We start from the raw sequence: 230,686 nt of genomic DNA on the forward strand, positions 1-230,686 counted from the left end.
CGTTGCCGATGGGGAATGGGATGAGGACGGTGTAGGTTTGGCGGGTGGGCATGGGTGGAAATCTCCGGGGGAAAAATGCAAAAAGCCCCTGCGGGGAGGGGCTTTGGGAAGGCGAAAAAAAACCGCTTTCGCGGTGGGGTTACTTATCTTCTGGCAAGGGGAAGCGCGCCTTGATTTCGGCTACTTTGGCTCGCCATTCTTTTTCCTTTTCTGCCGTACCGTCGAATTGCCATTCGAGATACATCGGGTCAGCTTCGCTGACGTAGGCAGAGCGGCGGGCAGCAATAGTGCTAGCGAGCGCGGCTGCGGACGTGGCGTTCTCGATCAGCGTCTGGGCAGCCTCATCGCTAAAGCCCAGACCTTTGAGGGTCTGCGCACTGGCAGGTACGTTGATCAACGAGTCACCAGCAGGGGTTACCAACTTTTCGATAAACAAAGTCATTTGATCAGTCCTTAAACCTTGGCGGTATAGCGAGCGTCGTTATCGTGGGAATAGGCTAGGCGTTTCTCTTCAAAGGCTTTGCCGAGCACAGCATCAGCCTGCGTCAAGCTATAAGGTTTCACCGCCCAACGAACTTCCCAATCGGCGTTAACGTCATCTTTCATAACCACTTCAGTATCTAACTTGCTGTAATTAACAGGATAATCAAACGTCTTAGTGATGGTATAGCTCAGCCCACCCCTCAGGTACAGCCCGGAAAACTGTGGAGCGTTCGTTTGTTGTCCAGCGACCAAACCTAAGTACATGGGTTTGAGCCCAGTAATGGCACGTGCTGTACAAATCATACCAAACGAAACACCTCTCACCGTTTCACGGTAAGTTTGGGATATCCGCTTAATCGCTAGAAAGTTAGCATCACCATTCCATATATATCCGACACCCTCAAGTTGCAAGTTCAAGCCAGCAATGTGATAAATCCCTTGACCAAAGGGAGCTTTTTCCTGGTCTCGATAATATACCCGCGAGACGGTAATTTCTGTTTCACCCGCCTCGTTACCAGGCATGGTCCACCAAACAGGATAAAATACCTCCGTAGACAAGCCAGTGAGGTCAATGTCCTGCTTGTAAAGCGCACGACCATTAATATCTTTAGCCTGCACACTATTACGCCAAGCAGTAAACTGACTCGAAGCGGCCTCTACCCGCGCATCAATCTTCCCAATTTGGTTGGTAACCGTCTCCGTAAGCTTATTACATGCATCCACAACTTTCGTGATAGTCGTTTCAAGTCCCATCATCAACTCCCTGTCAGTTAATCTTTCCAGCACTTTTGTCAGTGCTACTACTTCGCTTCGAGATGCATAACCCGAAACATCAAATCAACGTGGCGGGACATATTGCCAACCGAAGCCGCGGCCATAATCGCGATCTCCTCCGCCAACAACAGATTCAAGTTCTCACTCCCCACCACAATCGTCACGCTATCCGCCGGCAACGGCGAAACATCCAGCGTAAACTTCTGCAGCACCCTTGCCGCCGCCGCCTTATACGTCAGCAACTTCCCCGCCACGGAATACACCGCCAGCAAAGTCCCGCTGGCGAGGTAAAACCCGAACTCGCCAATCTCATACTCGCCGTCGCCGTCAAACAGCGCGGCCATCCTGAGTTGGCGTTCGCCCAAGTCTTCGTAATCGACGATGGCCACCCGTTGGCGCTCATCACGCAAGGCCACTTCGCTGCCGTCGGGGTTGTAGCGGCCGGTGCCGGCGCCGATGTGGGTGATTTCGCCTTTGAGGCCCTGGTTCTTTGCCTGCAGCACTTCATCCAAACCTTTGGAGGTGAAGCGCACCAGGCGCGTGGTTTCATCTGTCATGGCTGCGCCCTGAGGTCGTAATCGTTAATGGTGTAGTGCTGGGCAACCCCGGCACTGTTTAGCCGGGCAACCAGCGCCAAGTCCGGCAACGCGCCGTTCAGGTAGAACTCGCCGTCGCTTAAAGGCGCGTCGAGCACTTGCGTGAGGGCGAGCTGGCCTTCGGTTTCATGCACGATGGTAATCGTCGCCTGGTCGCGTTCACTCTTCGCTGCGTTGATACGCCGGATCAGCCGGTTGTGGTCGCCGCTGGACCAACTGCGCCCGATGATCGCCTGCACGTCGAAGGTGTAAGGCACGCCCAGCGGACGTTGCTGGTACCAGGCGCTGATATTGGGCGTGAAGCCCAACGACTCCACCGCATGGCTCAGCGCCTTGGGTGTGCCGGCCTGGCGTTGGATCTGCCAGGACAAGGCCACGGTCAGGCGTTTTTCCGCCTCGCTGGCCTCGGCATCCCATTCGCTGACGCCACGGTCGGCGGCCAGGTAAGGCAGGAATTCGCTGGGGGTGTGCAGGGGGTTCATCAGCGCCGGAAACGGCGGAGTGACGCGCTCAAGCAATGTGCCGAAGCCCAGGTCCAGCGCCTTTTCCAGCGGTGAGCTGTTGGCGGGCAGCAAACTCGCTTTGGGTTCGCTCATAGTGTGCGCACCTCCACCTCGACGCCCGTGCAATACGGGGCCTGGAACGCGGTGCTGATAATCGGCGCCAACGGTTCCAGGATATGCAGTTGCGCGGCGCCGGCACTGTGGATGGCGTAGTCGATCCAGCTGGGGTCCACCCGCCCTTCCAGGCGGTGGCAGGACTCGGCGTAGTCTTGCAGCAGTTTCTGCGCGGCCACTTGGGTCAGCCCCGAGTCCGGGCCGGCGTTGATCTTGGCCACCACGCGAATTTTGTAGGGTTGAATCTGCGCGCCCTGGACGCTGACCAAGTCGGTTTCGGGCCGTACATCCGGCCGTGCGAAATGTCGACGTACACCGTCAAGCAAGTCGGCAGATGGCGTGCCGTCACCCTCCCTGGAAAGCACGGTGACCATGACTTCCCCCGGTGCGGTGCGTCGGGCGTTGCCGTCCTTGATCTGGGCCGCATAGCCGTCCGGGTCGAAGGTGTAGGTGACCGTCACCACACCCGGCGTCGCGCTCTGTACTTTCACCGCCGGGCGCTCGCCGAGGGTGAACACTTCGCGGCGATACTGCATCCGCGAGCCTGCTGCTGGAGCGTGGGGTGCCAGGTAGTAACGCAGGCGAGCGTCGTCATCGCTTTCCAAAGTAGGTGGCACCGGCGGGAACGCGGCCGGGTCGCCAGGGTCGAGCACTTGGCGTTCCAGGCCCATATCGGCCAGGCGTGCATCCAGGTTGCTACCGGTGGCCCACCACGCCAGCACCTGCTTGATGCGGGCATTGTATTTGCGCTCATGGGTTTGCAGGCGCACGCAAAAGGCTTCCAGGGCCAGGGTCAGCAGTTCACTTTCGTTGTCGAGGCTGACCTGGAGTTTGGCTGCGCTTTGCGGCGCGCGGGTGGCGACGTAGTCAATGACGAACGCCTTGAACTCGGCCAGCAACGGCTCGAACTCATCCACCTTGATGATGGTCGGTTCCGCCAGTTGGTTCTGGCCGGGGATCAACATGCTCATGTCACGACCTCGAAGGATTGTTGGCGGTTTTTCCAGGTGCCGGCAAACCGCAGCAGCAGGCCGGCGCCTTGGCGGGTGGCGACAATGACTTGGGGATCAAAATCGCCGATGCCGTTGTGGGTGTTGTAGAAGGCTTGCGCGGCGTGGCTCTGGGCGAGGATCAAGAGGTCGTCACCGAGGTTCTGGCCGAGCAACTGCGGGATCAGCGAGCCGTACAATGGGCGTTTTTGCCGAGTACCCACGGGGGTGGTCAGCGCTCGGGTGGCGCGCTGCACAAATTGCAGCCAGTCGTCGACGGCTGCCCCGGTGCTCCTATCGATTCCGATCATGGGGTGTCCTTATCGGGGGCTGATGACGCGTCCTTGATGGTCCACTACCGGGCCGCTGAAGTGCGCGCCGCCGGCATCCAGCAACAGGCTGGTACCGCCGATTTGCAGAATGATGCCCTGGGCGCTGAGGGTCAGGCTGGCGGCGCCGACTTTGACGTCAACTTGTTCGCGCGAACCGCTGAAGGTGGTCGGGCCATTGACCCAGTTGAAGGTGTGGCTGGCGTCGTCGTAGTCGCTTTGGGTGCCGTCTTGATGGCGACGCCGGGTGAGCGTTGCCACGCTGGAGACCGGCGGGAAGCGATCACTATTGAGGCCGAACAGCGCCACGGATTGCACACCGCCCTCCCCCCCGCCGTAGTTGAGCAACAGGCATTGCTCACCCACAGTAGGGATGCGGGTTTCAGTCTGCGCACCGGCACTGGGGTTGAAAAAGCGGATCGCCGGGGTGAGCAAGTCACCGTGGCTGACCTTGCAGGTGTTGCTGGCCGCATCGACCTGCTGGCAAATCCCGATCCGGCAGAAGCTCTCGGCGCGTCGGTAGAGGTCCTCGAGCTGGGACTCCATCTCGGCCAAGCGTTCAACGATCGGTCCTAATTGCATGCGTAACAGCGCGTCGAACATGGGCTACCCCGCCATTGGCTGGTATTGGGTTGGGTCGTCGATGTTGGAGACGTCCCAGGTGCAGGCAAATAGCGGTTGGCCTGTGGGATCGTCGAATAACGCCGGCCCGAGATAGAGGGTTTGCGTGAAGGAAACCGTCCAGGAGTCGTAGTCGGTTTCCATGGAAGTGCGCACAGCGGGAGCAGCGACGATATTCGCCGGCAAATCGCACTGTGACTGAGGCAGGTTCCAACGGTTATCCAGCACCAGGTCCATCAGTTGGCTGGCCAGGTCGCAGGCATCGAACGGCAATGCACCGGGAGCCACCATGGCCCTGAGTGAAATGGCCAGGACGTGGGCCTTGCGCCCTTCGCGAGAGCGAATGCCCGGGCCATTGCCTTCGACCGTGACCTGCACACCGGTTTTTTCAGCATCGCCCTGGAAGTCCTGGTGACTGCCGACCTTGATGTCCGGGAAGGCCGCATGCAGCACCGCGCCGATGGCCTGGGGCAGTTGGGATGGCTTTTCGATAAGCGTCATTTTAAGTAGCGTCCTTGCAACAATTACTGCGGGTCCTGGCGGGAGCCTTGGTTGATCCCGATGCGCTTGGCCGCCCATCGTTCATAAAGGCCGATGGCTACATCGGCACCGGCCATGGCAGTCAGGCAACCAATGGCACCGGCAGTCCATATCGACATGCCGGCGGCGTAGCACAGCATCAAGGCCGAAACCCCGCAGACCATGCACGCCCCGGAACGCAGGGCCAGACGGCGGATCAGCGACCAACCGCGGGCGCCCTCTTTGTCGGCGCGCCACATTTCTCCAGACACCCCGCCGATCACGGCCAATACGATGACCAGCCAGATAGGCATTTCCGCTAACGCTTGCTGTTCATTTGTCATGTCACGCCTCCTGGCTGAGCAATTAATAATCCATATTTCATTTACAGATGCTTCGATAGGTAGGCATTCCAAAAAGCCCGGTCGCCCGGGCTTTTCAGTAATGCTGTCCTCGGACTTTCGGCGCTACTGGCGCGGTACGGTCCTTTCCTCGATGTTTTTCCGACCACGATCCCTGTCTGCCGGATAACTGCTTCTGGTGCTTTACGCTGCACACCCGGGTCAGTTGCCAACCCTCTGAACCGTCAAGGCCGGTTCATCGCTGCCTGTTGTTGAAGCGTTGAAACTAAAGAGCGTCGGCATCCTTGCCGGTGTTGCCAGGCATCCCTGCCATCGCTTCGATGGCGTCCTTGCCGATGTTGCGTGCCTTCCTTGTCTTCCTTGGCAGCATCCTTGCCGCCTCCACCAAGCCTTATTGGCTGGCTTGAGGTGAAGAATATGCATGTATGCATATACAGTCAATGCACAAATGCATTTATTTTTACGCCGAGTATGCGCGTATGCATTCCGAGCCTTGCGGGCTTGGGGTTTGGCGGTTTTCTGCGGGCGAAAAAAAACCCGCTCATGGGCGGGTTTCGTCTTACGCGGGGACGTTAACGGGCGTACATGCCCCACCAGAAAACATGGCCGAGGATGCTGATCTGCTCGTCCTGAATATCCTGGAAGCTGTAGTCCTCATCCGGATGCTCATCACGGTTGAAACTGCGCAGGCGAATCCCGGAAGGCAGGCGGTAGAGCTGTTTAACTCGCAGCTGGCCGTTGTGATTGATGGCATACAGATCACCATCGACGATATCGCCAATGCCGCTTTTACCGGCGTTCACCCCAACCGTGGCGCCGTCGCGCAGTACCGGCAACATGCTGTTGCCGCGTACCGTCACGCACTTGGCCTGGTCGAACTGCACGCCGTTATGCCGCAGGCTGCGCTTGCCGAACCGCAGGCTGGCCTTCTCGCTTTCCTCGATGACGAATCTTCCTGATCCAGCAGCCAATTCAACCTCGCGCAGAAAGGGGATCGACACCTCGTCATCATTAACGGGGGTGTCGTCGTCCCACAGGCTTATGTCCTTGAGTTCCGAATGCATCGGGTCGCGCCCGTCATCGCGCAAGCCCGCCACCGCAACGCGCCCGCGCAGCTGGTCGGTGCTCACGCGAAAATATTCGGCGATACGGGAGATGTGTTTATCCGACGGATCAACGATCTTGCCGCTGAGGATCCGGGACAGTGTGGATTGAGGCACGCCGGTGCGTCGGTGAAGCTCCGTGGGGGAGATCCGGTCGCGATCCAGCAGTTCTCTTAAGACGATAGAAACGTTGCGTTTTTGCATAACGCGGATAGTGACGGGAGTTTTTGAGGTTGGCAAATGCTAATTTGCATATTTATGCATTAAACATTCAATCTCAATCAACCCGAAACAAAATACTGTATATACGAACAGTTATTTGCCCTCTATTATTCTCCCTTCTTCATATTGCCGCAGGGTGCCCCTTGCTTATCGACAACTCTGGGCCTATGTATAAAACTCTGTAGCAACCTAACCAGCAACGACGGAGGTGCTCATGGCTTATTCAGCGCTAGCTGTCGCTAACGCCTTCATTGAGCGCGCGAAGGAAGGCAAGCTTTCGGGCCTGACGCCCATGAAGCTGCAAAAACTGCTGTTTTATACGCAGTCCTGGCATTTGCGCGAAAGGGATCAACCCCTGATGGATGATCACTTCGCCCGCTGGCAATACGGCCCGGTCATCCCGTCGCTGTACCACGAGTTGAAGTCCTACGGTAATCGCCCGGTGACGTCGCTGCTCAGCAACCTGAAGCCCGACGCCGAAGACATTGTCTTCGTTACTCCGAGGGTGCCTGAGAGCGATACCTACACCCATCGCTTGATTGACCGGATCATTAACAAATACGGCAAATGGTCCGGCACCCAACTGTCCAACCTTTCCCACGAGGACGGCACAGCCTGGGCCCTCAAGGGCGCCGACGGCTCCGCCATAGACTGGGAAGACATGGCAGCACTTATTCACCCAAAGAGCCGCATCCGTGAGTGAAGAACTCGACAACCTGGAACTCACCCTGCCACCCGTGGCAGGGCCTGACCAGGACTCCCAGGCCGGTGGCGAGCAAGCCATAGGCACCGACGATGAAAGAAGCCAAAACCTCAAAGACCAGAAAGCCGAGCGGCAACTGCGCAAGAAGTATGCGGGGCGTGCATTTTGGTTTGCTGCCTGCGGCGTGATCTTCTGGGCGGTTCTGCTGGTGTGGAATGGGTGGTCGACGTATTACTCGGGTAAAGCGCCGTTCTCGGACAATGTATTGATTGCCATCACTACGGCCACTTCAATCAATTTGTTTGCGGCGTTTCTGGGGGTGATCAGAGGGTTGTTTCCGGCCAGTGGGCGTAGATCCAAGTAGCCTGTTCCTACTCACGCCCTGCGGGTCTATCCATCTGGTATTGATTCGCGGGCAACCGATAACTTGCTTGCGTTGGACTGCATAGCAATCCCAATTTTTATAACAATTAAATATGCTGCGCAAAGTCGGATCCTAACCTTCCCTGTATTGATCGGATTGTTACTCTTACTCACAGGCTATCCGTCGCCAGCCGAATTCACACAGTGGCGGCGCACTTCGACAACAATCAATAGCGTTAAGGCAGCAATGGCGGGATGTGGCGACCCAGGAGGCGGTTCATTGACTCGCTTCCTCATAAACGAAGAAGTGATCTATTTTCAATGTATGCTGCGCCTTGGTTTTACCCGAAAGATGATTTCAAATTCCGTGAAGTCATGAAGAACGTTCCGGCCTGTGTCGAAGGAAGAAAAGGTTGTCCGCTTAGCCTCTTCACGTTATGCACCACGACCGGCTGCTCACTGTGAACGATGCATAGGTATGGCTAGCAGAGGCACTTATACCCGCATGTCGACTGACGGCTTGATTTATGCCTACACCCTCTTAGAGTTTTTTACTTAGCAAGTCATCGCAAAAAATTATAGAAATTAAACTTCAACAATCAAATTTGCTGCGCTAGCATAAAACAACTAACAGAAATTGTAGCGCCCATCCCGCAAAGGAATGCAACTATGACTTTAGTCTGTGAGTAATTATTTTCTTTGTAGGCTAAATAACCTCTAGCTAGCGTAGCCGTTTCCGAGCTAGTGGTTCGCAGCCTATGAAAATTTAAAAATATTAATAACCGCCAGCCATCGACAGTTTTCTCATGGCAGAGCTTTTTGCGCCTATTGTTTTACCGGAGGGAAATCGAATGTATAAGCCTTGTCCTCTATAGCCTGATTGTTGTCGCTCGGTGCTTTTCACTTCATGCGCGAGGGTTGTTTCATTTTTTAGTTACGAAACCAATACAAATTTTATCTTCAGGAATAGGGAGAAGAAAATGTGTAATGTGTTGTCACAATTCATCCAACAAGCCACCGGCTTCCCAGATAACGTTGCCGTCATTCATGGTGATGCCAGGATGACTTATCAACATTTGAATCAGGAAAGCGACAGGTTGTGCGGAGTATTGCAACAAGCAGGCGTCAATTCCAGTCACACAGTTCCCTTGATAGCACGGCGTACGCCGGAGCTCATCATTGGTATCTTGGCAATAGCCAAAACCGGTGCTGCTTATATCCCGGTTGATATCCATTATCCGGAAAGGCGCATTGCACAAATCACCAGACAAAGTAATTCTCCCATCATTCTAATAAGCCATCGGGCATTTTCTGCAATCGCCGGAACATCGGCGCAGCAGGTGATCGCCATTGACCAATCTTGTGAAGGCATCAAGGTGCCCGCCACACTTCACTTACCGTACCCGGGTGATACAGCCTATGTGATTTTCACATCAGGGACGACAGGGACCCCCAAAGGAGTCATGATTTCGCACGCCGCCTTGAGTAACTTGGTTAACTGGCATAACACGCATTTTGATATGGACCAACGTAGTCGCAGTACGCTGATGGCAGGCATAGGGTTTGATGTCGCGCAATGGGAAATCTGGTCACCCCTAATATGTGGCGCCACACTTATTTTGCCAGATAACGAAGAAGCCCGATTACAGACAGACTCTCTACTGCGCTTTCTTGCTGTCCATAAAATAACGCATGCCTTTGTCCCAACCGTGCTCGTTCCCGAAATTGTAAATCAGCCCCAGCCGGACAATCTCGCGCTACGTTATCTATTCACCGCGGGCGAAAAACTGAACCCTGTCAATCTCACCCGGGCAAACTTCCAGTTGATAGATTATTACGGTCCAACAGAAGCTACTATTTTCACCACATGCAATACAGTAGTTTGTGCCACACAAAATCCGCTAGCGAGTATTGGTTTCCCGATCGCCGGTGCAGAGGTTTTTATTCTCGATGAGCAATTAAATCCTGTGGCGAACGAACAACCCGGAGAGTTATTCATCGGTGGGCCGGGCTTGGCTACTGGCTACCTTAATAACCCCGGTTTGACGAAAGAAAAATTTCTGACGCTGCCGTTTGCGCCCGAAAAAAACCTTTACCGCAGCGGCGATCGCGCCCGCTGGTTGCCGGACGGACGTATACAATATCTTGGCCGTCTCGACGATCAGGTGAAAATTCGCGGTAACCGTGTGGAGCTCGGCGAAATCGAGAGCATCCTTCTGCAGGTGGAAGGGGTGAAGGGCGCTGTTGTTCTGGTTACACAAGAGGAGTCTGCCAGCGAGAAGCGGATACTCGCTTTCGTCGCCGCTGAACGTGGTAATAGCGTAATACTAAAGGAAACCTTGCGCGCCCACCTGACTGACTCGCTGCCTGCTTACTTTTTGCCTGCCGGGATTCAGATTCTGCCGCGCCTACCGTTGACGGCTAATGGAAAAACGGATAAGCAGGCCCTGCTGGCCGGCTACTTTCCGGACCTCCCAACAGCATCGCCAGCCCCCTTACACGGAACAGGAGCCATTCTGACAGAGGTCTGGAAGACATTATTAACTGGTGTTACTCCCGGCCCTGATGACAACTTTTTCGCACTCGGAGGGCATTCCTTACTAGCCGCTAGGATGGCATCGGCCATTACAGAACAAACTGGCATCCGAGCTTATGTACGCGACATCTACGACTACCCGACGATACGTTCGTTGGCTCACGCGCTGGAGTTGCGCAACCTGTCCGCACCATCGACTGCCGACAGCGAACCCTTGCGTATTCTACAGGACGACATTTTTCTGCCTGATGACGTTCATATCAATCCGCATTTTGACGAGCGGCAAATCAGTACGCCGCGGTATATCTTGCTGACTGGAGCAACTGGATTTGTAGGCTCCCACCTGTTGGCAGACTTGCTACAAAGCACTCAGGCACACATTTATTGTCTGATCCGTAGTAAAAATACAGAAACGGCTCGACAAAAACTCACCGACACGCTGCATCGGTATCTAATTCCGCTGACGGATGAGCACCGTGCCCGCATTCACCCCCTGGCTGGCGATCTGGCAGAGCCTCACTTCGGTCTAAAGCAGGAGGAATATCATCGTATAAGCCAGGAAACCGACATCATTTATCATTCCGCCAGTGCGGTAAATTTCATTCAACCTTATTCATACATGAAGCGAGATAACGTGCAGGGGTTGCGAGAGGTCATTCGTTTCGCTGCCGTCGAACGCACCAAGCCTCTTATGTTGCTCTCCACCATCTCTGTGTATAGCTGGGGACATCTACATACAGGGAAACGGATAATGCGCGAGGATGACGATATCGACCAGAACCTACCCGCCGTGATCACGGACATCGGGTATGTGCGCAGCAAATGGGTGATGGAGAAGATCGCAGATCTAGCTGCTGCGCGTGGCTTACCGCTGATGACTTTCCGCCTTGGTTATGCGACCAGCCACAGCATTACCGGCGTCAGCGCTGGTTATCAGTGGTGGGGGCGGCTGGTCAAAACTTGTCTAGATACTGGCACCGTTCCCGCATTGCAAGATTTGCGCGAGGGACTCACCACAGTGGACTACATGACCCGCGCCATCGCATATATCACTCGCAACCCCAAGGCATTGGACCACAAATTCAACCTGATTCACGAACAACAAAACAACCTAACGCTGAACGCCTTTTTCAACCTGCTCGAACAATATTTCGATTTCCGCTTCAGCCCGCTGCCTTTCACCGACTGGTTGGCGCAGTGGGAACAGGATGCGAATGCCCCCCTCTACCCGTTGCTCAGCCTGTTTAAGGACAACATGACAGGCGGCCAGTCCACGGTGCAGCTCTATCAGGACACCTATCTGTGGGATTGCAGTAACGTGAAACACTTTCTGCAAGGCAGCGACGTCCGCGAGCCGGTGTTTACTCGTGATCTGCTGGAGCGTTACTTGTACCGCTCCATCGGTTGTGAAGGGATGTCACTCTAACCTCCGCTGCTGAAAAAAGGCCCTGGGCCTCATTGCCTCTGTACTGAAACCCCGAAAAGCGGGGCAGTGGTATGACAGCATTTTCCTTACATTGTGAGTCGAGGCACGACAAGTAGTAGCTGGTGGTATGCCCTGTCAAATCGCGAAGATGCTCAACATACTGAATCGCAAACGCCGAAAGGAAAAACAACCGCCAAGATGAGATAGACCTGAAGACAGCTATCCGCCAGTTCATCGAAACCCATAATGAATTCTCAGCTAAGCCGTTCAAGTGGAACAAAACAGCTGGAGCCGTTATCAATTCGGTACACAAGGCGAAGCTGAGCGCGATAAGAAATAAATTAATGAATTAACCGCTCAGGCCACTAGGCTGAGAGGCCTCGCGCTCATCCACCGCCCGGTCAGCCGGACGTTGGGAATCCCCCAAAAGGGGGGTCACCCTCCTCCACGTCGCCAAGCTACTCGCAGAAGATGCGGCGATGACAAAGGAGACGGACCGTTACGCTTGGGCTTCGCATTACTTGCAGGAAATGGTCAAGGCGGTGGTTGATGATGTGGTGAAGGTGTTGGATTCGCTGGTTAATACTCAGTAAGCCGCGAAAATAGAAAAGGCGGGCAGCCGCTAACCTGTGGCGGCGCCGCTCCTTTAGTGGTGGATATCGGGGCGGCACCGCTTTTGCTTTTTACCTATCCGTTTGCGACCTGCGCCCCCCCGACCTCGCGTGTTAACCTTGCCGCCATCGCAAAAAATGCTGGGCCAAGCGCGCCCTTTGCCCCATCACTTTCAACGAATTTGCCTACTACCCAATGAGTAAAAACACTTCAGACCTGTCCTCCCACACCCCGATGATGCAGCAGTACTGGCGCCTGAAAAACCAGCACCCTGATCAGTTGATGTTCTATCGCATGGGCGACTTCTACGAGATCTTCTATGAAGACGCGAAGAAGGCCGCCAAGCTGCTGGACATTACTCTGACAGCGCGCGGGCAGTCGGCGGGGCAGTCGATTCCGATGTGTGGCATTCCTTATCACTCGTTGGAAGGCTACCTGGTCAAGCTGGTCAAGCTGGGCGAATCGGTGGTGATCTGTGAGCAGATCGGCGACCCGGCCACCAGCAAAGGGCCGGTGGAACGTCAGGTGGTGCGCATTATTACGCCGGGCACGGTGAGTGATGAGGCACTGCTGGATGAGCGTCGCGATAACCTGATCGCTGCGGTGTTGGGCGATGAGCGTCTGTTCGGCCTTTCGGTGCTGGATATCACCAGTGGCAATTTCAGTGTGCTGGAGATCAAGGGCTGGGAGAACCTGCTGGCGGAGCTTGAGCGTATCAATCCGGTGGAGTTGTTGATTCCGGATGATTGGCCCAAGGACTTGCCGGCGGAGAAACGTCGTGGGACCAAGCGTCGTGCTCCGTGGGATTTCGAGCGCGATTCGGCGCTGAAAAGTCTGTGCCAGCAGTTTTCGGTGCAGGACCTTAAAGGCTTCGGTTGCGAAACCCTGACCCTGGCTATCGGTGCGGCAGGCTGTTTGCTCAGCTACGCGAAGGAAACCCAGCGCACTGCCCTGCCGCACTTGCGCAGCCTGCGTCATGAACGGCTGGACGATACCGTGGTGCTCGATGGCGCCAGCCGTCGAAACCTGGAATTGGATACCAACCTGGCCGGCGGGCGCGATAACACCCTGCAATCGGTGGTCGACCGTTGCCAGACTGCAATGGGCAGCCGCTTACTGACCCGTTGGCTGAACCGGCCGCTGCGGGACTTGACCGTGCTGCAAGCGCGTCAAACCTCTATTACCTGCCTGCTCGACGGCTACCGCTTTGAAAAGCTGCAGCCGCAACTGAAAGAAATCGGTGATATCGAGCGTATCCTCGCGCGAATCGGCCTGCGCAATGCGCGGCCCCGCGACCTGGCGCGCCTGCGTGATGCCTTGAGCGCCCTGCCGCAGTTGCAACTGGCAATGACGGAGTTGGATACGCCGCACCTGCAACAGCTGGCGGTGACTGCCGGCACGTACCCGGACCTCGCGGCGCTGCTGGAAAAAGCCATCATCGACAACCCACCCGCGATCATCCGTGACGGCGGCGTGTTGAAAACCGGCTACGACAGCGAGCTGGATGAGCTGCAGTCCCTGAGCGAAAACGCCGGCCAGTTCCTGATCGACCTGGAGGCTCGCGAAAAAGCCCGTACGGGCCTGGCGAACCTGAAGGTCGGCTACAACCGAGTTCACGGCTACTTTATTGAGCTGCCGAGCAAGCAGGCCGAGTCGGCCCCCATCGACTATCAACGTCGCCAGACCCTCAAAGGTGCCGAGCGATTTATCACCCCAGAACTGAAAGAGTTCGAAGACAAGGCCCTGTCGGCCAAAAGCCGCGCCCTGGCGCGGGAAAAGATGCTCTACGAAGCCTTGCTCGAGGACTTGATCAGCCGCCTGGCGCCGTTGCAAGACACCGCCGCCGCCCTGGCGGAGCTGGATGTGTTGAGCAACCTCGCCGAACGTGCGCTGAACCTGGACCTCAATTGCCCACGGTTTGTCAGCGAACCGTGCATGCGCATCGTGCAAGGCCGCCACCCGGTGGTGGAGCAGGTGCTGACCACGCCGTTCGTCGCCAACGACCTGTCGCTGGACGACGATACCCGCATGTTGGTGATCACCGGTCCGAACATGGGTGGTAAATCCACCTACATGCGCCAGACCGCGTTGATCGTGTTGTTGGCGCATATCGGCAGCTTCGTACCGGCAGCCAGTTGCGAATTGTCCCTGGTTGACCGCATTTTCACGCGGATCGGCTCCAGCGATGACCTGGCCGGTGGCCGTTCGACCTTTATGGTGGAAATGAGCGAAACCGCCAACATTCTGCACAACGCCACCGAACGCAGCCTGGTGCTGATGGACGAAGTGGGCCGCGGCACCAGCACCTTCGACGGCCTGTCCCTGGCCTGGGCGGCGGCTGAACGCTTGGCGCATTTGCGTGCGTACACGTTGTTCGCCACGCACTACTTCGAGCTGACGGTGTTGCCGGAAAGCGAGCCGCTGGTGGCCAACGTGCATCTCAATGCCACCGAGCACAACGAGCGCATCGTGTTCCTGCACCATGTGCTGCCAGGGCCGGCAAGCCAGAGCTACGGCCTGGCCGTGGCGCAGTTGGCCGGTGTGCCGAACGAGGTGATCACCCGTGCTCGCGAACACCTCAGCCGCCTGGAAACCACGGCGCTGCCCCATGAAACTGTGGTCACCAGCCCTGCCAAGGTCAGCAAGAAACCTGCCGCGCCGCACCAGAGCGATATGTTCGCCAGCTTGCCCCATCCGGTGCTGGATGAGTTGGCAAAACTTGACCTGGATGACTTGACGCCGCGTAAAGCGCTCGAAATGTTATATGCACTGAAGACTCGGATATAACGCAGACGCTTGCAAGCTGATAGAATCTCGCGCGGTTTGGGATGCTGCGGGCTTTTAGCCTGGTCCGCAGACTATCGCTCTCAAACCTCGCGAACCCCACCACAAGGGGTTTCGCTGCCGCCGCCTGAGGAGAAAATTAGAAATGACCTTCGTCGTCACCGACAACTGCATCAAGTGCAAGTACACCGACTGCGTAGAAGTCTGTCCGGTGGACTGCTTCTACGAAGGCCCGAATTTCCTGGTTATCCACCCGGATGAGTGCATCGACTGCGCCCTGTGTGAACCAGAATGCCCGGCCGTCGCGATTTTTTCCGAGGACGAAGTGCCTGCGGAGATGCAGGAGTTTATTCAGCTGAACGTCGAGTTGGCGGAAATCTGGCCGAATATCACCGAGCGCAAAGACCCGATGCCCGATGCAGCGGAGTGGGATGGCAAGAAAGGTAAGATTGCAGACCTCGAACGCTGATAGCGTCGTCGCCCCCAAAAGGCCCCTTGCGGGCCTTTTTGCGTTTCTGAAGGGAGCGTTTTACTTTTCTACAGGCGAAAAAAGGGGCGGTATGACCCGCCCACATTTTTTCCCTAGTCCCTGTATTCCTTTTCATCATCCTGATGAATCGCATCCTGCGACGTTCCTTCAAACCATCGTTCCTTGATAGCTGTGCCAATCCGTGGACACAGGGCTGATGTTAGAGCGTTCCGAGGGAAGTTCAACGCGATCCCCACGGCGGGCTGACAAACTTTGCCGCTCGCCAGTATGAAAATAATCGTTATTTTTCAAAAAGATAGATAATAGCTTCGTCGATTCAAGACGTACGCAACCGCTAAAAAAACCAAACACTTACGAAAAAGTAAGCGAATGCTTACACGCGCATTGCGTAAAGTAGCAACAAGCCCTATTGGCGCCCCACCTGTAGGAGCGAGCTTGCTCGCGAAAAACCCGAGAGCCACACTGGGCGTCAGGCTTTTCGCGTAACCGTTAAAGCCTAATCAATCGTCGCTCACGGTAATGGTCGGCATCGCCGGCGCCGTCGCTTCCTGCAAAACAATCCGCGCACCGACATGACGGGCCAATTCCTGATAGATCATCGCGATCTGCCCATCAGCCTCTGCCGCGACGGTAGGTTTGCCACCATCGGCCTGCTCGCGAATCTCCATCGCCAATGGCAACGATGCCAGCAGTTCAACGCAATACTGGGTAGCGAGCTTCTCGCCCCCGCCCTCACCGAATAGATGCTCGGCATGCCCGCAGTTGGAACAGATGTGCACCGCCATGTTTTCCACCACGCCCAGCACCGGGATGTTGACCTTGCGGAACATCTCCACACCTTTCCTGGCGTCGAGCAGCGCCAGGTCCTGGGGCGTGGTGACGATCACCGCACCGGCCACCGGGACTTTCTGCGCCAGGGTCAACTGGATATCGCCGGTGCCTGGCGGCATGTCGATCACCAGGTAGTCGAGGTCGCCCCAAGCTGTTTGTGTGACCAATTGCAGCAACGCACCGGAGACCATCGGCCCGCGCCAGACCATCGGCGTGTTGTCATCGGTGAGAAACGCCATGGACATCACTTCCACACCCAGCGACTCGATCGGTACAAACCATTTCTGATCCTTGACCTTCGGTCGTGTGCCTTCGGCTATGCCGAACATCACGCCCTGGCTCGGCCCGTAGATATCGGCATCGAGAATGCCCACGCGCGCCCCTTCCCGGGCCAGGGCCAGGGCCAGGTTGGCCGCCGTGGTGGATTTACCCACGCCGCCCTTGCCGGACGCCACCGCCACCACATTCTTGACGTTGGCCAGGCCCGGGATCTGCGCCTGGGCCTTGTGCGGCGCGATCACGCATTGGATATCGACCTTGGCCGAACCCACACCGTCGAGGCCCTCGATAGCCATTTGCAGCATCTGCGCCCAACCGCTTTTGAACAAACCCGCGGCATAACCCAGTTGCAACTGCACCGACACCTGGTCGCCCTGGACCTCGATGGCACGCACACAGCCGGCACTGACCGGGTCCTGGTTCAAATAAGGGTCGGTGTACTGGCGAAGAACGGCTTCCACCGCTGCGCGATTGACGGCGCTCATGGGCTACTCCCGAAAAAAGACTGACTGAAACAGGCGGCTATCCTAACCGTTCCAGCCGCCGAACGGCATGCTTTCGAAGGTGCGCAAGATACTGAAACAGCGTCACGGGGTGAAATAAATTTCCCGGCGCTTTATAGTGGCCGACCTCCGTTTCATCAAGTAGCCGAGCCCCATGTCCGAGCCACGCAAGATCCTCGTCACCAGCGCCCTGCCCTATGCCAATGGTTCGATCCATCTTGGCCATATGCTTGAGTACATCCAGACCGATATGTGGGTGCGCTTCCAGAAGCATCGCGGCAATCAATGCATTTATGTCTGCGCGGACGACGCCCACGGTTCGGCCATCATGTTGCGCGCCGAAAAGGAAGGCATCACCCCGGAACAACTGATCGCCAATGTGCAGGCTGAACACAGCGCCGACTTTGCCGAGTTCCTGGTGGACTTCGACAATTTCCACTCGACCCACTCCGAAGAAAACCGCGAGCTGTCGAGCCAGATCTACCTGCGGTTGAAGGAAGCCGGGCACATCGACCAACGTTCGGTGACCCAGTATTTCGACCCGGAAAAGAAAATGTTCCTGGCCGACCGTTTCATCAAGGGCACCTGCCCGAAATGCGGCACCGAAGACCAGTACGGCGACAACTGCGAAAAATGCGGCGCGACCTACGCACCGACCGACTTGAAGGATCCCAAGTCAGCGATCTCCGGCGCCACTCCGGTGCTCAAGGACTCGCAGCACTTCTTCTTCAAGCTCCCGGATTTCCAGCAAATGCTGCAAACCTGGACGCGTAGCGGCACCTTGCAGGACGCTGTGGCCAACAAACTCTCCGAATGGCTCGACAGTGGCCTGCAGCAGTGGGACATCTCCCGCGACGCGCCGTACTTCGGCTTCGAGATTCCGGGCGAGCCGGGTAAGTATTTTTATGTATGGCTGGACGCGCCGATCGGCTACATGGCCAGCTTCAAGAACCTGTGCGATCGCACCCCGGAGTTGGACTTCGACGCGTTCTGGGGCAAGGACTCCACCGCCGAGCTGTACCACTTCATCGGCAAGGACATCGTCAACTTCCACGCGCTGTTCTGGCCGGCAATGCTTGAAGGCTCGGGCTACCGCAAGCCGACCGGCATCGCCGTGCACGGCTACCTGACGGTCAACGGCCAGAAAATGTCCAAGTCCCGTGGCACCTTTATCAAGGCGCGCACCTACCTGGACCACCTGTCGCCGGAATACCTGCGCTATTACTACGCGTCCAAGCTGGGCCGTGGTGTGGACGACTTGGACCTGAACCTGGAAGACTTCGTACAGAAGGTCAACTCGGATCTGGTGGGCAAAGTCGTCAACATCGCCAGCCGTTGCGCCGGGTTTATCCACAAGGGCAACGCCGGTGTACTGGTAGCCGAGAACGCCGCACCGGAGTTGACCGACGCCTTCCTGGCCGCCGCGCCAAGCATCGCCGACGCCTATGAGGCCCGCGACTTTGCCCGTGCCATGCGCGAGATCATGGGGCTGGCCGACCGTGCCAACGCCTGGATCGCCGACAAGGCACCCTGGTCGCTGAACAAGCAGGAAGGCAAGGAAGCTGAAGTCCAGGCGATCTGCGCCACCGGGGTCAACCTGTTCCGCCAGTTGGTGATCTTCCTCAAGCCGGTGCTGCCATTGCTGGCCGCCGATGCCGAGGCGTTCCTCAACGTGGCGCCGTTGAGCTGGAACGATCACACCACCTTGCTCGGTAATCATCAGTTGAACGCGTTCAAGCCCTTGATGACCCGGATTGACCCGGTAAAAGTCCAGGCCATGACCGACGCTTCGAAAGAAGACCTGGTGGCCAGCCAGACCGATACCGGCCAATCCGCGCCGGCGGGCAATGGCGAGCTGGCGAAGGACCCGATTTCCCCGGAAATCGATTTCGACGCCTTTGCCGCCGTGGACCTGCGTGTGGCACTGATCATCAAAGCCGAAGCTGTGGAAGGTGCCGACAAGCTGCTGCGCCTGACGCTGGATATCGGCGACGAACGGCGCAACGTGTTTTCCGGCATCAAGAGCGCTTACCCGGACCCATCCAAGCTCGATGGTCGCCTGACCATGATGATCGCCAACCTCAAGCCGCGGAAAATGAAGTTTGGCATTTCCGAAGGCATGGTGATGGCGGCTGGCCCTGGCGGCGAAGAAATCTACCTGCTGAGCCCGGACAGCGGCGCCAAGCCGGGCCAACGCATCAAGTAACCTCTGCAAAATGCCCCGCTGTTGCTACGGCGGGGCTTCTCAGCTTGCCCTCCTCCCTGGGCCGGGCGTCAACGCTATGATTACAGCATGAACCTCATTCAACGTATCGATGCGCTGCTGCCGCAGACTCAATGCGGCAAGTGCGGGCACCCGGGTTGCAAACCTTACGCAGAAGGCATCGCTAAAGGCGAAGCCATCAACAAGTGCCCGCCCGGCGGGCAGGAAACCATCGTCGGGCTTGCACAACTGCTGCGCCTGCCGGTACTGGACCTGGACACCAGCCGTGGAGATGCGCCTGCGCAAGTCGCCTATATCCGCGAGGCCGAATGCATCGGTTGTACCAAATGCATCCAGGCCTGCCCGGTGGATGCCATTGTGGGTGCCGCCAAGCTGATGCACACCGTGATTGTCGACGAGTGCACCGGTTGTGACCTGTGTGTTGCGCCCTGCCCTGTCGACTGTATCGAGATGCGTCCGCTTGCTGACGTTCTGCCTATCGTCGGTGACTTGGCCAGCAACGATGATGAACGGCGTGCACGCGACTTCAAACGCAACCGGGCGCGGCGGCGCTTCGAACAACGTAACGCCCGCCTGCAACATGAAGAAACTTGCAAGCTCGCCGAACGCCTGGCACGAGCCAAGCGCACAGCGCCGATGGAGGTGGCACCGGTCGATCACCCTCAGGCTGCTCAGGACGCCGCGATCAAGCAGGCCAAAAGCAGCGTCGCCATGAGTCGCGCTCAGTTGCACAAATCCTTGAAAGCGTTTGGGCATCCGCCGACCTTTGAGCAACAGTCGCAATTGATTATGCTGCAGCGACAGTTCGAGGCATCCGAGCAGGCGCTTGCCGCACTGGAGGCCAACAGCTCACCGCAGCCACCAAAGACGGCCACTAAAAGCGCCGAGTTCAAGCGCGCAAAAATCCAGCTGGCCATGCGCCGTGCAGCGTTGAAAAAGGCTCAGGATCACCATGCTGACGAGCATCAATTGGCAACCTTGAAAGCCGCATTGAATGCCGCCGAGCAAACGCTGCAAGATGCCGAGGCCAACGGCTGACCCACTGCGCTGTGTATTGCTAACATCACGCCGACCGCCTGCAAGGAAACGTCTGTCCCTATGAATGCCGCAAAACGCCTGGAAATCTTCCGCAGGTTTCACGAAGACAATCCGGAACCGAAAACCGAACTGGCCTACTCCTCATCGTTCGAATTACTGATTGCGGTGATCCTTTCGGCTCAATCCACGGACGTTGGCGTTAACAAGGCCACGGCGAAGTTGTACCCCGTGGCCAATACACCTGCCGCGATTTACGCCCTGGGTGTGGAAGGCCTGTCCGAATACATCAAGACAATCGGCTTATATAACAGCAAGGCCAAGAACGTGATCGAGACATGCCGCCTGCTGTTGGAGCTGCATGGAGGCGAGGTACCACAAACCCGCGAAGCCCTCGAAGCCTTGCCAGGCGTGGGCCGCAAAACCGCGAACGTGGTGCTCAATACGGCGTTTCGGCAGTTGACCATGGCGGTGGACACGCACATTTTCCGCGTCAGCAACCGAACCGGCATTGCACGGGGCAAGAATGTGGTTGAGGTGGAAAAGCAGTTGATGAAGTTCGTGCCCAAGCCCTATTTGCTCGACTCCCACCATTGGCTGATCCTGCACGGACGCTACGTTTGCCAGGCCCGCAAGCCGCGCTGCGGCAGCTGCCGTATCGAAGACTTGTGCGAATACAAGGACAAGACCTCCGACGATTGAGCGATCATTGGTTTTTGTGATCAGGCGATTGAAAAAATCTTTTTTACCCGTTCGCGGATTATCGCTATAAGGAGCCCCAACGGCAGTCTTAGCCTGGAGTTGACCTTATGAGCGCTGGCAACGAACAACTGGAAGTGGAAGACGACCTCGTTGAGTCGGATGACGATGTGGTAGAGGCACCTGTGGCAGAGGTGGCCAAGACCAATTTAAGCAAACGCCGCACTATCGACAATCTTCTGGAAGAGCGACGCTTGCAAAAACAGCTGGCCGATTACGACTTCGATCTCTGATCGAGCCGTTGACGGCCGGAAGCCTCCCTGACGGAGGCTTTTTTCTGCCGGTTACACGGGTATTCAAGGGGGGCAATATCCTCCTAGACCAGGCCGTTGCGCTGGGCCAGTTCGATCAGGTCCACGAGGGACCTGGCATTGAGCTTGAGCAGCAAGCGCGTCTTGTAGGTACTGACGGTTTTGTTGCTGAGGAACATGCCATCGGCAATCTCCTTGTTGGTTTTGCCACGGGCCAGTTGCTGCAGCACCATCATCTCCCGCCCCGATAAGCGTTCGACCATGTCAGCTTCACTGGCATTGCCCATGGTTGACCGCACTGAGTTGAGCGCCTGGTTCGGGAAATAGCTATAGCCGGAAAGCACCGCCTTGATAGCACTGAGCAACTCTGTCAGATCCTGCTGCTTGCACACATAGCCGGCGGCACCCGCCTGCATGCAGCGCATGGAAAAATGGCCGGGAGCCTGGGACGTCAGCACCAGCACCTTGAACGAGACGGCTTGCTTGGTCGAAGCCAGCCGACAAATAACTTCCAAGCCGTCAAGCTTGGGAATTCCGATATCCAGTATCACAATATCCGGCATGTGTTCCCGTGCAAGTTGCAACGCATCGACACCGTTATCAGTCTCGGCAACGACCTCATAACCATGACGCTCCATTAGCATGCGCACAGCAAGACGAATGACGGGATGATCATCCACGATCAGCACTTTATTCATGAGAAAGTCCAATTTCGCTGTTCGAATTATTTAGAGCAAACACAATAGCCTAGTCGATTACTAGTTGGCATAGCATTCCACCCCGAGCAAGAGCAGGCAGAGACCCAACCCACAAGAAGATAGGAATTAACCTACAAAAATTCGCCAACTTAGATGCATGTAGCTTTATGGTTGCTTTCAGACCTTTCTCGGCGCGCACATATTTTGAGTGAAATGTCTGGGGCATGCGCCCCTGATGGTAAACGTGCCGCACAAGACTTTCAGGAAATGCCCCTTGCTTGTCGCAATGACGCCCGCAAACCGAGCAGGAAAAACCGTCCGCATTAGTTCCATTTAACATATTTAAACACTTCCATAATTCCTACAGAAAATTCAACAACTAACATCTCCATTGCAACTACATGAGTGAATTTTCTGTCAGACATAGTTCCTCCTCAGATGTAAAAAATCATTCAACCTTAAAAACAAAAAGATAAAACCGGAAAATAATTGCGCAAGTTACGAAAAAACCTTAAACGCACGCTAAACGCTAATAAACAGCGCGGCATCTAAAATCCAGGCAAAAAAAATGGCCCCTTGCATAAGGGGCCATTTTTCACGACAGGCGCACGGTTCAGAACAACGAGCGGCCCTTGTTGGCAGCAATGCGCATGCGCAGTGCGTTCAACTTGATGAAGCCTGCCGCGTCCGCCTGATTGTAGGCCCCGCCGTCTTCCTCGAAGGTGGCGATGTTGGAGTCAAACAGCGACTCATCGGATTTGCGGCCGGTGACGATCACGTTGCCCTTGTAAAGCTTCAGGCGCACAACACCGTTCACATAAGCCTGGGAGGCGTCGATCATCTGTTGCAGCATCAGACGCTCAGGGCTCCACCAGTAACCGGTGTAGATCAGGCTGGCGTACTTGGGCATCAGCTCGTCTTTAAGGTGAGCGACTTCGCGGTCCAGGGTGATGGATTCGATGGCGCGGTGAGCGCGCAGCATGATGGTGCCACCTGGGGTTTCGTAGCAGCCACGGGACTTCATGCCCACGTAACGGTTCTCGACGATGTCGAGACGGCCGATACCATGCTGGCCACCGATCCGGTTCAGGGTCGCCAATACGGTGGCCGGGGTCATTTCAACGCCGTCCAGCGCAACGATGTCGCCGTTGCGGTAAGTCAGTTCCAGGTATTGCGCCTTGTCTGGAGCGTTCTCCGGGGAGACCGTCCATTTCCACATATCTTCTTCGTGCTCGGTCCAGGTGTCTTCCAGCACGCCGCCTTCATAGGAGATGTGCAGCAGGTTGGCGTCCATCGAGTACGGCGATTTCTTCTTGCCATGGCGCTCGATCGGGATGGCGTGCTTTTCAGCGTAATCCATCAGCTTTTCACGGGACAACAGGTCCCATTCACGCCACGGCGCAATGACTTTCACCCCTGGCTTGAGTGCGTAGGCACCCAGTTCGAAACGGACCTGGTCGTTGCCCTTGCCGGTGGCGCCATGGGAAATGGCGTCGGCGCCGGTTTCGTTGGCGATCTCGATCAGGCGCTTGGCGATCAGTGGACGTGCGATGGAGGTACCCAGCAGGTACTCACCTTCGTAGACAGTGTTGGCGCGAAACATCGGGAAGACGAAATCGCGGACGAACTCTTCGCGCAGGTCGTCAATGTAGATCTCTTTCACGCCCATGGCTTGCGCCTTGGCACGTGCAGGTTCGACCTCTTCACCCTGACCCAGGTCAGCGGTGAAGGTCACCACTTCACAGTTATAAGTATCCTGCAGCCACTTGAGGATCACCGAAGTGTCCAGGCCGCCGGAATACGCGAGAACGACCTTGTTTACGTCGGCCATGCCATCACTCCACGGGGTTGTACGGAAAGGCGACGATTCTACCGATCAAAACCGTGAAATTACAGGGGCGCGACAGCAAATGAAGATAAAGCGACAGATTATGTCGAGTGGGCGACCGATGGTCGCCCTTATGAGGTAGCCGCCGGGTTGCTCGGCGTAGTGGCCTGGGGCGCAGGTTTCTCAGGGGCAGCCACGCGCTCAAGCTGAATATTCACACGGCGATTACGCGCGCGGTTGGCGGCATTGGTGTTGGGCGCCAAGGGGTAGCTTTCGCCATGGAAGCGCATCGTGATCTGCGATTCCTGGATGCCGTTGGCCTTGAAGTAGTCCATCACCGCCAGGGCGCGGCGGCGTGAAACGTCGCGGTTGGTCAGGCGGTTGCCACTGTTGTCCGAATGGCCGTTCAACTCGACATGGTTGACCGTAGGATCGGCCTTCATGAACGCCAGGATCACGGACAACTTCTTCTTGGCCGCCGCGTCCAGCTCAATGCCGCCGCCGGGAAAGCCCACTTCGGTCTGTTTGACCTGGTCGTAATTCATGGGCAGCAGCTTGGTGGTGCACAGCTGATAATCGCTGTAGGCCTTGTTGAACTTCACGGGCAGCAGGCGAATTTCCGAGTAACCGCCTTCACGCCCGTAATGCCGCACGGTGGGGCTGCGCCCTTCAAGCAAGCCCGTGAACAGGCGACCGGCCTGGGCCTGGGAGCTATTGAACAAAACGTCGCCGCTGCCGACACGCACGGCCCCAAGGTTGATATCACCTCGGCCCGGCTGCCACGGTGCGGCAGCGGCCAACAGGGTTGCCGAGCCAGCGCCGAGGCTGCTGCCATAGGTTTTCAGACGAAACGTCGCCTGCTCGCCGGCCCGGCGTACGAATTCACCGGAACCGAAATCGGTGATCGGCTGGGTCAGGCGGCACTCGAACTGGTCGCCCTCTACCTTCCACTCAATATTCTCCAGGCGTGTCTGGAACGTGAGGGCCGCCGCAGGCAGGCTGGCGAACACACTGAGCAGGGCTAGATAATGCTGGCGCACGGGAGGCTCCACTGGTTTCTACAACACTTCACAGCGTCATACATCGTTAAGGCATACCCCCCTGCTATCGGTCGCATCCTGCAAAACTTGATAGCGAGTGCCTGCAAGTGTCTTTTCCGGTAGCATCCCCACCAGATTGACCCGCCTGGAATCCCCAATGTCCGACCGCCTGACCCTGCTGCGTCCCGACGACTGGCATATTCATCTTCGCGATGGTGCTGCGTTACCTCAAACCGTGGCCGATGTCGCGCGCACGTTTGGCCGCGCCATCATCATGCCTAACCTCGTACCTCCGGTGCGCAATGCCGCAGAAGCCGACGCCTACCGCCAGCGCATCCTCGCTGCGCGACCGGCCGGCAGCCGCTTCGAACCGTTGATGGTGCTCTACCTGACCGACCGCACCCAGCCTGAAGAAATCCGTGAAGCCAAGGCCAGCGGTTATGTGCACGCCGCCAAGCTGTACCCGGCAGGCGCGACCACCAACTCCGATTCCGGTGTAACCAGTATCGATAAGATCCTGCCGGCGATCGAAGCCATGGCGGAGGTCGGCATGCCATTGCTGATCCACGGGGAAGTCACCCGTGGCGATGTGGACGTGTTCGATCGCGAAAAAATCTTCATCGATGAACACATGCGTCGTGTGGTCGAGCTGTTCCCCACGCTCAAGGTGGTGTTTGAACACATCACCACTGCCGATGCGGTGCAGTTCGTCAGCGAGGCGTCGGCCAACGTTGGCGCGACCATCACGGCCCATCACCTGCTCTACAACCGCAACCACATGCTGGTGGGCGGGATTCGGCCGCACTTCTACTGCCTGCCGATCCTCAAGCGCAACACCCATCAGGTAGCCCTGCTGGATGCCGCCACCAGCGGCAGCCCGAAGTTCTTCCTCGGCACCGACTCGGCGCCCCACGCCCAGCACGCCAAGGAAGCCGCATGCGGCTGCGCCGGCTGCTACACCGCGTTTGCCGCCATCGAGTTGTACGCCGAAGCGTTTGATCAGCGTAACGCGCTGGACAAGCTCGAAGGTTTCGCCAGCCTCAACGGCCCGCGTTTCTACGGCCTGCCGGCGAATACCGACCGCATTACCCTGGTTCGTGAAGACTGGACCGCCCCTGCCAGCCTGCCGTTTGGCGAGCTGACCGTTATCCCGCTGCGCGCCGGTGAAACACTGCGCTGGCGCCTGCTGGAGGAAAGCAAGTGAGTGAAGACCATTACGACGACGAACAAGAGCACGGCGGTGGCGGCTCGCGCCATCCGATGGCCGAGCGTTTTCGCGGCTATCTGCCGGTCGTCATCGACGTAGAAACCGGTGGTTTCAACTGCGCCACCGATGCCTTGCTGGAAATTGCCGCAACCACGATCGGCATGGACGAACAGGGATTTGTGTACCCGGAACACACCCATTTCTTCCGCGTCGAGCCGTTTGAAGGCGCCAATATCGAAGCCGCTGCCCTGGAATTCACCGGGATCAAGCTCGACCACCCACTGCGCATGGCGGTAAGTGAAGAAGCGGCGCTGACCGATATCTTCCGTGGTGTGCGCAAGGCGTTGAAGGCCAATGGCTGCAAACGTGCGATCCTGGTCGGTCACAACAGCAGTTTCGACCTGGGCTTCCTGAACGCCGCCGTGGCGCGGTTGGACATGAAGCGCAACCCGTTTCATCCGTTCTCCAGTTTCGACACCGCAACGCTTGCCGGCCTGGCCTACGGTCAGACCGTTCTGGCCAAAGCCTGCCAGGCAGCCGGTATCGACTTTGACGGGCGTGAAGCCCACTCGGCCCGCTACGACACCGAGAAGACCGCCGAGCTGTTCTGCGGCATCGTCAATCGCTGGAAACAGATGGGCGGGTGGGAAGACTTCAACGACTGAAATCAAATCCCGCGCATAAAAAAACCGGCCTTTTCAGGCCGGTTTTTTTGTACCGTGACGTTGGCTTACAGCTTGCCAGCGTTCTCGGTGAGGTAAGCCGCAACGCCTTCTGGCGAGGCGTTCATGCCTTTGTCGCCTTTTTTCCAGTTGGCAGGGCAGACTTCGCCGTGCTCTTCGTGGAATTGCAGCGCGTCGACCAGGCGGATGAGCTCTTCCATGTTACGGCCCAGCGGCAGGTCGTTGATGATCTGCGAGCGCACAACGCCCTTGTCATCGATCAGGAATGCGCCACGGAACGCCACGCCGCCTTCGGACTCAACGTCGTAGGCCTTGGCGATGTCGTGCTTCATGTCGGCAGCCATGGTGTATTTGACTTTACCGATGCCGCCGTCATTGATGGCGGTGTTGCGCCAGGCGTTGTGGGTGAAATGGGAGTCGATGGAAACCGCGACCACTTCAACGTTGCGCGCCTTGAAATCGTCCATGCGGTGGTCCAGGGCGATCAGCTCCGAAGGGCAGACGAAGGTGAAATCCAGCGGGTAGAAGAACACCAGGCCGTATTTGCCTTTGATGGCTTCAGACAGTTTGAAGCTGTCAACGATTTCGCCATTGCCGAGCACGGCTGGTACGTCGAAATCCGGGGCTTGTTTACCGACGAGTACGCTCATTGGATATCTCCTGATGTGGGGGTGACGATTGAAGTAAAAGGACAGGTCGAGTCTGCCGGGGAAAATCGACAGAAACATGACGCAATCGCGCTTCGTAAAGACCGACCATCATACACCGAAAAAACCGTTCGTCAGCGCATGGGCAATGTGCGCGGGATCGGGGATGAAACTATTTTGACAATCATTCTCGTTAACATTAAGATCCATCGCACTTAAGCCTTAAACCCGCGACGGTTCTCACTTATGTATGTCTGCCTCTGCACTGGCGTCACCGACGGACAAATCCGCGAAGCAATCTACGAAGGTTGCTGCAGCTATAAGGAAGTACGTGAAACCACCGGCGTTGCCAGCCAGTGTGGCAAATGTGCCTGCCTGGCCAAGCAAGTGGTACGGGAAACCCTGACGCAACTGCAGACAGCCCAGGCCGCGCTCCCCTACCCAGCAGAATTTAAACACGCCTGAATAGGCATGTTTTGAAGAACCGGACCTAGTGTTCGGTTTTTTTATGCCATTAATTCAAATAGTTAGCGCCAAGACGCGGAACACAAACATTCTTATTCCGATTAATTTTCATTTATTATTCAATAACTTAGGTTTGACACTAAGATTTTCACCGCTCAGACTCCGCCCTATACACAGCTATTACAGGGCAGGACCCCAGTCATGAAAGGCGACATCTCAGTCATCCAGCAACTCAACAAAATCCTTGCCAATGAACTGGTCGCGATCAATCAGTACTTTCTGCATGCGCGCATGTACGACGATTGGGGCCTGGAAAAGCTCGGCAAGCGTGAATACAAGGAGTCGATCAAGGCCATGAAGGACGCCGACGCGCTGATCAAGCGCATCCTGTTCCTGGAAGGCCTGCCGAACGTGCAGGACCTGGGCAAGCTGAACATCGGCGAGCACACCCAGGAAATGATCAGCAGCGACCTGGGCTTTGAGCGCAAGAGCCACAGTGACCTGAAGGCCGCTATCGCTCACTGCGAAACCAAGGGCGATTTCGGCAGCCGTGAACTGCTGGAAGATATCCTGGAAGATCAGGAAGAGCATATCGACTGGCTGGAAACCCAACTGGGCCTGATCGACAAGGTCAGCCTGGAGAACTACCTGCAATCGCAGATGGGCGAATAACTGCGCTTGCTATCACTGTAGGAGCGAGCTTGCTCGCGAAGGACTCCCAGGCAACGCGTTAAACCAGGCGCGCTGCGTTATCGTTGACGCTCTTCGCGAGCAAGCTCGCTCCTACAGAAAAGCTCAAAAAAAGCCCCGCTCTCTTGTGAGAAGCGGGGCTTTTTTATTGCTCGCCAATTAGGCGTCAGTCTTGGCCGCTGCTTTTTCCGCTGCGTCCTTGATCAGCGCTTGCAGGGAACCATCCGCTGCCATCTCGGTGATGATGTCGCTACCGCCAACCAGCTCACCGGCTACCCACAACTGCGGGAAAGTCGGCCAGTTGGCGTACTTTGGCAGGTTGGCGCGAATTTCAGGGTTTTGCAGGATATCCACGTAAGCGAACTTCTCGCCACATGCCATCACGGCCTGGGACGCTTTCGCGGAGAAACCGCACTGAGGCGCGTTTGGAGCGCCTTTCATGTAAAGCAGAATGGTGTTGTTGGCAATCTGCTCTTTGATCGTTTCGATGATATCCATGGAACACCTCTGCAGGAACTTTGCGACTCACGGGTCGGCACGGTGGCGCATTGTAACGCAAAAATCCAGCAGGATCCTCAGGCCGCCGCCACCTTCACCGGTACGCCGTTGAGCGCCGCATTACCCGACAACTCATCCAATTGCCGCTCGTCGGTCAAGTCATTGGCACTGGCCCCCGGCTGGCTGCTCGCGATGCTCATCTGCACGCCCGGGCGACCGTGGCCCCAGCCGTGAGGCAGGCTGACCACACCCGGCATCATGTCTGCACTGGCCACTACTTCCACTTCGATCATGCCGGTGCGCGAACTCACTCGCACCCGTTGGCCATCGCTCAACTGCCGTCTGGCCAGATCGTCGGGGTGCATCAACAGTTGATGGCGTGGCTTACCCTTCACCAGCCGGTGATAATTATGCATCCAGGAATTATTGCTACGCACATGCCGTCGCCCAATCAGCAGCAGTTCGTCGGCCACCGGCACCGGCTGCGCGGCGAAACGCGCCAGGTCTGCCAGGATCACGGCCGCTGCCGCTTGCACCTTGCCATCCGCCGTTTTCAAACGCGCCACGAGGTTGGGCTTGAGCGGTCCCAGGTCCACGCCATGGGGATGATCTGCCAGCATCGCCACCGATAGCTTATGACTGGATGCGTCACCGTAGGCACCCGCGCGCAGCCCGAAATCGATCATCTGCGCCGGCGGCAGGGTGGGTTTGAGCACCGCGCCAGTGTGCGCCGCAAATGCCTTGGCCAAGCCGACAAAGATCTCCCAGTCATGCAGCGCACCTTCCGGCTTGGGCAGGATGGCACGATTGAAGCGCGTGACATTGCGCACCGCAAACAGATTGAAGGTGGTGTCGTAATGATCGTTTTCCAGCGCCGAAGTGGAGGGCAAGATCAGGTCGGCATAACGCGTGGTCTCGTTGATATACAGGTCGATGCTGACCATGAATTCCAAGCCGTCCAGTGCTTGCTCCAATTGACGACCGTTCGGCGTGGACAGCACCGGGTTGCCGGCCACCGTCACCAAGGCGCGGATCTGCCCTTCACCCTCGGTCAGCATTTCTTCGGCCAGCGCCGACACCGGCAGTTCTCCACCGTACTCCGGGCGCCCAGACACGCGGCTCTGCCAGCGGTTGAAATGGCCGCCGCTGGTGGAGGCCACCAGGTCCACTGCCGGGCTGGTGCAGAGCGCGCCGCCGACGCGGTCCAGATTGCCGGTTACCAGGTTGATCAGTTGCACCAGCCAATGGCACAACGTGCCAAACGCTTGGGTCGAGACACCCATGCGGCCATAACAAACGGCCTTGTCAGCGCCGGCGAAGTCCCTGGCCAGCTGGCGAATCTGCTCGGCAGGCACCGCACACTGGCGGCTCATGGCCTCGGCATCGAAGCCGGCAATCGCCTTGCGTACATCATCCAGGCCTTCCACCGGCAAATGGCTGTCGCGTGTCAGCCCTTCTGTGAACAACGTGTTGAGCACCCCAAACAACAACGCCGCATCGCCGCCGGGGCGCACAAACACGTGCTGGTCTGCGATGGCTGCTGTCTCGCTGCGCCGAGGATCGACCACCACCACTTTTCCGCCCCGCGCCTGGATGGCCTTGAGGCGTTTTTCCACATCAGGCACGGTCATGATGCTGCCATTGGAGGCCAGCGGGTTGCCGCCGAGGATCAACATGAAGTCGGTCTGGTCGATGTCGGGAATGGGCAACAACAGGCCGTGGCCGTACATAAGGTGGCTGGTGAGGTGATGAGGCAGCTGGTCTACCGAGGTCGCGGAAAACCGATTGCGCGTCTTCAACAGCCCTAGAAAGTAGTTGCTGTGGGTCATCAACCCATAGTTATGCACACTGGGGTTGCCCTGATACACCGCCACCGCGTTCTGGCCGTGCCTCGCCTGAATACCAGCCAGCTGCTCGGCCACCAGGGCAAAGGCTTCATCCCAGGCAATCGGCTGCCATTCGCTGCCCACCCGCCGCATGGGTTGGTGCAGGCGGTCTGGGTCATTCTGGATATCCTGCAGGGCCACGGCCTTGGGGCAGATATGGCCGCGACTGAAACTGTCCAGAGGGTCGCCCTTGATCGAGGTGATCGCCAGGCTACCGTCTTCGGCTTGGGTGGTTTCCAGGGTGAGGCCGCAGATGGCTTCGCACAGGTGGCAGGCACGGTGATGGAGAGTCTTGGTCATGGCCAGTCTCTTTTATAGGGGCTTTGGCTCAACTATGGGCCGCGACCACCTGGGGCGCCAGCAACCTTCGCGCTGTGAATCGACGGGCATAGGCCAGGGCATGGCTAAGCATGAGCAAATGTTTCAGAAACCTTGCCCACAGGCGCTGAAACCGACGCGACCTGGCCCAAGCCCGCCCCCGCGCATTGCAAAAGGCCTGGACGCCAGTGTACAAATGGCTCGCTGCTGTCAGGAAATCGTCTTCAAACGCGCGTCAGCGCCCTGCTTGAACACCCCTAAAACCGTAGCCCCTATTGGTAAAACGCGACATTTAATGTCAATATCGCGTCTTCCCCTATTTCGTCGCCCCGTGCGGCTTTCGCCGCAGGTCTCGCCCGTTGTCGCAATAAACAAGGCTTTGAGTATCTGCGGTCTGTTGCAAAAGGTAGTTAATGATGAGCGCAAGGCACTTTCTCTCCCTGATGGATTGCACGCCCGAAGAGCTGGTCAGCGTGATCCGTCGAGGCATTGAGCTTAAAGACCTGCGTAACCGCGGTGTACTGTTTGAGCCGTTGAAAAACCGTGTGCTCGGGATGATTTTCGAAAAGTCCTCGACCCGCACGCGCCTGTCGTTCGAAGCCGGCATGATCCAACTGGGTGGCCAGGCGATCTTCCTGTCACCGCGAGACACCCAGTTGGGCCGTGGTGAGCCGATCAGCGATTGCGCCATCGTGATGTCGCGCATGCTCGATGCCGTGATGATCCGTACCTTCGCCCACAGCACCTTGACCGAATTTGCCGCCAACTCCCGTGTGCCCGTGATCAACGGCCTGTCCGATGACCTGCATCCCTGCCAGTTGCTGGCCGACATGCAAACCTTCCTCGAACACCGTGGCTCGATCCAAGGCAAGACCGTGGCCTGGATCGGCGACGGCAACAATATGTGCAACAGCTATATAGAAGCAGCGATCCAGTTCGACTTCCACCTGCGTATCGCCTGCCCTGAAGGCTACGAGCCCAGCGCCGAGTTCATGGCCAAGGCCGACGGTCGTGTGCAACTGCTGCGCGATCCAAAAGATGCAGTGGTCGGCGCTCACTTGGTCAGCACCGACGTCTGGACCTCCATGGGCCAGGAAGACGAAACCGCCAAGCGCCTGGCCCAATTCGCGCCGTTCCAAGTGACTCGCGCGTTGCTCGACCTGGCCGCGCCGGACGTGCTGTTCATGCACTGCCTACCCGCCCACCGGGGCGAAGAAATCAGCCAGGACCTGCTCGACGATCCGCGCTCAGTCGCGTGGGATCAGGCCGAGAACCGCCTGCATGCGCAAAAAGCCTTGCTCGAATTCCTCGTACCACCGTCGTACCACCACGCATGAGCCAGCCATTACTGCTGAACCTGCGCAATCTGGCATGCGGCTATCAAGACCAACGTGTGGTGCAGAACCTCAACCTGCACCTTAACGCCGGCGATATCGGTTGCCTGCTCGGCTCTTCGGGCTGCGGCAAGACCACTACCCTGCGCGCGATTGCAGGCTTTGAGCCGGTGCATGAAGGCGAAATCAGCCTGGCGGGCGACGTCATCTCCCGTGCCGGTTTCACCCTTGCGCCGGAGAAGCGTCGCATCGGCATGGTGTTCCAGGACTACGCATTGTTCCCGCACCTGAGCGTGGCTGACAACATCGCCTTTGGCATTCGCAAACACCCGCAAAAAGAGCGCGTGGTCGCCGAGTTGCTGGAACTGGTCAACTTGAAGAACCTGGGCAAGCGCTTCCCCCATGAGCTTTCCGGTGGTCAGCAACAACGCGTCGCCCTCGCCCGCGCGCTGGCGCCGGAACCGCAACTGCTGTTGCTGGATGAACCCTTTTCCAACCTCGATGGAGAACTGCGCCGCAAGCTCAGCCATGAAGTGCGCGACATCCTCAAGGCACGCGGCACCAGCGCGATCCTGGTGACCCATGATCAGGAAGAGGCCTTCGCCGTCAGCGATCACGTCGGGGTCTTCAAGGAAGGCCGGCTAGAGCAGTGGGACACGCCCTACAACCTCTATCACGAACCGCAGACGCCTTACGTCGCCAGTTTCATCGGCCAGGGTTATTTCATCCGTGGTCGGCTGAGCTCGCCGGAATCGGTCAGCACTGAACTGGGCGACCTGCGCGGCAACCGTGCCTACACCTTGCCAACCGGTGCTGCGGTGGATGTACTGCTGCGCCCGGATGACATCGTTTACGCACCGGACAGCGCGTTGAAAGCCCGGATCGTCGGCAAGACCTTCCTCGGCGCCTCAACGCTGTACCGGTTACAGCTGCCGACCGGCGCGCAATTGGAGTCGATTTTCCCCAGCCATGCCGATCACCAAGTGGGCGCAGAGGTGGGGATCCGTGTGGCGGCTGAACATTTGGTGGTGTTCCAGGCATCCGGCAGCACAGCGGCGCAGATTCCTGCTGTTGAGTCAGGCGTGCGCCGCCACAGCGTCGCTCACTGACAAAACCGGGTCAAACTGTGGGAGCTGGCTTGCCTGCGATGCAGACAACTCGGGTTATCTGGTACACCGCGTTGATGCTATCGCAGGCAAGCCAGCTCCCACATTTGATCCTCATAGACTTCAAAAAATGATTATCAGGCCCGACCGATCGGTGCGAATTTGGCCTGGGTATGTTCAGCCAACACCGCCGCTGGCAATTCAACTTCCAAGCCCCTTCTGCCCGCACTGACAAAAATCGTTGCAAAGGGTTGCGCCGTTTCATCGATAAACGTGCGCAAGCGCTTTTTCTGCCCCAACGGACTGATGCCACCCAACAGATAACCCGTGGTGCGCTGCGCCGCTGCCGGATCAGCCATTTCGACTTTCTTCACACCCGCAGCGTGAGCCAGGGCTTTCAAGTCAAGACTTCCGACGACCGGCACCACCGCCACCAACAATTCACCCTTCTCGCTGCTCGCCAACAGCGTCTTGAACACCTGGGCCGGGTCCAGGCTCAGTTTCTCCGCGGCCTCCAGCCCATACGAGGCGGCCTTGGGATCATGTTCATAACTATGCACACGATGTTCGGCGCGAACTTTTTTCAACAGGTCCAATGCAGGGGTCATAGCGGCTCCGGGCGGGCAAACTGATGGCCAATTCTAGGCCAAGCCTACCTAAAACGCTCTAGCACAGACCTATCACCGCTAAAGCAATGCGCCTTGGCCATGATCATTCACCACACCAATAGTTCGGAAATGACCAATGGTTCACTTTCGACCTTTGACAGCGGTCATTCTTGTCTATATTTTTTCGTTTCCGAATACCATAGGAATTATCCTCTGGTACTCCGCAGTAAGCCGCGATCCAGGATGGGGATCCTTCTCGCGGTGAATATCGCGCAGCTGCCCGTTGAGGCCGTGCGCAAGACAAGAACAACAATTGAGGTTTTCCATGACAACTGCTCTTCAACAGCCTTCACTTTCGAGCCAATGCATGGCCGAATTCCTGGGCACCGCGCTGCTGATTTTTTTCGGTACAGGATGCGTCGCCGCGCTCAAGGTCGCGGGTGCGAGCTTTGGCTTGTGGGAAATCAGTATCATCTGGGGGGTCGGCGTGAGCATGGCGATCTACCTGAGTGCCGGTATTTCCGGGGCTCACCTCAACCCGGCGGTCAGTATCGCCCTGTGCATCTTTGCCGATTTTGAAAAGCGCAAACTGCCTTTCTATATTCTTGCCCAGGTCGCCGGAGCCTTTTGCTCCGCCGCCCTGGTGTACACGCTCTACAGCAATCTGTTTTTCGATTACGAACAAACCCACCACATGGTCCGCGGCTCCCAAGCCAGCCTGGAATTGGCCTCGGTGTTCTCCACCTATCCTCATGCACTACTGAGCACGGCTCAGGCGTTCCTGGTGGAAATGGTCATCACCGCGATCCTGATGGGTGTGATCATGGCGCTCACCGATGATAACAATGGCCTGCCACGCGGCCCGCTGGCGCCCCTGCTGATCGGCTTGCTGATCGCCGTGATCGGTAGCGCCATGGGCCCGCTGACCGGCTTTGCGATGAACCCCGCACGGGATTTCGGCCCCAAGCTGATGACCTTTTTCGCCGGTTGGGGTGAAATGGCCTTTACTGGCGGTCGCGATATTCCTTACTTCCTGGTGCCGATTTTCGCCCCGATCGTCGGCGCATGCCTCGGTGCCGCGGCCTATCGCGGGCTGATTGCCCGCCACCTGCCGAGCGCCGCACCGTTTTTAGCTGAAGAAACACCTGACACGGCTGTCAACGGCAAGACTCGTATTTCCTGAAAGCGCCAGCCTGGTCCCCTGCCCTTCGCGGCCCAGGCTGATTTCTGACTTCCTTATTTCGTCCAAGGCAATTGACATGACCGACCTTCAGAATAAGAACTACATCATTGCCCTTGATCAGGGCACCACCAGTTCCCGGGCGATCATCTTTGATCGTGACGCCAACGTGGTGTGTGCCGCCCAGCGTGAATTCGTCCAGCATTACCCGCAGGCCGGCTGGGTTGAACATGACCCGATGGAAATCTTCGCCACCCAGAGCGCGGTGATGGTCGAGGCGCTGGCCCAGGCCGGCCTGCACCATGACCAGGTGGCCGCCATCGGTATCACCAACCAACGCGAAACCACCGTGGTCTGGGACAAGGTCACCGGCCGCCCGATCTACAACGCCATTGTCTGGCAGTGCCGCCGCAGCACCGAGATCTGCCAGCAGCTCAAGCGCGACGGCCATGAGCAATACATCAGCGACACCACTGGCCTGGTGACCGACCCGTACTTTTCCGGCACCAAACTCAAGTGGATCCTCGACAACGTCGAAGGCAGCCGCGAACGTGCCCGCAATGGCGAACTGCTGTTCGGCACTGTCGACAGCTGGCTGATCTGGAAATTTACCGGCGGCAAGACCCACGTCACCGACTACACCAACGCTTCGCGCACCATGCTCTTCAACATCCACACCCTGGAATGGGATGCGAAGATGCTGGAGATTCTCGACATTCCGCGGGAAATGCTCCCTGAAGTGAAGTCGTCATCGGAAATCTACGGTCGCACCAAGAGCGGCATCGCTATCGGCGGCATTGCCGGTGACCAGCAAGCGGCCCTGTTTGGCCAGATGTGCGTGGAAGCGGGCCAGGCCAAGAACACCTACGGCACCGGCTGCTTCCTGCTGATGAACACCGGCGACAAGGCGGTGAAATCCAAGCACGGCATGCTCACCACCATCGCCTGCGGCCCGCGCGGTGAGGTGGCCTATGCCCTGGAAGGCGCTGTCTTCAACGGCGGCTCCACCGTGCAATGGCTGCGTGACGAGCTGAAGATCATCAACGATGCCCACGACACCGAATACTTTGCCGGCAAGGTCAAAGACAGCAACGGCGTGTACTTGGTACCCGCCTTCACCGGCCTCGGCGCGCCCTACTGGGACCCGTATGCCCGTGGCGCACTGTTCGGCCTGACCCGTGGCGTACGCGTGGACCACATTATTCGTGCAGCCCTGGAGTCGATTGCCTACCAGACCCGCGACGTCCTCGACGCCATGCAGCAGGACTCGGGCGAACGCCTCAAGGCCCTGCGCGTGGACGGCGGCGCGGTTGCCAACAACTTCCTGATGCAATTCCAGGCCGACATCCTCGGCACCCAGGTCGAACGCCCGCAAATGCGTGAAACCACTGCCCTCGGCGCGGCCTACCTGGCGGGCCTGGCGTGTGGCTTCTGGGGCAGCCTGGACGAGTTGCGCGGCAAGGCAGTGATCGAGCGCGAGTTCGAACCACAGCTGGATGAGGCGGCCAAAGAGAAACTCTACGCCGGCTGGCAAAAAGCCGTGAGCCGCACCCGTGACTGGGAACCGCACGAGGGCGCTGAATAAGGTTGTAACTGGCAGGGAGCGGATTCCTGCGTCATCATGGGCCACTTTTGTATGGCAGCCCAAAGGACGCCCCATGAATCTGCCTCCCCGCCAACAACAAATCCTCGAACTGGTCCGCGAACGCGGCTACGTCAGTATCGAGGAAATGGCGCAGCTATTCGTTGTCACCCCGCAAACCATCCGCCGCGATATCAACCAGCTGGCGGACGCCAACCTGTTGCGCCGCTACCACGGCGGCGCAGCCTATGACTCCAGTGTCGAAAACACCGCGTACGCCATGCGTGCCGACCAGATGCGCGACGAGAAGCAACGCATCGGTGAAGCCATCGCCGCGCAGATTCCCGATCATGCCTCGCTGTTCATCAACATCGGCACCACCACCGAATCCATCGCCCGTGCGCTGCTCAATCACAGCCACCTGAAAATCATCACCAACAACCTCAACGTCGCCACCATGCTCAGTGCCAAGGACGACTTCGATGTGTTGCTCACCGGCGGCAATGTGCGCCGTGACGGTGGCGTGGTGGGCCAGGCCAGTGTCGACTTCATCAACCAGTTCAAGGTCGACTTTGCCCTGGTGGGCATCAGCGGGATCGACGAGGACGGCAGCCTGCTGGACTTCGATTACCAGGAAGTGCGAGTCTCCCAGGCAATCATCGCCAATGCGCGGCAAGTGATTCTGGCGGCAGACTCCAGCAAATTCGGGCGCAATGCCATGATTCGCCTGGGGCCGATCAGCCTGGTGGACTGCCTGGTGACTGACCAGCAGCCAGTGCCGGCGTTAGTGCAAGTGCTGAATGAGCACAAGGTGCGGCTGGAAGTCGTTTAGCGCCTGTTCAGGCGTCATCGCGGGCAAGCCCGACTCCCACAGTTTGAAATGCGATCAAATGTGGGAGCCGGGCTTGCCCGCGATGACGGCCTCACTCACACCAATACATTCACCTTTGTTCATAATTCTTCCTTTCCCCACCCTTCGATGAGTTTTTTCAATCGAAGTCGGGTGGCTGTGCCCGCAATTATCAGCTACCATTTTCGCAAATGAACATTAATGTTCGAATTCCAAGACGAAAAGATCGCGAGGCCAGCCGATGAACCCTTCCACCTTGCCTGCTCCACCGCTTGCCGAAGTCTATGACGTTGCCGTAATTGGTGGCGGGATCAATGGCGTCGGGATTGCGGCAGACGCAGCCGGTCGCGGTTTGTCGGTATTCCTTTGCGAAAAGGATGACTTGGCCAGCCACACCTCCTCGGCCAGCAGCAAGCTGATCCACGGTGGCCTGCGTTACCTGGAACACTACGAATTCCGCCTGGTGCGCGAAGCCCTGGCCGAACGTGAGGTACTGCTGGGCAAAGCCCCACACATCGTCAAGCAAATGCGCTTCGTACTGCCGCACCGCCCGCACCTGCGCCCGGCGTGGATGATTCGCGCTGGCTTGTTCCTCTATGACCACTTGGGCAAGCGCGAGAAGCTGGCAGGCTCCAAAAGCCTCAAGTTCGGTGCAGACAGCCCGCTGAAAAGTGAAATCACCCAAGGCTTCGAATACTCCGACTGCTGGGTCGATGACGCCCGCTTGGTCGTGCTCAATGCCATGGCGGCCCGCGAGAAAGGCGCGCATATCCATACGCAAACCCGTTGCGTCAGCGCCCATCGCAGCAACGGCCTGTGGGAAATGAACATGGAGCGTGCCGACGGCAGCCTGTTCTCGATCCGCGCCCGCGCCCTGGTGAATGCTGCCGGCCCTTGGGTGGCCAAATTCATCAAGGACGACCTGAAGCTGGATTCGCCCTACGGCATCCGCTTGATCCAGGGCAGCCACCTGATCGTGCCGCGCCTGTACGAAGGCGCCCACGCGCATATCCTGCAGAACGAAGACCAGCGCATCGTCTTCACCATTCCGTACCTGAACCACTTGACCATCATCGGCACTACCGACCGCGAATACACCGGCGACCCGGCTGCAGTGGCGATCACCGAAGGTGAAACCGACTACATGCTCAAAGTGGTCAACGCGCACTTCAAGAAACAACTGAGCCGTGACGATATCGTCCACACCTACTCCGGCGTGCGCCCGCTGTGCAACGACGAGTCGGACAACCCATCGGCCATCACGCGTGACTACACCCTGGCCTTGTCCGGGGGCACCGGCGAAGCGCCGATCCTGTCGGTATTCGGTGGCAAGCTGACCACCTATCGCAAACTGGCTGAGTCGGCCATGGCCCAACTGGCGCCGTACTTCACCCAGATGCGCCCTAGCTGGACCGCCACGGCCAGCCTGCCCGGCGGCGAACATATGACTACCCCAGAAGCCCTGGCCGATGCCATCCGCGCCAAGTTCGACTGGGTACCGAGCGAGATCGCCCGTCGCTGGTCCACCACTTACGGCAGCCGCACCTGGCGGCTGCTGGAGGGCGTGCAATCGCTCGCCGATCTGGGTGACCACCTGGGTGGTGGCCTCTATACCCGCGAAGTCGACTACCTGTGCGCCGAAGAGTGGGTGACGCAACCGCAGGACGTGCTGTGGCGTCGTACCAAGCTTGGCCTGTTCACCACACCGCAGGAGCAGGAAAACCTGCAGCGCTACCTGTCCAAGGTCGAGCAGAACCGCAGCAAGATCGAAGCCGCCTGACCGCCCCATCGTAGGAGCGAGCTTGCTCGCGAAAAACCTGAGAGCGCCGCGTTTATTCAGCATAAACGCGGCGTTTTTGCGTTTTTCGCGAGCAAGCTCGCTCCTACGGACTATTCGGTTTTCCGAACACGCCCCTCTACCCTATTCGGTTTGCCGGACTATCAACCGAAAATATTGCCGAAACAAAAACTTAATTTTCATATAAATCATGTAGTTATCCTTTTGTTTTCGGTATGGCACGACTCATGCTCTACACTCTTCAACGATTGCCTGAGGCGCCTTAGGAGCCGTCACGGGCAGTCGCTGTACAAGAGAGCCGTTCAGCTGGCTTCATAAAAAAAACAAATGTCGAGGAAGTATTGATGCGCATCGTTCCCCATATCCTGGGCGCAGCTATCGCTGCTGCTCTGATCAGCACTCCAGTTTTTGCCGCCGAACTCACCGGCACACTGAAGAAAATCAACGACTCCGGCACCATCACTCTCGCTCACCGCGACAGCTCCATTCCGTTTTCCTACATCGCGGATGGTTCGGGCAAACCCGTGGGCTACTCCCACGACATCCAGTTGGCCGTTGTCGAGCAACTGAAAAAAGACCTGAACAAACCCGACCTCAAAGCCAAGTACAACCTGGTGACCTCGCAAACCCGTATCCCGTTGATCCAGAACGGCACCGCGGATCTGGAGTGCGGCTCCACCACCAACAACACCGAACGCGCCCAGCAAGTTGATTTCACCGTCAACATCTTCGAAATCGGCACCCGCCTGCTGGTCAAGAAAGACAAGGAAGGCAAGCCGTCCTACGCTGACTTTGCCGACCTGAAAGGCAAAAACGTCGTGACCACCGCCGGCACCACGTCCGAGCGCATCATCAAGGCGATGAACGCCGACAAGCAGATGGGCATGAACGTTATCTCCGCCAAAGACCACGGCGAATCCTTCCAGATGCTCGAAAGCGGCCGCGCCGTTGCATTCATGATGGACGACGCCCTGCTGGCCGGTGAAGAAGCCAAGGCCAAGAAGCCCGATGACTGGGTTATCACCGGCACTCCGCAGTCCTTCGAAGCCTATGCATGCATGGTTCGCAAAGGCGACCCGGACTTCAAGAAAGCCGTGGATGACGCCATTGTTGCCCTGTACAAGTCCGGCGAGATCAACAAGATCTACGCCAAATGGTTCGAAAGCCCGATCCCACCGAAAGGCCTGAACCTGAACTTCCCGATGAGCGACAAGGTCAAGGAGCTGATCGCTAACCCAAGCGACAAACCAGCGCCAGAAGTAAAAATCTGATACCTGACTAAGCTTATGTCCTGAGGGAGCCAACCCTCCCTCAGGCGTCTGTAATTACCTGCTGGTTTTAACTTGGAACACTCGACCTGGCGGTTTTCGAGCCGATCGTGTGTGCCTGGCGTTCAACGTCAGGCGGGAACGGATCTTCCCCAAGCGGGTGCTTGTACATCGATCGATCTCGAGGGGAGACCCTAATGAATTACAACTGGGACTGGGGCGTGTTCTTCAAGTCCACCGGCGTGGGCAGCGAGACTTATCTCGACTGGTACCTCTCTGGGCTGGGCTGGACCATCGCCATCGCTATCGTGGCATGGATTATCGCCTTGCTGCTGGGCTCCATTCTGGGGGTCATGCGCACTGTGCCAAACCGCCTCGTATCGGGCATCGCGACCTGCTACGTGGAACTGTTTCGTAACGTGCCGCTGCTGGTTCAGCTGTTCATCTGGTACTTCCTGGTACCGGACATGCTGCCGCAGAACCTGCAGGACTGGTACAAACAAGATCTGAACCCGACCACCTCGGCCTATCTGAGTGTCGTAGTGTGCCTGGGCCTGTTCACCGCCGCCCGTGTGTGTGAGCAAGTGCGTACCGGTATCCAGGCGCTGCCACGCGGCCAGGAAGCCGCGGCGCGCGCCATGGGCTTCAAGCTGCCGCAGATCTACTGGAACGTGCTGCTGCCCCAGGCTTACCGCATCATCATTCCGCCGCTTACCTCGGAATTCCTCAACGTGTTCAAGAACTCCTCCGTGGCGTCCTTGATCGGCTTGATGGAACTGCTGGCGCAAACCAAACAGACCGCCGAGTTCTCGGCCAACCTGTTTGAAGCCTTCACCCTGGCCACGCTGATCTACTTCACCCTGAACATGAGCCTGATGCTGCTGATGCGCGTGGTCGAGAAGAAAGTCGCAGTGCCCGGCCTGATCTCCGTGGGGGGCAAATAATGGACTTCGATTTCAGCGGCATCATCCCCGCCATTCCAGGCCTGTGGAACGGCATGGTCATGACCTTGAAGCTGATGGTCATGGGCGTGGTCGGCGGCATTATCATCGGGACCCTCCTGGCCCTGATGCGCTTGTCGTCCAACAAACTGCTGTCCCGCGTGGCCGGCGCCTACGTGAACTACTTCCGCTCGATCCCGTTGCTGCTGGTGATCACCTGGTTCTACCTGGCAGTGCCGTTCGTGCTGCGCTGGATCACCGGCGAAGACACCCCGATCGGCGCGTTCACCTCCTGCGTCGTGGCGTTCATGATGTTCGAGGCCGCGTACTTCTGCGAAATCGTACGAGCCGGCGTGCAGTCGATTCCCAAGGGCCAGATGGCGGCAGCACAGGCCATGGGCATGACCTACGGCCAGACCATGCGCCTGATCATCCTGCCCCAGGCGTTCCGCAAGATGACGCCGTTGCTGCTGCAACAGTCGATCATCCTGTTCCAGGACACCTCCCTGGTCTACACCGTGGGCCTGGTGGACTTCCTCAACTCCGCCCGCTCCAACGGCGACATCATCGGCCGCTCCAATGAGTTCCTGATCTTTGCCGGTGTCGTCTACTTCATCATCAGCTTTTCCGCCTCGCTGCTGGTCAAGCGTCTGCAAAAAAGGTTTGCCGTATGATCTCTATCAAGAACATCAACAAGTGGTATGGCGACTTCCAGGTGCTGACCGATTGCAGCACCGAGGTTAAAAAAGGCGAAGTGATCGTGGTGTGCGGGCCGTCCGGCTCGGGCAAGTCCACCTTGATCAAGTGCGTGAACGCGCTGGAACCGTTCCAGAAAGGCGACATCGTCGTCGATGGCACCTCCATCGCGGACCCGAAGACCAACCTGCCAAAACTGCGTTCGCGCGTAGGCATGGTGTTCCAGCACTTCGAGCTGTTCCCGCACCTGACCATCACCGAAAACCTGACCATCGCGCAGATCAAGGTATTGGGCCGCAGCAAAGAAGAAGCCACCAAGAAGGGCCTGCAACTGCTCGAACGCGTGGGCTTGTCGGCACACGCTCACAAGCACCCTGGCCAGCTCTCCGGCGGCCAGCAACAACGTGTGGCGATTGCCCGCGCCCTGGCCATGGACCCGATCGTCATGCTGTTCGACGAACCGACCTCGGCGCTGGACCCGGAAATGGTCAACGAAGTGCTCGACGTGATGGTGCAACTGGCCCACGAAGGCATGACCATGATGTGTGTGACCCACGAAATGGGCTTTGCGCGCAAAGTGGCCGACCGCGTGATCTTCATGGACGCCGGCAAGATCATCGAAGACTGCCCGAAAGAAGAGTTCTTCGGCGACATCAGCGCACGCTCCGAACGTGCGCAGCACTTCCTCGAGAAAATCCTGCAGCACTAAAAGCAACACATAGCTTGCCCTGTAAAAACTGGACCAATGTGGGAGCGGGCTTGCTCGCGAATGCGGCATGTCAGTCACTGATGCATCAACTGGCAGACTGCATTCGCGAGCAAGCCCGCTCCCACACTGAACCGCGCAGGTTGCACGCTCTGGTTGACCCAAGGCATCTGTGATGAAATGCGACCCCAATCAATATCGCGCCGCGCCGCCATCACTTGCCGTGAAGCCTCGTCTGATACGCCAACTGTTCCTGCCGCCTCTGATCATCGCCCTGATGGTCGGCCTGGGTTATATCGGCTTCTGGGTCAGTGACTACTACGGCATCCGCACCCTCAGCGACAATGGCGAACGCCAGTTGGAGCTGCACGCCCGCACCGTCGAAAGCGAACTGAGCAAGTACACCTACCTGCCCAGCCTGCTGGAACTGGAGTCCAGTGTTTCCCAACTGCTCGCCGACCCGACCCAGGAAACCCGCAAGACGGTCAACGACTACCTCGAAGGCCTGAACCGCCGCAGTCGCAGCCGCGCCATCTATGTGATGGACACCACCGGCCGCGTGCTGGCCACCAGTAACTGGCGCGATGCCGACAGTTACCAGGGTGAGGACCTGTCTTTTCGCGCCTATTTCCAGAACGCCGTACGCGGCCAACCCGGCCGCTTTTACGGCATCGGCAGCACCAACGGCGAACCCGGCTATTACCTGGCTCATGGCCTGGAAGAGCACGGCAAGATCATCGGCGTCGCCGTGGTCAAGGTGCGCCTCGAAGCCCTGGAAGAACGCTGGCAGCGCGCCCGTCTCGAGGCGTTCGTGAGCGACGAAAACGGCATCATCATTCTGTCCAGTGACCCGGCGCGTCGCCTCAAGGCTGTACGCCCGCTGAGCGATGACACCAAGGATCGCCTGGCCCACAGCCTGCAATATTACTGGGCAACGCTCAATGAACTGCAACCCCTGGCCCGCGAGCGTCTGAACGAAGGCACGGAGAAACTGACCTTCCCGGCCAACTCGGAAGTGGTCAATGACCAGCACGCCGTCAGCTACCTGGCGCAAACCCGACCGCTCAACGACACACCGTGGAATTTCACCCTGCTCACCCCGCTCAATGACCTGCGCCGTGCCGCGATAAACCAGGGCATTCTGGTGGCCGTCGCCTTTGGCCTGGTCGCCTTCCTGCTGATCGCCTGGAACGAACGGCGCAAGGTCATCGCCACCCGTCTCGCCGCACGGGAAGCCTTGCAGGAAGCCAACAGCCAGCTTGAGCGTCGGATTGCGGAACGCACCGCCGACCTGCGCGCCAGCAACGAACGGCTCAAGGGCCAGATTCGCGAACGACGCCAGGCCGAAGAAACCCTGCGCCACGCCCAGGACGAATTGGTGCAGGCCGGCAAACTCGCAGCCATTGGCCAGATGTCCACCAGCATCGCCCACGAACTGAACCAGCCGCTGGCGGCCTTGCGCACGCTGTCGGGCAACACCGTACGCTTCCTTGAGCGCGGCGCCCTAGACACCGCCAGCACCAACCTCAAGACCATCAACGAACTGATCGACCGCATGGGCCGCATCACCGCCAGCCTGCGTTCCTTTGCCCGGCGCGGCGACGACCAGGGCGAAGCCAGCCTCGGCAAAGCCGTGGACGCCGCGTTCCAAGTACTCGGCGCGCGCCTGGACAGCCTGCCGTTGACCGTGCACCGTGACTTTACCAACGCCCAATTGCAGATCGACCAGACCCGCCTGGAGCAGATCCTGGTCAACCTGATCGGTAACGCCCTCGATGCGATGCAGGCCCAAGCGGCGCCGCAACTGTGGTTGGAAGGCCAGAGCGGCGATGGCAAATACCGCCTGTTGGTGCGTGATAATGGCCACGGCATCGACCCCGAGGCGCGCAAGCATTTGTTCGAACCCTTTTTTACCACCAAGCCCGGCGAACAAGGCCTGGGCCTGGGCCTGACCCTTTCCGCGAGCCTCGCGGCCGCCACCGGCGGTAGCCTTGCCGTGGAACATCCGGCCAATGGTGGTACCGCCTTTGTCCTGAACCTGCCATTGGTGGGCGCTCAACGAGCTGAGTCGACATGAATACTGAAGCCCAAGACCTCACCGTCCTGATCGTCGAAGACGACCCCCATGTACTGCTCGGTTGCCAGCAAGCTTTGGCGCTCGAAGACATCACCAGCGTCGGCGTGGGCAGTGCCGAAGAAGCGCTCAAGCGCATCGGCGAGAACTTCGCAGGCATTGTCATCAGTGATATTCGCCTGCCGGGCATCGATGGCCTGGAACTGCTGACCCGCCTCAAGGCCCTGGATAAAAGCCTGCCGGTGGTGTTGATCACCGGGCATGGCGATATCTCCATGGCGGTTGGGGCCATGCGTAACGGTGCCTACGACTTCATGGAAAAACCCTTCTCGCCCGAACGTCTGGTGGACGTGGCACGCCGCGCCCTGGAACAACGCGGCCTGGCGCGGGAAGTCTGGTCGCTGCGCCGGCAACTGGCCGAGCGCGACTCGCTGGAAGGCCGCATCATCGGCCGCTCGCCGGCGATGCAAAACCTGCGTGAACTGATCGCCAACGTCGCCGACACTTCGGCCAACGTGCTAATCGAAGGCGAAACCGGCACCGGCAAGGAACTGGTCGCACGCTGCCTGCATGATTTCAGCCGGCGCCATACCCACCAGTTCGTCGCGCTCAACTGCGGTGGCCTGCCGGAGAACCTGTTCGAAAGCGAGATTTTCGGCCACGAGGCCAACGCCTTCACCGGCGCCGGCAAACGTCGCATCGGCAAGATCGAGCATGCCCATCAAGGCACGCTGTTCCTCGATGAAGTAGAGAGTATGCCGATCAACCTGCAGATCAAATTGCTGCGGGTGCTGCAAGAACGCACGTTGGAACGCCTGGGTTCGAACCAGAGCGTGGCGGTGGATTGCCGGGTAATCGCTGCCACCAAGTCCGACCTCGACGAGTTGAGCCGCGCCAGCCAGTTTCGCAGCGACCTGTACTACCGCCTCAATGTCGTCACCCTGGAACTGCCGCCCCTGCGCGAGCGGCGTGAAGACATCCTGCAACTGTTCGAACACTTCCTGCAGCAATCGTCGCTACGCTTCGACCGGGCGGTGCCGGAGCTGGATAACCAGACCCTGTCCAGCCTGATGAGCCACGACTGGCCAGGCAACGTGCGTGAGCTGCGCAACGTCGCCGAACGTTTCGCCCTCGGCCTGCCCGCCTTCAAGAAAAGCGGCGCCGGCAGCGGCAACCAAGGGGTTGCCTTTACCGAGGCGGTGGAGGCCTTTGAGCGCAACCTGCTCAACGATGCCCTGCAACGCAGCGGTGGCAACCTGACACAGGCCAGCCAGGAACTGGGGATGGCCAAGACCACCCTGTTCGACAAGGTCAAGAAATACGGGTTGAGTCACTGATGGATCTGTTCTTGAAGGCTGCACTTGGCGCCGCAGTGGTGCTGATCCTGGCGGCGCTGGCCAAGACCAAAAACTATTACATCGCAGGCTTGGTGCCGCTGTTTCCCACTTTTGCGCTGATCGCCCATTACATCGTCGGCAAAGGCCGAACGGTTGCGGACTTGAAGACCACGATCCTGTTCGGGATGTGGTCGATCATCCCGTACTTTGTGTATTTGGCGACGCTGTATGTGATGGTCGATCGGCTGCGGTTGGAGGCATCGCTGGCAGTCGCCGCCGTGGCCTGGTTGATGGCCGCGACGGTGTTGGTCAGCGTGTGGGTACGCCTGCACACCTGATGCAACGCGGTTAAACAGGTGGGAGCTGGCTTGCCTGCGATAGCGGTGTGTCAGGCAAACATCCGGCACAGGCAGACCGCAATCGCAGGCAAGCCAGCTCCCACACTCAGATCAGCGCACGATCTTATCGACCTGAATCCCCAGCTTCTTCAGGCGATACCAGAAGCTCCTCTCGGAAATCCCGATCCGCTGCGCCGCCGCAGCCTGCACCCCATTGCTCTCCTGCAACGCCGCAAGAATATAGGCTTTCTCCACTTCGGCCAGCGCCGCATCCAGATCCCGCGGCACGCCTGGGCCGTCGCTGAGGATCGTGGTCACATCGCCCTCGCTCGGTTTGGAAGCAAACAGATACCCCGGCAAATCAATATCCTCGATCACCGATGAAGCCGCCACGATGGTTGCGCGTTCCACGCAGTTTTGCAGCTCGCGGATGTTGCCCGGCCAGTGGTACGCCGCCATGGCCTGCAACGCCTCGGGGCTGAAACCGGTGATGCGTTTGCCGGTGGTCGCGCTCAGGGTGTGGGCGAAGTGGCGCGCCAGGGGCGCGATGTCTTCCACGCGTTCGCGCAAGGACGGCAACGGAATCGGGAAGACATTGAGGCGGTAATACAGGTCTTCGCGAAACTCTTTGGCCGCCACCGCATCCAGCAGGTTCTTGTTGGTGGCGGCAATTACCCGTACATCCACCTTGCGCTCGCGGGGGTCGCCTACCGGTTCGATAACCCGCTCCTGCAAGGCGCGCAGAATCTTGGCCTGCAACGCCAAGGGCATATCACCGACTTCATCCAGAAACAGCGTGCCCTTGTCGGCCTGCATGAAGCGCCCTACCCGGTCAGCCACGGCGCCGGTGAACGCGCCTTTGCGATGGCCGAACATTTCGCTTTCCAGCAAGCCTTCAGGGATGGCCGCGCAATTGACCGCCACGAAGGGTTGGTCGGCACGGCTGCCATGCTTGTGGATGGCACGGGCGACCATTTCCTTGCCAGTGCCGCTTTCGCCGGTCAGCAGGATGGTGGCGTTGCTGTCACGCACCGAATCCACCGCCTGGAGCACCTGGCGAAACGCCGGGCTGTCGCCCACCAGGCTGTCGAACTGCGCATGCTCGTCCAACTCGGCGCGCATGCGCGCGTTGTCACGCATGATGTCGCGAAATTGCAGGGCCTTGGCCACGGTGATGTCCAGCTCGTCGATGTCGAACGGCTTGGCAATGTAGTCATAGGCACCGTTACGCATCGACTGCACGGCGTTTTTCACCGTGCTATAGGCCGTCATCACGATTACCGGCAAGGTCGGATAACGTACCTTGATTTCGGCCAGCAACGCCGGCCCGTCCATGCCCGGCATGCGCCAGTCGCTGATGACCAGGTCGATGTCCTCCTCCCCCAGCACCTTGAGCGCATGCAGGCCGTTGCCCGCGCTGAACACTTGGATGCCGTTCTGGCTCAAGGCCTGGGTCAGCAAATCACAGAGCTTGGGCTCGTCGTCGACCACCAATACGTTATGCGTCATGCCCGTCCTCATCTTCACCGTCGTCTTCACCGTCAGCCGGAATGTACAGGCTGAAGGTCGCGCCGGCATCTTTCTCACTGGCGCATTCGATGCTGCCGTCGTGACTTTCCATGATCGAATAGACTTTGGCCAGGCCCAGGCCTGTGCCCGAGGCCTTGGTGGTGACGAATGGCGTAAAGATACGCTCCACCATATCCGCGGGGATGCCCTCGCCGGTATCGGCGATGCTGATCACGGTGTTGTCGCCCACGCTACGAATGCCCAGGGTCAGGCGCCCGCCGTCGGGCATCGCGTCGATGGCGTTGAGAATCAGGTTGAGACAGGCCTGCTTGAGCTGCTTGGCATCGGCGTAGATCGTCGCGCCAGGCGCCTGGTCGTCGATCTGCGCGTCAATGCGATGGCTACTCAGCTCCGGGCCGCAGAAACCGAGGATTTCTTCCACCAGGGCGCGTGCCGGTTGCTGCACGCGTATCGGCGGGTTGGGCTTGGCGAAATCGAGGAACTCGGTAATCAGCTCGTTGATGCGGCTGACTTCGCTGATGACATATTCCAGGTGACGCTTGTCGGTTTCTGCCAGGTCGGCGCGCCGATGCAGCAGTTGAGTGGCAGTCTTGATAATGCCCAATGGGTTGCGAATTTCGTGAGCCAGGCCCATGGCGACTTCACCCAGAGCATGCAAGCGGTCACGCCGGCGCAGTTGGGCTTCCAGATGATGCAACTCGCCCAGGCGTTCGGTCATGTGGTTGAAGGTGCTGCTCAATTGCGCCAGTTCGTCACCGCCACTGACCACCACACGGTGCGCATAACTGCCCGAGATCACCGCATCCACGCCCTGGGACAAATCGCGCAGGGGCTTGGTCAGGCGCCGCGACACCAACAACCCGGCCGCCAGTGACAGCGCCGAGCTGACCAGGAAGATCAGCACGAACAGGTTGCTCTGGTTCACCAACCCCACCAGGCTGGTGTGCCGTAGCAGGCCGCTGAAGATCACGCCTTGCAACTCGCCGGCGTCATTGAAAATCGGCCAGTACAAACCGCTGTATTGGTTAGTGAACTGTTCGCTGGGCTGCTTGGTGCTGCGCAGGTAGGCCTCGACATTCTTGGGGATGCGCGAGGGGTGATTGGCGAAGCGCTGGGTGGAAAATATTTCGGAAAACCCTGCAGGGTTGGCCAGGTACAAACGCAGGTCCAGGGAATGCACATCGGCCACGCTGGTGAGGAAACTGCTGTCCAGGTAAGTGGCGACCAGCAACAGGTAATCAACACCGTCACGGCTGGTTTCGAAGGTGGACACCACCAGGCCCGTGCTCACGCCGGCGACTTGCACGGTTTGCAGCACCGCGTTGCTGGTGAGGTTGATCTGCCTGACGATGTCATCGGCGGCCGTGCTGAACATCACTTTACGGTCGCTGGTGCGAATCAGCGCGACCACGTCGATATCGGTGGCATCGGCAATGTCGGCGGTGAGCCGGTCATGCTTCTCGGCATTTTTGGACGACGGCGGGCTGGTATAGCGCAGGAACAGCTTGGCCATGCGCGCGTTGTCGTGAAGGATGTCGCCGATTTCGTCCTTGACGATCTTGGTCGACTCTTGCAGCCAGATGCGCACGTTGCTGTCGAAAATCTGCGACAGCGTGGTGGCGGCCAGTTCAGCCGCGATCATGGTGGGAATCACGCTGACCAGCCAGAACGCCAGCACCAGCTTGCGCTGGACGCTCCAACGCGAGATGGCAAAGGGGCGGGCTTTCTGGCGGGTCTTGGTAATCATCAGGTTTCGCTTATCGCAGCAGCCATGGCAGGGTCGGAACGATCCGGTCGAATAAACAGTTTTACAAGCTTGAGCAGGCCGTTGACCAGCCGGTTACGGTGGCGGAAGAACAGGCTGTTGCCCTCGAACTCGCACCCCAGGCGCAGTTTACTGGCATACCCGGCCTGGCCGCACTCGTACACCGGAATACGGTGTTCAATACAGTAGTCGACATTGGTCAACCAGCTACGGAAGTACAGGTTGTACTCGCGGCTGAACTCAAGGTCATGACCAAAGAACTTGTCCACCAGCCGATGCTCATCCAGCAGGATCAGGTTGAACGCCACCAGGCGCTCATCCACCCAGTACAGAACACAGACCGCCCGCTCGTGAAGGTGTTCGAGCACGCCCGTGAAGTAACCGGCGGGCAGGCGCTCGAACTGCAAGTCTGCGCGCGCGAGCGTGGCCTCATACAGGCGCATGACCTCGGGCAGCACGTCATCGATATTGCGCCGCCACTCGACCCGCGGCCCTGGTGCGCGCAGTTTGCGGCGCAGGTCCTTGCGCGTGGATTTGCCCAGCGAACCCAGGTAGGCATCCACCGAGCCATAAGGCAGCGGCAACACCCCCGTGGGCAAGCTGGGCATGCTTTGAAAACCTGCAGCAAGGCAGCTCTGGGCCCAATGCGGGTCGTTGGTGGGCGCATCCTTGACCGCCAGCAAGCCGATACCGAGCGCATCGGCGTCGCTACGCCCCGCCGCCAATAACTGCTGCAACAGCAACGGGCGCCGGGATTCGGACACATGGCTGGCGACACCGGCATCACAACGCTCAGCCACCGGCGACCCGATGGCGTACAACGCCAGTTGCAAAGCCCCCGGCCACAACCGATCCAGGCGCTCGGTCAAGCGCTTGCCGACCCCCGACACCGTGGTGTCGAGGCGATAATGGGTGATGAACGCGGCGGCTACGGCCACCAGCGTGTCATCCTCAAAGACCGCCAGGTAACGCCACTGAAAGTCATCGATCGCGGCGTTTTCCACGGCCAGGTAATAGTCCCAATCCTCCAGGGCACCGGGAAAACAGTCGTTCCAGGCATCGCGCTGGATAGCCCGGATGGTCGGGTAGGCTTGGGTGGTTATCACAGATTGCCCTTATTTCTATGGCGAACGCCGGTCCAATGTGGGAGCTGGCTTGTCGGATCGCCGCACCGCTGCGATGCAGGCGCCTCGGTACGTCAGGCAGACCGCAGTGATGCCATCGCAGGCGAGCCCGCTCCCACATTGATCCGCGTTGACTTGAAGACTGTGTGCTGCTCGACAAACCTGGCACTCAACTCGATCACCCGCCGGTACTGCAAATCGACCGTGATCATGTGGTAGCAGTTGTCCAACAGGATCTTGGTCACCGGCCCGCCGAGGTGGCGCTCCACGTAATCGGCGTTCCAACGGCTGGTGATATCGTCCTCGATGGAGTGCAGCACCAGCGCCGGCACCTTGATCTGGGGCATGCGCTTCCTGACCACGGCGTTCATGCGGTGCAGCTCGCGCACGGTGATGCCTTCCATGGTCAGCAACCCCGCCTCGCTGCTCTCGCCTTCCTTCATCTGCCGCTCGACGATGGCCCGCAGGCGCTCGTTCTTGATGCCGTAGGGCGGCTTCTCTTCGAAGCTGCAAATGTGCACGCCGAACGGGATCTTCATCAGCAAGGGCGTAAGAAATGCCAGCTTGTTGATGCTCCAGCCGTCGTACTTCAAGGTGGTGGAATACATCAGCAACCCGGCGACTTGCCCCGGGTGTTCGGACGCCACATACATCGACATCACCGCGCCCATGGACAAGCCACCGACAAATACCTGCCCATGGCGTTGCTTGACCTGTACGAAGGTCTTGCGCACGCCTTCGTACCAGTCCTGCCAGCCAGTGGCCTGCAAGTCGCTGTTGTCGCCGCAGTGCCCGGCCAGCGTGGGCACATACACCGTGCAGTTACCCGCCTTGGCCAGGCCCTTGGCGACCTGGCGCAACTCGGTCGGTGTGCCGGTCAGGCCGTGGATCAACAGGATCCCGACCGGACCATCACCGAGAACGAAACCGGCAGTGCCTTCACCGAGGTCGATCCCTTGAGCATTCACCGCGTGGTCGCTCGCACCAGCAGTTGCTCCAGCAACTTCAGGCCCAGGTCGATTTCCGGGTAGCTGATTTCCAGGGACGGCGCCAGGGTGATCACGTTCTTGTAGTAACCGCCCACGTCGAGGATCAGCCCCAGTTTCTGGCCGTCTACCACCATATCGCCTTTCATGCCTTCTTCGACCATATAGTCCAGGGTCGCCTTGTCCGGGGTGAAGCCATCCGGGCCGCAGATTTCGCAGCGCAGCGCCAGGCCCAGGCCGTCCACATCGCCGATAATGGGGAAGCGTTTTTGCAAGTCTTGCAGGCCTTCCAGGAAGTATTTGCCCTTGGCCATGACCATGGCGCCGTAGTCGACTTCGCTGGTCATCTTGAACATTTCCAGGCCCACCGCGGTACCCAACGGGTTGGAGGCGAAGGTGGAGTGAGTCGAACCTGGCGGGAACACCTTCGGGTTGATCAACTCTTCACGGGCCCAGATACCGCCCAATGGGTTGAGGCCATTGGTCAGCGCCTTGCCGAACACGATCACGTCCGGTTGTACGTCGAAGTGCTCGATTGACCAGAGTTTGCCGGTGCGATAGAAGCCCATCTGGATTTCGTCGGACACCATCAGGATGCCGTGCTGGTCCAGGACGTGCTTGAGCTCGCGGTAGAAATTCATCGGCGGGATCACGTAGCCACCGGTGCCCTGGATCGGCTCGACATAGAAAGCTGCGTATTCGCACTGGTTGGTTTTAGGGTCCCAGACACCGTTGTATTCGGTCTCGAACAAGCGGGCGAACTGCTGCACGCAATGGCTGCCGTACTCTTCCTTGGTCATGCCCTTCGGGCCACGGAAGTGGTAAGGGAATGGGATGAAATTGGCGCGTTCGCCAAAGTGGCCGTAGCGACGACGATAGCGGAAGCTGGAGGTGATCGACGAGGCGCCGAGGGTGCGCCCGTGGTAGCCGCCTTCGAAGGCGAACATCAGGCTTTTACCGTTGCTGGCGTTGCGCACCACCTTCAGGGAATCTTCGATGGACTGCGAACCGCCAACGTTGAAGTGCACACGACCGTCGAGGCCGAACTTGTTCTTGGCATCGACCGCGATCATTTCCGACAGCTCGATCTTGCCTTTGTGCAGGTACTGGCTGGCGATTTGCGGCAGGGTGTCGATCTGCTTTTTCAGCGCGTTGTTCAGGCGCGGGTTGGCATAGCCGAAGTTGACGGCCGAGTACCACATCTGCAGGTCGAGGTAGGCCTGGTCTTCGGTGTCCCACACATAGGAGCCTTCGCAGCGACTGAAAATACGCGGCGGCTCGATGTAGTGAACGGTGTCGCCGTAGGAGCAATACTTGGCTTCTTTATCCAGAAGCACCTGGTCTTCGGCGGTAGCGATACGGATATCAGACATGATGGAAGAGTTCCTGTTTGTCAGAAGAGGTGTTGAAGGTGGTGGCGTTGGCGGCGAGGCCTTGTGGCAACTTGGCCAGCAACGCCGGCACTTGCGCAAAGGTGTCGAAGCGCGCATGAGGGATCTGGTGGGCGACGCAGTACTCGGCGAGGCTGCCCTTGGCGAACACGAAGTCGGCAGTGGAGGCCACGCACATGTCGGACTTGCCGTCGCCAATCACCAGCACGCGCTTGTTGCGCGGCGTGGATTTGCACTTGCAGTTGCCGGAAGCGGCGCGGCAGGCATCGCTGGCATACGGGAAGTCGATGCGCCAGCTGTCCTGGTCGACCTGGCGCAGGCGGTTGGCGAGGATCGGCAACAGGGTCACGTAGTTGCGCGAAAGGATGCGGGCAATGCCCTGCTCGATGCCGTCGCTGACCACTTCAATGGAGGCACCCAGGCCCATGACGTGATCGACGAAATCCGGGAAGTCCGGGTCGATCTCGACGCTGTCGAAATACGCCAACAGTTCAGCGGGGGTGGCCTTGATCAGCGCCAGTTGGCGGCTCAGGCATTCGCGTGAACCGATATGCCCATCCAGCCATTCCTGCTCAATGGTTTCCCACTCGGGGCCGGCGAAGCGTTGGAGGACGTTGTCGATGACATCGGTGGGGGTAATGGTCCCGTCGAAGTCACACACGATATGCCAGTTGATCATCTGCCTTTCCTTTAGGTAAAGGGCCTTGGAGGAGCGCGCTGTATGCGCTTGCCAAGGGATAGAGCAGGGACTGTGCCAACTGGTCGAAACCCCGCAGGGCTGGGGGCCTGGGGCGAAATGCGCAGCGATAGGTGTCTCAGGAGCTACAATTTTTGTAGCTTGCTACAAACAACATGAGTGCTTGCGCAGGCGCGCCGGTTTGCGCGTTCATGCGCGCCTGCCCACCTTCAGGAAACGTCCCCATGTCCAAGCTCGCTGCTGTTGTATTCACCGGTTTACTTGGAGGGTGGGGCCTTTGCAGTGCCGCGTGGGCAGCGGGCATCACGGGCGACGTGGGCGCTGGCCTCAGCTATCAGCCCCACGACCCCAGCGGCAGCCGCTACGAAACCCGGCCTGTGCCGTACCTGGACCTGGATTGGGGTGACGTCAGTCTGAGCACCGATGACGGCCTCACCTGGAGCGCCCTGGATACCCACGGCCTTACCGCTGGCCCCTATATCAACTACCTCTCGGGGCGCACCTCCAACGGCGAGTTGCAAGGCCTGCGTAACGTGTCGGACATGGCAGAGGTGGGCGGTTTCGTCCAATACGCCCCGGCCGATTTCTGGCGGGTCTACGCGCAATTGGGCCAGGCCGTGGGCGGCGGGCATTCCCAGAGCGGCGCCTTGGGTAAAATCGGCGGCGAGCTGGGTTACCCCGTGGGCGGCGGGATTATCGGCAGCAATGGCCTGGTTGCGCGTTTTGCCGATGCACGCCAGGCCAATACCTTCTTCGGCGTGGACAACAACGAAGCCGTCGCTTCAGGCTTGCGGCCCTACAACGCGAGCGGGGGTTTCCAGAATGTGACGCTGAGCCAAAGCTTCGCCTTTCCCCTGGCGCCCCATTGGTCGCTGCTGACCAGCGCCAGCTGGGTACGCCTGGTGGGGTCAGCGGCCAAGAGCAGCATCGTCAAGGAGGCTGGCCATGTGAATCAGGGCCAGGTGCAGACGGCGATCAGCTATACCTTCGACTGAATTACACGGCAGCAAAATTGTGGGAGCGGGCTTGCTCGCGAATGCGGTGGGTCAGTTAAATATCGGGTGACTGACACACTGCTTTCGCGAGCAAACCCGCTCCCACATTGAGCCTGTGTTTCATAGCACTATTTTCAGTGTTCTTCGCCTTCAGCCAATAGGGCAATACCCCCGATAATTACCACCACGCCCACCCAATGCAACACGCTGATGTGCTCCCCCAGCCCCAGCCAAGAGCCCAGCAGTACCGCCACAAACACCAGCGAACTCAGCGGAAACGCCAGGGACAAACTGCTACGCCGCAGAATCAGCATCCATACAAAAAACGCTCCCAGATAGCTGGCAATCGCCGCCAGAATTCCCGGGTTGCGCGCCACGTCAGCCAGCCATTGCCAACTGAAGTCCATCGGCCCCAATTGATCGCCGGCCACCTTGGTGAACAACTGCCCGGCGCTTTCGGTGGCAATCAGCAGTGCCCATAGCACCAGGGTGCCAAGACGCCCATGCAGCCAGCCAGTATTGATTGTTTGCGTTGTCATGCCTGGTTCCCCGCTATCGCTACCAACATCACGCCCAAAGTGATCACCAACGTGCCCAGCCAACGACGCCGGCTGACGGTTTCCTTGAGCACCACCCTGCCCGCCAGTACCACCAGGCAATAGGCCAACGCCGCCAGCGGAAACAGCAGACTCAAGGGCGCACGGGACAGCGCTTCGAGCCAGACAAAAAACTCAATCACATAGGCGCCGACGCCGGCCCACAACAGCGGCGCATTGAACACCTGGCCCCAGAACGCACGCAGGCGAAAACCGCCATCGAGTTGCGGCAAACGGTCCACGCCCAATTTGAAACACAGCTGGCCAATCACATCGAGGACGATGGAAAACGCCAGTAACAACACCACGGTCAGGGTCACGGGAACAGCTCCTCAAACAGGTCGATCAAGGCTTCATTGGTTGCAGCATTACGCTGCAAGTCTTGCGGGCTCCAGCGCTCGGGTGGCGGCTGATCAGACTTGGCTTCCCAGCGCTTGAACGCGTTGCTGAACGCCGGCGTGGCGAACTCACCGCAGACGTCGATGCCAATGATGCGTTTACCCGCCGCCAACGCCCGCAGGGCCTGGAGCAAATGGGTCAGGCGCATGCCGCCCTGGTCCCAGTTGGTGGCGGCGTCTTCACTGGCCAGCACATCTTTGTCGATGGTGATCCAGATCGCTTCGGTGGGCAGGCTGGCAGTCATCTGGTCGAGGAAAGCCGCCCAATCCAGGTCCGCCAGGTTGCGCCAATGCAGGTGGTTTTCCTGTTGCTGGTGGCCGGCGCCGTCCCCCACCCGGCCCCAGACCTTGGACGGCGGATGCTGCCAGGGAAACAACTGCAAACGCCCGCGCTTGAGGGCGCCAAGGTTGCCGCCGCGCAGTTGCGGGTTATGCAGGTCATCGCTGCACGGGCCGAGGGTGACGATGCGTTGGATCGCCGGCATCTTCAGCGCCCGGTTGACCCACGAACCGCAGTGCCGCTTGGGCGCAAAGCGCACCCAGTCGGGGTGGTTGTCAAAGTGGATCAGGCTGATGGGCTCTTTGAGGTCGGCCAAAAAGGCCGGCGTAAGGTGGTGATAATCGCCGGAGCCGACAAACAGAATTTCCGGGCGCGCGTCACGGGGCCGTGGCCGTTGGGCCAGGCGCTCGACGAAACGCTTCCAGGTTTTTTCGGTGGACCACAAACGCAATTTCGGGCCCAGGTCCAGCAGGTCCAGGCGCGTGGCCCGACCGCTGGCCAACCGCCGGGCAATCGGTGCCTGGCCGGTGAGGCTGTGGTCAAGGTCAAGAATGTTCAAGGTAAGTTTCACCCCTAATGGCAGCGCCCAACCGCAGGCCGGTTGGGCTTTAGGGGGGTAATGCAAGGGATGGGCCAGCGCTTGGATGAGCGCCATTTTTGCAAACAATGAGTATCAAGTGTGGGAGCTGGCTTGCCTGCGATATCGGTGTGTCAGCCAGCCCATTTGCAACTGACAGTCCGCTATCGCAGGCAAGCCAGCTCCCACATTGAAGCGGCGTCAGGATCGCGCCTCGGCAATGATCTGGCGAATCGCGCCGACGAAGGCTTCAGCCGGTTGCCCACCGCTCACCGCATATTGGTCATTGAAGACAATGGTCGGCACCGAACTCACCCCTCGGGAAACCCACAGCTGTTCCTGCTCACGGACTTCGGCGGCGTATTCATCGCTGGCAAGAATCTCGGCGGCGCGCGCAATGTCCAGCCCTACGCTCTCGGCGATGATCGCCAGGGTCGCGTGATCGGAAGGGTCCTGGCCATCGCTGAAATACGCCTTGAACAGCGCTTCCTTGAGGTTGTACTGCAGACCCTCCAGCCCAGCCCAATGCAATAGGCGGTGCGCGTCGAAGGTGTTGTAGATACGGCTTTGGCCGTCGGTGCGGAACGCAAAGCCCAATGCGGCGCCCATGTCGCGGATGCGTGCACGATTAGCCTGGGACTCTTGCACCGTGGAACCGTACTTTTCAGTGATGTGCTCGACGATGTTCTGCCCCTCGGCGGGCATGTTCGGGTTCAGTTCGAACGGCTGGAAATGGATCTCGGCCTGCACTTCGCTACCGAGCTGGTCGAGGGCTTCGGTCAGGCCACGCAGGCCGATGATGCACCAGGGGCAGGATACGTCGCTGACGAAATCGATTTTCAGGGGAGTACTCATGATGGGCAACCTCGCGGGCATTGATGCGCAGAAAGCTTGCACGATACACCACCTTCACAGCACCTTCGAAGGCTCGCTCAAATCGATCTGCGCCCAGTGCGCGGCATCCTGGCGATGGGCTTGCAGGTAGGGCAGCACCGCCGCCAACAAGGGTGCCTTGAACGCTTCCTGAAAACGGTGGGCCAGGCCGGGAATCAATTTCAACTGGCTGCCCTGGATATGCGCGGCGAGGTGCACGCCGTGCATCACCGGCAGCAACGGGTCGGCGGTGCCATGTACCACCAGGGCAGGCACGCGCAGTTGGTTGAGCAAAGGCACACGGCTTGGCTCGGCCAGGATCGCCATGATCTGGCGCTTCACGCCTTCGGGGTTGAAGGCGCGGTCATAGGACAGCGCCGCCTGGTGCAGCAACGCCTGGCGATCATCCTTGATATCCGGGCTGCCCAACGCCGCGAGCAAATCCGCCTGTTGCTCCAGCGCCACCTCACGGTTGGGTGCGCTGCGCCGCGACAGCAATTGCACCAGCGCTGCGTTCGGTGCGGGCAGGCCCTCGGCGCCGGAGCTGGTCATGATCAGGGTCAGGCTTTCCACGCGCTGTGGCGCCATGGCCGCCAGGTGTTGAGCGATCATGCCGCCCATGCTCGCGCCGAGTACGTGAAATTGCTGCACCTGCAGCGCATCCATCAACCCAAGGGCGTCGTCGGCCATATCAGTCAAGGTATAAGGCGCGGCCACCGGCAGGCCGAGTTTGTAGCGCAGCACTTCGAAAGTCAGGTTGGCGCTCGCCGGCGCCTGCCGCCAAGTGGACAGGCCCACATCGCGGTTGTCGTAGCGAATCACCCGGAAACCTTGTTCGCACAGGGCCACCACCACTTCATCCGGCCAGTGAATCAACTGCCCGCCCAGGCCCATCACCAACAGCAACGCAGGGTCGGACGCACGGCCGATACTTTGATAGGCGATGCTCACCTGAGCCAGGTCGACTGTTTGGGTCGGGACATTGACTTCACATCGAGAAGCCGCAAAAGACGGCAGGCCGAACATTAGAGCGGCCACTAAAAACAACGCACGCATGAAAAACACCAAAACGCAGAACCCCAGTAGAGCGCGAGTCTGATGAAGTTTGTTCAAGCGCGCTGCCACAGTTCGATGACAGTTTGATGAAGAGTGCCCAGTGGTCATGGTCGACACGCCCCACAACATGAGACAAAATCACGCAATCCGTTTTTGTCGCAAATTTTCTTCATGGAGCGCCTGTGCTCGAAATCCGTCACTTGAAAACCCTGCACGCCTTGCGCGAAGCCGACAGCCTGGTGGAAGCCGCCGAACGCCTGCACTTGACCCAGTCCGCCCTCTCCCATCAGTTCAAAGAGCTGGAAGAGCGCCTGGGCATGCCGCTGTTCGTGCGCAAGACCAAACCGGTGCGCTTCACCAGCGCTGGCCTGCGCCTGCTGCAATTGGCCGACGCCACCCTGCCGTTGTTGCGCGGTGCCGAGCGCGATATTGCGCGGCTGGCCGGGGGCACCGCCGGGCGCTTGCACATGGCGATCGAATGCCACAGTTGTTTCCAGTGGCTGATGCCGACCATCGACCAATTCCGCGATGCCTGGCCGGAAGTCGAGTTGGACCTGGCCTCGGGCTTTGCCTTCGCGCCGCTGCCGGCCCTGGCCCGCGGCGACCTGGACCTGGTGGTGACCTCCGACCCGCTGGAACTGCCGGGCATCACCTACGTGCCGCTGTTCACCTACGAAGCCATGCTAGCGGTGGCCAACCAGCACGCGCTGGCGAACAAGTCCTACATCGTGCCGGAAGACCTGCTGACAGAAACCCTGATCACCTACCCGGTGGAACGTGACCGCCTGGACATCTTCACCCGCTTCCTGGAACCGGCCGACGTTGAACCGGCCCAGGTGCGGACCTCGGAGCTGACCGTGATGATGATGCAACTGGTGGCCAGTGGTCGTGGTGTGTGCGGCATGCCCCACTGGGCGCTGCATGAATACAGCTCGCGCGGGTATGTGAAGGCCAAGCGTTTGGGTGAGAAGGGTTTGTTCGCCACGTTGTATGCGGGCATTCGTGCCGACATGCTCGATGCGCCTTACATGCGCGACTTCTTGCTGACGGCCAAGGACACCTCGTTTTCCACCTTGGATGGCGTCAGCGCGGTGCGTTGAGCGGGCACTAGGCGTGCGGGCCAGCGTGGGAGCTGGGCTTGCCCGCGATGCTTGCACCGCGGTGTTTCAGTTACACCGTGGTGATGCTATCGCAGGCAAGCCAGCTCCCACAGTCCACATGCAGTTCGCGCCACATGTGGATCTTGTCGAAGTATTCCACGCCTACCCGCACCGCCAATGGCTCCAGGCCGTACTGAATGAAACCGCAGCGCTGGTAAAGCGCAAAGGCGGCGTCGTTGCCAGCGGTGACGGTCAACTGGATCAGTTTGAGGCGCGGGTGGCGGCGGGCTTCTTCCAGTGCAGCTTGCACCAATTGCCGCCCAAGCCCCTGCTGTTGATAAGCCTCGGTCACGTACATGCCGAACAAGGTCACTTTGTGCCGGGCCTTTTCCCGTGGCTCGAACGCAAGGCCGACAATACCCGCCAACTGATCGCCGTCGAAGGCGCCAAACAGCCGGTCCAGCGGGCTGCCGAGGCGCTTTTCCCACCAGCTCAAGGGCATCAAGGCACGTTCGGCCACGCTGGAGGTGAACGCCTGGGGATAAGCGCCATACGCCTGTAGCATCAACGCCCGGTAAGCAGGCGCGTCGGGAGCGTCCAGCGGGCGAATGATCATGCGTCGATCAGCGACGCGCGGTAGAGCGGCAGGATCGTATCGCGGGTCAGCGGCGCCAATTGCAGGCCGCCATCGCCCGTGGGGTCGATCCAGCGGATTTCTTCAATTTCCGCCGCTGGCATCACCGCAACGTCGATCTGCACCTGGAACAGCTCGGCCTGCACGGTGAAGCCCGGTTCGTTGGCGGCAGGCGCCGAGAATTGGCCGAGGTACGTGGCGTCCTCTACCTTGATGTGCAGGTTCAGCTCTTCATACAGCTCACGGGCCAGCGCCTGGACGGGTTGTTCGCCCGCGTCGATCTTGCCACCAGGTTGCATGAACGCCTGGGTGCCGCGCTTGCGCACCAGCAGGGTCTGGCCGGCTTGGTCAATGAGGATGGCAGCGGCGATGCGGATGGTTGAATCATTCATGAAAGAATCGAGGTCTCTTCGGGCTGTTTGATAAATACGCTGTACTTGGCGCCTTCCATCGCTTCGAACGCGATCAATTTGTCCACCAGCGGCAAGTTAAGCACCTTGCCGGCATTGAGCAGCAGCATGCCGTTATCGGCATTGAGGTTACGGGCCAACACCATGCCGGCCTCAAGCTCACGGGTGGTGAGGACTTTGACCGTGGGGTCGCCCAGGGTCACGTCGCTGAGGAAGGTGGCGCAGGCCTGCACAAAATCTTCCACCAACGCCGGGTCATACAGGCGCCCGGCGTACTTGCGGATATACAACAGCGCTTCGTCGCTGTTGAGGTGTCGCTCCAGGATCAAGCCTTTCTGCAATTCGATAAAGTCCACCGCCAGCTTCAGCAGCCGTGAACCGGGCGGGATGGTATCGCCCTTGAGGTGGTCGGGAAACCCCGTGCCGTCCCAACGTTCCTGGTGATGACGAATGATCCGCGCCGCATCCTTCATCGGCTCCAGGGTCATCAGCAACGACTCGCTCTGCCCCGGATACTCACGGTACAAGCCGCGGTCGGTGCTATGCAGTTTGTCTGACGGTGCAACCATCATGCTGTCGGTCCAGCTCAACTTGCCGATGTTGTACAACGCGGCGGCCATGGTCAGGTCACGGGTGCTGGATTCGTCCATAAACTGGGCGGCGCAATACACGCGGATCAACTCGATCAACGCACGGTTGGTCTGTTTGTCCTTGGGCAAGCGCAGGTTGGCCAGCAGCGAGAATACTTCGGTGCCGGTCACGTAGCTGCGCTTGAGCTCGTCGTAGGCCAGGTCGAGCATGTCGGCGGTTTGTTGCAACTCGGCGGTACGCGCCGCCACGCGTTTTTCCAGGGTGGCGTTGAGCAGCTTGAGCTGTTCGGTCTGGTCTCGGGCCAGGCGTTCAAGCCGTTGATGCTCGAGGGTTTGCTGCAACACCAGTTGCAACTCCTCGTCGTTCCAGGGTTTGCTGATGTAGCGGTGGATCTGCCCGTCGTTGATCGCCTTGATGATGGTGGTCAGGTCGGCGTAGCCGGTGAGCAGGATGCGGCCGGTGGCGGGATACAGGCGGTGGACCTCGGCCAGCAGCGTGGCGCCGTCCATGCCGGGCATGCGCGCATCGCTCATCACCAGATCGATAGGCCGGGTCGCCATGATCTCCAGCGCCTGGGCGCCGCTGGTGGCCAATACCACGTCATAGGGCTGGCCGCGCAACAGTCGGCGCAGGCTGTTAAGGATCGACTCTTCATCGTCGACCAGCAAAACAGCGGACTTCGTAGCGAGTTGTTCATCCATGGCGACTCTGCCTTCAAATTAAACGAAGTTAAGCTAAATTGAATCCGCACAATACAAAGCGCGATTGATTTGACGCCAACTGGCCGTCGATATCAAGGGAACTCAACTATGCTGCACTGCATGCTCGCGCCCCGTTCAGTTGTAGAACCAGGGAAGGAATTATCATGCCATCAAGCCTTTTGCACGTGCCGAGTGCGCCATGAGGACGGAATCGGGCCGGGCCAACCGGCGCATCCTGATCGTGGATGACACGGCTTCGATCCACCAGGATTTTCGCAAGATCCTCTGTGCCGACGAGCATGGCGAGCCCTCCCTCGATACCCTGGAGTCCGCCCTGTTCGGCACCACCGCACCGGTGCGCCAGGCGTTTGACCTGGACTCCGCCTACCAGGGCCAGGAAGCCTTGGCACTGGTCAAGAAAGCCCTCGACGCCCACTCGCCCTACGCCATGGTGTTTATCGACATGCGCATGCCCCCTGGCTGGGACGGCCTGCACACCATCGAACAGTTGTGGGAGGCGGACCCCAACCTGCAAATCGCGCTTTGCACGGCCTATTCCGACTATTCCTTCGAGGCCATCGAAGCGCGCCTGAAATACAACGATCAACTGCTGATCCTGAAAAAGCCCTTCGACCACCTGGAAATCCGCCAGATGGCCAGCGCCCTGACCTGGAAATGGCAACTGGCCCAGGACGCGGCCCTGAAGGTGATCAGCCTGGAGCGCACCATCGAGGAACGCGTGCAGGAGCTGCTCAAGGTCTCGCACTTATTGCAATACGACGCCCTGACGGAGTTGCCCAACAGCACGTTGCTGGGCGACCGCCTGACCCAGGCGATCGCCTTGGGCCGCAGGCACGACACGCAACTGGCGGTGATGTTTCTGGGGCTCGACCGCTTCAAGCGCATCAACAACGCCCTGGGCTATCCGGCAGGCGACGATGTGCTTGCGCAGGTCAGCCTGAGCCTGGTGGCGGCGGTACGGGCGTCGGATTCGGTGTTTCGTTACGGCTCCGACGAGTTCGTGGTGCTGCTCAACGATATCCAGCATCCCCAGCAAACCCAGCACATTGCGCAAAAGGTACTCAATGCCGTCAGCGCGACTCGCCATGTCGCGGGGCATGACCTGAGTGTGAGCGCCAGCCTGGGCATCAGTATTTACCCCGATGACAGCGACAATGCCGTGGGCTTGCTCAAGCATGCTGAAACCGCGATGCGTACCAGCAAAGAGCGCGGCTCGGGGGATTTCAGCTTTTACACCGAAGACATGAACCTGCGCGCCCAGCACCAGCAAAACCTGGAAAGCGCGATCCGCCAGGCGCTGGACCGCGATGAATTTGTGCTGCATTACCAGCCCAAGCTGGCGCTGGAGTCCGGGCGCATTGTCGGTGCGGAAGCGCTGACACGCTGGTTTCGACCGCAGTCGGGTTGGGTCAGCCCGGCGGAGTTCATTCCGGTCGCCGAAGACAGCGGCCTGATCGTACGCCTGACTCAGTGGGTACTGCGCCAAGCCTGCGCACAAGCCCAAGCCTGGCGCGAGATGGGCCTGGCACCCCTGCGCATGTCGGTGAACATTTCGGCGATCGACTTTCGCCAACGGGACTTCGTCGACAACCTGGCCGCCATCCTCAAAGAAACCGGCCTGCCGCCCGCCCAACTGGAACTGGAAATCACCGAAAGCGTGCTGATGCAGAACGTCGACGAAACCGTGGAGACCCTGCAAAAGATCAAGGCCATGGGCATCCGCCTGGCCCTGGACGATTTCGGCACTGGCTACTCCAGCCTCAGCTACCTGCGGCGATTTCCCATCGACGTGCTGAAGATCGACCAATCCTTCGTGCGCGGCCTGCGCATCAATAGCCAGGACGAACAGCTGATCAGCGCTATCATCGGCATGGGCAAAAGCCTGGAACTGAACATCATCGCCGAAGGTGTGGAAACCCTCGACCAACTGAATTTCCTCAAAGCCCAGCAGTGTGAGGAGGGCCAGGGCTTTCTATTCAGCAAGGCGCTGCCTTCGAAAGATTTTGTGCAGTTGCTGCAAACGGATAGCGCGACACTGATGCCGGATCAATAAAATAAATAGCCCTAGGCCTGCAAGGAGTGCTCGCTTGAGCAACGTCGTAAACCACCGTTCTGGCCTGATGTTCGCGTTATGCCTGGGCACCGCATCGCTGTCAGCCGCGCCGCTGGACGAAGCACTCAAGCCCATGCCGGCGGTTCCAGTACTGGACCCGGCCAAGGTTGAGTTGGGTCGCCAACTGTTCAACGAGCCGCGTTTGTCGGTCAACAACACCTTGTCCTGCGCGAGCTGTCACCAACTGACCAGCGGCGGCGCCGACAACAAGCCGTTCTCCATTGGCTTTGACGGCAAACCGGTGCAGATCAATACCCCTTCCGTATTCAATGCCAGCCTGAACTTCAAACAGTTCTGGAACGGTCGGGTGGACACGCTGGAGGCCCAGGTCGAGCAGGTGGTGATCAGCCCGGTGGAAATGGGCAGCGACTGGAACACCGTGGTGCACAACCTGTCCGCCCTGCCCGCCTACCAGAACGCGTTCAAACAGGCCTACCCCGATGGCGTCACCGCATCCAATGTGCAAAACGCCCTGGCCACCTACGAACGCACGCTGCTGACACCCAACTCGCGGTTTGACCAGTACTTGCTGGGCGACACCGATATCCTGACCCGCCAGGAAAAATACGGCTACCAACGCTTCAAGGATTACGGCTGCATCGCCTGCCACCAGGGCGTGAACATCGGCGGCAATATGTTCCAGAAGTTCGGCGTGATGGGCGACTACTTCAAGGCCCGCGGCAACCCGCTGGAATCGGACCTGGGGCGCTACCTGCTGACCCTGGACGAAGAGGACCGCCATGTGTTCAAGGTACCCAGCCTGCGCAATGTGGCCGTCACGGCGCCGTACTTCCACGACGCCTCGGCCAAGACCCTTGAAGAGGCGGTTGACGTGATGTTCAAGTACCAGTTGGGGCGCAACCCTTCCCAGGAAGACAAGGACCTGATTATCCAGTTTCTCAAGACCCTGACCGGCGAATGGGCGGGCAAGCCGTTATGAGACCCCTGTCACGCCGACGCACCAGCCAAATCCTGCTAGGCCTCATCACCCTGCTCCTGGCCTCCACCCTGGTGTTTTTGTACCTCAAGTCTTCACGCGATCAGACGGCCACTTATACCCAGTCGCGCGACTTGATCCGCCAACTCCAGCAGCTCAATGCCCAGTGGGACAGCGAAGTACTCAAGGCCAGGATCGCGATCACCCACAACTACGACCCACTGGTCACACCGCTGACCGAAATGACCCGCATCGGGGCTGAACTGGAGAGCCGCGACACCTACCACAGCGCAGCCGACCTGCCCGGTTGGCAAGCCAGCCATACGGCGTATCTGAGGGCCATCGAGGAAAAAGCCCGGTTGGTCGACCAGTTCAAATCCCACAACGCAGTGCTGCGTAACTCATTGGCTTTTTTGCCGACGGCCGAAGATGACATCCAGGCCCAATTCAACAGCATGACCGACGAAGGCCGGCTGCAACTGCAAAGCGTGGCCACCGACACTTACGACCTGCTGCTCAGCAGCCTGGAGTTTGCCCAGGTCACCAGCGATGAACGTGCCGCCGATATCCTGGTGGGCCTGGGCAAACTGGCCATCAACCAACAGAGCCTGCCCAGTGAGTTCCAGGCACCGGTGGAGATCCTCAGCAATCATATTTCGCTGATCCTGCGCGAACAGCCACTGGTCAACAGCCTGCTCGAGCGGATTGCCGCCGTGCCGGTGGCCGAACACCTCGATGACTTGACCACCCACCTCAATCAGGACCAGCAAGCCACAGACCTCATCGACCATCAATACCATCGCTACCTGCTGATCTTCTCGACCTTGCTTGTGGTGCTGCTGCTCTACCTGGCGGTGCGCCTGTTGCGCAGCTTCGCCGAGATAAACCGCGTCAACCGCGCGTTGCAGGCCGCCAATGAAACCCTGGAGCATCGGGTGGAACGGCGCACGCAACAGCTCAAGGATGCCCAGAGCGAGCTGATGGACAGCGCCCGCCAGGCCGGCATGGCCGAGATCGCCACCAACGTGCTGCACAACGTCGGTAACGTGCTCAACAGTGTGAATATCTCCGCCGATCTGGTCAGCCGCAAGCTGCGCGCCAGCAAGGCGCTCGGCTTGGGCAAGGCCATGCAGTTGATTAACGCCCATCAGGGCGACCTGGGCACCTTCCTTACCGAGGATGAAAAGGGCAAGTTGCTGCCGGGCTATCTGAACCAGTTGGTCGAAGCGATTGCCGTCGAACAGCAAGGCATGAGCGATGAGCTGGCGCAGTTGAGCAAAAGTGTGGACCACATCAAGGACATCGTCTCGACCCAGCAATCCTATGCGGGTGCGTCTACCTTGCTGGAGCCGGTCAATATCAGCGCCTTGATGGACGACGCCCTGCGCATGAACGCCGGCGCGCTGAGCCGTCACCATGTCACTGTTGTGAAGGCGTACGCCCCGGTGCCGGAAATTTTGGCGGACAAGCACCGGTTACTGCTGATCATGGTCAACCTGATCAGCAACGCCAAATACGCCATGGACAAACTGTCTGAGCGGCCACGGCAAATCACCCTGGCGCTGGAATCGGTAGGCGACGAGACCCTGAAGATCAGTGTGAAGGACGATGGCGAAGGCATACCGCCCGAGAACATGGCACGCATCTTCACCCACGGTTTTACCACCCGCAAGGAAGGCCACGGCTTCGGCCTGCACAGCTGCGCCCTGGCCGCCGTAGAAATGAACGGCCAGCTCAGCGCCCACAGCGACGGGCCGGGCCTTGGCGCCGTCTTCACCTTGACCATCCCCATGACCCTTGCCGGAAGCCACTCATGAACCAACCTCCCAACCGGCGCATCCTGCTGATCGATGACACACCGTCCATTCATGAGGATTTTCGCAAGATCCTGATGCCCGACGAAGCCTCAACCGAAGCGCTGGATGAGATGGAGTCGGCACTGTTTGGCGACGCGGCCAAACCTCAAGCCCAGGCATTCGAGCTGCACTGCGCGTATGGCGGCGAGGAAGGCCTGGGCTTGCTGACCAGCGCCATGGCGCAAGAACGCCCCTACGCCTTGGCCTTCGTTGACATGCGTATGCCCCAGGGTTGGGACGGCGCCAAGACCATTGAAGAACTGTGGAAAGTCGCCCCCGACTTGCAAGTGGTGGTGTGTACCGCCTACTCGGACTATTCCTGGGATGACCTGTTGTTTCGCCTGCGCGCCCACGACCGCCTGCTGATCCTGAAAAAGCCGTTCGACAACATTGAAGTCCAGCAAATGGCAAACACCCTGGCCAACAAGTGGGACATGGCCCGCCGCGCCTCCCTGCAAACCTCGCAGCTGGAGCGGTTGGTGGAAGAACGCACCCAAGCGCTGCAACTGGAAATTGAAGAGCGCAAGCATCTGGAAAGCCAACTGGTGCAGTCGGAAAAGCTCGCCTCACTGGGGCAACTCGCGGCCGGCGTCGCCCATGAGATCAACAACCCGGTGGGTTTTATTTCCTCCAACCTCAGCACCCTCGACAGCTACTTCAAGCAGCTGCAGCAGATGCTCGATGCCTACCAGCGCAGCGAAGCGCACATCGGGGCGCCAGAACATCGCGAACCGCTCACGGCATTGCGCAACGAGCTGGACCTGGATTTTCTCAAGGACGACATTCCGATTCTGATCCGCGAGTCCAAGGACGGCATCGGCCGTGTGGTGCAGATCGTCAAGGACCTGAAGAACTTTTCACGGGTGGATAACGACCAGACCTGGCAATTCGCCAACCTGCAGCAAGGCATCGATTCGACGCTGAACATCGTCGCCAGCGAACTCAAGTACAAGGCCGATGTGGTCAAGCACTACGCGCCGCTGCCGGAAATCGAATGCCTGGCCTCCCAACTCAATCAGGTGGTGATGAACCTGGTGATCAACGCCGCACAAGCCATGGGCCCTGAGCGCGGCACCATTACCATCAGCAACGGAGTGGAAGGCGAAAACGTGTGGCTGGAAGTCGCAGACAACGGCTGTGGGATTGCCCCCGACACCGTGCAGAAGATTTTCGACCCGTTCTTCACCACCAAGCCGGTGGGCGAAGGTACCGGGCTGGGTTTGTCGTTGTCCTACGGGATCGTCAAGAAACACCGTGGCAATATCAGCGTCAGCAGCGAGCCGGGCAAGGGTACGAAGTTTCGGGTGGTACTGCCGATTCGGCAGACGGCGGCGTAGGACACGCCGCCGGATCATGCTCATGCGTCAGCTTTTTTCGGGCTCGACCCAAACGATGCAAAACGCTTATTGAACCCGGCAATCCGGCCTTCGGCCTGGGTCTTGCGCTGCTGGCCAGTGTAGACCGGGTGCGAGGCGCTGGAGACGTCCAGCGGGATGTAGGGATAGGTGTTGCCGTCGCTGTGTGTATGGGTGCGATCACTGTCGGCGGTGGAGCCGATGAGGAAGAACACGTCGGCGGCAGTGTCGTGGAACAGCACGGTGCGGTAGTCGGGGTGGATACCAGCTTTCATGAGGCCTCCGGGGCGTTTGGGTGCGGTTGATTTGTTATACAGTAACACAAAGAAAAGCATCCAAACGAGAACCTTTTGCAATAAGGTTAGGCTTAATGGGTCTCGTAAGCCGGTGCCGAGAGCAGCTCGAAACTATCAACTCTGCCAAGGGCTGAACCGAATCAAGCGCCGACAGGTGTCTATTCCAGGCCAGTCTGTCCCACCCGCGTTGCCAAACTGAATATTCCCACAGGTTGTCTATGGTTTCCTGACAGGCGCAGAATGGCGGATCGACCTGAAGAGTCCGAACCCAAGGAAACCGTATGAGCCTGTCCTTGTTAAGCCGCTACGCCTTCTTTGCTGTGTGCGTCATTTTCACCCTCGCCAGCCTCCCCTTTATCGAACATGAATGGCTGTGGCCTATCACGATAGTCACCGGTGTACTCAGCCTGATCGGCATTGTCGACCTGCTGCAAAGCCCCCATGCGGTGCGCCGCAACTATCCGATCCTGGGCAATATCCGCTACCTGGTAGAAACCATCCGCCCGGAAATCCGCCAGTACCTGCTGGAGTCCGACAGCGACGCCCTGCCCTTCTCCCGCGCCCAGCGCTCGCTGGTGTATTCGCGCGCCAAGAACGAAACGGCGGACAAACCCTTCGGCACCCTGATTGACGTGTACCAGTCAGGCTTCGAATTTATCGGCCACTCCATGCGCCCTGCGCCACTGAGCGACCCCAGCAGTTTTCGCGTGATGGTCGGCGGCCCGCAGTGCACGCAGCCGTACTCGGCGTCGGTGTTCAATATCTCGGCGATGAGCTTCGGCTCATTGAGCGCCAATGCGATCCGGGCACTTAACCACGGCGCCAAGCTCGGTAACTTTGCCCACGACACCGGCGAAGGCAGCATCAGCCCCTATCACCGAGAAAACGGCGGCGACCTCACCTGGGAACTGGGCAGCGGTTACTTCGGCTGCCGCACCAGCGACGGCCGCTTCGACCCGGAACGTTTTGCCGTGCAGGCCCAGAACCCGCAAGTGCGCATGATCGAAATCAAGATGAGCCAAGGCGCCAAGCCCGGCCATGGCGGGATTCTGCCCAAGCACAAGGTCACCCAGGAAATCGCCGACACCCGCGGCATCATGATGGGTGAAGATTGCATCTCGCCGTCGCGCCACAGCGCGTTTTCCACGCCGATTGAGCTGATGCAGTTCATCGCTCAGTTGCGTGAACTGTCCGGCGGCAAACCCGTGGGCTTCAAGTTCTGCTTAGGCCACCCGTGGGAATTCATGGGCATCGCCAAGGCCATGCTCGAAACCGGCATCCTTCCGGACTTTATCGTGGTGGACGGCAAGGAAGGCGGCACCGGCGCCGCACCTGTGGAGTTCACCGACCATATCGGCGTGCCGCTGCGCGAAGGCCTGCTGTTCGTGCACAACACCCTGGTGGGCCTGAACCTACGCGACAAGATCAAGCTGGGTGCCAGCGGCAAGATTGTCAGCGCGTTCGACATCGCCAGCGTCCTGGCTATTGGTGCTGATTGGGCCAACTCGGCGCGTGGTTTTATGTTCGCCATCGGCTGCATCCAGTCGCAGTCATGCCACACCAACAAATGCCCGACTGGCGTGGCGACTCAAGACCCACTGCGTCAACGCGCCCTGGTGGTGCCGGACAAGGCCCAGCGTGTGTTCAACTTCCACCGCAACACCCTACACGCCTTGGCCGAAATGCTCGCCGCCGCCGGGCTGGAGCATCCGTCGCAGTTGTCGGCCAAGCATCTGGTACGTCGGATGTCGGCGACTGAGATCAAGCTGTTTTCGCAGTTGCATGTGTTCCTAAAGCCTGGGGAATTGCTCACCGGGGAAGTGAACGGCGAATTTTATTCACGGATGTGGCAGATGGCGCGAGCTGACAGTTTTGAGCCGCATGAAATTGCTGCAGCCTAAAGGACACCTAGCATGTTGAAAGTCATCGCTGAAGACTTTATCAAGCCCAAACATTTGGAAACCGTGCGCCCCTGGTACGCTGAACTGGTGGAAAAAACCCGCCAGGAACCGCTGTGCATCGCCTACGACTTGTTTGTCGATCAAAAAGACCCCGGGCACTTCGTCTTTATCGAACAATGGCCCGATCAGGCAGCGCTGGATGCGCATTGCCAAACCGAGCACTTCAAACGGTTGGTGCCGCAGATCAATGCGTATCAGGCCAAGCCGTGCAGGGTCTTGCTGATGGACGCTTTCTGACAAGACCCTCCGCCTGCTGAACCGGACCACCGACGGCATCGTTGAAACAAGGAGACTCACATGCCGTTACTGGACTTCGCCGTAATCTGCGCGCAACTGCCTGACAGTTGGACATCCACACGTCTGGGCCAGGTTGGCCCGGCGCGGATCAAAGTACTGCGCATGGATGAACAGGCATACGAGGAAGAAACCCACGACTACAACGAAGGGTTGTTGGTGATCAGTGGGTACTTGCACCTGCGCATCGGTGGTCAAGCCATCAGGGTGGACGTCGGCCAGATGTACCTGGTGGAAGCTGGCACTGCCCACGGTGTGCTCACCGGCAGCCAGGGCATCCTGGTGATCATTGATCTCTAGAGACATTCAGCAATACCCAGCCTTTGCAATTGCTTACAAATACCGCCACCCTGCGCCCGCCCGACGTGCGACGTACGACAACGCCCGCGCTCACCTATCGTCATTCAACTACTTGTTCAAGAGCCCGCTGCCATGCTTAACGGACGCGACCCGCGCATCGACTTTTTTCGGGGCCTGGCGTTGATCTTCATTTTCTGGGATCACGTGCCCCACAACCCTCTCGCCAACATCACCGTGCAGAACTTCGGGTTCAGTGACGCCGCGGAAATCTTCGTGTTCCTGGCCGGCTACGCAGCCGTGCTGGCCTACGGCAAGATTCTGCAGCGCGATGGCTATCTTTTCGCCTGCCTGAAAATCCTGCGTCGGGTGTGGACGCTCTACGTGGCGCATATTTTCCTGTTGGCGCTGTTGATGGGCATCGTGATTTTCGCCAACAGCCATATCGAGACCCGCGACCTGGTGCAGGAGATGGGCCTGGGGTATTTTCTCAGCAATACCCAGCAGGCCTTGATGGATGAATTGCTCCTGCGCTTCAAGCCCAACCTCACCGACCCGTTGCCGTTGTACATCGTGCTGATCCTGAGCCTGCCGATCACACTGCCGCTGCTGGTGTATGTGCCCAACGTGATGGTGGCGATCTCGGTGGCGGTGTACCTGCTGGCGCCCTGGCAGGGCTGGAACTTGCCCGCGAGCAACGGCGGGGTGTGGTACTTCAACCCCATCACCTGGCAATGCTTGTTCATCCTCGGCGGCGCAGCCGCGTTGCGCTCACCCAGCCGCGCCGAAGCGCAGCCGTTGCTGCGCCAACCCTTGTTCGTGGCCGCTGCGCTCTACGTGTTGGTGACCTGTGTGATCACCCTGTCGTGGCGCTGGCCCGAGGTGCATGACGCCTGGATGCCACGCGTAATTGGCGAATGGCTGTACCCCATCAGCAAGACCGACCTGTCGCCGGTGCGCCTGCTGCACTTCCTGGCATTGGCCTACGTCACCGCCAAATTGCTCCCCGACATCGGCTGGACGCAGCAGTGGCTGGCCCTGCAATTGGCGCGGATGGGGCGTTACTCCCTGGAAGTGTTTTGCCTGGGCGTGGTGCTGGCGCCACTGGCCGACATGCTCAATGCCATGGCCGGCGACAGCTTGGCAATCAAGCTATCCACGGCCTTGGGCGGGGCTGTGCTGATGGGCGTATTGGCGGCATGGCTGGACCTGAACAAGCGCCTGGACCAACGCAGCGCCGCCCGCCCCTTCGCCGCGACTACATAGTTAGCGACGACGACCGTCAACGGGATGGTTCCATTTGCCTTTGCACTTCACCGTCAAAGGAAATGGCGCCATGCCCACTCAGTTACCCCCCAACGGCTTATCCGGCAACCTGCAAGACAGCGAGTCCTGGAACCGGCAACAAGCCCTGGAGATGATCCGCCAGACCGTTACTCAAAGCCTGGCCAGCCTCACACCCGACCAACAGCGAACCTACGTAAAACTGCAACGCGAGGCGCACGCCGCCTTGACCGCGGTGGAGGACGCAAACGCCGCGCTGATCAGCACCTTAAAGACCCAGGGCCTGGCCCGCCTGCGCGAAAAGCTCGGCGGCCAGGACCCGGAGAAGGTCTTGCTGCACACCCGCTACCTGGAGCCAGTCACCCCGCCGCTGCCATGGGAACCACGCAGCAGTGACGTCAACGACCAACGCCAGGGGCGCTTTCGCCGCGCCTATGACGAATGGAAGTACCGCCCGCACCTGTCGACGATGTCGCTGTGGGAGGCGGCCTGCCTGAACTTCAGCCACACCACCCAGACGCCCCAGGCATCCGGCCAGACCTTCGTCGATGCCACCTATCTTTCCGGCAACGATGACCCAGGCCTGACCGTGGAAACCTTCATCCAGATCGCTCGTGAACTGGACCTCGGGGGTGAACTGCAAAGCGTGCTCACTGCGCAACTGAGCAGCGGTGGCAGCCTGCACACCTTGCTGCGCGCCAGCGCACGCGCCTGCCTGCGTTTCGAAGCACTCGAGGCGTATCGCAACCGCAGTGCCAGCGGCCTGACCCTGGCCCTTTACCAAACGCTGACCCAGGCTATCGACAGCGATGAACCGTTCCCTGCCATCGACCGACTGGCGATGAGCAAACCCTCAGGCGTATTTCCCGAGGTGACCCTGGCACCGCCCGCCACCGCTGTAGCGCTGCCACTGTTGCTGATCCCCGTGGGCAGCCTCGGGGTGATTTCCTATTTCCCCTTCCGCCCCGGCGGTGCCCTGCGCTATCACCCCGATGCGCGCAGCGCCAACGCGCAATTTGTGGCGCAACTCAAGGACAGCCATCGCAAGCACGACCTGGGATGGTTTGCCCGTCAAATGCCGCTGGTTGAACTCAACGAATTCAAGCGCCTGCTCCATGAGGAACAGCGCCCGCCAGGCTTGTCCGCCGCCGCCAGTTTCCTGTACGACAGCCTTCACTACCTGTTCCCCGAAAGCAGCGTGGGCGACCTGCGCTTTAGCGCACTGCCCAGGCCCTCACGCCCCGCGTCCCTGGTCGAGACCTTGACCGGGTCACTGGTTCAGCAAATGCAGGCCAACCTGGCGACGTTGGCCAACCGTCGCGCCGACCGTGACGTGCAGGCTGTCGTCGACGGTGCCGCCGCCATTGCCGCCGAGGTACTGGAGCTACTGCTCACCCCCGTGCCAGGTGGGGTGACCGGCCTGAACCGGATCATGCAGGTCGCGGTATTCGGCAGCCTGGGCCACAGCGTCATCCAGGGTGTGAACGAAGCCCTCAAGGGTGAGGCCGCCAATTTTGCCGCGGCCATGGGGGATGTGGCCGACCTGGCTGTCAGCGGCCTGCTGATCTCCACCGCTGGCAGCGTGCATCGCCGGCGCATGCGCAGGCTACTCGACCAACTGGGCAACCCACGCAAAGTGACGCGCAGCGATGGCACTCATATCCTGTGGAAACCGGATATCAGCCCCTATGCGATCCTCCATCAGCACCTGCTCGACGGCCAGGTAGCCAACGCCCAGGGCATCTATTCACTGCGGGCGAAACACTACGCGTGGCTACAGCACACCGAACAAAAACATGTGGTGGAAGTCGGCTACGACAGCAGCCACATGCGGTTTGTACTCAAAAACGATCATCGCGGCGGCTTCGCGCCGCCCATTGTGTATGACCCGCACTTGAGCGCATGGACGTTGGACTTGAACAACGCACACACCCTGAGCAACGTGCAATTGGCCGAGCGCATGCTGCCCAATGGCTCAAGCGCCGTGCCCCCGCACGCCATAGAAACCCTGCTGCGCAGCACGGCCACCACGCGAGGCACTCTGGATGCCATCTGGCAAGGCGAACCTACGCCGGTCAACCTCATCGAAGGTGTGCGGCGACTGCAAGCCGACCGGGTGATCGACCAGCTCATCCAGCAGTTTCATCGCCGCGGCCACATGCCGCCTCACGCCAACGGCGCTGTGTTGAGCCTGCTGACCCAATTGCCGGAATGGCCAGCCGGCGCCTTGATCAATGTGCACGCTGCCGACGGCGCATTGAGCGAAACCTACGGTGCCCTTGAGCAGCCCTCTGTCACCACACTCATCAGCCTCAAGCGTCGTGACGATGGCACCTACACAGGGCTTGATGAGCACACTGGCGCCGATGAGCCACTCTTCGCACTGGTCCTGCGCCAGCAACCACCGGGCTCCGTACTGGGCAAAGCCGGCAGCCCGCATTTGACCGATGCCCAGCGCATTGCGCGCCTGCGCGTGCAGATCAGCGCCTTGGCTCAGGCGCGGCGCCTGGACCTGTTCCAGGCCCTGACCCGTTACGCCGGCTACGCCAGGCATGAAGTGCCCGAGGCCCAAGCGGCGCGCGATTTCGTGCCCGTCCAGGTTGCCCAACCGCTGCTGCAAGTCACGCCACTGCTGCGCACACTGCATGAGCTGTACCCACCGCTCACCCCGGCCAACCTTGCGCAACTGCTGGCACAACAGCCGCTCAGCGCCTCGCAACAAACGCGCTTCCTGCAAGACGCCAGTCTGCCCAACGTTACCCGGCAACTGCTGGAGCAGCACCGCACCGCCCTGCGCATCGACGCCGCCATCGACGGCTTGTACCACCCACGCCCGTTCAACCCCGACAACGATCAATGGGCCAGGGAGTTCGCCTCCAGCCTGCTGCGCAAATTGTTCAACCGCCACTTCGTGGTCACCGAGATGGCCAACGGCGCGCCGTCCAATCGCTATGTGTCCACCGGACCGGACGACACCACCGTGGAGCTGCTGCATTACGGCGAGGGCCGCTACGAGGCGTACGACATGCGCAATGCCGGCCCCATTCCAGTGGCACCGGCCGTCGACAGTTTCTACCTGGCGATCGGTTCGGTACTGCAACCCCACGAACGCACCCGCCTGGGCATGAGTGCCGACACGGATGCCAAGGGCCTGCGCAAAACCCTGGGGGATCTGATGAGCGCGCAACGCAGCCCCGATGGCTATGTCAGCCTGCTCAATGGCTCCCTGGGTCAATACGAAAAATCTCTGGTGTTGCCGGCTGAACGCCAGGCCAATGCCGAGGGCATCTACGCGTGGCAGGGTCAACAACTGATCAGCCTGTACGGCTCGCTGTATCCGATTACGTTTGACGAGCAGTTGCTCAAATGGAGACTAAAGCACCCGCAGAAAGTGGGGGTCGATACCCCGCTGCTCGAGCACAACCGGCACGGCGCCTGGCGCTTGGCGAGTGAAGACCCGATGAGCTGGGATGACCACCGCTTGCTGTACCGCCTGGGGCCGGGAAACGCCCATGTCGACCAGCGCACCTCGGCGCGCATCCTCGCCATCACCGACACACCGGCCCGGGCCCTGCGCGAGGTGCACAGTGCTGGCCTGCCCCCGCCACCGCTGCTGGAGGACACCACCAAACGCGTAGGGATCGAGCGGCAGATCCTGCATTTTATCCAGGCGATGACCACCGCATCGGCCCGCCACAACGCCCGGCCCACCCTGCAGTTGATGCTATTGAGCTTGCTGCCCGGATGGCCCGACAGCCATGCGCTGCACGTGGTGGATCAACACAATCAGGTGCTGGTCCAGTACCCCGCCAAGGCCAAGGCACCCGTAGAAATCATTCGTGTATCCCAAGGCAATGCGCGTGGCACCACGCCGCTTTACGACGCGGCGCTCAACGGCACCTTGGTTCAAGCACTGTTGGGCGAGCTGCCCGCTACCGTCGAAGAGCGCCAGTTCAAGCTGGCCAAACGTATCGCCGAATACGCCTACCGCGAAAGAGCCCAACTGTTCGAGCAGTTCTACGCGCAAAGCGAGCAACCCGGCACGCTGCTGGAAACCCGCCTGAAACAGCATCATCCACAACTGCCGGTCAGTGCCGTGCGCGCCATTCTGGGCCAGGCCACGGTCAAGGAGCAACGCCAACTGCTGGACAAAAACCAGGTCGGCCTGCGCCTGGCCGAACAGGCGCGCCTGACCGCCCACGACCTGCGCTTGAACCGCGCCTATGAAGGCTTGTACCTGACCACGCTGATGAACCCCGACAGCGACACCATTACCCTGCATATGCTCAAGTCGCTCAGCGGCTGGCCTGCCGAGTTGCGCCTGGACATCCACGAGGACACCGACATTGGGCGCCTGCTGGAAAGCGGCGGACACCTCAATGGCAGCGACCGCCGCACCCTCGTCCGAGTCGGAGGTCGTTACCGCGCACTGGATAGGCATGGCCGCTCCCTCAACGATCCGGCCGACAGCACCTGCGATCTGCTGAGCGCCATTGCCCTGCTGTTGTCGCCCAGCGAATGCACCGCGTTGGGCATGGCCGATCGGTTCGACCTGGCCACCCTGCAATCACGTGTTGCAGACCTGGCGCTGAAACAGCGCGTGGCGGTCAAACGGTTGCTCGACCTGCCCGCCATCCCGCCATGGTTGCAGCCGCCGATGAAGGTGGACAGCTCATTCGTGGCCTATCCACTTTCGCTGCAAAACCTCTGGCCGTTTCGTGGCCCCAGGACTGCTGACCTGGTGCGCAAGGTGCAGAAACTCTACCCCAGCTTCAGCGTGGAACAGGCTGAGCTATTGATCGACTCGTTGGACCTGTCGGCGCCCGCCACCCTGCTGGAACTGGAGCGCCGCGAAGCCGAATACGCCACCCTGGATCATGGCCTGACCCGCTGGGCCGAAACCCCGCAACCCATCGACGACCCGGCCACCGACCCCATGGGGCTGAACGTGGGGCGGCGGCGCTACCTGGCCCAGCACATCCGCCAAGCCTGGCGCCATGAAACACCTCGATCGCGCAGCTACGATTTCTTCGAGCGCCATTTTTTACATCTGCAATTGGAGGACAACAACCTGCCCGATGCCGATTTCATCCTTGGAACCCGTGCCTTTGAACACATTGAACAGTTGAATATCTCAGGCAACGCCTTCCCGCCGACCGGCAACGCCTTTCTCAGCCGCTTCTCCAACCTGCGGCAATTGAACATCGACTGCCTGCTCACCGAATTACCGATGGAAATCACCCAGATGCGGCATCTGGAAGTGCTCAACCTGGGCGGCAACCACATCACCCTGGACGAAGAGGCCCGCCAACGCCTGGCGCAAATGACTTCGCTGCGTGAGTTGAACCTGAACGACAACCCCCTGGGCCTGGCACCGGATGTCAGCGCCATGGACAACTTGCGGATACTGAACCTGCGCAATACCCAAATCGACCAGTGGCCATTGGGCGCCGACGACAGGCCCGTCTTGAGGCGGCTGCTGCTCCAGGAAAACCGCCTGACCACCTTGCCGCTCACGTTGTTCCAGCCTGGACGCAGGGCTCGGGTACACCTTGACCTGCAGTTACATGACAACCCGCTGGATGCCGACACCCTGGGCCGGATCAATGCACTTGCAAACCGCACAGCGACCGCCCTGGGTGGCCCGCTGCCAGGCATCGCCCACCAACCACCTCGCGAGGCAGACTTTGCCAATTGGCTGACCGGCGTACCCGCTGAGCAACACGCGCAACGTCGCGCCTTGTGGGACCAATTGCTGGCCATCGAAGCGCCCAGCCCGGACGATGCGTTCCGCGTACTGCGGGATTTGACCCAGGCGTATGCCTACACTCAGGCAACCGCGCGCCCTGCCCTGACGGAAAGGGTGTGGAAGCTGCTGGAGGCGATGGGCAACTCCACCGAGTTGCGCAACGAAATCTTCCTCAATACTTATCTTGCGGGCACTTGCGGCGACGGTGCATTGCTGACGTTCATCGACATGGAAATCACTCACCTGCGTCACATCGCCAAGGTGCAACCTGCCACCCTGCAGGCCAGCCGAGACTTGATGGATTTGTCCATCCGCGTGTTTTTCCTACGCGAGCTGGACCAATTTGCCGACGAACACATTCTCGCGCTGCAGGCTGCTGGCAAGAATCCGGACGATGTGGAAATTAAACTTCGCCTGCGCATCGCCCTGGCTGAAGAGTTCAATCTTCCGATTGGGCATGAAGAAATGCTGTATTCAGCAGAACGCTGGGTCAAACCCCAGGATGTGCGCCGCGCCCATCAACGGCTGCAAAGATTCAAGGCCAGCGATGCGGCAATCAACGCGCTGATGATCGAACCGTTCTGGATCGAGTTCATGGCCCGCCATTTACCCGAGCCCTTTGCGACGATCAGCGCCACCACTCGCCATAAAGTCGAACGGCTGAACCGAGAAGAATCGGACCGGCGCTCAGACCTTTACCTGGAGCGCCGCCAAGCCATCATTGATGAAGAAAAAGACGAGTTGGCGCTGCTGGTACGGCAATTGACCCAAGCCGTGCAGGCTACAGGAACAACCGCTTGAGCGCCTGACACCGCCTAACGCCCCGCGATTGCGGCGGGTCAGTCAATTAATCTGCAACTGAACGACCGCTATCGCAGGCAAGCCCCACATTGGTTGGGTATTGCCCACGCAATCAGCGCCCGGCATCAATCCCCTGTGGGAGCGGGCTTGCCCGCGAAGGCGGCGTGTCAGTCAATGAGTCTGTCACTGAACCACTGCTTTCGCAGGCAAGCCAGCTCCCACATTGGCTGTGTATTGCCCACGCAATCAGCGCCCGGCATCAATCCCCTGTGGGAGCGGGCTTGCCCGCGAAGGCGGCGGGTCAGTCAATTAATCTGCAACTGAACCACCGCTATCGCAGACAAGCAAGCTCCCACATTGGTTGGGTATTGCCCACGCATTCAGCGCCCGGCATCAATCCCCTGTGGGAGCGGGCTTGCTCGCGAAGGCGGCGTCAGTCAATGAGTCTGCAACTGAACCACTGCTTTCGCAGGCAAGCCAGCTCCCACATTTAGGCGGAGCGGGTCGCGCTGCTGTTGGTGACGGCGGGCTGCAACTTGAATACGTAGTACAACACGGTCAACAGCACCAGGAACGCAGGCCCTACATACAGCGCCACACGGGTCTCCGGGAAGTACGCCATCAGGCCCACCACCAGCACCAGGAACACCAGCGCCAGGTAGGAGCTGACGGGGTACAGCCACATGCGGTACTTGAGGCCCGCTTGCTCGGCCGGGCTCAGGCCTTTGCGGAATTTGAGCTGGGCCAGCAGGATCATCAGCCAGGTCCAGATCGCGCCGAAGGTAGCGATGGAGGTCACCCACACGAACACCTGGTCCGGCACCAGGTAGTTGAGCAGTACGCCCAGCAACAAGGCAAAGATCGACAACAGCAACGCCTTGCGTGGCACGCCGTTACTGGAGGTGGTGCCGAACGTCGCCGGCGCCTGGCCGTTCTGCGCCAGGCTGTAGAGCATGCGCCCGGTGCTGAAGATGCCGCCGTTGCACGACGACAACGCAGCGGTGATCACCACGAAATTGATGATGCCCGCGGCGGTCTTGATACCCAGACGCTCGAAGGTCATCACGAATGGGCTGCCCTGGGTGCCGATTTCATTCCACGGGTAGATCGACAGGATCACGAACAACGCACCCACATAGAACAGCAGGATGCGCCAGAACACCGAGCCGATGGCGCTGGGAATGGTCTTCTGCGGGTTCTTCGCTTCACCGGCGGTCAGGCCGATCATCTCCACGCCCAGGTAGGCGAACATCACCATCTGCAACGACATCAACACGCCCGTGATGCCATTGGGCATAAAGCCGCCGTGGGTCCACAGGTTGGAAATGCCCAGCGCTACGCCGTCATTGCCAAAACCAAACGCGATGATACCGACGCCGCCGATGACCATGGCGATGATAGTGACGATCTTGATCAGCGCGAACCAGAACTCGAACTCACCGAACGCCTTGACCGCGATCAGGTTGATGGTGCCCATACTGATCAACGCCGCCAGGGCCCAGATCCAGCGCGGGGTGTCGGGGAACCAGACGCCCATGTACACGGCCACGGCGGTGATTTCCGCCACACAGGTCACCAGCCACAGGAACCAATAGTTCCAGCCGGTGAGAAAGCCCGCCAAGGGGCCGAGATAGTCTTGGGCGTAACGGCTGAACGAGCCGGCGACAGGGTTGTGCACCGCCATTTCGCCGAGGGCACGCATGATCACCAGGATCGCCAGGCCGCCAATGATGTACGAGAGCATGATCGCCGGGCCAGCCATTTCAATGGCCTTGGCCGAGCCAAGGAACAGGCCGACACCGATACAGGCGCCAAGGGCCATCAGGCGAATATGCCGTTCACCGAGTTCGCGTTTGAGCGGACCGCCTTGAGCGGTCTCGCCATGGGGCAGTGGGTTGCCGACTGGCATAGGGTACAACCTCATCTTGTTATTGGATAAACCGCCTAGTCTCACACAGACACGCCGATAAGCCTGGCAGCGGAGTAAGTCCGATGCTGTCTCATGGAGAGACTCGCGACGTAGGACAAAACCTACAAGACCGGCGGGGCGTGCAGTATAAAAACCTCAGCGCAGGGTCTTTCACTATAAAAACCCAAAATTCCAGCGGTAACTCTCGGAAAAAACCGGGTTTATGGAGGGGCATTACCTGATTTATCCCTGAAAGCCGCTGCCCGAAACGGCGGCGAGTATTGCACAGCCTTGGCGCATCGTCATGCCCCTGCCATCGCCTGATTGCCAGTGCCGAAGGCTCTGAAACAGGGCTTTCAGGCCATAGCGACACAACCCATGGAAAAAGGCGAAAGGTCCCGGTGAAGACGGCGCCCGCAACCGGCACGCTCTGTCATTACCTTCAACGAGACTTAATGGATGACTGAATTGACCACCCGGCATGAGCAGCCGACTCCATCCCAGCGCCAGGACGGCGATCGGCAAATGCTGAACACCCTGATCGCACACCTCAAGACCCAACCCTACGCCCCCGCAGACTTACTCCCGGTGCCAGCCCACTGCGCCCTCGGCTGCTGGCTTGTGCTCTATCGCCAAGCGCTCGGCCACCCCTCTTTCGTGGCCTGGGCCGGGCAGCGGCGTTTCAACCCGATGCAAGTGAACGTGCGCAACGGCACTCTGTATGCCAACGGTGCCACCTTCACCGATGAGGATGCCAGCGGCTGGCAGCAGCTCGCGCCGCCCATCCGGGCCATCGCCCAGATCATCGACCCTGATGCCATCGGCTTGGCCTATCCTGCCGCTGACCTATCACTGAGCGCCCGCCAGGTGCTGCGGTTCCAGGGCTGCCCCCAACCGACAACGCTTGCCCAGCGCGGCGTGCTGATTGACGCACTGGGCAGGACCGAACCTGCACTCGCGGACGCGTTCGAGCGACTGAGTCAGGATCTGCACGCAACGGCCAATGCACTGCACGCACAGATCGTCGAAGACGACCTGAACGAACAAACATTCAACCTCTTGAGTGTGTATCGCTGCCGATTCCGGCTGGCTTGCGACTCGTTCTGGGCCGTGACCATGAACACCGCCGCAACGTTACTCGGGGAAATCACTGAGCATCCGCAGTTTCTCGCTTTGACTCGCCCGGATTCACTGACCCCCGGCCTGTACGAATTTGACCACCAGCAACACTCGATCAGAGGCGCCGGCCCCTGGGGTCAACGGGTAGACATCAGCCATGAGCAACTGTCGCCGCTACCCCTGGGCGATCGCCTTGAACGCTTGCAGGCCTGCTCTGCGGCCCTGAACCTGTTAGTGCATCAGGACGGCCAGTTCAGCCTCGCACAGTTGCTCAGTTTGCACGACCTGCCGTTGCCGGATAATCGCGAGGCGGCCTGGGAGCTGATGGCGCAACTGCGGCGCAGCGAACCGGTGCCGGTGCCGCCCGTGAGCGATCTGGCGCATTCCGACGTCGCCTTGTTGCAGTATCGACAACGCCTCGAAACCACCCGGCTCGCTAGCCCCCAGTTGGGTAATTACTGGCAAGCCCTGGGTATGCCACTGCCGGGTGCACTGACCCTTTCAACCGAACAACGCGCCAAGGTGATCCACATTAGCGCCACGTTCGTCGCACCACCCAGCCCCGGTTTGTTCAACCTGCTGGCCGCCGATCTGCCGCCAGGGCCACCGGATGAACAACTGCAACAACTGCTTGCAGCTCCCCGTGCGCAGAAGCTGGCCGACTTGCTGCTCGGTGCCATGGGCTGGTTCGGCCACGCCCCCGGTGAAGCGACCAGCAACACCAGTCGAGACGCATTGGTCCTCGCCGCGCTGATCCTTAGCCTCGACCCACAGGCCGCACAAGCGCGATACACCGTCGCCGGCCTGAACCTGAACCAGAGCGATTTCCACGGCCATCGCTATGCAGACCTGCGCCGCTCACTTGAGCTGCACCTGATTGAGGTCGGTGTTGCTACTCCTCAAACCACAGCGTTGGCCGCGCACCTGTTACTGGCCGGTATCGCACCAGAATTTTTGGTGCAAGGCATCCCAGATTCGCTGTACTTCATGACCTCCCACGCCTGGATGCTGTTCAAACAAGGTGTGATGCTGGCAGAAGAGCTCGCCTGCGGGTCAACACGACACCTGGCGTTCAGCAATATCATAGCCCTCGCCACCCAGGAGCCTGCCACGGACCAGGAGCGCTTGTGGCGCGAGTATTACGCCACCGCCACCCTGATCGACTGGGCAATCTGCCAAGGTGAACTGCAACCGGCGCAGGCCTATCGAACCGAAGAAATCGACGCCGTCAAAGAACGCCTGAAAGCCCGTATTAAGACCTTGCACGACGCAGCCGAAACCTTGCGCAGCAAGCTCATCACGCGCCGCCGCCTGGCCTTGGAGGACCTTAAACGCGTCTTCCCCAACCACCGCTGGCTGAAGAAAAAATGCCTGCAAGAAGGGCAAGACTTCCCCCGACTCCCCTCCCTCAGACCGACTACGGGTGTAAAACTTCAATCGTTGGTGGACCTGCACATGGGCGGCCACCTGCACCCCATTGACGATAAGTGGCGCTCAACCGACCCCGAACTCGACCTCTCCACGCTGAAAAAAAGTTTTGGTCAACTGCGCGATATCAACGCGCTGTTCATTGAGGCGGCGGGTGCTTACACCCAACAACTCAAAGAGGCCTACACCCAGGCCATCAGCTACCTGCTGTCGCAGCTACCTCTGGCCGACCGCAAGCGCTTGCACGAGGGTGCGGTGCAACTGCTGGTGGTGAGGCAAGCCGCCAGCAAGCCGCAGATTGAAGAAGGGCCCGGGGAGAAAATGGCCCGTACCGGCCGGTTCGGCTTCATCCTGCGGTGTACGGCAGGCGACACCCGCCATGACTACGAACTGTTTCCCCTGCTCAATCAAGTGCAAAAAAACACCCGCCTTCCCGCCACCCTGGAACTGGGTGGCCGCCCTCTTAAAGTCGCCACCGGCGCCCCCCACAGCACACGACCCATCGCCTATTTGCATGAGGGCAGTCGCTTGGCCATTGATGAGGACGCCTACTTCAAAGGCAGCCCACCCACACCGGACAAGTATTGCAACGTGATTGTGGATCGACTCTGGCATGTCGCCGGGCTCCCGACCACGGCCCGGCCGCTGGTACTCGACTCGCCAAGAAACCTCACGTTGGCGAGCAACATCGTCAGTCAACACTTTTTCATTGATATCGATACCTGGGTAGCCCAGGCCAAAGGCTTGACCACCCTTGAACAGCGAAAAAAAAACAGCGAGCAGCTGTTAGAGGCGCTACTGGGTTTCATCCCCTTCTGGACCTGCGGTCACGACCTCGCATCAGGAGAAATCAAGCGTGTACTCGATGGCACCCTCGGCTGTTTCTTCGACATGCTTGGCTTGATCATGCCGACCAAAGGCCTTATTACCAGCGGCTGGGGCCGGCTGATCAAGCCCGCACCGGCCTACTTGAAACTGCTGCACCTGACCAGACTCAGCGCCACCTTTATCAATGAGCTGATCAACCCATTGGAGGCGGTGCCATCGGCGGTGCGCCTGACGGCCTATGGCCTGGCCAGGTTAAACCACTCAGGCCAGCGGGCACTGGCGGGCGCACTGCGTCATGCCCAGCAACGTCTGGCCCACGGGGCGACGATGGATTACGCCCGGCTGATCAACCGCGCCGACGTCAGGTCTGGCGTTCTGATGCAGCCTGAGGGGTTTACGCCTCTGTTGGCGATCAGACGGGCCAACGCCTGGCGTGCCTTTGACCCCTTCAGTGCAAGGCCGTACGGTCCCGCGCTGGAAGGTTTTCAACTGGACACCACGATGGCCCTCACACCGATCAGCTTCGCCGACGGCTACAAGGCGCTCGTTGTAGAGCCCTTTTTTGACACGGCGCCCTTGCTCATTCAACGCGCCGACGCAACCGACTTGCTGGACCAAGACCGCGTCTGGCGTTTGTCCCATAAACACCCCGGCCAGCTGGACGAACTCACCTCAGCAGTCCACACCAAGCTCACCGACCACTTCGACACGATCTGCCCCGTCGACAGAGCAAAGCGCAGCCCGGGGGTGCCCCTCATCTGTTTCACCAAAAGGCTGTACGCCTTCAAGGATTCGATTCATAAACGTCGAGTCCAGGCGCTCGACCATATTCGCATCCAGCCGGCGCCGATGATCGATGGCAACAGACGCCAGTTGGTCTATTACCGAAACGTGCATGATGTCACCCCGCACTACGACAGCTTCGAGTTGACCCCTCAACCCCAACCCTCAGTATTGATCTACCAACCGCAGGTCAGCGGCAGGCGCATTGACAACGAGCCGCAGTTCGGACTGCCCGAAGATGACCTGGACAACCTGCTCACCCGTAAAACCCAAGTGGTGGAAATCGATGGGCTGGTGAACCTCATCAATGACCGCAGAACCCTTCGGGCGCTGGAGATCACCCTACCCAACACGACAAAACCTTACTGGGTGGCCGAGCCCGATGTGGGAGTTTTTTACCGGACAAACGCAACGCCCAGCGGCCCCGACACCTTGCAATTCCACCAATTGGATTTCAGCCGAGGCGGCGACGACACGACCCTGATCAGGGCCTATTGCGACACCAAAATGCAGTTTTTACGCGCTGGCGGGATGATTCCCGACCAGCCACTGGTGACACTGCCGACCCTGGAGGTCCTGTACCGACAGTTGAGCAGGCGCGGCTTCCTGCCCGCGAAAATCGAAAAAATCCGCAAGAAAGCCAGCACCCTGAGTGTCATGAAACAGCGCGAATTGCTGCTCAACGCCTCGGACCAGGGGCGCCGCCTGGACATCAGTGTCGCCTCGCGCCCGGTCCAATTGGACATCTGGCCGCCAAACCCCGGCCTGGGCGCCCAGCACAATCAGTACCTCGCCCAGCAAGCCAACGCCAGCACCCAGGCCATGCTGGAGAGGACCGGCCTGAGATCCGCGAACGTCGTAGGTGAAACCCCGCAAGAAATCCTGCGACTGCAAGAAGCTGAACCCGTAGTGATGTGGGAATACAGCAAGATCGGTCACCCGAACTACACCGAAGTCATCCTCAAGACCGGCGCCGGCAATTGCGACCAGATGGCCCATGTGGCGTGTGAAATGATCCGAACCAATGGCGGCGTCGCTCATGTGTGGAGCTGCCGGGGCCATACTTTTGTGGTGGTGGGTACGATCCCCGCCGGCCTGACCCAGACCCTGGATTTCCAGGGCGCCGGCTGGGCGAACCTGTATATCTGCGACCCCTGGACGTCCATTACGTGTCCGGCGCAGGACTATATGCGGCAACTGAGGATAAAAATGACCGTCTGGTACCTGGAGGACAAGATGGTGTTTTTCCATGATGGCGCGAACTATCGCTGGGAACTGGCCAATCATCCGATCTGGCTGAACATCCTGGAGACCAGTATTAAATTTGCGCAGCCATGACCACAATTTTTTCCCGGCAGGCTGCCAGCGTCTAAGCTTCAGGCAAGTCCGATCAATCTGCGTGCAGGGATCAATCGACTATGGGCGCACTGTGGCAAACCGAATCGAGCAAAGCTGCGAAACGACAGGGCAGTTCGGACCCGGTGCCTTTACCCGAACATAAACCTCGGCCCCGCTATGTGCGGCGCCTGTTCTGGTTAATCGTGCTGATGGCGCTGATAGCCCTGGGGTTTGCCGCCGTCAAAGAGATGCGCACCTCACGCCTGCAGGCCCAGGAACTCAGCCGCCTGGCCCGCAGCCTCACCTACCAGGTCGAGACCGGCCCCAGTGCTGCCATCGTCTATCCTGGCGCCGGCCCATTCGACCGGCGCCTGGGTTACAGCGACCTCGGCACCTTCCTGCCGCGCTTGATCAAGCGCGGTTATGTGATCGAGGCCCAGGCGCGTTTTTCTCCCGCACTGATGGACTACAGCGCCAAGGGTCTGTTTGTGCCCTACGCGGAAAAAATCCAGGCCGGGTTGTCCATCACCGACTGCCGTGCGGTGCCGCTCTACCAGTACAACTACCCGCAACAGCTGTACGAAAGCTTCACCACGATTCCTCCCCTAGTGGTCAACAGCCTGCTGTTTGTTGAAAACCGCGACCTGCTCGACCCCACTCAACCCCAGGCCAACCCTGCCGTGGACTGGCCACGCTTTGCCAACGCCGCGTGGTCACAAGTGGCCAAGGTGCTGCACCTGCCGGGGCAGAGTGCCGGCGGCAGCACCTTGGCCACGCAGTTGGAAAAATACCGCCACTCTCCGGATGGCCTGACCGTATCGGGCACAGAGAAACTGCGGCAGATGTTTTCCGCCGCCGTGCGTGCCTATCGCAACGGGCCGCAAACCTTACCGGCGCGGCAGAATATCTTGCGTGACTACCTCAACAGCGTGCCGCTGTCGGCAGTGCCAGGCCACGGTGAAGTGCACGGCTTGGCCGAGGGTCTGCGGGTGTGGTATGGCGCCGACTTCAAGCAGGTCAACCAGGCGTTACTTGGACCGGTGAACAGCGCACAGGGTTTGGCCTTGCGTCAGGTGCTGGCGCTCATCATCGCCCAGCGCCGCCCTTCTCACTACCTGGCCAGAGGACGCGACGAACTGGCCCGGCTCACCGACAGCCACCTGCGCCTGCTGGCCCAGAACGCGGTGATTACACCCGCGCTGTTGCAGGCAGCGCTGGCTGCCAGGCTCAACTACCGCGACTGGGTGCAACAGCCCACGGTGCAGCCCATCGAGACCAACAAAGGCATCAGCATGGCCCGCGCACGCCTGGCCGCCCTGCTCGACCGCCCGCTGTACGACCTGGACCGTCTCGACCTGTCGGCCACCAGCACCCTGCAAGCGCCGTTGCAGGCCCAGGTCAGCGATTACCTCAAACGCCTCGCCGAGCCCGAGTACGCTCGCCAGGTCGGCCTGCTCGGCGATCGCCTGCTGACCCCAACCAACACGGCACAAGTGCGTTACAGCTTCACCCTGTTCGAGCTGACACCGGACGGCGCTCGGGTACGTGTACAAACCGACAACACCGACCAGCCCTTCGATATCAACGAAGGCAGCAAACTCGAGCTGGGCTCCACGGCCAAGCTGCGAGTGCTGACCACCTACCTGCAAATCATCACCGAGCTGCACGACAAGTACGCCGCACAAGCCCCCGCCGCACTGAAGAAAGTCGACATCGCCGAACAGGACCGCCTCAGCCGCTGGGCCGTCGACTACCTGATCCAGACACCGGATAAATCCTTGGCCAACATGCTCGACGCCGCCCTCAACCGCACTTACTCGGCCAGCCCCAACGAAGGCTTTTTCACCGGCGGCGGCATGCATCACTTCCACAATTTTCGCAACGAAGACAACGGCCGCAACCCGACCCTGCGCGATGCCCTGCGCGAGTCGATCAACCTGCCGTTCATTCGCCTGATGCGTGACCTCGTGCGTTTCAGCACCTATTCGGGCGCCAACAACAGCGCCGAGTTGCTCAAGGACGACAGTGACCCGCGCCGCCAGGAATACCTGGCCGACTTCGCCGACCGCGAGGGCACGACGTTCCTGCGCAAGTTCTGGAAGAAGTACCAGAGGAAGGACACCCAGGCCCGCCTCGACACGTTTCTCGACGGCCTGCGCCCCACGCCAATTCGCCTGGCCGCCGTGCACCGTTACTTGTTGCCCAACGCCAGCCAGGACAGCTTCGACCTGTTCCTGCGCGCCCACCTGGACGGCGTCAAAACCAGTGAGAAACTCACCGACGAACGCCTGCAAAAACTCTACAAAGCTTACGGCCCCGGTACCTATGACCTGCCCGACCAGGGCTATATCGCCAAGGTGCACCCGCTGGACCTATGGCTGGTGGGCTACCTGCTCAACCATCCCGAGGCGACCTTCAGTGAGATGGTCAAAGCCAGCCAGTTCGAGCGCCAGGAAGTCTACAGCTGGCTGTTCAAGAGCCGCCACCAGAGCGCCCGCGACAGTCGCATCCGCACCATGCTTGAGGTCCAGGCATTTCTCGATATTCATCAGCGCTGGCAGACGGTGGGTTATCCGTTCGACCACCTGGTGCCCTCCCTGGCCACGGCCATCGGCAGCTCCGGCGATCGCCCGGCGGCGCTTGCTGAATTGATGGGGATCATCCTCAACGACGGCGTGCGTGCACGGGTGGTACGCATCGACAGCCTGCACTTTGCCGCCGATACGCCGTATGAAACCCAAGTGATCAACGACCCCGCCGAAGGCAAACGGGTGATGCCGCTCGAAGTGGCGCGAGCACTGCGCGGGGCCTTGTCCCAAGTGGTGGATGCCGGTACGGCCAAACGTGTGGCCGGCAGTTTCAAGCTCGACGACGGCACGCCGCTGGCCATGGGCGGCAAGACCGGCACCGGCGACAACCGTATCGAAGCCATCGGCGCCGGTGGGCGGGTGCTCAGTTCCAAGGCGATCAACCGCACCGCGACCTTTGTGTTCTACATCGGCAACCAGCACTTCGGCACGCTCACCGCCTTTGTGCCGGGCAGTTCGGCACAAAATTTCAAGTTCACTTCGGCACTGCCCGTGCAAGTGCTCAAAGGCATGGCGCCGATTCTGGTGCCGTACTTGACGCCAAGCAGCCAGACGCTGTGCCAGCCCGTGGCTAGTCAACACTGAAAAACAGGCGTCGAGCAAAAGGCCGCGTGATCTTCGCCCGGTCAATTTCCAAAGTCTGGCGCACGCGCCCGGTCTGGCCGGTGCGGATACGGGCGAATGCCTGGGCCTCGACCTGGGCCTGTGCCTCGCGACCAAGGCGCTCCTGCTCGGGGCTCTTGATGTGAGGGTCGCCCTCGTAATGATCATCCGGCCCCTGGGGCCTTTTGTAGTGGAAGTGGGCGTAGCACAACGCACGTTGGTTATCCCGTGCGTCCGCGACTACATACACCTGCAGATAATCATCGGTTTTACCCTTGAGCCGCACGCGTTCGCCTTGCTTGAAAATACGCACGGCATCATGACGCAGAAGAAAGTCAACGTGCTCCTGGGTCGTGGGCCGCAGCCGGGTCGCTCTGATCCGTGCGTCCACCCCGGCCGCTTTCAACCGGGCCTCTGCCAGCCGCAGGTCGCGCGCCATCGCCAGTGCCTTGGCTTGCTGCACAGCCACCAGTCGGAAGGTTTCCATACCCTGGCGCCTGCGGTCAATCGACTCGGCGGTCCAGCGGCGGGTATTGGCCTGCGCCTCGAGCAGGTACTCCAGGGAAGACGGATCGTTGATTCGCTCAATCAGAGCGTCGACCTGTTGGATCGCTCTACGCTCATCATCCAGCAGCCCCTGAGCCTTTTTCAGCAAGCTACCGAGCTGCGCATCAGGCTTGGGCGTCGGCCTCACAGGTTCCCAAACCCCGTCCTGGGCCTCGGTAAACGTGCCGATGAGCTCGCCGCCCGCCTCATGCAGCTCTGCGGTGACGGGCGCCAATGACGTGGCTTCATTGATCTGCGCCACATACATATCGTGATTACGCGTACGGATAATTTTTTTACGCCGAGTGCCTTGGGGCACGGGAGCGGGTGCAGCAGGCCGTTCTGTCTGGGGTTCCGGTTGCAGGAGGCTCACCAGTTCGTTTTCGACCTGTTGGTGCAGGCTGGCCAGCAACTCCTGCAGTTTTTGCAGGTACACCAGGTCGAATTTTTCCGGTTCCATGGCACGCCAGAATTCAATCTGATCGTCAACCTGTGCATAGACGTGATCAATATTCTTCAGCAGTTCAATGCGTTCTGCCGGCGTCGCTTGCAGCTGTTGTAAGTCCGCCAGAGAGCGAGTGGCACGGCGTGCACGCTTGATGGCTTCGCTGACAGCGTCAAAGAAATCGTCGCTGAGCTCAGGCCCCGTAATATCGATGGAAATGCCCCACAAGGTCGTCAGTTGCACGGTTTGCAAGTCCGGTATCAAAGGGCGCTCGGTTAATGTCAGCCCCTGGGCCTTGTCCCGCCCTAGTCGGGGAACACGGCTCAATTCATCCAGATAGCCGGCCTCCAGGGTTCGCCAGCGAATGGCCGTTTCCTGTACTGCCGCCAACTCACGCATGAGGGTGCGCAGTTTAGCGTGATCCTGACGGTTGATATCCGAGTCGGCCTCTTCCGGGGTTTCATCGCTCAGCCGGTCCAGCAGCGGCCTGAGCCTGGCATTGCAGTCCACAACGTGTCGTCGAGACTGTGCATCCAATAACTGTGCGGTCAGAATCACTGACTCCAACACTTGGCAGAGTTCTACCTCATAGCCAAGGCGAGGGCCCAATTCCCGCAGGCGCTTGAGCAGCTGCAACTCCCGCTGTGCATACTGGAACTTGTTGCTCATTTCCTGACCATAGCGCTCCCACGCCTGGGTGCGTTGCGGGTCAGTGATTTGCCCGGCGGCCCGGGTCGCCAACGCGCGAGCCAGGTGCATCGCGGTGTTCGCCCGGGTGCGGTCCGCCTGCGCTTTTGTATATTCAACCTCAAGCGCTGCGTGGGCAGCCTGCTGCGCTTGCTGGTCATGCTCAATCACCTCGTCGGGATTACCGCCCGGAAACCGCAGCCTCAAGTCGAAGTCCCACCGCCCCTGGCCCAGATGCCTGAGCCAAGGCCCAAGGGTGGCGCCATCAGCGCTAACCACCCGGACCACGCCTTGATTGATTTGCACCCGGTACAGCGCCCCTCGAACCAACGCCTGCCATTGCGCAGGCGTATGAGCGGTATCGCGCAACAAGCCCTGGGCAGCACCACTGGGCTCGGCGTTATCCAGGGCAACCGGCCAGGGCGTGGGAAAGGTTTTCAGCCGCAACCGCTGGATCAATTCCCTCTGCTGCGGGGTCAGTACGTCGCGGGCATTGGCCCAGCGGGTGGGTGTGTAGAACGTCGCAGGTGCGGGAACAGGCTTGAGCGGCACCGACAGTTGTGCGGGTTCGACACGCGCCAAAGGTGCAAACACCGGGTGCTCCAGCGCCAAATGCTGGTGGGCATTCTGGGGCGTGGCCTGATGGGCCACAATCGCCATCAGGTTCGCCAGCATGTCGGTGAGGGCAGCGCTCCTCGCTTGCCCGTCGTCACTCTGCAGCCCTTGGATATCGCGCTGCGCGCTGTCGACTAACTGAGCCAGCCAGCCCCCCAGCATCAACGGCCCGTTGAGATACGGCAGCACAGTTCCCAACAGCAGCCAACCGGCCTGCTTCAAGTCGGCCCAACGCTGCTCGGCATTCGATACCGACTGGCGGTCCGCCAGGGCTACCAGTGCCTGGGCCGTGGCGTTGAACACCTGATCCGCGGGGTCGGTGGCGGCCACCTGTTTGCTCAGTTGTGCCGGTGCCGGCGCCTCATACACGCTGAATTCATCGCCCGGTAGAAAGCGGCGAATATGCGGCTCATGAAAGCCATTATTGGCATAGACCGCCTGGCGCGCAGGCGCAAGCCAGGTCAACACATTGTCCTGCAGGACGCCCGCGGTCTTGATCGCCGTAAACAGAGCCTCCAGCGATTCATATTCCTGCAGCATCGGGCTGAACAGTGGCCGGTACAACAGGTGCGGGCCGCCTTGCCCCTGTTGCGGCCCGATGATGAACATGTTGGCGACCACATCCGGTGCAGCATTCGCCGAAGCCTTGAACGCCAACGGCCACAGCGCGACAGCCTGCCCACCGACCTGACGTTCGGCGGCACTCGCCTGCAAGGCCGCGAGAACCAGCTGAAAACCGCTCCGGGTCACACCGTACTCGCCCTTGATCTTCGATTCCAGGGCCAACATCGGCAGTTGCACTCGCAGTTGCCGGCTGAACTGCTGCCGACGGCGGGTGACCTCAGCCGTGTCGTCGATCAGCTTTTTTTTCAGCAGGGCGGGATAGGTTTGCCCCACGTCCGCCTCATCCACACAGCATTTGATCAGGCTGTACGTCAGCCAGGTCGGTGCCGCTGCATCGTTGAGCGTGATGCGCTTGACGGTGTGCGGGAACCCAGCGAGGTTTTCCAGGGCCAGCTCGGTCAGCGTCACCGTGACCGGGTCCACCTCACCGGCAATGAACCCGCCCGGCACCGGCACGGCTGCCGCGATCACTCGATCAAAGGTCAGCGAAACGTCACCCGGCTGGAGTTTCGTCGCACCAGGTTGCGCCCTCAGGCACTGCTCTACCTGACGGTCGGCGTACTGGGTAATCGACTCGATACCCTCAAGAAAATGCGCTGCCCCGCTTTCATGCTGGGCCAACACCCACTGCTGCAACAACTGAGCATAGGCGATGCTGTCCTCTGGGCCCGCCTGGGCCAGCCACCCGGGCATGACCTGGCGCAAGCGTTGCTGGGGCGCGCTCAGCTCACAGATAAACCAACGCCTGGGATCAATGATGTAATCGAGCAGCGCTTGGCACGCCTGCGTCGCGCGCGGCACAGTACGCTGGATACTATCGATCTCCAACAGCTGGCGTGCCAGGTAACTTGACGCCAAGGCATCGAACGGGTCGCCCTGAGCCTCCAGGACGAACCAATGATCAGCCGCGCCCGTCAGCACCGCGCTGGTATAAGCCGGCAACATAGCGCCGATGTCGTCCAGGCTATTGAGCACGTGGATACCGCTAGCCGGGCTGAACAGCAAGGTGGTCGAGGCATGGCTGAAGACCAGCAGCGGCAACATCTGTATTTGATCGCCCCCTTGCAGGTGCACGGTCTGCACCCGCAACGGGCCGCCATGCAGGCTCCATGCAGCGGTCGGCCGCACCGGGCGTAACAGGTTTTTGGGGAACAGCGCAGCGAAACGGTTTTCGTCCAGGCCTGGAGGTTTCGGTGAGTCGTAGAGCAACGCCAGCAGGTGGTCGGACAGATAGCCCCAACGGACCCTGTTTATCGGAACAGGCTCACGCCACCACATTTGCAAACGATTGGAAAAGAACCTCAGAAGCACCGCACCGCACTCATTGATCAGCTTCTCCAGCTCAGCCAGGGTCGGCCCACTTGACACAAACACTTCGCGAACCTGTCGGACCACAATCTGATACTGCTCGACCAATAACGTCGGCCTGGCGCCGGCCAAGCGCTGCACCAGTAATTCAGGCAAAGGCTGATAAGCGTAGGACGGCAATGCATCGGTGCTGCCAGCGGTGGGTGTGCCTATATGGATCAGGCCGGCCATCCCTTGTTGCGTCGCAAAATGTTGGTCCAGATAGGCTTGGGCAGCCTCTTGCGCCACAGTGAGCAATGACGGTGGATCACGGAACAGGGTCTCGATTTGGTCAATATGGGTTTGGCGCAGGGAAGCTGGGCCGGGCTCGGACAACGTCATGACAGGGTTTCTCGGTGTGATGGAACCATCGACGCTACAGCCTGCCCGACATCCCGTGTCGATAGACAGCTACTGCCAAGCGCGTCCCTGCGCGAGCCTAGTCTGAGCGCCCGACTCACTCCAGAAAACAAGCCATGAGCACCATTGCCCCCTCTACACACGAAGATAAAGGCCAACATTACGCAGTCATTCGCCAGGCTTTGCCCGACTGGATCAATACGCTCTCGGTATCACGCGTCGGCGCCTTGAAATCGAGCCGAAAAATTATGCCGGACTGGTACAAAAGTGCCTCGCCGAGCCCTTGTTAAAAACCGCGCTGAAACAACAATACAACCTTGATGTCGATGTCCGCAGCACCTGCCTGCGGCTCTATGCTCCGGCCGACCAGGCATGGTGGGTCAGGGACTTTGGCGGTGGCGTGCAAAGCAGCACGGTGTCGCTGCTGGACGCGGCACTGCACAATTTTGCCGACAGCGAGGCGTTCACCGCCGATTCGCAATTCATCACCCAGCCTGACGCCTTGGGCCATTTCGAAGTCGTCCCTCTGAAAGCCCGGCTGTCGATCCAGCAATTCAAAACGCTGTTTCGCGACCTGGACATCGGCGCCCAGTACCAACAGCACCTTGAGAGCTATCTCGGCCAGACCGCCCCTGTGGTCGAAGGTGTACTGCGCGCCCGGGTGCTGCTCAACCAACAGGCCGCCCTCACGGTGGCCGCGCGCATGGCATTGATCAAGGGCGATATCCAGGCGCTGGATCATGCGTTGATCACAGGTTTGATCAAGGGCCAGCAAAACCTGATGCTCGACGGCAAGGCCGCGCACTGCCATGACCTGAGCCGATGCACCATGGCGCGATGCAGGCAGCACAGGAATCAACGCTGTCCATCAGCCGTGAAGCGTTATTGGCAGGCCGGCTAACCCCACGCGTCGTCGACTTTCTGGACAAAGCCGAGCTCACCGCTCTACTCGGCGAGCCCTTGCCCGCCGACAACGAGGCACGGGCGCAAACCCTGCGTGAGCAACTGAGCGGTTATGTGGCCTCGCGCAAGGACGACAACTGGCCAATGCCTACGACAAGGTTATCGAGGAGGAGCAAGGCGACGGGCTGGTGAACCAAATGCTTGAGCAGTATTTCTGGAGCGACTACCTGCTCAATACCCGTCCCGAGGAGTACCGACAGATCAAATGCCAACATGAACAAGCCAGTGAAAGCATCGACGATTTGCGCCTGGCTCAAAACGCTTGGGCCGCCCATGAGCAACTGTCACCGGAGCAACAAAAACCGGCCACCCGGATCCAACTCCGGCAACGTCTGCTCAACCTGGCAGACGCGCTGAATGTACCCCATGAGCAAGTCCTGACTGGCGAGCCTATGACAGATGAACAGTACTTGAGCCTGTTTCTCAATAGTTTCCATGACGAACAGGAGCTGGGCCGCCGCCTGACCCGCCAGGCCATGGTTACCGCCGGGTTATAACCCTCCGTCCCATTGCAGGAGCGAGCAGGAACCAGGCGGCCCCTGGTTCCTGCAAAAACCGCAGTGACACGCAGAGATAAAAGGCCCATGCAGTGGTTATGTATGGCCGCCCCTTTGCCCAGGGTTATTAGTGTAGGTGGAGTCGATTGTTCGATTCACGTGGGGTGCCCTCACCCTATTTCTACAGGAAACCCAGGTTATGCCTTCACTCCCCCTGCCCCCCACCGAAGACTTGCTGCGCCGGTTACCGGTCTGTCTCACCGCCATCGAGCATCTGCTGGATGCCCAGCCGGTCTTCGCCACGTTGATGGCCTCCGAGTTACGCCAGGCACTGGCCAACCTTGTGCCCGGTAACCCGCTTGATCCGGATGCGGTTTTTCTCAACGAGTATATGTACGACACCCCAGCGCAGGACGACTCGGACAGCCTCCCACGGCGGCCCCGTGTTACCCGAACGCGTAACCTGACACAGGTGCTTCAGGAGGCTATTGCCACCGGCAAAATACCGACAGAGCGTGCCAAAGAACCGCAAACCGGCGCGGTCTCGCAGGCAGTCGGCTTCTACGCACGTGCCCACGACGCTGGCCGCGACGGCGAAATGACTGCACTTGAGGTCACGGCCTTCAATCAACTGATCGACAACCTGCGCCACGACAGCCTGGCACTGTACTCGCGCAAGCTCGAGGTGTTCTGGACGTCTGCCCAGGCAACCACCGGGGCCCTGAGTGTGTTTGAGGCCATCAGTCAAAAACAGCGCGTGGTATTTGTGCTTGAGTCGGATCTGAAAACCCACGACGCCCTGCAACAGGTGACACAGGCCGAGCAGGCCTTACAGAAAAACCCCACGGACACTCAAGCCCTGGCAGACGTTGCCGCGGCCAAGGCCCACCTGGAGATACACACCGAGGGCCGGCAGTTGATCGACAATCTGGTGCTCCATGAGACCTCGGGCACCGCCACGCGGCCGCAAGCGGTGGGGATCACCCTGTACTCGACGGGCCAGCCCGAATGGTCGGCGGCGCTGAACGGCTGCTTCGTACTCACTGAACGATTGCACGGGAGCCGACCGACTGTCCTTTACACCCCGCAATTTGGGGTTGAGATATTCGAGCATTTCTCCACCATGGAAAACACCCTGCGCAGACGCCTGGTGGCGGGCGCCGAAAAAAGCCGGCTGCTCACCAACGTCGCACTCAGCCAGCGCAGCCTTGTCGGCGAAGGGTTACGCAGCGCACAGAACTTGCGCTACATGCCGATCACCGGCCCTGTATTCAGTGCGTGCCTGCAAGGCCAGCGTGACCAGCAAGAGGCCGATATCGACCAAGCCTTCAGCGCCCCCCAGACCACGTTCGAGGCCTTGGCGACCGAGCTGAGTGCAACCCTGGCACTGCCGCTCAAGGGCAGTCCGGGATTGAGCGCCCGCTTGCCTGCACCGGTAGACCCCATGAGCCTGCCCGACCTCGTCCACACCCCGCCAGACCCTGAACAGCAGGCGCAACTGATACAACTTTGGAACGCACTCAACCAGCAAATCGAATACGTAATGGCCCAACACACACATCCCTCGCTGGAGGGCGTGTTGTCAGCCCTGCTCAAGGAGACCTTCCCACAGCTGCCCCCCGAGACCAAACCGTCCGATTTGTATGTCAACCGCTACCGCACCGACAGCGACGGCCAGCGCCATTTTGAATCCTCGCAAACCCTGTTGGAGGCGCTGTGCACCTTATTGTGCTGGGAAGATGAACCCCAGGAACGAGCGACCCACACCGAAGGCGTCTTCAGCAGCGCCACGGCTTTCAGCACTGTCGATCAGGTCCCCTATACCGGCACACTGACGGCCCTGGCTGAAACCCTACTGGCCAGGTTGACCGCAAACGTCACCACTTACTGGCAGACGCCCATTGCGCCTGAGTTGGCCTGCCCACAGGCCAGGCTGATAGAGGTACACCGTCAAGTCCTGGATGTGCAGGCGCGCCTGGCTTTCGCCGACAACACCTTGAGCCCCCAAGCAAAACGGCTGATTGATCGCGTGCTGCTCTACCCGACCCTGGCCCGGCGTGAAGCCCGCTTCGGCCACGGAAATCGACCAGGGGTGTATCAACTAACGCTGAGCACCGGTGACGCAGAGGGTGTGCGCCTGGCCGGCAGCTTCGTCCTGACCTCCCGCGACGGCTCCAGCCCGGCACTTCCCCACTGGCCCTACGGGCACAAAAACCTCAGTACCCACAGGGCTGAAGCGGGCCAGGTAGTGCTGTATACCCCAAACCAGGGCTTTGAAGAGTTTGCAACCCTGCAAACACTGCACGACACCCTGAAGGCACGCATCAATACCGGTGAGGACACGGGCAGGTTACTGATCGCCAGCTTGCCGCTGTTGGTACTGCGCGGCAAAACCGGGTTATGGGGCAGTGACCTGCGCAACACCTTTGCGCCGATAGAATGTGATTTTGTCGCCGACAGTATTCAAGCGTTGCTGGACAAGCAGCAGTCTGACATCGAGGCCATCCTGGGCCTGGCCGACGGTGAACCGGATCCCCAAGGCAATGGCCGTACGGAGCTGGTCGAGCTGCTGGACATGGCAGAGGCCTTTGTGGCGCGTAACCAACGACTGCTGGAACATTGGCGGGCGGACTGGGAAAAGCGCCTGAGCCCAGCGGACCAGAAGGCACTGCTAGACCAATCCCGCACCACAGACGAGAAACAGGACGAACTGGGCAAGCAATGGAACGCGCTGATCCCCACACTGGCCAAGTATGCCAGGCAACAGGTACTGCTGAAGATACGCGCCTTCCTGGCAGACCACCCCGCGCAGGGCGTTGACCCGGACCAGACGATGGTCATCCGTACCACAAGAACCCGTATCAGTGGCGGTGCCGGTTTTGGCTCAGTACATGAAACGGTGAGGTCGAGCCCCATCAGCCTGACCAACCTGCTGCTGAAAAACAACAAACCGTGGGCCAGGAGCTTATCGTGGACAGAAGACGACACGTTGGAAGCCAAACTGACCACCTCGCAGGGCAACTGGCTACGTGACGCCCAAGGCAATGCCATCACCGTGGACAAGGAACGCCTCGAACTGTGGGTCAAAGAGCTGAATATCGGCCACGAGTACACCGAGAACATCCTCAAGAAACACCTCGCTCCAGAGAGCCTGGATAGCGAGTCAGGCGGCCGCCCTGGACTATGCAGCCTTGTCGGCCCGCTTGAATCCGGATGCCTACAGCACTGCTGTCGCCGATGACAACCTTCAAAAGAAAGCCGCCGCCTGGGTGACTGCCGTACTCGCCGCGACAGACCCCAAGGCACGCCAACCGGTCGACGGGCAGGCAATCATCGCCAATGCCCTGATGTTCAATCCGGCCAGCAACGCTCCCGAGGGGCGCGGCGGGCAGACCGTGAACGGCGTTTTACTACTCTCCACCGCCGATGATGAAATGCTGGTGCTCTATGCCCCCCATGCGCCCGACGGTTTGGAGCTCAGGGAAATCGCCAGCGAAGCCGAACTGATCAAGCTGATGCGCAACTCGGCCTGGCAGGCTTACCTGCAGGCACGTTTACCGGCCAACACCCGCTTGCTCAATCATCGCCTGGTGGCCCATCCCGGCGATGTGCTGGAGGGGTTGTACCGGCAGAACTACCTGTACTTGCTGGACAAGACCGATACCGAAAGCGTGACCAACGAGGAATTGACCGACCAATCCACGTTCAACAAGGTGATGTTCGGCGTTGAAGTCGTCACGACGGTACTGGGTGGGTTCCCCTGGGCCGGGCATCTGACCTCTTGCACCTTCAAGTGGGTGGGCCGGATGGGGCAAACCACGGTTCAGGCCCTACGCAACCTGGGGCAAAACGTTGCAGGGTTGATAGCACGTCACGCCGGAAAGGGGCGTGTTCTGTTCGAGGTTGCAACGGCCACCACCACGGTCACCGGCGCTGCACGCACCGCCGGTATTGGCATCAAGCCGTTGCAGATGCTGCTCAGGTCCGCCAGAAACACGCCCAAGCCCGACCTGACAGCCTATGAAAGAGCCTTCCAACAAGCGAACCCCAACCTGGTGGTCAAGGGTGGCATTCCGGCCGGCTCCTCGCTGTCCGAAGGCACAGGCATCTATCGCACGCCCGGCGCCCTGCGCACCTTGTTGGTCCGCAGCGCCGATGGGAAAGGCAAAGAGCAGGTGTTTCGGATTCAGGACTCGTTCAACCTCTACGACCCCCATGGGCTGGTCGCCCCCGTGCTCACGCCGAGCGGAGGGTTCACACCTTTCAAGCTGCGCAAACTGGCCAACCAACAGTGGGCATTGGACACCTTGAACCGTGTGCCCGGCGGAGGGCCAAAAGTCGACAGCCATTTCACCGCTGCTCTCAGGGATTGGAACGCGCACGTCGCTGCCAATGCCCAGTCAGCCAACCCGCTGACCACGCTAAACCCCGCAGACTTCTTTAAAAACCGAAATATCGCAGTCAAGTCATGGAACAAATATGTAAGGCAAAGCGGCGAGATAAACGCGGCAGGGATAGCCAAACTCAGCCCTGCGCCCGCGCAAGGGTACGCAAAGTTTACAGACGAGCTTTTCAAGACTTGGACAGGCCTCGGTGATGAAACCTCGGACGCTGCACAGGCCTTTGTCAGGGCCCACCGTATTAGCCCAACCGTGTGGGCAAGGTACGTGACAAAGGGCGGCAAGTTGACCGAGCCAGGCATGATCCGATCAATAAGGCTAGCCAATCTTCCATCGGGGGCGAGAGGCAAGATCACCGACAAACATCTCCTGGACTGGAACAGGTTGTATCTGCGCCCGGAAATCCCGAGAACCACGCCCATCACAAAAGCGGAGATTATGAAATATGCATATGATAACGGCTTTCACATCGACTCCTGGATGAAATACGTATCCCCCAAGGGAGGCGCTTTCCTCAGGCACAACCCTGCTCATACAGCGCGCCTTGAGCGCCTGGGAATTCCCTCTACACCGCCGCAAACCGCCCCTGTTGACCTGTCGGCGGCTGGCACGTCCACCCAGGCTCCGGTCTGAACGCACGTACTTGACCCGCACTTTGCATAGTTACCGCCTGCACAACCCGCCCCAACCCCATGCTGATGGTTCATTCCATCAGCGTGAGGACAGTGCCCATGAGCACGTCGAACACCCCGGCAGCATCACCAACGCTTCAAGAAATACGCACCCATCTGCTTGAAATCGACCCGCAGCTGCGCCCTCAAGCCAAGCCTCCCATCGCCTTGCCAACCGAACTGTTGGCGCTGGAAACACTGAACACCACCCTGACCGCTGCCAACGAACAGTTTCTGATTCAGGCACGCCGCCATTTTGAGACATTGAATGGGGCAGACCTCACCCAGGAAACCGGTAAAACCCTGCTCGCCACGCTCAAAACCGACCTGAACAACCACCTGCAAACCCTCGACGAAACCAGCACGGTGGGCGGTCAAGGGCGCAAGAGCTGCCTCACCCAGACGGCCGGTCTTGATGCGCTGGAACAGCAGGCCAAGCTCGATATGCGCGATTACCTGCTGTCGCCGGCCGAACAGCGCATGATTGAAGACTGCTCCCGGGGCCCGACCTTCCGGCCGGGCATGTATTCGCTCAATTTCAGCTACCAGGACGACACCGTGGAGTTTGCCGGGGCCTTTGTGCTCACGCGTAAATCCAGCCCAGTCGTGGATAACCTGACATCGGAAGAAGACCTCGGCCACGTCCTGTTATTCACCCCAAACCGAGGCCTGGAGGCCTTCGACTCGCTGGCGCAGCTCGACCAGCGTCTCAAGGCGACGCTGGCCTTGCCGGCAGGCCGCGAAGAATTCTGCCGACACCTGCCTGTACGTTATCAAGCGCTGGACGTCGTCGATATCTGGCCATTGCAACTGCTGCCCATTGAAGGCGAGCCACTGTTCGAACATACCTACGACGCGATCATCGACAAGCGCCGCCAGGACATCGAATGGGCATTGAGCCTGGCTGAAAACCCGCTGCACGAGGCAACGCTGCTCGAGTCAGCTTTGGACAAGGCAGTGAAGGCGGCGCTGCCAGACTTGTCATCACGCTTGGCGTTCAGGCGCCAACAGTTGCTAGAGCGCAGCGTCTACAACGGCCTGCCGGATTGGTATCGCAACGCGGCTTCGACGGACCAGCAAACCCTGAGCCGTTTCATACAGGATTACAATCAGGCCCGGGCAACGTATATCGAGCTACTGGGGCCTGCCGCCTCCCCTCAAGCCCTGGCGAGCTTCCAGTTGACCGAGTACCTGGACGAAGAGCTGGAAATCCACGACCTGGATCCGCACCACTTGCACCTCACCACTCGACGCAACGTCGCCAATGTCGGCACCTATGAACAGACACGCAACCTGGTGCACTTGAGCTACGCGGGGCTGCATACCGGCGATGAGTTGCCCGGCTCTGATTTCTTGACAAACACTACCCTGACGTATGCAGGCGCGGCACTGCAAGGTGACCATGCCGTTCTGAATGCGCAGAGCCTGCTCGACATGCTCCGCGCACCGGGCCTGGCACCGCGCCAGGACTTTGCCGCGCTGCAAAAAGACATGCAAACCAAGGCTGAATTCAAAAAGGCGGCTCGCGACCTGTTTGATCATCGGCTGGTATTGCTCGCCTTTATCGCCCGGTTGCGGGGCGATCTGAGCCAGGCAGACCATAGCTTATTCGAAACGTTGCGAGCCGGTACGAACCCGCGCTTGCGTGCACGAACCGTGCTGCTGCATGGCGCGCAACTCAAAGACCTGTGGCTATTGCGCGAAGAAGACGCCACCGGCCAAATCCGGCGCTTGCTGTTGTGCACCCCGGATTCGCCCCGCGAGCGACAGTTCCTGGCATTTACCACCGAACGCGAATGCCAGTCGCACATCATCGGTTGGGCCGATGACAAAACCCGGTTGAAAGGCCGGACCATGAGCGACTACCTGCTGGAGCAATGCCCCCTGCGTTTTCGGCAGAAGATGGGCACGTTCCTGGCAGGGTTAGGCTTCAAGCCCGACGCGAAGGACCACGAGGAGGTGACATTTGGCCCTTTGTGCTCGCACCCGATATGCCTGGACGCCATGGTCGTGCATTCGCAAAGGGCAGCGCAAGACGATTACGAACACAGCACCCCGCTGTGGTATCGCTCGGCCCAGGCGGCGGACCGAACCCGTTTGACCCGCCTTGCCGAAGATGCCGCAGGTGCCTTGCGCACCTATAACGCCATGCCCGATTCGGAAGCCCACTTCATTACCTTCGATGCCTATCTGCACGATAAAGCCAAACGCAGCCTGAACACGCTGCTGGGCCGCGAACAGAATGATGTTGACCCGGACACCCTATACGTCTCGGCACCCTGGCCGTTGTTGGGCGGCAAACCGAAGCCCATCACCTATACAAGGTTGTACAGAGATGGTTACCCGGATAACGTCGGATTCATCGACCCGAAATTCTCCTCCTCGGCCACCTTCAGCGGGCCGGCCGGCGTCGACCTGAGCAGCCTGACACCGCAGAACGTGTCACGCTCGGTGACCGGCGTGTGGATCGGTCAACGCTACACCGACGAAGTTCGCGCCAAATTGCAAAACGCGAGCAGCCCTGGCTACGCCAAACGACGCGACGCCACCTTGGCGATCACACAACTGCAGATGCACCACGCGGCGCTCGATTGTTGCCTGCGTGGCAATATCACACGGGCCGACCTCGCCTGGCTGGAGCGCACCATCGACAGCCTTGGCGACACAGAGGACACGACCCGCAACACCTATAAAGTCCATCGACTGACGATTGACGGCGATTGGGTAATGGGTAACTACCTGTTCAGCCATGCAAACAACCCGGTGTTGCTGTACACCCCCAACGCACCCGATGGCATCGGCTTTCGTGAGGCGAAGCTGTTCAACTACTGGCTGAAAAAAGTCGATGGCGTGTCGGCTTACCTGCTGGGTCGGGTGGCGGTCCAATCCAGGGTGCGAATCGAGACGTTTTTGAAGACGGCCCGCGATGGATTACCCGCAACGATTGACCGTACAACCCCAAGCCCGGCGCGCTATGACCGGACAACCCCCCACACCACCGTGACCGACCTGCGCAATGATCTCTACAACATGGTGCTGCAGCGCAAAATCGATGATGTCGTTGCCACCACGGTCAATCGCACGGATATGATCGTGGGGATCCTCTGGACGTGCATCGAACTGGTCACCGCCATTGCCACTATCCCTTTTCCCGTATTGAGCCTGGGCCTGGGTGGCTTGCTGGCGTTCAAGGACGCGATGCTCGCCATCAGTGCCTACCAACAGGGTGACATGGCCGGTGCCTTGAAACACTACATCGGCTACCTGGCCAATGTGGGCGGTGCTGTGCTGTTTGACTTTCGCCCGGCCCTCAAAGGCCCGCTCAACACACTGTCTATCAGGCCGGCGACTAAAGCGATAACGCAGGCCACGCTGATCAACGATATTGACCCTGGCATTGTTGCCGGGATGAAACCGGTGCAGTTCGAAGGCCAGGCGTTTTGGGTAAAGAACACACCCGACCCTCTGGGGCGGTATGTACTGCTTCGCCATGACCCCGTCACCGGGCAAATGCAGTCAACTGCACGCCTGGTCAACCAGAACACCGATGGTCATTGGGTACGCTCCGGGGTCGTGGGCGGCGGGCGCAAGAAGACGTATCAGGCACTCCAGGAGGAGGTTGACCAGACACTGGCGCGTTACGAGATTCCAGCCGAACAAGGCAAGTACTTCAGACCCGCGCTCGACCCTGAGTTTAAGAAGCGCCTCGCCAGCAATCCGGACGAACTCATTGCGCAGGGCGCACTTGACGGGGCCTTTCTTGATTTGAAGCCTCTGCGCGACAGCTATCCCGATCAGGTGAAACACCTGACTCAAGATGCACAGGCGCTTTACGCTTCGTCTCCAGCGCGCCCGGCCCGCACTGGCTTGCCGGTGTTGGCAGCGGATTCCAGCCCGTCTACCGTGCTTGCCACGCTGTTCCCAATCAAAAAGCGGCTGATCATTGGCGCATCCAACACCAGCGTTGCCAGTAAGCAGTTACTGATCGAAGACATGCAGGCCTTGGCAGCGAAAGGGCTAAAGCGTGTGTACATCGAGAATCTGCCGGCGGATGTTTTCCGTACCAAACTTAAAATTATCAACGGTGAAGCCAAAGGCAATCTCGCTCACGCATTGAAACGTGTCGAGGACCATCTGGCACGGGTCGACAAAGCGTTGGGGTGGAACGTGGATGCCCCTTTTACCTACCGTAAACTGATGCTTGAAGCCCACAAGCAGAAGGTCGCAATCGACGGCGTGGACGCCTCGGTTTCCTACCATATGGAGCATGTGCTCGCGCTTTCTGAGCAAGAACGGTTTATCCCACGTAGCAGCAACCTCAGAAACTTCTATTCCCACAAAACCCTTGCGCAAAAAGACCCCGATGAGGGCTGGATCGCCCTGGTTGAACACAGTCGTATAGGCAGTACTGACGAGGTGCCGGGCCTGGCCGACTTGCAGAATGTCATCGCCCTTCGCGTGGACGATGTCGCTCCGGGCCAGGCTGTGGGCATTTCGCCCGATACCTCCAGCGCCACGCTGTCCCGGGGTGACTACAGGCTGACAATGGCTTCAACCCCACAAACAGTACCGACGGCCGGGCCCTCGAGAGCGGCGCAGATCCCCTCATCCCCCTCTCATTACAGTGAGTTTGATCTGTCCGCGTCGTTTAAACCGAAGCTGGACGAGATGGTGCGTATAGATGACAGCTTTAACACGACCCTCCCGCCTAACGCTGGAGCCCTATACTATTCGGCGTTCCAGGCTTTCAAGCAAACACGCAGTCGCTTGGATGAAGCCGCCAAAAAGGCCTTTACCGCTTACACGCCACGGCCACGCCCCGATTTCGCCGACCTTGCCACGGCGACCAGTGAGGAGGCGTTTATCAAGCAGCTGTGTAAAAAGATCCGGGGACTTGTCATCGGCGAAGTTCATTCTCATACATACAGCAAACAGGCCTTGATCAAGTACATGAAACTGTTGAAGCAAGAGGGCGTCAAGTACATTGTACTTGGAGCACCTGCTCACCGATCTGCATCAGGCAGAGCTGGACCTTTTTAACCTCACGAACAAAATGCCGGAAAACCTGAAACGTTATCTGAAAAAGCTAGATGCCCGCCAAATGCCGCGTTATAACGGCGACAATACTTACACCCATGTAGTCAAAGCGGCTAACAAGGCGGGCATTCGCGTGCGTGCACTCGATTGCACGGCCAGCTATCACGTTAAAGGCATGTACTCGGACAACGCCCGCACGAACCTTTTCAACTATTTCGCCAATGAGGTGATCAAGGCCGACCAGTTGGCACTGGGCCCGCATCATTGGGTAGCGCTCATAGGGGACTCCCACTGCGATACGTTCCTGGGTGTGCCGGGCATCGCGCAACTGCAGGATGCGGTCAGCTTGAGGATACTCGATGTTCCCCCCTCCCAGGCATTGCCCCTGCAGCGGGGAGAATGGACTATCGTCGGGCCCGAACCGGGCGCTCCCGGAACAAAAGCCCTGCGCAGTGACTTCAGGTTGCACGTCGGTATTGCCGGCATGCACGCGCCGTTTCCTGGAACTGCAACGGACCGCGCATGGCTGAAAAATGTCGACGACTTCCTGATCGAGCAGCCCTCAAGCACCGAAGCCAATGTGGTCTTCCGCGCCATTCTCGGAGCGGAGGCGAGCGCCCCGATTAAAATTGACGACATGGGGAAGTTCTTTATTGAAGAGTTTCCGCTATTGAAGGATAAACGTTTCACAACGTTGGAACAGCTGAGCAAGGCACTTAAAGATGACGCGTATATGACCCCCGTTTCCGCTACGACCCTGCCCAGCGCACGGCTGAGAAACATCGGCGACGCCCTGATCGAGCGGCCTACATTTCTTGATACCTGGTTGGTCCACCATTCCAACAGCGGAGAAATTGTTCGCACGCGGATTGAACAGGACGCCAGTAGAAAGTTCTTTATTAAACGTTGGAATCTGGACAATAAGCGCTACCGGACGGTCGAGCATCTGATGGAGGCACTCAAGAAAGAAGTCCATTTGTCATTTGTCCCCACTACGGCGTCGCCCCGAACGCGGCTGGTATCGGCCGGTGAATTCGTGGTTGAGCAAGGGACTTTACCGCCTCAAGCCACTGTGCTCCACCGTTCCAATAATATGGAAATAGTTTCCACCCTTGTTCAAACTAATGCTCAGGGGCAGTTCTATATTGATCGTTGGCCGCAGTTGCTAAATAAACGTTACTCAACGCTGGATGATTTGATTGACGCCCTCATAAAAGACGTGGGCTTGACCGCCGCTTCATAATGCCGTGATCGGTGTCGGCCCTGTCCGTTCCTGGGGCGGGGCTTTATTGACCCATGAAGCGCCTGCTAGACCTCAGAGTCCCAGACCACCGTCACGACTCCCGTGTAAGTGCTACCCGGCTGTTTGAGCATCTCTTTCACCTGGTCTTTCTCGACCTCGAAGTGCAAGGTGCCTGGGCGGTTGTTCACGTAATACACGGCCTGAATCAGTTCGGTGCCCGTACCGTCCAGGCGTAAGGGCAATTTGCTCACGGGCTGCCCGTGGGCGTCATTCAAACCGAAGGGTAGGCTGACGGCGACGTGCAGGGGCACTTCGTCGCCTGCGCTATTGCGCAAGCCGCACGTGTTGCCGATCGCCAGGCCACATTCGAGCTGCATTTTGAAACGCCCACTGGCGAAAATACTGAAGGTCTGGTCGCGGAACAGTCGCGACGGTTGGCGCCCGCGATTGAGCCAGGCTTGCCAGCCGCCTTCGGGCAGCAGTTCGACGCGGTTACCACCCGGTGGCAGTTCAACCTTGAGGATGTGTTCCACCTGCAAGGTGAAGTTGAAGGTAGCGATGTTGTCGTCAGGGACCATCACATCACCGAAATCAAAATCGCCACCGGGCCCCATGCTGTAGGTCAAGGATCCGCGGTACTCGCCGGCAGTCATGGTCAGCGGGTTGGGGGTCTTGAGTTCGTAGCCGTATTCCAGGTAGCTGAATTTGAGCCATGGGATCTGCGTTCCAGGCGTGAGGCTGCAGGCCCCTGCATTCTCGGGAACACTCCAAAAGAACAGCCCATAACTATTCCCCGCCGCCTGATAGCCCAGGCCCACACAGGGTGGAGCACCAGCCACCCAGTAGTAATCCCAGTTTTTCCCCGCATAGGTCCACGCACTGACCCCAGGGGGGTAGGCTATATCCCAGCGCGTACCAATGCCCGCAATGCGCATTTGTAAGGTCGCGGCCTCACCAGTACCTGTATGGGTCACCTGAACATCGCGCCACGCTGACGGCACCTTGAAATAAGCACCCTGGCGCGGTTCTGTATGCCCAGCCGCAATCGGCGCGACAGAGTCGGCCTTGAATTCCAGATTGCGAATACTGAAAATATTCAGCGCCTCGCATCTGGCCGGTATATGCCCTGCACAGACACCGCTTTGCGGCGTGGTGTTCTTGAACTTGTTACTCATTGGGTTCGTGGGGTCGGGGCGAAACACCGCCGTGATGTCCTCGACGAACCCTTGCACCGGCAGGCTGATACTGCCGATTGCCAGCGCCAAAGCGCACGGCCCCAACCGTTTCTTAGTTGCAGCGATCAAGCTCATATAAACTCCGTGCAGCCTCCCCAAGGGACCGGCAATGCCGTGAACTCAAGGCGCCAGAAAATCAAACACCAGGTGCACCGTGCCGTAATACTCCCCGCCCTTGTAACCGTCGTCCGGCTCAATGGCGGAGATTTCCAGTTCGGCGCGACGGCCCGTGCGCGCCTCATCGGCGTTAACCACCTGGGTCGAGTCCAGCGTCAAGGGCACGCGATTGAACAGCACCTGCAACTCGATGCGGTTGCGGCCACTTAACAGGTAGGGCGTGTCACCCAGGCGCGCCGCCACGCCGCCATTGAGGTTCTTCACGTCGAAGTTCTTGCGCAGGCGCCCGAGCCGGGCAGTCGCCAGGTCCCATGCCAACAGTTGGTCATGCGCCATCCAATCCGGCTCGGAGGGCAACACATAGGCTTCGTGGATCGGAATGGTCACCGACACATCAAAGCTTTGCCGCTCCTGGAACGCCGCCGCCTGCCCGCCCATCAACACCGGCGCCATCAGCACAGCCAGTACCGTCAGTTGCTTAAACATAGTCATCACCCGTTACTGTTAACCGACATCGGTTTTTTGGCACGGCCTTCGATCATCTGAAAGCTGAATTGGCGTTCAGGCCTTTTCTCGAATACCAACTGGCGGCCGGGCAGGATGTGGTGCTTGGTAGTGGCTTCACAGTCGGTTTTTTTCGCCACCGAACAGTCCCTGAACTCATCGAGGACCACGACGCTGTTGCCGGCGTTGCGCAGGGTGTACTGGCTGGCGGTCTCGCTGATTTGCGTATCGAAACGGGTGTCTTTGGGCCTGACGAAAAACACCGTGCCATAGCCCGCCATGACATTGACCCCGGCCGCCAGCGCGTCCTTGTACTCGGCACGCTCTTCATCGGTCACGGCAAAGTCATCTTCCTTTTCCGGCACCACCGGAATGAAGCGCACGCGGAAGTAACGCTCGGTGTCGCGTTCCCCCATGTACAGCAGGCGCGTGCCCTGGCGACCACCGGCCGGCACGATCATCCGCGCCGGGCTGGCCATCAGGCCGTCTCGGCTGGTGGCGGCGCCCTTGGCGTCGGTCATCGAGGCGATGGGTACTTCTTTTGAGGTGCCGTCGGCGTTGTAAACGATTTCCAGCACATTGACCTTAATGAACGCGGTGCTGGTGCCGCCGTTGTAGACCCGCTTGAGGTAGGAGCTGCGATCACCTTCCAGGTAGTCGTACACCACCCCCACATTGAGGGCCGGCCCGGCGTGCGCCGTCAATGACGCCAGCAACAGCCCTACTGCTAACACTGCATGTTTCATGTTTGATTACGCCTTATAGATTGAACGCAGCCCAGCGGGCTGATGTGCGATGAATGGCCGCCTAGACTTCCGAATCCCAGACCACGGTCACCACGCCAAAATAGGTACTGCCCGGCTGCTCGAGCATCTGCTTCACATCGTCTTTTTCGACTTCAAAGTGCAGGTTGCCGGGGCGGTTGTTGACGTAGAACTGTGGTTGGAACAGCTCGGTGTCCACACCGTCCAGGCGCAATGGCACCTTGTTTACCGGCTGTTCGTGCTGGTCGTTCAGGCCAAAGGGCAGCGTTACACCGACCTGCAACGGCACCTCATCCCCCGTGCCATTGCGCAGGCCGCAGGTGTTGCCGATCGCCAGGCCACACTCGAGCGTCATCTTGAAACGCCCGCTGGCGGATATGACGAAGGTCTGGTCGCGGAACAGGCGCGATGGTTGGCGCCCGCGATTGAGCCAGGCTTGCCAGCCGCCTTCGGGCAACAGCTCGACGCGGTTACCGCCTGGCGGCAGGTCAACCTTGAGGTTGTGCTCCACCGACAGGGTGAAGTTGAAGGTGAGGGTGTTCTCATCAGGGATCATCGCATCGCCGAAATCGACGTCACCGCCCGGCCCCATGCTGTAGGTGATGCTCCCCTCATACACACCCGCGTCCATGCCCAACGGGTTGGGGGTCTTGAGTTCATAGCCGTACTCAAGCGTGGTGTAGCTCATGCGCTCAATGGCATAACCGTTGGTCACACTGCAAGCCCCGGCGTTTTCAGGCACGATCCAGAAAAACAGCGCGAAATTTACCCCTGCCGCAATGTAATTGATCGGCATACACGGCGGGGGCGCCCCGTACCAGTAGCGGTTCCAGTTTGAATCCGTAGTCGTCCAAGCTGAGACCGGTGCATTCCACCGCCCTCCAATTCCAGCCATGCGCATCTGTACCGTTTCCACTCTGCCAGTGCCCCGGTGGGTCACTTGCAGGTCGCGGAACGCTGAAGGCACCTTGAAATAGGCGCTCTTGCGTGGGTCGTCGGGATAGGCCGGTATCGGCCCGGCGGAGTTGGCCCGGAACGCGCTGTTGCGGATACTGAAGGTGTTGACTGCCTCACATCGGGCCGGAACGTGCCAGGGGCACAACCCACTTTGCGGCGTGGTATTGGTAAACTTATTGCTCATTGGGTTAGAGGGATCAGGGCGAAACACAGCAGTGATTTCCTCCACAATAGCCAGCGCCGGCAGGCTGAAAGAGCCCAACGCCAAGGCCAGCGTACACGGCCCGATGGTGCGTTTTAATGCTGCGATAACGCTCATAAAATCTCCGGTTCCATTATTCAAACCACCGTCAACCGGCGGTTTCGCCCTTAACGGTGGCTTCGGCCAAGGTGTCCGGCGTGCAACGCAAATCACCAATCATCAACACGTCGTTTTCGTTCGGCGCATTGCTGGGGTCCAGGCGGAACTGGCAGAGCAACTGGTTCTGGTAGCGCACCTGCAGGGTCGGCGCGCTGGAGCTCATTTCCATGGAGAAGAACCCGTCCACTTCACTGACACCACGGCTGGCGTGGTTGATCACGTGGTGCCCCCTCAGCGGCACGCCGCGCTCATCCAGTAACCGGCCGAGCACGGTGACGGTTTTCATCACGGTGATCTTGCGGTAGTCCACGCCCCCCTTGTTCAGGTGATAACTGGAGCGCGCGGGTTGGATATTGGCCGCTGGCGGGTGGTTGCCGTCGAAGTCGAAGCTCACGCTGCTGCTCTTGTAGGCCGAGACCGGCACGTAGTTGCGCCCTGGGCGCAACACCGAGCTGCCGCCACCAAGATCGTCAGCGCGCAGGGTGATTTCATCGAGGTCGGTTTCCACGTCGATGATCATCCCGGCACCGTTGCCCTGGTACTGGCTGCTCAGCAACATTTTTCCGGCACCGGCAACGAAGGTGCTGTTGAGGTTCAAGCCACCGCTGAAGTCACCGTTGAAGGAACTGCGCTGCACGAAGCCGTCGCCGCTGACCGTGTCGGTATTGAAGCTGGCCATGCTCGACAGGCCGACGCCATAGGTGTCGCTGATCGCCGTCGCCGAGACGCTTTGCAGCAGGTGCTCGGTGAGGTCCTGGCGGATGGTCACCGACGCGTTATTGTCGCGCCCGCCATCACGGGCGGTGCGGGTGCCGAGGCTGCCGGAAATCTGCCGGCCATCGCTGCCCAGGTTCAGGCTGAGGCTCACGTCGAGCCCGCGATTGCGTGCGTCGTTGGTGCCGGACGTGCCGGGCCGGTCGAACACCGAGAAACGCCAGTTGGCATCGCTGCCGAGCAATGTGTCATGACGGCTCCACCCCAGGTCTATACCGGCGCCTTCCACATTGCCTTCGCTGTGGGACAGACGCATGTTCAGGGTATTTTTCGCGTCGAGGCGATGGTTGACGGACAACGCCGTGTTACTGGCTTCGCCGACAAAGGTGTTGCGCCGCAGACGCGTACCGTCCGACAGGGTTTCGTAGGTGTCACGGGTGTCGAGCCAACTGCGGTTGTGGCTGAACACCAGGTTGGTCGCACCAAAGGTGTAGAGCCCTTGCAGGTCCATGCCCGTGCCATGTTCCTGGGTTTGATACAGGTTGGCGTAGACGCTGGTGTTGTTGGCCACCGTCCAGTCCACCGAGCCGCCGTATTGCAATTGCTCGCGCACCTGGCGTGCCGACAGGCCGAGGATCACCCGGGGGTGCAACAGGTAGTTGAGGGACGCGCCGGCCGTCATCGCGCCTGAGGCTTGCTCATCCCAGTTGCTGAACAGCTTAGTCTCGCGCCCGGCAAATATGTTGTAGCGCCAGCGGTCTTCGGCGTTGCGCCAGTTGCTGGGCTTGTACACCAGCTCCTGGGTGGTGCTGGTAGTCAGGCCGTCTTCTACCAGACGCACTTCAACTTCATAGATGCCGCCGGGCAGTGGCCGGGTGTCCAGAGTCTGCAGGCCGGCCGCTACCGCCTGGGTATTGATCAACAAACCATTGCGGTAGATCTCCACCGCCGCCTGGCGGTTGGCGGTAACGTAGATCGGGTACACACTGGGCTTGGAATTGTTGATGGCCAGGCTGTCGGAACTGCCATACATCAGGCCCAGCGCCGTATCGGGGCTGGCGCCGAAGCTGCGCAGTTGACGGGTCAGGCCATCGGAATTGGGGGTGAAGTGGCCGAGGCGGAAAAACTGCCCTTCCAACTCACGCTGGGTGTATAGCTCGTGGATCGCATGGCGCACTTGTTCTTCATCGCCACTTTGCCGCGCCAGTTGCAGGTTGAACACCTGGCTCCAGTTGCCAAGGCTTGAACTGGCTTGCAAGCCGTAGCGTCCGCCCAGGCTGTCTTCCTGACTGCCGTTGAGGTTGAGCTGGTTGTTGATGATCAGCCCGAGGCTGCCGCCTTCCGGCTGGTCGTAGAAGCGCGGGGTGTCATCACTGCGTTCGACGTCCTGGGTGAGGATCGCGAGCTGGGAATTTTCCAGGTTGTAGAACGCCGAGATCATCTTCTCCGGGCAGGTCTGGGTGCAGGCGCCCAATGCCACGCCCTTCTCCAGCAGCGCTTGCCAGGTGTCACGGGTGGCGGCAGGGACTTTGCTATCGCCGGTATCGGTAAATTCGAGCAGGGTCACCCGGTCATCCCGCGACAAGACGATCAGCGCCTCGCCCAGCAGTTGCTGATCGAGATCCACGCGCACCGCCAGCGGCACGTCGAAAAAGTGATCGCTGAAACCCGCAGGCAGGCCTTGGGCCTGGGTAATCAAACTGCCAAGGGTGGCAGCGCCGGAAGCAGCAGGTGCAGCCAACGCACTCGTACACATCAGCAGCGCAAGCGCAGCCGCGATAGGCGTCATCGGAAACATGAACGGATACCCTGAATGCCAAGAGATAAAAAATCAGGTCGGCGGACAGAGAAGGAAATCAGCCGACCTGCAAGCAAATGCCCGTGGTCAACGGGCATGCATTGGCATCAAAGTGTTGGCAGTACGGCGTCGAAGATCACCGGCATCACCGCGGTGTAGGAGCCGCGTTGAGTGGCGGTAGGCTTGGCCGCGACGATGCGCATTTCGGCGCCCACGCCTGGGGTGGAGTCGGCTTCGTTGACCACTTCCTGAGGCGTGCCGGTCAGGGTGACGCCGTTGAGGCTGGTGGTAAGCGGGATGTTCTGCGCAGCGTCACCGTTGAACAGTACAGCCGGGCCACCTTCGATGTAGGCGGCGACCGAACCGTTGGTGTTCTTGATGTCGTAGATGGCGCTCAGGGGCGCCAACTCACCGCTGACCAGGTTGTAGGTCATGGTTTCGTCACGACCCCAGTTTGGATCGCGCGGCTGGGCGTGGAACACGGTGGTCGGGATGTTTGCCTTGAGGTTGACGGTGTGGCTGGCTTCACCGGCAGCGATAGCCGTGACCGAGGAAGACAGCGCCAGAACGGCCAGGGGAACAGCGACAGCAAACTTCTTGAACATGGTCAATACCTATAGTTGACAACATTGATTGGTTCGTCACCAAGGAAACCCCTTAACAACGAAATACACTGCCGGTTAGTTGAACCACACAATGCCTAACAATGTTCTACGCAAACTAAAAGCAGGTATGCAGGCACACTCCAAAATGCGCGTAGCCCTTGTAAACAGGGCTTGAACGAAAAAGATGGCATTTAGCCAAAACTTTAAAAGTATCCGTAGGAAATAAACTACGTAGTTAAAAACGCACTAAATATTGTGCTGTAAGAAACGGACCATACGAGTAAGAAACAACCGCAAAACAACAAGCCTTGATATAAATTCGAGCGACAACTCTAATTAAAGTTATAACTCTAAAGCCAAAGAAGATCTACCCGGCTTATTTCACTCAGTGGCGAAGCCAGCATTGACCGTTGGTCGCCAGAGGCTATCGCCCACCCAAAGATATATCTTAAGTTATATCTAAACCTGCACAGAGGACTGGCACATGAAACACGAGCCTCGCGGCGAGTTTGAAAAACGCGGCGGCCGCGGCCCACGGGTATTCGCCCCCGGCGACCTGAAGTTGCTGCTGTTGTCACTGATCGCCGAGCAACCTTGCCATGGCTACGACCTGATCCGCCGCATCGAGAGCCTGTTCGACGGCGCCTACAGCCCCAGCCCCGGCGTGATCTACCCCACCCTGACTTTTCTTGAAGAGAGCGAGCTGATCAGCGGCGACGCCGATGGCGGAAAAAAACGCTACACAATCACCGACCCCGGTCGTCTCTTCTTAAGCGAGCAAGCCGTTGCTCTGGACGGTGTGCGCATGCGCCTGGATGTCAGCAAGCGCTCGCTGCGTGGCCACGACCGCCCACCGCAAATCCATGAGGCGGTGCACAACCTGCGCCACGCCTTGCATTCGCATAACGGGCACTGGAGCCCGGAAGAAATCATTCGTGTCGCGGCGCTGCTCAATCGCACCGCCCAAGCCATTGCCGACGGGACAGACCAATGAACACTCAAACCATTCATCGCGTAACCCACGAAATCAAACGCCGCCGCCTGCAAGTATTGCGGGTGGTCGATCTCACCCCGCGCATGCGCCGCGTCACCCTGGGCGGCCCGGAATTGGCGGGTTTTATCAGCCTGGGCAGCGACGACCACATCAAGCTGTTGTTCCCGCAGAACGCCCAAGAGCAGGCGGCGCTGGAAAGCCCGACCTTCAGCATCAAGGGCGACGGCCCACAACCGGCGATGCGCGACTACACGCCACGGCGTTACGACCTGAGCATTGGCGAGCTGGACATCGACTTCGTGCTGCACGGCGATGGCCCAGCCTCCACGTGGGCCGAGCAGGTTCAGGTCGGCCAGCACCTGTATATCGGCGGGCCACGTGGCTCGATGATCGTGCCGGATATCTTCGACAGCTACCTGCTGATTGGCGATGAAACGGCGATCCCGGCCATCGCTCGGCGCCTGGAAGAATTGCCCGCTGGGCGCAAGGTGTTGGCGGTGATTGAAATCGCCGATGCGACGGAACAACAGGCGCTGAACAGCGCAGCCGAAGTCGAGGTGATCTGGGTTCTGCGCGGCCAGGATGACCTGCTCGATGTGGTGCGCAACCTGACGCTGCCCAGCGGCACGCTGTACAGCTTCGTCGCCACCGAAACCAAGCTGTCGCGCCAGGTACGGCGGGTACTGCTGGACACGCACAAGGTCAACGAGGAATACCTCAAGGCCGTGGGTTACTGGCGTGCTGAGGGCAGCGACGAAGAATAAATAAGGTGGGAGCTGGCTTGCCAGCTCCCACCTTAATGGTGCTCACTTTAAATCGAGGGGGATTTGAGGTGCTTGTCCAGGCCAATGATCGCCAGCGCGATGACGATGAACCCTGCCAAAATCCCTGCGGCATTCACAAACACCTGTGGATAACCGAGGCTGTCCACATCCATGAACGGGTACTGATACTGCCCGAGCATGTGCCCGCGCAGCAGCACATAACCGAAGTACACCAATGGGTAGATCACCCAGCCGGCAATATGTTTGAGCCGCAACGTACCCTTGGGCACACACCGCCACCAATACACCACAAACAACAACGGCATGACGTCGTGCAGCAATTCATCGGCGATAAATTGAAAGCCTTGCGGGCTCCACAGATGCCGCAGCAGCAGGTTGTAGGCCAGGCTCACCACCACGATGCTCGCGGCAATCGCGCTACTGATGCGGGGCGCGAGGAAAAACCGCTTGGCGGCAGAGTCGCGCTCGACCAGTGAATAGCTGAGCACCACGACCACCAGGGTATTGGTCAGCACGGTGAAGAAGCTGAAGAAACTGATCAAGCCGCCCAGCAAGCTCGCACCACTGGTCCAGCGCGAATGGAGAATCAGGTATTGCTGGATCGCCAACCCCACCCAACCGGCCAACGCGGCCGCCGCGACAAAGCGCTTCATGCATTCAATCCAGTGGGCGTTTGGTACGCATCAGCTTGACGTACAAGCCTTCGACCTTTTCCCGCGCCCAGGGGGTTTTGCGCAGGAAGGTCAGGCTCGACTTGATGCTCGGGTCGCTCTTGAAGCAGCGGATATCAATGCGCTCGGCCAAGCCGCTCCACTCGTAATGGTCCACCAGGGTGGTGAGCACGTGTTGCAGGGTCACACCGTGGAGCGGGTCGTTGCTTGTCGCGGTCATGCCGGGCCTTTTGCAAAAAGAGGAAACACAGCCGCGCACCTTAGCCGACGGGGCGTGCAGGTGGAAGCATCGCATTGAATATAGCCCCTGGGGAAAAGTTCCCCTTCCTAGCAAAAAGGAGATGTTATATTGTAACTTTAATTAACAGTCATTTTTCCTAGGAATATCCGATGTCGTTGCCTTCTCTCTGGCGCTTGTCCCCTCTCGCCGCCGCCCTGTTGATGGGTTCCCAGGCCCATGCCCTGGAACTGCCGCCCCAAGTGGTCACTGGCAACCCGCTGGGCAGCGAACAGCTGGCCTCGCCCACCACTGTGCTGGAGGGCGATGACCTGACCCTGCAACAAAAAGGCAGCCTCGGTGAAACCCTGAACAAGCAGCCGGGCGTGTCGTCTTCGTACTTCGGCCCAGGGGCCAGCCGCCCGATCATTCGCGGTCAGGATGGTGACCGTATTCGCATCCTGCGCAACGGTGTGGGCGCGCTGGATGCCTCGTCGCTGTCTTACGATCACGCTGTGCCACTGGACCCGATCAACGTTGACCGCATTGAAATCGTGCGCGGCCCGGCCGCCTTGCTGTACGGCGGCAGCGCCATCGGCGGCGTGGTCAACACCTTCGACAACCGCATCCCCACCGAGGCCATTGAAGGCATCCATGGCGCGGGTGAACTGCGCTACGGCGGTGCCGACACCACCCGCAGCAGCGCAGGCAAGCTGGAAGCCGGCAACGGTACGTTCGCCTTGCACCTGGATGCCAATGCGCGCGAGTTCAACGACCTTAAAATCCCAGGCTATGCCCGCAGCCGGCATGCACCGGAGAGCGAAAACGGCCCCGGCAAAAACGGGCGCCTGGGTAACAGCAATGGGCGTCAGGACGGTGGTGCGGTAGGCGGTTCCTACACCTGGGATGATGGTTATGCGGGGCTGTCCTACAGCAATTACGACAGTAACTACGGCTCACCCGCCGAGCAGGATGTGCGCATCCGCATGAAACAGGACCACTACGCCTTTGCGTCCGAGATCCGCAACCTGCAAGGGCCGTTTACCTCGGTGAAACTCGACGCCGGTTACACCGACTACGAACACCGAGAAATCGAAGGCGGCGAAACCGGCACCACCTTCAAGAACAAAGGCTATGAAGCGCGGGTGGAAGCTCGTCACCAGCCGATAGGCCCATTCGATGGCGTGGTCGGCGCCCAAGTGACGCGCAACGAGTTCTCGGCCCTGGGCGAAGAAGCCTTCGTACCGCAGACCGACACCAACGCCGGCGCACTGTTTATCCTCGAAGAAATGCAAGCCACCGAGCGCCTCAAACTCAGCCTAGGCGCACGTCTGGAACACACCAGCGTCGACCCGAACGCCAAAGGCAACGAGCGCTTTGCCAATGCCGACAAGAGCAGTAACTTCACCGCCGGTAGCCTGTCGTCTGGTGCGGTGTACGCCCTCACGCCGATCTGGTCCCTGGCCGCCACCCTCGGCTACACCGAACGCGCGCCGACCTTTTACGAGCTGTACGCCAACGGCGCCCACGTTGCCACCGGTACCTACGAGTTGGGCGATGCCAACCTGAAGAAAGAAAAGGCCGTGTCCAGCGACCTGGCCCTGCGCTTTGACAACGGCACCCACAAGGGCAGCTTCGGCGTGTTCTACAGCCACTTCTCCAATTACATCGGCTTGTTGGGCACGGGTCGTACCCTGAACGATGAAGGCGAAGAGGACGCGGGCGGTATTCCCGAGTACGAATATTCTGGCGTGCGCGCGCGTTTCGCCGGCTTCGAAGCCCAGGATCACTGGAAGCTCGGTGAAGGCGCCTACGGTAAGTTTGCGCTGGAACTCTCGGGCGATTACACCCGCGCCACCAACCTGGACACCGGCGAAGCCTTGCCACGCATCGCGCCCCTGCGCATGAGCAGCGGCCTGCTGTGGGAACTGGACCGCTGGCAAGCACGTATCGACGTGGAACATGCCGCAGGCCAAGGGCGTGTGCCGGATAACGAAAGCGGCACCGATGGCTACACCACTCTCGGCGCCAGCGCGGGGTACCGCTTCAATGTGGGCGGCAGCCAGTGGCTGGCCTTCGTCAACGGGGAAAACCTGACCAACCAGACCGTACGCTATGCCAGCTCGATCCTGCGCGATATCGCGCCGGCGCCAGGTAGAAGCGTGCAGTTCGGCGTTCGCACTACCTTCTAGTCATCACCGCAAATCCTTTGTGGGAGCGGGCTTGCCCGCGAAAGCGCTGGGTCAGTCAACATCAATGTTTGCTGGGCCGACGTCTTCGCAGGCAAGCCAGCTCCCACATTTGATCGTCGTTGCGTTGAGCATTGCGTTCCCTTGACTGATCGGTATTGGGGCGACTATTTGTCACTGTTACCAAAACTGAAATGATGCATCTTGCGATTCACCCTTTCTCAAAACGCCCCGCCGCATTATCCTTCGCAACAATCTGAAACGCTTCAGCTCCCGGTCGACTCCTTTACCGAATCTCTTATTGCACAAAGACAGCGCTGTCTTGAATCGACCGGTGCTGGGAGATTGGTTGCCCGCCTGTGGATAACCCAGTTAGCCACAGAAAAAACCAAAAATAACGATGAACCAAGCCCGAGCCGAATCGTCATCTACAGTGAGTGAAGCACGGGGTTACATAATTCCAACGTAACGGAGAAACACACTATGAGCACTGATGGTGCCTCAAGCCCAAGCCGCCTGTTGCCCAGGTTGCTAGGCGTCTTGCTGCTGATCATGGGGCTGGCCTTGCTGGCTGGCGGCGTCAAGCTGAGCATGCTCGGCGGGTCGCTGTACTACCTGCTGGCCGGTATCGGCATCACCCTGACCGGCGTGTTGCTGCTGGCCACCCGACGCGCTGCGCTGGGCTTGTACGCCCTGGTGTTGTTCGCCAGCACCGTGTGGGCACTGTGGGAAGTCGGCCTGGACTGGTGGCAGTTGGTACCGCGCCTGGCCCTGCTGTTCGCCTTGGGCATCATCATGCTGTTGCCGTGGTTTCGCCGTCCGTTGCTGCGGGGCCAAGCGGCCCCGCTGGGTACCGGCGCGCTGAGCGTTGCCGTGGTGCTGGCGGGCGCTACCGCCCTGGCCAGCCAATTCACCAACCCAGGTGAAATGGTCAAGACCGGCCAACTGGACCGCGACGCGGTGCCGGGCATGGCCAGCGCTGCGCCGACCCAGGCCGATGGCGACTGGAACTCCTATGGCCGCTCGGCCTTCGGTGATCGTTACTCGCCACTGGCACAGATCACCCCGGAAAACGCCCATAAGCTGGTGCCGGCGTGGACTTATCGCACGGGCGACATCCCTGGCCCAGGCGATCCCGGTGAAACCACCGCGGAAAACACCCCGCTGAAAGTCAATGGCATGCTCTACGTGTGCACACCGCACAGCCAAGTGATTGCCCTGGACCCGGATACCGGCAAGGAAATCTGGCGTTTCGACCCGAAGATCACCACCCAGGGTGCTGAAAGCTTCAAAGGTTGGGCGCACATGACCTGCCGTGGCGTGTCGTACCACGATGACGCTGCCTACGCTTCCGAGCAGAGCCCGACGGGCACTGCCAGCCCGGCTGCCGCACCGAATGCCTGCCCGAAACGCATCTTCGTGCCGACCGCCGACACCCGTCTGATCGCCCTGAACGCCGACACCGGCAAGATGTGCGAAGACTTCGGCGACAAAGGCCAGGTCGACCTGCGTGCCAACATCGGCAGCTTCGCCCCAGGCGGTTACTACTCCACGTCGCCACCGGCCGTGACCAAGAACCTGGTCGTGATCGGCGGTCACGTGACCGATAACGTTTCCATCGACGAGCCAAGCGGCGTGATCCGTGCGTTCGACGTGCACACCGGCAAGCTGGTGTGGAACTGGGACAGCGGCAACCCGGACGACACCACCCCGTTGGCCGAGGGCAAGACCTACACCCGCAACTCGCCGAACATGTGGTCCATGTTCGCCGTGGATGAAAAACTCGGCATGCTCTACCTGCCGATGGGCAACCAGATGCCCGACCAGTACGGCGGCGACCGTACCGATGAGTCCGAGAAGTACGCCGCTGGCCTGACCGCTCTGGACATCGACACCGGCCACGTGAAGTGGACCTTCCAGTTCACTCACCACGACCTGTGGGACATGGACGTGGGCGGCCAGCCTTCGCTGATCGACATCAAGACCGCTGCGGGCGTGAAGCAGGCAGTGATGGCGTCGACCAAGCAAGGCAGCATCTACGTGCTGGACCGCGCCACTGGCCAGCCCGTGGTGCCGGTCAATGAAATCCCGGTGCCACAGGGCGCAGTGGCGGGCGACCGTACCTCCCCTACCCAACCTAAGTCCGACCTGAACTTCATGCCGCCGCCGTTGAAAGAACGCGACATGTGGGGCGTGACACCGTTCGACCAAATGCTGTGCCGGATCGACTTCAAATCCATGCGCTACGACGGCCCGTTTACCCCGCCGTCCCTGCAAGGTTCGATCGTCTACCCAGGCAACTTCGGTGTGTTCGACTGGGGCGGCATCTCGGTTGACCCAGTGCGCCAGATCGCCTTCGTGAACCCAAGCTACATGGCGTTCAAATCGAAGCTGATCCCGGCCGCCGACATTGCCAAGCAAGGCCCACGCGTCAGCGAAACCGAAGGCGTGCAGCCGAACAAAGGCGCTCCGTATGGTGTGATCCTTGAAGCGTTGCTGTCGCCGATGGGCCTGCCGTGCCAGGCGCCAGCCTGGGGCTACGTGGCCGCGGTCGACCTGACCAACCACCAGACCATCTGGATGCACAAGAACGGCACCGTGCGTGACAGCTCGCCGGTTCCAATCCCACTGACCATGGGCGTGCCTAGCCTGGGCGGTACGTTCACCACCGCCGGTGGCGTCGCGTTCCTCAGCGGTACCCTGGACCAGTACCTGCGTGCCTATGACGTGAAAAACGGCAAGCAACTGTGGGAAGGCCGCCTGCCTGCAGGCGCGCAAACCACCCCGATGACCTACACCGGCAAGGACGGCAAGCAATACGTGCTGGTCATGGCGGGCGGTCACGGTTCCCTGGGGACCAAGCAGGGTGACTATGTAATGGCGTTCAAACTGCCGGATTAAGTAGCACTGGCGGTAAAAAAAGCGGCGGCCCGAATGGGCAGCCGCTTTTTTTTTGCCTGCTGAAAATGCCCCTGCGGTTTCCCCTCAGCCCTTTAAAACTAATTTAGTGCGCACGCTCTGCGTAATACAAAAGGCGTACGGATAAAACTTTAAAGGGAGCTTCACTGCATGACGGACCATGTCGCTACAAAACCGATTCTTTCCACCCCCACAAAAATCCTGGAACTTGAACACCTCAATACTGCAAGTTTGAAAAAACTCATCAGTGGCGAAGTGCTTGCCATTCGGGTACCTGAATTTGCCAACGCAACCACCAGCGCACGGTTGATTCAGGCCATCGACGACACCGCCACCCTGGAACACTACGGCCATGAAACCTACGAAGAGGGGCGCGTCGTTCAGCACTTCTATGGTGTGCATCGCTGGGGCACCCCGTTCAATTCCACGTACGGCAAGGCCGCCGGCGGTGACGCCCAACAGAAATATTATGCAGACGCGGCCCGTATGCGCGGCCTTATCGACAGCCTCTGTGCGCCGCAAACGCCGCCCATTCAACAGCTGATGGAACAGTTCCAGGCGCTCTGGCCGCAAGGTGCAACCGCCGCTGCGTTCCAGGGCCGACCGATGTTCTGCGGGATCATCCGCGTCATGTTCCCGGAGACGGCGCACCTCTCGGAAACGGTGCCCCATGTGGATTGCCTGCCCCGCACAATCGCTGAACTGCAGCATCAGTTCAGCGCCAACATCTACCTGCAAACGCCGCCTTCGGGGGGCGAGCTGATCATTTGGGATACCCAAGCCTTTAGCTATGACGAGGTCAAGCGCTTCGAGGGTGCCCAACTGCCCGAACACTGTTTACAAAAACCGCTGCGCATCCGCCCACGCCAGAACGAACTGGTGCTCATCAATACCCGCCGCCCCCACGCCATCTGCGGGTTCGATTCGGGAAAACGCGTCAGCATGCAGTCGTTTATCGGCTATACCCCCGGTGAACCGTTTTACTTCTGGTGCTAATACTTTTATTGCTCATGCACATGGACGTCTATCTATGACCCCCGAAGAATTCCGCCAACATGGCTATGCCATGATCGACCTGATTGCAGACTACCGACAGAACATCGAACAACGCGGCGTGCAGCCCACCACCCAACCTGGCGAGATCAAAGCCGCCCTGCCGGTCAGCCCGCCTGAAACCGCCGAACCGTTCGAACAGATCATGGGCGACGTCGAAAAACTGATCATGCCCGGCTTGCTGCATTGGCAGCACCCCAGTTTCTTCGGGTTCTTCCCTTCCAATGTGGAACTGTCCTCAGTGCTGGGCGATTGCCTGAGCACCGGCCTGGGTGTGATTGGGTTGTCCTGGCAATCCAGCCCGGCCCTCACCGAAATAGAGGAAGTCACCACCGACTGGCTGCGCGACATGCTCGGCCTGGGCAGCACGTGGAGCGGTGTGATCCAGGACTCTGCGTCCACCTCCACGCTGGTGGCGCTTATCAGCGCCCGGGAACGCAGCTCCGATTACGCGCTGATGCACAACGGCCTGCAAAACAGCGGCGCGCCCCTGATCGTCTACACCTCAGCCCATGCCCACAGCTCGGTCAACAAGGCGGCGATCCTGGCCGGATTCGGCCAGAACCATATCCGCACCATCGCCACCGACGCACACAATGCAATGTCGCCCCAGGCACTGGCGCACGCCATCGAACAGGACCTGGCCGCTGGCAACACGCCCTGCGTGGTGATTGCCACCACCGGCACCACGGCTGCCATGGCGATCGACCCTCTGGCGGCCATTGGCGACCTCACCCAACGCCACGGTCTGTGGCTGCATGTGGACTCGGCCATGGCTGGCGCGGCGATGATCCTGCCGGAATGCCGGGCCTTGTGGGATGGCATCGAAAAGGCTGACTCGCTTGTGCTCAACCCGCACAAATGGCTGGGCGCGGCCTTCGATTGCTCAGTGTACTTCGTGCGCGACCCCGAGCATTTGATTCGCATCATGACCACCAACCCGAGCTACCTGCAGTCCAGCGCAGACGGCCAAGTGCGAAACTACCGTGACTGGCGGATCTCCCTGGGCAGCCGTTTCCGCGCCTTGAAGTTGTGGTTCCTGATACGCGAGCAAGGCGTCAGCGGCCTGCAAGCGCGGTTGCGGCGAGACCTGGCCAATGCGCGCTGGCTGGCAGAGCAGATCGAAGCCAGTGAGCACTGGGCACTGGTGGCCACGCCCGCCCTGCAAACCTTGTGCATTCGCCATGAGCCGCCGGGGTTGGAAGGCCAGGCACTGGACCATCACACGCGAGCCTGGGCAGAAAAACTCAACCAGTCAGGCGATGCCTACGTCACCCCCGCGATCCTGGATGAGCACTGGATGGTGCGGGTTTCTATCGGTGCACTGGGCACCGAACGCCAGCATGTCGAACGGTTGTGGGCGCGATTGCAAACCCTGGTCTCTGAAACGCGGCCGAAGTAGCCCACAGTTAACTGTTTAGGTAGGCACCCGCTCACGCCGCATCCACCGCTCGAACGCCATGGCGTTGAGCGGCCGGCTGATCAGGTAGCCCTGGGCCGTGTCGCAGTTCCAGCGTTTGAGCAGGGTGAGGCTGTGTTCGAACTCCACGCCCTCGGCCACCACCTTGAGCCCCAGGCTATGACTCATCTCGATGGTGGAACGCACAATCACCCCGTCGCCGCTGGTGCTGTCGAGGTTGCGCACAAAGGACTGGTCGATCTTGAGCTCTTGCACCGGCAGGCGCTGCAACTGTGCGAGGGACGAGTAACCAGTGCCGAAATCATCCACCGACAGGCTGATCCCGCAATTGCGCAGCTGCTCCAGCACGCTGAGGGCCTGCTGCGGGTTGTGCATGATGGCGCTCTCGGTAATCTCGAAAATCAAATGCTCGGCGGCCACCTCGTATTGGATCAGCAACGCGGTGACGCGAATGGCCAGATCATCATCCGCCAAGTCGTTCACAGAGATATTCACCGACAGCTGGATAACCAGGCCACGCTGCGCCCATTCGGCAATCTGGCGGATGGCTTCCTCGATTACCCACAGCGTTAGCGCGCCCATGCTGCCGGTGCGTTCGGCCAGGGGGATGAACTCCCCGGGAGACACTTGCCCCAGCGTCGGGTGTTGCCAACGCAACAAGGCTTCGGCCTGGCTCACATGGCCGTGCCGCAGATCGAGCTTGGGCTGGTAGCACAGGAACAACTCGCCTTCGATCACGGCGCGGCGCAAGTCGCGAATCAGGGTGATCTGGCGTTGGTGGGCGAGGTCGCGGTCCGGTTGGTAGATCTGCAAATGCCCCGGCAGGTTGGCCGCGTCGTGCCGGGCGATGGCCGCGCGGTTGATCAACTCTTCCACCTGCTGCCCATCAGCAGGGTACGCGGCGATGCCGATGCTCACCTCATGGCGCACTTCGTCATTGCCGATGCGCAGGGGTTCGGTCAACGCCCCATGCAACTGGTCGGCGCGGGCCACGGCAGAGTCGATCTCGGTGTTTTCCAGCAACAACAGAAACTCACTGCCGGCGATGCGCGCGGCGGTGTCGCTGGCCAACAGGCTCATGGACAAGCAGCGGCTGGCCTCGCACAACATGTGCTCGACACCTTCGGGGCCAAACCCTTCGTTGATGACCCGGTAGTTTTCAATCCCTACGTACACCAATACCACCGGCCGCCGTGCGCTGATCGCACTGCCCAGGCGCTCCATGGCCAGGGCACGGTTGGGCAGGCCGGTGAGCGGGTCATGCAAGGCATTGTGGGCCAGTTGCCGCTCGCGCAGGGCAATGCCGCTTTGCATGGCATTGAACGCACGCGCCAGCAGACCGAACTCATCGTGGCTGCGCACGCGCACCGGGGTGCGGTAGTCACCGGCCCCGATCCGTTCAGCGGCTTGCACCAGCGCATTGAGCGGGCGTGACACTCGCCGCGCCAGGAATAACGCCACCGCCAGCGAGACCAGCAGCACCGCCAGGGCAATCCCCATGAACTGCCGGTCCAGCGGCGCGAAGGATTCCAGCGCATGGTCCAGCGGGCTTTGCAGCAACACGCGCACTTCATCGCCTTCGCCGCTGTTGGCCAAGGGCAACACCTGGCTGAGCACACGCTGGCCATGGAACAGCTGGATCTTTGCCTCAGGATCGACCTGCGTGCCATGCAAGAGGCTGATGATGCTCGGGCGCCAATTGCCAGGGTGGGTGGTGAACAGCTGACCGAGATGGCCGTCCTGCACACTGAGGAACGACACCTCCAGGTTGCTCATGGAGCGCAGTTCATGGGCGAATTGCGTGTCCATGGGAAAGCCCATGACCACGCGGGCGATAGGCACAGGCCCGAGCACATCTTTTTGCACCAGCAAATAGGGGCGCCCGGCCATGGCGACGATCAACATTTGCTGGCCGCTGCGCCGCGCCTTGCGCAAGGCATCGGCATACGGGAACAGCTGGCCTCGCGTCTGCACCATTAGGGTACTGACCATGACCCTGTCATCCAGGCCCAGCACTATCACTTCGCTGGAACTGACCCCGGTGCCATGGGTACCCAGGGCCTCCAGGATCGGCACCGTGCGGCCACCGGCCACCGCCTGCTTGAACGGCCCATCGGCGGTGAGCCAGTCCAACCCGTACTGCAAGCGCCGCCCGCGCAGGTCCAGCAGGCGCTCGAACACCTGCCGCCCCGTGTTCAGCTGTACGTCGGCCTGGTTCTCCACCGCGCGAGTGGTGGCGGCCTTGACGGCAAAATAGGTGGCGGCCACGACCACCAGCAACAACAGCGCCAGCACGCCGGCTATGCGGGTCTGAAACGTGTGGCGCCAGTGCATGGCCGCGCCCTCGGGCCGTGCTCGTCGCTCTTGGCCGTGCTTTCCTTGTGTCATACGCGTCCCTGCCGACTGCTAACCGGCGTCAAAAAAACATCCTTTTTTAGCGGATATTTTATTTAAGCAGGTTAGCTGGGACTGAGGATAAGTAAACCCAATAAAATCTGGGCCTAGTCGTCATATTATTGACGATCAGTTCGAAAAGCGCCGACATAAAGTACCTTGACCGCACCTCTGCCGTTATTTCATGCAAATTGTTGCTAACGACGCCGCCCCATTGAAACCACCGCAACCCCGCCCCATCTAACCTGCATACTTACTGATGCAGGTGCCCCATGAGCGACCAGCAAGAATTTCCAGATTACGACCTCAACGATTACGCCGACCCCGAAAACGCTGAAGCCCCCTCGTCCAATACTGGCCTGGCCCTGCCTGGGCAAAACCTGCCGGACAAGGTCTACATCATCCCGATCCACAACCGGCCGTTTTTCCCGGCCCAAGTGCTGCCAGTGATCGTCAATGAAGAACCCTGGGCCGAAACCCTGGAGCTGGTGAGCAAATCCGACCACCATTCCCTTGCGCTGTTTTTCATGGACACGCCGCCCGAAGACCCGCGGCACTTCGACACCTCCGCCCTGCCGCTGTACGGCACCCTGGTGAAGGTGCACCACGCCAGCCGCGAGAACGGCAAGCTGCAGTTCGTCGCCCAGGGCCTGACCCGCGTGCGCATCAAGACCTGGCTCAAGCACCACCGCCCACCGTACCTGGTAGAAGTCGAATACCCGCACCAGCCCAGCGAGCCGACCGATGAGGTCAAGGCCTACGGCATGGCGCTGATCAATGCGATCAAGGAACTGCTGCCCCTCAACCCGCTGTACAGCGAAGAGTTGAAGAACTACCTCAACCGCTTCAGCCCCAATGACCCGTCGCCGCTTACCGACTTCGCTGCCGCCCTCACCTCGGCGACCGGTAATGAGCTGCAGGAAGTGCTGGACTGCGTGCCCATGCTCAAACGCATGGAAAAAGTGCTGCCGATGCTGCGCAAAGAGGTAGAAGTCGCGCGCCTGCAAAAAGAACTCTCCGCCGAAGTGAACCGCAAGATCGGCGAGCACCAGCGTGAGTTCTTCCTCAAGGAACAACTCAAAGTCATCCAGCAGGAGCTGGGCCTGACCAAGGACGACCGCAGTGCCGATGTCGAACAGTTCGAACAGCGCCTGCAAGGCAAGGTGCTGCCGGCGCAAGCGAAAAAACGCATTGATGAAGAACTGAACAAACTGTCGATCCTGGAAACCGGTTCGCCAGAATATGCGGTCACACGCAATTACCTGGACTGGGCCACCTCGGTGCCGTGGGGCGTGTACGGCGCAGACAAACTCGACCTCAAGCACGCGCGCAAAGTGCTCGACAAGCACCATGCGGGCCTGGATGACATTAAGAGCCGCATCCTCGAATTCCTCGCCGTGGGCGCCTACAAAGGCGAAGTCGCCGGTTCCATCGTATTGCTGGTAGGCCCGCCGGGCGTGGGCAAGACCAGCGTGGGCAAGTCCATCGCCGAATCCCTGGGGCGGCCGTTCTATCGCTTCAGTGTCGGCGGCATGCGCGACGAGGCCGAGATCAAGGGCCACCGGCGCACCTACATCGGCGCCCTGCCCGGCAAGCTGGTGCAGGCGTTGAAAGACGTGGAAGTGATGAACCCGGTGATCATGCTCGACGAGATCGACAAGATGGGCCAGAGCTTCCAGGGCGACCCGGCGTCGGCGTTGCTCGAAACCCTGGACCCGGAGCAGAACGTCGAATTCCTCGACCATTACCTGGACCTGCGCCTGGACCTGTCCAAAGTGCTGTTCGTGTGCACGGCCAACACCCTGGACTCGATCCCGGGCCCGTTGTTGGACCGCATGGAAGTGATTCGCCTGTCGGGCTATATCACCGAAGAAAAAGTCGCCATCGCCAAGCGCCACCTGTGGCCCAAGCAGTTGGAAAAAGCCGGCGTGGCCAAAAACAGCCTGACCATCAGCGACGGCGCCTTGCGCGCGTTGATCGACGGTTATGCGCGAGAGGCCGGCGTGCGTCAGTTGGAGAAGCAACTGGGCAAGCTGGTGCGCAAGGCGGTGGTCAAGCTGCTGGATGAACCGGATTCGGTGATCAAGATCGGCAACAAGGACCTGGAAAGCTCCCTGGGCATGCCCGTGTTCCGTAATGAACAAGTGCTGTCCGGCACCGGCGTGATTACCGGCCTGGCCTGGACCAGCATGGGCGGCGCCACCTTGCCGATCGAAGCGACGCGTATCCACACGCTCAACCGCGGCTTCAAGCTCACCGGGCAGCTGGGTGAAGTGATGAAAGAGTCCGCCGAAATCGCCTACAGCTACATCAGTTCCAACCTGAAGTCGTTTGGCGGCGATGCGAAATTCTTCGACGAAGCCTTCGTGCACTTGCACGTGCCGGAAGGCGCCACGCCGAAAGACGGCCCGAGTGCCGGCGTGACCATGGCCAGTGCGTTGCTGTCCCTGGCCCGCAACCAACCGCCGAAAAAAGGCGTGGCGATGACCGGCGAACTGACCTTGACCGGGCATGTACTGCCGATTGGCGGGGTGCGTGAGAAGGTGATTGCGGCGCGGCGCCAGAAGATTCACGAGTTGATCTTGCCGGAGCCGAATCGTGGCAGCTTTGAGGAGTTGCCGGATTATTTGAAGGAAGGGATGACGGTGCACTTTGCCAAGCGGTTTGCGGATGTGGCGAAGGTGCTCTTCTGATAGATCTCTAGCGCCTGGACTGGCCCTATCGCGGGCAAGCCCGGCTCCCACAGAGATCGGTGTTGTTAATGACAACGCGGTCAAGTGTGGGAGCGGGCTTGCCCGCGATGGCGCCAGCCGCCATACCGCCCGCCTCTTGTCACACCTTGTCTCATCTTCGGTTATGCTCCCCCTTCGTCGTGTATTAACGGAGCCTTCATGACCGCTGCCCGCCTGTTTCTCCCCTTGAGCCTTGCCCTGCTGGCCGCATGCGCCAGTGCCCCCAAGCAAAACGTCAGCGTGGACAACCAGAGCGCCTGCCCGCTCCAGCTTAAAAACGGGCAAAACCTCATCCTCACCCTGCCCAGCAACCCCACCACCGGATACCGCTGGGCCATCCAGGACTCCGCCGGCGGCGTGTTGCGCGCCTTGAGCCCCGAGGTCTACAGCAGCACCGAGTCCGGCGTGATCGGCGGTGGCGGCCAGTCCACCTGGCGCTTCCAGGCGTTTGCCACAGGGCAAGGGCGTTTGCGCCTGACGTCCCAGCAACCTTGGGAGCCGGAGGCCGAACCTGTCGAATCCTTTGACTGCGCCATTACGGTGAACTGATATGCCATGGCTGATCCTTGCCTTGATGGGTGCCGGCACCTTTGTCTACGGCCTGGCGACCCATGCAACGCTGCTGTGCCTGCTGGTCAAGCCGCTGCCGGTGCTGGCGCTGCTGGGTTGGCTGCATGACGCGCCGCCCACCGAGTATCGACGCTGGATCAGCCTGGGGTTGATTTTTTCCCTGGTGGGCGACGTGTTGCTCGCCTGGCCAGGCGACCTGTTCATCTTTGGCCTGGGCGCGTTTCTGTTCGCGCATCTGGCCTATCTCAAAGCCTATTTCAGTGACTGTCGGCGCTTGGCGTTGCTGCCGCTGGTGCTGGCCCTCGGCGTGGGCGCAATTTTGCTGAGCATCCTGATCTCCCACGGCTTGGGTGAACTGCTGATACCCGTGGTGGTTTACGCACTGGTGATCAGCGCCATGCTCTGGCGTGCATTGGCGCGACTGGGCAGCGAGGTGCCCAAACGTTCGGCGTGGCTGGCGGCGACGGGTGCGATGTCGTTTGTGGTTTCCGACGCGCTGATCGGCATCAATCGGTTTGTGCTGGCGTTCGAGGCAGCGCCGTATTTGCTGATCGCCACCTACTGGCTCGGGCAGTGGGGCATCACCGCCTCGGCTTTCCATCAGACAACCCGCGCATCCGAGGAGCAACTTGGCTAAAATGCCGGCCTTTCCCCCACCGTCGCCGGAACAGCCGTGAGCAAAGAACCCGATCGCCTATTCGCCCAGCCCCTGCCCCAGGTGCCGGACTTCGCCTTTAACGAGGATGTGGTGCGGGTGTTCCCGGACATGATCAAGCGCTCGGTGCCGGGCTACCCCACCATCGTCGAGAACCTCGGCGTGCTGGCCGCGCAATTTGCCCAGCCCCACAGCGTGCTGTATGACCTGGGCTCTTCCCTAGGTGCCGTGACCCAAGCCCTGCGTCGCCATGTACGCACCGAGGGTTGCCGGGTGATCGCCGTGGATAACTCCGCCGCGATGGTCGAGCGCTGCCGCGAATACCTCAATGGCCAGGACTCGATGTTCCAGGAGTTGCTGCCCGTGGAGGTGATCGAGGGCGATATTCTCGCCCTGCAATTCAAGCCCGCCTCGGTGGTGGCCCTGAACTTCACCCTGCAATTTATCGCCCCCCAGGAGCGCCTGGCGTTGCTGGGGCGCATTCGCCAGGCGCTGCTGCCGGGCGGGGCGTTGATCCTCTCGGAAAAGCTGCGCTTCAACGATGTAGATGAACACGCGCTGCTGACCGACCTGCATATCGCCTTCAAGCGCGCCAACGGCTACAGCGAACTGGAAATCGCCCAGAAGCGCAGCGCCATCGAAAACGTCATGAAGCCCGACAGCCTCGAAGAACATCGCGAACGCCTGCTGGCGGCCGGGTTCTCGAAAGTCGTGCCGTGGTTCCAGTGTCTTAACTTTGCCTCGTTGATTGCCTTGCCATGATTGATTTGTCTCCCCTCGCCCGCCACCTGGTCGGCACTCCCCTGGCCGTGTGGGCCCAGGGCCTGCAAGCGCAGCTCGATAGCAAAATGGAAAAGGGCCATGGCGACCTGGAGCGCTGGCAGAGCGCCTTGGATGCACTGCCGAAGATCCAGCCCAGCAGCGTAGATTTACTCAACGGCCTAGTGCTGGACACCGATTGCGACGACGCCACCCGCGCACAGATGCACACGGCGCTGATGGGCCTGAGCCCCTGGCGCAAAGGCCCGTTCCATCTGTTCGGCGTGCATGTGGACACCGAGTGGCGTTCGGACTGGAAGTGGTCGCGGGTCGCGCCTCACCTGGACCTCAAAGGCAAGCGCATCCTCGACGTAGGCTGCGGCAACGGCTACTACATGTGGCGCATGCTCGGCGCCGGGGCCGACAGCGTGATTGGCGTGGACCCCAACTGGCTGTTCTTCTGCCAGTTCCAGGCGGTGCAGCGCTACTTGTCCGAGCCCAAGGCCTGGCACTTGCCGTTCCCGTTCGAAGACTTGCCGGCGAACCTGGAAGGCTTTGACACGGTATTTTCCATGGGCGTGTTCTACCACCGCCGCTCGCCCATCGAGCATTTGCTGGCGTTGAAGGACACCCTGGTCAAGGGCGGCGAGCTGGTGTTGGAAACATTGGTGGTGGAAGGCGACCAACAACAAGTGCTGGTGCCGGAAGACCGTTACGCACAGATGCGCAACGTGTGGTTCCTGCCGTCGGTGCCGGCGTTGATGCTGTGGCTGCGCCGGGCCGGGTTCAGTGAGGTGCGGTGCGTGGATGTGAGCGTGACCACGGTTGAGGAACAGCGTGGCACGCAGTGGATGAAGTATCAGTCGCTGAGTGATTTCCTGGACCCTGAGGATCACAGCAAGACCATTGAAGGGCTGCCGGCGCCGATGCGGGCGGTGATCATCGCTCGCAAATGACCCGCCGATCTTCTTGAATAAATGGAGATCAAACTGTGGGAGCGGGCTTGCTCGCGAATGCGGTGTGTCAGTCAAAGATAATGTGACTGACACACCGCATTCGCGAGCAAGCCCGCTCCCACATGGTTTTTTTCAGCGTTAGTTAGATTGTGGTTTAGCTCGGCGAGCCTTGAAGAACTCGCTGAGGACAGCCCCACACTCCTCGGCCAACACCCCGCCTTCAAACAACACCCGATGATTCAAAAAGCCCTGGGTAAAAAACTGCCCCTGGCTTTGCACGATGCCCGCCTTCGGCTCCAGCGCGCCATACACTACCCGCGCAACCCGCGAATGCACGATCAACCCCGCGCACATGCTGCACGGTTCCAGCGTCACGTACAGCGTGCTGCCCACCAGCCGATAGTTACTGATCGCTTGCGCAGCATCGCGGATCGCGACCATTTCGGCATGGGCACTGGGGTCGTTGCCGCTGATGGGGCAGTTGAAGCCGCGGCCGATGATTTCACCGTCCTGCACCAGCACCGCACCCACCGGCACTTCGCCCAATGCGGCGCCTTGGGCGGCGAGCGCCAGGGCTTCGCGCATAAAGTCCTGGTCACGGCTGCGGTCGATAATCGCAGCGGGGCGAATCTGGCGCATCACGCCACCTCGATGGCGGCCATCAGGCCGGTTTCCATGTGGTCGATCACATGGCAATGGAACATCCACACCCCTGGGTTATCCGCCACCAAGGCCACGCGGGCGCGCTCGTTCTTGCCCAGCAGGTAGGTGTCGGTGAAATACGGGATCACCTTGTGGCGGTTGGACGCAAGCACCTTGAAGCTCATGCCGTGCAGGTGGATCGGGTGCTGATACTGGGTCATGTTCTTCAATTCGAAAATGTAGCTCTTGCCCTTCTCCAGCTTGGCAATCGGGCGGTCGGCACAGGTCTTGTCAGTGATGTCCCAGGCTTGGCCGTTGATCTGCCACAGGCTCGGTGGCTTGCCGTTTTCGACATTGACCGACACTGAACCGACCCATTCGAAATTGAAGTTGAGTTTCTCGGCATTGGCCAGGTCTGGCTCGGCGACCGGGTTAGCCGGCAATGCTGGTGGCCATGCGGTAGGCGCGTCGGTATTGGCGACAGAGCGGAAGGTGCCAAGGCGCACCGGGCCGTTGCGCAGCGACAGCTCTTCGCCCGCCGGCGGCGCCTTGATCGCCAGGCAGATGCGCATGCCCGGGCCCAGCCAATATTCCTTGCCCAACGGGCGCGGCTCGATGGGGTTGCCGTCCAACGCGTAGATCTGCGCTTCGACGCCGGGAATATTGAGGCGATAGGTCAGGGTGTTGTCGAGGTTGAGCAGGCGCACGCGGGTGATTTGCCCGGCAGGTAGCTCGATGACCGCCTGGGGCACGCCGTTGATAGTCGAGAGGCGCCCGGCCGTGCCGCCACGCGCCGCTTCACGGGGGATGCTGAACTCGACAAACGCGCCCTCTTCGTCGATGTGCCAGTTCTTCAGGCTCAAGGTGCGTTCGTACTTGAAACCGGTGGGTTCGCGCTCTTCCACGATCAACGGGCCGACCAGTCCACGGCCGAGTTCTTCGCTGCTGCTGACATGGGGGTGGTACCAGTAACTGCCGGCATCGGGCACGCGGAATTTATAGTCGAAGTATTCGCCAGGCAGCACCGGCAATTGCGAGACGTAGGGCACGCCGTCCATTTCCAGCGGCAGGCGGATGCCGTGCCAGTGGATGGTGGTGGCGACCGGCAGGTGATTGATAAAGCGTACCCGCAGCCATTCGCCTTGGCGCACGCGCAACTCGGTGCCAGGCGCCGAAGGGCCGAACGCCCAGGCCTGAGTCTTGTGCCCCGGCACCAACTCTACGTCCAGGGGCGCGGCAATCAACTCGTAATCGTGCCCGGCCTCGGACTCAGCGACTTTCCCCAGCCAATAGCGGTAGCCACCGCCGGCACCGACGCCTACTACGGCCAGGCCAGCAAGACCACCCAGGATTTGTCGACGGGAAAAGGATCGGGACACAACAACCTCGCGTATCTGCCGCAGGCCAAGGGCCCGCAAAGGGCTGATACGATACACCTGCGTCGGCTAAACAGTAAGGCTTCGCATTGCCGCATGGCGCAATTGTAAAACCCGATGAAGATCAAATGTGGGAGCGGGCTTGCTCGCGAATGCAGGGTCTCAGTAAATGCATCTTTAACTGACCCACCGCATTCGCGAGCAAGCCCGCTCCCACATTTTGGTCCTCAGTGTTCTTTAGACTGCGTTCACTCAGGCCTTGGCAGCAGCCAAAATCAGGGCTTTCATCTCGGCCACGGCGCCTTTGAAACCGACGAACAGCGCGTGCGCGACCAGCGCATGGCCGATGTTCAGTTCGTTGATACCCTTGATCGCGGCCACGGCTTCGACGTTGTGATAGTGCAAGCCATGGCCGGCGTTGACGATCAAACCTTCATTGAGCCCGCAGTTCACGCCGTCGATGATGCGCTGCAACTCGTCGGCCACTTCGGTCGGCGTGGTGGCATCGGCATATCGGCCAGTGTGCAGCTCGATCGCCGGGGCGCCCACGCGGCGGGAGGCTTCGATCTGGCGCTCGTCGGCGTCGATAAACAGCGAGACTTCACTGCCGATCCGCGACAGGCGCTCCACCGCGGCCTTGATCCGCGCTTCCTGGCCCGCGACGTCGAGGCCGCCTTCGGTGGTCAACTCCTGGCGGGTTTCCGGTACCAGGCAGATATGCGCCGGGCGGATGCGCTCGGCGAACGCCATCATTTCTTCGGTCACGCCCATTTCGAAGTTCATGCGGGTTTGCAGCACGTCCTTGAGCAGCAACACGTCGCGCTCCTGGATGTGGCGGCGGTCTTCGCGCAGGTGCACGGTGATGCCGTCGGCGCCCGCTTCTTCGGCGTCCAGCGCGGCCTTGACCGGGTCAGGGTAACGGGTGCCCCGGGCCTGGCGCAGGGTGGCGACGTGGTCGATGTTGACGCCAAGAAGAATGCGATTGCTGGTGGTCACGGAAGCGCTCCTGAAAAGGGAAAGAATCGGTGCACAGCATACACGGGGATGTCAGGGCTTTCGAAACAACTCGCGACTGACCAGCGGCCGCCCGCCCAGGTGCACAGCCAGGGCCTGGCGCATCAGGCGCTTGGCGGCGGACAGCGCACCGGGAGCGTGCCAGTCGGCTTCGCTCATGGCCAGCAGTTCGGTGCCCTGAAACAGGCCGGGCTGCAGCAGGTACACGCGCTCAAGCCCCGCATCGACTTGCAGGCGATACATACCATCGGCGGCGATGGGCTCGCCGTGCAGGTCGTTGGCCAGTTCGAAGCCGTAGCCAAGGTCGTCGAGCAAACGCCATTCGAAAGCGCGCAGCAGCGGCTCCAGCGGACGGCCTTCAGCGAGGGCGAGTAAGGTGGCAGCGTAGTGATCGAAGACCGCCGGGTGCGGGTCTTCGGCGGGCAACAGGCGGATCAGCAGTTCATTGAGGTAAAGGCCACTGAACAACGCATCGCCATTCAGCCAGGCCGAGGTGCCGACGCTTTCCAGGCGGCCGACGTTTTTCAGCTCGCCCTTGCCGCGAAACTCCACGTCCAGCGCCACGAACGGCCGCGCCAAGGTGCCCGCCTTGCCCCGTGCGCTGCGCAATACCGCGCGCAGGCGGCCTTGGGGCGTGAGGAAGTCCACCAGCGCGCTGGTTTCGCGGTAGGCGCGGCTGTGCAGGACGTAGGCGAGTTGGCTGGGGGGTGGGGATTGCGACATGAGACGGGGAATCTCTAAAGAAGGAGAGCGCTTTTGTGGCGAGGGAGCTTGCTCCCGCTGGGCTGCGAAGCAGCCCCTCTAGCAGTCACCGAGTTATACCTGAAAAACCTCGTCGACCTTGTTGGGGCCGCTCCGCGGCCCAGCGGGAGCAAGCTCCCTCGCCACAGCAAGCCCGCCAGTCATCGTGCAACCCGTTACAGGTCGCCATAGCCCAGGGAGCGCAACGCACGCTCATCATCGGACCAGCCACCCTTAACCTTCACCCACAGGTTGAGCATGATCTTGGAGTCGAACAGCAACTCCATGTCCTTGCGCGCTTCGGTGCCGATGCGCTTGATACGCTCGCCCTTGTCGCCAATGATGATTTTCTTCTGGCCGTCACGTTCGACGAGGATCAGCGCATGGATATGCAAGGTCTTGCCCTGCTGCTTGAACTCTTCGATTTCGACGGTGATCTGGTACGGCAGCTCGGCGCCCATCTGGCGCATGATTTTCTCGCGGACCAGTTCAGCGGCAAGGAAACGGCTGCTGCGGTCGGTGATCTGGTCTTCCGGGAAGAAGTGCTCGTTTTCCGGCAGGTAACCGGCGATCACGCGCTCCAGCGCTTCGAGGTTGTGGCCGTGCTGGGCCGAGATCGGCATGATCTGGGCGTTCGGCAGCTGTTCCTGCAACCAGGTCAGGTGCGGCATCAGCTCGGCTTTGTCTTCGATACGGTCGGTCTTGTTCAGCGCGACGATCAACGGGCCGGTCACGTATTGCACACGCTCGAGGACCATCTGGTCTTCGTCGGTCCACTTGGTGCGGTCGACCACGAAGATCACCACGTCGACGTCTTTCAACGCGGCCGAGGCGGTCTTGTTCATGTAGCGGTTCAGGGCTTTCTCGCCACCTTTGTGCATGCCAGGGGTATCGACATACACCGCTTGCACATTGCCTTCGGTCTTGATGCCCAGCATGTTGTGGCGGGTGGTCTGGGGCTTGCGCGAGGTGATCGCGAGCTTCTGGCCGAGGATGTGGTTGAGCAGCGTGGACTTGCCCACGTTCGGGCGGCCGACGATGGCAACATAGCCACAGCGTGTTGCGGTTGAATCAGTCATGGCCATTCTCCACGCCCAGGGCAATCAGTGCTGCAGCGGCCGCTACCTGTTCGGCAATACGACGGCTCACACCCTGACCTCGGCTTTTTTCGTTCAATAAAGTGATTTCACATTCCACGAAGAACACCCGGCAATGGGGCTCGCCCTGGATATCCACCACTTCGTAACGTGGCAGTTCGCACCCACGCGACTGCAGGTATTCCTGCAGGCGGGTCTTGGGATCTTTGTTGGTGTCGACCAACGTCAGGCTTTCGATTTCCGAAGCCAACCAGGCGACCACGCGCTCCTTGGCCGTCTCCATGCCTGCATCGAGGTAGATCGCGCCGATCAAGGCTTCCAGGGCATCAGCCAGGATTGACTCGCGACGGAAACCGCCGCTTTTCAACTCACCGGAACCCAGCCGCAGGTACTCGCCCAGGCCGAAGCCCCGGGCCAGCACGGCCAGGGTCTCGCCTTTCACAAGGCGTGCGCGCAGGCGCGAAAGCTGGCCTTCTCGCGCTTGGGGGAAGCGCTCGAACAGCGCCTCGCCGGCGGCGAAATTGAGGATAGCGTCACCGAGGAATTCCAGGCGCTCGTTATTGCGCCCTGCAAAGCTGCGGTGTGTGAGGGCAAGGACCATCAATTCCTGGTCCTTGAAGGTGTAGCCGAGCTGACGCTCGAGACGACTTAGAGAAACGGTCACGGTTTATCCATATCTAGTTGATGGCACCGGCGGCCATCGACGATTGACGCAGTGTTCAAATTCAAATCCTGATGGGTACCGGGCATCGGAAAATGTCCAAGCCCCAGAAAAGCATTCGGCGCTGTGTTCACAGCGCCGCTTGTATTACTTGATCAGCCCGACCCGCGAGAAGTTCGGCAGGTGGCTGAGCTTGGGTTCCGGCCAACTCATCCAGACCGCGAAAGCTTTGCCGACAATGTTCTCGTCAGGCACCATGCCCAGCAGGTCCTTGGGAATGTTGGGGTCATCCCAATAGCGGCTGTCGTTGGAGTTGTCGCGGTTGTCGCCCATCATGAAGTAGTGCCCGGCAGGCACTTTCCACTGGCCATCCGGCATCGCGCGGTAGCGGCTCATTTCCTTGCGGATTTCGTGCTCCACCGCACCGAGTTTTTCCTGGTACAGCTCAGCGCTGCCCAGGGTGTTCGGCTCGGCACCCAACAGCTTCTCGGCCACCGACTCACCGTTGATGAACAGGCGCTTGTCGCTGGTGTAGCGCACCACGTCGCCCGGCAGGCCGACCACACGCTTGATGTAGTTGACGTTCGGGTCGCTTGGGTAGCGGAACACCATCACATCGCCGCGCTGCGGGTCACCCACGGGGATGACTTTCTTGTCGATCACCGGCAGGCGAATGCCGTAGGAAAACTTGTTCACCAGGATGAAGTCGCCCACATCCAGGGTCGGTTTCATCGACCCCGAAGGGATCTGGAACGGCTCTACCAGAAACGAGCGCAACACCAGCACGATGAACAACACCGGAAAGAACGACTTGCCGTACTCAACCAGCAAGGGCTCTTTGTTCAGCTTCTCGACCACCACCGCATCGGGCTGGCTGACGCTGCCCTGATAGGAGGCGATGGCCGCCCGCCGACGCGGGGCGAAGAACACCAGATCGAGCAACGCCAGGAGACCACAGACGGCAACGGCGATGACCAGCAACAGCGGGAAATTTAGTGACATAGGACCTAACTATCCAACCTGAGCACCGCAAGGAAGGCTTCTTGTGGAATTTCCACGTTACCCACTTGCTTCATGCGTTTTTTACCGGCCTTTTGCTTCTCAAGCAGCTTGCGCTTACGGCTTACGTCACCGCCGTAGCATTTGGCCAGTACGTTCTTTCTGAGAGCCTTGACGGAAGTCCGCGCAATGATCTGCCCGCCAATGGCGGCCTGGATCGCGACGTCGAACATCTGGCGCGGAATCAGTTCTTTCATCTTCTCGGTCAACTGGCGACCTTTGTAGTGCGCGTTGTCCTTGTGCACGATCAGTGCCAGGGCATCGACCTTGTCGCCGTTGATCAACACATCCAGTTTCACCAGATTAGCCGATTGATAACGGTCGAAATGGTAGTCCAGCGAAGCATAGCCGCGGCTGGTGGATTTGAGACGGTCGAAGAAGTCCAGGACCACTTCGTTCATCGGCAAATCGTAGGTCACTTGCACCTGGGTACCGAGGAACAGCATGTCGTGCTGTACGCCACGCTTTTCGATACACAAGGTAATCACGTTGCCCAGGTGTTCCTGTGGCACAAGAATATTGGCGCGCACAATCGGTTCGCGCATGTCTTCGATGGAAGACAGGTCTGGGAGCTTGGACGGGTTGTCGACATAAATCGTTTCACCGGTTTTCAGCGCCAGCTCAAAAATAACGGTCGGCGCTGTGGTGATCAGGTCCAGATCGTATTCGCGCTCAAGGCGCTCCTGGATGATTTCCATGTGCAGCATGCCCAGGAACCCGCAACGGAAGCCGAAGCCCAGGGCGTCGGAGCTTTCCGGGGTGTACTGCAGCGACGAATCGTTGAGGGTCAGTTTCTGCAGAGCCTCACGGAAGTCTTCGAAGTCGTCGGAGCTGACCGGGAACAGGCCGGCGTAGACCTGCGGCTGGATGCGTTTGAAGCCCGGCAGCACGTCTACGTCAGGCGTAGAGCTCAAAGTCAGGGTGTCACCGACCGGCGCACCGTGGATGTCTTTGATACCGGCGATGATGAAGCCTACTTCGCCGGCTTTCAGATCAGTGGTGGCGGTGTGCTTGGGGTTGAATACACCAACGCTGTCCACCAGGTGGATCTTGCCGGTGGACTTGACCAGGATCTTGTCGCCCTTCTTCACACGGCCATGGCGCACGCGTACCAGGGAGACAACCCCCAGGTAGTTGTCGAACCAGGAGTCGATGATCAACGCTTGCAGCGGATCTTCGTAGTTGCCGGTAGGGGCGGGAATGGTCTTGACCAGGCGCTCGAGCACTTCGTCGACGCCCAGACCGGTCTTGGCGCTGCACTCGACGGCGTCGGTGGCGTCAATGCCAATGATTTTTTCGATTTCTTCTTTGACGCGATCAGGATCGGCTTGAGGCAAGTCGATCTTGTTCAGCACCGGCATGACTTCCAGGCCCTGCTCGATGGCGGTGTAGCAGTTGGCCACGGACTGGGCTTCAACGCCCTGCCCCGCGTCCACCACCAGCAATGCGCCTTCGCAGGCCGCCAGGGACCGGCTGACTTCATAGGTAAAGTCGACGTGGCCTGGGGTGTCAATGAAGTTCAGCTGGTACTTGATACCGTCTTTGGCGGTGTAGTACAGGGTAACGCTGTGGGCCTTGATGGTGATCCCGCGCTCGCGTTCGAGGTCCATGGAATCCAGTACCTGGGCTTCCATTTCACGTTCGGCAAGGCCACCGCACATCTGGATAAATCGATCGGCCAGCGTCGACTTGCCATGGTCAATGTGGGCGATGATGGAGAAATTGCGGATATGACTCAAATCACTCACGGATCAACACTCAAAAAGGCTGCAGGCAGATTGCCCGCTGAAAAATAGCCGGGAATTGTACCTGATGCTCAGGCCAGACGTCATCTTTGCTGACCAATACAAAAAAGCCCCACTTTAATGGGGCTTAAAACTGTAGGAGCGAGCTTGCTCGCGAAAATCGCCAACGATAACGCGCTTGTCCAGGATGAACGCGGCGTTTCGCAGATTTTCGCGAGCAAGCTCGCTCCTACAGTGAGTGGCATTTCGCGAGCGCGGCTTCAACCGGCCCGGCGCAGCAGCCAGAACCCGGCCACGGCACAAATGGCCGTGGGCACCAGCACCGCAAACAGCGGCGAGAAGCCGAATACCAGGCTCGACGGCCCGAGCAAGTCCTGGGCGATGCGGAAGGTGAAGCCTACCAGCACGCCGGTAAATACCCGTTGGCCCAGGGTCACGGAGCGCAATGGCCCGAAAATAAAGGAAATCGCCATCAACACCAAGGCGGCGGTAACCACCGGTTGCAAGACTTTCACCCAGAACGCCAGCCAGTAGCGGCCATTGTTCAAACCCTGCTCCTTGAGGTAGTGGATATAGCTCCACAAACCGGAGATCGGCAGGGCTTCCGGCACCATGACCACGGTGTTGAGCAATTCCGGCTTGAGGGCGATATCCCACTGCTCGGTCGGCACGTTGATCACTTCGGTGCTGGACTGGGTGCCCTGGCCCACGTTACGGAAGTGCGTGGTGGTGACGTCACTCAGTTGCCATTGCTCGCCACTGTACTGCGCGCGCTTGGCGAAGCTGGACGACAACATATGCCGCTCTTTGTCGAAGGTGTAGCGGGTCACCCCGATCAACAGGCCCCCCGGTTGCACGGCGTTGATGTGGATGAACTCGTCACCCTGGCGGTGCCACAGGCCATGCTTGGCGCTTTGCGCATCGCCCGAACCCTGGGCCAGGGCGCGATTGGCCTGAGCGGTGGCTTCGGCCGGTGGCGCGACGTATTCACCGATCAGCACGCTGCAGGCCATCAGCAGCAGCATCGGCTTCATCACCGCCCAGACGATACGGCCGATGGACACCCCGGCGGCGCGCATGATGGTCAGCTCGCTGTTGCTGGCCAGGGTGCCCAGGCCGATCAGGCAGCCGATCAGCGCGGCCATTGGCATCATGTCGTAAAGACGACGCGGCGCGGTCAGTGCTACGTAGCTCAGCACGTCCGTGACTGTGTAAGTGTCAGTAACGTTGCCCACTTCATCAATGAAGGCGAACAACAAGGCCAGGCCGAGGATGATGCCCAGTACCGCCAGGATGGCGATCAGTACGCTAATGCCGATGTAGCGATCAAGCTTAGCCACGAGCCAACTCCTTCAGGCCACGACGGCTCTTCATTTTCAAACGGATAGGTTCCCAGTAGAGCAGCCCCAGGCCGATCATCAGGAAAACCCCGTGCACCCACCACAGGCCCAGGGCCGGCGGCAACTTGCCCTTCTCCAGGGAACCACGGGCAGAAATCAAGATGGTCAGGTAAGCCATGTACAGCAGGATCGCCGGCAGCAACTTGAGGAACCGCCCCTGGCGCGGGTTGACGCGTGACAGCGGCACGGCCATCAGGGTCACGATAAAGACCAGCAGCGGCAGGGACAGGCGCCATTGCAACTCGGCGATAGAGCGCAACTCCGGACTGCCCAACAGCGATGAGGTGGGCAGCGCGTCGCGGTCGGTGACCTCGTCACTGATCTCGGCCTTGGGCAGCATGACGCCATAGGTGTCGTACTTGATCGCCCGATAATCCGCCAGGCCAGGGCTGCCGTCGTAGCGGTAGCCGTTTTCCAGGATCAGGTAGCGGTTGCCATCGGGACGGATTTCCTGGCGCCCGCTGTCGGCCACCAGGATGGTAATGCCACGGTCTTTCTGGTTCTGGCCGAGGTTCTTCTGGGAAATGAACACGCCGCCGAGGTTGGAGCGGTCATCGGTCATGGTTTCGGTGTAGGTCACCCGCGAACCGTCGCTGAGCGCCTGGAAGCGACCGGGCTCGAGGGTGTCGAACTCAGTCATCGCATCCTGTTTGTTCAGCAGCAACTGGAACTGCATGGCCCCCTGGGGCGCCAGGCTCATGCTCAACCAGGCCACTACCAGAGCAACGCCGGCGGCAGGCACCATGGTCATGGCCAGCAGGCGCTGCTGGCTCATGCCGGTAGCCGACAGCACGGTCATCTCGCTTTCCAGATACAGCCGGCCATAGGCCAGCAATATGCCGAGAAACAGGCCAAGCGGCAGGATCAACTGGAGCATGCCGGGCATCCGGTAGCCCATGATCAGGAACAGTGACCCCGGATCCAGGGCGCCAGCGGCGGCTTGGGCCAGGAACTTGACGAAACGACCACTCATGATGATGACCAGTAACACCGCACTCACGGCACTCAGGGTCAACAGGACTTCGCGGGACAGATAACGGAAGACAATCAAACCAGACACTCCAGGGTTGTCAGGCTAAGGCGGCCAAACAAGCAAGCATACCGAGTCGACCCGTTTACCACGGGCCGGCTAAAAAGATGGCGCATTATCCTGTGATTGACCGCGCCTGTCACGGAGCTTACTCATGCGCACGCACAAAGCGTGCGCCAAGGGTTGTCAGGCTCCGCTGGCGAGGTTCAAACTGCGGCCTTTGTCGCTGGCGGTTTACAACGCTGCCGAGCTTTAAAGCCGGAGTACAAGCTCCCGGCTCACAGACCTTGATAAGGGACCCGAAAATGGAATTGGTTGTAAAAAGCGTTAGCCCCGAAACGTTGAAAACCGCCACCCTCGTGGTCGCTGTCGGCGAAGGCCGCACACTCGGCGTCGCCGCCAAGCAACTGGACGAACTGAGCGGCGGCGCTATCAGCGCCGTGCTCAAGCGCGGCGACCTGGCCGGCAAGGTCGGCCAGAGCCTGCTGCTGCAGAGCCTGCCCAACCTTAAAGCCGAGCGCGTTTTGCTGGTGGGCGTGGGCAAGGATGCCGAACTGGGCGACCGTCCGTTTCGCAAGATCGTCAGCGGCATCCTCACCACCCTCAAGGGCCTGGGCGGCAGCGATGCGGTGCTGGCACTCGATGAAATCGTGGTCAAGGGCCGCGACAGCTACGGCAAGACCCGCCTGCTGGCCGAGTCGCTGGTGGACGGCGGCTATGTTTTCGACCAGTTCAAGAGCCAGAAAGCCGAACCCCGGGCCCTGAAGAAAATCACCCTGCTGACCATCAAGGCCGCCCAGGCTGAAGTCCAGCGCGCCGTCACCCACGCCCAGGCCATCGCCAACGGCATGTCGTTCACTCGCGACCTGGGCAACCTGCCGCCGAACATCTGCCACCCGACATTCCTGGGCGAACAGGCCAAGGCATTGGGCAAAGAATTCAAAGGCTTGAAGGTTGAAGTACTGGACGAGAAGAAGATCAAGGACCTGGGCATGGGCTCGTTCTATGCCGTGGGCCAGGGCAGCGACCAGCCGCCACGCCTGATCGTGATGCAATACAACGGCGGCAAGAAGTCCGAGAAGCCTTACGCCCTGGTAGGTAAAGGCATCACCTTCGACACCGGCGGCATCAGCCTCAAGCCGGGCGCCGGCATGGACGAGATGAAGTACGACATGGGCGGCGCCGCCAGCGTGTTCGGCACCCTGCGTGCCGTGCTGGAACTCAAGCTGCCGATCAACCTGGTGTGCATCCTGGCCTGCGCCGAGAACATGCCGAGCGGCGGCGCGGCTCGCCCAGGCGATATCGTCACCACCATGAGCGGCCAGACTGTGGAGATCCTCAACACCGACGCCGAAGGCCGTCTGGTGCTGTGCGATGCCCTGACCTACGCCGAGCGCTTCAAGCCCCAGGCCGTGATCGACATCGCCACCCTGACCGGTGCCTGCATTGTCGCCCTGGGCTCCCACACCTCAGGCCTGCTGGGCAATAATGACGAACTGATCGAGCAACTGCTCAGCGCCGGCAAGGCCGCCGACGACCGCGCCTGGCAACTGCCGCTGTTCGATGAGTATCAGGAACAGCTCGACAGCCCGTTCGCCGACATCGCCAACATCGGTGGCCCGAAAGCCGGCACCATCACCGCGGCCTGCTTCCTGTCGCGCTTTGCCAAGAACTTCAACTGGGCTCACCTGGACATCGCCGGCACGGCCTGGACCAGCGGCGGCAAGGACAAGGGCGCCACTGGCCGTCCGGTACCCCTGCTGACTCAATACCTGCTGGATCGCGCCAAGGCTTAAGCGGCCTCTGCGCCCCCCTTGTAGGAGCGAGCTTGCTGTGGCGAGGGAGCTTGCTCCCGTTGACTGCGTAGCAGTCCCCGGCTTTTTAGGGGCGCTCCGCACCCCAGCGCAAGCAAGCTTGCTCGCCACAGCAAGCTCGCTCCTACAGGGGGGCAACCAGGCCAGCCCCAGGATTTCCAATGCCCCAAGTCGACTTCTATATATTGCCCAGCGCCGATCCACTCGCGCGCCTGGACTTTGCCTGCAAACTCACCGAAAAAGCCTGGCGCATGGGCCATCGTATCTACCTGCATTGCAGCGATGCCGCCCAACGTGACGAACTTGATGCCCGTCTGTGGCGCTTCAAGGGCGAAAGCTTCGTGCCCCACGGCCCCGCCGAATCCGAACCCGAAAGCCTGGTTGTGCTGGGTTTGGGGGACAGTTGCGGCGCTCACCATGATTTGCTGGTCAACCTCGACCTGAAAGTACCGGCCTTTGCCAAAGCGTTCGCCCGTGTGGCGGAAGTGGTGGTGGAAGACCCGGCTATTCGTCAGGCTGCGCGGGAGAGTTTCCGTTTCTACCGTGAACAGGGCTATCCTCTGCAGGATCACCGGCTACAACGACTTTGAGTACATGATGGACACTCCCAACCCGCTGAAAAAAGACGACCACCTGCTGGATGACCTTGAGTCGATCCGTCAGTTGCTGGGTGATGACAACCTGCAACCGCCGCTGCTGACCGAGACGGTCGAGGGTGAGGTACAGATTCCGCTGTTGTTCGACATGGTCGGCGGCAAGCCTGCCGCACCTGCGCCTGAGGTTGCAGAACCCGCCCCAGCCGCCGAAAAAGCCCCAGACGCGCTGCTGCTGCACCTGGACAACGAACTGCGCGCCGCCGCGCAATTGATCATGCAGGATGTGATCGATGACTTTGCGCCGCATATCGAGGCTGAGATCAAGCGTCGGATGGATGCGCGGATGGAGCGGTTGCTCAGCCAATACCAGAACTGAAGGTGCCCCCACCCCTGTGGGAGCAGGCAAGCCAGCTCCCACATTAATTCTGCATCGGTCTTAAACCGTCTTCACCTCGCCCTCGCCCCTATCCCCCGTTATACTTGCCGGCTTTCCTGAATAAATGCCAACTAGGGTCCCGCCGCGCATGGATAAGACCTACCAGCCCCACGCTATCGAAACTTCCTGGTACAACACCTGGGAGTCCGAGAACTATTTCGCCCCACAAGGTGCGGGCGACTCGTACACCATCATGATTCCACCACCGAACGTCACTGGCAGCCTGCACATGGGCCATGGCTTCAACAATGCGATCATGGACGCGTTGATCCGCTTCCGCCGCATGCAGGGTCGCGACACCCTGTGGCAACCGGGCACCGACCACGCCGGTATCGCCACCCAGATGCTGGTGGAACGCCAACTGGAAGCCACCGGCCAGAACCGTCACGACCTGGGTCGCGAGAAATTCCTGGAGAAAGTCTGGGAATGGAAAGACCAGTCCGGCGGCAATATCAGCCGCCAGATCCGTCGCCTGGGTTCGTCCGTAGACTGGAGCCGCGAGCGCTTCACCATGGACGACGGCCTGTCGGAAGCCGTGAAGGAAGCCTTCGTGCGCCTGCACGAAGACGGCCTGATCTACCGCGGCAAGCGCCTGGTCAACTGGGACACCAAGTTGCACACGGCCATTTCCGACCTCGAAGTGGAAAACCATGACGAGAAAGGCTTCCTGTGGAACCTCAAGTACCCGCTGGCCGACGGCGCCAAGACCGCTGAAGGCAACGACTATCTGATCGTCGCCACCACTCGTCCGGAAACCATGCTCGGCGACGCCGCCGTCGCGGTTAACCCGAACGACGAACGCTACCAGGCGCTGATCGGCAAGTTCGTCGAACTGCCATTGGTTGGCCGCCGTATCCCGATCATCGCGGACGACTATTGCGACCCTGAATTCGGCACCGGCTGCGTGAAAATCACCCCGGCCCACGATTTCAACGACTATGAAGTCGGCAAGCGCCACAACCTGCCGCTGCTGAACATCTTCGACAAAAATGCCGCCGTATTGCCAGCCTGCCAGGTGTTCAACCTGGACGGCACGCTCAACGACAGCATCGACGGCAAAATCCCGGCCGAATACGCAGGCCTCGACCGTTTTGAAGCGCGCAAGCAGATCGTTGCGGCCTTCGACGCGGCCGGCTTGCTGGTCAGCGTCGACGACCACGGCCTGAAAGTGCCCAAGGGCGACCGCTCCGGCACCGTGATCGAGCCGTGGCTGACCGACCAGTGGTACGTGTCCACCAAGCCGCTGGCAGAGCCTGCGATTGCCGCCGTGGAAGACGGCCGCATCCAGTTCGTGCCTAAACAGTACGAAAACATGTACTTCTCGTGGATGCGTGACATCCAGGACTGGTGCATCAGCCGTCAGCTGTGGTGGGGCCACCGTATTCCGGCCTGGTACGACGAATCGGGCAAGGTCTATGTAGGCCGCGACGAAGCCGAAGTGCGCACCAAGCACAACCTCGGCGCCGACATCGCGCTGCAACAGGACAACGACGTACTGGACACTTGGTTCAGTTCAGGCCTGTGGACCTTCTCTACCCTGGGCTGGCCGCAGCAGACCGAGTTCCTGAAGAAATTCCACTCCACCGACGTGCTGGTCACCGGCTTCGACATCATTTTCTTCTGGGTTGCCCGGATGATCATGCTCACCATGCACTTGGTGAAGAACGAAGACGGCACCCCGCAGGTACCGTTCAAGACCGTGTACGTACACGGCCTGGTGCGCGATGGCCAGGGCCAGAAGATGTCCAAGTCCAAGGGCAACGTCCTGGACCCGCTGGACATCATCGACGGCATCGACCTGGAAACCCTGGTGCAAAAACGCACTTCGGGCCTGATGCAGCCAAAGTTGGCCAAGAAGATCGAGAAGCAGACCCGCGACGAGTTCGCCGACGGTATCGCCAGCTACGGCACCGACGCCCTGCGCTTCACGTTCTGCTCGCTGGCCTCCACCGGTCGCGACATCAAGTTCGACATGGGCCGCGTCGAAGGCTATCGCAACTTCTGCAACAAGATCTGGAACGCCGCGCGCTACGTGCTGGACAAAGGCGAAGACTGCGGCCAGAACGGCGAAGCCTATGAGCTGAGCCTGGCCGACCGCTGGATCATTTCGCAGCTTCAGCGCACCGAAGCCGAAGTGACCCGCCAGCTCGACCAGTTCCGTTTCGACCTGGCCGCACAGGCCCTGTACGAGTTCATCTGGAACCAGTATTGCGACTGGTACCTGGAACTGTCCAAGCCGGTGCTGTGGGACGAAAACGCCCCGGTCGAACGCCAGCGCGGAACCCGTCGTACCCTGGTGCGCGTGCTGGAAGTGGCGTTGCGCCTGGCGCACCCGTTCATGCCGTTCATCACCGAAGAAATCTGGCAGCGCCTGGCGCCGCTGGCCGGTATCGAAGGCAAGACCATCATGCTGCAACCTTGGCCAGTGGCCAACGAAGCACGCATCGATGAGGCCGCCGAAAGCGATATCGAATGGCTCAAGACCCTGATGCTCGGCACACGCAACATCCGCGCCGAGATGAACATCGGGCCGGGCAAGCCGCTGGCCGTGTTCGTCAAGAACGCCAGTGCCGAAGACCAGCGTCGCCTCAGCGAGAACGATGCGCTGCTCAAGAAGCTGGCCAAGCTGGAGTCGATCACCGTATTGGCTGCGGATGCCGAAGCACCGTTATCTGCCACCGCGTTGGTGGGCGATATGGAAGTGCTGGTGCCGATGGCCGGGCTGATCGACAAGGGCGCGGAACTTGCCCGTCTCGACAAGGAAATTGCGCGTCTGCAAGGTGAAGTGCAACGCGTGGGCGGCAAGCTGTCCAACGCGGCGTTCGTTGACAAGGCGCCAGCTGAAGTGATCGAGAAAGAACGCGCCAAGTTGGCCGAGGCTGAACAGGCCTTGGGCAAGCTGGCGGAGCAACATGCGCGGATTTCCAGCCTGTAAGGCTTGCGCCGTGTAAAAAAGAGACCTTCGGGTCTCTTTTTTTGTCCAGGCAAACGACACTGTTTCCCAATCAAAACCCTACCCCTGTGGGAGCTGGCTTGCCTGCGATAGCATCACCTCGGTCTGCCTGATACACCCAGTCGCCTGCATCGCAGGCAAGCCAGCTCCCACATTTGACCGAGTTGTCTTGAGAATGTGTGACAATGCCCACCACATTGAGCCAACACCAGAATCATCATGACCGCCCCCACTACGCCCAAACCTCCGCGCAAGAAGCCTAAAACCGCCGCCACGGCCAAACCCGTCGCGCCGCGCAAAGAGGCCACCCTGCACCCGCGCAACCGCCACACGGGCCGTTACGACTTCCCGGCGCTGATCAAGACCACGCCTGAACTGGCCAAATTCGTGATCATCAATCCCTACGGCAAAGAGAGCATAGATTTTGCCAGCCCGGATGCGGTGCGGGTGTTCAACCGGGCGTTGCTCAAGTCGTTCTATGGCATCCAGCATTGGGATATCCCGGCCGATTACCTGTGCCCGCCGGTACCGGGACGTGCTGACTATGTGCATTTCCTCGCCGACCTGCTGGCCAGCGTCAACGACGGCAAGATCCCGCGGGGCTCGATCGTCAAGGTGCTGGACATTGGTATGGGCGCCAACTGCGTGTACCCGCTGATTGGCTATATGGAGTACCGCTGGAACTTCCTGGGCTCGGAGGTCGACCCGATCGCCGTGTCCGCCGCCAAGGCTATCGTGCAGTCCAACGACCTGAGCAAGGTCATCCAACTGCGCCAGCAACCCAACCCCAAGCAGATCCTGTTGGGCCTGCTGGAACCGGGTGAGCGCTTTGACCTTACTATGTGCAACCCGCCGTTCCATGCATCCATGGACGAAGCCACCAAAGGCAGCGAGCGTAAATGGCGCGCCTTGGGCAAGGCCGACCCGAAGCGCAAGTTGCCGGTCCTCAACTTCGGCGGCCAATCGGCCGAACTGTGGTGTGAAGGCGGCGAGGCGCGGTTTGTGACGCAGTTGATCGCCGAGAGCGCGCATTTTGCGCATAAAGTGCTGTGGTTCAGCACGCTGGTGTCCAAAGCCTCCAACTTGCCGGCGATCGAAACGGCATTGAAAAAAGCTGGCGTGCTGGAAAGCCAGGTGGTGGAGATGTCCCAGGGGCAGAAGCAGAGCCGCTTTGTGGCCTGGACCTTCCAGACCAAGAACGAGCAGCAGATCTGGCGCGAGCGCTGGGTTCGCTGACACCAACCTGTAGGAGCGAGCTTGCTGTGGCGAGGGAGCTTGCTCCCGTTCGACAGCGAAGCTGGCGTTGGCTTTTTGGGGGCTGCTGCGCAGCCCAGCGGGAGCAAGCTCCCTCGCCACAATAAACTCGCCACACAATAAAATCGCAGGCAATAAAAAACCGTGCCCGGATCACTCCGAAGCACGGTTTTTTTGCTGCGTCTTACTTGTTAACAGCGTCGGTCAGGCCTTTAGCCACAACCAGCTTGATAACTTTCTTGGCAGCGATTTCGATGGCAGCGCCAGTCGAAGGGTTACGGCCAGTACGGGCAGGACGCTCGGTCACTTTCAGTTTGCCAACGCCTGGCAGAGTGATTTCGCCGCCATTTTCCAGCTGATCAGCAACAACTTGGCTCAGTTGGTCCAGCAGAGCACGCACGGTAGTTTTCGGTGCGTCTACTGCTTCAGCCAGGTCAGCGATCAGTTGGTCTTTAGTAATAGCCATTGTGGTGTTCCTTCCCTATCAAATTCATATGGATTGCAGAGTGCAGTGTCAGCCGTCGAGCCCGACCGTCATGGCCTGGCATCCCCGGCCATAACCACGGAGATCGGGGTTATAGATGCTTGAAACGGGGATTGGTTCGACCTGACAAATGCTGAATGCACGCTTAACGCCGAGACTTGGCGTAAGACGGGGCAAAACTAGCACAGAGACGGGGAAATATCCGCCTCAACATACCCATTTGGTCAGCTTTATCGCTCTAAACCGTGAAAAAAAGGCATATGACCAGTCGGAGGGCGGGCAAAATGCCGTTCGGGGCACGTCTTGACCAATGGGTGCGGTACACTGGGCGACTTTTCGGGGAGGCCAACCGCTCCCCCTTCAACCAGCCGAGAAGCCTATGCCGATCCGTCATTGCATCGTCCACCTGATCGACAAAAAACCCGACGGCACACCCGCAGTTCTTCACGCCCGCGACACGGAACTGGCCGAGTCCGCCGCCATCGAGAACATGCTTGCCGACCTCAACGAGAGCTACAACGCCAAACAAGGCAAGGCCTGGGGTTTCTTCCATGCCGAGTCCGGCGCGCACCCGTTCAGCGGCTGGTTGAAGGAATACTTTGACGGTGGCCAGGACTTCACCAGCTTCAGCCGCACGGCGGTAGAGCACCTGCAAAAGCTGATGGAGGAATCCAACCTCTCCACCGGCGGCCATGTGCTATTTGCCCATTACCAGCAAGGCATGACCGACTACCTGGCCATCGCGCTGCTGCACCACAGCGAAGGCGTGGCGGTGACCGACGAGCTGGACGTGACGCCCTCGCGCCACCTGGACCTGGGCCAGTTGCACCTGGCAGCGCGTATCAACGTCTCCGAGTGGCAGAACAACAAGCAGTCCAAGCAGTACATCTCCTTCATCAAAGGCAAGAACGGCAAGAAGGTCTCGGAGTATTTCCGCGACTTTATCGGCTGCCAGGAAGGCGTGGATGGCCCGGGCGAAACCCGCACCCTGCTCAAGGCGTTCAGTGACTTCGTCGAAAGCGAAGACCTGCCCGACGAGTCCGCCCGCGAGAAAACCAAGACCCTGGTGGACTACGCCAGCAGCCAGGCCAAGCTCGGCGAGCCCATGGGCCTGGAGGAGCTCTCCGGGCTGATCGATGAAGACCGGCCAAAAGCCTTCTACGACCACATCCGCAACAAGGATTACGGCCTGTCGCCGGAAATTCCGGCCGATAAACGCACCCTCAACCAGTTCCGCCGCTTCACCGGGCGCGCCGAGGGCCTGTCCATCAGCTTTGAAGCGCACCTGCTGGGCGACAAGATCGAGTACGACGAAGCCGCCGGCACCTTGATCATCAAGGGCCTGCCGACCCAACTGACCGACCAGCTCAAGCGCCGTAACTGATGCTGGGCGGGGTGCTCAAGAAAGTCCTGCTGGTGTTGCTGGTGGTGGTTGCGATCCAGAACTGGGGCAAGGTAGAGCGGCTGTTCAACCCGTCCCAGGTGGCGCCCGAGCACGTACGCGCCTCTGCGCGGGTGGTGCTCTATGCCACCGGGTGGTGTGGGTACTGCAAGCAGATCCGGCGTTTTCTGGACCAGAAGGGTATCCCGTACCAGGCCGTCGATATCGAGCAGGATGCCCAGGCGCGCAAGGCGTATGAAGCGCTGGGCGGTGGCGGGATTCCATTTGTGGATGTGAACGGGACCTTGATTCGCGACTACAACCCCGAAGCAATCATGGCCGCATTGAAGTAACACGCAATCAAATGTGGGAGCTGGCTTGCCTGCGATGGCCATAGGTATCTACACAACTTTGGGGCGACGCTGGACCTGTGGCGAGGGAGCTTGCTCCCGTGACGGCCTGACAGCCGACGCATCTCTACCTGACACCCCAGGATCCAAATGTGGGAGCTGGCTTGCCTGCGATGACGGCCTTCCAGCCGACACAGCTATACCGAGTACATATCCATTCCTGCGGTAACGGCCACTTAGGGTTCCGCCCCAACGGCGGCTCACTTTGCAAAAGCCGGGATGCCGGCCCAGGCCAAAGTAAGCAAAACGCTCTTGCCCCACCCATCGCGGTGCGTGCCGAGCTGAGGTATTCCTTGCCTAACCGATTCAGCAGCGAAAACCGCAACGCAGGCCTAGCGCAACACAATCATGCGGCCCAACAGGCTGTGCTGTTCAAAACCCAACACCGCTTGCAAGGCGTTCAAGACCGCTATGGGGTCCTGGCTCGGAAAGCTGCCGCTGACGCGTTTGGCGGCCATGTCTTCGTTAAGCAAAAGAATTCGACCGGGGTAATAACGCCTCAGGTCCTCGACCACATCGGCCAGGGGTGCCTTGTAGTAGTTGAGCCAACCTTCGCGCCAGGCCAGGCGTGAGGCGCTGTCGACCCCATGCAAAGGGTCGGCAATACCATCGGCGTAGGCCACTTGCTGACCCGCTGTCAGCACCTGCTGCTGGCCGTATTTGGAGGGCGTCACGCCCACACGGCCGGACAACACAGTGACCTCGGCGCCGTCAGGTTGCAGGCGCACTTCGAACTGCGTACCCAGTACTCGAGTCTCACCGCCGCTCGCCTCCACCACGAAGGGTTGGCCGGTGTGGGTCACGCTGAAAAAACCTGCACCACGACGCAGTTGGATGTGCCGTTCGCGCTGGCTGAAATCCACGGCGATGGCGCTGTCGGCGTCGAGGGTGACCTTGGATTGATCGGCCAGGGTGAAGGTCTTCACCTCCCCCGGCGCCGTCACGTAATCAGCACCTAACTCATCGACCCAGCGTGACGGCTGCCAACCGGCGCCTATCGACACCATCAGCAGCAGGCAGGCGGCGACGGCCAAGGCACCAGACCAACGCGCTACCCGGGAGCGTTTGGAGGCGTTGATCGTATTGAGGTAGCCCTGCAAGGCGAGCGCGTCCTCGTCGGCCAGTTGGCGCGCCGGTACTTCGCTTAATTCCCAGAGCACCTGGGCATGGGAGTATGCCTCGACGTGTGCGGGATCCGCGCGTAACCAACGACTGAACGTGGCCTGGTCGCCGCTGCTGGGCTGGTTATGCAGCAGGCACAACCAATCGAGCGCGGCCTGTTCCTGGGCGGGCGTGGGCGTGACGTTCACGGGGCTTTCCCTGGCATGCGTGGAGGCGATGGTTCGCGAAGGCTGGCCTTGCAGGCTTCGAGGGCGCGCATCATATGTTTTTCCACCGCGCTTTGGGACAGGCCCATGGCCTTGGCGATTTCGGCGTACTTGCGGCCGTGGATGCGGTTAAGCAGGAAAATCTGGCGGGTGCGTTCGGGCAAGCTGCGCAAGGCGGCTTCCACATGGCGCAGATCATTGCCCGCCTCCAGCGCTGCCTGGGGTTCGCAGCCTTGGTGGTCGGATTGTTCCGGCAGCCAGCCTTCGTTGCTGCGTGCTCGCGCGCCTTCGCTGCGCAGGTGGTCGATGGCGATGTTGCCGGCGCAGCGAAGCAGGTAGGTGCTCAGCTCTTCGACCTGCACCAGCGGGCGACGCCAGAAGCGCAGGAACAAATCCTGCACCAGGTCGGCTGCCGTGGCGCGGCACCCGACGCGGCGGCTGACCAACGCCTCCATTTGCGAACGCTGGGACAAAAACACCTGCAGGAAATGCGCGCGTCCACCCGCTGCATCCGCGTGCGGAGTGTCCTGAGGAGATTGCGGTAGATGGCTCCTCATGGCCGGCTCAAGAGAGGGCGAACGCCGCAACAGGGCTGGCCAACAGGGCGAGCCCCGAGAGGATCAAGGCCAGCCTTGGCCGATAAGGCAACAGCAACACCAGTAGCAACGCGCTGAGCATCAACACCGCGCACCACTCCACCAGGCCCTGGCTCCAACCGGCGCCCAACACCGCCGGCCAGATCGACACGGCCAGCAGCAACCAGCCCCCCACCCGCAACCCCAAGCGCCGCATGGGCGTGGGTTTGCTGTGCAGCAATTCGCCGTGGTGACGGTCGGTGGACAAACACAGTGCCATGAACCCGGCGTAGCACATCAATAGCGCCAGAAGCATCAGTTGGCCTGCTGCTTGAGTGTTAACCCGCGGGCACGCTCAGCCTTGGGTAGCGGCGCGCTGCGGTGGTGCATCTTCCAGGCTGCCCAGGCGAGAAACATGCCACTGGTCAGGCACGTCAGGTCGAAGCCGGCCAGCGCCCAGTCGCCGCTCGGCACGGAGACGCCCAAGTGGTGCGAGGTGGTGATGGCGTTAAGCAGTGGAATGGCGGCAAACAACAGCGCGCCGAGGCTCAGTTGCTCGACCCAACCCTGGCGACCGCGCCGCAGCAAGGCGTGCAACAGGCTCAGGCCCCAGGCGATAAAGAACGCCTGCACTTCCCAGTCGGAACGCGCGGAGAAGCTCACTGGCAACAGGCGGTTGGCCCAGAAAAACGCCGCGATGGCGATCATCAATCCGGACATGCTGGCAATATTCAGCACCTCCACCAGACGCAGCTCAAAGGGCATCACCGAGGCCTTGGCGTGTTTGAGCTGGCGTTTGCCCAGCCAGATCACCAGGCCTGTGCCGATCATCGCCGTGCCCGCCAGGCCGCAGATAAAGTACAGCCAGCGCAGCACCGGGCCGGCGAAATGGCCCATGTGCAAACCATAGAAACTGCCACCGATGGCCGTCGCCAATGACGGCTCGGCACTGTCTCGCAACAGCTCGCCAGTGGTGCCGCTGAACGACAACGTACTGCCCGAGGCATGCACTACGCTGTCGGAGCCGGCGCGGAACACATTGACCGAGGCGTTGGCATCGCCGGGGTTGTTGACCGCCACCCGCCCTACATGACCACCCGCCCACTGCTCCCGCGCCTGCTGGTACAGCGGCAATAACGGCAGCAACTGCCCTGGCTGGCCAAGGGCCGGCGCATTGTTGGTGTTGGGAAACAGCTCATTGAAAAACGCCCGGCTGTCGTCGCCATAGGACGCCACGATGGGCGCAGGCATGACCATGCTCATGAAAATCACCAGGCTGCTGTAGGTGATCATCAGGTGAAATGGCAGCACCAGCACACCCACCGCGTTGTGCCCGTCCAGCCAGGAGCGCTGGCCTTTGCGTGGGCGGAAGGTGAAGAAGTCCTTGAAGATTTTCTTGTGGGTGATGATGCCGGTGATCAGCGCGACGAACATCACCATAGCGGCGATGGTCGACAGCCAGCGGCCCCACGGGTAAGGCATTTGCAGTTGGAAGTGGAAACGATAGAAGAACTCGCCGCCCTTGCTTTCGCGGGCCTGCACCGGTTGGCCGGTGACCGGGTCGAGGACTTTCTGGATGAAGGTACCGCGCTTGCCGGGCTCGACCTTGTCTTGCCACATCACCGACAAACCGGGGTCGCGGCGGGTCGGCAAGGTAATGAACCAGCGTGCGGCGGTAGGCGCCTGCTGTTGCAGATAGCTTTGCGCGACGGCGAGGCTGCGCCCATCGTCCAGGGGGTGGGCCTGCACTTCGGGCTGCATCCAGTGGGTTATTTCATCTTTGAAATAGGCCAGGGTGCCGGTCAGGAAAATCGCGAACAGCAGCCAGCCGAAGATCAAGCCTGCCCAGGTGTGCAGCCAGGCCATGGCCTGGCGAAAGCCCTCTTTCATGTGCGAGCCATCCAGAAACCAATGCCGGCCAGGGTGGCCAACAGTGCGCTCGGCACCATCACCCCTGCCCAGGCGCGCCATGCCGTGCGGCAGGCAAAACACCAGAGCACCGCCAGCAGGTAAAACACAAAGGAACTCATCATGCCGGTGACCACCGCATCGGCACGGGAGGTGGGCAGCCAGAGCGCCAGGCAAATGGCGGCCAGGGAGGCCATCAGGTAACCGCCAATCACCGCCGCCAGCACGCGCGAGGTGACGGCGAGGCGGTAGGAAACGGGCAATGAGGTTTTGCTTTTCATGCGGCAGGCGCCTGGTTCATCAGCGCGCAATATTAATGATAAATATTCTCATAAGCAAAAGAGAACGGATGAATCACCTTCCTTGGCCGATTGCCGAACCTTGTCATGCGCCCTACAATGCGAACAATTCTTGTTCTCTAAAGCATATCGAATGCTTGCGGAGTGATCGCGTTGCAGCCGTCCAATCCCGTCGAAGTGTTGTACAACGACCATCACCACTGGCTCACCGGCTGGTTGCGACGCAAGCTCGGCTGCCCGGAAAACGCCGCCGACCTGGCTCAGGACACCTTTATCCGCGTGCTCAGTGCCCGGGAAGCGCCAACACTGATCGAGCCGCGCGCCTTCCTCACCACCGTGGCCAAGCGCGTGCTGTTCAATTTCTACCGTCGCCAGGACCTGGAACGCGCCTACCTCGAGACCTTGGCGCAGATGCCCGAACACGTGGTGCCGTCAGAAGAAGACCGCGCAATCATCCTGCAGACCCTGCTGGAACTGGACCAACTGCTCGACGGCTTGCCCAAGCAGGTCAAACGCGCCTTCCTGCTGGCCCAACTCGATGGCCTGACCTACGCGCAAATCGGCTCGCAACTGGGCATCTCCATCGCCACCGTCAAACGCCACCTGACCAAAGCGGCCATGCGCTGCTACTTCGCCCTATGAACGTCTCCAGCCAAGTCGCCGAACAAGCCGTGCACTGGTTGCTGGAAATGCAGCAAGGCGCGCTCAACCCGCGCCAGCAGGCGGCCTGGCAGCAATGGTTGAATGCCCACAGCGAACACCAACGCGCCTGGGAGCAGATCCAGCGCGTCAACCAACGCCTGCGCGGCGTGCCCTCGCCCCTGGCCCACGCGGCGTTGAATGCGCCCACCTCCAGCAGCCGGCGTCAGGCGCTTAAATTGCTGTTGATTCTGGGTGCCGGTTCGGCTGCCGCCTGGAGCCTGCGCCAGCAACATATCCTGCCGCCGCTGACGGCTGACTATCGCAGCCCGGTGGGCCAGCGCCGCACAGTGCAATTGGCCGACGGCAGCCAGTTGCAGCTCAACACCGGCAGCGCTGTGGATGTGCATTTCGACGGCCAGCAGCGCCTGGTGCGCCTGCTTGAAGGCGAAATCCTGCTCACTGCCCGTGCAGGCCAGGCGCCGTTGCACGTGCTGACCGGCCAGGGCCTGCTCAGCAGCCAAGCGGCGCGCTTGACTGTGCGCCAGTTCAACGACCACACCCAACTGGCGGTGCTGGCCGGCCAGGTAGAGGTAATGCCCAGCCGCTACAACGGCTTGGCGCTGAGCGTCGATGCCGCGCACCAGGTCAATTTCACCCGCAAAGGCTGGGACACCCCACGCCCCACCGACGCCAACAGCGGCGCCTGGGCCGACGGCATGCTGGTGGCCGCACACATGCGCCTCGAAGACTTCCTCAATGAACTGGGACGCTACCGTCGCGGCCAGCTCCATTGCGATCCACAAGTCGCCAACCTGCTGCTGTCCGGCAGCTACCCGCTGGACGACAGCGAACGCATCCTCGACCTGCTGGAAATCAGCCTGCCGGTGAAAGTGCGGCGCTTTACGCGCTATTGGGTGACCGTGCAGGCACGGGCGTAATGCAACGCGCTTTTTGTAGAAGCGAGCTTGCTCGCGAAAAACCTCAACCCACCGCGTTAAACCAGACAACCCGCATTATCGTTGACGACTTTCGCGAGCAAGCTCGCTCCTACAGTGGGCAGTGAACTCGAAATATTTTTTGCAGCTGTGAGCCGTTTTCCGCACCTGGCGTGACAGAGAAGGAAAGCCCCCTTGATCCTTCCTTCTCAGGACCGCCCTTCATGCCCCAGCACCCGACGCTTCTCGCCCGTACACTGCGCCAACTCCTGCTCGGTGCCAGCCTCAGCCTGACCGCACTGCCGGCGGTGATGGCGGCCGACGCCAAGGCGTACCACATCGCGCCGACCACCCTGGAAGCGGCCCTGAATCAATTCGGTCGCGAAGCCGGGGTGCTGGTGTCCTTCGGTTCCGCCGTGACGGCCGGTATGCAAAGCCCTGGGTTGTCGGGCAACTACAGCGCTGCCGAGGGCTTGCAAAAACTACTGGAAGGCACCGGCCTGCAAGCCCGGGCCGAGGGTGATAACGCCTACAGCCTGCAACCGGCCGGCGCACCCGCTACCCTGGAGCTGCAGACCTCCAACGTGGTCGGCGACTGGCTCGGTGACGCGGCGCAAACCAACGTGTTCGAACACCCCGGCGCCCGTGATGTGATCCGCCGCGAAGAATTCGAACGCCAGGGCGCCACCCAGGCCCGCGATGTGCTCAACCGCATCCCCGGAGTCAACGCCCCGGATAACAATGGCACCGGTAGCCACGACATGGCGCTGAACTTCGGCATTCGCGGGCTCAACCCGCGCCTGGCGTCGCGCTCCACCGTGCTGATGGATGGCATCCCGGTGCCCTTCGCGCCTTACGGCCAGCCGCAACTCTCCTTTGCGCCGATCAGCATGGGCAACATGGACGCGGTGGATGTGGTACGCGGCGGCGGTGCGGTGCGCTATGGCCCGCAAAACGTGGGCGGCATTGTCAACTTCGTCACCCGTGCCATCCCGGATGCGCCGACGGTCAAGGGTGGCTTGCAGACCGAGACCAGCCCCTCCTCCAGCCACGACGGCTTCAAGACCACCGGCAACCTGCTGACTGGCGGCACCGCCGACAATGGCTTGGGTGGCGCGCTGCTGTACTCCGGCACCCGCGGCGGCGACTGGCGCGAAAACAGCAACACGCGCATCGACGACCTGATCCTCAAGGGCAAATACCAGTTGGACGACGCCAACAGCTTTAACGCCATGGCGCAGTACTACGAAGGCCAGGCCGACATGCCGGGCGGTTTGAACGTCAAGGACTACAAGGCTGATCCGTACCAGTCCACCCGCCCCTACGACAAGTTCTGGGGCCGCCGCACCCTGTTCAATGTGGGCTATCGCTACGAGCAGGACCGCCGCGAATTCACGGTCAACAGTTTCTTCACCAAGACCCTGCGCAGCGGTTACCTGGACCAGGGCAGTTTCCTGTCGCTGTCGCCACGCGAGTATTGGGTACGCGGCCTGGAGACGCGCTTCGCCCAGGGCTTCGACCTCGGTCCCACCAGCCATGAAGTGGGTGTGGGCTACCGCTACATCAATGAAGCCGGCCACGAACTGCGCTACCGCACGCCGATTGCCGCCAACCAGCAAATCCCCACCACCAACAGCCGCAACGACCGCGACACGCGCGGCGGCACCGAAGCCAATGCGTTCTTCATCGACGACCGCATCGACATCGGCAAGTGGACCATCACCCCAGGCATTCGCTACGAGATGATCGAGTCCCAGCAGACCAACAACCTGAGCAACGTCAAATACAAGGGCGACTACAACACTGCCCTGCCGGCGCTAAATGTGCTTTACCACCTCACCGACGACTGGAACCTGTACGCCAACACCGAAGGCTCGTTCGGCAGCGTGCAATACAGCCAGATGCCCAACCGCGTGAACAGCGGCGAAGTGAAACCGGAAAAAGCCCGCACCTGGGAACTCGGCACGCGCTATGACAACGGCAACCTGCGTGCGGAAATCGGTGCGTTCCTGATCAACTTCGACAACCAGTACGACAGCAACCAGACCAACGACACCGTGATCGCCCGCGGTGAAACGCGCCACCAAGGCATCGAGTCGAGCATCAACTACGCTCTCGACGGCCTGAGCCCGGCGCTGGCAGGGTTTGATGTGTACGCCACCTACGCCTATGTGGATGCGACCATCCGCGAAGACGGCCCGAACAAAGGCAACCGCGTGCCCTTCTCCTCCAAGCACAAAGGCACGCTCGGCGTGGGTTACACCGAAGGCCCGTGGAAGCTCAACTTCGACAGCAGCTACCAGAGCAGCCAGTTCGCCGATAACGCCAACACCCAGGCCGAAAGCGCCGACGGCGCCAATGGCCGCATCCCCGGCTACATGCTGTTCAGCAGCCGCGCAGCCTATGACTTCGGCCCGCAGTTGTCGGATTTGAATGTGGCGGTGGGGGTGAAGAACATCTTCAACAAGCAGTACTACACCCGCTCGTTCGACGACAACAACAAGGGCAAGTACGTGGGTGAGCCGCGCACGGTGTATGTGCAAACTTCTATCGCGTTCTGACTGCATTTTGTAGGAGCGAGCTTGCTCGCGAAAAACTCACAGGCGCCGTGTTCATTCAGCAAACACGCGTTGTTGTTGATGTTTTTCGCGAGCAAGCTCGCTCCTAAAGATGATTTTCAGTCTAGCTACCCGCCAGACAACTGGGGGTGGCCGCCACCAGCGCGTCAATGGCACACCGCGTCTTGGCCGGCATATGCGCCGCCGTCGGCCAGATCACATGGATCGGCGCGGGTTGCTCACGGTAGCTGGGCAGCACGGCCTGCAACTGCCCACGCAGCGCATAGTGGGCAATCAACCAACTCGGCAACCAGGCCAGGCCCACGCCCGCGATGGCGGCATCGGCTACCGCCTGGAGGTCGTCCACGATCAAGGGCGAAGCCAGGCGAGAACGCTGCGCGGTGTTGCTGCGGTAGGCAATGCCACGATGAGCGGCCAGGTCTTCGATACTGTCAATAGCACCCTTGCGCTGCAAATACGCCGGTGACGCCGCCAGCCCCATGGCCTGCTGACCCAGGCGGCGGGCACTCAGGCGGTCGGTGTCCGGCAACGGGCCGATGCGCACGGCCATATCGAAGCCTTCCTGCACCAAGTCGATCATGCGGTCGGAAAAACACATATCGATTTCCAGTTCCGGATAACGATCCAGCAAGGCCCATAACGCCGGCGCGGCATAATGATGACCAAACGCCAGGGGCACGCTCACTCGCAAACGCCCGCGGGGTTGCTGGCGGCCGCTTTCCAGCACGGACTCGGCCGCCTCCAGCTCCGCCAAGGCACGCAAGCAATGCTCGTAGTACGCCTGGCCATCCTCAGTCAACCGCTGGCGCCGGGTAGAACGCTGTAACAGGCAAGTGCCCAGGCGTGCCTCCAGGCGCGCCAGGCCCTTGCCCACCGCCGAGCGCGTGAGGTTCAGGCGCTCGGCGGCTTCGGTGAGGTTGCCGCTTTCAACAATCTGCAGAAAGAGTTCGACACCATCAAAACGTGGGGTAGCCATGCTTAATTGTCGCCCTGTATTCCCTTATTTACGGAAAAGTTGTCGCCAATAAAGAACCTTATTCCCGAGAGAATAGCTTCTCCCGCTCTCGAAAGGAATGTCGTATGCCCCGCGCCGCCGCACTCTCGGCCCTCACTCCCCCGCGCACCGCCAGGAACGGCCTGGCCCTCACCGCAGTCTGCCTGGTGGCCCTGATGTTCGGCCTGGAAATCTCGAGCGTGCCGGTCATCCTGCCGACGCTGGAACAGGAACTGGGCACGGGCTTTCAAGACGCCCAATGGATCATGAATGCCTACACCCTGGCCTGCACCAGCGTGCTGATGGCGGCGGGGACCTTGGCGGATCGCTTTGGTCGTCGGCGTGTGCTGGTGTTGTGTCTGTGGCTGTTCGCCCTGGCCTCGCTGGCCTGTGGCTTGGCCAACGATGCGCCGACACTGATCGCAGCGCGGTTCGTCCAGGGCATTGGCGCCGGGGCCATGATGATTTGCCAGTTCGCGATCTTGTCCCATCAGTTCCGCGAACCGGCGGCGCGTGCGCGGGCCTTTGCGATATGGGGCGTGATCGCTGGCGTGGGCCTGGGTTTCGGACCGATGGTGGGGGCCTTGATCCTGGCCGTGGCGGACTGGCGCTGGGTGTTCCTGGTGCTTGTACCGCTGACCCTGTTTACCTTGGTGTTGTTGCACGTCAGCGTGCAGGAGTCCCGCGACCCGGCCAGCCACCGCCTCGACATTGCCGGCATGCTGACCATGACACTCACGGTGTTTGCGCTGGTTTATTTCATCACCCAGGGCAGCGAAATCGGCTTTAGCACCCCGGCGATGCTCGGCTGGGCCGGCCTGTCGGTCTTCGGGCTGCTGCTGTTTATCTTGATTGAGCGGCGCAGCGCCCATCCAATGTTCGACTTCTCGGTGTTCCGCATCCAACGTTTCAATGGCGCGTTGATGGGCTCGATCGGCATGAACTTCAGCTTCTGGCCGTTCATGATTTACCTGCCGTTGTACTTCCAGGCGGGCCTGGGTTACGACACGCTGACCACCGGCGCCGCCTTGCTCGCCTACACCTTGCCCACTTTACTGGTGCCGCCGCTGGCCGAACGCCTGGCCCTGCGTTTTGGCGCCGAACGCATCATTCCCCTGGGCCTGGGGACAATGGGCGCAGGGTTCATGGGGATGGCCGCCGTTAATTACGCCGAACAACCCAGCACGGCGCTGGTGCTGCTCAGTTGCGTGATCGCCGGTATCGGACTGGCGTTGACCAATTCGCCAACCACCAATACCACCACCGGGTCCGTCTCGAATGACCGCGCAGGCATGGCCTCGGGCATCGACTTCAGCGCACGGCTGATCACCCTGGCACTCAATATCGCGCTGATGGGCCTGGTGCTGTTGTTGGGGATCAGCCACAACCTGGCCCATGTGCTGCCTGACAGCACGGCATTGGAGTGGGCAAGCCTCAGCCAGCACATTGCCGCCGGCAAATTGGATGCGCCGGGGCTGACCGTTCTGGATGCGCAAACAGCACTACGCAGCGGCGCCGGCTGGGCCATGCTGTTTGCGGGGTTGGGCGCCTGCGGGCTGGCGATGCTGAGCCGGCATTTCTTCCGGCGCGAGCGCTGAACGAAAAACGGGCCTGCATGTGCAGGCCCGTTTTCAGTGGGGGAATGAAAAAACAATCAGCCGTTAATGGCAGCGTTTTCGTTTTCCAGGAATTCCTCTTCCAACGCGTCTTCATTCACTTTGTTGATTGGCTGGTTTTTACCGGCAGCGCGCGGCTTGCCTTGCAGTTTGCCAAACAGATGTTCCAGTGCGTGGTCGAGCTTGACTGCGGCGCCATCGATCGCTTGCTCCAGCGTATCGGCTTTATGGCACACGGAAACTGGTTGATGGCCCTTTGGCCGTGCTTCCAGACGGCAACTCAAATCGTGAGGGCCGGGCTTGTCGCCGTTCTCGTCTCGCAGGTAGACCTCTACACGGGTCAGGTCTTCTTCGTAGCGTTCGAGCGTGCTCTCAATGGTAGTACGTACCCACTCCTCCAGTCGGATGCTGCTTTCAATATGGTTATCGCTATTGACTTGGATTTGCATAGTTCTTCCCTTATTTCAGCTAGCTCGCCAGAGGTCACAAACTGCAACACCGGGGTGGTGAAACCATGACCTCTTGATTACACAATTGAGCACCTGCTGAAACAATTCAAGTCCTTTGCAAAGATAAATCCCACATTACAAATTAACCCTGACGACGAGCAAAAACGCTGTTAGGGTGGGGAGTTAGTTACATCTTCTTACGCCCTGCCAAACTCACAATTGCTCCTCTCCCAACGGGTGCAATCCGCGAAAAACCCCCGCTTCCTCCACCAGCCAATCATGCACCGCACGCACGCCCGGATGGTTCAACGCGCCCGGCGCATACAGCAGTACATAGCGTTTATGGTTGGGCACCGCCAGGCCGAACGGCACGATCAAGGTGCCGCGCTCCAGTTCATCGTTCAGCAAGGTGCGCCGCGCAATCGCCACGCCCATGCCGGCGATGGCGGCTTCGATGGTCAAGTGGTTGCGGTTGAAGGTGTGCCCGCGTCGTACGTCGGCACCGTGGTAGCCGATAGCATTGAGGTAAAACTCCCATTCGGCATATTCATAACTCCCACGCCAGGCCGTGATGTCGTGCAGCAGCGGGAAATGGGCCAGGTCCGCCGGGCCATGCAAGGGCGGGCGGCCACGCAACAGGCTGGGGGCGCACACCGGGAATATCTGTTCATCCAACAGGGCTGTGGATAACAACCCTGGGTAGCTGCCGTCGTTCAGGTCGATGGCCAGGTCGAAGTCGCCTTCATGCAGGGCGATGCTGCTGTCTTCGGCGACCATGCGCAGTTGAATGTCCGGAAAACGCTGCTGAAAGCGCGGCAGACGCGGGGTCAGCCATTTGCCCAGAAACGAGGGGATCGAACGCAGGCGCAAGGTGCCGCTGATCATCCCGGCGTCCAGACGCTGCAACTCTGCATCAATGCTGCCGTAGGCCTCACCCACCACGGCCGCCAGGCGCTGCCCCTCGGCGCTGAGTTCTACCCCCCGCGCACGCCGATGAAACAGCCGGAAGCCCAGGCGCTCCTCCAACTGGCGAATTTGTTGGCTCACCGCTCCCGGCGTGATGTGCAGTTCCTCGGCGCAGCGGGTGAACGACAGATGCCGTGCAGCGCAGGAAAACACATGCAACCAGACATAGGTCTGGCCGTGGAGGGGGCGGGTCATAGCGTTTAGTCCTGCTAAAGGGTGTCTTAGGATAATTCGTTGGTCAGTACCGATCCAGAGGCTCAGTATCGCGCCAATTCCGCCTGCTCTACAAAACATGGCAGCGATTTCTACTCCATTGCTTGTAAGGCTTTAGCATGGCTATCAGTGTTTTCGATCTATTCAAGGTGGGCATCGGCCCTTCCAGCTCCCACACCGTCGGCCCGATGCGCGCTGCCGCGACGTTCGCCCAAGCCCTGACCGACCAGCATGTGCTCAGCCAAACCCGTCGCGTCGAAGTGCGCCTGTATGGCTCGCTGTCCGCTACCGGCGTCGGCCATGCCACCGACCGCGCCTGCGTCATGGGCCTGATGGGCGAATGGCCAGACCGCGTCGACCCCACCTCAATCAACGGGCGTATCCAGCAATTACGCGAGTCCGGCCGGCTGTTGCTGGCCGGCCAACAGGAGATTGCCTTCAACTGGCACACCGACCTGTTGCTGCTGGACGAAAGCCTGCCTTACCACCCCAACGCCATGTCCCTGCATGCCTATGGCGACAGCGGCCTGCTGAGCGAACAAACCTATTACTCGGTGGGCGGTGGTTTTATTATCGAAGCCGCCGAAGCCGCATCAGGCGTGGCGCCCACCAGCGATGTGCAATTGCCCTATGACTTTTCCAGCGCCGTGGAACTGCTGGCCTTGTGCAACAAGCACGGCCTGCGGGTATCCGAGCTGATGATGGCAAATGAACGGGCGTGGCGCAGCGACGAAGAGATCCGCAGCGGCCTGCTGCATATCTGGTCGGTGATGCGCGAATGCGTGGAGCAGGGCCTGCGCGATGAAGGCATCCTGCCCGGCGGCCTGGATGTGCCCCGTCGCGCCGCGAAGTTGCACCGCAGCCTGCTGGAAATCGGCAAGCCCAACGTGATTACCTCGACCTTGTCGGCGATGGAATGGGTCAACCTGTTCGCCCTCGCCGTCAACGAAGAAAACGCCGCCGGCGGGCGCATGGTCACCGCGCCGACCAATGGCGCGGCCGGGATCATCCCCGCCGTGCTGCACTACTACATGAAGTTCAACGCGGACGCGTCTGACGACGATGTGGTCAATTTCTTCCTCGCCGCCGCCGCCGTCGGCATCCTCTGCAAGAAAAACGCCTCCATCTCCGGCGCCGAAGTCGGCTGCCAGGGCGAGGTAGGTTCGGCCTGCGCCATGGCCGCTGCCGGCTTGGCCGATATTCTCGGCGCCACCCCGGAGCAACTGGAAAACGCCGCCGAAATCGGCCTGGAACACAACCTCGGCCTGACCTGCGACCCGGTCGGTGGCCTGGTGCAGGTGCCGTGCATCGAGCGCAATGCCATTGCGGCGGTCAAGGCGATCAACGCCACGCAGATGGCCCTGCGCGGCGACGGCAAACACTTCATCTCCCTCGACCGGGTCATTCGCACCATGCGCGATACCGGCGCCGATATGCATGACAAATACAAAGAAACTTCACGGGGCGGCCTGGCGGTCAGCTGGGTGGAGTGCTGATCGGAGCACTGCTACCCGCCCCAACGTGAGCCCGCGCAAAAATAATAACGAGGCAATACCGATGACTGATGTACGTACACCTGTTGCCGAAAATCCCGATGTCAGAGAAAACACAGTAACCACCGGCTGGACCAAACACGACACCACCTGGATGCTCGGCCTCTACGGCACCGCCATCGGCGCGGGCACCCTGTTCCTGCCGATCAATGCCGGCGTCGGCGGTTTCTGGCCGCTGATCGTGCTGGCATTGCTGGCATTTCCGATGACCTTCTTCGCCCACCGTGGGTTGACGCGCTTTGTGCTGTCGGGCAAATCCGGCGACATCACCGAAGTGGTGGAGGAACACTTTGGTGTCGGCGCCGGCAAGCTGATCACCCTGCTGTACTTCTTTGCGATTTTCCCGATCCTGCTGGTGTACAGCGTGGCGCTGACCAACACCCTGGGCAGTTTCATGGAGCACCAATTGCACATGGCGCCGCCGCCCCGGGCGATCTTGTCCCTGGTGCTGATCCTTGGCCTGATGGCCATCGTGCGTTGTGGCCAGAGTGTGATCGTCAAGGCCATGAGTGTGCTGGTGTACCCTTTCGTTGCTGCGCTGTTGCTGCTGGCTGTCAGCCTGATCCCTAACTGGAATGGCGCGTTCTTCGCCTCCGCCAGCGAAGGCATGCCGTTGCCGCTGTTTTTCAAGACGTTGTGGCTAGCGATCCCGGTGATGGTGTTCTCGTTCAACCATTCGCCGATCATCTCCGCCTTTGCCGTGGACCAGAAGCGCGTCTACGGCGCCCAGGCCGAGCGCAAAAGCAGCGGCATCCTGGCCACCGCCCACGGCATGATGGTGCTAACCGTGATGTTCTTCTGCTTCAGCTGCGTGCTGGCGCTGTCACCGGCTGACCTGGCCGCTGCCAAGGCGCAGAACATCTCGATCCTGTCGTACCTGGCCAACCACTTCCAGACGCCGGTGATTGCCTACGCCGCACCGTTGATCGCACTGGTGGCGATCACCAAATCCTTCCTGGGCCATTACATTGGTGCCAGCGAAGGCTTCCAAGGCTTGATCGTCAAATCCCTGCGCGGGCGCAACCGTTCGATGTCGGCGAAATGGCTGGAACGCTGCACCGCGTTGTTCATGGTGCTGACCTGCTGGGCCGTGGCCACCTTCAACCCGAGCATCCTGGGCATGATCGAAACCATGGGCGGGCCGATCATCGCGTGCCTGCTGTTCCTGATGCCAATGTACGCCATCCGCCGAGTGCCATCTTTGCGCCAGTATTCAGGCCAGGCATCGAATGTGTTTGTGGTGGTCATCGGGCTGATTGCGCTGTCTGCGATCGTTTTTTCCGTGATGCCCTGAATTAGCTCACTGATCTCCAAAAGCAGCACAAAAAAATGTGGGAGCGGGCTTGCTCGCGAATGCGGTCCTTCAGCCAAGTATTTGTTGGCTGATACACCGTATTCGCGAGCAAGCCCGCTCCCACATTTGGATTTCTGTGCCGGGTAAATCGCTGTACGGCACGGCCCTTGCTGTAGAACTTTCGAGGAAAACGGAATTTGGCCAGTGGTCAGGCAATGCGAACTAATCCTGACACCGGCCGTCAATGACTGCATGTTCTTATCAGGCGGTAACGCACCATGGACAATCCTTTTCAGATCATCACCGACACGTTCAGCCCCCAATACCGCGTCAACCTGAGCATCCAACGGCTGGACGGCAGCATCATGCTCACCCTCTCGGACGAGACCGGCGTAGTGGCCAAGCGCATGATCAGCGCCGAACAACGCAACGACCCGCAACGCCTCAAGCGCCTGGTGCAAAGCATCCAGTTCGGCATCGCCATCGAACAGGGCCACAGCGCCGTGCAAATCCTGGAACTGATGACGGACGGCGACAGCCACAAACTCCTGCAGCGCCCGCCCGCCCGTACCCTGCCCTTCAGCGTGGGGCTTTAAAGCTCGCCCTTCTCGGTCTCCAGGCTCGCCTCGCCCTTGCGACGCGGGCTTTCGACTTTCACCGAAGGGAAGGCCGACGAGGCGTAGCGCACTACCAGGATCGCAAACGCCAACAGCAAAATGCCGCCGCAGAGGTAGATGATGCCCAGGTCTGGCGGGTTGTGATGGGACACGTTGGAGATCAGCAAACGCGTGAGCGCTGTGATCGCCACGTAGATCAGGAAGCGCACCGGCATGTGGTTGGTCTTGAAGTAAATCCCGACCATGGCGCCCAATTCCAGGTAGATGAACAGCAGCAAGATGTCATCGATCTTGATGTGCCCGTTCTCCAGCATCCCCAGGAATTCCATCACCGCCGCCCAGGCGGTCACCGCACCGATGGCAAACAGCGCCAGGTAGTGGAACGACTCGACAAACAGATTACCCAGGGACTCGGCCAGCCCGTGGACTTGCTGGCGCAGCCTTTCGGCCCAGTTGATTTTCACGATGATGCTTCCTTAGGTCGGTTGGACCGGATAATGCGGGGTGGACGTGACGGTTGTTCTGCATGCAGAAAAAAGGCCAGCACTGCCATGAGATGATGGCTCGGTGGCATGAGGCACAGAAATCTGAGCCCTTGCCACAGTGAGCGTTTACGCTGTAGCAAACCCCCATTTCCCAACTACATTAAAAACCTACTATCCAAACCCCAACGTTTGGCTTATCCTTTTCGCTGTATATAAATACAGTAGTCGCAAAAGACAACTATCGTGAAGGCATGTGAGGTGGTGAATGGCCGTCGAAGTGGTATACCGCAGCAGCCGAGATCTGGAGCGTTTGTTCATGGATAAAGCCGAAGCTGACCGTCATGACAAGATGCTTGAACTCGCTGAGTTGCTGGCAGAGGTGTTGCAAAAAGCCGTGCCGTCGTTGAGCGAGCAGCAGGTGGAAGAAGCCGGGATCTACATGGCGAAGAACCGCGATGTCTTTGCCAAGGCGTTCAAGAGCCAGCCGGACGCATTGTCCGAGCTACTGAACCCGGCGGCGGAGTAACGCCCGAATTGAACAGGCCCTGAATCATGGTTCAGGGCCTTTTTAATGCCTGGCCTATTTGTACAGCAGGCGTTCGGCCAGCTCATCGGCCACCCGTGCGGGGGAGCGTTTTTCGGCTTGGGCGTGGGCGAAGATTTCGGTCAGGCGCGTGCCGATGTTCGACAGGTGCGCGGTGATGCCTGGCAGGTCGGTGCCGGCGTGTTTGAGGGCTACGTAGATCAGCCCGCCAGAATTGATCACATAGTCTGGTGCGTAGAGGATGCCGCGGCTTTCCAATTGGTCGGCGATGTCCAGGTTGGTCAGTTGTGCGCTGGCCGAACCCGCCACGGCGGCGCAACGCAGCTGGCCGACGCTGTTGCGGGTGAATACGGAGCCGAGGCCGCAGGGCGCAAGAATGTCGCAAGGGGTGCTGAGCAAGGCATCGTTGGCAATCGGGTGGGCGCCCAGTTGTTCCATGGCCAGTTGCACCTTACCGTGGTCGATGTCGCTGACCAGCAACTCGGCACCGGCGGCATGCAGTTGCTCGGCCAAGGCGTAACCGACGTTGCCCAGGCCCTGCACCGCCACGCGCAAGCCCTCGAGGTTGTCGCTGCCCAGGCGCGCCATGGCGGTGGTGCGGATACCGGCGAATACCCCCATGGCGGCATGGGGCGCGGGGTCGCCGGCGGCGGTGGTGCTGGTGACAAAGCGGGTGTTCTGGGCGATGCAGTCCATGTCGGCGACCGAAGTGCCGCTGTCGATCGAGGTGATGAAGCGGCCGTCGAGTTTTTCCACACAACGGCCAAACGCCTCGAACAGCGCCGCACGGCTTTCCACGTGCACGGGGCGGATGATCACCGCCGTGCCGCCGCCCACCGGCAGCCCGGCCAGTGCCGCTTTGTAGCTCATGCCTTGTGCCAGGCGCGCGGCATCGGCCACGGCGGTTTCGTCGTTAGGGTAAGCCAGGTAACGACAGCCACCCAACGCTGGGCCCAGGCGACTGTTGTGGATGGCGATGATCGCCTTCAAGCCGGTCACCGGATCAACGCTCAGGTGCAGCGATTCAAGGCGGGTGCTGTGCATGAGCGCAAACATCAATGAGCTCCCGAATCACTTCTGGTAGTGGGCCAAGTATAGGCTTGCGCCAGAAAACTGCTGGATTGCGCTGGAATAAGCCGCGCGTTTTCGTGGGATCTACGACATAAGAACGTGGGATATCTCTCAAGATGCTGGACGAAAATTCGCAGCAAGGCTAAAACGGGGGCATACGCCGGAGAACTCAATGAATCCCCGCACCGCCTTTTTCGCCTGCCTGGACCGTTCACCCCCCGCGCTGTTTGAAGCCGCGTTGTGGATTGCTGCCGAGCATGACGCCAGCGTGCAGCCGGCGTTGATCCTGCACGACCTTGGTGCGCTACAACAACAGGTGAGCCTGGGCATGCCCCTGCTACCAGCGGATGAACTCGGCCAGCCGCTGCTGCGGCGCATGAATGACCTGGGGTTTGCCCAGGATGACCACACTCCATTGCGTCCCGCCGCCGCGCTGCTGGACAAAGTGCTGCAACGCAAACGCGGGCAACCCTTGGCCATGGGCCTGATCGCACTGGAGATGGCAAAGCGCCTGGATATCCCGATGGTCGGCGTGAACTTCCCCGGGCACTTCCTGCTGCGGGTACCGGGAACCGATCACCTGTTGGACCCTTGCGGCGGTCGGCGCCTGTACCCCAACGACTGTCGCGAGTTGCTGGCGCGCCAATACGGGCCGAAGCTGAAATTGCAGGCCGACCACCTGCTGACCGCCGAGCCACGGGCGATCCTGCAGCGGCTGTCGCGCAACCTGCGCCAACTCTACCTTGCCAACGACGAGCCACTGGCCGCCCTGGTGGACGCCGAGCGCGTACTGGAACTGGGCAACGCCAGCGCCTCCGACTACCTGGCGCGGGCCAGCCTGTATCAACGCCTGGACTGCCCGAGTGCCGAACGCTTCGACCTGGAACACGCCCTGCTGCTCAGCGACGACCCGATCCAGCGCCTGCGCCTGACCGAGAGGCTGGGGCATCTGCCGCCCAACTCAGTGGTGCACTGACCCAACCTCCAACTGTAGGAGCGAGCTTGCTCGCGAAGAACGCAAGGGCACCGCGTTAAACCAGGATGCCCGCGTTATCGTTGACGTGCTTCGCGAGCAAGCTCGCTCCTACAGTTAGCGATTGAGAATATCGCCAGGCAATGAAGTTGTCGGCGTCGTTGGCTGCGGCGCCCGCACTTGAATAATCAGCAACGCTGCAATCACCGCCGGAATCGCGCAGAAGAAGAAAATCTGCTCGACCGGTATATGCATCGCCAACAACAGGCTGCCAAACAGCGGCCCCAGAATCGACCCGAATCGCCCCACACCCAACGCCCAGCCCGTGCCGGTGGCGCGCACGTGCGCCGGGTAGAAGTTGCTCGCGAAGGCATTGAGGGTCAGTTGCCCACCGATGATGCAGAACCCGGCAGCGAACACGCAGGCCACCAGGTAGCGTGGGTTGTCGTGGTTCAAGCCCAGCAGAATGGTGCACAGCGCTGCCGCCGCCAGCACGCCGGACAGCAACCGCACTTTGCTTTTCAGACGGTCGGCAAACCAGGCCATGAGGATCGCGCCCAAGGTGCCGGCGAATAGGAACATGGAGGTGACCAGATTGGCTTCGTTCAACGCCAGGCCGCTTTCGAGCAATAGCGACGGCAACCAACTGATCATGAAATACAGCAGGATCAGGCTGACGAAAAAAGTCGCCCAGATCAGCAATGTCGGGCGGGCATAGCCGTTGCGAAACAGCTCCACCACCGTCAGTTTGCTGCCCTGCTCCTGGCGGTTCTCGGCTTCGCTGGCGGACGGCGGCTGCCACTCGGGCAGCATCCGCCCCGTGACCTTGCGCAAACGCAGGTACGGCGGCGCATCGCGCAGCAACCGCGGCAGGGATTCGGGCAACAGCCATACCAGGAACGGGAACAGCAGCAATGGCGTCACGCCGCCGGCCAGGAACACCGCTTGCCAGCCAAAGCTGTCGATAAACCCCGCCGCTACGAAGCCACCCGCCGCGCCGCCGAACGAAAAACCGCACGCGGCCAGGGTCACCATCAAGGTGCGTAGGCGTGGCGGCGAATACTCCGACATCAACGCCATTGCACTGGGCATCGCGCCGCCCATGCCAATGCCGCAGATAAACCGCGCCGCCATCAACGTGGTCAGGGAATTGGCGAACACCATCAATACCGTGAGGCTGGCGTAGATCAGCACGCATGCCAGCAGGATACGTCGCACGCCAAACCGATCCGCCAGCGGCGTCACCAACAGCGAGCCGAGGGTGAGGCCCAGCAGGTTGGCACTGAACACGGGGCCGAATGCAGCTTTTTCCAGACCCCAATCCTGAGCCAATGCCGGCACTACATAGCCCAACACCTGGGCGTCATAGCCATCGGTGACCAGTAGAAGTGCCAGCAGCAGGAGAATCAACCATTGGTAGCGCGACACCGGGCGGGCGTCGAGTGCCGCGCGAAAGCTGGCAATCTGATTGTGCATCGCAAGGTACCTTTATTTTTTATTAGGTTGGCACGATCAAATGTAGGAGGGGTTTACCCCAATGCCGGTCAGTTAAGCGCGAATCCCCTGTGGGAGCGGTGTGTCAGTCACCGCATCTGCCACTGCACTAACGCTTTCGCAGGCAAGCCAGCTCCCACATTTGATCTTCGTGGCTGTGAGCATTGCGCTCGCTTAACTGAGCGGCATTGGGGCTTCCCCCCTCCCACAGGGGTCCTAGGGTGTGTCAGGCTGACTGGCGGGGTGGGCCTGCACGAAGGCCGGATGTTGGGCCGCCAGTGCCGCCACCCGCCCAATGCGTGGGTACGCCGCCAAGGGCACCTTGAAACGCTCGGCCGCGTACAACTGCGGGATCAAAAACGCATCGGCCAAGCCCGGCTGCTCGCCAAAGCAAAACCCAGTGTCGCCAATCAACTGCTCCACCGCGCCCAGGCCCTGGCTGATCCAGTGCCCTATCCACTCCAGCAATTGCGCCTCATCGTGCCCCCACTTGCGCAGCAAGTTCTGGGTGCTGGAGTTATGCAACGGGTGGATATCACAGGCGATGATCGACGCCACCGCCCGCTCATGAGCCCTGGCGACCAAATCCTTGGAGAGCAGCGGCACCTGTGGATAACGCTCTTCCAGGTACTCGATGATCGCCTGTGACTGAATCAGCAACGCCCCCTCATCGGTACGCAAGGCCGGAACGCGCCCTTGCGGGTTGATCGCCAGGTATTCCGGCTGGTGGTTGGCGCCGCCTGCCGGCACCAGCAGGTTGACCGGCAGCGCGGTGAAATCCAGGCCCTTGAGTGCCAGGGCAATACGTACCCGATACGACGCGGTAGAACGGTAGTAGGTATAGAGTTCCATTGCCCAGCCCTCTTAACGCGCCGCGACCACGGTACCGCGGCATTCGCCGAAACCGATGGAGGCAAAGCCTTCACGGTTGCAACGGGCACGCAGGATGATTTCGTCGCCGTCCTCGAGGAATTTACGTACCTCGCCGCTGGGCAATTCAATCGGCTTCTTACCGCCTTCGGTAATTTCCAGCAGGCTGCCGAACTGCCCCGGCTGCGGGCCAGACAACGTGCCCGAACCAAACAGGTCACCGGCCTGCAACTGGCAACCATTGACGCTGTGGTGCGCCACCATTTGTGCCACGGTCCAGTACATATGTTCGGTGTTGCTCAAGGTCAGGCGATGGGCGGGCAGGTTTTGCTCGCGCATCGAGGCCGTGGTGAGCAGCACTTCCAGTTCGATATCAAAGGCGCCCGCGTTCTGATCGCGCTTATCCAGCAGGTATGGCAGCGGTTGCGGATCACCTTCAGGGCGCGGCGGCTGGGCTTTGCGGAAAGGCTCCAAGGCTTCGGCAGTCACCACCCACGGCGAGATGCTGGTGATAAAGCTTTTCGACAAGAACGGCCCCAGCGGCTGGTACTCCCAGGCCTGGATATCCCGCGCCGACCAGTCGTTGAGCAGGCAGAAACCGGCGATATGCTCGGCGGCATCACCAATGGCAATCGCATCGCCCATGGCATTGCCCTGGCCGATCCAGATGCCCAGCTCCAACTCATAGTCCAGGCGCGCGCATGGGCCAAAGGTCGGCTCGGACTGGCCGGCCGGCAGGGTCTGGCCTTTAGGGCGTCGCACCTCTGTACCCGAGGGACGAATGGTCGAAGCACGGCCGTGGTAACCAATCGGCACGTACTTGTAGTTCGGCAACAGCGGGTTATCGGGGCGGAACAATTTGCCGACGTTTTGCGCGTGCTCGATGCCGACGTAGAAGTCGGTGTAGTCATTGATCTTGGCCGGCAGGTGCATCTGGCAATCGGCGGCACGGTGCAGCACGTGCGCTTCGCGGTTTTGCAGCTCGCTGCCTTCGGCCAGCAGTTCCAGCAGGCGCTCGCGCAGGGCAACGCGAGGGCCACGGCCCAGTTCGAAGAACGCGTTCAACTGCCCGCCCGCAGTAGCTTCGACGGCGCGTCGGGCTTCGCCCTCAAACGCGTCCAGTGCGGCATGCAGGTCGAGAATCGCATCGCCAATCGCCACGCCACTGCGCGGTGCCGAGCCGTTGATGCTGAACACGCCCAGGGGCAAGTTCTGCAGGGGGAAATCGGCGTGGCCGTTGGCCGAGGATACCCAACTGCGGGTCTGGGTTGGTTGAGTCATGGGTTATCTCCGGTTCGGGTTGAAGGTGGCGGGCAGCGCGGCCCAGCACGCGTCATACGCAGGTTGCAGTTGTGGGCACTCCAGGGCGAACTGGGTCGGGCGCAGCACTTGGCTGGTCTCGAACATGAACGCCATGGTGTTATCGATCTTGTGCGCCGCCAGGTCCGCATTGATGGCCTTGGTGCAGGTCTCGCCATCCGGGCCATGGGCGCTCATGCAGCTGTGCAGCGACGCGCCGCCGGGCAGGAAGCCTTCGGCCTTGGCATCGTAGGCGCCCTGGATCAGGCCCATGTATTCGTTCATCAGGTTGCGATGGAACCATGGCGGACGGAAGGTGTTCTCGGCCACCATCCAGCGTGGCGGAAAGATCACGAAGTCGAGGTTAGCCAGGCCATGCACGCTGGTGGGCGAGGTCAGCACGGTGAAGATCGACGGGTCCGGATGATCGAAACTCACCGTGCCAATGGTGTTGAAGCGACGCAGGTCGTATTTGTACGGCACATTGTTGCCGTGCCAGGCGACCACGTTGAGCGGTGAATGGTCCAGCTCGCAGCCCCACAGTTCACCGAGGAATTTCTGTACCAGCGTGGTCGGTTGCTTGAGGTCTTCGTAGTGGGCAACCGGCGTAAGAAAGTCGCGGGGGTTGGCCAGGCCGTTGCTGCCAATCGGCCCCAGGTCAGGCAGGCGCAGCGGAGCGCCGTGGTTCTCGGCGACGTAACCGCGGGCTTGCGTGTCCAGCAGTTCGATACGGAACTTGAGGCCACGAGGCAGCACGACAATTTCCAGCGGCTCGACATCCAGCACGCCCAGTTCGGTGGCGATGCGCAGGCGGCCCTGCTCGGGGACGACCAGCAGTTCGCCGTCGGCATTGAAGAACACGCGCTCCATGGAGCGGTTGGCGCGGTAGTTATAGATGCTGATGCCCGCTGGTTTTTCCGCCCCCGCATTGGCGACCATGCCCACCAGGCCGTCGATAAAGTCCGTCGGCTCACTCGGGATATCCAACGGGTTCCAACGCAAGCGATTGGGCGTCACCGCGCCCAACGGGCCACCGGCCAATTGCCGCGCAAGCTTGACGAACGCCGGGTGGTTGGCCGAAGGCTGGATGCGGTACAGCCAGGTGCGACGGGCTTCGCTGCGGGCCATGGTGAAGGCGGTGCCGGAAAACAGTTCGGTGTAGAGGCCGTAAGGGGCTTTCTGCGGCGAGTTCTGGCCAACCGGCAGCGCGCCGGGCAAGGCTTCGCTGGCGAATTCATTGCCGAAGCCCGACAGGTATTCGAGGTTCATGGATCGTCCTCTGAGGGTCAGTTGTATTTATCGTAATCCAGTTACGCATAACGTAATTTGATCACTGTTGACCGTCAAGCTATAAAGACGCCCATTCATCTTTCGGATTCTCGCCCTTCCATGGAAAAGCCCCGCGACACCGGTAAACAGAAAGTCCGCTCGGCGGAAGTCGGCACCGATATCCTCAAGGCCCTGGCCGAACTGTCCCCGGCCACCTCGTTGTCACGCCTGGCCGAACATGTGCAGATGCCGGCGAGCAAGGTCCACCGCTATTTGCAGGCCCTGATCGCGTCGGGTTTTGCCGAACAGAACGCAGCCACCAACCATTACGGCCTGGGCCGGGAGGCATTGCGAGTGGGGCTGGCGGCGCTGGGCAGCATAGATGTGTTGAAAGTCGGCGCCATGCCCCTGGCCGAACTGCGCGATGAATTGAATGAAACCTGCTTTCTGGCGGTGTGGGGCAACCAGGGCGCGACCGTGGTGCAGATCGAACCGGCAGTGCGCGCCGTTACCGTGGTGACGCAGTTGGGCTCAGTGCTGCCGCTGCTCAGCTCGTCTACCGGGCTGGTGTTCAGCGCTTACCTGCCGTCACGGGAAACTGTAGAACTGCGCGAACGCGAGGTTCAAGCCGGCACCGCTCATACCTTGGCAGACGATCAGGCCTATGCCAGCGTGTGCGAACAAATCCGCAGCCGTGGCCTGCACTTTGTGCATGGCTTGCTGATGCCCGGCGTGGATGCGTTGTCGGCGCCGGTGTTCAATGCGGTCGGGCAAGTGGCGGCAGTGATGACCGTGGTCGGCCCGACCTCACTGTTCCATGCCGATGAAGATGGCCCGGCGGCGCAGCACCTGCTGGCGGCGACCCGGGCCGTGAGTTGGCGCATGGGCTATCAGCCCTGAATCACTGCTCGTTGCGTGACAGCGCCACTGCCACGCGATCCTCCAACGCCTTGACCTGCGCGCCGGCCACCACGTAGTTGTTGGTCAGCATCGCGAACACCAGCTTGCGCCCGCCGGCGTCGGTGATGTAACCACTCAATGACGACACACCGCCCATGGAGCCGGTCTTGGCGTGCAGGTTGTTTTGCGCCTGCGTGTCGCGCAGACGGTAGCGCAGGCTGCCGCCGGTCATGCGGTCGGTGTTGCCGGCAATCGGCAGCGCGTTGTACCAGGCGTCGAACCACGGCTGTTTGCTGGCGGTCAGCAGCAGGTCGGTGAGGGTTTGCGACGACACCAGATTGCGCCGCGAGAGGCCGGAGCCGTCGACCTGACTGAACGTGCTGGTGTCCAGCCCCTGGCGCTTGAGAAACCCGGCCACCGCCACGGCGCCCGCCGCTGCCGTGCCGCTATTGGCGGTCTGGCGGCCCATGGCCTTGAGCAAGGCTTCGGACATGTTGTTGTTCGAAAGCTTGAGCAGCGGCGTGATCAACTCCTGCAACGGCGCCGATTGGTGCTCGGCCAGCACCGTCACTGCAGCCGGGCTTGCCCCGCCCATCACTCGACGCCCCAGTACGGTGATGCCCTGTTGCGCCAAGGCTTGTTCGAATAGATTCGCGACCAGTTGCGTTGGCTCCCAGACGCTGACCAATTGCTGGCTCTGCCGCCCCGGCGCCACTGCGCCGCTGAGCTGCAACAGGTTGGTGCCATGGCGACGGTTGATCCCATAGCTGTTGCCCGGCCCACTGATGGCGCGGTTGCTCAGTTGCAGGTAATCGGTGGGCGGGAAGATCTCGACACTCACCGGCGAGCCGGCCCGCACTGGCGCCTTGGCCGTGACCAGCACGCTGCCCGCATCAAAGTCCGCATTGGGTGCCACGGTCAGCGCCGAAATCTGCGCGCCGTAGTAGGTGGTTTCGTCATCGTGGGACCAGTCGACACCCAACCGCTCAGCGTCGAACCAGGTGTCGTCGAACACCAGATCGCCCTGCACCTGACGCACGCCCTGGCTGGCCAATTGCGCGGCCAGCGCCTGGTAATCGGCAAACTGAATACTCGGGTCGCCCAGGCCACGCAGGTACAGGTTGCCGGTCAGGCGGTCGCCCTGGCGTATGCCATTGCTCAGCAGTTGGGTGGCGAAGCGGTAGTGCGGCCCCAGCACATCCATGGCCGCCGCCGTGGTCAACAGCTTGAGGTTGGACGCGGGCACCAACCGGGTGCGTGGGTTGTGCTGATACAGCGTGGTGCCCGTGCGGGCGTCACGTACCATCAGCGAGACCGTAGCACCTTGCAACGCCGGATCGCTCAACAGTTTATCCAGGGTTGCCGGAGTGGAAGTTTGGGAGACGCTGGCGCAGCCGCCCAGTAAAAAACTCAAACCGACCAGCAGGGTGCCGGTGCGTAACCATTTTCCAAAGTGCATCGTTGCGTTTTCCATAAGCATGCAATGGCGGCAACGCTAACAGCTCGCTATCAATGTGGCGACCGCTTTCCTGTGGGAGCTGGCTTGCCTGCGATGCAGACAACTCGGGGTATCAGGCAAACCCAGCCGATGCCATCGCAGGCAAGCCAGCTCCCACAGATAAATGAATCAGAAGGTCAAGGTGCTGGACACCGACACCTGCCGCGCATCACCCATGGACACAAACTGCGTATTCACCGAGGACGTGTAGTAGGTGCGGTCGAACAGGTTCTTCACATTGAGCTGGAACTTGACCTTCTGCCCCTCAAGCCTTGTGTCATAGCTGGCGAACACATCGGCCACGGTGTAGCTGGGCAGTTCGAAACTGTTGGCCGCGTCCCCTGCCCGCTCGCCGACATAACGCGCCCCGGCGCCGACGCGCAGTTGATCACCACCCAGGATGCTGCCGAAGTCATACACCGCCGACAACGAGCCGGTATTTTTTGCCACATTCTGCAGGCGATTGCCTTTGAGCTTAGGGTCTTCGGTAACCTCGGCATCGGTGTAGGCATAGCTGCCAATCAGGCTCCACTTGTCCGTCAGTTGGCCGCTGGCGTCCAGCTCCAGACCGCGTGAGCGCACCTTTCCGGCCACGCTGTACTCTGAGGTCAGGCCCTCGCCCACCTGCACCAACACGTTGCGTTTATCGATGGTGAACAACGCTGCGCTGGCGGTGATGCGCCCCGGCAGGTCGAACTTGGTGCCCAGCTCCCAGGCCTTGGATTCTTCAGGGTCGAGACTGCCATCCAGCACGGTTTTGTTGGCCAGTGGCGCGATGGTGGAGTTGGGTTTGAACGACTCGGTGTAGCTGCCGTAGAACGACAGTTCATCGGTGTAGCGATACACCAGCCCGGCCCGTGGTACCCACTTCTGGCCGTTGCCATCGGTGTTGGCGGTGAACGGCACGCCTTTGCCAGCGTATTGATCGTACATCTGATAGCGCGCACCGCCGACCAGAATCCATTGGTCGTTGAGGTGGATGGCATCCTGGAAGAACAGCGAATCGCTGCGCAGCAGGTCAGTCTGGTTGCTGTCCGGCGCGCTGACTTTGGAACCGGCGACTTCATTGCCGTACACCGGGTTGTTGTAATCGAAGGTGCCCCGCGGCGCTTGGCGGATCAGGTCGGCGCGGTAGATCTTGCGATATTCATCGTCCAGGCCGAATACCAGGTCGTGCTGCATACCCGCAACATCGACCTTGCCTTCGAGGCTGGCGGTGGCGAAGCGGTCGGTGGTCAGCGCGCCCTGGGTGCCGTCCATGCTGCGGGTCAGGGTGCCGTTGGGGTTGACCTTGACCACGCGCACCTGGCTGGCGTCGTAGGTTTCGCGGTTCCAGCTGTAGCCGAAGTGAGCTTTCCAGTCGTCGTTCAGATCATGATCGACGCTCAGGCGGTACAGATCGGAGCGCCCTTCCATGTTGTTGAACGGTTCATCCAGACGGCGGGTGGCGGGTATGTTCAGCGGGTGGTTGGTCTTGGGATCGATGGCGGTGCCACGGTCGAACGGCGCGAGGAATTCGCGGTGCTCATAGGCTAGCACCACTTGGGTGGTGTCGCCGTACCAGGCCAGGGACGGCGCCACCAGGGTTTCGCGGTGGGTGCCGTAGTTGCGCCAGTAATCTTCGTCTTCATGGTCGACGATCAGGCGATAAGCCAGGCCGCTGTCACCCAGGGGCCCGGTGGTGTCGAGGTTGCCGCCGCTACCGTTCTTGCCGCTGCCGAAGCTCGAACCGCGTGCGGTCAGGGAGGTGGACTGCACCAGCTCAGGCTTTTTGCTGACGATATTGACCACGCCACCCGGGTCCTGGATGCCATACAACAGCGACGACGGGCCCTTGAGCACTTCGACACGCTCGGCGGTGGCATTCAACGCCCGGCCCTGCACCACTGGCATGCCGTCCTTCATGATCGAGCCATTACGGTTATCGCCAAAGCCGCGCAGCATCACCGCGTCCTGGGTGCTGCCCAGGGTATTGGACTGGGTGATGCCGCTGATATTGCCCAGCGCATCATCCAGGTTGCGCGGTTGTTGGTCGCGCAGCACTTGAGCCGGGACTACGTTGACGGTCTGCGGGGCTTCCAGCAGCAACCCATGGGAGCGCATTACCGAACTGGTCGGCGGCGGTTGGTAGCTGGTGCTGTCCTGAGTGAAGTTGGCGCCGCTGATGGTAGTAGCGCCGAGGTTGACCGCGCCATCGGTAGGCACCGGCTCCAGCGCCAGGGTGCGGGCGTCGATCTGGCGGAAGGTGAAGCCGGACTGGCTCAACAGGCGTTGCAGCGCCTGGCTTGCAGTCATCGGCCCGCTGACCGCCGGGGCATTGAGGCCGTAGGGCGCTTCATCGGTGTAGATCACGCTGATACCGGTGATCCGGCTGAACTCGCTCAGGGCCTGGGGCAATGGCTTGGCCGCCAGGGCAAACTTGAATTGAGCGCTTTGCTGCTCCTGCGCCTGGGCAATGCCAAGCGGCAACAACGCCAGCCCCGATACCGCTAATGCCGAGGCTCCCAGCCACTGTTTGATCCAACCGCCCGCCGTCGACTTCATGCTGTGAGAACCCGTGTGAAAAACGCTGTTAATGCGAATAGATCGCAGTTTCAAGCATTACACGGATGGGTCGAGGGTTTACCTCACCTTTTTATGCAAATAATTTTGTTTAGCCGCCCTCGCGTCCTCAGGAGGCGTTGGTGGGGGAGCCACTTGCCGCCAGGCACTCCTTGGCGCTCTTTTTCAACTTCTTGATCAAGCGTTCCTGACGCAGCGCTTCGCCTTTGCTCTCGCATTGCTCGGTGTACACCAGCGCCACCGCAGGGCTGGAGAGGAAAAAACGCGCACCCTTGCCGCTCTGGTGCGTGGCAAACCGGCGCAAAGGGTCGTTGCTGATGCCGCAATACAACGAACCATTGGCGGCGCGCACCAAATAGACAAACCAGGGTTTTGGCTCAGGAGTATTCACAAGTTGATTCGGTTAACGCAAGGGAGCGCCCAGTCTATCAACGCCCGCTCTGAAATACCTTCAGGCCTTTATTGGCCTGCGCGCGCACGGCGTTTTTCACCAGCGGCGTCCACCCCAGCAACAGGCCCTTGGCACCCAATGCCTGGCGCGACCAACGCCACAGGTCAAAATGGTCGTGATGCTCGCAGATCTTGCCGTCGCGAAACACGAACCGCGCCTGGATATCGTTGACCACCGTATTGCCCGTCGCACTGAACAGATACGTCGCCACCCAATGGGCACTGCCACCCGTTTCATCGCTGCGCACTTGATCGAATACCAGGGAAAAGTCCTTGGCTCGCGTGGTGAGCATGCGCCACATGTCGCCGGCATCCCGACCGCGCAATTCGCCAAATGCCGGGTCACTGAACAGCACGTCGTCGGTGTAGCAGGCCGCCATGGCTTCGGCATCCAGCCGCTGGAAGGCGCTGTAGAACTGGGTGATCAGGGCGTTGTGGGCATCACTCATGAGCAGGTTCCGCACAATGAACAGGGGGCTGAACAATAGTCCGCGTCACAGCAGAAAGCTATGGCTTTACCCGTAAGGAATGCGTGATGCCTCCACAGCGTTAAAGGTAGACGACGTCGAGCGTAGCGCTACCGTCTATGTAAACTTCCTCGGCAATCGGCAAATTCCTCTTTTCCGTCAGGGTCGTGGCAACGCCCACTTGCGCACTGAATCTGGTCATTGGAAAAGGCGCGCTACTGCTGTCGTGGGCGGTACGCATCCAGCCGGGCTGCCACATCGACCGGTCGGGTGCATCCACCCAGGTATTACCATTCGGGGACTCGATTAAACCAACAGGGTTATCGTCGGCGGTAGCGTTAGACGTTGACAGTTCGTACCAACCGATTTTCTTCCCGGCGCTGGTCAGGCCCAGACCAAAACGTGATAAGTCTTCAGGCTGGCCCCAGTACGCCGGAACTGCAGTGCCCGGACGATTATCCGTACTCTTGACGGCCATCAGTACCGGCGCATCACAGATCACCTCAAGCTGAAGTGTGGCCTTTGGAAGTACTTTGTAGCCCCAATCCGGGAAGTCCTGAATCGAGATTTTGCCATGGTCGACCACCCCATTACCCGACAATGTGGGTGTACAGGCGGAGGGCGTGATCACACCGACGACACTGAGGTCCACACTGGAGGCGGCCATTGCATTGGAAACACCGGCCAGCACAAACGCGGCGGTAATAAGTACACGAGAGGGATGCATATAAGCGCTCACTTGCGGTCGTTCAACTACACAGGACAAAAGGCACTTGCACGTGCGCCATCAACCTGCATGTTCGACTCATCTAATAGACTAGGGTTTTGGGACGGCCATCGCACATATTGCAAAGGCACCGTGGCTACTTTAAAGACAGCCCCTTTAAAGCCCCATACAACTAATACGAATTGAAAAAAACACCGGCTAGTTTCAGCTCCGTCATAAAACTGTAACTTTCTAAGGCACCATTCCCGCATCTCGGGCGTAAGCAAACAAGTCAACGTCGGTAGAAATACTCAATCGCTGCATGGCGGTGCTTTTCTGCTTGCTGATAGTTGAAATACTGCGATTGACCTGTGCTGCGATCTGGCTGACGGTCATGCCGCTGGCCAGCATCCGCACCACCTCACGTTCCTTGCCCGACAACTGCGGCTCTTGGGATTGGTCGCCCGTTCCCGCCTCCACCAGTTGCACTCGCAAGCACTCGCTGGCAAAGGTCTGCCCGGCGCACACGGCCTTTATCGCCAGGGGCAGTTCCTTGGCCGAAGCGCTTTTGGCGACAACCGCCTTGGCACCGTGAGCGAAAGACGCGCGCAAGGTGGCGACGTTGGCGAACATGGTCACCAGAATCACCGGCAGCTTCGGATACTGGCGATGCAGCAGTCCCAACAAGCCATAACCGTCAGCGTGCTGGCCGCCCGGCATGGCGAAGTCCGTGACGAGCACATCGCACGGGGTGGTGCTCAATACCCCAAGCAACTGATCAGGACCGTCGGCTTCACCCACTACTTTGCACTTGCCATTCGCCTCAATCACGACTTTCTGCCCGACTCGGACAATAGGATGATCGTCAGCAATAATTACTCGAAGCATAGATACCCACGCATGATGGCAACTTGGACCCGCGCAAAATACCCCCGCCAGCGCTCATCAACAACTGCTAACAAAGAGCTGCTTGCAGCCGAGACCAATATTCAGTAGTGGTTAATTTTCGGACTACAACACAATAGGAAAATACCTACAACCAAAACTAGACCGCCAGCCGTGCATACAGCCCAGCGGGTTAGCCCTTCAAATGCTGGATAAGTACTCCAGACACGCACACAAGCGTGCCTGGAAGATTTCCAAATGCCTAGCGTGCATTGCAACACCACCGGTCTGCACTTGCCTGATCAACTGCGTAGCCGTGGATTCAAGGTCGGAGCCCCCCAGGAACACCAGACTACCCACCAAGCGATGAAGGCGCTCGGCGGCCAGCGATGCGTTCAGGGTCGAACAGGCATGACGCAAGACACGATGGTCCTCCCACGCTTCGACCAGCAAGCTTTCGAGCAACGAATCAACGACCACGTCGCTGCCGAACGTGGCAACCAACGCGGCACGGGTTGGCCAACTGGCAACCGGCACAATGCCCTCCTGGTCGGGCTGGGAGACATCGCAGCCTGGCAACCAGCGCACCAATAGGGCATGCAATTGCTCAAGGGTCAGCGGTTTGAGCAGCCAGGCATCCATTCCGGCGTCGAGACATCGCTGAGGGCTGTCGTTCTGCAAATTGGCGGTCAAGGCAATGACCGGCACACGCTTTAACCCATGGTTGCGCTCACGCTGGCGGATGGCGCGGGCCATGCTGTAACCGTCCATGAATGGCATCTGACAGTCGCTGATCACCAAGTCAAAGGGCCGGCTGGTAAAGGCCACCAGCCCCATGAACCCGTCGGCGACCAGTTCGTGTCCCAGCCCCAGCTTGTGCAACAGCCACCCCAGTAACAAGCGGTAGGCTGAATGGTCCTCTACGACCAGAATATTCAACTGTTGCCAATGACGCGGCACGGTTATCTGCGGTTTGAGTGGCTGGCTCGCTCCTGCGGTTGAACCTGAAAGCGAACCCATTAGTACCTCTTCGTGACTATTGATCCGACAGCAGCAATCGCCACATCCATTTGAATGTTATCGACCGCAAACAAATAACCTTTTGAGCAATTAAAAGCCGATACAACAACTACGAAAAACCTCACTTATTCATGGCGACCGCCGCACCTGATCAATGTCGTATTAGTTGTATTTCAACCGCCTCTCTCCCTGGCTAAATTGTGCCCACCCCAAAAGAGGGACGGTTTGCCACTCCTCACAACCGCAAAATCGACAGAGCGTCACTGAGCAATCTGCCCCACCGCGGATCGAGGGTTGCTCTGCATACGCCTGCACCTGCCAGCCCGTAATGGAAAATTGAAATGACGATCTCTGTATCCGTGCTGAGCAGCGCTTTGCTGCTCACGATGACTTCACTCGCGTTCGCCGCCAGCAGCGTGGACCTGACCGTCAAAGGCCTGATCACCCCCAGCGCCTGCACCCCGAGCCTGAGCCAGGGCGGCGTGGCGGACTACGGCAAGATCGCCGCCAAGGATCTGCGCATCAATGAGCCCACGCCCCTGCCGATCACCACTCTTGAATTTGGCGTGGCCTGTGAGGCTGCCACACGGTTTGCCCTCAATGCCGTAGATAACCGTCCAGGCTCGGGCACCGAGGCCAGCTATTCGTTTGGCCTGGGCTTGATTAATGAAACAGAGAAGCTCGGCAACTTTGTGATGCTGCTCACCCACTACGTTGCGGACAACCTGCCGGTTACCAAGCTGGCCTCGAGAGACAACGGCGCCACCTGGGACGCCAACAGCGAAGACGCAATCTGGATGCGCGGACGGCTCGCCGCTTTCGGCGACGACTCCACCGGCAACTGGGCACCCAGCGCAATGACGAGATTGAGCAGTGACCTGATCATCCAACCCTACATCGCCCCTTCCGGTGAGTTGACACTGACCCAGGAACAACCGATCGACGGCTCCGCCACCGTGGAACTGTTGTACCTGTAATTCTCTTTTGAAGTTCTAACCCACCCCCAAGGATATCCACTCGACCATGAAGGTACTCACGTTCAGCCTGACAGGCATGTTGCTGCTCTGCCCGCCAGCATTCGCCAACAGCAACACCGAGTTGCTGGTCCAGGGCGTCATCACTCCCAGCGCCTGCGCCCCGGTGGTCTCCGGCGGTGGCATTGTCGACTTCGGCAAGGTGTCGGTCAAAGACCTCAATACCCACACCTATACCGACTTGCCCAGGGAAACCATGCGCTTGAGCGTGCGTTGCGACGGGCCGACTTTTTTTACCCTCAACACCATCGATAACCGCCCGGGCACGGCTGCCAGCCACTTCAGCTGGCACGGCCTGGGCACCACGGCCAACGATGAGAAAGTCGGCGACGCGGGGCTTGGCCTCTACAGCCCGATCGCCGACGGCGTACCGGTGCGCACCATTACCTCAAGGGATGGCGGCTCGACCTGGATGCCCTCTGTGATGCTCAGTCACACCTTGCTCACGGCGGTTGCCAACAACGACGACGTCACCCCCATTGCGATCCAGGAACTGGACGCCGAGATACGCCTGATCACCCACATTGCACCCGCCAACGACCTGACGCTTACCGACGAAGTCCCCATCGACGGTCACGCCACTGTGCAAGTCAATTACCTCTAAGGAACCCGCACCATGAAAACCCGCTTGACCACCCTGGCCGCCAGCCTTTTGCTGCTCAACTCGGCCGCCACCTTCGCCGCGTCCACCGTTGACCTGACCGTCAAAGGCCTGATCGTGCCCAGCGCCTGTACACCGAGCCTGTCCGGTGGTGGCGTAATCGACCACGGCAAGATTTCCGCCAAGGACCTGAACCCGGACAAAAATACGATTATCGGCAACAACACACTGAGCATGGCGGTCAATTGCGACGCGCCGATCCAGTTTGCTCTGCACTCGATTGATAACCGCACAGCGTCAGGTTCTTCGTTGAGCTACGGATTGGGCTTCATCAACGACACCCAACGACTGGGCGGATACAGCCTCACGTTGGTCAACCCGGTCGCCGAAGGCGGCGTAGTGGTGCAACCGATTGCCTCGGGTGACCAGGGCAATACCTGGTACCGCGAGAAATTCTGGGATCCGGGTCTGTACATGTCGGTCGCCTCGATGGATGACGATACGCAGCCGCTGCCGGTCAAAGACCTGCGTGTCGATCTGGACGTCCAGACCTTTATTTTTCGCGCCGATGGCCTGGACCTGAGCAATGAGGTCACCATCGACGGCTCCGCCACCCTTGAAGTGAAGTACCTTTAACCCATGGCGGCCCATCCCTTGAACATTGACAGGCATGGGCTGCGCCTGCCGATGCCTGTGTTGGCTGCACCCGCCCGTCTCTGTGCCGCCGTACTGTGCCTGCTCATCGCGTTCGAGGCACACGCGGGCTCGTTCGTCGACCTCACGGTAACCGGCCGGGTCACACCGGACTCCTGTCATATCGAGCTGACGGACGAGGGCATGGTCGATCACGGCAAGATCCCGTCCCACAGCCTCAACGTCGACGAGTTCACCGTGCTGCCCAGCCAGATGCTTGATCTGCACGTGCTGTGCACCCGGCCCATGCTGTTTGCACTGGTGGGCATCGACAATCGTGCCGAGTCGTCACTGGCGCCCGACTACTTCTATGGGCTGGGAAGAAACATACACGCCCTTGAGGAGCGTCTCGGTTCCGTAGCGTTGTCCTATCGCGACGCCCTGGGCGACTCACAGCCGCTGCAGGTACTGGCCTCCATCAACAGCGGCGAGACCTGGTCACAAGACCCCAATGCCTACCCACGTTCCTACATGGCCTTCGCGCCGCCCGGTGACCGTCAGCCGGAGTTCATCAGCCAGTTGCTAGTCAGGCTGCAGGTGGACACGGCCATCAACTTTTCGCAGTACCTGACACTGGACCAGGAAGTCCCTCTGGACGGCTCCATTGTGCTGGATTTGCGCTACCTCTGACCCAACTATCGCCTAATGGAAAACCGTCATGACCATGACACGCTCAAACACCGCCGTCGGCCTCCTGGCCCTGCTACTGGTGCTGGGTAATCCAGTAAAAGCCGATGGCATGGTACCCGACACCTCCGTGGTAATCGTGCACGAAGCCGCCGTGTCGGTGACCAACACCGACAGCCAGCTCGCGCTGCTGCATGTGACCTTGCTGGATATTCCAGAAGACACCGAACCATTGCTGGTGGTGACACCACCGCTGTCACGGGTTGAGGCGTCCAAATCCCAGCTGGTGCGGTTCATCCTGCAGAACCAGCAGCCGCTGCTCACTCAGCGACTCAAACGCGCCGTGTTCGAAGGCATGCCGCAAGGTCGCGCCGCCACTGCCGCCGGGCATGCCCGCGTGGGCGTGACGGTGCGCCAGAACCTGCCGGTAATCGTGCACCCCAAAGGCCTGGCGCCGAACCGCACACCGTGGACCGACCTGACCTGGACCCTGCGCGACGGCCAATTGCAGGTGCGCAATGACACACCCTATGTGGTGCGCCTGGCGCAGGAGCTGCTGCTGTTGCCAGGTAACGGCAAAGCCATGCTGCCGCGCACCTACGTGCTGCCGGGCGAAGCCATCAGCGTACCGGCCAGCGGTGGCCGGGCCAGCACAGTCAGGCTGCAGCCGGCCACGGTGTATGGCTTTGCGGTCAAGGCCTACGACGCACCGATCACCCTCTGACGGAAAACCACAGGCGTCGCACCATCGACCGACGCCTGGATAACGAAGTGACGGCATATCGACCGTCACCAGGACGCCGGGCGCACACGGCCTGAGTGTTCATTACAAGAGTACCTTGCGTGATAACAGTATTGAGTTACCGTGACGGCGAAGCCGTGCCCGCCATCCTTGCCAGGCCGCCTTTGCCGTTGGCGTTGCTGCTCTGCGCAGTGCTGTCGACCAAAGCCTGGGCCGATGATTCGAGCCCGGCCGGCTTCGACACCCAGACCTTGCATCAACGTGGCATCGACCCACAGCTGGCCAGCCTGTTGCTGGCCGCACCGCGCTTCGTCGCCGGGCGACATACCGTCCACCTGCGGGTCAATGGCGAGCGACGCGGTCAGCACGATGTCAGCTTTGATCAGCAGGGCAACCTGTGCTTTGACCGGGCCTTGCTGGACGCCGCCAACCTGCAGCGGCCCAGTGAAACCGAAGGTTGCCAGGACTTCCTTGGGCAATATCCGCAAAGCCTGGTGGAGCCGGATCCGGCGACACTGACGGTATCCCTGGTGGTGCCCACCGAAGCGCTGCGCCCGGTGCAGCAGGATATTTCCGGCTACGAAACCGGCGGATTTGCCGCTCTACTCAATTACGACCTCAGCGGCTTCTACAACCGCTTCGGCGATGACGCCAGCCGGTTTGGCTCGGCCAATACCGAGGTGGGTTTCAATGCCGGCGACTGGATCGTGCGCAGTCGCCAGGTGCAGACCTGGCAGGATGGCCTGTCACGCAGCACCCACTTGGAAGCCTATGCTCAACGCACCTTCGCCAGCCATCGGGCAGTGCTGCAGGCCGGCCAGATCAACCTGTACAACCCGGTGCTATCGGGCGCACAGATCACCGGGGTGCAAGTGCTCACCGAACACGCCCTTCAGGAGCAGGGCCAGGGCGCGCTGATCCAAGGTATCGCCAACAGTCCCGCCCAGGTCGAAGTGCGGCAGAACGGTGCGTTGATTCACTCCACCGTGGTGCCTGCCGGCCCCTTTGCCCTGACCGATGTGCGCCGGTTGAATACGCGCTCGGATGTGGAGGTCACGGTCAAGGAAAGTGTCGGCGGTGAGCGACGCTTCACTGTGCCGGCGGCCATGCTGGGACTCGGTTTGCCAGCGCCGGGTTACTCCGTGGCGGCGGGCCGGGTACGTAATGTCGGCGACGCCAAAGGGGATGATCCATGGGTGGTCAGTGCCGGCTGGACAGGCGCCCTGCATCCTCAAGTGACCTTGGGCAGCGGCGTGCTGGCGGCCAGCGAATACCGCTCGGTGGGCGCCAGCCTGGGCTGGATTCCCTGGCTGGACAGTCAGGTCCAACTGTCCACGCAAGTGTCCAACACCCAGGCGCGTGAAAAAGTCTCCGGTGTGCAAACCGATCTTTCCTGGTCCCAGCGCCTCAACGAACAGTGGTCATTCAGCGCCGCCAATTCCTGGCGCAGCCCCGGCTACCGCGAACTGGAAGAGAGCACCTACGAGCGCGACGACCGCAATCGCGCTTCACGCTACCGCGACCAGCAAAGCCTCAACCTGGGGTGGTCGCACCCAATACTGGGTGCATTCAGCGCCGGGGTTTCGCGCTCATCCAACTTCGCCGGCGACAGCAGCAGCCGCGCATTGGCATCCTGGGGCACCAGTATTGGCGCGGTGTCTTTGTCAGCCAGCGCCGAATGGCAAATGGGCGGCAGCCAGCAACAAGATAACGCGGTTTACCTCAACATCAGCGTGCCGCTGGGCGAGAGTCGCCGACTGCGCAGTTGGGTACGCAACTCCGGCGGCGAAAACCGCACCGGCATGGGCGTAACCGAACAGATCGACGACCAGCTCAGCTACCGGGTCAGCGCCGAACATGACAGCAGCGATCATCAGGTGGAAACCACCGTCGGCGTCTCGGCCTTGCCACGCTACAGCCAACTCGACTTCAGCTACAGTCGTTCCGATGCCGAGCGCTCCAGCTATCAAGGGGGTGCCCGCGGCGCAGTGGTGATGCACGGTGGCGGCGTGACCCTTTCCCCCTACCCGGTGCGCGACACCTTTGCCCTGGTGTCCGTCGGCGACATGAGCGGCATCAAGCTCAGCACCCCCAGCGGGCCGGTCTGGACCGATTGGCAAGGCCAGGCCGTGGTGCCGCAAGTGGCCGCGTACGGGCGCAGCCCGGTAGAAGTCCAGACCCGCTCGCTGCCGCGCAATGCCGATATCAACAATGGCCTGGCAATGATCTCGGCCGGACGCGGCGCGGTGGACAGGGTCGAGTTCGGCGTCGGTTTGACCCGCCGTGTGTTGCTCACCGTCAGTCACGACGACGGTGAGCCGCTGCCTGCGGGCGCCTCCGTCAGCAGTGCCAGTGGCGAGTTTGTGACCTTGGTGCAGGACGGCAGCCAGGTCTTTCTGCCCAACGTACTGGATCAAACGACGCTGTGGATAACCACACCCCAGGGAGGCCGTTGCCAGTTGCGCTACCAACTGGCAGCCAAAGCCGATCCGTCGGTGTACTTCGAATCGGCTCCCGCACGTTGCCACGTACCTTGAGGATTTCTGTCATGCCCCTTGCAACCTGTATGCGCTCACTCTGTATGTGGCTACTGCTCGGCATTGCCGGCACGGCCCAAGCCTTGGAAGAATGCCAACTGAACGTCAGTGAAACGCTGGTAGATTTCGGCCTGATGAGCCGCCTGGCGCAACACGACGGCGCGCCGGAACGCTTGCTCGGTGAGCGCCGCCTGAGCGTGAACGTCAACTGCCCGCAGGCCGAAGACCTAAGCCTCTTCTATCGGGCGCTGGCTGCCACCCCGCAGCGCCTGCAATTTACCGAACACGGCAGCTATGCCATCGAGGTCGGCAATGCCGTGCTCGACGGTCGCGCCGTTGAATTGGGCTTGCTGACCGCTGCCGGCCAGCCCCCCGTGATGAGTGCAACGGTACTGGAATGGCGTCCCGGGCATGGCATCGCACCGATTGAACAAGGTGCCGTGCTCATGGGCAAAACCCTTTCGTTGCAACTGACGCTACGCGCCTGGGCCGGTGCGGCGGCAATACAAGCCAGAGACGCAACTACCTGGGAAGTTTCTGGAATGCTGTACGGCGCGAGCCACGGCCGCTACCGGGAACTGACGCTGCGCGCGCACTTTGCGCCCGTTGCTTGCCTGCCGACACTGTCGGACCACGGCGTGGTCGACTATGGCACGTTGTACGCCAAGGACCTCAGCGCCACCAACGAAACACCCCTGCCCACCCGTACGCTGCGCCTGAACGTGAGCTGCGACGCGCCGATCCGCTTTGGCCTGCGCATGAAAGACAACCGCGACGGTTCGGCCACCGGCGGCACTGATGAAACAGCCTATGGACTGGACCTGGACGCCAGCCGTAACAAAATCGGGCGTTTTTATTTGACCATCGACCCGGGGGAATTCAGCGCCGATAGCTTTCCCACCTTGTACCGCACCGACTCCACCAGCAATGGCGTGGCGTGGAGCAGTTCCACCGCCCGGCAGATCCCCATGGCGGCCAACAGCCTGCTGGGTTTTACCGACAAGACGGGGGTCACCACCGGGCCGGTGTCCATCCAGACACTGACCGGCACGATGCGCATCAAGACGTATCTGGCGCCCATGCAAAGCCTGGATCTGCGTGATGTCGTGCGCATCAATGGGTCCGGCACTATCGAAATCGTCTACTTGTAGGAGTTCGCATCATGAAAAGACACCTTCTTTGCAGCCTGTTTTTATGCGGCAGCGCCCAGGCACTGGCGGCCTCCACAGTTGACCTGAGCGTCGAGGGCCTGATCATTCCCGCCGCCTGCTTGCCACAACTCTCCAGCGGCGGCCTGATCGACTACGGCAAGATTGCCCAACAAGATCTGAACCTGGAGACCGCCACGCGCCTGCCTGTCAAGAACCTGCACATCGGCATTGCCTGCAACGGCCCCGTGCGCTATGCCTTGCGCATGGCTGACAACCGCGACGGCTCGGCCATGGTCAGCAGCGAGATTTACTACGGCCTGGGGTTCGATAACAGCGGCAACCGCCTGGGGGTCTACTCCATGACCTTCGACCCTCGGCAGACGCAGGCCAGCAACACCGCACAGATCTACGGCACCGAATCCACCACCGGTGGCCTGGCGTGGCGAACCTCCAACCTCAACCCCATCGACATCGGTTCCAGGAGTTACCTGGGCTTCACAGATGTCGAGGGCAGCGTCAGCGGGCCCATGGCAATCGCTATCCTGGGAGGCATCGTCACGGTGCAGACCGTGATCAATGCGCGCAAGAATCTGGACTTGAGCGTGGAAACACCGCTCGATGGCTCGGCCACGCTGGAAGTGGTGTATCTCTAGACTTTCTCGCTGGTGACTTGCACATAGCGCGCACGTCCGGCGCCGAGGCCCGCGACGATGGCGCCCAGGCCGATCACGGCGAAGATCCAGCCGATAGCCGTCCAGCCGCCGGTCCAGTCATGCACTAGGCCGACCGCGAAAGGGCCGAGGGAGGCCAGGGTGTAGCCGATGCCTTGGGCCATGCTCGACAGGTTGGCCGCCACATGGGAATCGCGTGAACGCAACACGATCAGGGTCAGCGCCAGGCTGAACGTACCACCCTGCCCCAGGCCCAGCACAATTGCCCAACCCCACAGGCCATCCAGCGGCGCGTACAGGCACCCGAACAAGCCGCCGAGCGTCAGCAGCATCACCACCACGATCGCCAGGCGTTGGTCCTTGCCCCGCGTCGCCAGCCACGGTGCGGCCAGGGAGCTGAGCAGTTGCACGATGATCGAGCCCGACAGCGCCAACCCGGCTTCGGTCGCGCTCAGGCCGCGGCCGATCAGGATCGACGGCAACCAGCCGAACACGATGTAGGCCAGTGACGACTGCAGGCCCATGTACAGGGTGACCTGCCAGGCCAGCGGATCGCGCAATAAACCCTTCACTCGATAGGCCACACGATGGGCTCCGTGCTTCTGCCCAACCTGGGGCAACCAGACCAGGGCCGCCACCAGGGCCGGCAGAATCCAGAAGCCCAGGCCGATCTTCCAACTGTCGCCAAAGGCGTGGCTCAGTGGCACGGAGGCACCGGCCGCCATGGCGGCGCCCAAGCACAACGCCATGGTGTAGACACCGGTCATGGCGCCGGCCTGCCTGGCGAAATCGCGCTTGACGATACCCGGCAGCAACACGCCGATGATGCCAATGCTGGCGCCTGCAACCAGGCTACCGAGGAACAACCCCACCTCACCGAACGAACTGCGCAGGATGATCCCCGCGGCCAGGGTCAGCAGGATGCCGAGCACTACGCGCTCGGCGCCGAAACGCCGTGCCAGCATCGGCGCGGTGGGTGCAAACAGGCCCAGGCACAGCACCGGCAAAGTGGTCAGCAAACCGGCCTTGGCGGCGGACAAGCCCAAACTGCTCGAAACCTCTGCCAGCAACGGCGACAGGCTCGACAAGGCCGGGCGCAGGTTCAAAGCCACCAACACCAGGCCCAGCAACAGCAGCCATGGCCGAACCACGCTCGGCTGCGCCTGCTGCACGCTGTCGTCGTCAGCTTCGGCGTCGATCAACAGTTCTTCGAGTTCGGTCTTGCGTGGGGCTTCAGGGTTCATTGATCAACTGCCGGCAGAGGGATTTGGCGCGGTCCGGGTCTTGTTGTTCCACCGCATCGAGCAGCGCTCCATGCAGGTCGAACACCGCCTGGCGTCGCGGTGAGCGGTTCAGGGTCTGGCGCAGTTGCGCGCCGACAATGGCGGAGAAGTAGTGGTACAGCTCGCTCAAGGCCGGGTTGTGCGCCGCATCCACCAAGTGCTGGTGGAATATCAGGTCGGCGCTGATATAGGCCTCCAGGTCACCGTGATAGCGGTCGGCGCTGAGGTCGAGCGCCTTGCGCAATGCCTCAAGGTCCGCTTCGGTACGACGCAATGCAGCCAGGCCAATGGCCTCCACTTCCAGAATCTGGCGCGTCTCCTGCGCCTGCTCCAGCGTGCAATGGGACAGCGCCCGCATTGTGCCCAGCGGGTCGGTCATCGAACGCAAATAGCTACCGTCGCCCTGGCGGACTTCGATCAAACCCGAGAAGGCCAATACCCGCAGGGCTTCACGCACAGTGTTACGGCTGATACCCAACTCGGCGGACAACTCGGGCTCGGTGGGCAGGCGCTCGCCGATGGCCCATACGCCTTGGGAGATGCGCAGGCGCAGTTGCTCCAGTGCCTGGTCGACCAGGGAACGTTTGATCAGCGGGGCGATGTCTGTCATGGGTTTAGCGCTTTCGTCCAATCATAGGATGAATTTTCCTACAGGCTATTCGGAGTTGCCTACAAAGGCAACGCACTAGGGTTCTTAGGCAGGAAAAGGAGCAGTATTTTCGATTGGTAAAATTACCCTTAGAGGGTAATTATTGGACTCAGGTGTCTTATGGAAAAGTACACACCTCATTACGATTTGGCCCTGATCAAGGCGCAAGTCATCCGGCTGGGCAACGGAGCATTTACGGCAAGTGCGCGGGAGAGCGCTCGACAACTTGAATTGAGTATCGGCCAGATGCGGTTGGCGGTCTGCGCCCTTGAAAAGCGAATGTTGTACAAATCAATGACAACCTATTCAGACCATCGGGTATGGCAGGACGTCTATCTCATCAAAATGTACGGTACGGAGATTTACATCAAGGTGACTTACCGCTCAAGCGGTGGAGCTCCCGTAATCTCCTTCAAGGAGAAAACCTTATGAAAACCCAACAATGCGTGAATTGCGGAGCCCATGAGGGAATGCAGCATTTCGAAGGTCGCACCTTCACCATCAACACGCGCGGCATGATGCGCGACATTCCAAACATCGCGGGCTGGGAATGCCAGGTCTGTAAGGAAATCGAATTCGATCATGACGATGACAGCGCAGAGCGTTATTCCGACGCCAGTGACCAATTATTGATTGATGGCAGAAAAATCATCGCTGCCGAAATGAAGCGAATCCGTCGCAAACTGCATCTCACTCAGAAGGACGCCGTGAAGCTTTTGACTGTGCGTGGGCAAAATTCATTTTCTCGCTACGAAAGGGCTGAGGTTTTCCCTCCTGAACCATTGTTTACACTCATGCGCCTACTGGATAAGCATCCGCATCTACTAGCCGAGATCGAGGCGCTCAATGTCGGCGATGACCTCAATCGCCTGCTCATAGCAAAAGATGAGCAACAACTTGCGGCCCAAGCCTCCTGAGCAGATCAACAGGCAAAAACAAACCCGGCACCAGGCCGGGTTTGTTTTTTAACCTTCCATCAATGCAGTATCTGGCTCAAGAACAACCGGGTCCGCTCATTCTGCGGGTTATCAAAGAAGTCATTCGGTGCCGCCTGTTCAACGATCTCACCCTTGTCCATGAAGATCACGCGGTTGGCCACGGTGCGCGCAAAGCCCATTTCGTGAGTCACGCACAACATGGTCATGCCGTCTTCGGCCAGGCCAATCATGGTGTCCAGAACCTCTTTCACCATTTCCGGGTCGAGTGCCGAGGTCGGCTCGTCGAACAGCATGATTTTCGGTTTCATGCACAAGGCACGGGCGATGGCCACACGCTGTTGCTGGCCGCCGGACAGTTGCCCCGGAAACTTGTGGGCCTGCTCTGGAATGCGTACACGCTCAAGGTAGTGCATGGCAATTTCCTCGGCCTTGCGCTTGGGCATCTTGCGTACCCACATCGGCGCCAGCGTGCAGTTTTGCAGGATAGTCAGGTGTGGGAACAGGTTGAAGTGCTGGAACACCATGCCCACTTCACGGCGGATCGCTTCGATCTGCTTGAGGTCGTTGGTCAGCTCCACGCCATCGACCACGATGCGGCCTTGCTGGTGCTCTTCCAGGCGGTTGAGGCAGCGAATGGTGGTGGACTTGCCCGAGCCCGACGGGCCGCACAGCACGATACGCTCGCCCTGCTTGACGTTGAGGTTGATGTCTTTCAACACATGGAACTGGCCGTACCACTTGTTGACGCCCTGCATCTGGATAATGCCTTCAGGGCTCACAGGCTGTTTGATTGCTTCGCTCATCAAAAAAACTCCTAACGCTTGTGGCCAGTGTCGAGCTTGCGTTCCAGATGCATGGAATAGCGCGACATACCAAAACAGAAAATCCAGAACACCAGGGCGGCGAACACGTAGCCTTCAGTGGCCATGCCCAGCCATTTGGGGTCGGCGGCGGCTTGCTTGACGCTGTTGAGCAGGTCGAACAGGCCGATGATGATCACAAGGCTGGTGTCCTTGAACAGTGCGATGAACGTATTGACGATGCCCGGTATCACCATCTTCAAGGCTTGCGGCAGGATCACCAGGCCCATGCTGCGCCAGTAACCCAGGCCCATCGCCGCAGCCGCTTCGTATTGCCCCTTGGGAATCGCCTGCAAGCCACCGCGCACCACCTCGGCCACATAGGCCGACTGGAACAGGATCACACCGATCAACGCCCGCAGCAGCTTGTCGAAGTTCATGCCTTCAGGCAGGAACAGCGGCAGCATCACCGAAGACATGAACAGCACGGTGATCAACGGCACGCCGCGCCAGAACTCGATGAAGGTCACGCAGACCACCCGAATGGCGGGCATGTTCGAACGCCGTCCCAGCGCCAGCACAATGCCCAGCGGCAAGGCGCCGGCGATGCCCACGGTGGCGATCACCAGAGTCAGCATCAGGCCGCCCCATTGGCTGGTCGCCACGTTGCTCAGGCCGAACACGCCGCCGTGCAGCAAGCAGTAGGCGATGATCGGGTACAGCACCAGAAAGCCCAGGCCGTAGATCGCCTTGCGTGGGAAACGCGCGATGAATAACGGCGCCACGCCGACGATGGCCAGCCATACCGTCATGTCCACGCGCCAGCGCAGGTCGACAGGGTAATAGCCATACATGAACTGCCCGAAGCGCTGTTGGATAAACACCCAGCAGGCGCCCTCCTTGGTGCAGTCGGCGCGGGTGGTGCCCACCCAGTTGGCATCGAGGATGGCCCAGTGCAGGATCGGTGGCACCACCAGGTACACCAGGTAGATCGCCAGCAAGGTCAGCAGTGTATTGAGCCAGCTCGAGAACAAGTTGGCGCGCATCCAGGCCACCGGCCCGAAGACTTTGCTCGGCGGTGGCATGTCAGGTTTGAACGTATGCGTAGTCATGGGTGTGTCCTCACCGCTCGATCAGCGCAATGCGCTTGTTGTACCCGTTCATCAGCAGGGAAATGCTGATGCTGATCGCCAGGTACACGCTCATGGTGATGGCAATGACTTCAATGGCCTGGCCGGTCTGGTTGAGCACCGTGCCGGCAAACAGCGAAACCATTTCCGGATAACCGATACCGGCGGCCAACGACGAGTTTTTCGCCAGGTTCAGGTATTGGCTGGTCAGCGGCGGAATGATCACGCGCAACGCTTGCGGGATGATGACCTTGCGCAGCGTCGGCCCCGGGCGCAGGCCCAGTGAACGTGCCGCTTCGGTCTGGCCATGGCTGACGGACTTGATGCCCGAGCGCACGATCTCGGCAATGAACGCTGCCGTGTACACCGTCAACGCCAAGGTCAACGCCAGCAATTCCGGGATCAGCACCCAGCCGCCGACGAAGTTGAAGCCCGCAAGCTTGGGCATTTCCCAATGCAGCGGCGTGCCGAAGATCAACACGCACAGCGTCGGGATTACCACCAGCAGCGCCAGGCCCGCCCAGAATTTATGGAAAGGAATCCCCGTCGCTTCAAAGCGCTTGTTGGCCCAGCGGGTCATCAGCACGATGGCAACGATAGCGACCACCAGGCTGGCCACAAACGGCCAGAACCCGTCGGCCGCCAGCGCTGCCGGCATGTTCAGGCCACGGCTGCTGACAAAGAAGGTGTCACCGAAGTTATGGCTGTTGCGCGGCCCTGGCATGGTCAGGAACACCGCGAAGTACCAGAACAGGATCTGCAACAGCGGCGGAATATTGCGGAACACCTCCACGTACACCGTCGCGAGCTTGTTGATCATCCAGTTGGGCGACAAGCGCGCCACGCCGATGATGAAGCCGAGCAGGGTTGCCAGCACCACACCGATGACGGTCACCAGCAAAGTGTTGAGCAGGCCGATGACAAACACCCGGGCATAGCTGTCCGATTCGGTGTAGTCGATCAAGTGCTGCGCGATGCCGAACCCAGCACTGCGCTCAAGAAAGTCGAAACCCGAGGTAATGCCCCGGTGTTGCAGGTTGGTCTGAGTGTTATGGAACAGGTACCAGCCCAGCGAGACCACCGCCACGATCGTGATGATCTGGAACAGCCACGCACGCACTTTGGGGTCGCTGAAGCTGAGCTTCTGCTTGGGTGCGCCGATTTGATTTTGCATGAAGTGCCCCGAAAATAATGGAACAGAACATCACCCGGCAGTTGGCCTACCGGGTGACAGAACCATCAGCGATCAGCGCACAGGGGGTGCGTATTGAATGCCGCCGTTGTTCCACAGGGCGTTCAGGCCACGGTCGATTTCCAGCGGCGTGCTCTTGCCCAGGTTGCGCTCGAACATCTCGCCGTAGTTGCCCACTTGCTTGACGATCTGTACCACCCAGTCCTTCTTCACTTTCAGGTCTTTGCCGTATTCGCCGTCGGCACCGAGCAGACGCGCAACGTCCGGGTTCTTGGTGGACTTGGCTTCAGCTTCGACGTTCTTGGAGGTCACACCGGCCTCTTCCGCGTTGAGCATGGCGTAGCCCACCCAGCGCACGATGGCCAGCCACTCGTCGTCGCCGTTACGCACGACCGGGCCCAGGGGCTCCTTGGAAATGGTTTCCGGCAGCACCACGTAGTCTTTCGGCGAGGCCAGCTTGCTGCGCTGGGCGAACAGCTGGGACTTGTCGGAAGTCAGTACGTCGCAACGCCCGGATTCCAGCGACTTGGCGCTTTCATCGGAGGTGTCGAAGGTAATCGGGGTGTATTTGAGGTTGTTGGCGCGGAAGTAGTCGGAAACGTTCAGCTCGGTGGTGGTACCGGCCTGGATGCAGATGGTTGCACCGTCCAGTTCCTTGGCGCTCTTGACGCCCAGCTTGTTGTTCACCAGAAAGCCGATGCCGTCGTAGTAGGTAATGAAGCCCGGGAATTTCAGGCCCATGCCCGCATCGCGGGAGCTGGTCATGGTGGTGTTGCGCGACAAAATGTCGACTTCGCCTGACTGAAGCGCGGTGAAACGCTCCTTGGCGTTCAACTGGCTGAACTTGACCTTGGTGGCATCGCCAAATACGGCAGCGGCCACGGCGCGGCAATAGTCAGCGTCGATCCCGAGGATCTTGCCGCTGGCATCCGGCACCGAGAAACCCGGCAGGCCGTCACTCACACCGCACTGCACAAAGCCTTTCTTCTGAACGGCGTCCAGGGTGGCGCCCGCCTGGGCAAAACCACTGACACCCAGTACAGCCGCCGCAGTGACGATGGCCAGGGTGGATTTCAATACCTTCATTACAAACCTCCAATTGCTCTTGTTGTGTCGGAGCTCCAACCTCAGCGCACCCTTATGAGGCGATATCGACCCGTGTTGGTTTTTTTTGGGGCCAAGCAGCATGAGGTTTTTGCGGTAATTCCAGTTGCTTTCCCACAGTCGGCAGTCACTGATAGTGTTACCGTCCTAGGAGAGTTCTGACATCGAGCTACACATAGCAAGGCGCGTACCAGAGTCTTGGCCGAGTGGCTGCAACTGCGCTTCAATGGCAAAAGATTCAACCTTGCGACATTCTCTTAACAGATCAACCTGTCGCGCCCCCTTCCGACGCACCTCATCGGAGCGCCCGCACATCTATGGAGCAAACATGACCGAACCCTTGATTCTTCAGCCTGCCAAGCCCGCAGACGCCTGCGTTATCTGGCTGCATGGCCTGGGCGCCGATCGCTACGACTTCCTGCCGGTGGCCGAAGCTCTACAGGAAACGTTGCTGACCACCCGCTTCGTTTTGCCCCAGGCGCCCACGCGTCCGGTGACGATTAATGGCGGCTACGAGATGCCGAGCTGGTACGACATCAAGGCCATGAGCCCGGCTCGTTCGATCAGCCTGGAAGAACTGGAGACGTCGGCCAAAATGGTCACCGACTTGATCGAGGCACAGAAGAGGACCGGGATAGACGCGTCGCGAATTTTCCTCGCCGGCTTCTCCCAAGGTGGCGCCGTGGTTTTCCACACTGCGTATAAGAAATGGGAGGGGCCCTTGGGCGGTGTGATCGCCCTCTCCACCTATGCGCCCACCTTCGATAATGACCTGGAATTATCCGCCAGCCAGCAACGCATCCCCACACTGTGCCTGCACGGCCAGTACGATGAAGTGGTGCAGAACGCCATGGGCCGCAGCGCCTACGAGCATTTGAAGGGCCGTGGTGTCACCGTGACATGGCAGGAATACCCAATGGGCCACGAAGTGTTACCCCAAGAGATACACGATATTGGCGCCTGGCTGATGGAACGCCTGCGCTGAACCCCGTGTTTATGTAGCCGTATGACAGACACACTACGCCGCGCCCGATTCTTGCATTACACTGGCCGGCGTACATTCCTTAATCAATTAATGAGATGACCGTGCTCAAAGCACTCAAGAAAATGTTCGGCAAAAGCGAGGCTGAGCCGCTCGCGCCTGTTCCCAGTGCCCCAGCCCCCAAGCCCGGCAACCGCAATGACGGTCAACAGCCCGGCCGGAATGCGCCCGCCGCCTCACCGAACAAAACCACGGTGACGCCGCCTGAACAGGTAAAGCCTGCCGAGCCCGCCCCGACGCCTGTGGCCAAGCCCCGTCGCGAACGTGCGCCCAAGCCGCCCGTGACTCCATGGAAACTCGAAGACTTCGTCGTCGAACCCCAGGAAGGCAAGACCCGCTTCCACGATTTCAAACTGGCCCCGGAACTGATGCACGCCATCCAGGACCTGGGCTTTCCGTACTGCACGCCGATCCAGGCGCAAGTGCTGGGCTTCACCCTCGCGGGCAAAGACGCCATCGGTCGTGCCCAGACCGGCACCGGCAAGACCGCCGCGTTCCTGATCTCGATCATCACCCAACTGCTGCAAACGCCGCCGCCCAAAGAGCGCTACATGGGTGAACCGCGTGCGCTGATCATCGCCCCGACCCGGGAGCTGGTGGTGCAGATCGCCAAGGACGCCGCCGACCTGACCAAGTACACCGGCCTCAACGTCATGACGTTCGTGGGCGGCATGGACTTCGACAAGCAACTCAAGCACCTTGAAGCCCGTCACTGCGACATCCTCGTCGCCACCCCGGGCCGCCTGCTCGACTTCAACCAGCGTGGCGACGTGCACCTGGACATGGTCGAAGTGATGGTGCTGGACGAAGCCGACCGCATGCTTGACATGGGCTTTATCCCGCAAGTACGCCAGATCATTCGTCAGACCCCGCCGAAAGCCGAGCGCCAGACCCTGCTGTTCTCCGCGACCTTCACCGAAGACGTGATGAACCTCGCCAAGCAATGGACCACCGACCCGTCGATCGTCGAGATCGAAGCGCTCAATGTTGCCAGCGAAAACGTCGAGCAACATATCTACGCCGTCGCCGGTGCCGACAAGTACAAGCTGCTCTACAACCTGGTCAACGACAACGGTTGGGAACGCGTGATGGTCTTCGCCAACCGCAAGGACGAAGTGCGCCGCATCGAAGAACGCCTGGTGCGCGATGGCGTCAATGCGGCGCAACTGTCGGGTGATGTGCCGCAGCACAAGCGCATCAAGACCCTCGAAGGCTTCCGTGAAGGCAAGATCCGCGTGCTGGTGGCCACCGACGTGGCCGGTCGCGGTATTCACATCGACGGCATCAGCCACGTGATCAACTTCACCCTGCCGGAAGTGCCGGACGACTATGTGCACCGCATCGGGCGTACCGGTCGCGCAGGCGCGGCGGGTGTGTCGATCAGCTTTGCGGGCGAGGATGACTCGTACCAGTTGCCGTCCATCGAGGCGTTGCTGGGGCGCAAGATCAGCTGTGAGACGCCGCCGACGCATTTGTTGCGGGCAGTGGAGCGCAAGCGGCCTTAAGCGCGGCTCAATGCCAGTCAGCGAACCTGACTGGCATTTTTACGGCCTCGACCAATATTGCTGATCAGTCATCGCGATCCGAGTCACTCAGAACAGACTGACGAATACGCGCTGCCTCCCGTCGAAACTCCCCATAGAACTGAAAACTACTCCCTGACATGTCCACCAGCCCCAGGCTCATTGGTCGTGGCTGTGGTTGCTGCTGCGACTGTGGCTGCTCGTCCTCGGTCATTGGCTGCGCTTGTGTGCTTTTGAGTCGAGCATCCAGGCTACGGCCGAAGTTAGTCCATCTGAGCACCGAGCGCGCGCCCCCGAATAGTTGGCTGGCGGGGGTAATCTCTTTTGGGCCGGCGAACGAGTAGGATCTCCCTGTCGCGTTCTTGCCTGCCGCAACGAGGCCTTTGCCAAGGGGACTTGAGAGGAAGCCTGTTGTATGTTCAGAGGCTCTGAGCATTGAGGCCTCTCTAAAGGCTTTAACACCCAACGTGGCCGAAAGGCTGACACTGGCAACGACACCAACGGTGGAAAACCCTAACGACGCCCATCCCAGATTCTTGATGTGCTGCGAACGATCCCAGCCCATCTGCTTGTCGACCGCTTCGATACTCAGCCCTGTAATCCCCAATGTACCGGCTATGCTGCTCGCTGAGGTAGCAACCGTAGCCAGCACCTTGCCCGCGAGCGCCAGCCCTGTAAGTTTGCCAATCCCGGCCGCCAGCCCCACCACTGCAACCTTGAACGCCACCAACGACAAGGCCAACGCAACGCCGGTAAGCGTCCAAGCCAACCACTTCGGCAACAACCCGCTAGGGTCGATGAGGTTGACCGGATTCCCGGCACAGTAGGCGTAGCTGTTAATCCCACCCTCATCAAAAGGCGCCAATGGATCAGCCGAACAGAACACCATCAAGCCCGGGTCGTAGGCACGCGCACCCAAATGGTAAAGGCCTACCGCCGCATCCAGACGCTCGCCGTTAAACGCCGGCAGTTGCAGATCCGCCATCGATCGCACACTGCCGTCCTGCGGCACAACCTGGCCCTCGCCATACGGAGCGTAATGACGCTGCACAGGCGCTTGCCCAGGTTCCACCACGCCGCGCACGGTACCGGCACCGTCATTCAGATGCAGCTGCGGCCCCTCGACGCCACCGGTACGCACCTGCACTTGGCCCCCTACGTTGAAGTAACGCAGTTTTCTACTGCCCTGCACCAACCTATCCAGATGATCCCCCGCATAGACCATGGCCACCGGTGATTCATTGTCGCGTGTCGCCACGACTTGTCGAGACTCGGCATCGTACTGGTAGCTGCACTGCTGGGAACCTTCCTGCACGCAGGTCAACTGGTCATAGCCGTTGTAGGTGTAAGTTCGCCCTGCTGGCCCCCCGGTCAAATTACCCGCCGCATCATAGGTCAGGGCATCATCCTGCAACGGGTTGGAGTGGGTCACACGGGTCAGGCGCGTGGGGTCTGCGTCGGTGAAAAACCGCTCGCTGATGTCCTGCGCACCATCAGCGAAAGTCGTCACGACGTGCGTGATGTTATCCAGGCTGTCGAAGCAAAATTGCTGCCCAACGATGTCGCGCCCCAGCGAATCCTGGGGATGTTCACGCCCCTCGCATTTATAAGTCTTGAGCCGCAGGGAGGCGTCATAGGTGAAGGTCTCTCCCATCACCAATTCAGAGGCTGCGTCACGCACGATGCGACTGGCCAGCAGGCTGTTGGGATGATAAGTGCTGCTCATGATGTGTAGCAGCACGCCATTGTGCAAAAAGCGCCGCTGCGCCTCCCGCCCCAAGGGGTCGTAGCTCACCTGTGTGACCACCTCAGTATCGGCGTAGCGAGTGGTCAGTACGTCAGGTCGCGCAAACATGTCATAGCGCTGTTCAATGACTACCGTCCCAGCAGTCATCGTGCAAACCCTGCCCATGGAGTCATATTCAAACTCGCTACGCTGCCCATCATCCGAGATGTATTGCAACATACGCCCGCCGATTGAATAACCATACTGCGTGACCAGTGCCATACCGAGGACCGTTTGTACCTCTTTTTCCGGGTAGCCGTTCACATCATGGAACAACTCATGTTTGAGCGTGCCACTCTCTGAATAGGTCGGTTGACCACTAACCGGATCATGCCGGTACTGCCTATCCGTGTGCCCCGCCATTTTGACCGTGCTCGGGGTGCCCAACTCCTTGTCGTAGGTCCATTGCTGACGGCGCCCACTGCCCGAGACCACGGAGACAGGTTCGGTCCAGTTTGTCTCATAGTGCCAAGTGGTGGCGGGTGCCGTGCCCCTGGACTGAGCAGTCAAACGCCCCAGGCTGTCGTAGGTGCGCGATCCCACCTGCTTGCCATCGATACTGATTGAACTGGGCTGCGCCTCGCTGGTTCCAGACGCGTAGGCCACCGTGCGCAGCCGCGCAGGGCTGCCATCCGAGGGCGTGTGGAGGGTGGTCAATACGCGGTCGAACAGGTCGTAGGTGTAATCGATGCGATGCTTGTCAACGTCCAGCCGTGACAGGCAGCGCCCCAGGCCGTCATAGAGGCATGACTCCACTTCAGTGACCTGCCCCAGGGCGTCCACCCGGTTTACCAGGAACGGCTGATGGTGAGCATTCAGATAGGTTTCCAGGCGCTCGCCGCCTTCGACCCCCGTTACACGCAGATGCAGCCTTGGGTCATACTCATCGATCGCCACGCTGCCATCGGCACGGCTTACACGGCAGGCGTTGCCCCACGCGTTATAAGCGTAGCGCGTGGTCAATACACGCTCGCCATCCGGCAGATAATCAATATGAGTCCGTTCCACCGTTTGCCCAAGGGCATCGTAGCGCCAGGTCCCGAGGGGCTGCTCCTTTGCGCCATTCTCCAGTAACAATGCCTCGGCAACTGGCCGTCCCGCCCCGTCGAAGTAAGTGACGGTACTGCGGCCTTGCGCATCAGTCATCACCAAATGCGCGCGTGTCGTTGGCCCTGCATAGTGATAAACAAAATAACGGCTGGCCTCCTGCGGCTCACCTGGCGAGGCTGTCTGCGCCGTCAATCGTCCTGCGACATCGTACGCGGTGACCAGCGTTGCCCCTCCGTCCCGGCTCATCAACAGTAAGCGCCTGTCGACCAGAGAGTGCGTGCGCACTGACTCCAGCCAGTGGCCCTCACGCCCCAACAGCCGACAGGTTTCGCTCAGCGTGTCGCCAGTGACGGTGTAACTGTAGTTGCTGACTAACACCTGGCCATCAATGGTAGAGGTGGTGCTTTTCAACCGGCCAGCCAGCTCGGCAGGCGTGTCGTAGTAGGTTTGCTGTGTGCTGAATACACCAGCCTGTGCGACCGACTCCTGCAAGACAAAATAGCTGTTCCCTGTATGCGGCACGCGTGTATGGGTGTACTCGGTGAGTCGGACGGCAGGTGTGCCCCCGGCGGGGATAAGGCGCTCTTGTTTGACATAGCGCGGGAACAAATCATGGGGGTCGGCCGGACACTTACCCAGCTCTCCGTCTTTGGAGTAATAACTGTATTCAATGCGCTCCCCAGAATCCTCAGTGCGGCTTAGCTCGTTACCGTAGTCGTCAGTCTCACTCTCGACCTTTACCACCCGCTCCGCGCCTCCCGCCACCAGCGCATAACTGGTCGTGATAACGCGGGGTAGCTGGAGGTTGGGAGGCTGCGCCGGAAAGAGCCCTGGGCACACGTTATATTCAATGGCCCTGGTAGTCCGGGTGCCTTCGCGCAGGACCTGCTCCTCGATCAGCAGGTGGAATTTGTTGTAGGTGGTACGCGTAACGCTCAGCGGCGCCTCATGGGCTGTGTTATCGATGCAGGTCTCTTCCGTCCAATAGTCATACTTACTGCCTATCAGGTACAGGTTGTCTTCGCCCTCACGAAAACCGCCTGAAAACGGGTAGCCGGTGAAATTCATGTCGGGGCTGTAACTATAGGTACGTGACATGCCGGGCTGGCTGGCAGCAGGGGTCTGGACCCAACTGGTGACGCGAGGGATGTATTGGCCATTGGCATACCGATGGCCGTTTTCAGCATAGTTGATCAACTCATCACCGCCCATCGGTGAGCGCACGCGCTTGATAGCAATCATGCCGTTACGAAAGGCTTGCCAATCCAATACATAGCGTGCACTGGGAGGCGACTCGCGACTGTCATAAGGAGCGGTGAAACCGGTCAGTCGAGCGTTCAACTGGGTGAAGGCGATACGTGCATAACGTCCTCCGTCGACTCGCGTATCACTACATACCAAGCGCCCGTTGGAGTAGGTCAACAACAGCAGCACTTGCTGATCATGATCCAGAATACGCTCAAGAGAACCACCCGGCGCGTACTCCCATTTCAGACGCTCACCGTTTTCAAACTGGATAGCATCAATACGATAGGGCGTGGTGCTGCCCGTACGCTTCAATATCTCGACGGTACCGTCCTTGTAAATCACATGAAGCGTCGTGGCATCCGGTCGTTTGACTACCAGGTCCTTAAGCTTGCGGTCCTTGATCAGCAGCGTTCCTCCCACTGGGGGCAGGCTTTGGGTTTTGAATTGTTCGCCGGTGAGCAGTGTGAGCCGCGAACGGGTGCTGTCAAACTCGGTGTTGCTGATGCTCCAACTGGTTCCATAAACACCCACTTTGTTATTCAGCATGGAGAATGACAGCGCGATCGTTCTACTGACCTCCAGCGGGCCTTGCGGGTACAAGGTGGCCAACTGAATTCGACAACCGTATTGGCCGGTGCGTGGGTCTACTCTAGCGCCGAAACGGGTATCAAAATTGAATGCCTGAGAATAAATATCCATATAAAACCCCATCACAAAACATGCATAACATTCAACTAACCGTCCACCAGCTCAAGTTCCAATCCATCACGAATCTGCTGCAAGCTAAAAACATGCTCACAGCCATAGTTATCCAAGATACGCCATTTACTTTTCGCATCATCAGACCCTGATGATGGCGCCGTCACGCGGGCTACAGCAGCACGCATTATGGTAGGCCTCATATTGAACCGAACAATTTTCTCATGCCCAGAAGATGCACCAAGAACGATATCATCGAGAGAAACCACCGGACCAGCAACATCCTTATTGATCACTGTCCCACCTTTAAAATAGTACCCAGCCCCTCTCTTATTAAAATAAGAAGTCTGAAAATTCAGACCTTCCTTACTAACTGACAATGGCGAATCAAGACCTTTATTCACAAGAAAATGCAAACCTGCCGGCGGAGCCCAGTAATAAACATCAATATCATAATATTCATCATGATAGGCATCGTGATCAGCGTATCTAGTCAGATCGCGTACGTGCAACTGATAAAGCCGTGCCGGGCGAACTACCACATACGAGTCAAAGGCAATATCACCATCACTGTAGTTAGTGGTGTACGTCACCCCACCTAATTCGATTGACGCCATGAATCTGCGCTCTTCGACGGGCACACTCGGATCCACACGTAAATAGCGCTCTACGATCTCGACTTGTCGCTGAGCGTGCCCGGCCACGGCCTCTGGTTTTTGATCCGGCCTTACCTCATCGATACGTGTACGCCATAGACCCGTATCGTAAATGTTTTTCTCCTTATCACAGCTCCAACCTTCTGGAAGCGGCTCATTGACATTTGGCGAGTAGAGCGTAATGGTCAAGCTATTACGCTCCGCATTCGACAGCCTGGCAGGCACCCAATACCCATCGGAGTCTAGCTGTTCAACAGTAACCTCAGCGACCACCTTGCATTGATGACGACCATTGGCATACAGCTCATTGGTAAAGGTCCCGCCACCGGGCAATGTGATTTTAAAATGAATGACCCTAAGCGTCCGAACGATCTCACCGGTCAATTTAAAAAAAGGCACGCCAGGAAGGTTCATTGAATCTATTTGTTTCACTAAAAATTTTTGCTCACTGCCATAGTTATCCAAAACCCGCCAAAAACTCTTCGCATCGCGATTCTCAGGCACCAGTGGGGAACTCAACCTGATCGCACGCAGCACAGTCGCTCTTTTGTTAAACGGGATGAAGGGATCGGGAGATGGTGCAGGAAGCCCTGCATCAATTTCATGCAGATGAAGTGTCGAGTCTAGCTCATCCTTGTTTATAAAGGTTCCTACCCTGCTTGAAGCAGTGTTATCGATAGGCGAATGCCACGATAAAACGCTCTGAAAATCCTCACCCTCCCCCGGCAAACCCAGCGGGCTATCAAAACCCATATTTTTTACTACCCACAAGCCTCCTGGTGGGGTCCAGTAGTAAACATCCACCAAGGTGCGATAAGGAGGCGCACTGGAGTAGGCGAGATAATCTACATAAAGATCCATATCGTCCGCATCCCAGCTCATTGGGCGAACAGGGTTAATCGTGATAAAAGACTCAAAAACGGCGTCGCGTTTAGAGCTGTAAGTTGTGTAAACACAACTATCTATGGTCACACACGCCATAAATACTGCGGGCCCGATGGGTGCGTCCGGAGCGCAACGTAAATAGCGCTTGACAGGTTCCTCTAATGAACGCTCAAGACGTTCTTCCAAGTCGTTGACCGGCTCCTGCGGCAGTGATTTATCCTGCCAAAGCCCAAGCGTGAATTGATTTTTTTCTACATCGCAGCTCCACCCGGGTGTGAGGGTTTGATTGCCATGTTCTGAGCATTCGACAACGGTAACACTGGCGCGCTCTTCATCAGTCAAGCGCACACGGACCCACTCGTCGCCTACGCCACTGATTTCTTTAACAACGTCAATGAGGACTTCACATTGATGGCGTCCGTTGGCATAGAGCCCATTAGCCGCTTGCGTATTGGCGGGACGACTGATGCTGAACTTCGACAAACGACATTTGCTTGCTTGTGTGACCATGTCCCACCCCCATCATTAAGTAAGTCCTGAGATCATCAGAACCCGCAAAGAGGGGCGGAACAACTGTCAGATCTGACAGTTCTTTAGATTCATTTTAAATAACGCTATCGGTTAAAAGCGCTGCAACGCCTATGATTTCCAGCGATCCGCCGCGGCATGATCACTGTCTCGCCCATCCACCCAACGAGCGCCCTCACTGGTGTTCTCCTTTTTCCAGAACGGCGCCCGCGTCTTCAGGTAATCCATCACAAACGCACAGGCGTCAAACGCCGCCTGCCGATGAGCACTGGCCGCCGCCACGAACACAATCGGCTCACCCGGTTCCAAGGCGCCGATGCGGTGCAACACCTCCAACTTGAGCAACGGCCAACGCTGCTCAGCCTCAACGGCAATCTTGGCCAAAGCCTTTTCAGTCATGCCCGGGTAGTGTTCCAAAAACATCCCCGACACCTCGCGCCCGTCATTGAAGTCACGCACATAACCGACAAAACTCACCACCGCGCCTACGCCCACATTGGCCGCGTGCATGGCGTTGACTTCGGCGCCCGGATCAAAGGCTTCGACCTGCACACGAATGGCCATGCTCAGCCTCCGGTTACGGGCGGAAAAAACGCGACTTCGTCACCCGCTTGCACCGGCTCATCAAGGCCGCACAGTTCTTCATTGCGTGCGCACATCAGGCTGCTCTCGTTGAGCACTGCAAACTCCGGATCAGCGGCCAGCGCCAGGCGCACAGCATCGACGGTGGCGAAATCGCCCTCCATCTCCAGCGAATCAAAGCCCACCGCTTCGGCATAACGCGCAAAAAACAATACGTTGATGCTCATACCTGATCCGCCTTGAAATGCCCGCTTTTACCGCCAAGCTTTTCCAGCAGGCGAATGCTTTCGATGGTCATGCCACGGTCCACCGCCTTGCACATGTCGTAGATCGTCAGCGCGGCGACGCTGGCGGCAGTCAGTGCCTCCATCTCCACGCCGGTCTGGCCGGAGAGCTTGCAGCGCGCCAGGATATGCACGGCATCCACGCCATCGGCGCGCAGTTCGACCTTGACCCCGGTGAGCATCAGCGGGTGGCACAGGGGGATCAAGTCACTGGTTTTTTTCGCCGCCTGGATCCCGGCGATACGGGCCACGGCAAATACGTCGCCCTTGGGGTGGGCGCCGTCGACAATCATTGTCAGCGTTTCGGGCAACATGCGCACCCGCGCTTCGGCCACGGCCTCACGGAACGTCACGGCTTTGTCGGTGACGTCGACCATATGGGCGCGACCTTGGGAATCGAGATGAGTCAGCACAGCGATACTCCTGATCAGGAGCAGCGATTGTAAACCTGTGGGTCAAATTTGCGCAGGGCTGTTTATTCCATAAATACAGGGGTGCACTGCACCAGTGCCGCACTTTGTAGGAGCGAGCTTGCTCGCGAAAAACTCACAGACACCACGCTTACTCAGGAAACACGCGTTATCGTTGACGTTCTTCGCGAGCGAGCTCGCTCCTACAGCGGGTGATGGATGCTGGCAATAGTGCAATGCCCCCCCTTTACCCACAACACCCAAGGTTAGAAACGGAAGGTAAACCCGGCGTTGATCCCGTTGTTGTTACCGCGGTTGGACAGCAAGCCGCTGTAGTTCAGCGACACCAGGGTGTCTTTGGTCAAGGCCATTTCCGCACTGGCCTTGATCACCGCGCCATCCCGGGCGACGGGCACGCTATTAACGGCAAAAACAGTGTCGCTGCCGGCAAACTTCAGCGAGGCTTCGCGATCGTTATCACCGAACTGATGCTCCCAACCCAGCTCACCGCGCAACGTCACGGCCGAGGTGGAGCTGACCGGCAACTGCGTATGCGCACGCAGGCCCACCGTAGAGAGCGTCGCGTCCTGGCTTTGCTTGCTGGCGTGCAAGGCAGCGGCGCCGCCTTTTTCCTTGAACGAATCGCTCTGGTAGTTCAGGTACGTGAGGTTGGCGAAGGGTTCGAACTGGTTCCACTGGGTGTAGCCGATCTCGGCAAACACTTGGTCGGTGCGCGCATTGTAATCGGCCTTGGCATAGTCCGACTGGTTGGCGTAAGCCACCCGCCGCGAAGTATCCAGACGGTGCCAGGTGGTAGCGCCGCCCAGGCGTAAGGCGATTGCCTCGAAGCGCTTACCGCCATACACCGACAGGTGATAGTTGTCGCTGTCCGCCGAAGCCGACCGACCATTGAGGTGGCTCTGGGTATAACCGGTCGCCGCCCCCACGCGCCAGCCGTCGCTGACCTCGGTATCCAGCCCCAGCAACACCCCACTGGTGGACGAGGAATAGCCACTGGCGTTGTTATCACCGCTGACGTTATTGCGCCCACCGAGCAGCTGCACCCAGCCGCCGTTGTCACGACTATCGATCTGCGCGCTGGAATCCAGTGCCTGGGCCTGTTGCAGACGAGCATTCACCGCTTCGCGAAGGTATCGACTGTCGGCCATTTGCGCCGCCGCAACATCCGAATGCAGCTGCCCCGACAATTGCTTGAATGCATCCCGTGCCTGGGCGGCGGAATCGGAAGCCAACAGGCTTTCGTAAACCGGGCTGCCGGCGCCCAGCTTCTCGGCCGCCGTCGCCACAGCCCGTTCGTTGCGGGTTTGTGCGACGCTGGCGAAGGTGGTCTGGTTGCGCGCTATCGCCAGGGTCAGTTGGTTCGGTTGGTAAGCGAGTTGCGTGCCGATGAACAGGTAGTTGGGCGCGAACGCCGCAAACTGGCCATTGATACCTTGGCTGGCGCTGAGGATGTTGAACTGCTGGCCCAGCAAACTGCGCGCCTCGCTGGCGGACAGCAGGTTGGGGCTGTTCTCCAGGGACACGTTCACCACACCGCCATTGAGGGTCGCCACGCCGCTGCTCTGGATCTGGTCGCTGCGGCCATTGGCCCCCACTTCAACGGCATACACCGAGCCCGGATTGAAGGTCACGTCGCCGGTACGCAGCGTGCCAATCGAATGCCCCGGCGCCACGCGCCCGCCAGTGTTGACGGTCAGGGCGCCCACCGTGCCGTTGCCGGCCAGGGTGCCGCCCAAGGTGGTCACCACGCCGTTGTCCGCATTACGCGTGCCCACGGCGCTGCCATCCACCGTCACGGCAGAGGTCAACGCGCCATCCACCGACAATGTGCCACCGCGCACCCAGGTGCTGCCTGAATAGGTGTTCTGGCCTTCCAGCACCAATTCGCCATCCCCCGACTTGACCAGGCTACCGACGTAGGTGGCGCCGGTGAGCAAGTCCTGGCCACGGGTCAGCGTCGCCTGTTCCCGGGCATGGCCGATCTCGTATTCGAACTGATCATCGGCCGAGGCATTGGCGGGCAGACCATTGAGCCAGCCCTTCTGCTGCTTGGTCGCCGCCCAGGTGGCCTGCTCGGCAGCATCTTCCACACGGCGGGCGCGAATGGCTTCATCGGAAATCGGGTTGGCCCAGATATCGCGGGTACCGGTAGGCAAGGCTACCGCCACGGCGCCAAGGAACTGCCCCGGCCCTTGCATCGCTTTTTGCAGATTGGGCAGGCCCCATCCGCTGACCACACCCGGCACTTGCGGCGTTCCCGGCGCGGCATCATGCACCGGTTGCAGGTTGTCGTAGGTGCGCCCTCCCGTCAGCTCGCCCACGGGCGTGTCCGCACCGTCCGGCGCCTGCAGGCTGGAGGTGGTGAGCAACACATCCCGCGCCTGGCTGGCGGTCATGTAGGGAAAGCGCTGGATCACCAGGGCCAAGGCGCCGGAAACGCTCGGCGCCGCCGCGGAGGTGCCATTGGCATTCGGGATGATTTCGCCCTCAGGCCCGGCAGACGGGATGCCCGATACGCCCATTACACACCACCACTTCGAGGTGCCGCAGCGGTTGTAGACCTGGGCGCTGGTCTCGTCATAGCCGGTGATCGCGAGGAACTTGCCTTCGATATCCGGCTTGAAAAACGGCAGGTTCGCGTTGGTGTCAGGGTTGGCACCATGGCTGTCGTTGCCCGCCGAGATGATCTGGATAAAGGTGTTCTGGCGGGCCGCGTCGGCCATGGCGTCCATCCAGGTTTTGTGCCCGGCGCGGGCCTTGTCCCAGAACGGGCGATAGGCGGCGGTCATGTCCCGCAGGTTTTGCGCGGCGCTGTCGCCGACATTACCGAAGTGGTTCTCCACGTCATCGCGCGAGCTTTGCCCCCAGCTCTGGTTGACGATCGAGACGTTCTTGGCCGCCAGGGCGTTGTAGCTGGCCATGAACGCGTTGTAGTCGAGGTCGTTGGAGCCTTGGTACCGATCGTTGTCGCTGCCGCCGGTGTTGGCGACAAAAATATTCGCATCGAAGGCGATTCCATGCATACCGGTGCCGTTGCGGCTGGCCCCAAGCACACCGGACATTTCCGTCCCGTGGCCATCGTTGAACGCCGGGTCATATTCCCCGGAAATACTGAAATGCTCACCCTGCTTGAACTCGCCGCTGGGCACTTCAAGACGGTAGCGCGGATGGGTGGCGTAGTACTCGCCGGTGGAGGTCACCGCCTGTACCCGATCCTGGCCCTGGGCATTCTTGCCCTGAAACTCGAAGTGCCTGGTAAGGATGCCCGAGTCGAGCACGCCGACATTCACACCCTTGCCGGTGATGCCCAGGGCATAGGCGTAATACGCGTTGGTGCGGTCCAGGCCAGAGTTGACCTGGGCTTCCGGGGTTTTCCAGGTTTGCGCGTTGGCGCTCCAGTCACGGGTTGCGCCGGCCCAGGACTGGCCTGCGTTCAACTGCCCGCTGAGGTTGCTGCTCACGCCCGGCTCGACGTAGGTGTAAGGCTTGGCGGCCGGCAGGTTGGCGATAATGGCCTTGGAGAAATCGAGGATATTGGTGGTGTAACGGCCGCTGTTGCTGAACAGCCGGCTGCGGTAGTAATCCAGGCGCGAGGCATAGTCCAGTGGCTGCCGCGTGTCGCCGAGCATGGCGCCGATGGTCAGGTTTTCGGGTTGTAGCTCGTAGTTTTGCTTGAGGGCCGAATCGAACTTGCCGGACTGGGCGGCGAAATCCTTGGCGGCGAGATCGACGATATCCGCGTAGGCAAACCTGAGGTTTTTGTACACGGCGGTATCAGGGCCGAATGACGCGACGGCTGTCCTGAACGCCGATTCCAACACCTGCGGGGTGTAAGGATTGTCGTCTGCATTGGCCGTGAAGCTGTGCCCCAGCCATAAGGCCAGGCCAAGTGCTATGGGCGTGAGGGGTATCGTCTTGAAACGGGGGGTGCGATTGCGTTGCGACACAGTGAAGCCATTACCTGCTACGTCCATTTTCCTTTCCCTTTGGATATGTGCGTCATCAATGAGCGATGTATCGGGCTTTTGTAATAGGCAGGGTCACGGTGAAAACCCTGGACAGGTTTTCTAAGCGTTCGTCGAATCAAGGAGGTGGTGTTCCGACGGGGTCTTGCAGTGTTCTTATAGTTTTTTACCGCGAGAAAAAATGTAACAAAATAATTACAGAAACCACAAGCACCCAGGACGCGTTAACGCAGGCAAATGTCGCACAGAACAAAAACCCCGGACTTCGTGAAAAATCCGGGGCTTTTCGTAGCAGGTTCAATGTAGTTACAGATGGGACTCGGCGTATTCAGCCAGAATCGAACGCGGTACCCCTTGCAGCGCAATGTGCACGCCGTTCGGGAAGTCTTTGAAGCGTTCCGTCAGGTAGGTCAGCCCGGAGCTGGTCGCGGACAGGTAAGGGGTATCGATCTGCGCCAGGTTGCCCAGGCACACCACTTTGGAACCGGCGCCGGCACGGGTGATGATGGTTTTCATCTGGTGCGGCGTAAGGTTCTGGCATTCATCGATCAGAATCAGGCTTTGCTGGAAGCTGCGACCTCGGATGTAGTTGAGGGATTTGAACTGCAACGGCACTTTGCTGAGGATGTAGTCGACGCTGCCATGGGTGTTTTCGTCATCCATGTGCAAGGCTTCGAGGTTGTCGGTAATCGCCCCCAGCCACGGCTCCATTTTTTCCGCTTCGGTGCCGGGCAGAAAGCCGATCTCCTGGTCCAGGCCCTGCACGCTGCGGGTGGCGATGATGCGGCGATAGCGTTTGGTCACCATGGTCTGTTCGATGGCGGCGGCCAGGGCCAGGATGGTTTTGCCCGAACCCGCGGCGCCGGTCAGGTTGACCAGATGGATGTCCGGGTCGAGCAGCGCATAAAGCGCCAGGCTCTGGTAGATATCACGCGGTTTCAGGCCCCAGGCTTCCTGGTGCAACAGGGGTTCCTGATGCAGGTCGAGGATCAGCAACTTGTCGACCTGGATCTCTTTGATCCAGCCCACGAAGCCCTGTTCATCGACAATGAACTCATTGATATGCACGGCCGGCAGGTTGTCGATCAGCTGTACCTGATGCCAGGTGCGGCCGTGGTCCTGACGGGTTTCGACCTTGCTGACACGGTCCCAGAACGAGCCGGTCATCATGTGATAACCACGCGAGAGCATCGACACGTCGTCGACCAGTTGGTCGGTGCTGTAGTCCTCGGCAGCGATCCCACACGCTCGTGCCTTGAGGCGCATATTGATGTCTTTGGTCACCAGCACCACGCGCAGGTCCTTGTCGCGGGCGTGCAGGTCGATCAATTGGTTGATGATTTTGTTGTCGTTCAGGTTTTCCGGCAGCAGGCTGTTGGGCTCGCTGCGCTTGCTCATCAGGATCGACAGCAAGCCCTTGGGCCCGCTCTTGCCACGCTGGATGGGCACGCCAACCTCAACGTCCTCGGGCGAGGCTTCGCCCAATGTCTTGTCGATCAGACGGATGGCCTGGCGGCATTCGGCGGCAACGCTGTGATGGCCGCTTTTGAGTTTGTCGAGCTCCTCAAGCACGATCATCGGGATGGCGACGTGGTGTTCTTCGAAGTTAAGCAGTGCGTTTGGATCGTGGATCAATACGTTGGTATCAAGCACATAAAGGATTGGCTGGTCGGAAGAAGGGTTACGTCCATGATCATCCATACTCGGTCACCTTTGTGGGAGCCATTCGACGCAATACCTGGGCGGTGCTGCGCCTCGATTCGACCACCGATTGCACCTTGAGTAAGGTCAAGTGCAGTGCCCACATGAGGAGTCTTGGAAGACGCCACCTGTGCTGCAGGTTTCGGCGATCTGACTTCGTAATACCGCAAAACCCATGACAGGAAAAAGCACTTTGACGTTTTTTTGAAGTTTATTTTTCAGGATGACGAATAGCACTAGCCGAGTGCCATGTACCCCGTTAAAGTCGGAAGTCCGCCTGCATCGAAATGTCGCAGCAAATCACCCCGAAAACACCCCATCGCCAGCAAAGCCGGGCACTTCATCGAAATGCCTCGCGACACTCTTGCCAACCCAAGCCACTCTGCGTCGTTGCCTGCAATACCATCGGCAATGCCACCCGCGCCTTGTCCTGGGTGTCGTGAAACACGATCACGCCTTTGCGCCACAGCAGCATCAACGTCAGCACCCGTTGCGCCGACTCATCAGCCTTGAGCTTGCCCGGCTCGTCCTGGGAATCGATGTCCCATAACGCCACTTGCAAGCCCTGTTGCTGGAAGAAGCCCTGGCTGTCCGCACGGCGTTGCCCATACGGCGGGCGGAACAGCGGCACATAATTTTCCGGCAGCAAATGCTGCACCAGCGAAGCGCTGCGGGTGATAGAGCCTTGCCACTCGACCCAATGGCTATGGGAGCGATACTGCCAACCCTGGGTGCCCACGCATTGGCCCTGGTAGAGCGCCTGCACATCCGCGCCAGAACTGCGCTCCACGCGGGTTTGCAGGCTGCTGCCAAGGACGAAGAACGTGGCGTTCATCTTCTGTTTGCGCAGGTAATCGGTGAGCCAGTCGGTATTGCCGCCAACCGGCGCCGGGCCTGCGTCGAAGGTCAGCAAGAACAGGCGGTCGTTGAGCTCGTCGCCATTGCGCTCATGATCGCCAAAGCGCGCCACTTCACTGCTGATCTGCGGAAACAGCGCGGCCTTGCGCAGCAGCTCGTCCAGATAGCGTTCATGGAAATGCCGGCTGGGCGCGGCCCAGCCTATATAGAAAGAGTTGTCACTGACCTCGAACTTGCCGGCCTGCTCACGCAGGTCGTCCATGTTTTCCACCAGGTAGCAGAACGAGGCGTCTTCTTCGCAGCTCTGCTGGGCGAATGTGTAGTTCTCCAACAGCCGTTGCCAGAGCTGGCGACGCAGGTCGTCGATAGCAGCCAGGTTGATGATCTTCAACCCCAAGCGCTGCTTGAGCGCGACGTCGTCCAGGGCTTCGCTGGCGAGCAGGCCATGGGCAAACATCAGGATCTCCCCACGCGAAGCCACATCGAACAGCGCCGGGCTGGCGAGTTTTTCCGGCCAGGTACTACGATCCAGGCTGGCGACATCCACCGGCGCGGCCTGGGCATTCAGGCACAGCAGGCAAGCGGACAATAAAAGCGCTAATCGCACACGGGGTCTCCCTCTGCAGAGTTACCGCCCATCATAGCGGACTGGCCCGCCCTTTTTGTGTAGGAGCGAGCTTGCTCGCGAAAAACGTCTGGGCACCGCGTTTATTCAGTCTGCCAGCATTCTCGTTGACGACTTTCGCGAGCAAGCTCGCTCCTACGCAAAAACCGGGGCCTATCGGCTTGATAGGTGGAGTCGAACGCTCCAACCCCCTAGAATCCCCCCACGATTCCAGGAGCCAACTTCATGCTGATGGTGATTTCCCCCGCCAAAACCCTCGACTTCGAGTCCAAGCCGGTCACTGCGCGCTTCACCCAGCCGCAGTACCTGGACCACTCACAGGAACTGATCGAGCAACTGCGCGAACTGAGCCCGGCGCAAATCAGTGAACTGATGCACGTCTCCGACAAGATCGGTGGCCTCAACGCCGCGCGTTTCGGCAGCTGGACGCCCGCCTTCACTCCGGCCAACGCCAAGCAGGCGCTGCTGGCGTTCAAGGGCGACGTGTATACCGGCCTGAATGCCGAGACCTTCAGCGATGCCGATTTCAGCTATGCCCAGGACCACCTGCGCATGCTCTCGGGCCTCTACGGCCTGCTGCGCCCGTTGGATTTGATGATGCCGTACCGCCTGGAGATGGGTACCAAGCTGGCCAATGCCCGTGGCAAGGACCTCTATGCCTTCTGGGGCACGCGCATCAGCGAGTGGTTGAATGAGGCACTGGCCGAGCAAGGCGACGATGTGCTGCTCAACCTGGCGTCCAATGAGTATTTTTCGGCGGTCAAGCGCACGGCCTTGAAGGCACGGATTATCAACACCGAGTTCAAGGACCTGAAGAACGGCCAATACAAGATCATCAGCTTCTACGCGAAAAAAGCCCGGGGCATGATGAGCCGGTTTGTGATTGAAGAACGCATCAACAACCCGGCGCAGCTCAAGCAGTTCGATGTGCAGGGTTACCGCTTCAATGCGGAGCAGTCCAAGCCGGATAACCTGGTGTTTTTGCGCGATCACGCACCGGAATAAGGCCTTGCCCCCTGTTTTAGACAATGAGATCCAACTGTGGGAGCGGGCTTGCTCGCGAAAGCAGGGTGCCAGTCGATACATGTATGACTGAAACACCGCTTTCGCGAGCAAGCCCGCTCCCACATTTTGTTCGCATTTCAGGCGGAGATACGTCATTTATTTGGCGTCAAAAAATATTCAGACACATCCCTAACAATTTATTCACTCGACACTCGTCGGTTTTTTTCGTAGTGGCACCACTTTTTTTTAACAGTAGTGGCACAAAACTATCCTCTCGCACCAACTCCCCATAACTACTGGCCTAAATAGCAAGTGCTATCAATATAGTACCAGTGCCATCTTTTCTAATATTTCAAAAAATTTCCGGAAAGGGGATGAGCGGCCAGGAACTTCGTCCTGAAGCACCGCTCATACCACCGGTAACGAAATTCTCTGTTTACGTAAGAGATGACTTACATACCGACCAATGGAAGTAGCCAAGTTGTCATAAAGCACTTTGGCTCGAAGGTCATATTATCAACTGATTGAGTTGAGGGCGGCGATAAGGACTCATTGCCAACCCCTAAAGGCCAAGGCAGCGCTGACCTAAATGAGCCAGTGTTAACACCCAAGGCATTGATATTAAAAGGCTTATCGCCTTTATCAAAGCCCTGCGGCACTGGCGCCGGACCCTTCCGCCATGGAAAACCGGCTGCATTTCAGGGCAAGCCCCAATAACAAGGCCACGTTGCGCACAACTTGAGTGCAATAGTTAGTCACTCGCTATTTAACATGCCTGCACGCGGTAAGTCGGCGTCTATTCGCCCAACTTTCGCGGCATCAGTGACGCTTGCAAACATGAACTCCGGCCATCTAATGGCATGATTTAAACATAGAGGTAATTGCGATGCGCATCAGCATATTTGGTTTGGGTTACGTTGGCGCCGTGTGTGCCGGTTGCCTGTCTGCCCGTGGCCATGAAGTGGTCGGCGTAGACATCTCCAAGGAAAAGATCGACCTGATCAATGCGGGTAAATCCCCTATCGTTGAACCGGGTCTGGGCGAACTGTTGAGCCAGGGCATCGCAACCGGTCGACTGCGCGGTACCACCAACTTCGCCGAAGCCATCCGCGACACCGACTTGTCGATGATTTGCGTCGGTACGCCGAGCAAGAAAAACGGCGACTTGGAGCTCAACTACATCGAATCGGTATGCCGTGAGATCGGTTTTGTGCTGCGCGACAAGACCACTCGCCACACCATCGTGGTGCGCAGCACCGTACTGCCAGGCACTGTGGCCAACGTGGTAATCCCGATCCTGGAAGACTGCTCCGGCAAGAAAGCCGGTGTGGATTTCGGCGTTGCGGTCAACCCGGAGTTCCTGCGTGAATCCACCGCCATCGCCGACTACGACCTGCCGCCGATGACCGTCATCGGTGAGTTCGACACCGCCTCCGGCGACGTCCTGCAGTCGCTGTACGAAGAGCTAGATGCGCCGATCATCCGCAAAGACATCGCCGTCGCCGAAATGATCAAGTACACCTGCAACGTGTGGCACGCCACCAAAGTCACCTTCGCCAACGAGATCGGCAACATCGCCAAGGCCGTCGGCGTCGATGGTCGTGAAGTGATGGAAGTGGTCTGCCAGGACAAGACCCTCAACCTGTCCCAGTACTACATGCGCCCAGGCTTCGCTTTCGGCGGTTCGTGCCTACCCAAAGACGTGCGTGCCCTCACCTACCGCGCCGGTTCCCTGGACGTGGAAGCACCGCTGCTCAACTCGCTGATGCGCAGCAACGAGTCCCAGGTACAGAACGCCTTCGACATCGTGTCCAGCCACGACAAGCGCAAAGTTGCGCTACTGGGCCTGAGCTTCAAGGCCGGCACCGACGACCTGCGCGAAAGCCCGCTGGTAGAGCTGGCAGAAATGCTGATCGGCAAGGGTTACGACCTGAGCATCTACGACAGCAACGTCGAGTACGCCCGTGTACACGGCGCGAACAAGGACTACATCGAAGGCAAGATCCCTCACGTGTCGTCCCTGCTCAACTCGGATTTCGATGATGTGATCAACAACTCCGACGTGATCATCCTCGGTAACCGTGACGAGAAGTTCCGTGCCCTGGCGCATAACGCTCCGGAAGGCAAGCAAGTGGTCGACCTGGTGGGCTTCATGTCCAAGGCCACCAGCGTGAGTGGCCGTACCGAAGGTATTTGCTGGTAACAGCAACGGCAAGTTTCAGGCTGCCAGTGGCTTACCCCCAGCGCTTGCAGCCTGAAGCCTCCTCACCTTGCGGATGACGCTTATGTCCAAGTTAAAACATGTATTTCTGCAATCCGCCGGCTGGCTGTTCTTTCTCAGCCTGCTGATGGGGCTCGCCCTGCTGTTGCCGGCGAGCACCTTCGATTCGCAATCGAAGAATTTTATTTTCCTGATTGGTGCCGTGGGTATCTGGCGCTACTCGATGGGCGCGACGCATTTCTTTCGCGGCATGCTGTTCCTGTACGTGGTGTACCCGCACCTGCGCCGCAAAGTGCGCAAGCTGGGCAAGGCCGCCGACCCGTCCCATGTGTTCCTGATGGTCACCAGTTTTCGTATCGACGCGCTGACCACCGCCCAGGTCTACAGCTCGGTGATTCGCGAAGCCATCGACTGCGGCTTCCCCACCACCGTGGTCTGCTCGCTGGTGGAAATGTCCGATGAGCTGCTGGTCAAGAGCCTCTGGGAAAAGCTCAACCCGCCGGCTCACGTCAAGCTCGACTTCGTGCGTATCGCCGGTACTGGCAAGCGTGACGGCCTGGCGTTCGGTTTCCGTGCCATCTCCCGCCACTTGCCGGACGACCGCGCCGTGGTTGCCGTGATCGATGGCGACACCGTGCTGGCCGAAGGCGTAGTGCGCAAGACCGTGCCGTGGTTCCAACTGTTCGGCAATGTCGGTGGCCTGACCACCAACGAATTCTGCGAAGTGCGCGGCGGCTACATCATGAGCGAATGGCACAAGCTGCGCTTCGCCCAACGCCACATCAACATGTGCTCCATGGCTCTGTCCAAGCGCGTGCTCACCATGACCGGGCGCATGTCGGTGTTCCGCGCCAGCGTAGTGACTGACCCGGGCTTTATCGCCGACGTGGAAAGCGACTCGCTGCAACACTGGCGCCTGGGCCGCTTCAAGTTCCTCACCGGGGATGACAAGTCCAGCTGGTTCAGCCTGATGCGTCTGGGCTACGACACTTTCTACGTGCCGGACGCCGCGATCAACACCGTGGAGCACCCGCCGGAAAAGAGCTTTATCAAAGCCAGCCGCAAGCTGATGTTCCGCTGGTACGGCAACAACCTGCGCCAGAACTCCCGTGCCCTGGGCCTGGGCGTGCGTCGCCTCGGCTTGTTCACTAGCGTGGTGCTGTTCGACCAGCGCGTGTCGATGTGGACCTCCCTGCTCGGCCTGACCGTGGCCATGATCGCCACCTTCAAGTACGGCGGCGCGTTCATCCTCGCCTACCTGCTGTGGATCGGCATTACCCGCCTGATCCTCACCCTGCTGTTGTCGTGCTCCGGCCACAAGATCGGCCCGGCCTACCCGCTGATTCTCTATTACAACCAGATCATGGGCGCGTTGGTGAAGATCTACGTGTTCTTCCGCCTTGATCAACAGTCCTGGACCCGCCAGGACACCAAACTGACCCGCGATTTGGCCAGCTTTCAACGTTGGTTCAACACCTGGTCGTCTCGGACCATGACCTTCTCCGCCGGCAGCATCTTCGTTGCCGTGTTGCTGATGATGGTCTGACCCTGCCAAGCCTGAATTAACTAGGAAATCGAATACTATGAACAGCCAAGTAAACGCCAACGTTGTCCACGAATCCGAAGCCCAGCGCCAACACGCCCGGGTGAAAATCCCGGCCAAGCTGCGCTTCTTCAACAGCGACCGCACGCCGACCGAAGCAAAGGTTATCGACCTGTCCGCCGGCGGCCTGGCCTTCACCGCCACCCAGCCGCTCACCATCGGCCAAGTGCACAAAGGCCGCCTGCAGTTCGTGATCGACAACCTCGGCCTGGCCATGGACGTGGAGCTGCAGATTCGCTCCTACGACCGCCAGACCGGCCGCACCGGTTGCCAGTTCCAGAACCTCGATGCCCAGGATATTTCCACCCTGCGCCACCTGATCACCTCGCACCTGTCTGGCGACATCGTGACTATGGGCGACGTACTCGCGACCCTGCAACGCGACAACTTCACCAAGGCACGCAAGGTCAAGGATGGCGGCAGCGGCATGACCGCGTTCGGTCGCCTGCGCGCCGTGACCTTCAGCCTGGCGATCTTTTTGGTGGGCCTGGCGGCCTTCGGTTTTGTGGTCAAGTCGCTCTACGGCATGTACTTCGTCAGCCACGCCCAGGCCGGCCTTGTCAGCGTACCGGGCATGAACGTGACCATGCCCCGTGACGGCACCGTGCAAAGCCTGCTCAAAGGTGACTCGGTAGCGGCCAAAGGCGCGCCCCTGGCGACCTTCAGCACCAGCATGCTCGATGTGCTCAAGGGCCACCTGGACGAAGACCAGTTGCAACCGGCCAAGGTTGAAGAGCTGTTCGGCAAGCAAATGACCGGCACCCTGACGTCGCCCTGCGATTGCGTGGTAGCCCAGCAATTGGTCGCCGACGGCCAGTACGCCAGCAAAGGTGATGTGATCTTCCAACTGGTGCCACGCGGCAGCCAGGCCAATGTGGAAGCGCGCTTCAGCTATCGCCAGTTTGGTGATGTGCGCCCAGGTACGCAGGTGAACTTCCAGGTCGCCGACGAAGAACAAGTGCGCACCGGCACCATCGTCAGCAGCACCAGCCTGAACAGCGCCGACCTGTCCTCCGACATCCGTGTGCAAATCAAGCCCGACGCACCGCTGGACAGCACCTACGCCGGCCGCCCGGTGGAAGTCACCAGCGACCGTGGCCCATCGCTGAACTGGCTGATCGACAAAGCCATGGCTCACGGTCTGTAAGCGAGGACATGCCTGTGATGACTCTCTCAAAAACACCACAATCCCTGTGGGAGCGGGCTTGCTCGCGAAAGCAGTGTGTCAGCCAACACATGCATCAACTGACAGGGCCTCTTCGCGAGCAAGCCCGCTCCCACATTGGTTCTGTGTGCACATTGGCACTGGCAATCTCGTTGGCCGGTTGCGCCGGCCTGCCCGACCAGCGCCTGGCCAACGAAGCCCTCAAGCGCGGCGACACCGTCACCGCGCAGCAGAATTACCAGCAACTGGCGGAACTGGGCTACAGCGAGGCCCAGGTGGGCCTGGCCGATATCCAGGTCGGCACCCGCGATCCGGCGCAGATCCAGCAGGCCGAAGCCACTTACCGTGCAGCGGCGGACACCTCGCCACGCGCCCAGGCACGCCTGGGTCGCCTGCTGGCGGCCAAGCCCGGCGCCAGCGAAGCCGAACACCACGAAGCCGAAACGTTGCTGAAAAAAGCCTTTGCCAATGGCGAAGGCAATACCTTGATCCCGCTGGCAATGCTGTACCTGCAATACCCGCACAGCTTCCCCAATGTGAATGCCCAACAGCAGATCAGCCAATGGCAGGCGGCGGGTTACCCGGAGGCCGGCCTGGCCCAGGTGCTGCTGTATCGCACCCAGGGTACCTACGATCAGCACCTGGATGATGTGGAGCGCATCTGCAAAGCCGCGCTGAACACCACCGATATCTGCTACGTCGAGCTGGCCACGGTCTATCAGAAAAAACAGCAGCCGGAACAACAGGCCGAACTGCTCAAGCAAATGGAAGCCGGCTACAGCCGTGGCACCGTCACCGCCCAGCGCGTCGACAGCGTCGCCCGCGTACTCGGCGATGCCACCCTCGGCACCCCGGACGAAAAAACCGCCCAGGCTTTGCTTGAAAAAATCGCCCCCGGCTACCCGGCGTCCTGGGTCAGCCTGGCGCAACTGCTCTACGACTTTCCCGAACTGGGCGACGTCGACCAGATGATGAAGTACCTCGACAACGGCCGCGCCGCCGACCAGCCACGCGCCGAATTGCTGCTGGGCAAGCTCTACTACGAAGGCAAGTGGGTGCCGGCCGATGCCAAGGCTGCCGAGGCGCATTTCGAGAAAGCCGTGGGCCGTGAAGTGGCCGCCGATTACTACCTCGGCCAGATCTACCGCCGTGGCTACCTGGGCAAGGTTTACCCGCAAAAAGCCCTGGACCACCTGCTGACCGCAGCGCGCAACGGCCAGAACAGCGCCGACTTCGCCATCGCCCAACTGTTTTCCCAAGGCAAGGGCACCAAGCCCGACCCGTTGAACGCCTATGTCTTCAGCCAGTTGGCCAAGGCGCAGGACACGCCAGAGGCCAACGACCTGGCCACCCAGCTCGAAGCGCCGTTGACGCCTGCGCAACGCGCCGAAGGCCAACGCCTGGTGCAACAGGAACTGGCCGCCCGCGGCACCCTGGCCCAAAGCACGCTGCAACTGCACGCCCTGCAAGAAGAAGACGGCGAGGAATCCCTATGAAGCTCAACCCATTCGTCAAGGCCGGTATCGGCCTGTCCTTCGCCCTGCTGTGGTCGTGCCCGACCCTGGCCGCGCTCACCGAAGCCAAGAACTTCGGCCTGGAAGTCAAAGCCACCGCGCAGTCTGAAGATGACCGCGACCTCGGCACCCAGAAAGGCGGCGACGTCAACGGCATCGGCCTCGACCTGCGCCCTTGGATCTACGGCGAAAGCGGCGCGTGGAGTGCCTACGCCATGGGCCAGGCGGTGGTGTCCAGCGACATCATCGAGACCGACACCCTGCAACAGTCGGCCGATGACACCACCGAGCAGCAGTCGAGCAACGACGACCGCAAGGCCAAGAAAAACTATCTGGCCCTGCGTGAGTTCTGGGTCGGCTACAGCGGCTTCACGCCCTACCCCGGCGAGATCCTCAAGTTCGGCCGCCAGCGCCTGCGCAATGACGACGGCCAATGGCGCGACACCAACATCGAAGCGCTGAACTGGACCTTCGACACCACCTTGCTCAAGGCCAATGTCGGCGCTGCCGAACGTTTCAGCGAATACCGCACCGACCTCAAGGAATTGTCGCCGGTCGACAAAGACCGCCAGCACTTCTACGCCGACGCTGCCTACCAGTGGACGCCGGGCCAGTGGATCGGCGTGCGCGGCCACCACACCCATGACGACGGCAAGCTCGACTACGCCGAACCGGGTGTCGCCAGCGACCCGTTGGACAAGCGCGAAAACGGCGACCTGACCTGGCTGGGCATCGAAGCCAACAGCGATGCCTATAACTGGCGCAACACCAACACGGTCAACTACTGGGCCAGCATCACCGGCATGCGCGGCGACCGCGACAAGGTCAACGCCTTGAACGCCGACGGCACGCGCCCCACCAGCGCCAAGCGCAGCGATGACCTGAGCGGCTGGGCCACCGACATCGGCGTGCGCCTGCGCCTCGACCCGCAGTGGCAAGTCGGCGCGGCCTATTCGCGCGCCAGTGCCGAATACGAGCAGAACGGCCTGCAAAGCAACCGTTCGAACTGGACCGGCACCCAGTCTCGCGTGCATCGCTTCGGTGAAGCGTTTCGCGGCGAAATGAACAACATGCAGTCCATGAGCCTGTTCGGTTCCTGGCAACTGCGCGAGGACTATGACGCCAGCCTGGTGTACCACAAGTTCTGGCGCGTGGACGGCAACAAGCCGGTGGGCAGCAATGGCATTGATGCGGTGCAAAACAACACCGACGACGTCACCGGCGCGATCCTCTCCAGCACCTCCCTGCCCCTTGAAGACGGCAAGAAAGACCTCGGCCAAGAGATGGACCTGGTGGTCACCAAGTACTTCAAGAAAGGCTTGCTGCCTGCGGCGCTGAGCCAATCGATCGATGAGCCGTCGGCGCTGGTGCGTTTGCGTGCCGGCGTGTTCAAGCCCGGCGATGCCTATGGCAGCCAGGTCGACTCCTACATGCACCGCGCGTTCGTCGACGTGGTCTGGAAATTCTGATGGGAGCCTGCGCCATGAATGCTCAAAGCCTACTCGTCGCGGCAATGCTGATGGCCAGCGCCACAGCGTTCGCCGATACGGCGGCCAAGGCGCCGACCATCGCCAAGGAACTGCAACAGGCCAAGACCTACACCATTTCCAGCCCGCCCACCGCGCCGCTGGAAATGGCCAAGCCGGCGCTGCCCGACCTGTCGGGCTACACCGCGCAGGCGATGGAAAAGAAGATCGTCAAGACCAAGGCGGGCAAAATCAGCATCCGCCGCATGATGCAGGAAGACGCGCTCAAGGACTTTATCGGCGGCGATAACAAGATGGCCGAATGGGTGGTGCGCCAGCATGGCATTCCCCAGGCGATCTTCGTCGACGACGGTTACATGAACCTCAAGGACCTGCTGGGCAAGGTGCCCAAGCAGTACTTCAGCGAAACCTCGCCGGGAGTGTTCCTGGCCAAGTTGCCGATCGTGGTGGGCCGTAAAGGCATCCTCGACATCGACAAAAACACCCAGGAACTGCGCCTGTCCCAGCAAGCCGGCTCGTTTTTGATCAACGACGGCCAGCTGTTCGTGCGTGACACCAAGGTCACCGGCTGGGACGAAAAAGCCAACGGCCCGGCGCTGTTCAAGTCGGCCAAAGAGTTCCGCCCGTTCCTGCTGGCCTGGGGCGGCACCGAGACCTATATCTCCAAGACCAAGATGGCCAGCTTCGGCTACGCCAACAGTAAGTCGTACGGGGTGAGTATTTCCCAGTACACGCCGAACATGGCCAAGGTGCTCAAGCGCCCTGAACCGACCGGCTGGATCATCGACTCCGAGTTCTCGGACATGTGGTACGGCTTCTACTGCTACGAGACCACAGGCTTTGTGATCAAGGGCAATACCTACAAAGACAACATCGTCTACGGCATTGACCCCCACGACCGTTCCCACGGCCTGATCATCGCGGACAACACCGTGTACGGCACCAAGAAGAAGCACGGCATCATCATTTCCCGGGAGGTGAACGACAGCTTCATCTTCAACAACCGCAGCTATGACAACAAGCTGTCGGGCCTGGTGATCGACCGTAACAGCGTCAACAACCTGATCGCCGACAACGAGATCTACCGCAACCACACCGACGGCATCACCCTCTATGAGAGCGGTGACAACCTGCTGTGGGGCAACAAGGTAATCAGCAACCGTCGCCACGGTATCCGCGTGCGTAACAGCGTGAACATCAAGCTCTACGAAAACACCTCGATGGCCAACGGCCTGACCGGCGTGTACGGCCACATCAAGGACTTGACCGACACCGACCGCGACATCGCCCTCGACCCGTTCGATGCCAAGGTGTCGCTGATCGTGGTCGGCGGTGAACTGGCGGGTAACGGCAGCGGGCCGCTGTCCATCGACTCGCCGTTGAGTATCGAGTTGTATCGCGTGTCGATGCTGGCGCCGACCAAATCCAGCGGCATCAGCTTCTCCGGCATCCTGGGTGACCGCCAGGAAGAAATTCTCGACCTGCTGGTGCGCCAGCAGAAAGCCGTGCTGATCGACCCCGTCGAACGCCAGACCGAATTGCAGGACTGAGGATGACCCTTATGCACCCATACATGATCAAACTGCTGAGCCTCTCGGGTCTGACCCTCGGCCTGCTCGCGGCCAGCCAGGGCGTACGCGCCGATGAAGTGAAAGCCCCGACCTTCACCGCCGAACCGTGCTGCAGCCTGTGCCCGGCCGCCCATGACGCGAAAAACTACACCACGCGCTACCAGCAGAACTTCACCACCCTGGTACAAGCCCAGGGCGACTGGCTGTTCCGTACCCAGGAAGACCTGCGCACCGAATTCGACACCACCCCGGCCGGCTACAAGCGCATGCAGCAGCTGCACGATGCGTTCAAGAGCAAGGGCGTGGAACTGGTGGTGGTGTACCAACCGACCCGTGGCCTGGTGAACCGCAACAAGCTCAACCCAGAGGAAAAGGCCAAGTACGATTTCGACAAGGCCCTGACCAACTACAAGACCATGCTCGGTCGTTTCGCCAAGATGGGCTACGTGGTGCCAGACCTATCGCCGCTGACCAACGAGCAACTGCCGGATGAATTGCCGGCCCACGATTTCTACTTCCGTGGCGACCAGCACTGGACCCCATACGGCGCCCAGCGCACCGCGAAAATCGTCGCGGCCAAGGTCAAGCAGATGCCGGAATATGCCGAGATTCCCAAACGTGAGTTCGAGACCAAGCGCTCGGGCCGCATGGGCAAGACCGGCACCCTGCACAACATGGCCGGGCAACTGTGCGGCACCAGCTATGCGATCCAGTACATGGACCAGTTCACCACCGAACCCAAGGGCGAGGCCGGTGACGGTGACCTGTTCAGTGATTCGGGCAACCCACAGATCACCCTGGTGGGTACCAGCCATAGCGGCAAGAACTACAACTTTGCCGGTTTCCTCGAAGAAGAAATCGGTGCCGACATCCTCAACGTCGCCTTCCCCGGCGGTGGCCTGGAAGGCTCGATGTTGCAGTACCTGGGCAGCGACGAGTTCCAGAAGACCCCACCGAAGATCCTGATCTGGGAATTCTCGCCGCTGTACCGTCTCGACCAGGAAACCATCTACCGCCAGATGATGGCGCTGCTGGACAACGGCTGCGAAGGCAAGACCGCGCAGATGTCGGCCAGCACCACGCTCAAACCCGGCAAAAACGAACTGATGGTCAACAGCGCCAACAAAGACCTGCGCAACGCCAACCATCAGGTCGATATCCGCTTCGCCGATCCGTCGGTGAAAACCTTGCAAGCCACCCTCTGGTACATGAACGGGCGCCACGAGGACATCAAGATCGAGAAACCCGAAACATCCGATACAGACGGGCGCTTCGCCTTTGAACTGCGCACCGA

At 60.0% G+C, this 230,686-nt stretch carries 185 protein-coding genes and 2 pseudogenes (2 of these 187 running past the window's edge); 96 read left to right on the forward strand and 91 right to left on the reverse strand.

The features are described from left to right. From ODQ19_RS00295 to ODQ19_RS00345, 11 genes are all read right to left on the reverse strand, one after another. Nucleotides 1–52, reverse strand: the beginning of a protein-coding gene (locus ODQ19_RS00295; protein ID WP_003189022.1) for a hypothetical protein. 122 nt of this gene lie to the left of the window's left edge; the window shows 52 of its 174 coding nt (coding positions 1–52); its start codon is at nt 50–52; the stop codon falls past the left edge of the window. Nucleotides 53–139: 87 nt separating this feature from the next. Further along, the gene (locus ODQ19_RS00300; RefSeq protein ID WP_330209041.1) at nt 140–442 is read right to left on the reverse strand and encodes a hypothetical protein; all 303 of its coding nucleotides are present in this window, start codon (nt 440–442) and stop codon (nt 140–142) included. A gap of 11 nt (nt 443–453) precedes the next feature. Further along, nucleotides 454–1,236, reverse strand: a complete 783-nt coding sequence (locus ODQ19_RS00305) for a phage tail protein (protein WP_330209042.1) — start codon at nt 1,234–1,236, stop codon at nt 454–456. Between the two features lie 47 nt (nt 1,237–1,283). Beyond that, nucleotides 1,284–1,814, reverse strand: a complete 531-nt coding sequence (locus tag ODQ19_RS00310) for a hypothetical protein (protein ID WP_330209043.1) — start codon at nt 1,812–1,814, stop codon at nt 1,284–1,286. Continuing rightward, nucleotides 1,811–2,449: a phage tail protein I gene (locus tag ODQ19_RS00315; RefSeq protein WP_057976043.1), complete on the reverse strand. Its 639-nt coding sequence runs from the start codon at nt 2,447–2,449 to the stop codon at nt 1,811–1,813. The genes ODQ19_RS00310 and ODQ19_RS00315 overlap by 4 nt, the downstream gene beginning before the upstream one ends. After that, a complete protein-coding gene (locus tag ODQ19_RS00320; protein WP_330209044.1) occupies nt 2,446–3,441 on the reverse strand; it encodes a baseplate J/gp47 family protein in 996 nt (331 codons plus the stop codon). Before ODQ19_RS00320 ends, ODQ19_RS00315 begins: the two co-directional genes overlap by 4 nt. Next, nucleotides 3,438–3,770 (reverse strand): phage baseplate protein, encoded by a 333-nt coding sequence (locus tag ODQ19_RS00325; RefSeq protein WP_116667833.1) that lies wholly within the window; start codon nt 3,768–3,770, stop codon nt 3,438–3,440. Before ODQ19_RS00325 ends, ODQ19_RS00320 begins: the two co-directional genes overlap by 4 nt. A 9-nt stretch (nt 3,771–3,779) precedes the next feature. Next, complete coding sequence (locus tag ODQ19_RS00330; protein WP_116667832.1) at nt 3,780–4,391, reverse strand: phage baseplate assembly protein V; 612 nt, start codon at nt 4,389–4,391, stop codon at nt 3,780–3,782. 3 nt (nt 4,392–4,394) lie between these two features. Then, on the reverse strand, nt 4,395–4,910 hold the full coding sequence (locus ODQ19_RS00335; RefSeq protein WP_330209045.1) for a hypothetical protein: 516 nt from the start codon (nt 4,908–4,910) through the stop codon (nt 4,395–4,397). A 23-nt stretch (nt 4,911–4,933) separates the two neighbouring features. Then, a complete protein-coding gene (locus tag ODQ19_RS00340; protein WP_005785384.1) occupies nt 4,934–5,272 on the reverse strand; it encodes a phage holin family protein in 339 nt (112 codons plus the stop codon). A 590-nt stretch (nt 5,273–5,862) separates the two neighbouring features. Continuing rightward, a complete protein-coding gene (locus ODQ19_RS00345) occupies nt 5,863–6,597 on the reverse strand; it encodes a LexA family transcriptional regulator (RefSeq protein WP_330209046.1) in 735 nt (244 codons plus the stop codon). Between the two features lie 232 nt (nt 6,598–6,829). Here ODQ19_RS00345 and ODQ19_RS00350 point away from each other — a divergent pair, with 232 nt between their 5' ends. From ODQ19_RS00350 to fdxA, 7 genes and pseudogenes are all read left to right on the forward strand, one after another. Further along, nucleotides 6,830–7,318 (forward strand): Panacea domain-containing protein, encoded by a 489-nt coding sequence (locus ODQ19_RS00350; protein WP_065951834.1) that lies wholly within the window; start codon nt 6,830–6,832, stop codon nt 7,316–7,318. Then, nucleotides 7,311–7,682 (forward strand): hypothetical protein, encoded by a 372-nt coding sequence (locus ODQ19_RS00355; RefSeq protein WP_032877520.1) that lies wholly within the window; start codon nt 7,311–7,313, stop codon nt 7,680–7,682. The genes ODQ19_RS00350 and ODQ19_RS00355 overlap by 8 nt, the downstream gene beginning before the upstream one ends. Before the next feature lie 979 nt (nt 7,683–8,661). After that, nucleotides 8,662–11,643, forward strand: coding sequence for an amino acid adenylation domain-containing protein (locus tag ODQ19_RS00360; protein ID WP_330209047.1), 2,982 nt, complete (start codon nt 8,662–8,664; stop codon nt 11,641–11,643). A 206-nt stretch (nt 11,644–11,849) separates the two neighbouring features. Beyond that, nucleotides 11,850–11,996: pseudogene (locus ODQ19_RS00365) on the forward strand (IS630 family transposase); the annotation flags it as partial. Between the two features lie 87 nt (nt 11,997–12,083). Then, nucleotides 12,084–12,236 (forward strand): annotated as a pseudogene (locus ODQ19_RS00370) (DUF3077 domain-containing protein); the annotation flags it as partial. A gap of 214 nt (nt 12,237–12,450) precedes the next feature. Further along, nucleotides 12,451–15,042 carry a DNA mismatch repair protein MutS gene (gene mutS / locus ODQ19_RS00375; protein WP_330209048.1) on the forward strand — a complete coding sequence of 864 codons (2,592 nt, stop codon included), beginning with the start codon at nt 12,451–12,453 and terminating at the stop codon, nt 15,040–15,042. 142 nt (nt 15,043–15,184) lie between these two features. Then, nucleotides 15,185–15,508: a ferredoxin FdxA gene (fdxA, locus tag ODQ19_RS00380; RefSeq protein WP_003208688.1), complete on the forward strand. Its 324-nt coding sequence runs from the start codon at nt 15,185–15,187 to the stop codon at nt 15,506–15,508. Between the two features lie 521 nt (nt 15,509–16,029). On the opposite strand, the gene apbC is transcribed toward fdxA, so the two are convergent. Continuing rightward, entirely contained in the window at nt 16,030–17,124 is a 1,095-nt protein-coding gene (apbC, locus tag ODQ19_RS00385; protein WP_330209049.1) for an iron-sulfur cluster carrier protein ApbC, read from the reverse strand. Nucleotides 17,125–17,296: 172 nt separating this feature from the next. Here apbC and metG point away from each other — a divergent pair, with 172 nt between their 5' ends. From metG to ODQ19_RS00405, 4 genes are all read left to right on the forward strand, one after another. Then, the gene (gene metG, locus ODQ19_RS00390) at nt 17,297–19,348 is read left to right on the forward strand and encodes a methionine--tRNA ligase (RefSeq protein ID WP_116667828.1); all 2,052 of its coding nucleotides are present in this window, start codon (nt 17,297–17,299) and stop codon (nt 19,346–19,348) included. 87 nt (nt 19,349–19,435) lie between these two features. Next, nucleotides 19,436–20,404, forward strand: coding sequence for an electron transport complex subunit RsxB (gene rsxB / locus ODQ19_RS00395; RefSeq protein ID WP_330209050.1), 969 nt, complete (start codon nt 19,436–19,438; stop codon nt 20,402–20,404). A gap of 60 nt (nt 20,405–20,464) precedes the next feature. Further along, nucleotides 20,465–21,103, forward strand: a complete 639-nt coding sequence (gene nth / locus ODQ19_RS00400) for an endonuclease III (RefSeq protein ID WP_116667826.1) — start codon at nt 20,465–20,467, stop codon at nt 21,101–21,103. A 107-nt stretch (nt 21,104–21,210) separates the two neighbouring features. Beyond that, nucleotides 21,211–21,393 (forward strand): PA3496 family putative envelope integrity protein, encoded by a 183-nt coding sequence (locus tag ODQ19_RS00405; protein ID WP_014717144.1) that lies wholly within the window; start codon nt 21,211–21,213, stop codon nt 21,391–21,393. A gap of 83 nt (nt 21,394–21,476) precedes the next feature. On the opposite strand, the gene ODQ19_RS00410 is transcribed toward ODQ19_RS00405, so the two are convergent. From ODQ19_RS00410 to ODQ19_RS00420, 3 genes are all read right to left on the reverse strand, one after another. Further along, nucleotides 21,477–22,109: a response regulator transcription factor gene (locus ODQ19_RS00410; RefSeq protein ID WP_003188986.1), complete on the reverse strand. Its 633-nt coding sequence runs from the start codon at nt 22,107–22,109 to the stop codon at nt 21,477–21,479. Nucleotides 22,110–22,722: 613 nt separating this feature from the next. Further along, a complete protein-coding gene (locus ODQ19_RS00415) occupies nt 22,723–23,940 on the reverse strand; it encodes an argininosuccinate synthase (protein ID WP_330209051.1) in 1,218 nt (405 codons plus the stop codon). Nucleotides 23,941–24,068: 128 nt separating this feature from the next. Further along, the gene (locus ODQ19_RS00420; RefSeq protein ID WP_116667825.1) at nt 24,069–24,977 is read right to left on the reverse strand and encodes a flagellar protein MotY; all 909 of its coding nucleotides are present in this window, start codon (nt 24,975–24,977) and stop codon (nt 24,069–24,071) included. A 157-nt stretch (nt 24,978–25,134) separates the two neighbouring features. Between ODQ19_RS00420 and pyrC the strand changes: the two genes are divergently transcribed. Further along, nucleotides 25,135–26,181: a dihydroorotase gene (pyrC, locus tag ODQ19_RS00425; RefSeq protein ID WP_116667824.1), complete on the forward strand. Its 1,047-nt coding sequence runs from the start codon at nt 25,135–25,137 to the stop codon at nt 26,179–26,181. Further along, a complete protein-coding gene (gene rnt / locus ODQ19_RS00430) occupies nt 26,178–26,849 on the forward strand; it encodes a ribonuclease T (RefSeq protein ID WP_003188980.1) in 672 nt (223 codons plus the stop codon). Before pyrC ends, rnt begins: the two co-directional genes overlap by 4 nt. A 65-nt stretch (nt 26,850–26,914) precedes the next feature. On the opposite strand, the gene ODQ19_RS00435 is transcribed toward rnt, so the two are convergent. Beyond that, nucleotides 26,915–27,517 (reverse strand): peroxiredoxin, encoded by a 603-nt coding sequence (locus ODQ19_RS00435; RefSeq protein ID WP_003172097.1) that lies wholly within the window; start codon nt 27,515–27,517, stop codon nt 26,915–26,917. Nucleotides 27,518–27,760: 243 nt separating this feature from the next. Here ODQ19_RS00435 and ODQ19_RS00440 point away from each other — a divergent pair, with 243 nt between their 5' ends. Both ODQ19_RS00440 and bfr read left to right on the forward strand, forming a co-directional pair. Beyond that, the gene (locus ODQ19_RS00440; protein WP_003188977.1) at nt 27,761–27,979 is read left to right on the forward strand and encodes a bacterioferritin-associated ferredoxin; all 219 of its coding nucleotides are present in this window, start codon (nt 27,761–27,763) and stop codon (nt 27,977–27,979) included. Between the two features lie 201 nt (nt 27,980–28,180). Next, complete coding sequence (gene bfr / locus ODQ19_RS00445; RefSeq protein WP_012722487.1) at nt 28,181–28,651, forward strand: bacterioferritin; 471 nt, start codon at nt 28,181–28,183, stop codon at nt 28,649–28,651. 177 nt (nt 28,652–28,828) lie between these two features. Here bfr and grxD read toward each other — a convergent pair whose 3' ends face one another. Continuing rightward, nucleotides 28,829–29,167 carry a Grx4 family monothiol glutaredoxin gene (gene grxD, locus ODQ19_RS00450; protein ID WP_034126465.1) on the reverse strand — a complete coding sequence of 113 codons (339 nt, stop codon included), beginning with the start codon at nt 29,165–29,167 and terminating at the stop codon, nt 28,829–28,831. A 77-nt stretch (nt 29,168–29,244) separates the two neighbouring features. Continuing rightward, nucleotides 29,245–31,353, reverse strand: a complete 2,109-nt coding sequence (locus ODQ19_RS00455) for a molybdopterin oxidoreductase family protein (RefSeq protein ID WP_330209052.1) — start codon at nt 31,351–31,353, stop codon at nt 29,245–29,247. 434 nt (nt 31,354–31,787) lie between these two features. Between ODQ19_RS00455 and argF the strand changes: the two genes are divergently transcribed. Continuing rightward, nucleotides 31,788–32,708 (forward strand): ornithine carbamoyltransferase, encoded by a 921-nt coding sequence (gene argF, locus ODQ19_RS00460; protein WP_003188973.1) that lies wholly within the window; start codon nt 31,788–31,790, stop codon nt 32,706–32,708. Then, entirely contained in the window at nt 32,705–33,814 is a 1,110-nt protein-coding gene (locus ODQ19_RS00465; RefSeq protein WP_330209053.1) for an ABC transporter ATP-binding protein, read from the forward strand. The genes argF and ODQ19_RS00465 overlap by 4 nt, the downstream gene beginning before the upstream one ends. 134 nt (nt 33,815–33,948) lie before the next feature. On the opposite strand, the gene ybaK is transcribed toward ODQ19_RS00465, so the two are convergent. Next, the gene (gene ybaK / locus ODQ19_RS00470) at nt 33,949–34,419 is read right to left on the reverse strand and encodes a Cys-tRNA(Pro) deacylase (RefSeq protein WP_330209054.1); all 471 of its coding nucleotides are present in this window, start codon (nt 34,417–34,419) and stop codon (nt 33,949–33,951) included. Nucleotides 34,420–34,744: 325 nt separating this feature from the next. Here ybaK and ODQ19_RS00475 point away from each other — a divergent pair, with 325 nt between their 5' ends. The 11 genes from ODQ19_RS00475 to ODQ19_RS00525 all read left to right on the forward strand — a co-directional run bounded on the left by ODQ19_RS00475 (nt 34,745) and on the right by ODQ19_RS00525 (nt 47,189). Beyond that, nucleotides 34,745–35,602 carry an MIP/aquaporin family protein gene (locus ODQ19_RS00475; RefSeq protein ID WP_330209055.1) on the forward strand — a complete coding sequence of 286 codons (858 nt, stop codon included), beginning with the start codon at nt 34,745–34,747 and terminating at the stop codon, nt 35,600–35,602. 76 nt (nt 35,603–35,678) lie between these two features. Then, a complete protein-coding gene (glpK, locus tag ODQ19_RS00480; RefSeq protein WP_330209056.1) occupies nt 35,679–37,184 on the forward strand; it encodes a glycerol kinase GlpK in 1,506 nt (501 codons plus the stop codon). Between the two features lie 73 nt (nt 37,185–37,257). Continuing rightward, complete coding sequence (locus ODQ19_RS00485) at nt 37,258–38,013, forward strand: DeoR/GlpR family transcriptional regulator (RefSeq protein ID WP_003188962.1); 756 nt, start codon at nt 37,258–37,260, stop codon at nt 38,011–38,013. Nucleotides 38,014–38,272: 259 nt separating this feature from the next. Further along, nucleotides 38,273–39,811, forward strand: coding sequence for a glycerol-3-phosphate dehydrogenase (gene glpD, locus ODQ19_RS00490; protein WP_116667819.1), 1,539 nt, complete (start codon nt 38,273–38,275; stop codon nt 39,809–39,811). Nucleotides 39,812–40,173: 362 nt separating this feature from the next. Beyond that, nucleotides 40,174–41,100 carry a glutamate/aspartate ABC transporter substrate-binding protein gene (locus ODQ19_RS00495; RefSeq protein WP_003188957.1) on the forward strand — a complete coding sequence of 309 codons (927 nt, stop codon included), beginning with the start codon at nt 40,174–40,176 and terminating at the stop codon, nt 41,098–41,100. A gap of 194 nt (nt 41,101–41,294) precedes the next feature. Further along, nucleotides 41,295–42,041: an amino acid ABC transporter permease gene (locus ODQ19_RS00500; protein WP_056790068.1), complete on the forward strand. Its 747-nt coding sequence runs from the start codon at nt 41,295–41,297 to the stop codon at nt 42,039–42,041. Then, nucleotides 42,041–42,712, forward strand: a complete 672-nt coding sequence (locus tag ODQ19_RS00505; protein ID WP_056790065.1) for an amino acid ABC transporter permease — start codon at nt 42,041–42,043, stop codon at nt 42,710–42,712. Before ODQ19_RS00500 ends, ODQ19_RS00505 begins: the two co-directional genes overlap by 1 nt. After that, entirely contained in the window at nt 42,709–43,443 is a 735-nt protein-coding gene (locus ODQ19_RS00510; RefSeq protein WP_007916729.1) for an amino acid ABC transporter ATP-binding protein, read from the forward strand. The genes ODQ19_RS00505 and ODQ19_RS00510 overlap by 4 nt, the downstream gene beginning before the upstream one ends. A 172-nt stretch (nt 43,444–43,615) precedes the next feature. Then, the gene (locus tag ODQ19_RS00515; RefSeq protein ID WP_330209057.1) at nt 43,616–45,517 is read left to right on the forward strand and encodes a sensor histidine kinase; all 1,902 of its coding nucleotides are present in this window, start codon (nt 43,616–43,618) and stop codon (nt 45,515–45,517) included. Further along, nucleotides 45,514–46,851 (forward strand): sigma-54-dependent transcriptional regulator, encoded by a 1,338-nt coding sequence (locus tag ODQ19_RS00520; RefSeq protein ID WP_330209058.1) that lies wholly within the window; start codon nt 45,514–45,516, stop codon nt 46,849–46,851. Before ODQ19_RS00515 ends, ODQ19_RS00520 begins: the two co-directional genes overlap by 4 nt. Next, nucleotides 46,851–47,189, forward strand: coding sequence for a GlpM family protein (locus ODQ19_RS00525; protein ID WP_032893333.1), 339 nt, complete (start codon nt 46,851–46,853; stop codon nt 47,187–47,189). The genes ODQ19_RS00520 and ODQ19_RS00525 overlap by 1 nt, the downstream gene beginning before the upstream one ends. A gap of 111 nt (nt 47,190–47,300) precedes the next feature. Here ODQ19_RS00525 and ODQ19_RS00530 read toward each other — a convergent pair whose 3' ends face one another. The 6 genes from ODQ19_RS00530 to ODQ19_RS00555 all read right to left on the reverse strand — a co-directional run bounded on the left by ODQ19_RS00530 (nt 47,301) and on the right by ODQ19_RS00555 (nt 54,664). After that, a complete protein-coding gene (locus tag ODQ19_RS00530; RefSeq protein WP_116665819.1) occupies nt 47,301–48,698 on the reverse strand; it encodes a sigma-54-dependent transcriptional regulator in 1,398 nt (465 codons plus the stop codon). Continuing rightward, on the reverse strand, nt 48,688–50,466 hold the full coding sequence (locus ODQ19_RS00535) for a sensor histidine kinase (protein ID WP_032893334.1): 1,779 nt from the start codon (nt 50,464–50,466) through the stop codon (nt 48,688–48,690). The genes ODQ19_RS00530 and ODQ19_RS00535 overlap by 11 nt, the downstream gene beginning before the upstream one ends. Next, entirely contained in the window at nt 50,466–51,590 is a 1,125-nt protein-coding gene (locus tag ODQ19_RS00540; protein WP_330209059.1) for a GNAT family N-acetyltransferase, read from the reverse strand. The genes ODQ19_RS00535 and ODQ19_RS00540 overlap by 1 nt, the downstream gene beginning before the upstream one ends. A 92-nt stretch (nt 51,591–51,682) precedes the next feature. After that, nucleotides 51,683–52,576, reverse strand: coding sequence for an alpha/beta hydrolase (locus ODQ19_RS00545; protein ID WP_330209060.1), 894 nt, complete (start codon nt 52,574–52,576; stop codon nt 51,683–51,685). After that, complete coding sequence (locus ODQ19_RS00550; protein WP_032893337.1) at nt 52,573–53,967, reverse strand: aspartate aminotransferase family protein; 1,395 nt, start codon at nt 53,965–53,967, stop codon at nt 52,573–52,575. The genes ODQ19_RS00545 and ODQ19_RS00550 overlap by 4 nt, the downstream gene beginning before the upstream one ends. Continuing rightward, entirely contained in the window at nt 53,960–54,664 is a 705-nt protein-coding gene (locus tag ODQ19_RS00555) for an MtnX-like HAD-IB family phosphatase (protein ID WP_116665822.1), read from the reverse strand. Before ODQ19_RS00555 ends, ODQ19_RS00550 begins: the two co-directional genes overlap by 8 nt. A gap of 242 nt (nt 54,665–54,906) precedes the next feature. Between ODQ19_RS00555 and ODQ19_RS00560 the strand changes: the two genes are divergently transcribed. Next, a complete protein-coding gene (locus ODQ19_RS00560; RefSeq protein ID WP_330209061.1) occupies nt 54,907–55,677 on the forward strand; it encodes a MipA/OmpV family protein in 771 nt (256 codons plus the stop codon). Nucleotides 55,678–55,811: 134 nt separating this feature from the next. On the opposite strand, the gene ODQ19_RS00565 is transcribed toward ODQ19_RS00560, so the two are convergent. The 5 genes from ODQ19_RS00565 to ODQ19_RS00585 all read right to left on the reverse strand — a co-directional run bounded on the left by ODQ19_RS00565 (nt 55,812) and on the right by ODQ19_RS00585 (nt 59,457). Beyond that, nucleotides 55,812–56,216: an EamA family transporter gene (locus ODQ19_RS00565; RefSeq protein ID WP_014717122.1), complete on the reverse strand. Its 405-nt coding sequence runs from the start codon at nt 56,214–56,216 to the stop codon at nt 55,812–55,814. Next, nucleotides 56,213–56,593, reverse strand: coding sequence for an EamA family transporter (locus tag ODQ19_RS00570; protein WP_003188930.1), 381 nt, complete (start codon nt 56,591–56,593; stop codon nt 56,213–56,215). Before ODQ19_RS00570 ends, ODQ19_RS00565 begins: the two co-directional genes overlap by 4 nt. After that, nucleotides 56,590–57,510: an arginase gene (locus ODQ19_RS00575; RefSeq protein WP_330209237.1), complete on the reverse strand. Its 921-nt coding sequence runs from the start codon at nt 57,508–57,510 to the stop codon at nt 56,590–56,592. Before ODQ19_RS00575 ends, ODQ19_RS00570 begins: the two co-directional genes overlap by 4 nt. Nucleotides 57,511–57,729: 219 nt before the next feature. Next, nucleotides 57,730–58,383 (reverse strand): DsbA family oxidoreductase, encoded by a 654-nt coding sequence (locus tag ODQ19_RS00580; RefSeq protein WP_330209062.1) that lies wholly within the window; start codon nt 58,381–58,383, stop codon nt 57,730–57,732. 54 nt (nt 58,384–58,437) lie between these two features. Next, nucleotides 58,438–59,457, reverse strand: a complete 1,020-nt coding sequence (locus ODQ19_RS00585) for an alpha/beta fold hydrolase (RefSeq protein WP_330209063.1) — start codon at nt 59,455–59,457, stop codon at nt 58,438–58,440. A 182-nt stretch (nt 59,458–59,639) separates the two neighbouring features. Between ODQ19_RS00585 and metR the strand changes: the two genes are divergently transcribed. After that, on the forward strand, nt 59,640–60,557 hold the full coding sequence (gene metR / locus ODQ19_RS00590) for a transcriptional regulator MetR (RefSeq protein WP_003188924.1): 918 nt from the start codon (nt 59,640–59,642) through the stop codon (nt 60,555–60,557). A 70-nt stretch (nt 60,558–60,627) separates the two neighbouring features. On the opposite strand, the gene ODQ19_RS00595 is transcribed toward metR, so the two are convergent. Genes ODQ19_RS00595 through ODQ19_RS00605 form a run of 3 tightly spaced genes read right to left on the reverse strand, consistent with a single transcriptional unit; the run spans nt 60,628 to nt 62,893 of the window. Next, nucleotides 60,628–61,173, reverse strand: a complete 546-nt coding sequence (locus tag ODQ19_RS00595) for a GNAT family N-acetyltransferase (RefSeq protein ID WP_330209064.1) — start codon at nt 61,171–61,173, stop codon at nt 60,628–60,630. Then, the gene (locus ODQ19_RS00600) at nt 61,170–61,583 is read right to left on the reverse strand and encodes an NUDIX hydrolase (protein WP_116665826.1); all 414 of its coding nucleotides are present in this window, start codon (nt 61,581–61,583) and stop codon (nt 61,170–61,172) included. Before ODQ19_RS00600 ends, ODQ19_RS00595 begins: the two co-directional genes overlap by 4 nt. Beyond that, a complete protein-coding gene (locus ODQ19_RS00605; RefSeq protein ID WP_330209065.1) occupies nt 61,580–62,893 on the reverse strand; it encodes an HD domain-containing phosphohydrolase in 1,314 nt (437 codons plus the stop codon). Before ODQ19_RS00605 ends, ODQ19_RS00600 begins: the two co-directional genes overlap by 4 nt. Before the next feature lie 199 nt (nt 62,894–63,092). Between ODQ19_RS00605 and ODQ19_RS00610 the strand changes: the two genes are divergently transcribed. Genes ODQ19_RS00610 through ODQ19_RS00625 form a run of 4 tightly spaced genes read left to right on the forward strand, consistent with a single transcriptional unit; the run spans nt 63,093 to nt 69,157 of the window. Beyond that, nucleotides 63,093–64,967 carry a putative bifunctional diguanylate cyclase/phosphodiesterase gene (locus ODQ19_RS00610; protein ID WP_330209066.1) on the forward strand — a complete coding sequence of 625 codons (1,875 nt, stop codon included), beginning with the start codon at nt 63,093–63,095 and terminating at the stop codon, nt 64,965–64,967. A gap of 34 nt (nt 64,968–65,001) precedes the next feature. Next, nucleotides 65,002–65,967, forward strand: a complete 966-nt coding sequence (locus ODQ19_RS00615) for a cytochrome-c peroxidase (RefSeq protein ID WP_330209067.1) — start codon at nt 65,002–65,004, stop codon at nt 65,965–65,967. Further along, nucleotides 65,964–67,781: a DAHL domain-containing protein gene (locus ODQ19_RS00620; protein WP_330209068.1), complete on the forward strand. Its 1,818-nt coding sequence runs from the start codon at nt 65,964–65,966 to the stop codon at nt 67,779–67,781. Before ODQ19_RS00615 ends, ODQ19_RS00620 begins: the two co-directional genes overlap by 4 nt. Beyond that, a complete protein-coding gene (locus ODQ19_RS00625) occupies nt 67,778–69,157 on the forward strand; it encodes an ATP-binding protein (protein ID WP_330209069.1) in 1,380 nt (459 codons plus the stop codon). Before ODQ19_RS00620 ends, ODQ19_RS00625 begins: the two co-directional genes overlap by 4 nt. A 20-nt stretch (nt 69,158–69,177) precedes the next feature. On the opposite strand, the gene ODQ19_RS00630 is transcribed toward ODQ19_RS00625, so the two are convergent. Continuing rightward, entirely contained in the window at nt 69,178–69,450 is a 273-nt protein-coding gene (locus ODQ19_RS00630) for a type B 50S ribosomal protein L31 (protein ID WP_116665831.1), read from the reverse strand. 302 nt (nt 69,451–69,752) lie between these two features. Here ODQ19_RS00630 and ODQ19_RS00635 point away from each other — a divergent pair, with 302 nt between their 5' ends. The 5 genes from ODQ19_RS00635 to ODQ19_RS00655 all read left to right on the forward strand — a co-directional run bounded on the left by ODQ19_RS00635 (nt 69,753) and on the right by ODQ19_RS00655 (nt 79,857). Beyond that, on the forward strand, nt 69,753–71,372 hold the full coding sequence (locus ODQ19_RS00635; RefSeq protein ID WP_330209070.1) for an FMN-binding glutamate synthase family protein: 1,620 nt from the start codon (nt 69,753–69,755) through the stop codon (nt 71,370–71,372). Nucleotides 71,373–71,384: 12 nt separating this feature from the next. Then, the gene (locus ODQ19_RS00640; RefSeq protein WP_330209071.1) at nt 71,385–71,669 is read left to right on the forward strand and encodes a putative quinol monooxygenase; all 285 of its coding nucleotides are present in this window, start codon (nt 71,385–71,387) and stop codon (nt 71,667–71,669) included. A gap of 60 nt (nt 71,670–71,729) precedes the next feature. Continuing rightward, entirely contained in the window at nt 71,730–72,026 is a 297-nt protein-coding gene (locus ODQ19_RS00645; RefSeq protein WP_330209072.1) for a cupin domain-containing protein, read from the forward strand. Between the two features lie 132 nt (nt 72,027–72,158). Continuing rightward, nucleotides 72,159–73,289, forward strand: a complete 1,131-nt coding sequence (locus ODQ19_RS00650; protein WP_330209073.1) for an OpgC family protein — start codon at nt 72,159–72,161, stop codon at nt 73,287–73,289. Nucleotides 73,290–73,359: 70 nt separating this feature from the next. Then, nucleotides 73,360–79,857: an NEL-type E3 ubiquitin ligase domain-containing protein gene (locus ODQ19_RS00655; RefSeq protein WP_330209074.1), complete on the forward strand. Its 6,498-nt coding sequence runs from the start codon at nt 73,360–73,362 to the stop codon at nt 79,855–79,857. A 490-nt stretch (nt 79,858–80,347) separates the two neighbouring features. Here the strand turns inward: ODQ19_RS00655 and ODQ19_RS00660 are convergent, their stop codons facing one another. Then, nucleotides 80,348–81,766, reverse strand: coding sequence for an amino acid permease (locus tag ODQ19_RS00660; RefSeq protein ID WP_330209075.1), 1,419 nt, complete (start codon nt 81,764–81,766; stop codon nt 80,348–80,350). Between the two features lie 459 nt (nt 81,767–82,225). On the opposite strand from ODQ19_RS00660, the gene ODQ19_RS00665 reads away from it, so the two are divergent. After that, nucleotides 82,226–87,262 carry a hypothetical protein gene (locus ODQ19_RS00665; RefSeq protein WP_330209076.1) on the forward strand — a complete coding sequence of 1,679 codons (5,037 nt, stop codon included), beginning with the start codon at nt 82,226–82,228 and terminating at the stop codon, nt 87,260–87,262. 80 nt (nt 87,263–87,342) lie between these two features. After that, nucleotides 87,343–90,435, forward strand: a complete 3,093-nt coding sequence (locus ODQ19_RS00670) for a transglycosylase domain-containing protein (protein WP_330209077.1) — start codon at nt 87,343–87,345, stop codon at nt 90,433–90,435. Here the strand turns inward: ODQ19_RS00670 and ODQ19_RS00675 are convergent. Next, nucleotides 90,422–95,059, reverse strand: coding sequence for a hypothetical protein (locus ODQ19_RS00675; RefSeq protein WP_330209078.1), 4,638 nt, complete (start codon nt 95,057–95,059; stop codon nt 90,422–90,424). The genes ODQ19_RS00670 and ODQ19_RS00675 overlap by 14 nt on opposite strands. A 301-nt stretch (nt 95,060–95,360) precedes the next feature. On the opposite strand from ODQ19_RS00675, the gene ODQ19_RS00680 reads away from it, so the two are divergent. From ODQ19_RS00680 to ODQ19_RS00710, 7 genes are all read left to right on the forward strand, one after another. After that, entirely contained in the window at nt 95,361–95,978 is a 618-nt protein-coding gene (locus ODQ19_RS00680) for a dermonecrotic toxin domain-containing protein (protein WP_330209079.1), read from the forward strand. Continuing rightward, nucleotides 95,963–96,172, forward strand: a complete 210-nt coding sequence (locus ODQ19_RS00685) for a hypothetical protein (protein WP_330209080.1) — start codon at nt 95,963–95,965, stop codon at nt 96,170–96,172. The genes ODQ19_RS00680 and ODQ19_RS00685 overlap by 16 nt, the downstream gene beginning before the upstream one ends. Next, the gene (locus ODQ19_RS00690; RefSeq protein WP_330209081.1) at nt 96,169–96,537 is read left to right on the forward strand and encodes a hypothetical protein; all 369 of its coding nucleotides are present in this window, start codon (nt 96,169–96,171) and stop codon (nt 96,535–96,537) included. The genes ODQ19_RS00685 and ODQ19_RS00690 overlap by 4 nt, the downstream gene beginning before the upstream one ends. Nucleotides 96,538–96,736: 199 nt before the next feature. Then, a complete protein-coding gene (locus tag ODQ19_RS00695; protein ID WP_330209082.1) occupies nt 96,737–99,778 on the forward strand; it encodes a hypothetical protein in 3,042 nt (1,013 codons plus the stop codon). Then, nucleotides 99,741–101,570, forward strand: a complete 1,830-nt coding sequence (locus ODQ19_RS00700) for a dermonecrotic toxin domain-containing protein (protein WP_330209083.1) — start codon at nt 99,741–99,743, stop codon at nt 101,568–101,570. Before ODQ19_RS00695 ends, ODQ19_RS00700 begins: the two co-directional genes overlap by 38 nt. Nucleotides 101,571–101,668: 98 nt before the next feature. After that, the gene (locus tag ODQ19_RS00705) at nt 101,669–106,648 is read left to right on the forward strand and encodes a dermonecrotic toxin domain-containing protein (protein WP_330209084.1); all 4,980 of its coding nucleotides are present in this window, start codon (nt 101,669–101,671) and stop codon (nt 106,646–106,648) included. Beyond that, nucleotides 106,599–107,888 carry a membrane-targeted effector domain-containing toxin gene (locus ODQ19_RS00710; RefSeq protein ID WP_330209085.1) on the forward strand — a complete coding sequence of 430 codons (1,290 nt, stop codon included), beginning with the start codon at nt 106,599–106,601 and terminating at the stop codon, nt 107,886–107,888. The genes ODQ19_RS00705 and ODQ19_RS00710 overlap by 50 nt, the downstream gene beginning before the upstream one ends. A gap of 65 nt (nt 107,889–107,953) precedes the next feature. Here the strand turns inward: ODQ19_RS00710 and ODQ19_RS00715 are convergent, their stop codons facing one another. From ODQ19_RS00715 to ODQ19_RS00740, 6 genes are all read right to left on the reverse strand, one after another. Next, a complete protein-coding gene (locus ODQ19_RS00715; protein ID WP_330209086.1) occupies nt 107,954–109,198 on the reverse strand; it encodes a hypothetical protein in 1,245 nt (414 codons plus the stop codon). 45 nt (nt 109,199–109,243) lie between these two features. Beyond that, nucleotides 109,244–109,726 (reverse strand): CS1 type fimbrial major subunit, encoded by a 483-nt coding sequence (locus ODQ19_RS00720; protein WP_116667286.1) that lies wholly within the window; start codon nt 109,724–109,726, stop codon nt 109,244–109,246. Nucleotides 109,727–109,731: 5 nt separating this feature from the next. After that, entirely contained in the window at nt 109,732–110,490 is a 759-nt protein-coding gene (locus tag ODQ19_RS00725) for a molecular chaperone (protein ID WP_330209087.1), read from the reverse strand. Between the two features lie 61 nt (nt 110,491–110,551). Further along, nucleotides 110,552–111,784, reverse strand: a complete 1,233-nt coding sequence (locus ODQ19_RS00730) for a hypothetical protein (RefSeq protein WP_330209088.1) — start codon at nt 111,782–111,784, stop codon at nt 110,552–110,554. Nucleotides 111,785–111,815: 31 nt separating this feature from the next. Beyond that, a complete protein-coding gene (locus tag ODQ19_RS00735; protein ID WP_330209089.1) occupies nt 111,816–114,338 on the reverse strand; it encodes a CS1-pili formation C-terminal domain-containing protein in 2,523 nt (840 codons plus the stop codon). A gap of 107 nt (nt 114,339–114,445) precedes the next feature. Further along, nucleotides 114,446–114,943, reverse strand: coding sequence for a CS1 type fimbrial major subunit (locus ODQ19_RS00740; RefSeq protein WP_330209090.1), 498 nt, complete (start codon nt 114,941–114,943; stop codon nt 114,446–114,448). Between the two features lie 484 nt (nt 114,944–115,427). On the opposite strand from ODQ19_RS00740, the gene ODQ19_RS00745 reads away from it, so the two are divergent. Both ODQ19_RS00745 and ODQ19_RS00750 read left to right on the forward strand, forming a co-directional pair. After that, a complete protein-coding gene (locus tag ODQ19_RS00745; RefSeq protein WP_330209091.1) occupies nt 115,428–115,937 on the forward strand; it encodes a PadR family transcriptional regulator in 510 nt (169 codons plus the stop codon). Next, complete coding sequence (locus tag ODQ19_RS00750) at nt 115,934–116,701, forward strand: siderophore-interacting protein (RefSeq protein WP_330209092.1); 768 nt, start codon at nt 115,934–115,936, stop codon at nt 116,699–116,701. Before ODQ19_RS00745 ends, ODQ19_RS00750 begins: the two co-directional genes overlap by 4 nt. A 47-nt stretch (nt 116,702–116,748) precedes the next feature. On the opposite strand, the gene ODQ19_RS00755 is transcribed toward ODQ19_RS00750, so the two are convergent. Both ODQ19_RS00755 and ODQ19_RS00760 read right to left on the reverse strand, forming a co-directional pair. Further along, nucleotides 116,749–117,375, reverse strand: a complete 627-nt coding sequence (locus ODQ19_RS00755) for a Pr6Pr family membrane protein (RefSeq protein WP_330209093.1) — start codon at nt 117,373–117,375, stop codon at nt 116,749–116,751. Between the two features lie 4 nt (nt 117,376–117,379). After that, nucleotides 117,380–117,613, reverse strand: coding sequence for a VF530 family DNA-binding protein (locus ODQ19_RS00760; protein ID WP_032893373.1), 234 nt, complete (start codon nt 117,611–117,613; stop codon nt 117,380–117,382). Nucleotides 117,614–117,783: 170 nt separating this feature from the next. Here ODQ19_RS00760 and ODQ19_RS00765 point away from each other — a divergent pair, with 170 nt between their 5' ends. From ODQ19_RS00765 to ODQ19_RS00780, 4 genes are all read left to right on the forward strand, one after another. After that, nucleotides 117,784–119,802, forward strand: a complete 2,019-nt coding sequence (locus ODQ19_RS00765) for a TonB-dependent receptor (RefSeq protein WP_330209094.1) — start codon at nt 117,784–117,786, stop codon at nt 119,800–119,802. 480 nt (nt 119,803–120,282) lie between these two features. Next, nucleotides 120,283–122,700 (forward strand): glucose/quinate/shikimate family membrane-bound PQQ-dependent dehydrogenase, encoded by a 2,418-nt coding sequence (locus ODQ19_RS00770; protein ID WP_330209095.1) that lies wholly within the window; start codon nt 120,283–120,285, stop codon nt 122,698–122,700. Nucleotides 122,701–122,868: 168 nt separating this feature from the next. Next, nucleotides 122,869–123,714, forward strand: coding sequence for a 2OG-Fe(II) oxygenase (locus ODQ19_RS00775; protein WP_116667277.1), 846 nt, complete (start codon nt 122,869–122,871; stop codon nt 123,712–123,714). Between the two features lie 34 nt (nt 123,715–123,748). After that, nucleotides 123,749–125,173: a pyridoxal phosphate-dependent decarboxylase family protein gene (locus ODQ19_RS00780; RefSeq protein ID WP_330209096.1), complete on the forward strand. Its 1,425-nt coding sequence runs from the start codon at nt 123,749–123,751 to the stop codon at nt 125,171–125,173. 15 nt (nt 125,174–125,188) lie between these two features. Here the strand turns inward: ODQ19_RS00780 and ODQ19_RS00785 are convergent, their stop codons facing one another. Next, nucleotides 125,189–127,525 (reverse strand): putative bifunctional diguanylate cyclase/phosphodiesterase, encoded by a 2,337-nt coding sequence (locus ODQ19_RS00785; protein WP_330209097.1) that lies wholly within the window; start codon nt 127,523–127,525, stop codon nt 125,189–125,191. Nucleotides 127,526–127,857: 332 nt separating this feature from the next. On the opposite strand from ODQ19_RS00785, the gene lon reads away from it, so the two are divergent. From lon to cmoB, 5 genes are all read left to right on the forward strand, one after another. Then, nucleotides 127,858–130,278 (forward strand): endopeptidase La, encoded by a 2,421-nt coding sequence (lon, locus tag ODQ19_RS00790; protein WP_330209098.1) that lies wholly within the window; start codon nt 127,858–127,860, stop codon nt 130,276–130,278. 198 nt (nt 130,279–130,476) lie between these two features. Continuing rightward, complete coding sequence (locus ODQ19_RS00795) at nt 130,477–130,866, forward strand: protease inhibitor I42 family protein (protein ID WP_330209099.1); 390 nt, start codon at nt 130,477–130,479, stop codon at nt 130,864–130,866. Nucleotide 130,867: 1 nt separating this feature from the next. Further along, a complete protein-coding gene (locus ODQ19_RS00800) occupies nt 130,868–131,524 on the forward strand; it encodes a lysoplasmalogenase (protein ID WP_330209100.1) in 657 nt (218 codons plus the stop codon). Between the two features lie 36 nt (nt 131,525–131,560). Next, nucleotides 131,561–132,304: a carboxy-S-adenosyl-L-methionine synthase CmoA gene (gene cmoA / locus ODQ19_RS00805; RefSeq protein WP_330209101.1), complete on the forward strand. Its 744-nt coding sequence runs from the start codon at nt 131,561–131,563 to the stop codon at nt 132,302–132,304. Continuing rightward, the gene (gene cmoB, locus ODQ19_RS00810; protein ID WP_330209102.1) at nt 132,301–133,257 is read left to right on the forward strand and encodes a tRNA 5-methoxyuridine(34)/uridine 5-oxyacetic acid(34) synthase CmoB; all 957 of its coding nucleotides are present in this window, start codon (nt 132,301–132,303) and stop codon (nt 133,255–133,257) included. The genes cmoA and cmoB overlap by 4 nt, the downstream gene beginning before the upstream one ends. Before the next feature lie 138 nt (nt 133,258–133,395). Here the strand turns inward: cmoB and tadA are convergent, their stop codons facing one another. The 10 genes from tadA to lptF form a co-directional block, all read right to left on the reverse strand. Next, complete coding sequence (gene tadA, locus ODQ19_RS00815) at nt 133,396–133,896, reverse strand: tRNA adenosine(34) deaminase TadA (protein WP_330209103.1); 501 nt, start codon at nt 133,894–133,896, stop codon at nt 133,396–133,398. After that, nucleotides 133,896–135,278 carry a multicopper oxidase family protein gene (locus ODQ19_RS00820; RefSeq protein ID WP_116667295.1) on the reverse strand — a complete coding sequence of 461 codons (1,383 nt, stop codon included), beginning with the start codon at nt 135,276–135,278 and terminating at the stop codon, nt 133,896–133,898. Before ODQ19_RS00820 ends, tadA begins: the two co-directional genes overlap by 1 nt. A gap of 249 nt (nt 135,279–135,527) precedes the next feature. Beyond that, a complete protein-coding gene (gene pdxJ, locus ODQ19_RS00825; protein WP_069558075.1) occupies nt 135,528–136,271 on the reverse strand; it encodes a pyridoxine 5'-phosphate synthase in 744 nt (247 codons plus the stop codon). A 51-nt stretch (nt 136,272–136,322) separates the two neighbouring features. Continuing rightward, the gene (gene recO, locus ODQ19_RS00830; protein WP_116667267.1) at nt 136,323–137,012 is read right to left on the reverse strand and encodes a DNA repair protein RecO; all 690 of its coding nucleotides are present in this window, start codon (nt 137,010–137,012) and stop codon (nt 136,323–136,325) included. Nucleotides 137,013–137,206: 194 nt separating this feature from the next. After that, nucleotides 137,207–138,109 carry a GTPase Era gene (gene era / locus ODQ19_RS00835; protein ID WP_005785147.1) on the reverse strand — a complete coding sequence of 301 codons (903 nt, stop codon included), beginning with the start codon at nt 138,107–138,109 and terminating at the stop codon, nt 137,207–137,209. Continuing rightward, nucleotides 138,102–138,791 (reverse strand): ribonuclease III, encoded by a 690-nt coding sequence (gene rnc / locus ODQ19_RS00840; RefSeq protein ID WP_003188856.1) that lies wholly within the window; start codon nt 138,789–138,791, stop codon nt 138,102–138,104. The genes era and rnc overlap by 8 nt, the downstream gene beginning before the upstream one ends. A gap of 144 nt (nt 138,792–138,935) precedes the next feature. Continuing rightward, the gene (gene lepB, locus ODQ19_RS00845) at nt 138,936–139,790 is read right to left on the reverse strand and encodes a signal peptidase I (protein ID WP_116667266.1); all 855 of its coding nucleotides are present in this window, start codon (nt 139,788–139,790) and stop codon (nt 138,936–138,938) included. A gap of 5 nt (nt 139,791–139,795) precedes the next feature. Beyond that, a complete protein-coding gene (lepA, locus tag ODQ19_RS00850; protein WP_003210439.1) occupies nt 139,796–141,595 on the reverse strand; it encodes a translation elongation factor 4 in 1,800 nt (599 codons plus the stop codon). Nucleotides 141,596–141,852: 257 nt separating this feature from the next. Further along, on the reverse strand, nt 141,853–142,932 hold the full coding sequence (gene lptG / locus ODQ19_RS00855) for an LPS export ABC transporter permease LptG (protein ID WP_330209104.1): 1,080 nt from the start codon (nt 142,930–142,932) through the stop codon (nt 141,853–141,855). Then, the gene (gene lptF / locus ODQ19_RS00860; RefSeq protein WP_330209105.1) at nt 142,925–144,043 is read right to left on the reverse strand and encodes an LPS export ABC transporter permease LptF; all 1,119 of its coding nucleotides are present in this window, start codon (nt 144,041–144,043) and stop codon (nt 142,925–142,927) included. The genes lptG and lptF overlap by 8 nt, the downstream gene beginning before the upstream one ends. Before the next feature lie 284 nt (nt 144,044–144,327). Between lptF and ODQ19_RS00865 the strand changes: the two genes are divergently transcribed. The 5 genes from ODQ19_RS00865 to rlmF all read left to right on the forward strand — a co-directional run bounded on the left by ODQ19_RS00865 (nt 144,328) and on the right by rlmF (nt 151,057). Further along, nucleotides 144,328–145,818, forward strand: a complete 1,491-nt coding sequence (locus tag ODQ19_RS00865) for a leucyl aminopeptidase (protein WP_330209106.1) — start codon at nt 144,328–144,330, stop codon at nt 145,816–145,818. 179 nt (nt 145,819–145,997) lie between these two features. Beyond that, entirely contained in the window at nt 145,998–146,426 is a 429-nt protein-coding gene (locus ODQ19_RS00870) for a DNA polymerase III subunit chi (protein ID WP_330209107.1), read from the forward strand. Nucleotides 146,427–146,433: 7 nt separating this feature from the next. After that, nucleotides 146,434–146,808: a DNA polymerase III subunit chi gene (locus ODQ19_RS00875; protein WP_330209238.1), complete on the forward strand. Its 375-nt coding sequence runs from the start codon at nt 146,434–146,436 to the stop codon at nt 146,806–146,808. A gap of 148 nt (nt 146,809–146,956) precedes the next feature. Next, nucleotides 146,957–149,803: a valine--tRNA ligase gene (locus tag ODQ19_RS00880; RefSeq protein ID WP_330209108.1), complete on the forward strand. Its 2,847-nt coding sequence runs from the start codon at nt 146,957–146,959 to the stop codon at nt 149,801–149,803. Nucleotides 149,804–150,040: 237 nt separating this feature from the next. Further along, nucleotides 150,041–151,057, forward strand: a complete 1,017-nt coding sequence (gene rlmF / locus ODQ19_RS00885) for a 23S rRNA (adenine(1618)-N(6))-methyltransferase RlmF (RefSeq protein WP_116667260.1) — start codon at nt 150,041–150,043, stop codon at nt 151,055–151,057. A gap of 202 nt (nt 151,058–151,259) precedes the next feature. Here rlmF and ODQ19_RS00890 read toward each other — a convergent pair whose 3' ends face one another. After that, nucleotides 151,260–151,541, reverse strand: coding sequence for an HU family DNA-binding protein (locus ODQ19_RS00890; protein ID WP_003188840.1), 282 nt, complete (start codon nt 151,539–151,541; stop codon nt 151,260–151,262). Between the two features lie 397 nt (nt 151,542–151,938). On the opposite strand from ODQ19_RS00890, the gene yejK reads away from it, so the two are divergent. Both yejK and ODQ19_RS00900 read left to right on the forward strand, forming a co-directional pair. Then, nucleotides 151,939–152,943 (forward strand): nucleoid-associated protein YejK, encoded by a 1,005-nt coding sequence (gene yejK / locus ODQ19_RS00895; RefSeq protein WP_014717069.1) that lies wholly within the window; start codon nt 151,939–151,941, stop codon nt 152,941–152,943. Then, a complete protein-coding gene (locus ODQ19_RS00900) occupies nt 152,943–153,293 on the forward strand; it encodes a glutaredoxin family protein (protein WP_330209109.1) in 351 nt (116 codons plus the stop codon). The genes yejK and ODQ19_RS00900 overlap by 1 nt, the downstream gene beginning before the upstream one ends. A gap of 389 nt (nt 153,294–153,682) precedes the next feature. Here the strand turns inward: ODQ19_RS00900 and ODQ19_RS00905 are convergent, their stop codons facing one another. From ODQ19_RS00905 to ODQ19_RS00925, 5 genes are read right to left on the reverse strand one after another with little or no spacing between them, the layout of a single operon-like run. Next, on the reverse strand, nt 153,683–154,660 hold the full coding sequence (locus tag ODQ19_RS00905; protein ID WP_330209110.1) for a FecR family protein: 978 nt from the start codon (nt 154,658–154,660) through the stop codon (nt 153,683–153,685). Beyond that, complete coding sequence (locus ODQ19_RS00910) at nt 154,657–155,235, reverse strand: RNA polymerase sigma factor (protein ID WP_330209111.1); 579 nt, start codon at nt 155,233–155,235, stop codon at nt 154,657–154,659. The genes ODQ19_RS00905 and ODQ19_RS00910 overlap by 4 nt, the downstream gene beginning before the upstream one ends. A gap of 7 nt (nt 155,236–155,242) precedes the next feature. Then, nucleotides 155,243–155,569, reverse strand: coding sequence for a DUF3325 domain-containing protein (locus ODQ19_RS00915; RefSeq protein ID WP_330209112.1), 327 nt, complete (start codon nt 155,567–155,569; stop codon nt 155,243–155,245). Next, entirely contained in the window at nt 155,569–157,143 is a 1,575-nt protein-coding gene (locus ODQ19_RS00920; protein ID WP_330209113.1) for a PepSY-associated TM helix domain-containing protein, read from the reverse strand. Before ODQ19_RS00920 ends, ODQ19_RS00915 begins: the two co-directional genes overlap by 1 nt. Next, complete coding sequence (locus ODQ19_RS00925; RefSeq protein ID WP_014717062.1) at nt 157,140–157,442, reverse strand: DUF3649 domain-containing protein; 303 nt, start codon at nt 157,440–157,442, stop codon at nt 157,140–157,142. Before ODQ19_RS00925 ends, ODQ19_RS00920 begins: the two co-directional genes overlap by 4 nt. A 171-nt stretch (nt 157,443–157,613) precedes the next feature. Between ODQ19_RS00925 and ODQ19_RS00930 the strand changes: the two genes are divergently transcribed. The 3 genes from ODQ19_RS00930 (at nt 157,614) to fecA (ending at nt 161,598) form a co-directional block, all read left to right on the forward strand. Beyond that, nucleotides 157,614–158,102, forward strand: a complete 489-nt coding sequence (locus tag ODQ19_RS00930) for a sigma-70 family RNA polymerase sigma factor (protein WP_330209114.1) — start codon at nt 157,614–157,616, stop codon at nt 158,100–158,102. Further along, the gene (locus ODQ19_RS00935; RefSeq protein ID WP_330209115.1) at nt 158,099–159,040 is read left to right on the forward strand and encodes a FecR domain-containing protein; all 942 of its coding nucleotides are present in this window, start codon (nt 158,099–158,101) and stop codon (nt 159,038–159,040) included. The genes ODQ19_RS00930 and ODQ19_RS00935 overlap by 4 nt, the downstream gene beginning before the upstream one ends. Before the next feature lie 221 nt (nt 159,041–159,261). Further along, the gene (gene fecA, locus ODQ19_RS00940) at nt 159,262–161,598 is read left to right on the forward strand and encodes a TonB-dependent Fe(3+) dicitrate receptor FecA (RefSeq protein WP_330209116.1); all 2,337 of its coding nucleotides are present in this window, start codon (nt 159,262–159,264) and stop codon (nt 161,596–161,598) included. Between the two features lie 121 nt (nt 161,599–161,719). On the opposite strand, the gene ODQ19_RS00945 is transcribed toward fecA, so the two are convergent. Then, nucleotides 161,720–162,592 carry a LysR family transcriptional regulator gene (locus ODQ19_RS00945; RefSeq protein ID WP_330209117.1) on the reverse strand — a complete coding sequence of 291 codons (873 nt, stop codon included), beginning with the start codon at nt 162,590–162,592 and terminating at the stop codon, nt 161,720–161,722. A gap of 104 nt (nt 162,593–162,696) precedes the next feature. On the opposite strand from ODQ19_RS00945, the gene ODQ19_RS00950 reads away from it, so the two are divergent. Further along, a complete protein-coding gene (locus ODQ19_RS00950) occupies nt 162,697–164,208 on the forward strand; it encodes an MFS transporter (protein WP_330209118.1) in 1,512 nt (503 codons plus the stop codon). Between the two features lie 56 nt (nt 164,209–164,264). Here ODQ19_RS00950 and ODQ19_RS00955 read toward each other — a convergent pair whose 3' ends face one another. Further along, nucleotides 164,265–164,675 (reverse strand): HPF/RaiA family ribosome-associated protein, encoded by a 411-nt coding sequence (locus tag ODQ19_RS00955; RefSeq protein ID WP_003188815.1) that lies wholly within the window; start codon nt 164,673–164,675, stop codon nt 164,265–164,267. 213 nt (nt 164,676–164,888) lie between these two features. Then, on the reverse strand, nt 164,889–165,836 hold the full coding sequence (locus ODQ19_RS00960) for a LysR substrate-binding domain-containing protein (protein ID WP_330209119.1): 948 nt from the start codon (nt 165,834–165,836) through the stop codon (nt 164,889–164,891). Between the two features lie 137 nt (nt 165,837–165,973). Here ODQ19_RS00960 and ODQ19_RS00965 point away from each other — a divergent pair, with 137 nt between their 5' ends. From ODQ19_RS00965 to ODQ19_RS00975, 3 genes are all read left to right on the forward strand, one after another. Beyond that, the gene (locus ODQ19_RS00965; RefSeq protein ID WP_330209120.1) at nt 165,974–167,350 is read left to right on the forward strand and encodes an L-serine ammonia-lyase; all 1,377 of its coding nucleotides are present in this window, start codon (nt 165,974–165,976) and stop codon (nt 167,348–167,350) included. Between the two features lie 61 nt (nt 167,351–167,411). Next, nucleotides 167,412–168,701 carry a serine/threonine transporter gene (locus ODQ19_RS00970; RefSeq protein ID WP_330209121.1) on the forward strand — a complete coding sequence of 430 codons (1,290 nt, stop codon included), beginning with the start codon at nt 167,412–167,414 and terminating at the stop codon, nt 168,699–168,701. Between the two features lie 278 nt (nt 168,702–168,979). Then, nucleotides 168,980–169,297, forward strand: coding sequence for a DUF3509 domain-containing protein (locus tag ODQ19_RS00975; RefSeq protein ID WP_078466754.1), 318 nt, complete (start codon nt 168,980–168,982; stop codon nt 169,295–169,297). Here ODQ19_RS00975 and ODQ19_RS00980 read toward each other — a convergent pair. Further along, entirely contained in the window at nt 169,294–169,782 is a 489-nt protein-coding gene (locus ODQ19_RS00980; RefSeq protein WP_014717052.1) for a phosphate-starvation-inducible protein PsiE, read from the reverse strand. The two genes, ODQ19_RS00975 and ODQ19_RS00980, sit on opposite strands and share 4 nt — an antisense overlap. 286 nt (nt 169,783–170,068) lie before the next feature. Between ODQ19_RS00980 and ODQ19_RS00985 the strand changes: the two genes are divergently transcribed. Next, on the forward strand, nt 170,069–170,329 hold the full coding sequence (locus ODQ19_RS00985; protein WP_003188807.1) for a YebG family protein: 261 nt from the start codon (nt 170,069–170,071) through the stop codon (nt 170,327–170,329). A gap of 54 nt (nt 170,330–170,383) precedes the next feature. On the opposite strand, the gene ODQ19_RS00990 is transcribed toward ODQ19_RS00985, so the two are convergent. Then, on the reverse strand, nt 170,384–171,403 hold the full coding sequence (locus tag ODQ19_RS00990; RefSeq protein ID WP_330209122.1) for a Glu/Leu/Phe/Val dehydrogenase family protein: 1,020 nt from the start codon (nt 171,401–171,403) through the stop codon (nt 170,384–170,386). 187 nt (nt 171,404–171,590) lie between these two features. Here ODQ19_RS00990 and ODQ19_RS00995 point away from each other — a divergent pair, with 187 nt between their 5' ends. After that, nucleotides 171,591–172,394, forward strand: coding sequence for a SirB1 family protein (locus ODQ19_RS00995; RefSeq protein ID WP_330209123.1), 804 nt, complete (start codon nt 171,591–171,593; stop codon nt 172,392–172,394). A gap of 114 nt (nt 172,395–172,508) precedes the next feature. Here ODQ19_RS00995 and ODQ19_RS01000 read toward each other — a convergent pair whose 3' ends face one another. The 4 genes from ODQ19_RS01000 to hmgA all read right to left on the reverse strand — a co-directional run bounded on the left by ODQ19_RS01000 (nt 172,509) and on the right by hmgA (nt 177,323). Continuing rightward, a complete protein-coding gene (locus ODQ19_RS01000) occupies nt 172,509–173,867 on the reverse strand; it encodes an MFS transporter (RefSeq protein ID WP_330209124.1) in 1,359 nt (452 codons plus the stop codon). A 234-nt stretch (nt 173,868–174,101) separates the two neighbouring features. Next, nucleotides 174,102–174,737 carry a maleylacetoacetate isomerase gene (gene maiA, locus ODQ19_RS01005; protein WP_330209125.1) on the reverse strand — a complete coding sequence of 212 codons (636 nt, stop codon included), beginning with the start codon at nt 174,735–174,737 and terminating at the stop codon, nt 174,102–174,104. A 12-nt stretch (nt 174,738–174,749) separates the two neighbouring features. Next, nucleotides 174,750–176,036, reverse strand: a complete 1,287-nt coding sequence (gene fahA, locus ODQ19_RS01010; RefSeq protein ID WP_330209126.1) for a fumarylacetoacetase — start codon at nt 176,034–176,036, stop codon at nt 174,750–174,752. A gap of 3 nt (nt 176,037–176,039) precedes the next feature. Beyond that, nucleotides 176,040–177,323: a homogentisate 1,2-dioxygenase gene (hmgA, locus tag ODQ19_RS01015; RefSeq protein ID WP_330209127.1), complete on the reverse strand. Its 1,284-nt coding sequence runs from the start codon at nt 177,321–177,323 to the stop codon at nt 176,040–176,042. 120 nt (nt 177,324–177,443) lie between these two features. Between hmgA and ODQ19_RS01020 the strand changes: the two genes are divergently transcribed. Further along, nucleotides 177,444–178,223, forward strand: coding sequence for an IclR family transcriptional regulator (locus ODQ19_RS01020; RefSeq protein WP_330209128.1), 780 nt, complete (start codon nt 177,444–177,446; stop codon nt 178,221–178,223). Between the two features lies 1 nt (nt 178,224). On the opposite strand, the gene dacB is transcribed toward ODQ19_RS01020, so the two are convergent. The 7 genes from dacB to ODQ19_RS01055 form a co-directional block, all read right to left on the reverse strand. Beyond that, the gene (gene dacB / locus ODQ19_RS01025; protein ID WP_330209129.1) at nt 178,225–179,682 is read right to left on the reverse strand and encodes a D-alanyl-D-alanine carboxypeptidase/D-alanyl-D-alanine endopeptidase; all 1,458 of its coding nucleotides are present in this window, start codon (nt 179,680–179,682) and stop codon (nt 178,225–178,227) included. 168 nt (nt 179,683–179,850) lie between these two features. Continuing rightward, a complete protein-coding gene (locus ODQ19_RS01030; RefSeq protein WP_330209130.1) occupies nt 179,851–182,265 on the reverse strand; it encodes a TonB-dependent siderophore receptor in 2,415 nt (804 codons plus the stop codon). Nucleotides 182,266–182,392: 127 nt separating this feature from the next. After that, nucleotides 182,393–182,674: a GIY-YIG nuclease family protein gene (locus tag ODQ19_RS01035; RefSeq protein ID WP_330209131.1), complete on the reverse strand. Its 282-nt coding sequence runs from the start codon at nt 182,672–182,674 to the stop codon at nt 182,393–182,395. A gap of 37 nt (nt 182,675–182,711) precedes the next feature. After that, the gene (locus ODQ19_RS01040) at nt 182,712–183,182 is read right to left on the reverse strand and encodes a nuclear transport factor 2 family protein (RefSeq protein ID WP_330209132.1); all 471 of its coding nucleotides are present in this window, start codon (nt 183,180–183,182) and stop codon (nt 182,712–182,714) included. 100 nt (nt 183,183–183,282) lie between these two features. Next, the gene (locus tag ODQ19_RS01045) at nt 183,283–183,927 is read right to left on the reverse strand and encodes a DUF1120 domain-containing protein (RefSeq protein ID WP_330209133.1); all 645 of its coding nucleotides are present in this window, start codon (nt 183,925–183,927) and stop codon (nt 183,283–183,285) included. 231 nt (nt 183,928–184,158) lie between these two features. Beyond that, on the reverse strand, nt 184,159–184,794 hold the full coding sequence (locus tag ODQ19_RS01050; protein WP_330209134.1) for a response regulator transcription factor: 636 nt from the start codon (nt 184,792–184,794) through the stop codon (nt 184,159–184,161). Nucleotides 184,795–184,992: 198 nt separating this feature from the next. Beyond that, nucleotides 184,993–185,811, reverse strand: coding sequence for a response regulator (locus ODQ19_RS01055; protein WP_330209135.1), 819 nt, complete (start codon nt 185,809–185,811; stop codon nt 184,993–184,995). A 341-nt stretch (nt 185,812–186,152) separates the two neighbouring features. Between ODQ19_RS01055 and ODQ19_RS01060 the strand changes: the two genes are divergently transcribed. The 8 genes from ODQ19_RS01060 to ODQ19_RS01095 all read left to right on the forward strand — a co-directional run bounded on the left by ODQ19_RS01060 (nt 186,153) and on the right by ODQ19_RS01095 (nt 193,849). Continuing rightward, nucleotides 186,153–186,788 carry a DUF1120 domain-containing protein gene (locus tag ODQ19_RS01060; protein ID WP_330209136.1) on the forward strand — a complete coding sequence of 212 codons (636 nt, stop codon included), beginning with the start codon at nt 186,153–186,155 and terminating at the stop codon, nt 186,786–186,788. A gap of 46 nt (nt 186,789–186,834) precedes the next feature. Next, entirely contained in the window at nt 186,835–187,449 is a 615-nt protein-coding gene (locus ODQ19_RS01065; RefSeq protein ID WP_330209137.1) for a DUF1120 domain-containing protein, read from the forward strand. A 12-nt stretch (nt 187,450–187,461) separates the two neighbouring features. Then, nucleotides 187,462–188,082, forward strand: a complete 621-nt coding sequence (locus tag ODQ19_RS01070) for a DUF1120 domain-containing protein (protein WP_330209138.1) — start codon at nt 187,462–187,464, stop codon at nt 188,080–188,082. Nucleotides 188,083–188,085: 3 nt separating this feature from the next. Beyond that, nucleotides 188,086–188,769 (forward strand): DUF1120 domain-containing protein, encoded by a 684-nt coding sequence (locus tag ODQ19_RS01075; RefSeq protein ID WP_330209139.1) that lies wholly within the window; start codon nt 188,086–188,088, stop codon nt 188,767–188,769. Between the two features lie 28 nt (nt 188,770–188,797). Beyond that, entirely contained in the window at nt 188,798–189,490 is a 693-nt protein-coding gene (locus ODQ19_RS01080; RefSeq protein ID WP_442962715.1) for a fimbria/pilus chaperone family protein, read from the forward strand. Between the two features lie 119 nt (nt 189,491–189,609). Beyond that, nucleotides 189,610–192,045: a fimbria/pilus outer membrane usher protein gene (locus tag ODQ19_RS01085; protein ID WP_330209140.1), complete on the forward strand. Its 2,436-nt coding sequence runs from the start codon at nt 189,610–189,612 to the stop codon at nt 192,043–192,045. Between the two features lie 11 nt (nt 192,046–192,056). After that, nucleotides 192,057–193,196 (forward strand): DUF1120 domain-containing protein, encoded by a 1,140-nt coding sequence (locus ODQ19_RS01090; RefSeq protein WP_442962716.1) that lies wholly within the window; start codon nt 192,057–192,059, stop codon nt 193,194–193,196. A gap of 11 nt (nt 193,197–193,207) precedes the next feature. Further along, complete coding sequence (locus ODQ19_RS01095; RefSeq protein WP_330209141.1) at nt 193,208–193,849, forward strand: DUF1120 domain-containing protein; 642 nt, start codon at nt 193,208–193,210, stop codon at nt 193,847–193,849. On the opposite strand, the gene ODQ19_RS01100 is transcribed toward ODQ19_RS01095, so the two are convergent. Both ODQ19_RS01100 and ODQ19_RS01105 read right to left on the reverse strand, forming a co-directional pair. Next, nucleotides 193,846–195,111 carry a CynX/NimT family MFS transporter gene (locus ODQ19_RS01100; RefSeq protein WP_330209142.1) on the reverse strand — a complete coding sequence of 422 codons (1,266 nt, stop codon included), beginning with the start codon at nt 195,109–195,111 and terminating at the stop codon, nt 193,846–193,848. The genes ODQ19_RS01095 and ODQ19_RS01100 overlap by 4 nt on opposite strands. Beyond that, nucleotides 195,101–195,760, reverse strand: a complete 660-nt coding sequence (locus ODQ19_RS01105; protein WP_330209143.1) for a FadR/GntR family transcriptional regulator — start codon at nt 195,758–195,760, stop codon at nt 195,101–195,103. The genes ODQ19_RS01100 and ODQ19_RS01105 overlap by 11 nt, the downstream gene beginning before the upstream one ends. Before the next feature lie 159 nt (nt 195,761–195,919). Between ODQ19_RS01105 and ODQ19_RS01110 the strand changes: the two genes are divergently transcribed. Next, on the forward strand, nt 195,920–196,231 hold the full coding sequence (locus ODQ19_RS01110; RefSeq protein WP_120248696.1) for a type II toxin-antitoxin system MqsR family toxin: 312 nt from the start codon (nt 195,920–195,922) through the stop codon (nt 196,229–196,231). Continuing rightward, nucleotides 196,228–196,716: a type II toxin-antitoxin system MqsA family antitoxin gene (locus ODQ19_RS01115; RefSeq protein WP_003188761.1), complete on the forward strand. Its 489-nt coding sequence runs from the start codon at nt 196,228–196,230 to the stop codon at nt 196,714–196,716. Before ODQ19_RS01110 ends, ODQ19_RS01115 begins: the two co-directional genes overlap by 4 nt. 59 nt (nt 196,717–196,775) lie before the next feature. Here ODQ19_RS01115 and ODQ19_RS01120 read toward each other — a convergent pair whose 3' ends face one another. From ODQ19_RS01120 to ODQ19_RS01135, 4 genes are all read right to left on the reverse strand, one after another. Next, entirely contained in the window at nt 196,776–197,540 is a 765-nt protein-coding gene (locus ODQ19_RS01120) for an amino acid ABC transporter ATP-binding protein (RefSeq protein ID WP_003188759.1), read from the reverse strand. A gap of 11 nt (nt 197,541–197,551) precedes the next feature. Continuing rightward, complete coding sequence (locus tag ODQ19_RS01125; protein ID WP_116667223.1) at nt 197,552–198,649, reverse strand: amino acid ABC transporter permease; 1,098 nt, start codon at nt 198,647–198,649, stop codon at nt 197,552–197,554. A gap of 10 nt (nt 198,650–198,659) precedes the next feature. Next, nucleotides 198,660–199,841 carry an amino acid ABC transporter permease gene (locus ODQ19_RS01130; RefSeq protein ID WP_330209144.1) on the reverse strand — a complete coding sequence of 394 codons (1,182 nt, stop codon included), beginning with the start codon at nt 199,839–199,841 and terminating at the stop codon, nt 198,660–198,662. Nucleotides 199,842–199,913: 72 nt separating this feature from the next. Continuing rightward, entirely contained in the window at nt 199,914–200,945 is a 1,032-nt protein-coding gene (locus ODQ19_RS01135) for an amino acid ABC transporter substrate-binding protein (protein WP_044271982.1), read from the reverse strand. Between the two features lie 346 nt (nt 200,946–201,291). Between ODQ19_RS01135 and ODQ19_RS01140 the strand changes: the two genes are divergently transcribed. Both ODQ19_RS01140 and rhlB read left to right on the forward strand, forming a co-directional pair. Continuing rightward, entirely contained in the window at nt 201,292–201,948 is a 657-nt protein-coding gene (locus ODQ19_RS01140; protein WP_330209145.1) for an alpha/beta hydrolase, read from the forward strand. Between the two features lie 95 nt (nt 201,949–202,043). After that, nucleotides 202,044–203,510 (forward strand): ATP-dependent RNA helicase RhlB, encoded by a 1,467-nt coding sequence (gene rhlB / locus ODQ19_RS01145; RefSeq protein ID WP_116667219.1) that lies wholly within the window; start codon nt 202,044–202,046, stop codon nt 203,508–203,510. 64 nt (nt 203,511–203,574) lie between these two features. On the opposite strand, the gene ODQ19_RS01150 is transcribed toward rhlB, so the two are convergent. From ODQ19_RS01150 to ODQ19_RS01185, 8 genes are all read right to left on the reverse strand, one after another. Next, nucleotides 203,575–208,311 carry an RHS repeat domain-containing protein gene (locus ODQ19_RS01150; RefSeq protein ID WP_330209146.1) on the reverse strand — a complete coding sequence of 1,579 codons (4,737 nt, stop codon included), beginning with the start codon at nt 208,309–208,311 and terminating at the stop codon, nt 203,575–203,577. A gap of 35 nt (nt 208,312–208,346) precedes the next feature. Then, the gene (locus ODQ19_RS01155; protein WP_330209147.1) at nt 208,347–210,362 is read right to left on the reverse strand and encodes a hypothetical protein; all 2,016 of its coding nucleotides are present in this window, start codon (nt 210,360–210,362) and stop codon (nt 208,347–208,349) included. Between the two features lie 129 nt (nt 210,363–210,491). After that, a complete protein-coding gene (moaE, locus tag ODQ19_RS01160; RefSeq protein WP_116667216.1) occupies nt 210,492–210,944 on the reverse strand; it encodes a molybdopterin synthase catalytic subunit MoaE in 453 nt (150 codons plus the stop codon). Nucleotides 210,945–210,946: 2 nt separating this feature from the next. Further along, nucleotides 210,947–211,189 carry a molybdopterin converting factor subunit 1 gene (gene moaD / locus ODQ19_RS01165; RefSeq protein ID WP_032877676.1) on the reverse strand — a complete coding sequence of 81 codons (243 nt, stop codon included), beginning with the start codon at nt 211,187–211,189 and terminating at the stop codon, nt 210,947–210,949. Beyond that, nucleotides 211,186–211,659: a cyclic pyranopterin monophosphate synthase MoaC gene (moaC, locus tag ODQ19_RS01170; protein WP_046071003.1), complete on the reverse strand. Its 474-nt coding sequence runs from the start codon at nt 211,657–211,659 to the stop codon at nt 211,186–211,188. Before moaC ends, moaD begins: the two co-directional genes overlap by 4 nt. 263 nt (nt 211,660–211,922) lie before the next feature. Continuing rightward, complete coding sequence (locus ODQ19_RS01175; RefSeq protein WP_330209148.1) at nt 211,923–215,651, reverse strand: autotransporter domain-containing protein; 3,729 nt, start codon at nt 215,649–215,651, stop codon at nt 211,923–211,925. A 297-nt stretch (nt 215,652–215,948) separates the two neighbouring features. Continuing rightward, nucleotides 215,949–217,343, reverse strand: a complete 1,395-nt coding sequence (locus ODQ19_RS01180) for a PhoH family protein (RefSeq protein ID WP_005785025.1) — start codon at nt 217,341–217,343, stop codon at nt 215,949–215,951. A gap of 340 nt (nt 217,344–217,683) precedes the next feature. Continuing rightward, nucleotides 217,684–218,808 carry a polysaccharide deacetylase family protein gene (locus ODQ19_RS01185; protein WP_330209149.1) on the reverse strand — a complete coding sequence of 375 codons (1,125 nt, stop codon included), beginning with the start codon at nt 218,806–218,808 and terminating at the stop codon, nt 217,684–217,686. A 243-nt stretch (nt 218,809–219,051) separates the two neighbouring features. On the opposite strand from ODQ19_RS01185, the gene yaaA reads away from it, so the two are divergent. The 8 genes from yaaA to ODQ19_RS01225 all read left to right on the forward strand — a co-directional run. Beyond that, nucleotides 219,052–219,831, forward strand: coding sequence for a peroxide stress protein YaaA (yaaA, locus tag ODQ19_RS01190; protein WP_330209150.1), 780 nt, complete (start codon nt 219,052–219,054; stop codon nt 219,829–219,831). Nucleotides 219,832–220,717: 886 nt separating this feature from the next. Further along, nucleotides 220,718–222,034 carry a nucleotide sugar dehydrogenase gene (locus tag ODQ19_RS01195; protein ID WP_003188741.1) on the forward strand — a complete coding sequence of 439 codons (1,317 nt, stop codon included), beginning with the start codon at nt 220,718–220,720 and terminating at the stop codon, nt 222,032–222,034. A gap of 82 nt (nt 222,035–222,116) precedes the next feature. Then, complete coding sequence (alg8, locus tag ODQ19_RS01200; RefSeq protein WP_003188740.1) at nt 222,117–223,598, forward strand: mannuronan synthase; 1,482 nt, start codon at nt 222,117–222,119, stop codon at nt 223,596–223,598. Nucleotides 223,599–223,635: 37 nt separating this feature from the next. Continuing rightward, nucleotides 223,636–224,802 carry an alginate biosynthesis protein Alg44 gene (locus ODQ19_RS01205; protein WP_032893484.1) on the forward strand — a complete coding sequence of 389 codons (1,167 nt, stop codon included), beginning with the start codon at nt 223,636–223,638 and terminating at the stop codon, nt 224,800–224,802. A gap of 89 nt (nt 224,803–224,891) precedes the next feature. Continuing rightward, complete coding sequence (algK, locus tag ODQ19_RS01210) at nt 224,892–226,316, forward strand: alginate biosynthesis TPR repeat lipoprotein AlgK (RefSeq protein ID WP_442962717.1); 1,425 nt, start codon at nt 224,892–224,894, stop codon at nt 226,314–226,316. Next, complete coding sequence (locus tag ODQ19_RS01215; protein WP_032893487.1) at nt 226,313–227,803, forward strand: alginate export family protein; 1,491 nt, start codon at nt 226,313–226,315, stop codon at nt 227,801–227,803. Before algK ends, ODQ19_RS01215 begins: the two co-directional genes overlap by 4 nt. Next, nucleotides 227,803–229,371, forward strand: a complete 1,569-nt coding sequence (algG, locus tag ODQ19_RS01220) for a mannuronan 5-epimerase AlgG (RefSeq protein WP_032893489.1) — start codon at nt 227,803–227,805, stop codon at nt 229,369–229,371. Before ODQ19_RS01215 ends, algG begins: the two co-directional genes overlap by 1 nt. An 11-nt stretch (nt 229,372–229,382) precedes the next feature. After that, nucleotides 229,383–230,686, forward strand: the 5' portion of a protein-coding gene (locus ODQ19_RS01225) for an alginate O-acetyltransferase (RefSeq protein WP_330209152.1). Its footprint extends 145 nt past the window's final position; only the first 1,304 of its 1,449 coding nucleotides appear in the window; the start codon lies at nt 229,383–229,385; its stop codon lies off the right edge, out of view.

Origin of the sequence: Pseudomonas sp. AM4(2022), assembly GCF_036346515.1 — a bacterium.
Taxonomy (GTDB): domain Bacteria; phylum Pseudomonadota; class Gammaproteobacteria; order Pseudomonadales; family Pseudomonadaceae; genus Aquipseudomonas; species Aquipseudomonas paracarnis.

Excerpts from the sequence above, each read along its gene's own strand:
- ODQ19_RS00340 (WP_005785384.1), bottom strand. The coding sequence starts at position 5,272 with ATGACAAATGAACAGCAAGCGTTAGCGGAAATGCCTATCTGGCTGGTC.
- fdxA (WP_003208688.1), top strand. The coding sequence starts at position 15,185 with ATGACCTTCGTCGTCACCGACAACTGCATCAAGTGCAAGTACACCGAC.
- ODQ19_RS00910 (WP_330209111.1), bottom strand. The coding sequence starts at position 155,235 with ATGAGGAGCCATCTACCGCAATCTCCTCAGGACACTCCGCACGCGGAT.
- pyrC (WP_116667824.1), top strand. The coding sequence starts at position 25,135 with ATGTCCGACCGCCTGACCCTGCTGCGTCCCGACGACTGGCATATTCAT.
- lepB (WP_116667266.1), bottom strand. The coding sequence starts at position 139,790 with ATGTCACTAAATTTCCCGCTGTTGCTGGTCATCGCCGTTGCCGTCTGT.
- ODQ19_RS00670 (WP_330209077.1), top strand. The coding sequence starts at position 87,343 with ATGGGCGCACTGTGGCAAACCGAATCGAGCAAAGCTGCGAAACGACAG.
- cmoB (WP_330209102.1), top strand. The coding sequence starts at position 132,301 with ATGATTGATTTGTCTCCCCTCGCCCGCCACCTGGTCGGCACTCCCCTG.
- ODQ19_RS00455 (WP_330209052.1), bottom strand. The coding sequence starts at position 31,353 with ATGACCAAGACTCTCCATCACCGTGCCTGCCACCTGTGCGAAGCCATC.
- ODQ19_RS00315 (WP_057976043.1), bottom strand. The coding sequence starts at position 2,449 with ATGAGCGAACCCAAAGCGAGTTTGCTGCCCGCCAACAGCTCACCGCTG.
- ODQ19_RS00960 (WP_330209119.1), bottom strand. The coding sequence starts at position 165,836 with ATGACCCGCCCCCTCCACGGCCAGACCTATGTCTGGTTGCATGTGTTT.
- ODQ19_RS00350 (WP_065951834.1), top strand. The coding sequence starts at position 6,830 with ATGGCTTATTCAGCGCTAGCTGTCGCTAACGCCTTCATTGAGCGCGCG.
- ODQ19_RS01100 (WP_330209142.1), bottom strand. The coding sequence starts at position 195,111 with ATGAACCCTGAAGCCCCACGCAAGACCGAACTCGAAGAACTGTTGATC.
- ODQ19_RS01095 (WP_330209141.1), top strand. The coding sequence starts at position 193,208 with ATGAAAAGACACCTTCTTTGCAGCCTGTTTTTATGCGGCAGCGCCCAG.
- tadA (WP_330209103.1), bottom strand. The coding sequence starts at position 133,896 with ATGCGCCAGATTCGCCCCGCTGCGATTATCGACCGCAGCCGTGACCAG.
- metG (WP_116667828.1), top strand. The coding sequence starts at position 17,297 with ATGTCCGAGCCACGCAAGATCCTCGTCACCAGCGCCCTGCCCTATGCC.
- ODQ19_RS01080 (WP_442962715.1), top strand. The coding sequence starts at position 188,798 with ATGACCATGACACGCTCAAACACCGCCGTCGGCCTCCTGGCCCTGCTA.
- rsxB (WP_330209050.1), top strand. The coding sequence starts at position 19,436 with ATGAACCTCATTCAACGTATCGATGCGCTGCTGCCGCAGACTCAATGC.
- dacB (WP_330209129.1), bottom strand. The coding sequence starts at position 179,682 with ATGCACTTTGGAAAATGGTTACGCACCGGCACCCTGCTGGTCGGTTTG.
- ODQ19_RS01030 (WP_330209130.1), bottom strand. The coding sequence starts at position 182,265 with ATGAAGTCGACGGCGGGCGGTTGGATCAAACAGTGGCTGGGAGCCTCG.
- ODQ19_RS01110 (WP_120248696.1), top strand. The coding sequence starts at position 195,920 with ATGGAAAAGTACACACCTCATTACGATTTGGCCCTGATCAAGGCGCAA.
- ODQ19_RS00970 (WP_330209121.1), top strand. The coding sequence starts at position 167,412 with ATGACTGATGTACGTACACCTGTTGCCGAAAATCCCGATGTCAGAGAA.
- ODQ19_RS00795 (WP_330209099.1), top strand. The coding sequence starts at position 130,477 with ATGACCGCTGCCCGCCTGTTTCTCCCCTTGAGCCTTGCCCTGCTGGCC.
- ODQ19_RS00550 (WP_032893337.1), bottom strand. The coding sequence starts at position 53,967 with ATGTCTGATATCCGTATCGCTACCGCCGAAGACCAGGTGCTTCTGGAT.
- yejK (WP_014717069.1), top strand. The coding sequence starts at position 151,939 with ATGCCGATCCGTCATTGCATCGTCCACCTGATCGACAAAAAACCCGAC.
- glpD (WP_116667819.1), top strand. The coding sequence starts at position 38,273 with ATGAACCCTTCCACCTTGCCTGCTCCACCGCTTGCCGAAGTCTATGAC.
- rlmF (WP_116667260.1), top strand. The coding sequence starts at position 150,041 with ATGACCGCCCCCACTACGCCCAAACCTCCGCGCAAGAAGCCTAAAACC.
- ODQ19_RS01175 (WP_330209148.1), bottom strand. The coding sequence starts at position 215,651 with ATGGACGTAGCAGGTAATGGCTTCACTGTGTCGCAACGCAATCGCACC.
- ODQ19_RS00735 (WP_330209089.1), bottom strand. The coding sequence starts at position 114,338 with ATGTTTCCGATGACGCCTATCGCGGCTGCGCTTGCGCTGCTGATGTGT.
- ODQ19_RS00305 (WP_330209042.1), bottom strand. The coding sequence starts at position 1,236 with ATGGGACTTGAAACGACTATCACGAAAGTTGTGGATGCATGTAATAAG.
- ODQ19_RS01050 (WP_330209134.1), bottom strand. The coding sequence starts at position 184,794 with ATGCTTCGAGTAATTATTGCTGACGATCATCCTATTGTCCGAGTCGGG.
- ODQ19_RS00505 (WP_056790065.1), top strand. The coding sequence starts at position 42,041 with ATGGACTTCGATTTCAGCGGCATCATCCCCGCCATTCCAGGCCTGTGG.
- ODQ19_RS00520 (WP_330209058.1), top strand. The coding sequence starts at position 45,514 with ATGAATACTGAAGCCCAAGACCTCACCGTCCTGATCGTCGAAGACGAC.
- ODQ19_RS00745 (WP_330209091.1), top strand. The coding sequence starts at position 115,428 with ATGAAACACGAGCCTCGCGGCGAGTTTGAAAAACGCGGCGGCCGCGGC.
- ODQ19_RS00595 (WP_330209064.1), bottom strand. The coding sequence starts at position 61,173 with ATGATCATTCGCCCGCTGGACGCTCCCGACGCGCCTGCTTACCGGGCG.
- ODQ19_RS00635 (WP_330209070.1), top strand. The coding sequence starts at position 69,753 with ATGAGCCTGTCCTTGTTAAGCCGCTACGCCTTCTTTGCTGTGTGCGTC.
- era (WP_005785147.1), bottom strand. The coding sequence starts at position 138,109 with ATGACTGATTCAACCGCAACACGCTGTGGCTATGTTGCCATCGTCGGC.
- ODQ19_RS00345 (WP_330209046.1), bottom strand. The coding sequence starts at position 6,597 with ATGCAAAAACGCAACGTTTCTATCGTCTTAAGAGAACTGCTGGATCGC.
- ODQ19_RS01180 (WP_005785025.1), bottom strand. The coding sequence starts at position 217,343 with ATGGATGATCATGGACGTAACCCTTCTTCCGACCAGCCAATCCTTTAT.
- ODQ19_RS00800 (WP_330209100.1), top strand. The coding sequence starts at position 130,868 with ATGCCATGGCTGATCCTTGCCTTGATGGGTGCCGGCACCTTTGTCTAC.
- ODQ19_RS00530 (WP_116665819.1), bottom strand. The coding sequence starts at position 48,698 with ATGACGCATAACGTATTGGTGGTCGACGACGAGCCCAAGCTCTGTGAT.
- ODQ19_RS00780 (WP_330209096.1), top strand. The coding sequence starts at position 123,749 with ATGACCCCCGAAGAATTCCGCCAACATGGCTATGCCATGATCGACCTG.
- ODQ19_RS00465 (WP_330209053.1), top strand. The coding sequence starts at position 32,705 with ATGAGCCAGCCATTACTGCTGAACCTGCGCAATCTGGCATGCGGCTAT.
- fahA (WP_330209126.1), bottom strand. The coding sequence starts at position 176,036 with ATGACTCAACCAACCCAGACCCGCAGTTGGGTATCCTCGGCCAACGGC.
- ODQ19_RS00865 (WP_330209106.1), top strand. The coding sequence starts at position 144,328 with ATGGAATTGGTTGTAAAAAGCGTTAGCCCCGAAACGTTGAAAACCGCC.
- ODQ19_RS01070 (WP_330209138.1), top strand. The coding sequence starts at position 187,462 with ATGAAAACCCGCTTGACCACCCTGGCCGCCAGCCTTTTGCTGCTCAAC.
- ODQ19_RS00995 (WP_330209123.1), top strand. The coding sequence starts at position 171,591 with ATGAATCCCCGCACCGCCTTTTTCGCCTGCCTGGACCGTTCACCCCCC.
- ODQ19_RS01125 (WP_116667223.1), bottom strand. The coding sequence starts at position 198,649 with ATGACTACGCATACGTTCAAACCTGACATGCCACCGCCGAGCAAAGTC.
- ODQ19_RS01130 (WP_330209144.1), bottom strand. The coding sequence starts at position 199,841 with ATGCAAAATCAAATCGGCGCACCCAAGCAGAAGCTCAGCTTCAGCGAC.
- ODQ19_RS00655 (WP_330209074.1), top strand. The coding sequence starts at position 73,360 with ATGCCCACTCAGTTACCCCCCAACGGCTTATCCGGCAACCTGCAAGAC.
- ODQ19_RS00510 (WP_007916729.1), top strand. The coding sequence starts at position 42,709 with ATGATCTCTATCAAGAACATCAACAAGTGGTATGGCGACTTCCAGGTG.
- lon (WP_330209098.1), top strand. The coding sequence starts at position 127,858 with ATGAGCGACCAGCAAGAATTTCCAGATTACGACCTCAACGATTACGCC.
- ODQ19_RS00750 (WP_330209092.1), top strand. The coding sequence starts at position 115,934 with ATGAACACTCAAACCATTCATCGCGTAACCCACGAAATCAAACGCCGC.
- ODQ19_RS00310 (WP_330209043.1), bottom strand. The coding sequence starts at position 1,814 with ATGACAGATGAAACCACGCGCCTGGTGCGCTTCACCTCCAAAGGTTTG.
- ODQ19_RS00475 (WP_330209055.1), top strand. The coding sequence starts at position 34,745 with ATGACAACTGCTCTTCAACAGCCTTCACTTTCGAGCCAATGCATGGCC.
- alg8 (WP_003188740.1), top strand. The coding sequence starts at position 222,117 with ATGTCCAAGTTAAAACATGTATTTCTGCAATCCGCCGGCTGGCTGTTC.
- ODQ19_RS00415 (WP_330209051.1), bottom strand. The coding sequence starts at position 23,940 with ATGGCCGACGTAAACAAGGTCGTTCTCGCGTATTCCGGCGGCCTGGAC.
- ODQ19_RS01195 (WP_003188741.1), top strand. The coding sequence starts at position 220,718 with ATGCGCATCAGCATATTTGGTTTGGGTTACGTTGGCGCCGTGTGTGCC.
- ODQ19_RS00405 (WP_014717144.1), top strand. The coding sequence starts at position 21,211 with ATGAGCGCTGGCAACGAACAACTGGAAGTGGAAGACGACCTCGTTGAG.
- algG (WP_032893489.1), top strand. The coding sequence starts at position 227,803 with ATGGGAGCCTGCGCCATGAATGCTCAAAGCCTACTCGTCGCGGCAATG.
- ODQ19_RS00650 (WP_330209073.1), top strand. The coding sequence starts at position 72,159 with ATGCTTAACGGACGCGACCCGCGCATCGACTTTTTTCGGGGCCTGGCG.
- yaaA (WP_330209150.1), top strand. The coding sequence starts at position 219,052 with ATGCTGATGGTGATTTCCCCCGCCAAAACCCTCGACTTCGAGTCCAAG.
- ODQ19_RS01075 (WP_330209139.1), top strand. The coding sequence starts at position 188,086 with ATGGCGGCCCATCCCTTGAACATTGACAGGCATGGGCTGCGCCTGCCG.
- ODQ19_RS00765 (WP_330209094.1), top strand. The coding sequence starts at position 117,784 with ATGTCGTTGCCTTCTCTCTGGCGCTTGTCCCCTCTCGCCGCCGCCCTG.
- ODQ19_RS01000 (WP_330209124.1), bottom strand. The coding sequence starts at position 173,867 with ATGCACAATCAGATTGCCAGCTTTCGCGCGGCACTCGACGCCCGCCCG.
- argF (WP_003188973.1), top strand. The coding sequence starts at position 31,788 with ATGAGCGCAAGGCACTTTCTCTCCCTGATGGATTGCACGCCCGAAGAG.
- ODQ19_RS00410 (WP_003188986.1), bottom strand. The coding sequence starts at position 22,109 with ATGAATAAAGTGCTGATCGTGGATGATCATCCCGTCATTCGTCTTGCT.
- ODQ19_RS00880 (WP_330209108.1), top strand. The coding sequence starts at position 146,957 with ATGGATAAGACCTACCAGCCCCACGCTATCGAAACTTCCTGGTACAAC.
- ODQ19_RS00900 (WP_330209109.1), top strand. The coding sequence starts at position 152,943 with ATGCTGGGCGGGGTGCTCAAGAAAGTCCTGCTGGTGTTGCTGGTGGTG.
- ODQ19_RS00920 (WP_330209113.1), bottom strand. The coding sequence starts at position 157,143 with ATGAAAGAGGGCTTTCGCCAGGCCATGGCCTGGCTGCACACCTGGGCA.
- ODQ19_RS00495 (WP_003188957.1), top strand. The coding sequence starts at position 40,174 with ATGCGCATCGTTCCCCATATCCTGGGCGCAGCTATCGCTGCTGCTCTG.
- ODQ19_RS00950 (WP_330209118.1), top strand. The coding sequence starts at position 162,697 with ATGCCCCGCGCCGCCGCACTCTCGGCCCTCACTCCCCCGCGCACCGCC.
- fecA (WP_330209116.1), top strand. The coding sequence starts at position 159,262 with ATGCCCCAGCACCCGACGCTTCTCGCCCGTACACTGCGCCAACTCCTG.
- moaD (WP_032877676.1), bottom strand. The coding sequence starts at position 211,189 with ATGAGCATCAACGTATTGTTTTTTGCGCGTTATGCCGAAGCGGTGGGC.
- ODQ19_RS00330 (WP_116667832.1), bottom strand. The coding sequence starts at position 4,391 with ATGTTCGACGCGCTGTTACGCATGCAATTAGGACCGATCGTTGAACGC.
- ODQ19_RS00695 (WP_330209082.1), top strand. The coding sequence starts at position 96,737 with ATGCCTTCACTCCCCCTGCCCCCCACCGAAGACTTGCTGCGCCGGTTA.
- ODQ19_RS00525 (WP_032893333.1), top strand. The coding sequence starts at position 46,851 with ATGGATCTGTTCTTGAAGGCTGCACTTGGCGCCGCAGTGGTGCTGATC.
- ODQ19_RS00600 (WP_116665826.1), bottom strand. The coding sequence starts at position 61,583 with ATGAATGATTCAACCATCCGCATCGCCGCTGCCATCCTCATTGACCAA.
- ODQ19_RS00715 (WP_330209086.1), bottom strand. The coding sequence starts at position 109,198 with ATGAGCTTGATCGCTGCAACTAAGAAACGGTTGGGGCCGTGCGCTTTG.
- ODQ19_RS00320 (WP_330209044.1), bottom strand. The coding sequence starts at position 3,441 with ATGAGCATGTTGATCCCCGGCCAGAACCAACTGGCGGAACCGACCATC.
- ODQ19_RS01120 (WP_003188759.1), bottom strand. The coding sequence starts at position 197,540 with ATGAGCGAAGCAATCAAACAGCCTGTGAGCCCTGAAGGCATTATCCAG.
- ODQ19_RS00360 (WP_330209047.1), top strand. The coding sequence starts at position 8,662 with ATGTGTAATGTGTTGTCACAATTCATCCAACAAGCCACCGGCTTCCCA.
- ODQ19_RS01045 (WP_330209133.1), bottom strand. The coding sequence starts at position 183,927 with ATGCATCCCTCTCGTGTACTTATTACCGCCGCGTTTGTGCTGGCCGGT.
- ODQ19_RS01150 (WP_330209146.1), bottom strand. The coding sequence starts at position 208,311 with ATGGATATTTATTCTCAGGCATTCAATTTTGATACCCGTTTCGGCGCT.
- ODQ19_RS00915 (WP_330209112.1), bottom strand. The coding sequence starts at position 155,569 with ATGCTTCTGGCGCTATTGATGTGCTACGCCGGGTTCATGGCACTGTGT.
- ODQ19_RS01105 (WP_330209143.1), bottom strand. The coding sequence starts at position 195,760 with ATGACAGACATCGCCCCGCTGATCAAACGTTCCCTGGTCGACCAGGCA.
- bfr (WP_012722487.1), top strand. The coding sequence starts at position 28,181 with ATGAAAGGCGACATCTCAGTCATCCAGCAACTCAACAAAATCCTTGCC.
- ODQ19_RS01020 (WP_330209128.1), top strand. The coding sequence starts at position 177,444 with ATGGAAAAGCCCCGCGACACCGGTAAACAGAAAGTCCGCTCGGCGGAA.
- ODQ19_RS00730 (WP_330209088.1), bottom strand. The coding sequence starts at position 111,784 with ATGAGCGTTATCGCAGCATTAAAACGCACCATCGGGCCGTGTACGCTG.
- ODQ19_RS00945 (WP_330209117.1), bottom strand. The coding sequence starts at position 162,592 with ATGGCTACCCCACGTTTTGATGGTGTCGAACTCTTTCTGCAGATTGTT.
- ODQ19_RS00300 (WP_330209041.1), bottom strand. The coding sequence starts at position 442 with ATGACTTTGTTTATCGAAAAGTTGGTAACCCCTGCTGGTGACTCGTTG.
- ODQ19_RS01215 (WP_032893487.1), top strand. The coding sequence starts at position 226,313 with ATGAAGCTCAACCCATTCGTCAAGGCCGGTATCGGCCTGTCCTTCGCC.
- ODQ19_RS00985 (WP_003188807.1), top strand. The coding sequence starts at position 170,069 with ATGGCCGTCGAAGTGGTATACCGCAGCAGCCGAGATCTGGAGCGTTTG.
- grxD (WP_034126465.1), bottom strand. The coding sequence starts at position 29,167 with ATGGATATCATCGAAACGATCAAAGAGCAGATTGCCAACAACACCATT.
- maiA (WP_330209125.1), bottom strand. The coding sequence starts at position 174,737 with ATGGAACTCTATACCTACTACCGTTCTACCGCGTCGTATCGGGTACGT.
- glpK (WP_330209056.1), top strand. The coding sequence starts at position 35,679 with ATGACCGACCTTCAGAATAAGAACTACATCATTGCCCTTGATCAGGGC.
- ODQ19_RS01135 (WP_044271982.1), bottom strand. The coding sequence starts at position 200,945 with ATGAAGGTATTGAAATCCACCCTGGCCATCGTCACTGCGGCGGCTGTA.
- ODQ19_RS01040 (WP_330209132.1), bottom strand. The coding sequence starts at position 183,182 with ATGAGTGATGCCCACAACGCCCTGATCACCCAGTTCTACAGCGCCTTC.
- ODQ19_RS00955 (WP_003188815.1), bottom strand. The coding sequence starts at position 164,675 with ATGCAAATCCAAGTCAATAGCGATAACCATATTGAAAGCAGCATCCGA.
- mutS (WP_330209048.1), top strand. The coding sequence starts at position 12,451 with ATGAGTAAAAACACTTCAGACCTGTCCTCCCACACCCCGATGATGCAG.
- ODQ19_RS00755 (WP_330209093.1), bottom strand. The coding sequence starts at position 117,375 with ATGAAGCGCTTTGTCGCGGCGGCCGCGTTGGCCGGTTGGGTGGGGTTG.
- ODQ19_RS00785 (WP_330209097.1), bottom strand. The coding sequence starts at position 127,525 with ATGCACTGGCGCCACACGTTTCAGACCCGCATAGCCGGCGTGCTGGCG.
- ODQ19_RS00440 (WP_003188977.1), top strand. The coding sequence starts at position 27,761 with ATGTATGTCTGCCTCTGCACTGGCGTCACCGACGGACAAATCCGCGAA.
- ODQ19_RS00560 (WP_330209061.1), top strand. The coding sequence starts at position 54,907 with ATGTCCAAGCTCGCTGCTGTTGTATTCACCGGTTTACTTGGAGGGTGG.
- ODQ19_RS00665 (WP_330209076.1), top strand. The coding sequence starts at position 82,226 with ATGACTGAATTGACCACCCGGCATGAGCAGCCGACTCCATCCCAGCGC.
- ODQ19_RS00975 (WP_078466754.1), top strand. The coding sequence starts at position 168,980 with ATGGACAATCCTTTTCAGATCATCACCGACACGTTCAGCCCCCAATAC.
- ODQ19_RS01055 (WP_330209135.1), bottom strand. The coding sequence starts at position 185,811 with ATGGGTTCGCTTTCAGGTTCAACCGCAGGAGCGAGCCAGCCACTCAAA.
- ODQ19_RS00760 (WP_032893373.1), bottom strand. The coding sequence starts at position 117,613 with ATGACCGCGACAAGCAACGACCCGCTCCACGGTGTGACCCTGCAACAC.
- ODQ19_RS00725 (WP_330209087.1), bottom strand. The coding sequence starts at position 110,490 with ATGAAACATGCAGTGTTAGCAGTAGGGCTGTTGCTGGCGTCATTGACG.
- rhlB (WP_116667219.1), top strand. The coding sequence starts at position 202,044 with ATGACCGTGCTCAAAGCACTCAAGAAAATGTTCGGCAAAAGCGAGGCT.
- ODQ19_RS01065 (WP_330209137.1), top strand. The coding sequence starts at position 186,835 with ATGAAGGTACTCACGTTCAGCCTGACAGGCATGTTGCTGCTCTGCCCG.
- ODQ19_RS00925 (WP_014717062.1), bottom strand. The coding sequence starts at position 157,442 with ATGAAAAGCAAAACCTCATTGCCCGTTTCCTACCGCCTCGCCGTCACC.
- ODQ19_RS00770 (WP_330209095.1), top strand. The coding sequence starts at position 120,283 with ATGAGCACTGATGGTGCCTCAAGCCCAAGCCGCCTGTTGCCCAGGTTG.
- hmgA (WP_330209127.1), bottom strand. The coding sequence starts at position 177,323 with ATGAACCTCGAATACCTGTCGGGCTTCGGCAATGAATTCGCCAGCGAA.
- ODQ19_RS01205 (WP_032893484.1), top strand. The coding sequence starts at position 223,636 with ATGAACAGCCAAGTAAACGCCAACGTTGTCCACGAATCCGAAGCCCAG.
- ODQ19_RS00740 (WP_330209090.1), bottom strand. The coding sequence starts at position 114,943 with ATGTTCAAGAAGTTTGCTGTCGCTGTTCCCCTGGCCGTTCTGGCGCTG.
- ODQ19_RS00645 (WP_330209072.1), top strand. The coding sequence starts at position 71,730 with ATGCCGTTACTGGACTTCGCCGTAATCTGCGCGCAACTGCCTGACAGT.
- ODQ19_RS00605 (WP_330209065.1), bottom strand. The coding sequence starts at position 62,893 with ATGGATGAACAACTCGCTACGAAGTCCGCTGTTTTGCTGGTCGACGAT.
- ODQ19_RS00485 (WP_003188962.1), top strand. The coding sequence starts at position 37,258 with ATGAATCTGCCTCCCCGCCAACAACAAATCCTCGAACTGGTCCGCGAA.
- ODQ19_RS00585 (WP_330209063.1), bottom strand. The coding sequence starts at position 59,457 with ATGCGTGCGTTGTTTTTAGTGGCCGCTCTAATGTTCGGCCTGCCGTCT.
- ODQ19_RS00675 (WP_330209078.1), bottom strand. The coding sequence starts at position 95,059 with ATGACGTTGTCCGAGCCCGGCCCAGCTTCCCTGCGCCAAACCCATATT.
- ODQ19_RS01140 (WP_330209145.1), top strand. The coding sequence starts at position 201,292 with ATGACCGAACCCTTGATTCTTCAGCCTGCCAAGCCCGCAGACGCCTGC.
- ODQ19_RS00660 (WP_330209075.1), bottom strand. The coding sequence starts at position 81,766 with ATGCCAGTCGGCAACCCACTGCCCCATGGCGAGACCGCTCAAGGCGGT.
- recO (WP_116667267.1), bottom strand. The coding sequence starts at position 137,012 with ATGTCGCAATCCCCACCCCCCAGCCAACTCGCCTACGTCCTGCACAGC.
- ODQ19_RS01060 (WP_330209136.1), top strand. The coding sequence starts at position 186,153 with ATGACGATCTCTGTATCCGTGCTGAGCAGCGCTTTGCTGCTCACGATG.
- ODQ19_RS00335 (WP_330209045.1), bottom strand. The coding sequence starts at position 4,910 with ATGACGCTTATCGAAAAGCCATCCCAACTGCCCCAGGCCATCGGCGCG.
- apbC (WP_330209049.1), bottom strand. The coding sequence starts at position 17,124 with ATGAGCGCCGTCAATCGCGCAGCGGTGGAAGCCGTTCTTCGCCAGTAC.
- ODQ19_RS01155 (WP_330209147.1), bottom strand. The coding sequence starts at position 210,362 with ATGGTCACACAAGCAAGCAAATGTCGTTTGTCGAAGTTCAGCATCAGT.
- ODQ19_RS00500 (WP_056790068.1), top strand. The coding sequence starts at position 41,295 with ATGAATTACAACTGGGACTGGGGCGTGTTCTTCAAGTCCACCGGCGTG.
- ODQ19_RS00610 (WP_330209066.1), top strand. The coding sequence starts at position 63,093 with ATGAGGACGGAATCGGGCCGGGCCAACCGGCGCATCCTGATCGTGGAT.
- ODQ19_RS00325 (WP_116667833.1), bottom strand. The coding sequence starts at position 3,770 with ATGATCGGAATCGATAGGAGCACCGGGGCAGCCGTCGACGACTGGCTG.
- ODQ19_RS00435 (WP_003172097.1), bottom strand. The coding sequence starts at position 27,517 with ATGAGCGTACTCGTCGGTAAACAAGCCCCGGATTTCGACGTACCAGCC.
- ODQ19_RS00640 (WP_330209071.1), top strand. The coding sequence starts at position 71,385 with ATGTTGAAAGTCATCGCTGAAGACTTTATCAAGCCCAAACATTTGGAA.
- ODQ19_RS00705 (WP_330209084.1), top strand. The coding sequence starts at position 101,669 with ATGAGCACGTCGAACACCCCGGCAGCATCACCAACGCTTCAAGAAATA.
- algK (WP_442962717.1), top strand. The coding sequence starts at position 224,892 with ATGCATCAACTGACAGGGCCTCTTCGCGAGCAAGCCCGCTCCCACATT.
- ODQ19_RS00870 (WP_330209107.1), top strand. The coding sequence starts at position 145,998 with ATGCCCCAAGTCGACTTCTATATATTGCCCAGCGCCGATCCACTCGCG.
- ODQ19_RS00775 (WP_116667277.1), top strand. The coding sequence starts at position 122,869 with ATGACGGACCATGTCGCTACAAAACCGATTCTTTCCACCCCCACAAAA.
- ODQ19_RS00990 (WP_330209122.1), bottom strand. The coding sequence starts at position 171,403 with ATGTTTGCGCTCATGCACAGCACCCGCCTTGAATCGCTGCACCTGAGC.
- ODQ19_RS00935 (WP_330209115.1), top strand. The coding sequence starts at position 158,099 with ATGAACGTCTCCAGCCAAGTCGCCGAACAAGCCGTGCACTGGTTGCTG.
- ODQ19_RS00565 (WP_014717122.1), bottom strand. The coding sequence starts at position 56,216 with ATGACAACGCAAACAATCAATACTGGCTGGCTGCATGGGCGTCTTGGC.
- ODQ19_RS00580 (WP_330209062.1), bottom strand. The coding sequence starts at position 58,383 with ATGAGTACTCCCCTGAAAATCGATTTCGTCAGCGACGTATCCTGCCCC.
- nth (WP_116667826.1), top strand. The coding sequence starts at position 20,465 with ATGAATGCCGCAAAACGCCTGGAAATCTTCCGCAGGTTTCACGAAGAC.
- ODQ19_RS00720 (WP_116667286.1), bottom strand. The coding sequence starts at position 109,726 with ATGTTTAAGCAACTGACGGTACTGGCTGTGCTGATGGCGCCGGTGTTG.
- ODQ19_RS00875 (WP_330209238.1), top strand. The coding sequence starts at position 146,434 with ATGGACACTCCCAACCCGCTGAAAAAAGACGACCACCTGCTGGATGAC.
- ODQ19_RS00965 (WP_330209120.1), top strand. The coding sequence starts at position 165,974 with ATGGCTATCAGTGTTTTCGATCTATTCAAGGTGGGCATCGGCCCTTCC.
- ODQ19_RS00515 (WP_330209057.1), top strand. The coding sequence starts at position 43,616 with ATGAAATGCGACCCCAATCAATATCGCGCCGCGCCGCCATCACTTGCC.
- ybaK (WP_330209054.1), bottom strand. The coding sequence starts at position 34,419 with ATGACCCCTGCATTGGACCTGTTGAAAAAAGTTCGCGCCGAACATCGT.
- ODQ19_RS01115 (WP_003188761.1), top strand. The coding sequence starts at position 196,228 with ATGAAAACCCAACAATGCGTGAATTGCGGAGCCCATGAGGGAATGCAG.
- ODQ19_RS01090 (WP_442962716.1), top strand. The coding sequence starts at position 192,057 with ATGCCCCTTGCAACCTGTATGCGCTCACTCTGTATGTGGCTACTGCTC.
- ODQ19_RS00625 (WP_330209069.1), top strand. The coding sequence starts at position 67,778 with ATGAACCAACCTCCCAACCGGCGCATCCTGCTGATCGATGACACACCG.
- ODQ19_RS00555 (WP_116665822.1), bottom strand. The coding sequence starts at position 54,664 with ATGATCAACTGGCATATCGTGTGTGACTTCGACGGGACCATTACCCCC.
- ODQ19_RS00535 (WP_032893334.1), bottom strand. The coding sequence starts at position 50,466 with ATGATTACCAAGACCCGCCAGAAAGCCCGCCCCTTTGCCATCTCGCGT.
- ODQ19_RS00890 (WP_003188840.1), bottom strand. The coding sequence starts at position 151,541 with ATGGCTATTACTAAAGACCAACTGATCGCTGACCTGGCTGAAGCAGTA.
- ODQ19_RS00630 (WP_116665831.1), bottom strand. The coding sequence starts at position 69,450 with ATGAAAGCTGGTATCCACCCCGACTACCGCACCGTGCTGTTCCACGAC.
- moaE (WP_116667216.1), bottom strand. The coding sequence starts at position 210,944 with ATGGCCATTCGTGTGCAGGTCGAAGCCTTTGATCCGGGCGCCGAAGTC.
- ODQ19_RS00620 (WP_330209068.1), top strand. The coding sequence starts at position 65,964 with ATGAGACCCCTGTCACGCCGACGCACCAGCCAAATCCTGCTAGGCCTC.